This window comes from Pseudarthrobacter sp. CC4 (assembly GCF_048957775.1).
Lineage (GTDB): Bacteria > Actinomycetota > Actinomycetes > Actinomycetales > Micrococcaceae > Arthrobacter.
Genome location: NZ_JARCCZ010000001.1, coordinates 115,343 through 294,693, shown reverse-complemented (window position 1 = coordinate 294,693; position 179,351 = coordinate 115,343). Strand labels below are relative to the sequence as shown.

At 66.3% G+C, this 179,351-nt stretch carries 161 protein-coding genes and 1 tRNA gene (1 of these 162 cut by a window edge); 84 read left to right on the top strand and 78 right to left on the bottom strand.

Annotated elements, in window-relative coordinates; translation table 11 throughout:
- A partial coding sequence (locus PV768_RS01230; RefSeq protein WP_421092012.1) for a S8 family peptidase occupies nucleotides 1-1,329 on the bottom strand: 1,329 nt, incomplete at its 3' end.
- Nucleotides 1,330-1,524: 195 nt separating this feature from the next.
- Here PV768_RS01230 and PV768_RS01225 point away from each other — a divergent pair.
- Nucleotides 1,525-1,755 carry a hypothetical protein gene (locus tag PV768_RS01225; RefSeq protein WP_157238817.1) on the top strand — a complete coding sequence of 77 codons (231 nt, stop codon included), beginning with the start codon at nucleotides 1,525-1,527 and terminating at the stop codon, nucleotides 1,753-1,755.
- 23 nt (nucleotides 1,756-1,778) lie between these two features.
- Here PV768_RS01225 and PV768_RS01220 read toward each other — a convergent pair whose 3' ends face one another.
- The 4 genes from PV768_RS01220 to PV768_RS01205 form a co-directional block, all read right to left on the bottom strand.
- Entirely contained in the window at nucleotides 1,779-2,504 is a 726-nt protein-coding gene (locus PV768_RS01220; RefSeq protein WP_421092011.1) for a hemerythrin domain-containing protein, read from the bottom strand.
- Nucleotides 2,505-2,652: 148 nt separating this feature from the next.
- Nucleotides 2,653-2,910, bottom strand: a complete 258-nt coding sequence (locus tag PV768_RS01215) for a hypothetical protein (RefSeq protein ID WP_321215648.1) — start codon at nucleotides 2,908-2,910, stop codon at nucleotides 2,653-2,655.
- Nucleotides 2,911-2,918: 8 nt separating this feature from the next.
- The gene (locus PV768_RS01210) at nucleotides 2,919-3,962 is read right to left on the bottom strand and encodes a C2 family cysteine protease (protein ID WP_421092010.1); all 1,044 of its coding nucleotides are present in this window, start codon (nucleotides 3,960-3,962) and stop codon (nucleotides 2,919-2,921) included.
- Nucleotides 3,963-4,099: 137 nt separating this feature from the next.
- A complete protein-coding gene (locus tag PV768_RS01205; RefSeq protein WP_421092009.1) occupies nucleotides 4,100-4,672 on the bottom strand; it encodes a hypothetical protein in 573 nt (190 codons plus the stop codon).
- A 183-nt stretch (nucleotides 4,673-4,855) separates the two neighbouring features.
- Here PV768_RS01205 and PV768_RS01200 point away from each other — a divergent pair, with 183 nt between their 5' ends.
- A complete protein-coding gene (locus tag PV768_RS01200) occupies nucleotides 4,856-5,524 on the top strand; it encodes a hypothetical protein (RefSeq protein ID WP_421092008.1) in 669 nt (222 codons plus the stop codon).
- 102 nt (nucleotides 5,525-5,626) lie between these two features.
- Here the strand turns inward: PV768_RS01200 and PV768_RS01195 are convergent, their stop codons facing one another.
- The 9 genes from PV768_RS01195 to PV768_RS01155 form a co-directional block, all read right to left on the bottom strand.
- Nucleotides 5,627-6,079, bottom strand: coding sequence for a DUF4383 domain-containing protein (locus PV768_RS01195; protein WP_421092007.1), 453 nt, complete (start codon nucleotides 6,077-6,079; stop codon nucleotides 5,627-5,629).
- A gap of 268 nt (nucleotides 6,080-6,347) precedes the next feature.
- Nucleotides 6,348-6,626, bottom strand: coding sequence for a DUF4190 domain-containing protein (locus PV768_RS01190; protein WP_421092006.1), 279 nt, complete (start codon nucleotides 6,624-6,626; stop codon nucleotides 6,348-6,350).
- Between the two features lie 135 nt (nucleotides 6,627-6,761).
- On the bottom strand, nucleotides 6,762-7,994 hold the full coding sequence (locus PV768_RS01185; protein WP_421092005.1) for a Wadjet anti-phage system protein JetD domain-containing protein: 1,233 nt from the start codon (nucleotides 7,992-7,994) through the stop codon (nucleotides 6,762-6,764).
- Nucleotides 7,995-8,022: 28 nt separating this feature from the next.
- The gene (locus tag PV768_RS01180; RefSeq protein WP_421092004.1) at nucleotides 8,023-11,460 is read right to left on the bottom strand and encodes an ATP-binding protein; all 3,438 of its coding nucleotides are present in this window, start codon (nucleotides 11,458-11,460) and stop codon (nucleotides 8,023-8,025) included.
- Nucleotides 11,457-12,110: a DUF4194 domain-containing protein gene (locus tag PV768_RS01175; protein WP_421092003.1), complete on the bottom strand. Its 654-nt coding sequence runs from the start codon at nucleotides 12,108-12,110 to the stop codon at nucleotides 11,457-11,459. The genes PV768_RS01180 and PV768_RS01175 overlap by 4 nt, the downstream gene beginning before the upstream one ends.
- On the bottom strand, nucleotides 12,107-13,549 hold the full coding sequence (locus PV768_RS01170) for a DUF3375 domain-containing protein (RefSeq protein WP_421092002.1): 1,443 nt from the start codon (nucleotides 13,547-13,549) through the stop codon (nucleotides 12,107-12,109). Before PV768_RS01170 ends, PV768_RS01175 begins: the two co-directional genes overlap by 4 nt.
- 113 nt (nucleotides 13,550-13,662) lie before the next feature.
- Nucleotides 13,663-13,974, bottom strand: coding sequence for a type II toxin-antitoxin system VapC family toxin (locus PV768_RS01165; RefSeq protein ID WP_421092018.1), 312 nt, complete (start codon nucleotides 13,972-13,974; stop codon nucleotides 13,663-13,665).
- Nucleotides 13,975-14,059: 85 nt separating this feature from the next.
- Nucleotides 14,060-14,824, bottom strand: coding sequence for an alpha/beta fold hydrolase (locus tag PV768_RS01160; RefSeq protein ID WP_421092001.1), 765 nt, complete (start codon nucleotides 14,822-14,824; stop codon nucleotides 14,060-14,062).
- Between the two features lie 54 nt (nucleotides 14,825-14,878).
- Nucleotides 14,879-16,135 (bottom strand): flavin-containing monooxygenase, encoded by a 1,257-nt coding sequence (locus PV768_RS01155; protein ID WP_421092000.1) that lies wholly within the window; start codon nucleotides 16,133-16,135, stop codon nucleotides 14,879-14,881.
- Between the two features lie 247 nt (nucleotides 16,136-16,382).
- Here PV768_RS01155 and PV768_RS01150 point away from each other — a divergent pair, with 247 nt between their 5' ends.
- The 3 genes from PV768_RS01150 to PV768_RS01140 all read left to right on the top strand — a co-directional run bounded on the left by PV768_RS01150 (nucleotide 16,383) and on the right by PV768_RS01140 (nucleotide 19,138).
- The gene (locus tag PV768_RS01150; protein ID WP_009372930.1) at nucleotides 16,383-16,586 is read left to right on the top strand and encodes a cold-shock protein; all 204 of its coding nucleotides are present in this window, start codon (nucleotides 16,383-16,385) and stop codon (nucleotides 16,584-16,586) included.
- Nucleotides 16,587-16,727: 141 nt separating this feature from the next.
- On the top strand, nucleotides 16,728-17,999 hold the full coding sequence (locus PV768_RS01145; protein ID WP_421091999.1) for a plasmid pRiA4b ORF-3 family protein: 1,272 nt from the start codon (nucleotides 16,728-16,730) through the stop codon (nucleotides 17,997-17,999).
- Between the two features lie 290 nt (nucleotides 18,000-18,289).
- On the top strand, nucleotides 18,290-19,138 hold the full coding sequence (locus PV768_RS01140) for an esterase/lipase family protein (protein WP_157238807.1): 849 nt from the start codon (nucleotides 18,290-18,292) through the stop codon (nucleotides 19,136-19,138).
- Between the two features lie 19 nt (nucleotides 19,139-19,157).
- On the opposite strand, the gene ctaD is transcribed toward PV768_RS01140, so the two are convergent.
- Nucleotides 19,158-20,912 carry a cytochrome c oxidase subunit I gene (ctaD, locus tag PV768_RS01135; RefSeq protein ID WP_157238806.1) on the bottom strand — a complete coding sequence of 585 codons (1,755 nt, stop codon included), beginning with the start codon at nucleotides 20,910-20,912 and terminating at the stop codon, nucleotides 19,158-19,160.
- 114 nt (nucleotides 20,913-21,026) lie between these two features.
- Complete coding sequence (locus PV768_RS01130) at nucleotides 21,027-21,761, bottom strand: FadR/GntR family transcriptional regulator (RefSeq protein WP_157238805.1); 735 nt, start codon at nucleotides 21,759-21,761, stop codon at nucleotides 21,027-21,029.
- A gap of 190 nt (nucleotides 21,762-21,951) precedes the next feature.
- Here PV768_RS01130 and PV768_RS01125 point away from each other — a divergent pair, with 190 nt between their 5' ends.
- The 3 genes from PV768_RS01125 (at nucleotide 21,952) to PV768_RS01115 (ending at nucleotide 24,940) form a co-directional block, all read left to right on the top strand.
- On the top strand, nucleotides 21,952-22,497 hold the full coding sequence (locus PV768_RS01125; protein ID WP_421091998.1) for a gluconokinase: 546 nt from the start codon (nucleotides 21,952-21,954) through the stop codon (nucleotides 22,495-22,497).
- A 41-nt stretch (nucleotides 22,498-22,538) separates the two neighbouring features.
- The gene (locus tag PV768_RS01120) at nucleotides 22,539-23,942 is read left to right on the top strand and encodes a GntP family permease (protein WP_421091997.1); all 1,404 of its coding nucleotides are present in this window, start codon (nucleotides 22,539-22,541) and stop codon (nucleotides 23,940-23,942) included.
- Between the two features lie 260 nt (nucleotides 23,943-24,202).
- Entirely contained in the window at nucleotides 24,203-24,940 is a 738-nt protein-coding gene (locus PV768_RS01115; RefSeq protein WP_421091996.1) for a hypothetical protein, read from the top strand.
- 92 nt (nucleotides 24,941-25,032) lie between these two features.
- Here PV768_RS01115 and PV768_RS01110 read toward each other — a convergent pair whose 3' ends face one another.
- Together PV768_RS01110 and PV768_RS01105 are read right to left on the bottom strand one after the other, a co-directional pair.
- Nucleotides 25,033-26,622: an alkaline phosphatase D family protein gene (locus tag PV768_RS01110; protein ID WP_421091995.1), complete on the bottom strand. Its 1,590-nt coding sequence runs from the start codon at nucleotides 26,620-26,622 to the stop codon at nucleotides 25,033-25,035.
- Between the two features lie 115 nt (nucleotides 26,623-26,737).
- Nucleotides 26,738-27,124, bottom strand: coding sequence for a TfoX/Sxy family protein (locus tag PV768_RS01105; RefSeq protein WP_157238800.1), 387 nt, complete (start codon nucleotides 27,122-27,124; stop codon nucleotides 26,738-26,740).
- A 147-nt stretch (nucleotides 27,125-27,271) separates the two neighbouring features.
- Here PV768_RS01105 and PV768_RS01100 point away from each other — a divergent pair, with 147 nt between their 5' ends.
- Nucleotides 27,272-28,090, top strand: a complete 819-nt coding sequence (locus PV768_RS01100) for an SDR family NAD(P)-dependent oxidoreductase (RefSeq protein WP_323056274.1) — start codon at nucleotides 27,272-27,274, stop codon at nucleotides 28,088-28,090.
- Between the two features lie 118 nt (nucleotides 28,091-28,208).
- Here PV768_RS01100 and PV768_RS01095 read toward each other — a convergent pair whose 3' ends face one another.
- Nucleotides 28,209-28,826 (bottom strand): FMN-binding negative transcriptional regulator, encoded by a 618-nt coding sequence (locus PV768_RS01095; protein ID WP_421091994.1) that lies wholly within the window; start codon nucleotides 28,824-28,826, stop codon nucleotides 28,209-28,211.
- 2 nt (nucleotides 28,827-28,828) lie between these two features.
- On the bottom strand, nucleotides 28,829-29,803 hold the full coding sequence (locus PV768_RS01090) for a DMT family transporter (RefSeq protein ID WP_157238797.1): 975 nt from the start codon (nucleotides 29,801-29,803) through the stop codon (nucleotides 28,829-28,831).
- Between PV768_RS01090 and PV768_RS01085 the strand changes: the two genes are divergently transcribed.
- Nucleotides 29,802-31,214, top strand: a complete 1,413-nt coding sequence (locus tag PV768_RS01085) for a PLP-dependent aminotransferase family protein (RefSeq protein ID WP_323056271.1) — start codon at nucleotides 29,802-29,804, stop codon at nucleotides 31,212-31,214. The genes PV768_RS01090 and PV768_RS01085 overlap by 2 nt on opposite strands.
- A gap of 3 nt (nucleotides 31,215-31,217) precedes the next feature.
- Here PV768_RS01085 and PV768_RS01080 read toward each other — a convergent pair whose 3' ends face one another.
- Nucleotides 31,218-31,742, bottom strand: a complete 525-nt coding sequence (locus PV768_RS01080; RefSeq protein WP_421091993.1) for a hypothetical protein — start codon at nucleotides 31,740-31,742, stop codon at nucleotides 31,218-31,220.
- A gap of 238 nt (nucleotides 31,743-31,980) precedes the next feature.
- Between PV768_RS01080 and PV768_RS01075 the strand changes: the two genes are divergently transcribed.
- Nucleotides 31,981-34,947 carry a BTAD domain-containing putative transcriptional regulator gene (locus tag PV768_RS01075; RefSeq protein ID WP_421091992.1) on the top strand — a complete coding sequence of 989 codons (2,967 nt, stop codon included), beginning with the start codon at nucleotides 31,981-31,983 and terminating at the stop codon, nucleotides 34,945-34,947.
- A gap of 36 nt (nucleotides 34,948-34,983) precedes the next feature.
- Here the strand turns inward: PV768_RS01075 and PV768_RS01070 are convergent, their stop codons facing one another.
- Nucleotides 34,984-35,205 carry a hypothetical protein gene (locus tag PV768_RS01070; RefSeq protein WP_421091991.1) on the bottom strand — a complete coding sequence of 74 codons (222 nt, stop codon included), beginning with the start codon at nucleotides 35,203-35,205 and terminating at the stop codon, nucleotides 34,984-34,986.
- A 39-nt stretch (nucleotides 35,206-35,244) separates the two neighbouring features.
- On the bottom strand, nucleotides 35,245-35,796 hold the full coding sequence (locus PV768_RS01065) for a dihydrofolate reductase family protein (RefSeq protein WP_157238792.1): 552 nt from the start codon (nucleotides 35,794-35,796) through the stop codon (nucleotides 35,245-35,247).
- A gap of 209 nt (nucleotides 35,797-36,005) precedes the next feature.
- Here PV768_RS01065 and PV768_RS01060 point away from each other — a divergent pair, with 209 nt between their 5' ends.
- Nucleotides 36,006-36,446, top strand: coding sequence for a hypothetical protein (locus tag PV768_RS01060; RefSeq protein WP_157238791.1), 441 nt, complete (start codon nucleotides 36,006-36,008; stop codon nucleotides 36,444-36,446).
- Here PV768_RS01060 and PV768_RS01055 read toward each other — a convergent pair.
- The 4 genes from PV768_RS01055 to PV768_RS01040 form a co-directional block, all read right to left on the bottom strand.
- Nucleotides 36,443-37,360: a GGDEF domain-containing response regulator gene (locus PV768_RS01055; protein WP_321215669.1), complete on the bottom strand. Its 918-nt coding sequence runs from the start codon at nucleotides 37,358-37,360 to the stop codon at nucleotides 36,443-36,445. The two genes, PV768_RS01060 and PV768_RS01055, sit on opposite strands and share 4 nt — an antisense overlap.
- A complete protein-coding gene (locus PV768_RS01050) occupies nucleotides 37,357-40,410 on the bottom strand; it encodes a response regulator (protein WP_421091990.1) in 3,054 nt (1,017 codons plus the stop codon). Before PV768_RS01050 ends, PV768_RS01055 begins: the two co-directional genes overlap by 4 nt.
- A 144-nt stretch (nucleotides 40,411-40,554) precedes the next feature.
- Nucleotides 40,555-42,696 (bottom strand): putative bifunctional diguanylate cyclase/phosphodiesterase, encoded by a 2,142-nt coding sequence (locus PV768_RS01045; RefSeq protein ID WP_421091989.1) that lies wholly within the window; start codon nucleotides 42,694-42,696, stop codon nucleotides 40,555-40,557.
- Nucleotides 42,697-42,879: 183 nt separating this feature from the next.
- Complete coding sequence (locus tag PV768_RS01040) at nucleotides 42,880-43,149, bottom strand: GlsB/YeaQ/YmgE family stress response membrane protein (RefSeq protein WP_104997136.1); 270 nt, start codon at nucleotides 43,147-43,149, stop codon at nucleotides 42,880-42,882.
- A gap of 165 nt (nucleotides 43,150-43,314) precedes the next feature.
- On the opposite strand from PV768_RS01040, the gene PV768_RS01035 reads away from it, so the two are divergent.
- Nucleotides 43,315-44,181 carry an HAD family hydrolase gene (locus PV768_RS01035; protein WP_157238789.1) on the top strand — a complete coding sequence of 289 codons (867 nt, stop codon included), beginning with the start codon at nucleotides 43,315-43,317 and terminating at the stop codon, nucleotides 44,179-44,181.
- Here the strand turns inward: PV768_RS01035 and PV768_RS01030 are convergent.
- Nucleotides 44,178-45,557, bottom strand: coding sequence for a UDP-glucose dehydrogenase family protein (locus PV768_RS01030; protein WP_370460395.1), 1,380 nt, complete (start codon nucleotides 45,555-45,557; stop codon nucleotides 44,178-44,180). The genes PV768_RS01035 and PV768_RS01030 overlap by 4 nt on opposite strands.
- Complete coding sequence (locus tag PV768_RS01025; protein ID WP_321215674.1) at nucleotides 45,554-46,711, bottom strand: glycosyltransferase family 4 protein; 1,158 nt, start codon at nucleotides 46,709-46,711, stop codon at nucleotides 45,554-45,556. The genes PV768_RS01030 and PV768_RS01025 overlap by 4 nt, the downstream gene beginning before the upstream one ends.
- Before the next feature lie 259 nt (nucleotides 46,712-46,970).
- On the opposite strand from PV768_RS01025, the gene PV768_RS01020 reads away from it, so the two are divergent.
- A complete protein-coding gene (locus PV768_RS01020; protein WP_421091988.1) occupies nucleotides 46,971-47,807 on the top strand; it encodes a DUF2382 domain-containing protein in 837 nt (278 codons plus the stop codon).
- Nucleotides 47,808-48,048: 241 nt separating this feature from the next.
- Here the strand turns inward: PV768_RS01020 and PV768_RS01015 are convergent, their stop codons facing one another.
- Nucleotides 48,049-48,507 (bottom strand): DUF4383 domain-containing protein, encoded by a 459-nt coding sequence (locus PV768_RS01015; protein WP_157238787.1) that lies wholly within the window; start codon nucleotides 48,505-48,507, stop codon nucleotides 48,049-48,051.
- A gap of 155 nt (nucleotides 48,508-48,662) precedes the next feature.
- On the opposite strand from PV768_RS01015, the gene PV768_RS01010 reads away from it, so the two are divergent.
- On the top strand, nucleotides 48,663-49,976 hold the full coding sequence (locus tag PV768_RS01010) for a DUF6350 family protein (protein ID WP_157238786.1): 1,314 nt from the start codon (nucleotides 48,663-48,665) through the stop codon (nucleotides 49,974-49,976).
- A 22-nt stretch (nucleotides 49,977-49,998) separates the two neighbouring features.
- On the opposite strand, the gene PV768_RS01005 is transcribed toward PV768_RS01010, so the two are convergent.
- Nucleotides 49,999-50,430, bottom strand: a complete 432-nt coding sequence (locus PV768_RS01005; protein ID WP_321215678.1) for a hypothetical protein — start codon at nucleotides 50,428-50,430, stop codon at nucleotides 49,999-50,001.
- Between the two features lie 39 nt (nucleotides 50,431-50,469).
- On the opposite strand from PV768_RS01005, the gene purN reads away from it, so the two are divergent.
- On the top strand, nucleotides 50,470-51,060 hold the full coding sequence (gene purN, locus PV768_RS01000) for a phosphoribosylglycinamide formyltransferase (protein ID WP_157238784.1): 591 nt from the start codon (nucleotides 50,470-50,472) through the stop codon (nucleotides 51,058-51,060).
- Nucleotides 51,061-51,489: 429 nt separating this feature from the next.
- A complete protein-coding gene (locus PV768_RS00995) occupies nucleotides 51,490-52,125 on the top strand; it encodes an endonuclease domain-containing protein (protein WP_231754795.1) in 636 nt (211 codons plus the stop codon).
- Between the two features lie 70 nt (nucleotides 52,126-52,195).
- On the opposite strand, the gene PV768_RS00990 is transcribed toward PV768_RS00995, so the two are convergent.
- A complete protein-coding gene (locus PV768_RS00990; RefSeq protein ID WP_157238782.1) occupies nucleotides 52,196-53,548 on the bottom strand; it encodes an MFS transporter in 1,353 nt (450 codons plus the stop codon).
- A gap of 142 nt (nucleotides 53,549-53,690) precedes the next feature.
- On the opposite strand from PV768_RS00990, the gene purH reads away from it, so the two are divergent.
- Nucleotides 53,691-55,388: a bifunctional phosphoribosylaminoimidazolecarboxamide formyltransferase/IMP cyclohydrolase gene (gene purH, locus PV768_RS00985; RefSeq protein ID WP_421091987.1), complete on the top strand. Its 1,698-nt coding sequence runs from the start codon at nucleotides 53,691-53,693 to the stop codon at nucleotides 55,386-55,388.
- Nucleotides 55,389-55,708: 320 nt separating this feature from the next.
- Here purH and PV768_RS00980 read toward each other — a convergent pair whose 3' ends face one another.
- Entirely contained in the window at nucleotides 55,709-56,674 is a 966-nt protein-coding gene (locus PV768_RS00980; RefSeq protein ID WP_421091986.1) for a trypsin-like serine peptidase, read from the bottom strand.
- Nucleotides 56,675-57,003: 329 nt separating this feature from the next.
- Between PV768_RS00980 and PV768_RS00975 the strand changes: the two genes are divergently transcribed.
- On the top strand, nucleotides 57,004-59,223 hold the full coding sequence (locus PV768_RS00975; RefSeq protein ID WP_321215684.1) for an NADP-dependent isocitrate dehydrogenase: 2,220 nt from the start codon (nucleotides 57,004-57,006) through the stop codon (nucleotides 59,221-59,223).
- A gap of 88 nt (nucleotides 59,224-59,311) precedes the next feature.
- On the opposite strand, the gene PV768_RS00970 is transcribed toward PV768_RS00975, so the two are convergent.
- Nucleotides 59,312-60,235: an EamA family transporter gene (locus tag PV768_RS00970; RefSeq protein WP_321215685.1), complete on the bottom strand. Its 924-nt coding sequence runs from the start codon at nucleotides 60,233-60,235 to the stop codon at nucleotides 59,312-59,314.
- 83 nt (nucleotides 60,236-60,318) lie between these two features.
- Between PV768_RS00970 and PV768_RS00965 the strand changes: the two genes are divergently transcribed.
- A complete protein-coding gene (locus PV768_RS00965) occupies nucleotides 60,319-61,242 on the top strand; it encodes a LysR family transcriptional regulator (protein WP_421091985.1) in 924 nt (307 codons plus the stop codon).
- Between the two features lie 36 nt (nucleotides 61,243-61,278).
- On the opposite strand, the gene PV768_RS00960 is transcribed toward PV768_RS00965, so the two are convergent.
- From PV768_RS00960 to PV768_RS00920, 9 genes are all read right to left on the bottom strand, one after another.
- Complete coding sequence (locus tag PV768_RS00960; protein WP_421091984.1) at nucleotides 61,279-61,752, bottom strand: FIMAH domain-containing protein; 474 nt, start codon at nucleotides 61,750-61,752, stop codon at nucleotides 61,279-61,281.
- Nucleotides 61,749-62,969 carry a serine/threonine-protein kinase gene (locus tag PV768_RS00955; protein WP_321215688.1) on the bottom strand — a complete coding sequence of 407 codons (1,221 nt, stop codon included), beginning with the start codon at nucleotides 62,967-62,969 and terminating at the stop codon, nucleotides 61,749-61,751. Before PV768_RS00955 ends, PV768_RS00960 begins: the two co-directional genes overlap by 4 nt.
- 278 nt (nucleotides 62,970-63,247) lie before the next feature.
- Nucleotides 63,248-64,888 (bottom strand): hypothetical protein, encoded by a 1,641-nt coding sequence (locus PV768_RS00950; RefSeq protein ID WP_421091983.1) that lies wholly within the window; start codon nucleotides 64,886-64,888, stop codon nucleotides 63,248-63,250.
- Between the two features lie 94 nt (nucleotides 64,889-64,982).
- A complete protein-coding gene (locus tag PV768_RS00945; RefSeq protein WP_421091982.1) occupies nucleotides 64,983-65,897 on the bottom strand; it encodes a hypothetical protein in 915 nt (304 codons plus the stop codon).
- Between the two features lie 184 nt (nucleotides 65,898-66,081).
- Nucleotides 66,082-67,152: a Gfo/Idh/MocA family protein gene (locus PV768_RS00940; RefSeq protein ID WP_421091981.1), complete on the bottom strand. Its 1,071-nt coding sequence runs from the start codon at nucleotides 67,150-67,152 to the stop codon at nucleotides 66,082-66,084.
- A 212-nt stretch (nucleotides 67,153-67,364) separates the two neighbouring features.
- Nucleotides 67,365-68,462 (bottom strand): sugar-binding protein, encoded by a 1,098-nt coding sequence (locus PV768_RS00935; protein ID WP_157238772.1) that lies wholly within the window; start codon nucleotides 68,460-68,462, stop codon nucleotides 67,365-67,367.
- A 48-nt stretch (nucleotides 68,463-68,510) separates the two neighbouring features.
- Entirely contained in the window at nucleotides 68,511-69,794 is a 1,284-nt protein-coding gene (mmsB, locus tag PV768_RS00930) for a multiple monosaccharide ABC transporter permease (RefSeq protein WP_157238771.1), read from the bottom strand.
- A gap of 45 nt (nucleotides 69,795-69,839) precedes the next feature.
- Complete coding sequence (mmsA, locus tag PV768_RS00925) at nucleotides 69,840-71,396, bottom strand: multiple monosaccharide ABC transporter ATP-binding protein (RefSeq protein WP_157238770.1); 1,557 nt, start codon at nucleotides 71,394-71,396, stop codon at nucleotides 69,840-69,842.
- Nucleotides 71,397-71,527: 131 nt separating this feature from the next.
- A complete protein-coding gene (locus tag PV768_RS00920; protein WP_157238769.1) occupies nucleotides 71,528-72,718 on the bottom strand; it encodes an ROK family transcriptional regulator in 1,191 nt (396 codons plus the stop codon).
- 200 nt (nucleotides 72,719-72,918) lie between these two features.
- Here PV768_RS00920 and PV768_RS00915 point away from each other — a divergent pair, with 200 nt between their 5' ends.
- Nucleotides 72,919-73,713: a carbon-nitrogen hydrolase family protein gene (locus PV768_RS00915; RefSeq protein ID WP_421091980.1), complete on the top strand. Its 795-nt coding sequence runs from the start codon at nucleotides 72,919-72,921 to the stop codon at nucleotides 73,711-73,713.
- A 13-nt stretch (nucleotides 73,714-73,726) separates the two neighbouring features.
- Here PV768_RS00915 and PV768_RS00910 read toward each other — a convergent pair whose 3' ends face one another.
- A complete protein-coding gene (locus PV768_RS00910; RefSeq protein WP_421091979.1) occupies nucleotides 73,727-75,352 on the bottom strand; it encodes a PucR family transcriptional regulator in 1,626 nt (541 codons plus the stop codon).
- Between the two features lie 109 nt (nucleotides 75,353-75,461).
- Between PV768_RS00910 and PV768_RS00905 the strand changes: the two genes are divergently transcribed.
- A complete protein-coding gene (locus PV768_RS00905) occupies nucleotides 75,462-77,009 on the top strand; it encodes an amino acid permease (RefSeq protein WP_421091978.1) in 1,548 nt (515 codons plus the stop codon).
- Complete coding sequence (locus PV768_RS00900) at nucleotides 77,006-78,739, top strand: FAD-dependent oxidoreductase (protein ID WP_421091977.1); 1,734 nt, start codon at nucleotides 77,006-77,008, stop codon at nucleotides 78,737-78,739. The genes PV768_RS00905 and PV768_RS00900 overlap by 4 nt, the downstream gene beginning before the upstream one ends.
- Here the strand turns inward: PV768_RS00900 and PV768_RS00895 are convergent.
- The 3 genes from PV768_RS00895 to purU form a co-directional block, all read right to left on the bottom strand.
- On the bottom strand, nucleotides 78,736-79,254 hold the full coding sequence (locus PV768_RS00895; RefSeq protein WP_157238765.1) for a gamma carbonic anhydrase family protein: 519 nt from the start codon (nucleotides 79,252-79,254) through the stop codon (nucleotides 78,736-78,738). The genes PV768_RS00900 and PV768_RS00895 overlap by 4 nt on opposite strands.
- 102 nt (nucleotides 79,255-79,356) lie before the next feature.
- Nucleotides 79,357-80,019 (bottom strand): class I SAM-dependent methyltransferase, encoded by a 663-nt coding sequence (locus PV768_RS00890; RefSeq protein ID WP_157238764.1) that lies wholly within the window; start codon nucleotides 80,017-80,019, stop codon nucleotides 79,357-79,359.
- Between the two features lie 30 nt (nucleotides 80,020-80,049).
- Nucleotides 80,050-80,910 (bottom strand): formyltetrahydrofolate deformylase, encoded by an 861-nt coding sequence (gene purU / locus PV768_RS00885; RefSeq protein ID WP_321215700.1) that lies wholly within the window; start codon nucleotides 80,908-80,910, stop codon nucleotides 80,050-80,052.
- A gap of 279 nt (nucleotides 80,911-81,189) precedes the next feature.
- On the opposite strand from purU, the gene glyA reads away from it, so the two are divergent.
- The 10 genes from glyA (at nucleotide 81,190) to PV768_RS00835 (ending at nucleotide 90,638) form a co-directional block, all read left to right on the top strand.
- The gene (glyA, locus tag PV768_RS00880) at nucleotides 81,190-82,485 is read left to right on the top strand and encodes a serine hydroxymethyltransferase (RefSeq protein WP_421091976.1); all 1,296 of its coding nucleotides are present in this window, start codon (nucleotides 81,190-81,192) and stop codon (nucleotides 82,483-82,485) included.
- A 3-nt stretch (nucleotides 82,486-82,488) separates the two neighbouring features.
- On the top strand, nucleotides 82,489-83,409 hold the full coding sequence (locus tag PV768_RS00875; protein ID WP_157238763.1) for a bifunctional methylenetetrahydrofolate dehydrogenase/methenyltetrahydrofolate cyclohydrolase: 921 nt from the start codon (nucleotides 82,489-82,491) through the stop codon (nucleotides 83,407-83,409).
- Nucleotides 83,410-83,545: 136 nt separating this feature from the next.
- The gene (locus tag PV768_RS00870) at nucleotides 83,546-84,547 is read left to right on the top strand and encodes an ABC transporter ATP-binding protein (protein ID WP_421091975.1); all 1,002 of its coding nucleotides are present in this window, start codon (nucleotides 83,546-83,548) and stop codon (nucleotides 84,545-84,547) included.
- Nucleotides 84,540-85,385: an ABC transporter permease gene (locus PV768_RS00865; RefSeq protein WP_321215702.1), complete on the top strand. Its 846-nt coding sequence runs from the start codon at nucleotides 84,540-84,542 to the stop codon at nucleotides 85,383-85,385. Before PV768_RS00870 ends, PV768_RS00865 begins: the two co-directional genes overlap by 8 nt.
- Nucleotides 85,382-86,215, top strand: coding sequence for an ABC transporter permease (locus PV768_RS00860; RefSeq protein ID WP_421091974.1), 834 nt, complete (start codon nucleotides 85,382-85,384; stop codon nucleotides 86,213-86,215). The genes PV768_RS00865 and PV768_RS00860 overlap by 4 nt, the downstream gene beginning before the upstream one ends.
- A gap of 139 nt (nucleotides 86,216-86,354) precedes the next feature.
- A complete protein-coding gene (locus PV768_RS00855; protein WP_157238761.1) occupies nucleotides 86,355-86,915 on the top strand; it encodes a hypothetical protein in 561 nt (186 codons plus the stop codon).
- Between the two features lie 10 nt (nucleotides 86,916-86,925).
- On the top strand, nucleotides 86,926-87,759 hold the full coding sequence (locus PV768_RS00850) for an exodeoxyribonuclease III (RefSeq protein WP_421091973.1): 834 nt from the start codon (nucleotides 86,926-86,928) through the stop codon (nucleotides 87,757-87,759).
- Nucleotides 87,760-87,780: 21 nt separating this feature from the next.
- Nucleotides 87,781-88,824, top strand: coding sequence for a tryptophan--tRNA ligase (trpS, locus tag PV768_RS00845; protein ID WP_157238760.1), 1,044 nt, complete (start codon nucleotides 87,781-87,783; stop codon nucleotides 88,822-88,824).
- Between the two features lie 4 nt (nucleotides 88,825-88,828).
- Nucleotides 88,829-89,491 carry a 2'-5' RNA ligase family protein gene (locus tag PV768_RS00840; RefSeq protein ID WP_421091972.1) on the top strand — a complete coding sequence of 221 codons (663 nt, stop codon included), beginning with the start codon at nucleotides 88,829-88,831 and terminating at the stop codon, nucleotides 89,489-89,491.
- 97 nt (nucleotides 89,492-89,588) lie between these two features.
- Nucleotides 89,589-90,638, top strand: a complete 1,050-nt coding sequence (locus PV768_RS00835) for a YihY/virulence factor BrkB family protein (RefSeq protein WP_421092017.1) — start codon at nucleotides 89,589-89,591, stop codon at nucleotides 90,636-90,638.
- On the opposite strand, the gene PV768_RS00830 is transcribed toward PV768_RS00835, so the two are convergent.
- The 5 genes from PV768_RS00830 to sdhC form a co-directional block, all read right to left on the bottom strand.
- Nucleotides 90,595-91,365: an alpha/beta hydrolase family protein gene (locus tag PV768_RS00830; protein WP_321215705.1), complete on the bottom strand. Its 771-nt coding sequence runs from the start codon at nucleotides 91,363-91,365 to the stop codon at nucleotides 90,595-90,597. The two genes, PV768_RS00835 and PV768_RS00830, sit on opposite strands and share 44 nt — an antisense overlap.
- A 94-nt stretch (nucleotides 91,366-91,459) precedes the next feature.
- Nucleotides 91,460-92,242 carry a succinate dehydrogenase iron-sulfur subunit gene (locus PV768_RS00825; protein WP_104997174.1) on the bottom strand — a complete coding sequence of 261 codons (783 nt, stop codon included), beginning with the start codon at nucleotides 92,240-92,242 and terminating at the stop codon, nucleotides 91,460-91,462.
- Nucleotides 92,243-92,244: 2 nt separating this feature from the next.
- Nucleotides 92,245-94,044 (bottom strand): succinate dehydrogenase flavoprotein subunit, encoded by a 1,800-nt coding sequence (gene sdhA, locus PV768_RS00820; RefSeq protein ID WP_157238758.1) that lies wholly within the window; start codon nucleotides 94,042-94,044, stop codon nucleotides 92,245-92,247.
- Nucleotides 94,045-94,152: 108 nt separating this feature from the next.
- Entirely contained in the window at nucleotides 94,153-94,614 is a 462-nt protein-coding gene (locus tag PV768_RS00815; protein WP_157238757.1) for a succinate dehydrogenase hydrophobic membrane anchor subunit, read from the bottom strand.
- A 3-nt stretch (nucleotides 94,615-94,617) separates the two neighbouring features.
- A complete protein-coding gene (gene sdhC / locus PV768_RS00810) occupies nucleotides 94,618-94,998 on the bottom strand; it encodes a succinate dehydrogenase, cytochrome b556 subunit (protein WP_104997177.1) in 381 nt (126 codons plus the stop codon).
- Nucleotides 94,999-95,282: 284 nt separating this feature from the next.
- Between sdhC and PV768_RS00805 the strand changes: the two genes are divergently transcribed.
- The 24 genes from PV768_RS00805 to PV768_RS00690 all read left to right on the top strand — a co-directional run bounded on the left by PV768_RS00805 (nucleotide 95,283) and on the right by PV768_RS00690 (nucleotide 120,177).
- On the top strand, nucleotides 95,283-96,416 hold the full coding sequence (locus PV768_RS00805) for a mannose-1-phosphate guanylyltransferase (RefSeq protein WP_421091971.1): 1,134 nt from the start codon (nucleotides 95,283-95,285) through the stop codon (nucleotides 96,414-96,416).
- 56 nt (nucleotides 96,417-96,472) lie between these two features.
- A complete protein-coding gene (locus PV768_RS00800) occupies nucleotides 96,473-97,672 on the top strand; it encodes an amidohydrolase (protein WP_321215706.1) in 1,200 nt (399 codons plus the stop codon).
- 108 nt (nucleotides 97,673-97,780) lie between these two features.
- Nucleotides 97,781-98,215, top strand: a complete 435-nt coding sequence (locus PV768_RS00795) for a MarR family winged helix-turn-helix transcriptional regulator (protein ID WP_157238755.1) — start codon at nucleotides 97,781-97,783, stop codon at nucleotides 98,213-98,215.
- 49 nt (nucleotides 98,216-98,264) lie between these two features.
- Complete coding sequence (locus PV768_RS00790; protein ID WP_323056241.1) at nucleotides 98,265-98,693, top strand: organic hydroperoxide resistance protein; 429 nt, start codon at nucleotides 98,265-98,267, stop codon at nucleotides 98,691-98,693.
- Nucleotides 98,690-99,709 carry an NADP-dependent oxidoreductase gene (locus tag PV768_RS00785; protein ID WP_157238754.1) on the top strand — a complete coding sequence of 340 codons (1,020 nt, stop codon included), beginning with the start codon at nucleotides 98,690-98,692 and terminating at the stop codon, nucleotides 99,707-99,709. The genes PV768_RS00790 and PV768_RS00785 overlap by 4 nt, the downstream gene beginning before the upstream one ends.
- A gap of 267 nt (nucleotides 99,710-99,976) precedes the next feature.
- Complete coding sequence (locus PV768_RS00780; protein ID WP_421091970.1) at nucleotides 99,977-101,086, top strand: BMP family lipoprotein; 1,110 nt, start codon at nucleotides 99,977-99,979, stop codon at nucleotides 101,084-101,086.
- Nucleotides 101,087-101,263: 177 nt separating this feature from the next.
- The gene (locus PV768_RS00775; RefSeq protein ID WP_421091969.1) at nucleotides 101,264-102,850 is read left to right on the top strand and encodes an ABC transporter ATP-binding protein; all 1,587 of its coding nucleotides are present in this window, start codon (nucleotides 101,264-101,266) and stop codon (nucleotides 102,848-102,850) included.
- Nucleotides 102,843-104,216 carry an ABC transporter permease gene (locus PV768_RS00770; protein WP_157238752.1) on the top strand — a complete coding sequence of 458 codons (1,374 nt, stop codon included), beginning with the start codon at nucleotides 102,843-102,845 and terminating at the stop codon, nucleotides 104,214-104,216. Before PV768_RS00775 ends, PV768_RS00770 begins: the two co-directional genes overlap by 8 nt.
- A complete protein-coding gene (locus PV768_RS00765) occupies nucleotides 104,213-105,535 on the top strand; it encodes an ABC transporter permease (protein WP_421091968.1) in 1,323 nt (440 codons plus the stop codon). Before PV768_RS00770 ends, PV768_RS00765 begins: the two co-directional genes overlap by 4 nt.
- A 4-nt stretch (nucleotides 105,536-105,539) precedes the next feature.
- On the top strand, nucleotides 105,540-105,956 hold the full coding sequence (locus PV768_RS00760; protein WP_323056238.1) for a cytidine deaminase: 417 nt from the start codon (nucleotides 105,540-105,542) through the stop codon (nucleotides 105,954-105,956).
- Nucleotides 105,956-107,299: a thymidine phosphorylase gene (locus PV768_RS00755; protein ID WP_157238749.1), complete on the top strand. Its 1,344-nt coding sequence runs from the start codon at nucleotides 105,956-105,958 to the stop codon at nucleotides 107,297-107,299. The genes PV768_RS00760 and PV768_RS00755 overlap by 1 nt, the downstream gene beginning before the upstream one ends.
- A 6-nt stretch (nucleotides 107,300-107,305) precedes the next feature.
- Nucleotides 107,306-107,935, top strand: a complete 630-nt coding sequence (locus tag PV768_RS00750) for a DedA family protein (protein WP_157238748.1) — start codon at nucleotides 107,306-107,308, stop codon at nucleotides 107,933-107,935.
- Between the two features lie 127 nt (nucleotides 107,936-108,062).
- Nucleotides 108,063-108,791 (top strand): DedA family protein, encoded by a 729-nt coding sequence (locus PV768_RS00745; protein WP_323056237.1) that lies wholly within the window; start codon nucleotides 108,063-108,065, stop codon nucleotides 108,789-108,791.
- 39 nt (nucleotides 108,792-108,830) lie between these two features.
- A complete protein-coding gene (locus PV768_RS00740) occupies nucleotides 108,831-109,961 on the top strand; it encodes an adenosine deaminase (RefSeq protein ID WP_323056236.1) in 1,131 nt (376 codons plus the stop codon).
- Between the two features lie 58 nt (nucleotides 109,962-110,019).
- Nucleotides 110,020-110,619, top strand: coding sequence for a MazG nucleotide pyrophosphohydrolase domain-containing protein (locus PV768_RS00735; protein ID WP_421092016.1), 600 nt, complete (start codon nucleotides 110,020-110,022; stop codon nucleotides 110,617-110,619).
- 133 nt (nucleotides 110,620-110,752) lie between these two features.
- Complete coding sequence (gene eno / locus PV768_RS00730; protein ID WP_157238746.1) at nucleotides 110,753-112,033, top strand: phosphopyruvate hydratase; 1,281 nt, start codon at nucleotides 110,753-110,755, stop codon at nucleotides 112,031-112,033.
- A 124-nt stretch (nucleotides 112,034-112,157) separates the two neighbouring features.
- Nucleotides 112,158-112,832 (top strand): FtsB family cell division protein, encoded by a 675-nt coding sequence (locus PV768_RS00725; protein ID WP_421091967.1) that lies wholly within the window; start codon nucleotides 112,158-112,160, stop codon nucleotides 112,830-112,832.
- Nucleotides 112,833-112,860: 28 nt separating this feature from the next.
- Nucleotides 112,861-113,532: a DUF501 domain-containing protein gene (locus tag PV768_RS00720; protein ID WP_323056235.1), complete on the top strand. Its 672-nt coding sequence runs from the start codon at nucleotides 112,861-112,863 to the stop codon at nucleotides 113,530-113,532.
- Nucleotides 113,529-114,476: a Ppx/GppA phosphatase family protein gene (locus PV768_RS00715; RefSeq protein ID WP_321215715.1), complete on the top strand. Its 948-nt coding sequence runs from the start codon at nucleotides 113,529-113,531 to the stop codon at nucleotides 114,474-114,476. The genes PV768_RS00720 and PV768_RS00715 overlap by 4 nt, the downstream gene beginning before the upstream one ends.
- Nucleotides 114,477-114,480: 4 nt before the next feature.
- Nucleotides 114,481-115,890 carry a S8 family serine peptidase gene (locus PV768_RS00710; protein WP_157238744.1) on the top strand — a complete coding sequence of 470 codons (1,410 nt, stop codon included), beginning with the start codon at nucleotides 114,481-114,483 and terminating at the stop codon, nucleotides 115,888-115,890.
- A gap of 35 nt (nucleotides 115,891-115,925) precedes the next feature.
- Nucleotides 115,926-117,425, top strand: coding sequence for an NAD(P)/FAD-dependent oxidoreductase (locus tag PV768_RS00705; RefSeq protein ID WP_157238743.1), 1,500 nt, complete (start codon nucleotides 115,926-115,928; stop codon nucleotides 117,423-117,425).
- A 145-nt stretch (nucleotides 117,426-117,570) separates the two neighbouring features.
- Nucleotides 117,571-118,515 (top strand): N-acetyltransferase, encoded by a 945-nt coding sequence (locus PV768_RS00700; protein ID WP_421091966.1) that lies wholly within the window; start codon nucleotides 117,571-117,573, stop codon nucleotides 118,513-118,515.
- 20 nt (nucleotides 118,516-118,535) lie between these two features.
- Nucleotides 118,536-118,609, top strand: a tRNA-Leu gene (locus tag PV768_RS00695).
- 212 nt (nucleotides 118,610-118,821) lie between these two features.
- The gene (locus PV768_RS00690) at nucleotides 118,822-120,177 is read left to right on the top strand and encodes an ABC transporter substrate-binding protein (RefSeq protein WP_157238741.1); all 1,356 of its coding nucleotides are present in this window, start codon (nucleotides 118,822-118,824) and stop codon (nucleotides 120,175-120,177) included.
- A gap of 65 nt (nucleotides 120,178-120,242) precedes the next feature.
- Here PV768_RS00690 and PV768_RS00685 read toward each other — a convergent pair whose 3' ends face one another.
- The 4 genes from PV768_RS00685 to PV768_RS00670 are packed head-to-tail and all read right to left on the bottom strand — an operon-like array spanning nucleotide 120,243 to nucleotide 124,341.
- Nucleotides 120,243-121,016 (bottom strand): ABC transporter ATP-binding protein, encoded by a 774-nt coding sequence (locus PV768_RS00685; protein ID WP_157238740.1) that lies wholly within the window; start codon nucleotides 121,014-121,016, stop codon nucleotides 120,243-120,245.
- Nucleotides 121,013-122,083, bottom strand: coding sequence for an ABC transporter ATP-binding protein (locus PV768_RS00680; protein ID WP_157238739.1), 1,071 nt, complete (start codon nucleotides 122,081-122,083; stop codon nucleotides 121,013-121,015). The genes PV768_RS00685 and PV768_RS00680 overlap by 4 nt, the downstream gene beginning before the upstream one ends.
- On the bottom strand, nucleotides 122,080-123,048 hold the full coding sequence (locus PV768_RS00675) for a branched-chain amino acid ABC transporter permease (protein WP_157238738.1): 969 nt from the start codon (nucleotides 123,046-123,048) through the stop codon (nucleotides 122,080-122,082). Before PV768_RS00675 ends, PV768_RS00680 begins: the two co-directional genes overlap by 4 nt.
- Before the next feature lie 9 nt (nucleotides 123,049-123,057).
- Nucleotides 123,058-124,341, bottom strand: a complete 1,284-nt coding sequence (locus PV768_RS00670; protein WP_321215719.1) for a branched-chain amino acid ABC transporter permease — start codon at nucleotides 124,339-124,341, stop codon at nucleotides 123,058-123,060.
- A 360-nt stretch (nucleotides 124,342-124,701) separates the two neighbouring features.
- On the opposite strand from PV768_RS00670, the gene PV768_RS00665 reads away from it, so the two are divergent.
- Nucleotides 124,702-125,586 (top strand): Bax inhibitor-1/YccA family membrane protein, encoded by an 885-nt coding sequence (locus tag PV768_RS00665; protein WP_421091965.1) that lies wholly within the window; start codon nucleotides 124,702-124,704, stop codon nucleotides 125,584-125,586.
- Nucleotides 125,587-125,680: 94 nt separating this feature from the next.
- On the opposite strand, the gene galK is transcribed toward PV768_RS00665, so the two are convergent.
- Together galK and galT are read right to left on the bottom strand one after the other, a co-directional pair.
- Entirely contained in the window at nucleotides 125,681-126,868 is a 1,188-nt protein-coding gene (gene galK, locus PV768_RS00660; protein ID WP_421091964.1) for a galactokinase, read from the bottom strand.
- Nucleotides 126,865-128,019 (bottom strand): galactose-1-phosphate uridylyltransferase, encoded by a 1,155-nt coding sequence (gene galT, locus PV768_RS00655; RefSeq protein WP_421091963.1) that lies wholly within the window; start codon nucleotides 128,017-128,019, stop codon nucleotides 126,865-126,867. The genes galK and galT overlap by 4 nt, the downstream gene beginning before the upstream one ends.
- Nucleotides 128,020-128,120: 101 nt before the next feature.
- On the opposite strand from galT, the gene PV768_RS00650 reads away from it, so the two are divergent.
- The 4 genes from PV768_RS00650 to PV768_RS00635 are packed head-to-tail and all read left to right on the top strand — an operon-like array spanning nucleotide 128,121 to nucleotide 132,325.
- Nucleotides 128,121-129,080 (top strand): aldose 1-epimerase family protein, encoded by a 960-nt coding sequence (locus tag PV768_RS00650; RefSeq protein WP_323056229.1) that lies wholly within the window; start codon nucleotides 128,121-128,123, stop codon nucleotides 129,078-129,080.
- A 39-nt stretch (nucleotides 129,081-129,119) separates the two neighbouring features.
- Complete coding sequence (locus PV768_RS00645; RefSeq protein ID WP_421091962.1) at nucleotides 129,120-130,454, top strand: AI-2E family transporter; 1,335 nt, start codon at nucleotides 129,120-129,122, stop codon at nucleotides 130,452-130,454.
- Nucleotides 130,455-130,457: 3 nt separating this feature from the next.
- Nucleotides 130,458-131,696: a threonine ammonia-lyase gene (gene ilvA / locus PV768_RS00640; RefSeq protein WP_323056228.1), complete on the top strand. Its 1,239-nt coding sequence runs from the start codon at nucleotides 130,458-130,460 to the stop codon at nucleotides 131,694-131,696.
- 8 nt (nucleotides 131,697-131,704) lie between these two features.
- A complete protein-coding gene (locus tag PV768_RS00635; protein WP_157238733.1) occupies nucleotides 131,705-132,325 on the top strand; it encodes a rhomboid family intramembrane serine protease in 621 nt (206 codons plus the stop codon).
- Between the two features lie 70 nt (nucleotides 132,326-132,395).
- On the opposite strand, the gene greA is transcribed toward PV768_RS00635, so the two are convergent.
- The gene (gene greA, locus PV768_RS00630) at nucleotides 132,396-132,890 is read right to left on the bottom strand and encodes a transcription elongation factor GreA (protein WP_321215725.1); all 495 of its coding nucleotides are present in this window, start codon (nucleotides 132,888-132,890) and stop codon (nucleotides 132,396-132,398) included.
- Nucleotides 132,891-133,082: 192 nt separating this feature from the next.
- On the bottom strand, nucleotides 133,083-133,535 hold the full coding sequence (locus PV768_RS00625; RefSeq protein ID WP_321215726.1) for a DUF4307 domain-containing protein: 453 nt from the start codon (nucleotides 133,533-133,535) through the stop codon (nucleotides 133,083-133,085).
- A gap of 123 nt (nucleotides 133,536-133,658) precedes the next feature.
- On the opposite strand from PV768_RS00625, the gene mca reads away from it, so the two are divergent.
- Nucleotides 133,659-134,564: a mycothiol conjugate amidase Mca gene (gene mca, locus PV768_RS00620; protein WP_421091961.1), complete on the top strand. Its 906-nt coding sequence runs from the start codon at nucleotides 133,659-133,661 to the stop codon at nucleotides 134,562-134,564.
- 98 nt (nucleotides 134,565-134,662) lie between these two features.
- Nucleotides 134,663-135,007 carry a hypothetical protein gene (locus tag PV768_RS00615; protein ID WP_421091960.1) on the top strand — a complete coding sequence of 115 codons (345 nt, stop codon included), beginning with the start codon at nucleotides 134,663-134,665 and terminating at the stop codon, nucleotides 135,005-135,007.
- Between the two features lie 58 nt (nucleotides 135,008-135,065).
- On the opposite strand, the gene trhA is transcribed toward PV768_RS00615, so the two are convergent.
- Nucleotides 135,066-135,809 carry a PAQR family membrane homeostasis protein TrhA gene (gene trhA / locus PV768_RS00610; protein ID WP_421091959.1) on the bottom strand — a complete coding sequence of 248 codons (744 nt, stop codon included), beginning with the start codon at nucleotides 135,807-135,809 and terminating at the stop codon, nucleotides 135,066-135,068.
- Between the two features lie 150 nt (nucleotides 135,810-135,959).
- Between trhA and PV768_RS00605 the strand changes: the two genes are divergently transcribed.
- A complete protein-coding gene (locus PV768_RS00605) occupies nucleotides 135,960-136,721 on the top strand; it encodes an isoprenyl transferase (protein WP_321216230.1) in 762 nt (253 codons plus the stop codon).
- Between the two features lie 239 nt (nucleotides 136,722-136,960).
- Nucleotides 136,961-138,379, top strand: a complete 1,419-nt coding sequence (locus PV768_RS00600) for a PhoH family protein (RefSeq protein ID WP_321215728.1) — start codon at nucleotides 136,961-136,963, stop codon at nucleotides 138,377-138,379.
- Nucleotides 138,380-138,476: 97 nt separating this feature from the next.
- Here PV768_RS00600 and PV768_RS00595 read toward each other — a convergent pair whose 3' ends face one another.
- Nucleotides 138,477-139,124, bottom strand: a complete 648-nt coding sequence (locus tag PV768_RS00595; protein ID WP_421091958.1) for a GNAT family N-acetyltransferase — start codon at nucleotides 139,122-139,124, stop codon at nucleotides 138,477-138,479.
- A 43-nt stretch (nucleotides 139,125-139,167) separates the two neighbouring features.
- On the bottom strand, nucleotides 139,168-139,962 hold the full coding sequence (locus PV768_RS00590; RefSeq protein ID WP_421091957.1) for a hypothetical protein: 795 nt from the start codon (nucleotides 139,960-139,962) through the stop codon (nucleotides 139,168-139,170).
- 59 nt (nucleotides 139,963-140,021) lie between these two features.
- On the opposite strand from PV768_RS00590, the gene PV768_RS00585 reads away from it, so the two are divergent.
- Both PV768_RS00585 and PV768_RS00580 read left to right on the top strand, forming a co-directional pair.
- Nucleotides 140,022-140,576: a prepilin peptidase gene (locus PV768_RS00585; RefSeq protein ID WP_421091956.1), complete on the top strand. Its 555-nt coding sequence runs from the start codon at nucleotides 140,022-140,024 to the stop codon at nucleotides 140,574-140,576.
- Nucleotides 140,577-140,648: 72 nt separating this feature from the next.
- Nucleotides 140,649-141,119, top strand: a complete 471-nt coding sequence (locus PV768_RS00580) for an NUDIX domain-containing protein (protein ID WP_321215735.1) — start codon at nucleotides 140,649-140,651, stop codon at nucleotides 141,117-141,119.
- Between the two features lie 156 nt (nucleotides 141,120-141,275).
- On the opposite strand, the gene PV768_RS00575 is transcribed toward PV768_RS00580, so the two are convergent.
- From PV768_RS00575 to PV768_RS00565, 3 genes are all read right to left on the bottom strand, one after another.
- Nucleotides 141,276-142,703 carry a class II fumarate hydratase gene (locus tag PV768_RS00575; protein WP_091418460.1) on the bottom strand — a complete coding sequence of 476 codons (1,428 nt, stop codon included), beginning with the start codon at nucleotides 142,701-142,703 and terminating at the stop codon, nucleotides 141,276-141,278.
- An 87-nt stretch (nucleotides 142,704-142,790) separates the two neighbouring features.
- On the bottom strand, nucleotides 142,791-143,405 hold the full coding sequence (locus tag PV768_RS00570) for a carbonic anhydrase (RefSeq protein ID WP_321215736.1): 615 nt from the start codon (nucleotides 143,403-143,405) through the stop codon (nucleotides 142,791-142,793).
- 9 nt (nucleotides 143,406-143,414) lie between these two features.
- Nucleotides 143,415-144,122 carry a DUF4245 domain-containing protein gene (locus tag PV768_RS00565; RefSeq protein ID WP_197432394.1) on the bottom strand — a complete coding sequence of 236 codons (708 nt, stop codon included), beginning with the start codon at nucleotides 144,120-144,122 and terminating at the stop codon, nucleotides 143,415-143,417.
- 198 nt (nucleotides 144,123-144,320) lie between these two features.
- On the opposite strand from PV768_RS00565, the gene glpX reads away from it, so the two are divergent.
- Together glpX and PV768_RS00555 are read left to right on the top strand one after the other, a co-directional pair.
- Nucleotides 144,321-145,343: a class II fructose-bisphosphatase gene (glpX, locus tag PV768_RS00560; RefSeq protein WP_157242613.1), complete on the top strand. Its 1,023-nt coding sequence runs from the start codon at nucleotides 144,321-144,323 to the stop codon at nucleotides 145,341-145,343.
- Between the two features lie 86 nt (nucleotides 145,344-145,429).
- Nucleotides 145,430-146,485: a lipid II:glycine glycyltransferase FemX gene (locus tag PV768_RS00555; RefSeq protein WP_421091955.1), complete on the top strand. Its 1,056-nt coding sequence runs from the start codon at nucleotides 145,430-145,432 to the stop codon at nucleotides 146,483-146,485.
- An 89-nt stretch (nucleotides 146,486-146,574) separates the two neighbouring features.
- Here the strand turns inward: PV768_RS00555 and manA are convergent, their stop codons facing one another.
- The 4 genes from manA to PV768_RS00535 are packed head-to-tail and all read right to left on the bottom strand — an operon-like array spanning nucleotide 146,575 to nucleotide 151,241.
- Nucleotides 146,575-147,825 carry a mannose-6-phosphate isomerase, class I gene (gene manA / locus PV768_RS00550; protein WP_421091954.1) on the bottom strand — a complete coding sequence of 417 codons (1,251 nt, stop codon included), beginning with the start codon at nucleotides 147,823-147,825 and terminating at the stop codon, nucleotides 146,575-146,577.
- 29 nt (nucleotides 147,826-147,854) lie between these two features.
- On the bottom strand, nucleotides 147,855-149,501 hold the full coding sequence (locus tag PV768_RS00545) for an LCP family protein (RefSeq protein ID WP_421091953.1): 1,647 nt from the start codon (nucleotides 149,499-149,501) through the stop codon (nucleotides 147,855-147,857).
- A 10-nt stretch (nucleotides 149,502-149,511) separates the two neighbouring features.
- Nucleotides 149,512-150,096, bottom strand: a complete 585-nt coding sequence (gene purE / locus PV768_RS00540) for a 5-(carboxyamino)imidazole ribonucleotide mutase (RefSeq protein WP_157238722.1) — start codon at nucleotides 150,094-150,096, stop codon at nucleotides 149,512-149,514.
- Complete coding sequence (locus PV768_RS00535) at nucleotides 150,093-151,241, bottom strand: 5-(carboxyamino)imidazole ribonucleotide synthase (protein ID WP_421092015.1); 1,149 nt, start codon at nucleotides 151,239-151,241, stop codon at nucleotides 150,093-150,095. The genes purE and PV768_RS00535 overlap by 4 nt, the downstream gene beginning before the upstream one ends.
- Nucleotides 151,242-151,461: 220 nt before the next feature.
- Between PV768_RS00535 and PV768_RS00530 the strand changes: the two genes are divergently transcribed.
- Nucleotides 151,462-152,040, top strand: a complete 579-nt coding sequence (locus tag PV768_RS00530; RefSeq protein ID WP_157238721.1) for a GtrA family protein — start codon at nucleotides 151,462-151,464, stop codon at nucleotides 152,038-152,040.
- Nucleotides 152,041-152,053: 13 nt separating this feature from the next.
- Here the strand turns inward: PV768_RS00530 and PV768_RS00525 are convergent, their stop codons facing one another.
- Nucleotides 152,054-152,752: a TIGR03089 family protein gene (locus PV768_RS00525; protein WP_157238720.1), complete on the bottom strand. Its 699-nt coding sequence runs from the start codon at nucleotides 152,750-152,752 to the stop codon at nucleotides 152,054-152,056.
- 406 nt (nucleotides 152,753-153,158) lie between these two features.
- Here PV768_RS00525 and PV768_RS00520 point away from each other — a divergent pair, with 406 nt between their 5' ends.
- Genes PV768_RS00520 through PV768_RS00510 form a run of 3 tightly spaced genes read left to right on the top strand, consistent with a single transcriptional unit; the run spans nucleotide 153,159 to nucleotide 158,771 of the window.
- Nucleotides 153,159-153,692 (top strand): WhiB family transcriptional regulator, encoded by a 534-nt coding sequence (locus PV768_RS00520; protein ID WP_157238719.1) that lies wholly within the window; start codon nucleotides 153,159-153,161, stop codon nucleotides 153,690-153,692.
- Nucleotides 153,693-153,721: 29 nt separating this feature from the next.
- Nucleotides 153,722-157,090, top strand: a complete 3,369-nt coding sequence (locus tag PV768_RS00515) for a glycosyltransferase family 2 protein (RefSeq protein ID WP_421091952.1) — start codon at nucleotides 153,722-153,724, stop codon at nucleotides 157,088-157,090.
- Entirely contained in the window at nucleotides 157,083-158,771 is a 1,689-nt protein-coding gene (locus PV768_RS00510; protein ID WP_157238718.1) for a DUF5719 family protein, read from the top strand. Before PV768_RS00515 ends, PV768_RS00510 begins: the two co-directional genes overlap by 8 nt.
- A 27-nt stretch (nucleotides 158,772-158,798) precedes the next feature.
- Here PV768_RS00510 and PV768_RS00505 read toward each other — a convergent pair whose 3' ends face one another.
- Nucleotides 158,799-159,311, bottom strand: coding sequence for a metallopeptidase family protein (locus PV768_RS00505; RefSeq protein ID WP_157238717.1), 513 nt, complete (start codon nucleotides 159,309-159,311; stop codon nucleotides 158,799-158,801).
- Between the two features lie 119 nt (nucleotides 159,312-159,430).
- Between PV768_RS00505 and PV768_RS00500 the strand changes: the two genes are divergently transcribed.
- The 4 genes from PV768_RS00500 to PV768_RS00485 all read left to right on the top strand — a co-directional run bounded on the left by PV768_RS00500 (nucleotide 159,431) and on the right by PV768_RS00485 (nucleotide 162,926).
- Nucleotides 159,431-159,820, top strand: a complete 390-nt coding sequence (locus PV768_RS00500) for a DUF3499 domain-containing protein (RefSeq protein WP_321215743.1) — start codon at nucleotides 159,431-159,433, stop codon at nucleotides 159,818-159,820.
- 78 nt (nucleotides 159,821-159,898) lie between these two features.
- A complete protein-coding gene (locus PV768_RS00495; RefSeq protein ID WP_104997233.1) occupies nucleotides 159,899-160,126 on the top strand; it encodes a Trm112 family protein in 228 nt (75 codons plus the stop codon).
- Between the two features lie 9 nt (nucleotides 160,127-160,135).
- Nucleotides 160,136-161,623, top strand: a complete 1,488-nt coding sequence (ahcY, locus tag PV768_RS00490; RefSeq protein ID WP_323056219.1) for an adenosylhomocysteinase — start codon at nucleotides 160,136-160,138, stop codon at nucleotides 161,621-161,623.
- 64 nt (nucleotides 161,624-161,687) lie between these two features.
- On the top strand, nucleotides 161,688-162,926 hold the full coding sequence (locus PV768_RS00485; protein WP_157238715.1) for a L,D-transpeptidase: 1,239 nt from the start codon (nucleotides 161,688-161,690) through the stop codon (nucleotides 162,924-162,926).
- Nucleotides 162,927-162,929: 3 nt separating this feature from the next.
- Here PV768_RS00485 and PV768_RS00480 read toward each other — a convergent pair whose 3' ends face one another.
- On the bottom strand, nucleotides 162,930-163,730 hold the full coding sequence (locus tag PV768_RS00480) for an RDD family protein (RefSeq protein ID WP_321215745.1): 801 nt from the start codon (nucleotides 163,728-163,730) through the stop codon (nucleotides 162,930-162,932).
- Nucleotides 163,731-163,800: 70 nt separating this feature from the next.
- Here PV768_RS00480 and PV768_RS00475 point away from each other — a divergent pair, with 70 nt between their 5' ends.
- Nucleotides 163,801-164,793 carry a stage II sporulation protein M gene (locus PV768_RS00475; RefSeq protein ID WP_321215746.1) on the top strand — a complete coding sequence of 331 codons (993 nt, stop codon included), beginning with the start codon at nucleotides 163,801-163,803 and terminating at the stop codon, nucleotides 164,791-164,793.
- 124 nt (nucleotides 164,794-164,917) lie between these two features.
- On the top strand, nucleotides 164,918-166,114 hold the full coding sequence (locus PV768_RS00470; protein WP_421091951.1) for a TIGR01906 family membrane protein: 1,197 nt from the start codon (nucleotides 164,918-164,920) through the stop codon (nucleotides 166,112-166,114).
- Nucleotides 166,115-166,169: 55 nt separating this feature from the next.
- On the opposite strand, the gene PV768_RS00465 is transcribed toward PV768_RS00470, so the two are convergent.
- The gene (locus PV768_RS00465; RefSeq protein WP_421091950.1) at nucleotides 166,170-167,999 is read right to left on the bottom strand and encodes an AMP-dependent synthetase/ligase; all 1,830 of its coding nucleotides are present in this window, start codon (nucleotides 167,997-167,999) and stop codon (nucleotides 166,170-166,172) included.
- Nucleotides 168,000-168,066: 67 nt separating this feature from the next.
- Nucleotides 168,067-169,794 carry a dolichyl-phosphate-mannose--protein mannosyltransferase gene (locus PV768_RS00460; protein WP_421091949.1) on the bottom strand — a complete coding sequence of 576 codons (1,728 nt, stop codon included), beginning with the start codon at nucleotides 169,792-169,794 and terminating at the stop codon, nucleotides 168,067-168,069.
- Between the two features lie 46 nt (nucleotides 169,795-169,840).
- Between PV768_RS00460 and rsmI the strand changes: the two genes are divergently transcribed.
- Both rsmI and PV768_RS00450 read left to right on the top strand, forming a co-directional pair.
- A complete protein-coding gene (rsmI, locus tag PV768_RS00455) occupies nucleotides 169,841-170,716 on the top strand; it encodes a 16S rRNA (cytidine(1402)-2'-O)-methyltransferase (RefSeq protein ID WP_321215750.1) in 876 nt (291 codons plus the stop codon).
- 184 nt (nucleotides 170,717-170,900) lie between these two features.
- Nucleotides 170,901-172,400: an NAD-dependent succinate-semialdehyde dehydrogenase gene (locus tag PV768_RS00450; RefSeq protein ID WP_321215751.1), complete on the top strand. Its 1,500-nt coding sequence runs from the start codon at nucleotides 170,901-170,903 to the stop codon at nucleotides 172,398-172,400.
- A 19-nt stretch (nucleotides 172,401-172,419) separates the two neighbouring features.
- Here the strand turns inward: PV768_RS00450 and PV768_RS00445 are convergent, their stop codons facing one another.
- The 3 genes from PV768_RS00445 to PV768_RS00435 are packed head-to-tail and all read right to left on the bottom strand — an operon-like array spanning nucleotide 172,420 to nucleotide 177,531.
- Nucleotides 172,420-174,957, bottom strand: a complete 2,538-nt coding sequence (locus tag PV768_RS00445; protein ID WP_421091948.1) for a transglutaminase TgpA family protein — start codon at nucleotides 174,955-174,957, stop codon at nucleotides 172,420-172,422.
- Nucleotides 174,954-176,393 (bottom strand): DUF58 domain-containing protein, encoded by a 1,440-nt coding sequence (locus PV768_RS00440; RefSeq protein WP_157238714.1) that lies wholly within the window; start codon nucleotides 176,391-176,393, stop codon nucleotides 174,954-174,956. Before PV768_RS00440 ends, PV768_RS00445 begins: the two co-directional genes overlap by 4 nt.
- Nucleotides 176,394-176,403: 10 nt before the next feature.
- Nucleotides 176,404-177,531 (bottom strand): AAA family ATPase, encoded by a 1,128-nt coding sequence (locus PV768_RS00435; RefSeq protein WP_157238713.1) that lies wholly within the window; start codon nucleotides 177,529-177,531, stop codon nucleotides 176,404-176,406.
- Between the two features lie 162 nt (nucleotides 177,532-177,693).
- Between PV768_RS00435 and PV768_RS00430 the strand changes: the two genes are divergently transcribed.
- Both PV768_RS00430 and PV768_RS00425 read left to right on the top strand, forming a co-directional pair.
- Nucleotides 177,694-178,599, top strand: a complete 906-nt coding sequence (locus PV768_RS00430; protein WP_321215752.1) for a TatD family hydrolase — start codon at nucleotides 177,694-177,696, stop codon at nucleotides 178,597-178,599.
- 278 nt (nucleotides 178,600-178,877) lie between these two features.
- A protein-coding gene (locus PV768_RS00425; protein WP_323056212.1) for a transglycosylase family protein crosses the window boundary here: on the top strand, nucleotides 178,878-179,351 show its 5' end (the start). It continues 696 nt past the right edge of the window; the window shows 474 of its 1,170 coding nt (coding positions 1-474); the start codon lies at nucleotides 178,878-178,880; its stop codon lies beyond the right edge, outside the window.

Genomic DNA, 179,351 nt, shown 5'->3' with positions numbered 1-179,351 from the left:
GTTCCAGCCGTCGCCGACTTTGATGCGCCAGCCGAAGAGGCCGTTGCCGGTGCCGGGGTAGGTCCAGAGGGTGCCGTTGGTGTCCCTGGCCAGCAGGTCGGGCAGGCCGTCTCCGGTAAAGTCCCGTTCTGCCACGACAGGAGCCGGCAGCCACGCCTCACGCCCCGTGTTGACCAGACGGTTGGGGGTGCCCGGTGACGCGCCGGTGATAACACCCGCGGCGGCGGCTGAAGTCAGTTCGGCGGAGATCCCGGCCGGCGTCTGCCCGGGGTTCTGGGACAGGGCAACCGCAGCTGCACCCGCAACGTGCGGGGCCGCCATGGACGTGCCGTTCAAAGTGGCCGTAGCCGTCGTCGAGGTGTGCCCGGCCGACAGGATGCCGACGCCGGGCGCATACAGGTCAACACAGCTTCCATAGTTTGAAAACCATGCCTGGCGGTCCGAGGAATCGCTGGCTGCGACAGTCAGCGCCTCGGGCACCCGTGCCGGTGACCGGGTGCAGGCATCTATCGAGGTGTTGCCGGCAGCTACAACTGTTGTGACGCCGTCGCTAATGACTCCGCGGACGGCCGCGTCCACCACGCTGTTGGCGCCGCTGCCAAGGCTGAGGTTGGCGACGGCGGGTGTGCCCGCGGCATGGTGGGAGGCTATCCAGTCAAGACCGGCGACGACGTCCGAATCGTAGCCGGAGCCTTGGCAGTCGAGGACACGGACCGGAACGATGGTGGCTGCCTTCGCCACTCCGAACGTTTTCCCGGCGATGGTGCCGGCCACGTGCGTGCCGTGGCCGTTGCAGTCACCGCTGCCCAGGCCGTCAGCAACGGCGGTCCAGCCCGCAGTCACCCGTCCGCCAAAATCAGTGTGTGCGGCGAACACGCCGGTATCGATGACGTAGGCGTTGACGCCGGCCCCGGAGGACGGCGGCGCGAAGGTGCCGGAGAGCGGGAGCGCCTTTTGGTCGATCCTGTCCAACCCCCATGGCGGCGACTGCTGGGTCTCGGACAGGGAAACGGGCGCATCCGGGGCGATGGCGGAGATCCGGGGTGAACGGGCGAGGGCAGCCGCCTGCCCCGGGGTGGCTGTGATGACTGCACCCCGTACCGCGGCAGAGAAGGTTTTTCCTACGGCCACGCCTTGGGAGCGTAGGCCCTGGGCCTCTTTGGCGACGTCGGCGCCCGGGGCGAAGCTGACCAGGTACCGTTCGCTGCCGCCGGGACTTTGCGGCTCGAACGCGGCCGCAGAGGGTGCCGCAACAGCCGGCGCGGCTGCAGGCAGAACAGCGGCCGCCAGCACAAAGGCGCCAAACGCGCCCAAGAGTCGTTTCGACAATGGCATGAATCTGCTTCCCCCTGTACACCGGCTGAGCCCGGGGCCTTTCCCGACGCTTGGACTCCGCTCAGGAAACCGTACGTTGTGGCCGTAAGGAGTTTACAGGAGCAGCCCCGGCCGCGTCCGCCGCCAAAGCCGCCAAATTTAACCTCACCGGGCCCTTCCAGAGTCCTGCTGGCGTGGGAGACTTCAGTCATGGGCATCGAACAGTGGTGGGCAAAGCTGCAGCCATCCACGCAGGAGTGGCTGATCGAGAACAACGGCGACGTGGTGCCCCCGGCAGTGGTGGCCGAAATTGCCCAGGCCGGCGGACCGGCCGGCGACGATTCATGGTGGGCCGGCCAGGGCGAAACCCCGGGGCACTATTTCCCTGACGAGGCCATCGACTGGGTCGAGACCACCGCAAACGATGAGGAAGCCGATTAGCGGAGGAACACCATGGCTGTCTTTCAGAGCGTCTCGGGAATCGGGCGCCCAGGGAAGAGCGTGGCATACTGCCGGCGGTACATCCGGCGCCCGACCAGGCGGTAGGCAAGCCGGACCGGCAGTGGAATCTCCCTGAACAGTTCCTTCCGGTCCTGGGGAGGATTGGTGGCCAGCACCATGCCGAGGTAGGCCACCATGAACTTCTTGTCGAACTGCTCGATCCCGTGCTGGCCCACCCCTTCCATCTCCTTCTGGTCCATCACCCGGTCCACGACGGGCATCACCTCGGTGACCTCGCGCCGCAGGTGCACCTTGAGGACGGACGAGAGCTCCTCGTAAAGGCCGGCGAGTTCCTCGCCCGCCTCCGCGTCCGCCTTCTGCATCCAGCGCAGGCGGACAGGTTCAATGCCCTCAAGCCGCTGCGTGACCTGCCTGTGCTGCTCGAGCATCAGCCCCACGTGCAGGGCGCAGGCCGGTGCCCGTTCCGCCAGCTGCGGGTACATGAGCAGGTCTTCACCCTCATGGTGGACGTGGAGCACCTTGTCGAAGTTGCCGAGCACCTCACCCACGTACGCGGCCCGGCCGGTATCGCCGGGCGCCACGGACCGCACCAGGCCGGGTGCCTCGTCGTAAGCCCAGAGGAAAAAACGGTGGATGCGCCGCATTGCCGCAGTCCCGGTGCAGAGGACCGGCCCCGGCGGCAGGGGTGCTGCGGTTTCGCCGGGCTGCATGGTGAAGAAGTCGGTCACTGGATGGTCCCCTAACGGTGCTCACGCGAGACCAGGACCTCTCCCCGGGAGCATCGTATCGCCCGCCCTGCCGCCGCCACAATGGCGGGGAAGGGGCTCTGCGGCGGGCCTTGGACCCTACTGACAGTTTCCGCCCGGGCGGCTGTGCTCAGGCGGAGTAGGTGAGGTCCGCCGACGCTGTGCGCTCCCCGTCAGCAGGCCGGATGGAATCGAACCGGAGGGTGCCCGCGCCCGGCAGGGCCACCGACTGCCCTTCACGGAAAGCCTGCTTGCGTTCCTGCCCTCCGGCGCGGATCCAGACCTGGATGGCAGGGGCTCCGCCGGTGAACCCGATCTTCACGATTCCCACGAGCACACCGCCGAAGTTGGGCTGCATGCCCTGCCGGACTGTAACAAGCTCTTCCACGGCCATCCTCACTTCAGATCCACTGAGTACACCGAGTCAAAGTTTTCCTTGTACTCGTCTTCGGTCAATTCCAAGGTGCCCGACTTCTGGTCGTCATCGCCCGCCATGTAGCCGCCCGACGGTCCCCACGGGTTGGCCAGGACCACCACCTTTTCACCGTCACCGTTGGTTTTCACATCCACCACAATGTACGCATGGTTGGGCACCACATCGGTGCGGCTGACCTCATCGGACTCCCAGAACCAGTCGAAGTCATCGTCCTTGACGTCCTGGCTGCCCACGGACACCGCCTGGCCCTCACCGAGCTTGTCCTCGATTCCCGCCAGGTCCATCTCGCCGTCCCGGTCAGCGGACTTGCCGGTCATCAGCTCCATGGCCTCATCGCTGAACCCTCCGTCGATATCCTCGTACGAACCGCCACGCTGTTCCGCGGCAGCGCGTTCGTAGATGGACAGCCAGTTGGGCGCACCGTCGGCACCCCTGACGCCGCCCTCGGTGGACTTGGCCTCAACCGTTACCTCCACGGGCTCGCCGTCCTGGTACAGGGTCACCACCCAGTGCGTGGGCGGATCACCCACCGGCCGCAGGTGTTCAGCCAGGAACTCATCAACCTTGCCTTCACGTTCAAGCATCTGGGCCACCGACCCCATCCCCGCCAGGAGCCAGCAGTCACCGATCTGTCCCTGCCTGATGTCGGCCGGATCGCCGGCATCCGGATCCTCGCGGACATCGCCCGGCACATCCACGTCGGGGTGGTCGGGGTCCAGCGGCCCCGGGTCCCCGGGAGGGTTGGAGTCCGGCGTCCCTGAACCATCAGGTTTCGCCGCGCCTCCGCCTGTACCGGCACTGGCCCTTGCCTGCTCGTCCGCGTCGCGAAACAAGTCCTGCGCCTGGCTCTGCAGGTCCGCCGCCACACGCTTCAGGATGGGCCCGTGCCCGGCATCCCAAGCCGCACGGAACACCGTGGCGTCACGCCCGTCCCAGCGAACGCTGGAAAGCAGGTGGCCCAGTTCCGCGGACAGCGAGGCCATCTTTTCGGACTGCTGGGACATCGACTTGGCCAGCGCCCTTAACTGTTTAATGTCTGCGCCGTAAAACCCGGGCATTCGTCCGTCCCCCCTCGTTTCGACGCCGTACCAGCGCCATCCTAGGCCTGCTGCGGCCACTGGTGCGATGGGCAGAACTTCCCTCAGCTCTGGGGAAGCTCGGCCGGATCGCAGGTCGCGGAGTTCACCGGCACGCTGATGCGCAGGTAGGCCGGGCTCTTCGACTCGATGGTCAGGGTGGCGCCGGCCGCATCAGTGCTGCGCGCCACCACCCAGCCGCCAGGGACATCGTCTGTCCCGCCAAAGGCAGGGAAGCCGTGCCTGGCCAGGACGGGGTCGCCGGCGGAGAAAATGTCTGCGAAATGGTTCGAGGGTTCCACCACGTCCGCACTGCTTTTCATCGTCTGCGGGTACAGCATGCACCGGCCGTCGTCCAACCGCGACAGGGCGGCCGGCTTGTCCCGGGCCCAGGTGATGCCGGGCAGCTTCTCTTCCAGGGCGGCGATCAGCTCTGCCCGCAGGGAGTCATACCTGGGGAAAGTGTCCGCGACGGATGCCGGTGCGCTGGTGACCGGCGGGGCGCTGCTTGTCTTGGTGGCAGGTCCGTCGGGGGCCGCGCAGCCGGCCGCGGCAAGCGTACCCAGGATCAAACCAGATGCCAGCAGGTGCCGCCGTGATTGTGCCCGATCCGCCATTTTGCCCCCAACTGCTGTCATGGGCACCTGGAACGGCCCCACCGAATGCTTCCACACTTTCACGGCAGCCGGCGATGGGCACAACAACCCTGTGCCGGCCGTTCCGCGCTGGCCCGGACCTAAGTCCCTGTTCCACGGTAAAGCCTCAGGCGTAGCTTGAAAGTGGCTCCCCGAAAAACCGGGGTCCACACCCAAGGGGGCAACATGGCCAGGCCGAGGCTGTCGGCACTCAGCGTTCTGGGGTTCTCCGCGCTTTTCATGCTCACAGGCTGTTTTGGCCCGCCGTCCCCGGCGCCTACCAGCACCTCCGCCTCCCCGAGCCCCTCCGCTTCAAGCGCGACGGCGAGCCCCACCTCGCAGACCAGCGCGCCGGTGACCGCGTCCCCCACGGCGACAGCGCCGCCGTCGTCCGTTCCCGCGAGCCCGCCGGCGACGGCGGAACCAGGCCCTACCGGACTCCCGGAACAGGTGGCACCGCTGACCATCTACTACGTGGCGGTGGACGACAACGGCGTCTCCGGGCCCAGGATCGGCTGCGGCGACAGCCTCGTCGCAACCACCACCGCTCCCATGCGCTTCACCGACCAGGTGGGCCCCAGCATCGGCGCGCTGCTGGCGAACAAGAGCCGCGACGTCGGCATGTCGGGGCTGGTGAACGTCCTGTACCAGTCGAACCTCAGCTACGTGGGCGGTGAGCTGAAGGGCAGCACGATCACCATCTGGCTCACGGGGCAGTTCATGCTGGGCGGCGTGTGCGACATCCCGCGCGCGAAAGGCCAGCTGGAGTACACCGCCATGGCGGCGTCCGGGGCCACGGGCGCCCAGGTGTTCGTCAACGGCCGCCCCATCGACGAGGTGCTCAACCTCAAGTAGCGCCCGGGAGCGCGGACGGCAATGCCCCCGGCCCCAGCGGGAGGCTGCGGACGGGGGCATTGCCGTGTTGGTGTCAGGCGGGGCTGCCGCCGGAAACTGCCGTTAAGCGCGGGCCTTGCTGTGCCCCTTGGTGAGCACCAGGGCCAGGGCCACCATGCCGACGCCGAGCAGCAGGTGCAGGACGTTGTCGAAGCTGTTCAGCGGGACGAAGTTGCCGGCGGAGTCCTGGGGGACCACCAGGCCGTAGACGAAGAGGACCAGGTAGATGATGCCGCCGTAGAGCAGGAAGGAACGGGCTCCGCCGGCGGTTCGGGCCAGGGCGATGCCGGCTGCGCCGAAGAGCAGGTGGACGATATTGTGCAGGGCCGAGACCTGGAAGAGGCCCAGCAGCATGGCCTCGGAATGGCTGCCGGCGAAGTGCAGCTGTTCGAAGTTGGCCGTGATGCCCGGAACGAATCCCAGAATTCCGACCAGCAGGAAGACTGCGCCCACGGCCAGTGAAGCCTTTTGCACGTTGGTGCGGGCTGCAATGCCAGTGCTCGTGTGTGTTGCCATGGTGTTTCTCCTGAATGCGATATGGGTTTATGGGTTTAGCCGGCTATTTTTATCTGCCTGCCCAAAGGGTTATGCCAGCAATTCGGGCTGAATCGCATTAAGGATGGGTGCGCGCTAAAAAAGATTTACCCGCAGGCGCTGTCCGGGTGGTGATGGCGGGGCCAATACGGCCACGGCCGCGTCAACGTATTGCCGGAAGTTTGCCGTAAGCGGGCAATAAAGGAGACCCGTGTCCGGAATGTCCGGGCACGGGTCTCCTGCTCTGCGGTCAGCCCTGGTAAGCGGCAGCCGACGCGAAGACGACGATGATGATGACGACGGCCAGCGCCAGCGACAAGTAGCCGATCACCAGTGCGGCGATTGCCAGGCCGCGGCCGCCTTCACCGGTGGTCTTGATCTGGTTCAGGGCGATGTGCCCCAGGATGATGCCGAGCAGGCTGACGAAGAACGACGAGATCAGCGCTGCAATGGCCAGCGTGTTGGTCTTGGCCTGCATGGTTGGCTGCGGGTAGCCCTGGTACTGCGGCTGGTACTGAGGTGTGCTCATGAGTGTTGCCTTTCGAATCCGAAAACGATGGGTCCCCCCGGCCCGCGTATTGCGGAGCGGCAATCAAAAAGTATCAATATTCCGGGCAGTAAGGACGGTTGAGGCGAAAGAATTCCTCCGGACACTGTGCCAACCTCAATCACCGGGTTTAGCAATGCCTAATTGCGCCAGCGCCCAATCCCAGCGGATCAGCTCCTGCTCCAGCCGAATGCCGGGGCCGTAAGCGTCACTGCGGAGTGCGTCATACAGTTCCGACTCTTCATCGGTCAGCCGCCCCAGAACAGCGCGGGACGGCGATGGTTCGCTGCCCCACACATCCCGGTGGGCCAGCAGGGTGGCCTCATCCATCAGCACGCTCACGACGTGCGGGTGGACCGCCCGGAGCTGGTCCAGGATCTGGAAACCGTGCGTGTCCAGGTCGCCCCAGTACAGGACCTCACAGTCCCGCAGCCATGCGGCCTCACGCAGGGAAGAGAAGCCATAACCGCCCCCGTAGATCGCCACGGTCCCGGCACGATCAGGAAAGGCCAGGAAATTCACCAGGTTCTCGGTGACCAGGACCCGCCTGGCCGGCAGCCGTAGGGTGCTGAACGCGTCAGCAGTCACTGTCACGTCACGTGCAGCGCCCAGCAGCGGCAGGCCAGGGTCCAGGGAACGGAACCGCACCAGTTCCGGCGGGTGCAGGAATCCGTGCCGGGCAGCAAACCTGGCCGCCGGAGTCCGCGCGCCCGGCTGCCCCAGGAGAGATCCGGGCTCCGCCTGAACATCAGCCAATTCCTCCTTGCCCTCCGCATCCCGGCCGGCAGCATCCGCAGCAAACACCTCCAGCAGCTCGTCAATCACCTTCCGGTGGTGCTCGATGAACTTGGTGTGCACACCGGGCAGGCCCAGCTGCCGAACGAAAATCCCGGGTTCAGGGTTGTCCCGCAGCCACAAGGCAACGCGCGCCGCGGTGAGGACATCAGCCCCAAGCTCAAGCAGTTTCAACGGCCGCCGCAGCGCCCAGCCCCGGAAAGCCGCATTGAGCCCGGACAGGCCCGCGGCCAGCTCGACGAATCGCGAGGCCTCCCGTGACCGGCCGGCAAAGGCAACCTCATCCGCGGCCGAAGCAAAAACAGCCGCAGCCGGCAGCTGGTTGGATCCAATGGTGTTGCGGCCCACCTCGGCCGTCTCCAGGCTGAACGGCCCGACGGCGGCAAACAGCTCGCCTGCCCACGTGCGGGCCGCCGCGTAATCACGCAGGAGGGCCGCCGCCGTCGGACGCTTTAGGGAACGACGGCGGGGGTAGGTTCCGCTGGGCTCCAGCAGTTCGCGCAGCAGTGACCCGTTGTTCCACGCCTTCAGTGACAGGGCCCGAAGGTCAGCCACGGTGGTCCAGCCTTGGCTGCCGCCGGGCTCAGCCTGCACGCCGGTCCCGTTCGTCCCGGTACTCCTGGATGGTCATGTTCCGCAGCTGCGAATCGTTGCCGTTAGTGTTGGCGACGAAGCCCACGTGTGCCACGAAAGGTTCGATCACGTGGATCTTCTGCAGGGGAGTGACGATCAGCAACTGCAGTTTCATCCGCTGGAACAGCTCCAGGCCGTACCGCGCCGACTCGTCCGATCCGCGGCCGAAGGCCTCGTCGATCACCACAAACCGGAAGCTGCGGCCCCTGCCCGCGGTCCTGCCGGCGCCCGCCGCCGCGGTGGCGCCCTGCCCGGCTCCCAGCCCGAACTGGAATGCCAGCGCCGCGGCCAGGATGGTGTAGGCGAGCTTCTCCTTCTGGCCGCCCGACTTGCCGCCGGAATCGGTGAAATGCTCGAACTCCTCACCGGTTTCGGTCCACTTTTCCGACGCCGAGAACGTGAACCAGTTCCGCACGTCCGTGACCTTGGCCGTCCAGCGCTCGTCCAGCGCAGTGAAGCCGTCGCGGCCGCGGAAGCGCTCGATCAGCCGCTCCACCTGCAGGTACTTCTGTTCGGAGTACTGCTCCTCGTCCCCGATGGTGCCTTCCGAACAGGCCCGCAGGTCCGCCCCGAACTGCCGCACGTCCAGGTCCGTGCTGTTCTGGTGCTCCAGCTGGATGTGCCGCCCACGGTTGTACTCAATCGTGGCCAGGGATTCGTTGATCTTGTTGATGCGGCTGATGATGTCCTGCCGGCGGCCGTCCAGGAAAGCGTTGAACGCCACCACCTCGTGGATGGTGTTCTGGTTCAGTGACTCCTTGAAGTGCGCCTCGAATTTGGGCAGGTCATTCTTCTCCAGCTGGTCCAGCAGCCGTTCGTAGTCGCCCGCCGCGTCCAGCGACGCGTCGATCTCCGTGGTCTCGGTGGGGTACTTGTTCCGGAAGTCGGCCATCAGCCGCACCGTGCCGGCCTCCGCAGTCGCCAGCCGCTTGGACAGCGCGTCAATGGTTGCCGTCAGGCCCTGCCGCACCGCGCTCTCCACGGCCACCGTATTCCTGTAGGTGAGGACTTTCTCCCCGGGCGCCGCTGCGGCGAGGCCGGCCACGGAAGCCAGCAGCCCGGCGTCGTCCGTCAACGGCTGCTCGGCCAGCACGGAACGGCACTCGGCGATGGCCTCCGCGAGGTTCTCTGCGTCCTTTTTGTTCTCTCCCATGCGCTGTTGGATCTTGCCGGCCCGCTCCTCGAGCTTCTGCAGGTCCAGCTTCAGGGCGGCCTCCCTGGCCGCCAGCTCCTGCAGGACGTTACTGGCAGACTCCAGTGCCCGCCGTTCCTCCTTGAGCTCCTCAATCCGCCTGGCAGTAGCTTCCCAGTTGATCTCACCGAAATCGGCGATGGACCGCACGGTTCCCAGCTGCTGGTTCTTCCGCCCGAGATCGCCCAACAGCCCATCGACTTTGGCCAACTGCGTGGCGGCCACCTGGAGCTGGCCCTTCGCCTCCTCCAGTTCGGCCAGGAACCGGTTGACCTTGTCCTGGTTGTCCCAGCCCAGCACATAGTTGCGCCGGTCCGCGAGGTCCTTCCGGTCATCCTTCTCGTGCCTGCCGCGGCCGCCCTTGAGCTGGCCGTTGGCGGTGAGGGCCTTGGGAAACCGGCGGAAGTCCTCCAAGGTGTCACAGCAGACGTAGTCGAAGCGGCCTGCCAGTTCCTCCAGCAGGAAGTCGCGGAACGGCGTGCCCTGTTTGATGGCGATCTTTGCGGCCAGCGTCCCGGGCCCGGCGCTCCGCGCGGAGTACGTGCCACCCACCTTCAGGTAGACCAGCTTGCCCTTGAGGTTGTTCGCGTTTACCCAGCTGCTGACGGCCGCGTAGTGCTCTGCCGGCACCAGCAGGGACAGCGCCAGGCCGCGCAGGGTCCGTTCCGCCGCACCTTCCCAGGCCGCCTCGCCGTCGCGGACTCGGAGCAGCTCACCGGCGAAAGGCAGCGCCTTCTCCGGCACTCCGGTCCCTTCGCAGAGGCGACGGCGGATGCCCACCTGGTCAAGCGGCAACAGGTTCCGGCGGGACTGCAGGCTGGTCAGTTCTGCCGTGATGTCGCCGGCGCGGCCGTTGAGGACCGTACGCGTCATGGTCAGCTCGGTCCGTTGCTCCTGCAGGTCCCTGTTCTGCTCCGCCAGCCCCGCCTCAACGCCGGACAGCCCGTCCCGGTTGGCGTCGAACAGGACCCTGTCCTCAGGTGCCCGCAGGCCCAGCTCCGCAGCGGCCGCCGCATAGTTCCGGTACCGGGCCCGCTGGCTGGAGCTTTCTTTGCCCAGCCGGGCGATGTCCGCGTCGATTGCAGCCAGCCGGCCGCCGCCGTTGGTTCGGATGTCCTCCGCCACCGCGCTGAGCTCGTGCCGCAGTTCCGTGATGCGGCCGCTGGCGGCGGCGTTGTCCTCGCGGAGGCGCTGCCCGGTGCTCTCCAGTTCCGCCTCATGCTCCAGGCTCAGGATCAGCTTCTGGTTGGTGAACCACGGATGGAGCTGGTCCCGCTGCGCCCGTGCCGTTTCGTCCTCGAGCGTGAGCTGCGCGTGTTTGGCCGCGCCCTCGCGGATGGGAGTGAGCAGGACGATCTGGTCCTTGGCACGCAGCACGGCGCCGTGGGCCTTTTTGAGGTCGTCGAAGTGGTGGATAAGGTTGCCGATCCGGCTTTCGACGTCGTCCTCGTCCAGCATGTTGGTGCGGACAAAGGACGTGATATTTTCCACCTGCTTCATGGACACGGTCCGGTGGAACAGCTCCATCGCCTGGTTACCGCTGATGCCGAACTGCCGTTTGAAGGCCGCGGAATAGGGCTCGAACGTGTCGTGCACTGTTGCGCCGGCCGCCTTGAGTTTCTTCTTCAGCTTGAAAGGGTCCTGGCCGAAGTTGGAGAAATCCGCGGTGATGGACTGGTCCGCCTCCGCGAGGGAGTAGAAGCGCTGGGGCTGGCCCGCTTCCTGGACGGCCCAGAGCGTGACCGCGAGCGTGACGGACTTGTCTAGTACCGCGTTGTGGAAGACGGCGAGCACCACGGTGAGCGCGCCTGTTCCGCGCAGGGAGACCGGCTTGGAGTTCTCGCCGCCGGTGCTGCGCGTGCTCTTGTGGTAGCCCCGCACGTAGGACATCAGGCTGCGTTCCTTCTTCTGCGCGCCCGCGGCCTTGTTGTACTCGATCTTGTTGGCCGGCAGCAGGAGCGTGGTGATCGCGTCCACCACCGTGGACTTGCCGGACCCGATGTCGCCGGTGAGGAGGCTGTTGGCGCCGTCCAGCCGGAAGGTGCGCACACCCCGGTGGAACGTGCCCCAGTTGAGCAGCTCGAGGCGGTGCAGCCGGTACCCCGGGGGAGTGCCGGCGTCGTCCGCGGTGTCCCCTCCCTCCGCCTGTGCCGGGTGCTCCAGGCTGAACAGGCTGTCCTGCAGGTCGGCGGTCACGGGAGCTCCTCTTCCTTGGCATCACGTTCGCTGGCGCCGGAGGCTGGCACGGAACCGTCCAAGGACGCACGGTAGTCCGCCAGCCGCGCATCGAATTCCTCCAGCCACTGGGCATCGACATACGCCTTCAGGATCCGGGCTACCTCGTACGTATCGGCCTGTCCGCGGAGCCTGCGCAGGAAGCCAAGCTCCACCACCTTCTTGATGTTGGCGCCCAGCCGGTCCAGGATTTTCGCCTGGTTGCTGGACTCGGGCAGGAACACGGCCACCATGTCCGCGATCTCCTGCTCCGTCATTATGAGCCGGAGCTCGCTGCTGTTGGTGTCGAACTCGAGCATGCGGCCCCGGAGGAGCGCCAGCAGAAGGCTGACATCGAAGGTGAGCCTCCGGCGCGGAATGAGCCGGGGGAGGTTGCCCTCCGGATCTTCCCTGGACCGGAGGAAGGCGTAGCCTTCGGATTCGTCCAGGATCAGGTCCAGCCCGAGCACGGCCACGTAGTCGCGGGCCTGAGATTCCAGGGCGAGCAGTGCTTGCCACACCTTCTCGTCCGACTCGGCGTACAGGACGCCGCGGAACAGGCGGGTGACCACGCCGGGCAGTTCCTCGGGCGTGCGGGCTGCGTTTTCCGTGGTTGTTTCGGAAGGGTTCATGCCGGCCTCACAAAAATGATCTGGTCGATGGTGGCTTCCCGGATGCCGCCGTCCGGAAGGTGCCACTGCAACTGCTGGGGGACGTCATCGTGGATGCTGGCCCATTCCGATTCGCTGGCCAGCTGGTAGTAGGCAACAATCTCGGCGAGCCCCTGCTGCAACGGATAGGCCTGCGTGACCTCTATGAGGGTAGCCTGTTCGGCGTCCGCCAGGACGGCGTCCACATTGGCCTTCAAGCGCTCCTTGTCCACATGGAACTGGCTGAACAGGGCACCCGCGTCCACCTCCGTATCATCGGCGGCAAGGACGGCGTCGTCCACCGTTACCTTGCGGCCGGGCTCATAAAGCGGCCGTTCGAAAGGCAGCGCGACCTCCACGGACTGGGCGGCGATGTCCATGAACACTCCCGACGGCGGCGCCTCCCGGGTGCCCAACGCGCCGGCTTCGATGCTGCGGACCAGCCGCATGATTCGTTTGTTTTCCAGGAAGACTTTGTCGTCGAGGAGCCGGCGCATCTGCTCCGACAGCTGGCGCACCGTTGCCTGGGTCTGGTCGACGGCGGGCAGCCAGTCCTGGTGCAGCCTGGTCACCGCCTGCAGGTCCTCGACTCCAGAGAGAGCCTCGATCTCAGTGGCCCGCTGCAGCAGGTCCTGCAGTTCGGTCCGCAGCTGGGGGGACATGAGGTAGTCCCAGAACCCCTGGAAGGTGCGGCCCTGGAGCGAGCTGCTGATGCCCTGCTGGTTGGCGAAGATGGTTTCCAGGAGCTCGCCCTGGGTGCCGTCCCAGGTGGCAATCTGTTCCCGGACCCGGCGGTCAAGCTTCCGGAAGTTCTGTTCAACCTCGCGGAAGTCGGCGAGCAGGTCCTTGGCGAGGGTGGTCAGCTGCTGGAAGTGGTCCAGCGCCTCCGGGGCGGTCATCACCCTGACGTTGCCGTCCCTGATCCGCTGCATCTCGGCGTCGATCCCGTCCCGCTGCCGCTGGAGCTCGGCGAGACGGACCTCGGGATCGGTTTCCGACTGCTGGACCAGAGCCTTGAGGACCGCGAAGATGCTGGTCAGCCGGGACTGGGTGGCTACGAAGTCCCTGCCCCGCAGGTTCTCCACCCACCGGACTACGTCCTCCGCGGCAGGGGTGAGGTCGTAGTGCGGCTCATCCTGGCCGGGAACATAATATTTGCGCAGCCAGGCCTTCTCCGTGGCAGCCCAGTCGTCCAGGTACTCGCCGGCAGGACGCGGGAACTTGTCCTCGCCGTAGACGTCCCGGAGGCCGAAAAGGATGTCATCGAGGTGGTCGATCAGCTCCTGCCGGCCAATGTCCCGCTGGTTCGGGCCGGTGAACGCCTTCATGAACAAGGAGATAGCCAGGGGCGCATTCTGCGCGCGGAGCAGGGACCACCCCGCGTGGCTCTCACGCAGGTTGTTGATGGCGTAGAAATCCATGGCGTCCTTGGATTGGGCAGGCGGGCGAGGACCAATGAGCCCAAGCTACACGTTACCTCCGACAATTTTCGGCGGCGCGAACAGGATGTCTTCCGGATGAAGCGCAGGTGCCCTCACCCGGGTGATTGGACGGCGAGGCCTGCCTCTACCGCTGCTGCGAGTAGTTCCGCATCGTAGGCGACCAGGACATCCGCCTGCAGCCGGATTGCGGTGGCCAGGTGGATGGCATCGGCACTCCGCAGCTTGCCGGGCAGCGCTGCCGCATACATGAGGTCCGAACGTGAAACGTCCACAAGGTTGATCCCGCTGAGTGCTGTGTTGATGAGTTCGCCCGGTATTCCACGGCGGCGTCCCGCGCAGTGAAGCTCACTGTAGAGGAGCATGGAGGCGGCCAGTTTGTCCCCTTGTGAGGCCGCCTCCGACAGGAAGTCAGCAGTCCCCGCTGATTCGCCTTCGGCGATTACCAGCTTAAGGACAGCAGCAGCAACAGGAAGGGTTCGACGATAAGTATCAGCCTGTTTCCGCCTTCTCCCAGTGCCGCCGGAGCAACTCAGCCAGACGCTTGGGCTCGATCCGGTGGGGAGGATCGAAGTGGTGGCGCTTGGGGAACACCTCCAGATGGAAGTCGGGGAAGAACACCCGTGCCAGCCGGGCGGCAATCTCGCCGTAGTCGTCGGGGTTGCTAAGGCCCCCCAGTGCGAAGAACACGGGCGGTTGAAAGGCGGCCAAACGGGCCCTGTCCAGGTCGTAGCTCATGAAGGTCCGCAGGAACGCCTTGATGCCCGCGGGCCGTTTGGCCATCCACGGCGGCGGGGGACCGGGCGGCGGCGGCGGAAGGACGACGTCGTGCCTCACTCCCAGCCTCATGAAGGCGGGCATGAACTGCTCGGGCGGAAGCGTTTCCAGCCGCTCGTACTGTTTCCAGAGTTCGGTGTGGGCAGGGCTCCAGTCCCAGTTCCCGGCCCAGGCGGGTTCCAGCAGCGCCAGGCTGAGCAGCCTGTCAGGATGTTTTGCGGCAAAAGCCAGGGCAGCAGCGCCGCCGCCGGAGTACCCGAGAAGGTGGAAGGTGTCCCACCCCCGGGCATCCGCCTCCCGCAGCACGCCGTCAATCTCGGTGTCCAGGCTCCAGCCGGGGGGAGGTGCGTCGTCCGCGTAGAGCTCCAGGTCCTTGGCGACAGCCTGCACATCGGGCCCCAGGGCTTCAATCAGCGGGCCGTAGGCCTCATCGGCGGGGAGGACGGAGCCCGGGAGCAGGATGACCCGAATCGGTTTCATGGAAGGAACCCTACGCCGGGGGCGGCCGTTGGCAAGGGGTGCTTCCGCACGGCTTCAGCCGCCCAGGCCGGCGATGTGGCCGGCCACGTATTTGGCGTCGTCGCCCACCAGCGCCAGGGTGGCCGAGGCGTGCCTCGTCAGCCAGGGCAGTCCGACGGCGTACAGGCCGGTGACGTCCGTGACGCCCCGGGAGTGCCGGGGGTAGTTCCACTCGTCCAGCACGGGGATGTCCAGGAAGCTGAAGTCCAGGCCGTACCCGGTGGCCCAGATGACCGCCGTGATGCCTTCCGCGTCCAGGTCCAGCCGTGCCCCGGATTCCGGGGGGAGCCATGAATCGGTCCGCGGCGTTTCCGGGGCCGGCGCATCAATGCCGGCCGCCGCGATGTAGGCGTCCGCCATCAGCTTCAGGCGCTGGCCGAACCCTGCCTCAACCATCGCCAGGCGTTCGGGGAGGTCGTCGCTGAAGGCGAGGACGCCGTCGTCGATTCCCTCAAAGCGGCCGTGGAGCCGGACGCCGCGGCGGCCCAGGTCCCGCACTCGGATGCTGTGGCCGCCGTCGTTGCCGGAAACCAGCGGATTGCACAGGAAACGCGCCGCGGGGGAGGGGAGCTGGTCCACCTGGAAACCGTTGATGCCGTACTCGGGGCCGTGCAGGTTGACCTGCAGGATCCAGTGGAAGACGTCCTGGCCCCGGTACCGGCGCGGCGCCTCGGGGCAGGTTGAGACGGCCAGGTGCACCTCCCGGCCGGCCGCCAGCAGGTCCTCGGTGATCTGCCCGCCGGACTGTCCGGTGCCCACCACCAGCACGGCACCGCCCGGCAGCTGCTGCGGATTGCGGTAGTCGTGGCTGTGCAGCTGGAGCACATGCGGGGGAAGGCCGGCCGACGCCGCCGGGATGCGCGGCAGCTGGAAGGCCCCGTTGGCCAGCACGACGTTCCGTGCCGCGAACTGCCCGCCGTTGGTTTCCACGCTGAATCCGCCGTCAGCCCGGCCGATCCGGGTGGCTTCCGTGTCCAGCAGCACCGGCGCGGCAATCCGCTGGGCATAATCACGGAACAGGCCGATGACGGCGTCACGGGGAAGGAAAGCGTCAGGCTCGGGACCGTCGTAGGTCAGGCCCGGCAACATGAAGGAGAAGTTGGGCGTGTTCAGGTAGAACGAATCCCAGCGGTCCTGCCATGCCCCGCCCAGGGCATCCCGCCGCTCCAGCACCTGGTGCTCCACGCCGTGCCGCGCCAGCCAGTAGCTGGTGGCCAGGCCGGCCTGCCCGGCTCCGATCACCAGGGTGTTCACCCGTTGCGGTATCTCCATGGTTTGCTCCCGCAGGTCAGGAGGCGGACTGGATCTGCTGGCAGGATATGCCCGGATGGGCGCCGTGGTAAGCGCTGCTCCAAATCTCCTGTAATGTTGTTCCTGTTGTTGTGTTTATGCAGTTGGTAGTTCAGGCAGTACGCGCGGTCGAAAGTCCGCGTTCTTCTGAAGTAGCGGTTTTGAACACCCCACACCGGAGGGCCCGAAAGTCGGGACTTTCCCTCCACCTTCACGAAGGACAAAAATAATGGCTACTGGTACCGTCAAATGGTTTAACGCTGAAAAGGGCTTCGGCTTCATTTCCCCCGATGACTCTTCACAGGATGTTTTCGCACACTACTCTGCGATCAACTCCAACGGCTTCCGCTCCCTCGAAGAGAACCAGAAGGTTTCCTTCGACACCGAGCAGGGCCCCAAGGGTCCCCAGGCCACCAACATCCAGGCACTCTAATCCATTAGGGAATCTGGGGCCTTCGGGTTTCGAATTTTGAAAAAGCAGGGCCGGTCGCTGACCGGCCCTGCTTTTGCTTAACCCGGCTGTGCTGCCAGATCAGCGATGCAGGACCTCCTGCGGCTCTGGAAAGATGGCCCTATGCAGTCCGCCGCACGCGTCCCCGCCTTTGAACTCCGCATCAGCATTGAGGACACCGAGCCAGAGATCTGGCGCCGACTGCGGGTTCCCGCCGCCCTGACAGTGGAAGAATTCCATCTTGCCGTGCAGGCGGCCTTCGGCTGGGAGGACCGCCACGTTTACGCCGTCAGGTGCGTAGATCCCCGCGGGAACCAGCGCGTGGTTGCAGGGCCCCGCGGCGCAACGGAGGACTCGGGCGCAGAGGCGGCCTCCGCCGTCGTCCTTTCGGACCTGTTGGATCCCCGGAAGCCGGGCACGGCCTGCGAGTACGAGTACGACTTCGGCGACGGCTGGACTCACCAGGTGGAGTTGCTCGGGCCGGCCGAACTGGCGTACGGCGAGCTCCAGTGCCTGGGCGGCGCCAACCGTGGTCCCGTGGAGGATTCCGGCGGGCCGGAGGGATATGCCAACCTGGTCCGCATCCTCGCGGACCGGCACCATCCGGAGCATGGCGATGCCGGGAGATGGGTCTTCGAGACCACCGGGGAGTTTGGCCAGAGGTTCGACGCCACCCGCTTCGACGTGGACGCTGCCAACCGCCGGCTGCGGATCCTCAGCCTCCAGTGGTGGCCGCAGCCGCTCACTGACGGCGATCGCGATGCGGTGCTGAAGCCCGTGCGCTGGTTCCTGGAGAATGCCGAGGGTGATGGCCTGGAACTGACGAAGGACGGGTACCTGAAACCCTTCCTGGTGGCGCGCGCCGTGGAGGAAATCGGCTGGGACGGAGCCGTCCTGGGCAAGGGAAACCGTGAAGCGAATGTCTTGCCGGTCCGTGAACTCCGGGAGCATGTCCTGGCGTGGAAGCTGGTACGGAAGCTCAAAGGCAGGCTGGTGCTCACACCCCGCGGCCGGCGGGCGCTCGAACGGCCGGGCGACTTGTGGGACTACATGGTGGACGTGATCGCCAGTCCGAAGCACGACGCCGTACGGCTGGCCATGCGCCTCTACACACACTGGTACCTCAGTGGCATTGCGCCGCCGCGGCTCCTTGAAAGGGATGTGATCAGCCTGGCCCTGGAGGGCGCCGGGTTCGTTACCCCGTCCGGCCACGGCATCCCCGGGGAGTGGGTCACCGACATCTACCGGCGTGTGCTGTGGAGCCTCATGTGCCTGCGCGTGTTCGATCGCGGCGACCACCTTTTCCATCGGCAAATGCTGACCGACGGCGGCGTGAAGTTCTTCATGGCGGTCAGGGAGGCTGACCGGCATTCTCCGGGCGGTCCTGCGAGCTGACAGCCACGGCTGTCCGTGCACGGATGTGCAGCGGCAGTGCACGGTGATGCGCCGCCGGTCCGGGGCCACAATCTGGCTACTGACCAGTAACAACGATGTGGAGTGCCCTTCAAATCCGCCGCCGCACCCGGCGCAAACGGCGGGCGGTCCTGGCCGCACGTTTGTGCAGAATCCGCCGCCGCCGCCCTGTCCTGCCTAGCATTTGAAGAGCCCCGGGAGGAACCTGGCCCGCAGCACAGGCTCCGGTTCCTGCCCGCCCCATCCGCTGACACGCAAACGAAGAGGTTTCTATGTCACTGCTCAAAAAGGCACTGTCCCTGGCCGCGACCGCCGTCCTCGCCGGTTCCCTCGCCGCGGCACCCGCCCACGCTGACGTCGTCGAAATATCCCCGCCCGGCGCCAACGACTGGTCCTGCAAGCCGTCCGCCGAGCACCCCTACCCTGTCATCCTGGTCCCCGGGACCTTTGAAAGCATGGCAAAGAACTGGTCCACCCTCTCGCCGTACCTCAAGAGCGCCGGGTACTGCGTCTTTGCGCTCAACTACGGGGAGACGAACGGCGTCTACGCCACCGCGCCGGTAGCCGATTCCGCGAAGGAACTCGCCCCGTTTGTCGACGCTGTCCGCGCAGCCACCGGCGCAAAGAAGGTGGACCTCGTGGGCCACAGCCAGGGCGGCATGATGCCCCGTTACTACATGGGCTTCCTCGGCGGCGCCAAGAACGTCAACCAGCTCGTCGGAATCGCCCCCTCGAACCACGGCACGGAAGGCGTGATCCTTCCGCCGCCGGACGTCGTGGCCGACCCGAACTACACGGCTCTCGGCTGCGCTGCCTGCGCCGACCAGCAGGCAGGTTCGCCGTTCATGCAGGAACTGAACTCCATCGGTGACACCGTGGCCGGACCGTCCTACACCGTGATCTCCACCGTCTACGACGAAGTGGTGATTCCCTACAACAGCCAGTTCCTCTCCGGCCCGGCGCGGCAGGTCACCAACATCACCATCCAGGACAAGTGCCCGGCGGATGTGTTTGAGCACGACCAGACGCCGAACGACCCCGTGGTGCACCAGATCGTCGCCCATGCCCTGGGCAGGGCGTCTGGGCCGGCGGATCCGGCCTACCAGCCCAGCTGCATCTAGCAGCGGACCGGCCCGCCCGCTACTTGTCCGGGTTCGGCTCCCGAACGTCCTTTTCACCGATGTCCGCCGCGCCCAGGGCTGCCGCCGCCGCGCTGTGGACCGGTTCATGTTCGCGGACCCGGATCTCTGGGTGGTGCAGGTCCAGGGCCGGCCGCTCGGAACGGATCCGGGGCAGGGACGTGAAGTTGTGCCGCGGCGGCGGGCAGGACGTGGCCCATTCCAGCGAGGCGCCGAAGCCCCAGGGATCGTCCACGGTGACCTTCTTGCCCGCCCGCCAGGTGATGTAGACGTTCCAGAAGAACGGAATCAGGGAGGCGCCCAGCAGGAAGGAACTGAAGGTGGAGAACTGGTTCATCAAGGTGAAGTTGTCCTCCACCAGGTAGTCCGCATACCGGCGGGGCATTCCCATGACGCCCAGCCAGTGCTGGATGAGGAACGTCCCGTGGAAGCCAACGAGCAGCATCCAGAAGTGGATCTTGCCCAGGCGTTCATTGAGCATGGTGCCGGTGAATTTGGGCCACCAGAAGTAGAAGCCGGCGAACATCGCGAACACCACGGTGCCGAACACCACGTAGTGGAAGTGCGCCACCACGAAGTAGGAGTCCGAGACGTGGAAGTCCAGCGGCGGGGACGCCAGGATGATGCCGGTCAGGCCGCCGAACAGGAAGGTGATCAGGAAGCCGATGCTCCAGAGCATCGGGGTTTCGAAGGTCAGCGAACCGCCCCACATGGTGCCGATCCAGTTGAAGAACTTCACGCCGGTGGGGACCGCGATCAGCATGGTCATGAACGCGAAGAACGGCAGCAGCACGGATCCGGTGACGTACATGTGGTGTGCCCACACCGTCATGGACAGCGCGGCGATGGAGATGGTGGCGTAGACCAGGCCCTTGTAGCCGAAGATCGGTTTGCGGCTGAAGACCGGGAAGATCTCCGAAACGATGCCGAAGAACGGCAGCGCGATGATGTACACCTCGGGGTGGCCGAAGAACCAGAACAGGTGCTGCCAGAGGACGGCGCCGCCGTTTTCCGGATCGTAGATGTGGGCTCCGAAGCGGCGGTCCGCGCCGAGGGCGAACAGTGCTGCTGCCAGCGGCGGGAAGGCCATGATGACCAGGATGGCCGTCACCAGGGTATTCCAGGTGAAGATCGGCATCCGCCACATGGTCAGGCCGGGGGCGCGCATGCAGATGATGGTGGTGATGAAGTTGACCGCACCCAAGATGGTGCCGAAACCGGACAGCGCCAGGCCGAACACCCACAGGTCCCCGCCGATGCCGGGACTGAAGGTGGTATCGGACAGCGGCGCGTAAGCGAACCAGCCAAACGATGCCGCGCCCTGCGGGGTGATGAAGCCGGACACCGCAATGGTGGAACCGAAGAGGAAGAACCAGAATGCCAGCGCGTTCAGCCGCGGGAACGCGACGTCCGGCGCGCCGATCTGCAGCGGCATGATCACGTTCGCGAAGCCCGCGAAGAGCGGGGTGGCAAACATCAGCAGCATGATGATGCCGTGCATGGTGAACAGCTGGTTGTACTGCTCCTTCGTCTGCAGCACCTGCATGCCGGGCTCGAACAGTTCCGCCCGGATGAGCAGCGCCATCACGCCGCCCATGCAGAAGAACGCAAAGGACGTGATCAGGTACATGTACCCGATGGTCTTGTGGTCCGTGGTGGTGAGCCAGTTGACCACGATGCTGCCCTTGCGCCGGGGTACCACGGCCGGCGCAGCGGTAGCGGCGAGCCCTTCACCTGAACGTCCGGTAGTGGTCATCGTTCCACCTCGCAGATCTCCTGGATGGCGCTGAAGGCCCCTTGCGTAAGCCCTACTTTGAAGGCTACTCAGGATCGCGGTGTCCGGGAAGGGCTTTGATGAGGCGCCGGGGCGCTAGTGCAGCCCCATCGCGTTCCGGACCTCGTCCAGGATGTGGTGCATTGCTGATTCCGCCACCGCCGTGTCCCCGGCCGCCACGGCTGCAGCCACGTCCTCATGCGCCTGCAGCGCCTCGTTCCGGGGCTTGAACGGCATCAGCCCCTGCTGCGTCCGGCTGGTGAGCACTTCCGCCACCATGCCCTCGAGTGCCTGGAACATCTCGTTTCCGCAGCTTCGCAGCAGCAGCTGGTGGAACTCGATATCGGCCGCCAGGAACCCCTGGAGGTCGCCGGCCTCACCCAGCCGCCGCAGCTCCGCCGCAAGGGCAACAAGCTGTGCCCGTTCCGCGGCGCTGGCACGGCGGGCGGCGCCTGCGGCGGCAATGGGCTCGACGGCGATGCGCAGCTCCGTGAGGCTGCTGTACTGGACGTCGCGCCGGTCCGAGGCAAGCCGCCAGCGCACCAGCTTGGGGTCGAAGACGTTCCAGCACCGGCGCTCCTGCACCACGATGCCAACCCGCCGCCGCGAATAGACCAGGTTCATCGACTCCAACACCTTCATGGTGTCCCGCGCAACGGTGCGGGAAATTCCGTACTCCTGCTGTAGGCCTTCCAGGGTGAGCCTGCTGCCCGGGGCCAGCTTTGCGGAGGCGATGGCGACGCCGACCGCCTCCAAAACGCGCTCGTGCATTGCGGGGGAGGCCCCGCCGTCGTGCGCATCATCCGCGCCCGCACCTGTCGCCGTCGACATATTTTCCGCCTCTCTCCGCGCCGGAGCGCACCTCCAGAATAGCGAACAAAAACAGTAAGGTATGACCTGTGACACGCAAAGATAGTATTTATTAGCCTCAAAGGTGATACCTTATGGCGTAGCCCACGTAACGACGGGCACGCAGCGAGCTTCTTCGAAAGCCAAAGACGTCTTCTCCGGAGGTATGAACATGCAGAATCCCCCCACGCATCTTGTGGTGATGGGCGTCGCCGGGTCCGGCAAAACCACCCTGGCGGCGGCCCTGTCCGGACGGCTGGGGTGGGCCTGCGCCGAAGCGGACGAGTTCCACCCGGACGCGAACATCGCCAAGATGACCCAGGGCATCCCGCTGCAGGACGAGGACCGCTGGCCGTGGCTCCGGGAAATCCAGGCCTGGATGAGCGCCCAGGCCCAGGCCGGCTGCAGCACGGTCATCACCTGCTCCGCCCTGAAGAAAAGCTACCGCCAGCTCCTGTCCGAAGCGGAGGGACGCGTCATCTTCCTCCACCTCGACGGCGGCGCGGACCTGATCAGCCGGCGCATGCAGGGCCGGGAGGGCCACTTCATGCCGCCCGCCCTGCTGCCGAGCCAGCTGGCCACCCTCGAGGCGCTCAGCCAGGAAGAGCTCGACGCCGGCAGCCTCCGCCTGGACATCGCGCAGTCACCCGGGCAGCTGGTCGCCGCCGTCGTGCAGGCCCTTCACCTTTCCTCCGGCCAGGCGCCCAGCGCGTCCTGACCACCCCTGACCCCCAACAAATCCTGCTTCAAAGGAGAACCATGACCATCGAAGGATGGACCCAAACACTGGGCGCAGGGCCGCTGCTGCTCATCGCCGCCGCAGCGATCCTCGTCCTGCTGTTCCTGATCATCAGGCTGCGCATGCACGCCCTGGTCGCGCTGATCCTGATCAGCCTCGCCACTGCCTTCGCCACCGGCATCCCCGCCAGCCAGGTGGTCCCGGTGCTGATCAACGGCTTCGGCACCACGCTCGGCACGGTGGCACTCCTGGTGGGCCTGGGCGCGATGCTCGGCCGCATCGTCGAAACCAGCGGCGGCGCCAAGGTGCTGGCCGACTACCTCATCGGCGTCTTCGGCGAAAAGCGCGCCCCGTTCGCCCTGGGCCTGGCCTCGCTGATCTTCGGCTTCCCCATCTTCTTCGACGCCGGCCTGGTTGTCATGCTGCCCGTGGTCTTCGCGGTGGCCCACCGCCTGGGCGGGGGAGTGCTCCGCTACGGCCTGCCCGCCGCCGGCGCATTTTCCGTGATGCACATCTTCCTGCCGCCGCACCCGGGCCCGGTGTCCGCAGCGGCCTTCTTCGACGCCAACATCGGCCTGGTGACCATCGCCGGCCTCATCGTCGCCATCCCCACCTGGTACGTCACCGCCTACCTGTACGGCCTCTACACCGGCAAGAAGCTGGTCCTGCCCGTGCCGGAAATCCTGGGCCACGCCACCGCCGAAGCCGAGTCGCACCCGCCGCGCTTCCGCACCATCGTGGGCCTGCTGCTCCTGCCGCTGCTCCTGATCTTCATGAACACCGGGCTGAACACCCTGGCTACCTCCGGTGTACTCGCCGAAGGCGTCAAGAAGGAGCAGTGGTACCAGGTCCTGCGCACCCTCGGCGAAACTCCGGTGGCACTGCTGATCGCCGTGCTGGTGGCCATGTTCGTGCTCGGCGCCAGGCGGGGCAAGGACGCGGGCGCGCTCGAGAAGCTGCTCGAATCATCCCTGGGCCCGGTCTGCTCCGTCATCCTGATCACCGGCGCCGGCGGCATGTTCGGCGGCGTCCTGCGCACCTCCGGCATTGGCCAGGCACTGGCCGACGTCCTGGGCGACCTGGGCATCCCGCTCATCCTCGCAGGCTTCCTGATCTCCGCCATCCTGCGCATCGCCCAGGGTTCGGCCACCGTGGCGCTGACCACCACCGCCGGCCTGATCGCCCCCGCTGTTGCCCTGGCGGGGCTGAACGGGATGCAGGTTGCCGCCCTGGTGATTGCCGTGGCCGCCGGTTCCGTGGTGGTCTCCCACGTCAACGACTCCGGGTTCTGGCTGGTGGGCCGCTTCTTCGGCATGGACGTCAAGACCACCCTGAAGACCTGGACCGTCATGGAAACCCTCATCGGCGTGATGGGCTTCGCCATCGCCGCAGTGATCTTCCTGGTGGCAGGCCTGGCGGGTTAGCCTGCCGAACTATGGCGCCCCTCCCCAACTAAGTAGCGCCAAGTGTCGTTTTGAAACCCCAAAACGACACCTGGCGCTACTTGCTTTTTAAGTGCGTGCCGGAGATACCCAGCTTTCGATGATTCACCCTGCTTGGTAAGGGGTAGCCGAAGGGGTTCAGGTTGGCGACGGACTGCACTAACTTTCTCCTATGGCCATGGGCAAGCAAAGGTGCTCGGACCCCCAATAGGAATTTCTACTCAGAAGGAGTGGGAAAGGTCATGAATCAACCAACCAAGATTTTCCTGGCCGTCCTCGTCGTGCTGCTCGTAGCGGCAGGAGTGGCACTTTTCGTCACTGAAAGCACCAGGAAGAGCAGGGCCGCCGAGTACACCCCCCAGGTCAACCCCGCAGATTTCAGCACCAAGATCACGAACAAATACTTTGCCCTTCCGGTGGGCAAGAAATTGACCTATGAAACCGTTGAGCAGGGGAAGGTCACCGAGACGATCGAAATCGAAATCCTGCAGGAGACCAAGACCATCGAGGGCGTTGAGACCGTCATTTACCTGGACAAGGAATTCAAGAACGGGCAGCTCGTGGAGGAAACCCGGGATTATCTGGCGCAGCACAAAAACGGCGACGTGTGGTATTTCGGCGAGGACGTGAACAACTTCTGGAACGGGATTCTGATCAACCACTCCGGCAGCTTTCTCCACGGGAAAGACGGGGCACAAGCGGGGATCTGGATGAAAGCCGAGCAGCGCGTGGGGGATTCCTACCGGCAGGAATTCTACGCGGGCTATGCCGAAGATATGCGGGACACGGCGGCCACCGGCGAGACCGTCTCCACGAAGGCCCGGACCTACACCGGCTGCGTCAAGGTTTACGACTGGTCGCCCCTTGAAAAGAATGCCCGGGAGCACAAGTACTACTGCCCGGAGGTCGCTGCGCTGGTCCTCACCGAGGACCTGCAGTCTGGAAGCCGGTCAGAACTCGTGAAAGTCGTCGCCCCGTAGCCTCCGGCAGCGGAACGCCCGGCACCGGAAGGTCCGGCCGGTGTGCCGGCCGGTGTGCCGGCCGGACCTTCCGCTGGAACCGGTTTTCGAGCCTAACCGCGCGCCTGCAGCCCGGGCATGCCGTCCTGGATCGCGAACGAGGCCTTCGTCGAAACGGGGGCGCCCGGCGTCGTGACATAGTCCAGCGTCCGGAAGTCCGCCGTCATGGCGTCCTTGGTGATCCTGGTGTTCACGTAGCCGCGGTTGTCGTTGAAGAACTTCAGGTGCGGGTTCCACGCCATGGTGGGTTCCGTGGTGGAGCCGGTGCCATTGCCGGTGGAGGTGATGGATGTGCACACCAGTTCCGAGCCCACCACGGGCGAAGCCGGGTCCTTGTAGTCCACCTTGAGGTCGTTGGCCCAGTTGCGGTGCACGTCGCCGGTGAGTACGACGGCGTTGCGCACGTTGGCGTCCACCCAGCCTTGGGTGATGCGGCGGCGGGATGCGGCGTACCCGTCCCAGCCGTCCATCGAGACGTCGTCGATCTCCGGCGCCTGGGCGCGGTCACGCTCGGCGAAGAAGACCTGCTGGCCCAGGATGTCCCAGCGCTGGGTGGAGTTCCGGAAGCCGTCCAGCAGCCATGTCTCCTGCTCGGCACCGGTGATGGTGCGGTTCTCGGCCAGGCGCTCGGCCACGTTCTTCTTCCAGCCGTCGCCGGCGAGCTGGTCGTCACGGTACTGCCGGGTGTCCATCATGTGGAAATTGGCGAGCTGGCCCCACTGGATGGTGCGGTAGATCTTCATGTCGAACCCGGCCGGCACGGACGAGGCCCGCAGCGGCATGTTCTCGTAATACGCCTGGAACGCGGCGGCCCGCCGCTGCCGGAAACGCTCCGTGGTGTCGTTCATCTGGTTGGGGTCGCGGTTCTCGGGGACCTCGTCCGCCCAGTTGTTGTCCACCTCGTGGTCATCCCACACCACAAGCCACGGCGCGATCGCGTGCGCCGCCTGCAGGTCGGCGTCGGACTTGTACTGGGCGTGCCGCTGCCGGTAGCCGGCGAGGCTCACAGTCTCGGGGCCCTGGTGGTCGCGCGGATTGCCGCCGCCGATCACGTAGCTGCCCTTCTTGTACTCGTACAGGTAGTCGCCCAGGTGCAGCACCAGGTCCGGGTGGTCCTCGGCGAGGCGCGTGTAGGCGGTGAAGTAGCCGTGCTCGTACTGGGAGCAGCTGGCAAACGCCATGGCCAGGGCGGCAGGCGTCTCGTGCAGCGCCGGGGCGGTCAGGGTTCGGCCGGTTGCGCTGATGTGGCGGCCGCTGCGGAACCGGTAGAAGTATTCGCGGCCCGGCTTGAGGCCCTTCAGTTCCACGTGCACCGAGTGGGCGGTTTCGATTCCGGCCTGTTCGACGCCGCGGGCTACCACAGTGCGCATGCCCTCGTCCTCGGCCACCTCCCAGGCCACCGGGACCTGGCGGGAGGGCATGCCGCCCAGGCCGTCCTCGGCCAGGGGGTCCAATGCCAGGCGGGTCCAGATCACGAAGCCGTCCGGCCACGGCTCGCCGGAGGCAATGCCCAGCATGAACGGATCGGTGCGGAGGCCGGCGTCGTCCGCTGTTGAAACGGCGACTGCGGCACCCGGCAGGGCGGCGACGAGGCCGGCCCCGAGGCCGGCGGAAATGAGGGATCTGCGTGAGATGTTGTCCATGGGTCCGACCGTAGGGAGGCCGGTTGGACGGGTGCTGAGGGCGGCATGAATGACTGGTTAACTGCGTGACAAAAACTGTCTTGCCTGGTGCGGGCCCCTCGAACCCGCCCACTAGCTACGTACCTGCCGCCCGGGACTTCGCGGCCTTCGGCTCCTTCGGCGGCAGCCCCGCCACGTACTCGAAGGCCTTGTGGATCCACGCCCTGGCACGGGCGTCGTCGCCGTCGCCTTCCTCGTTCCAGACCTCCGGCAATCCCGTGTAGCCGCCCATGGGCCGCTCCGCCGGGCCGAAGGGGACGGTCCGCTCCCCGCCTTCGAGCTGCTGCCTGTCCTCCGGCGAGAGCTTGATCCCGACGGTGGAGCCGAACAACCCGGCGAACATGTTGCCGTTGACGAACGCACCGAGGTTGCCGAACATCGGCTTCACCACCACGCCGGGGCCGTCCGGCACCAGGGACCGGAAGCGCTCCTTGTCCGCGTCTGACGCTTTGGGCATCTCCATGGCTTTCCCCCCGGGTTCAGCTGGCTGGTCTGTGCAGGATATGCCCTCTTGTCCGCGCCGGGGAACACCTGCCGTGCCGCCGTCGTTGTGCCGGTAGGCAACATGCCCAGCCAGGGCGCCCCGACTTCCCCAACCAAAGGACACCCCTTGACTCCTCGCACCATCGTGATCACCGGCGCCAGCGACGGCATCGGCGCAGCAGCCGCCCGGACGCTGGCCAAGGCAGGGGAGCAGGTGGTCGTCGTCGGCCGTTCCGCGGAGAAGACCCGCGCCATGGCCAAGGAACTGGACACCGACTACTTTGTCAGTGACTTCGCGGAGCTCGCTCAGGTCCGCACCCTCGCCGCCCAGCTGAAGTCCGACTACCCGCGCATCGACGTCCTGGCCAACAACGCCGGCGGCATCATGGGCAAGCGCACCCTCACCGTGGACGGCAACGAATCCACGTTCCAGGTCAACCACCTGGCGCCGTTCCTGCTCACCACGCTGCTGATGGACACCCTGGTTGCCAGCAACGCCAAAGTCATCAACACCTCCAGCGGCGCCAACAACTTCGGGAAGCTGGACCTGTTCGACCTCACGGCCGAGCACGGCTACTCCACCAACCGCGCCTACGGCACCGGCAAGCTCGCCAACATCCTCTTCACCTCCGAGCTGCACCGCCGCTTCGGCGAGCAGGGAATCACGACGGCGGCATTCCACCCGGGCGTGGTCCGCACCAACTTCGCGGCCGAGTCCAGCAGCCCGTTCCGGCACGCCTACAAGACGCTGCTGAACCGCTTCATGCTCACGCCGGACCAGGGCGCAGACACCCTGCTCTGGCTGGTCAACGGCACCGCGGGCAAGGACTGGATCTCCGGTGCGTACTACTACAAGCGCGCCCTGGCCAAGGCCAATCCCCAGGCCTACGACGCCGAACTGGCGCGCGGCCTGTGGGAGCAGAGCGAGGAGCTCGTGGCTGCCTGAGAGGCCCACGGCCGCCCGGCTGGGCCGGAAATGCGTGACTTTTGGGTTTCCCGTAGGCGGAGCCCGCGTGCTTTCGGGGCTTTGGCTCCTTGCAGCGCCCAAAAGTCACGCATTTGCGTCAGCGGGCGCGCTCTACATCCGCCGCGGCCTCTGACTGGCCTCGGGCAGTAAGCCCCGCCACTACGCCGTCCACGTCCGCTTCGGGCCGGTTCTGGCTCAGCTTGGCCTTGGCCTCGATCCGGGTGATGACCAGTTCGACTCCCACGATGGCCCGCAGCTGCCCGGCGATGTACCGGCCAGGCGCGTCATCCACGCTCCACGGGTGGTCAAAGCCGGCCTCGTGCACACCGGTGAGGCGCCGGACCTGCCGGTCCAGCCATGCAGGGTCGTCGTGGATCACCAGCCGTCCGTACACGTGCGCCGTGGTGTAGTTCCAGGTGGGCACAACGCGTCCGTGCTCGGCCTTGGACGCGTACCAGGACGGGGAAACGTAGGCGTCCGCACCCTGGATGATGGCCAGCGCGTCCCCGACGGCGGGTTGGGACCACTGCGTGTTGTTCCGCGCAACGTGCCCCTGCAGCGCGCCGTGCTCGCCGGCGTCGGGATCGTAAACGAAGGGCAGGAGCGTGGCGATGAGGCCGTGCGGGGTCATGGTGATGAGGTTCGCTGCTCCCGGGCGGGTGAGGAGGTCCTGGACGGCGTCGGGGACCGCGGCAAAGTGGGCTGGAACGTACATGGCTAATCCTTTGCTGGCTGGAGGACGGGGCCGGGGAGGGCGGCAATGTGGGCCGCCGCGGGCCTGAGCCGCACCCGGACGGCGGCCCCGGCGCACAGGATGACCGCCAGCCCGCCGAGGACCGTGGACCATGTCAGGGCTTCGCCCAGCAGGAGCGCCGCCCAGCAGATGGTGAGCACGGGCTGGATGAGCTGGATCTGGCTGACGCGGGCGATGGGGCCGATGGCCAGGCCCCGGTACCAGGCGAAGAAGCCCAGGAACATGCTCACCACGGCGAGGTACGCGAAGGCGGCCCACTGCGCCGGGGTTGCGGACGGCGGCTGCTGGATGGCGGAGACGGCGGCCAGGGCCAGCATCAGCGGCAAAGCGAGGACCAGCGCCCAGGAAATGGTCTGCCAGGATCCCAGTTCGCGGGCCAGCAGGCCGCCCTCTGCGTAGCCCACAGCCGCAGCCACCACCGAGCCGAGGAGCAACAGGTCCGTCCAGTGCAGGACACCCAGGCCGGCGGACTGCAGGGACGCGAAGGCGATGACCGCGAAGGCGCCGAGGCCGCTGACCAGCCAGAAAGCAAGCGGCGGGCGTTCCCGCCCGCGGATAACGGCGGCCGTGGCCGTTGCTGCAGGGAGGAGGGCGATGACCACGGCGCCGTGGCCTGCCGGGGTGCTGGTCAGGGCAAAGGAGGTCAGTAGCGGGAAGCCGATCACGACGCCGGCCGCAACCACCGCCAGGCGCGCCCACTGCGTCCCGCGGGGGAGCAGTTGCCGGCTAAGTGCCAGGGCGGACGCGGCCAGGACTCCCGCCACCACGGCCCGGCCGGAGCCTATGAACAGCGGGGACAGGCCGGCAACGGCAACCTTCGTGAACGGTACGGTGAACGAAAAGGCTGCCACGCCAACCAGGCCGAGCAGCAGTCCGGATGGCTGCGGGCTCAGTATCGCTGTGCCGGAAGAATGAGTAGCGCTACTATTGTCTTTCATGAACAACGATAGCAGTTCGCGGATAGCGGCGCACCTGAAATCCTGGCTGTCCGCAGCCGCGCCGGGAGCGAAACTGCCGTCCACCCGTTCCCTGGTGGCCGAGTACCAGGCCAGCCCGGTCACCGTTCAGAAGGCCCTGCAGACCCTCGCGGCGCAGGGCCTCATTGAGAGCCGCCCCGGTGTGGGGACGTTCGTGCGGGCTGCCCGGATGGCGCGCCCGTCCGACTACGGCTGGCAGACGGCGGCGCTCCGCTCGCCGCTGGTGGCGCTGCCGCCGGCCTCCTCCACCATGCGGGACGTGCCGCTCGGGGCCATCGCCTTCCACTCCGGCTATCCTGCCCGCGAGCTCCTCCCCGAGCGGCTGGTGCGGGCAGCCCTTACGCGTGCCTCCCGCGGTGACGCGGCACTGTCCAGGCCGCCCGCGGCCGGCCTGCCGGAGCTGCAGTCGTGGTTCGCCCACGAGCTCGGCGCGTCGACGCCGGCCGGAATTTCGCCGCCGAACCCAAGCGACGTCGTCGTACTCCCCGGGAGCCAGAGCGGGCTGAGCTCCGTCTTCAGCGCGCTGGTGGGCAGGGGGCAGCCGTTGCTGATGGAGTCGCCGTCCTACTGGGGCGCCATCCTCGCGGCCGCGCAGGCGGGCGTCCGCGTCGTCCCGGTGCCCAGCGGCCCGGAAGGGCCGGACGCCGGGGAGCTTGCCCGCGCCTTTGACGAGTCTGGCGCCCGGGTTTTCTACGCACAGCCCAACTATTCAAATCCCACCGGCGCGCAGTGGACTCCGGAACGGCGCGACGAGGTCCTGGACGTGGTCCGCGCGAAGGGCGCGTTCTTGGTGGAGGACGACTGGGCACACGACTTCGGCATCACCTCCAGCCCCGTGCCTGTGGCTTCCCGCGACGATTCCGGGCACGTCGTCTACCTGCGCTCGCTGACCAAGAGCGTGTCCACTTCCATTCGGGTGGCGGCCCTTATTGCCCGCGGGCCGGCACGGGAGCGCATCCTTGCGGACCGTGCCGCCGAATCGATGTACGTCAGCGGACTGCTGCAGGCCGCAGCGCTCGACGTCGTCACGCAGCCAGGGTGGCAGACGCACCTGCGCAGCCTGCGCCACCAGCTTGAATCCCGCAGGGACCTGCTGGTCACCAGCGTGCGGGAGCACATCCCCCAGGCGCACCTTGAGCAGGTGCCGAGAGGCGGGCTTCACCTGTGGTTGCGGCTTCCGGACGGGACGGACCTGGCGCGCCTGACCCGGGACTGCGAAGCCGCAGGGGTCATCATTGCCCCTGGCGACGAGTGGTTCCCGGCTGAGCCTGCGGGTCCTTTCGTCCGGCTCAACTACTCCGGCACGAATCCGGGCGCCTTCCCGGAAGGCGCCCGGATCATTGGCCGGATGCTGGAGCTGAACCTGGCCTAGCAGTCAGCCGGCCAGTGCCGCGCAGACGTCAGTGGCAGTCCCGGATGAACTGACCAGGGTCCAAACACCCTCGGTGCTGATGGTGTAAACGACCCTTCCGAGGTATTGGGTGGTGGAGGGGCCGGCTGGGATGTCCGTGGGGAACATGACGATGCCGTTATGCCCAGTGGCTGTGACGGTTCGGGAACCGTCGGGGTTGACCACAGTATTTGACACGGATCCATCTGTTCTGAAGGTGATGGACTCGCCCGCCTCTGGATTGTCCGGGTCACTTCCGTAGTTGGTGTAGGTGAGCAGGACGCCCTTGCCTGCGGTGATAATCCGGACGACATTGCCGTTCCGGTCAACAAACTCCCGCGTTTGAAGCTTGCCTCCCGTCGATGATATTCCGAGGTTGAAGTCCGCACAGCCCACACCCGCCGGGAGGATGTCGGGTTCGGCTGCCAACGCCGGCTGGGCCGGTGCAACAAGGGCAGCTGTGGCCAATGCGGCTGGGGCGAGGCCTCGAGTGATGCTGCTGGTTTTCATTGTATTTTCCTTTCAGGTGTACCGGATCGTGCAAGTACAGGCTGACTCCGGGCGCTTAAGGGAGCCTTAATCACGGCGCAAGCTATGGACCCTCCGCGTGCCCGGGAGCATGATGGGGTTGATGCAGTTCCCCAGGGGGCACATCATGTGGCATGGCGGGCGCTAGGGGCCGCTGGTCGAGGTGTCCACAGGATCGGGCGTGTCCCGCTTCCGTGGCCGGTCAGTAGGGGGCTTGCCGATGAGCGCTTTGTGGATCAGGGCCCTGGGTCCGTTGCAGGTGATTGCCGACGGCGTCCAGGTTCCCGTCAGCAGCCGCAACCTGCGGATTGTCCTCGAATGCCTGGCACTGCGCGCAAACTCGGTAGTAGCAGCTGACTTTTTGGCTGAAGCTGTGTGGGAAGGCCATCCGCCGGCGCATCCCGGACCGCAACTCCAGGTCTACGTGGCGAACCTGAGGAATTTGCTGGAGCCTAACCGCCCCAAGGGGGTTGCCTCGCGCCGCCTGGCCAGCAGGCCCGGCGGCTACCTCCTGGCTGTTGCCGACGACGAACTCGACCTGCTGCAGTTCCGCGCGCACCTTGCCGCCGGCGAGCATGAGGTGGGAGCGGGACAACTTGCCGGCGGCGCGGTCCGCCTGCGCCAGGCCCTGGACCTGTTCGTGTGCCCTGCGTTTCCTGACCTGGCCGACATTGAGCTGCTGGTCCCGGACCTGGAAGAGGTGGAGGCGGCCCGGCTGGACACGTGCCAGGACCTCTTCGACGTCGAACTGGCCCTGGGCCGCCATGCCAACGTCGTGGGGGAGCTCCAGCGGCTGGTATCGCAGTATCCGTTCCGGGAACGCCTGTGGGCGTCGCTGGTGCTCGCCTTGTACCGCTCCGACCGGCAGGCAGACGCCCTGGCCGCATGCCGGACGGCGCGGAAAACCTTTGCGGCGGAGCTGGGCATTGATCCCGGCGTGCGCCTGCAGGAGCTCGAATCCCAGGTGCTGCGGCAGGATGCCTCCCTTGCGCCGCCCACCGCCAACGAAAACCGCCGCACCAGGCAGCGCCTCGACAACCTGCCTGCCGCACTCACCCCCCTGGTGGGCCGGGATGCTGAACTGGGGGAGGTTTGCTCGCTCTACCGCTCCGAGGGGTGCCGGCTTGTCACCGTCACGGGGGCGGGCGGGGCAGGGAAGACCCGCCTCGCCATGGCGGCTGCCAGCCGCCTGGGCGAGCACATGGCTGACGGCGCGGGCTGGGTCAACCTGTCCCCGCTCACCCAGGCTGAGCAGGTTCCGGGTGCCATCACGGCGGCACTCGGACTGGAGGCTCCAGCCGGCGAAGACCCGTTGAAAATCGCATCCCGGTTTCTCCAAGCCCGAACCCTGCTCCTGGTCCTGGACAACTTCGAGCATCTGGAAGGCGCATGGCCGGTGGTGCTGGACCTGCTCACCGCAGCTCCCGAACTCCGGATCCTTACCACCAGCCGGAGGCGGCTAGGGTTGCGTCCCGAGCACGAGTTTGAGCTTGAGCCGCTTGAACTGCCGCCCCTCGACCCGCCCCTGCCGCCGGCGCAGTTGCGGGAGGTACCCGCAATGAAGCTGCTCCTGAGCCGGGGCAGGGCCGTCCGCCCGCATTTCACCGTGGACCCCGGAAACGCACTGGTCTTAACACGCCTGTGCCACCGGCTGGACGGCCTGCCCTTGGCCATCGAACTGGCGGCGGCCCAACTGCGGCAGCTCAGCGAGCACGATCTCCTCGCCGACCTGGAGGTCAGCCTGGCTGCCTTGCCGGCCAGTTTCCAGGACCTTCCGCACCGGCAGCGGACCCTCACGGCCACGATGGAGTGGAGTTATCAATTACTGGCGGATGCGGAACGCGTGCTTTTGTGCCAACTCGGGGTTTTCGCCAACGATCCCACCGTGGCAGCGATCGACGCTGTGCGCGGCCCCGTCCCCTCCGATGCGCCATCCACGCAGGAACTGCTGTCCGCGCTCGCGGACCACAGCCTGTTGCGGCGCTACACCGACCAGGCAGGTAGGCGGCGTGTGTCCCTGCTGCAGTCCATTCGCGAGTTTGCCCGCGACCGGCTGGCACTGCTTCCCACAGAACCCGAGGTGCGCCGCCGGCACGCCGAGCACTATGTTGACTTGGCCGAGGCCGTAAGCCCGCGGTTGTGGGGCCAAGACCAGGTGGACGCTTTCCGGACGCTGCACTCCGAAGCGCTTGACCTCCGTGCGGCACTGCTGTGGGCGGCAGCACCACAAGGTTCAACAGAACTGGCCCTTCGCCTGGTGGGCCAGCTCTGGCACTACTGGGAGCTCACCGGAGACTTTGCCGAACAGCAGCGGACTGCCGTGGCACTGATGGAGGCGGCACCGGATGCTCCACCAGAGCTTCGAGGGCCTGCACTTAGCGGGGCCGCTACCTTGAGTTGGGCGCTGGGCCGATATGCCAAGGCGGCCACCCTTCATGGCTTGGCGCTGAACGCGTTCCGTGACACCGCAAACGCATCCGCCGTCGCCTGGACAACTATGTGCCTTGCAGTTCAGGCGGCAAACCTTGGAGACAGGGTCGCCGCAGAGCGTCTTGCAGCAGAAGCCCTGTCGTCTCCATCTGCCAGCCACCTTACCCGCGTGTCCGCACTGATTCTGCTCTCCCGCTTGGCGTTCTACGCGGATGAGCAGGCGCGGGCACTGGAGCTATCCCGGCAATGCGTGGAGCTGGGCCGCCCGCTCGGTGACAGATCGCTGCTCGGTGTGGTGCTGATCAACCTTGCGGAGTGCAAGGAACAGGCAGGCGACTACGACGACGCGGAACGGCTGCTGCTCGAAGCTGTCAACGCATCGCTGGAACTCGGCGCCCACGGGAACCTCGTTGCGTTTCTTGAATCTTTGGCTGGACTGTACGCCGCGCAGAACCGCCTGGAACTCGCCACCAGGTTGCTTGCAGCCGCGGACGCTTATCGAAGGGACCACGTACGCCCCCTGGGTGGGGAGGAAGAGAAACTGGTGACAGCCATCACCGCGCGGGTCCGGGCGGAAGCCGGCCCGATCCGTTTCGGCCTGGCATGGGAAGGCGGAAGAAACCTCACGCTAAGGCAGGCGGTCAATGAGGTGCTGCAGGGCGCACGCCACCCCGAATTGCCGCCGGGCGCTGCCCACCCAGCGGACCGGCATCCATCCACCCCGGAGAGCGCCGTGGACCCGGCCCCGTGGTCCTGACTTATGGTCGTCACCCGTTGGTCCGTGTCCAGTCGGTCAGTCCTTCGTGTCCGCGGTGCCCTCTTCCTCCGCGTGTGCCGCCTTCTCCCGGGCCTCCTGCTGGTGCTGCTCAAGTTTCGCTTCGGCATCCCTGCGCCGGTAGCCGATGGACCGGGCCTGTTCAGGGGTGGGATGCCGGTGCTCCCGTTCCCAGGCGTGGTCGTTGACGCCGGTACCGGGGACTACCTCGTCATCAGGATTGTTGGCTTCTTCATCCATATTCAAACCCTTTCACAGTCCCGGTGCGGATAGTAGGGCCTACGCCCCGAGCCGCCCGTAGGTGCTGATCACGTTGCCTTTGCTGGTCCGGGACGCGTCCTGCAGTACCAGCCGGGTGGCGGGGTCGCCGTCCTGGAACAGGCGCCGGCCGGTTCCCGCGATCACCGGGTGGGTCATGAGGGTCAGCGAGTCCAGCAGCCCGGCGAACAGCAGCTGACGGGTCACCGAAATGCTGCCGCACACGGCTATCTCGCCGCCGTCGCGCTCCTTCAACCCCGCCACGAACTCCTCCAGCGGCGCGTCCATCAGCTGCGAGTTCTGCCATTCCAGCGGCGCCGCCAGCGTCCGGGACGCCACGAACTTCTCCACCGGGTTGATGAACGCGGCGAAGTCCTCGTCCACGGACGCGTTTGGCCAGTAGGCGGCCCACTCCTGGTAGCTGACCCGGCCCAGCACCACCGTGTCCACTGTTTCCATCATGGTGGTCAGGCCGGCTCCCAGCTCGTCGTCGAAGCTGTCGAACTGGAACTTGTACGGATCGGAGACCACCCCGTCCACTGAGTGGAACAAGCCGGCAGTGACTTTGCGCATGGGGACCTCCAGAGTGGCTTTCGAGTGGACAGGCACCACGCTAGTGCGCCCTCCCGCCACGCGGAAGATCCCTGCTGGAATGCACGACGCCGGCCGCTCCAGTTACGTTCGTCACTCGCCGCGGCGTCTTGCGCGGTTTCGCCGATTCCGGGCCCCATACTTGTGGTGAGCGGCCGTTGCCGCGCCCCCGGCCAGGCAGGAGGAAGTGCATGGAAACCCTGAAAAAAATCGTGACCAACCAGTATTTCCCGGCCGGTGCAGTCCTTACTGCCGTCCTGCTCTTCTGGGCCGTGGGACTCTTGGGCGGGCTGTCCCTCCTGAACAACAACCAGCCGCCGCTGACAACGCTCACCTGGATGCTGTTTGTCTACATGGCTGCGGTGCTCACCCCTCTCGCCGGCGCAGCGGCCGCCGTCGACCTGGTCCGGCGCTGGCGGCGCAACCGCACAACTGAAGCATCGGGCGCAGCTGAAGCATCGGGCGCCATTGAAGCTGCGCCGGCATCGGAGCCGGATGTTCCAGCCGAAGAAGGATCTGCCGCCCAGCCCGTGCCGGTTCAGGACCAGCCGGTTCAGGACCAGCCGGGACAGCAGCGCCCAATACAGCAGAAGCCGGTCCAGCAGAAGCCTGGCTCCAAGAAAGCTGCCTAGCCGGACTGCCGGGCCAGTTCCACCCGGTTACGCCCCCGGGCTTTGGCCGCATACAGGGCCGCATCGGCCTCGCCCAGGAGGGTAACCGCATCCACCCGGTGCTCTGCCGTGAACGCGGAGATCCCCGCACTGAGCCGCAGTTGGCCGGACGGATCGCCGGCGTGCTCGATCGCCAGGTTCCGAACAGCATCCAGTGCCCGCTCCATGAGTGCCTTCGCGCCGGATACCGACTGCTTGGGCAGGACCAGCAGGAACTCCTCCCCGCCGAAGCGGTACACGCCGTCGCTCTTGCGAACGGAGCCGAGCAGCGCTTCCGCCACCGCCCGCAGGGCCTGGTCTCCTGCAGGGTGGCCGTACAGGTCGTTATAGGTCTTGAAGTTGTCCACATCGCACATGGCCAGGCTGTACCTTTCCCCGTACCGAACGCTCCACTGGTGGAGCTGTTCCAGATCCTCCGAGAGCTTCAGCCGGTTGTGCAGGCCTGTCAGCGGATCTGTGCGCGCCTGCCGGGCAAGGACCCTGCGGTAATGCGCCAGGTCCGCATGGAGGGTGGTGACGCGCAGCGCCACCAGCAGCCGGGCCTGCAGCACAAAAGGGTCCAACGGCTTGGTGACGTAATCGTCTGCCCCGGCCTTGAGCCCGGCCAGGATGTCCTCGCGGGACCCCTGCGACGTCAGCAGGACGACGTAGGTGTAAAGGTCCTCCTCGCGCTCCCGGATGGCCCGGCACAAGGCCAACCCGTCCATTCCAGGCATCACCCTGTCCGTTACCACCACATCGGGTTGGTGCTCCAGGTACAGGGCCCAGGCCTGGTCGCCGTCGGCGGCTGCCAGGCAGTCATGCCCGGAACGCTCGACGGCGGCCCTGGCCACCATCAGCGATCCCGGATCGTCGTCAGCCACCAGCACCTTCACGTTGCCGCCTTCAACGCCGCGTCCAGTCCTGCGTCCAGCAGCCGCAGTTCCGCCTCGAGACGGCGGACCAGTACCGGGCCGTCTCCGTCCCTTCCGCTGCGACCTATCCGTTCGAGTTCTGCACAGGTCCCTGCTACTTGTGCCGCCCCGATATTGGCAGCCGCCCCCTTCAGCGCGTGAGCCGCACTGGCAAGTGCGGGCCCGTCGCCGTCGGTTACTGCTGCGTTCAGAGCCGCGAGGCGTCCGGGGACCGCCCGCCTGAACGCGGCCGCCGCCTCGGGCAGCAGGCCCAGGCCGTCGCCGGGCCCCAGGTCCCGCAGGATGGCAAGCCTGTCCTGGTCCAGGACCGGAGTGGCTTCGGGGGCGGCAGGAGCCCGGACCCCGGTGACGGCAAGCGGGTGCGGGGCAGGTTGGGGGACCGGCCGGGGCTCGGGTTCCGGAACCCAGCGTGCCAGCGTGGCTTCCAGCGCGGCGGCATCAACGGGCTTGGCGAGGTAGTCGTCCATGCCGGCTGCCAGGCAGCGTTCCCGGTCGCCGTCCAGCGCCCCCGCCGTCATGGCAATGATCGGCAGGCGGGTATGGGTGCCCGCCCTGCCGCGGATCTGCCGCGTTGCCTCGAAACCGTCCATCACCGGCATGTGGCAGTCCATCAGCACGGCCGAGTACCTGGAATCCGCCGTGGCGCTGAGGGCCTCGGCGCCGTTGGACACCACGTCCACGGCATAGCCGAGCCCGCTGACCGTTGCGCGGGCCACTAGCTGGTTCACCTCGTTGTCCTCCACCACCAGGATGCGTCCCTTCGACGGCCCGTCCGCCACCGGCGCCGGCTGTGCTGAACCGGCGGCCGGAACGGAAGGCTCGTGCGTGGACATGAGCCGGACCAGCCGGTTGTAGAACTCGGAGCTCCGGACCGGCTTCATGAGCCATTCGCGCACCCCGGCATCCGTGATCTCGGCCGCGTTGACCTGCATGGTGGACGTGAGCACAATCAATTCGATGTCCGCCAGTCCGGGTTCGGCCTTCAGGCGCCGCGCCAGCGCCAGCCCGTCCATGCCCGGCATGCACAAGTCCAGGACCGCCAGGTGGAACGGGTTCCCGGCGGTGTGCGCCTCGCGGGCACGCACCAAGGCTGAGGCCGCATCGGGGAATACTTCCGGTTGCAGCAGCCAGCCGCGCAACTGGGATTCGAGGACCAGCCTGTTGGTGGCGTTGTCATCCACCACCAAAACCCGAAGGCCGCTCAGGAAGCCGGCCGCCGGAACCGGGTCCGTGGACGGCGGCGCCACTGGCAAGGGCAGCCGGAACCGGAAGGTGCTGCCCTTCCCCGGGGCGCTCTCCACGGCAATTTCGCCATCCATCGCATCGGCCAGGCGGCGGCAGATGGCAAGGCCCAGCCCGGTACCGCCGTATCTCCGGGTGGTGGAGGCATCGGCCTGGGAGAACGACTGGAAAAGCCTGCGGTGCTGGGAAGGGTGGATCCCGATGCCGGTGTCACGCACTTCGAAGCACGCCATGGCGGTGCTTCCGGGTGCCGCTCCGGGGTTCTCCGTTGTGACTCTGATGGACACCTCGCCCGACGCCGTGAATTTCACCGCGTTGGAGGCAAGATTAAGGAGGACCTGACGGATCCGGCCGGAGTCACCCACCAGCCGTACCGGGACGTCCGGCTCGCAGTAGGCGATCAGCTCCAGGCTCTTGGCCTGTGCCGGTTCCGCCAGGAGCCCGGCCACCTCCTCCACCAACGTGCGCGGATCAAAGGGACGCGACTCCAGGTCAACCTTGCCGGCCTCCAGCTTGGAGAAATCGAGGATGTCGTTGATCAGGGCCAGCAATGCCTCACCCGCGCTCTTGACGCCTTCCGCGTACTGCTTCTGGGTCTGGTCCAGCCGGGTCTCCAGCAACAGGGCTGTCAGGCCCACCACGCCGTTCATGGGGGTACGGATTTCATGGCTCATGGTGGCCAGGAACTCCGACTTCAGGCGGCTGGACTCCATCGCTGCCTCCCGGGCCGCTTCGAGCTCCTTTGTGCGGACGGCCACCTCGTCCTCCAGCCGCGTGGTGAGGGTGATGTTCTCAAAAATGATCAGCACCTGCCGGACCAGGACAAACACCAGCACGGCAGCGCCCACCACCAGCAGGAACGGCTCGAGTTCGTCCATGTGGGGCTCCGCGAACAGCACCACCGCCATGAGGAGCGGGACGTACGGCAGCAACTCCAGGGCGAGGGTGTAGCCAGTCCGGTCCGTCCCCGCGCTTTCCTCGTACGGTGCCAGCGGGGCAAGGGCAACCAGGAGGAAGGCGATGATCCATCCCAGGGCGAGGGGCGACCCGGTGGTGCCGGTAACGCCGTCGAACGTCATCCGCACGTAGATGCTGTCCGTCACGGCCAGTACCAGCAGGCCGCTCCCCAGGAACAGCCACGGCCGCCGCTCGCCCGGCTGGCGCCGCATGGCAAGGACCAGCACCAGGGACGTAATCACCAGGTCCGCCACGGGGTAGGCCATCCCGGTGAGCCGCGCCAGCGGATCGCCCTCGGCCTCGAAGGCCTGCCCAAGCACCATGTACCAGCTGACCACCAGGACGGAACCGGCAATCACCGCAGCGTCCATGACCGCCCGGTACTGCGCCACCGTGTGGTTGCCGCTGCGCCTCCTGAAGGCAAAAAGGGCCGCGACTGCGGGCACCGAGTAACCGATGAATAGGGCATCCGCCAGGGAGGGGAACGGATATACGTGGTTGTTCGCGAGGCCGTAGAAGGCGTAGAGGGCCATCCCGGCGGCCCACAAAAAGGCCGCGACAGCCATGAAGGTCCAGGCCCTGGCATTGACGCCCCCGCGCAGCGCGGCGCGGGTGCAGCTTGCTCCGGCAAGCAGGGAAGCTGCGAGGATCAGGAAGTCACCGGTCACGAGGGCGGCCGGAGATCCGCTGTTCACGGCAAGGAACAGCCCGAGCGCAGCCAGGGCTGCGGCCGTGCACAGCGCCGGCCATTTTAGCGGCGCCATGCTGCTGCCGCCGGCGGACCGCCGCTGCGGGAGACCAGTCTGAGACACGCGGAACCTCCCCCTGTGTGCGCCCGTACTCCGAAGGCCTTTGCCCCTGAAAAAACCGTGACCGGAGCCCGCCCGAGACCTGGGCGGGAGACGCCCTCCCATGCTATCCCCTCAGGGCGGAAGGCGCCCCTGTCCGGGGCGGCGCTACCGCCCCTTGAGGGCATTGAGGGCTTCCTCCGCGTGCTGCAGCGCCTGCTCCAGCCGCGGGCCGGGCTGCGGCAGCGAGAACAGGTACCCCTGGAGCGTGTCGCATTCCAGTGCCGTGAGGTAGTCCGCCTGCGCTGCCGTTTCCACACCTTCCGCGGTGACAGTCAGGCCAAGGCTGTGGGCCATGTTGATCATGGAGCTGAGGATGGGAAGCCGCTCATTGCCGGTGTGCACCATGGACACGAACGTCCTGTCGATCTTCACAGTGTCCACCGGCAGGTCCTGAAGCCTGCCCAGCGAGGAATAGCCGGTGCCGAAGTCGTCCAGGGCAACCCTTGCGCCCGCGTCCCGCAGGGTGCTGAGCTGTTTGATCAGGGTGCAGTCAGCGTCGAAGAACACGCTCTCGGTGACCTCCAGGACGAGCTGGTAGGCGGCAACGCCCTTGGCCTCCGCGAGCCCCAGGACCGTCTGCGCGAAATCCGGGTCCTGGAGCTGGACGCCGGAGACGTTCACGGCGAGCGACCGGGACGGGTCCCGGCTCAGCCAGGGTGCCAGCTCCGCCATGCCCCGTGCCATCACTTCGGCACCGATCTCGTTGATCAGTCCCGTGCGTTCCGCCAGCGGGATGAAGACCGACGGCGGGACGCGGGTGCCGTCGCAGTCCCACCTCGCCAGCGCCTCAAACGTGACCACCTGGTCCCTGCGGTGGGAAACGATGGGCTGGAAATCCACCGAGATCTCGCTCCGGGCTACGGCGAGCTGCAGCCCGCCCTCCATGTAGGTCCTTTGCACCAGGGCCGTCATCATGTCCGGGTGGAAGCGCAGGAATCGGTTCTTGCCTGCGGCTTTCGCCGCGTACATGGCGATGTCGGCCTGGCGCAGGAGCTCGGAGGCGCCCACATTGTCCCGGGCCATTGAGGCGAGCCCCAGGCTGAGACTGGGCCGCAGGACCGTGCCCTGGATGGTGACCGGGACGTTCAGGCACCGGACAATGCATTCGGCAATGGCATCGGCGTCCGGGCAGGCTGTCAGGAGGACCACGAATTCGTCACCGCCCAGCCGGGCTACGACGTCGGCAGTCGGGGCGCAGCCGCGGAGCCTGCGGGACACCTCGATGAGCATCTCATCGCCGGCCTGGTGCCCCAGGATGTCATTGACTTCCTTGAAGTCGTCCAGGTCCAGGAGCAGGACGTCCACTGTCTTCAGCCGGGGCTCCTCCACGGAACCGGCCAGTGCATCATTGAACACCGCCCTGTTGGCCAGTCCCGTGAGGGGGTCCTGGAACGCCATCGTGCGCAGTTTCTCGGCCTGGGCCGCCAGATCCACCATGGCCTGATGAGCCTGCTCCTGGGCCTTCCGCCGCGGCGTCACATCCCGGAAGCTCCACACCCGGCCGACCACGTCATTGCCCACCCGCTGGGGCCGCGAATACCGTTCGAAGGTCCGGCCGTCCGTCAGGTCCACCACATCATGGCTCTCCGCCGAAGGGCTGTCCGCCAGCTCTGCGAGCCGGGCAGTGAAGGCAACCGGATCCGCGATCTGGGCCATGACCAGCTCCATCACCGGTTCCTCGCTGTCGCCCGCCATAAGCTCCGGCGGGATACCCCACATGGAGAGGAACTGGTCGTTGAAACCGGCCACGTGGCCGGCGGAGCTCATCACCAGGATGCCGTCCGCGGTTGACTCCAGCGTGGCGGTCAGCAGGGACATCGCCTCCCGCAGGTCCGCATCCGCGTCCTGGCGGTGGGAAGTACCCCGGACGGACAGCAGCAGTAGCGGCACGGCGGGAACGACGTCGTCGGATCCCGGCACCAGGGAACCCGCTGCTTCAGCGGGGAACTCCGTTCCATCCCTGCGCACGCCGTAGATTTCGCGCGGCGGGAGGTGCTCCCGGGGCCCGGCAAGGAGCCTGGCGAGAAGCTGCGCCACCTCGCCGCGGAAGCCCTCGGCCAGGAGCGTCCGGTGGTCCCGCCCGGCCAGGTCCCCGCTGGCGTACCCGAACATCCTCCCGGCGGCGGCGTTGGCCATAGTGATGCTGCCGTCGGCCGCAATGGCCAGGAGAGCGTCCGGGCTGGCGTCCAGGACCGTGCCGAACATCAGTGCTGCCGGATTTTTTCTGTGGCTCCAGTCATCAGTCATTGCGCCACCCCCCTCGCACATCATAAAGCGCGGATGCTGAATTGGTGGCGGAACAGCAGGAATCGGTTACAGGCCGGCCGGCGCCCTGTGTGCGGCCCGGTTGCCGGGTTCCCCGGGAACGCAAATAGCGCCGCCCCCTCGGAGGGGCGGCGCTATTTTCTTGTTGAGGAATATGTGGGGTTGCTACACCCGGCGGCCGCTGCGGTTGGCAACCGCACCGTAAACCAGGAGCACGATGACTGAACCAAGAATTGCCAGCAGCCAGGTGCGGAGGTCGAAGAATTCAGCCAGTCCGCCGCCGAAAATCAGCGAGCCGATCCAGCCGCCCAAAAGGGCGCCGACAACGCCGAGGACCAGGGTGACCACCCAGCCTCCGCCTTGGCGGCCAGGCAAGATGGCCTTTGCGATGGCGCCGGCGATCAGGCCCAAAATGAGAAATCCGAGAATACCCATGTTGCCACTCCTTAATCGGTAAGTTGTGCCGGGCCCCCATTTCCGGTTCCATAATTCAATCAGTGTGCTTACTGCTCTGCAAGGGTTTGATTGTCACGGGATGACTGTCAGTTTTCCCGTATCGATAGGATTGGGTGACCCCGCCATCCACCAAGGAGTTCCCGCATGTGCAGCCAGCAGACCGTCCGGCCGCGTGCCGTGTTCCTCGATATCGACGGCACTTACGCAGACCATGGGCTCGCTCCGGACGCCCATGTGGAGGCAGTCCGCACCGCACGCCGGCTGGGACACCTCGTCTTTGTGTGCACCGGCCGGCCGCTGGCCATGGTCCCCGCCCACATCCTTGAAGCCGGTTTTGACGGGACCATCACCGGCGCCGGCGCCAGGGTGGAGCTGGACGGCCAGGTCCTCAAGGACACGCGCTTCGACCAGGACCTGGCCGGCCGCATCGTTGACGCCCTGGATGCCCATGACGTGGCCTACATCCTCGAAGCCCCGGAATCCCTTCACGGCCGCACGGGCGTGGACCGGCGGCTGAGGGAGGTGCTTGGGCCCATTTTTGCCGACCGCCCGCAGCATGACGGCGTCCTCGGGACCGATGTGGATCCCCTTGAGGACATCCTGGGACCCATGCAGTACAGCGACGACCTCCGCGCCGTCTCCTACGCCAAGATCTCCTGTTTCGATTCTGACGTGCCACTGAAGAAGCTGGTGGACCTGCTCGGTCCGCAGGTGGGGCTCATCCCCAGCTCCCTCTCCGCCCTGGGGGACCGTGCCGGGGAGATCTTCATGGCCGGGACCCACAAGGCGGTGGGCATCCAGGTGGTGGAGGAGCATCTGGGCCTTGACCGGGCGGACATCGTGGCTATCGGCGACAGCGCCAACGACATTGAAATGCTTGAATACGCCGGGGTGGGGATCGCCGTGGAAGGCGGGCACCCTGCCGTGCTGGCCGTTGCCGACCGGTTTACGGCCGGCCCGGCCGGCAACGGCGTGGCCCTCGCCTTCGCCGAGCTGGGCCTGCTGGACTAAACCCGGGGCAGGGCCCTCTCCACAGCCGGCACGTCGGCGCCCCTGGTGCCCAGGCCGCGCACCACCCAGCCGTGGGCCTGCCATTCCGCCGCGTCCAGCACGTTGCGCGCGTCCAGCACCACCCGCCGTCGTACGGCCGCACCCGCAGCCTCAGGGGACAGCCGCCGGTATTCATCCCACTCCGTGAGCAGCAGGACCAACTCGGCGCCTTCGAGCGCCCGCCCGGCGGCGGCCTCGAACCGCAGGCGCGGGTAGCGCCGCCAGGCGTGGTTCACCGCCTTGGGATCCGTGACCGTGACGTGCGCCCCGGCCGCGGCCAGCCGGTCGGCCACGTCCAGGGCGGGGGAGTCCCGGATGTCGTCGGTGTCCGGTTTGAAGGAAGCGCCCAGCACGGTGATGGAGCGGCCGGCAACGCTGCCGCCGCAGAGTTCGTCGGCCAGGCCGACCGTCCGTTCGCGCTGGCCCAGGTTGACCGAATCAACGAGGCGCATCCAGTCGTCCACGGCCGTGACCCCCAGGTCCGCGGCCTGCGCCCGGAAGCTGCGGATGTCTTTGGGCAGGCAGCCGCCCCCAAACCCGAGTCCGGCATGCAGGTACCGTCCGCCGATGCGCGGGTCCATCCCCATCGCCTCGCTGAGTTCCGCCACGTCCGCGCCCGAGGCGTCGCACAGTTCGGACACGGCATTGATGAAGCTGATTTTGGTGGCCAGGTAGGCGTTGGCGGCCGACTTGATGAGCTCTGCAGTGGCAAAGTTGCAGACCAGGCGGGGAATGCCTGCCCGGAGGAGCGGTTCGTAGACGGTGTCCAGGACCGCTGTCTCCCCGAGCGGCGCGCCGGTGCCGCTGTGAAAGGCGGCTGCGCGCCCGCCGTCGACCCCGTACACCAGCCGGTCCGGCACCAGCGAGTCCTTCACCGCGGTTCCCTGCCGGAGGAATTCCGGGTTCCAGGCGAGCAGCACGTCCGGCCGGGGGGCCAGCACCCCGCGGAGCATCTGCACCGTGCCCACGGGGACGGTGGATTTGCCGACGACGACGGCGCCCGCCGCCAGGTGCGGCAGCAGGGCTTCGGTGGCGGAGACCAGGAAGGTGAGGTCGGCGGCGTCGGACGTTTTGTCCTGCGGGGTGCCCACACATAGGAAGTGCACTTGCGCGTCCTTCGCAGCGGCGGCGCTGGTGGAAAAGGTGAGCCTGCCGGTTTGCCGGCCGTCCCGCAGCAGTTCGTCCAGGCCCGGTTCGTGGAAGGGGGCGGCACCGCGCGCCAGCTGCTCCACTTTGCCGGGATCGACGTCGATCCCCACCACGGTGTGGCCCATGGAAGCGAGGGTGGCGGCATGCACGGCGCCCAGGTAACCGCAGCCAATCACGGAAATTTTCACAATGCTGCTCCTTCAGTGCTGCCAGAGCCCAGGGAAACCGGGACTCCGGCAATGGCGTCTTCGTAGTGGCGCACCAGTTCGGCGCAGAGGGCAGGCCAGGTCCTGTCCTGCACGGAGGCATGCGCCGCGGCGGCGAACGCGCGGCGCTTGGCGTCGTCGCCCATCAGGTCGAGAACTTGGCTCCGCATGGCGGACAGGTCGCCGGGCTCGTAGAGCCAGCCCGTCCGCGAGTTCTCCACCAGGTCCAGCGGGCCCCCGCGGCCGGTGGCCACCACCGGCACGCCCGATGCCATCGCCTCCTGGATGGTCTGGCAGAAGGTCTCGAACTCACCCGGGTGGACGAAGAGGTCGAAGGACGCCACGGCGCGTGCCAATTCTTCGCCGCCCAGGAACCCGGTGAAGACCGCGTCCGGTAAGGCCTCCTCCAGCGCCGCACGCTGCGGTCCGTCGCCCACGATGACCAGCCTGGTGTTGGGGACGCCGGCCAGGGCAGCGAGGTCCTCCACCTGCTTCTCCATCGCGAGCCTGCCCACGTAGCCGATGATCCGCCTGCCGCCGGGAGCCACCCCGGCCCGCCACCCGTCGTCGCGCTTTTCCGGTGAAAACCTGGCAGTGTCCACCCCGCGCCGCCACATCCGCACCCGTGGAATGCCGCGGCCGCGCAACTGGTTCAGCGCGAACGTTGACGGCACCAGGGTGCGGGAGGCGAGCAAATGGATGTTCTCCACCCGGTTCCACGCCCAGTTTTCCAGGAACGGAACCCCGTACCTCCCCGCGTAGCTGGGAACCTCGGTCTGGTAGATCGCCACGGTGGGGATGCCCAGCTGGTGGGCGGCCTGGACGGCACGCCAGCCCAGGATGAACGGCGAAGCCAGGTGGACGACGTCCGGTGCGTAATCGGCAAGGATTCGCTTGACCCGGTACACACCGCCCATCGCCACCCGGACGTTTGTGTAGCCGGCCAGCGGAACCGCCGGCAGCCGGTGGATCTCTGCGCCCTTGACGTGGTCCGGCGCTTGGGCGTCCTGCGCAGAGGGTGCGATGACCAGGACGTCGTCGCCCCGGTCCTGGAGATGGTCCAGCACCCTCAGGATGGAATGGGTGACCCCGTTCATCAGCGGCAGGAATGATTCAGCAACAATTGCGATCCTCACCCCTCCACGATGGGCGGGGGGCTTGAAATGGCGGGGGAGAAAGCGTTACCCGCAGGAAAAGGCTGGGTGAACAGGAACCGCCGTGTTTCGAAAAAATTACTAAGTAGGCTTCCCTTTTGATGCTAAGCATGCTTACGGTATGGGTGCAGCTAACGCGAAGCCTCAAGCAGTCGGGGCGGAGGCCGCGCCACGGGAACGCCGTGCCGGTGCATCCATTGGTTAGCTAAGCCCAGCGCAACGACACATCCAAGGAGACGTCATGCTCAACCGGGAAAACATTGAGAACCTGCTCACCAAGGGCGGCAACGTAATCGGCTCCGATGGCGAGAAGATCGGCTCCATCGGCCAGCTTTATGCGGACGACGACACCGGCGAGCCCACCTGGGTCACCGCCAAGACCGGCCTTTTTGGCACCTCCCAGTCCTTCGTGCCCGTCGAGGGTGCGCACAGCCAGGGCGACGACCTGGTGGTGCCCTACAGCAAGGAGCACGTCAAGGACGCCCCGCGGGTGGACGTGGACGGCCACCTCACCCCCGAGGAAGAGGACCGGCTCTACACATACTATGAGCGCGGCGCCCGGACCTACTCCGAGTCCCAAGACGATGTGGACCTGCAGGGCGACGCCGACCTGAACGCAGGCACTCCCACGGCAGGTATCGATTCGGACCGCCGCGCTGACCGGGGCACCGTGGGCCACGACACCTCAGGCCCCACCACGGATGACGCCATGACGCGCTCCGAGGAGCGGCTCCACGTCGGGACCGAGCGGGAAACCACGGGCCGGGCACGGCTGCGGAAATACGTCACCACGGAAAACGTCACCAAGACCGTTCCCGTGCAGCGTGAAGAAGTCCGGCTTGAACGCGAGCCCATCACAGATGACAACAGGGGTTCGGCCCTCAGCGGACCGGACATCAGCGAGGAAGAGCATGAGGTGGTCCTGCATGAGGAACGCCCCGTGGTGCAGAAGGAAGCCGTTCCCGTCGAGCGGGTCCGCCTCGACAAGGACGTTGTCCACGACGACGTGACGGTCAATGAGGAAGTCCGCAAGGAGCACATCGACGCTGACGGCGTCGACCGGGACGGGCGCCGCTAGCGAGGCAGTGCGGAGGCTGAAGCGCCGCTGAACGGACCGGCGCCGAGGCAACAGCACAGCGAACGACGCCGGGAGTCCCCCTTGGGGACTCCCGGCGTCGTTTCTGCATGCCGACCTGGTTAAAACGCTGGTGCAGCCCCCGCTCAGGGCGGCGACTGCACCAGCCAGTAGGACGAATATCGTCAGAACTTAGGTTCTTCTTTCATTCGCGGCTCCTGTTTCCCGGCTTACGGATTCCGGGTTATGTCCTGCTGGCCCGGTTCCTCGAGAACAGCCAGCCGGCAACAATCATCACTGCGCCCAGTGCCAGGTGGGTCCAGTTGTCCAGCATGTTCAGCGAGAGGAAGTTCGCCGCTGAATCCACTCCGACAATCAGGCCGTAGACGGCAAGGACCATGTACAGTGCGCCCGCTCCCAGGAGGAAGTTCCGTGCCCCATGTTCGGTGCGGGACATTGCCCAGCCGGTAGCGCCGATGGCCAGCTGCACGATGTTAAGCAGCATGGATACTTGGAACAGTCCAAGGAACATGGCGTGTGACGCCGGTCCGAGGAACAACAGTTCGCTGTATTGGGTGGTGACGCCGGGGATGAACCCCAGGATACCCACCAGCATCAAAACAATTCCCACTCCCATGCCCGCGTTTTGGACGTCTGCCCGGCCAAAGTGAACGCCGTGTGCATGTGGGGATGCGGTAGTCATTTTCTCCTCCAATCCACTCGTTGTGGACAGTTAAATCTTACGGCGGACGCCTCTGAAAAGCGCCGGTGCGGGCGCCCCTGAAGTTTCCTCATGATCAGGCGGTTGAGCCTGTCGTTCCCGGCCCGGGCGGGCTGGCCGTGACACCATGGGGCACGATGAAACTGCGTGCTGACCAGACCGGAGACCGTGGCCTTCCCATGCCCTTGTGGCTGCAGGGTGCCCTTGAAACGGCACAGGCAGCCGTCATTTCGGCACTGGTTGTGATCGCCCCGATCATCGCCGTCTGGGCAACCGCCGGTTTCCATGACAGTGCCTTCGATGTCCTGGCCCGACTGGCCGGGCAGTCCTGGCTGCTGGTCCACGGTGTGCCGCTGGGACTCACTGCCGCGGGTCCGAACGCCGCGGCCAACGGGAACTCCGGGGTCCTTTCGCTCATCCCGTTGGGCCTGACCCTGCTGCCGTTCCTGCTTGCCTGGCGGGCCGGCCGGCGCCTGGCCCGCGCCTCCTACACGGACCAGCTTTGGCAGGCCCTGCTCGGTTCATGGGTTGTCTACGCCGCCTTCGGCACAGCCACCGGCTTCGTCTGCCGCACGCCCGACGTCGGCATCAATCCCTGGCACGCCATGTTCATACCCCTTATTCCCTATGCGCTCGGCATGGTGGTCGGCGCGCGGCGCGAAGCCGGTTCCTGGAGCCGGCTGATCGGCGTCGACGCAGTGGACTGGATCTCCCGCACCAGCCAGCATTCGCGGTGGGCCGGCTCCTATCTCGGTTCCGCCGCGAAGGCGGGGTTCGTCGCAGCTGTTTCGGCGCTTGCCCTGGCGGCGGTGCTGCTGGCCGTTGACCTGTTTATTCACTGGAACCTGGTGGTCGCCGTCTATGAAGCGCTCGACGCCGGTGCAGTCGGCGGTGCCGCCCTGACCATCGCGCAGCTTGGGTTCCTGCCCAACCTCGCGGTCTTTGCCCTGGCCTGGACATCCGGGGCAGGCTTTGCCATGGGTGCCGGTTCCCAGGTGGGCCCGCTGGGGACTGCCGTCGGACCGCTGCCTTCCATCCCGGTGCTGGCCGCCATTCCCTCCGGGCCCCTGGACTACGCCTTCGTTGCCCTGATCGTCCCGGTCCTGGCCGGGGTCCTGGCCGGCTGGTGGTTCCTGCGGGAGGGTGAAAACCATTTTGACGAGTGGCTGGCCATCAAGATCCGTGCGCGCTGGTTCACGGCCAGCCTTTCCACCCTGGTGCTCGGGGTGCTGACCGGGGTGGCCGCCGGGCTGCTGGCTTTTGGGCTGGCCTGGCTGGCCCGCGGGTCAGCCGGAATTGGACGCCTGACGGACATCGGGCCGGACCCGTTCTGGACGGGAGTCTGGCTGGCCGCGGAGGTGGGTGCCGGCGTCGTCATCGGTTACGCCGCCGGACCGTGGCTGGAACGTGAGCACGCCGCAAAGGAACGGGAAGAGGAGCTGGTTTCCTAGGCTGCCGCCGCTCGTGGCCCGGCTAGGGAATCTGCCGGGGCAACGAATCCTGCAGCTGGATCCGGCATGCGGACTGGGCCTTGTCCGTGAGCGCACGGCCAACACACGCCTGGTATTCGCGGACTTCGTCGAAGAACACCGCCGTGACAAGGATCAGCAGCACCATGATTGCGGACACCACCAGGCCGGAGATGGTGCCCACCAGGACCAGTTTCGATTCCTTCAAGCGCGCCGCCCGCACCAGCAGGACGATTCCCAACGTGATGCTGGCGGCCGTCAGGACGCCCGTCAGCCACAGGTAAGTGACGTCCAGCTGGTAGACGAAGAAGGAGCCCAGCACCGAGACGACGAACATCCGGAACAGGGTGTGGGTCTTGGCGAGCGAGGCCTTGGCCGCCTCGCTGAGCCGCGGTTTGGCCCGCTGCTGCCCAGCCGGTCCCGGTGTGGTGTTCATGTTTTCCAGCCTACGCGAGCCTGCCCATAAGCTAGAGCCATGCGCATCGTAGTCCTCGTCTCCGGTACCGGGTCCAACCTCCAGGCCGTCATCGACGCAGTCAAGGCAGGGGATCTGGACGTGGAAATCGCTGCCGTGGGGGCCGACCGCCCGGGCACGTACGGGGTGGAACGGTCCGCCGCCGCCGGCATTCCCACGTTTGTGGTGGACTTCAAGGCGTACCCGGACCGGGCGCACTGGAACGCGGCGTTGACGGAGGCCGTGGCAGGGTTTGAGCCGGACGTGGTGGTCTCCTCGGGGTTCATGCGGATCGTCAGCCCGGAGTTCATCGAGGCTTTTAACGGCAGGTACCTCAACACGCACCCCGCGTTGCTCCCCGCCTTCCCGGGTGCCCATGGCGTGCGGGACGCGCTGGCCTACGGCGTGAAGGTCACCGGCTGCACGGTGCACTGGGCCGACGCCGGCGTGGACACCGGCCCCATCATTGCGCAGGAAGCCGTGGCCATCGAGGAATCGGACACGGAGGAGACCCTGCACGAACGCATCAAGGTGGTGGAACGCCGGCTCCTGGTGTCTACCCTGGCCGCCTTGGCCGCGGCCGCCCCTGACCCCTCCTCCCCACCCAACTAGGTAGCGCTAAGTGTCGTTATGAGGGCTCATAACGACACTTAGCGCTACCTAGTTGGGCATGGGCGGGCGGGCCTGTGGATAACCTCTGCGGCATCCCGCCCCGCCTGCCACGATGGGCGGATGAAGGTACCGAGTCAATTACCCGACCAGTTGGCGTCCCTCCCTTTTACTTTCCAGGAAGCGGTCGACGCCGGAATCAGCCGCCGACGCCTACGCCACCCTGGTTTGCTCTGGCCAAGCCGGGGAGTCCGGGTGCCGGACGGGGACGATGCATCACGCCTCGCCCCCCGCATCCGTCCCTATACTTTGGTCACTGAGTTTGCCGCCGCGTCGCACGCCTCGGCCTTTCTCCTTTGGGAATTTCCAGGCTTCCTCCCGGGCAGTGATGAGCCACTGCTGCACATCTCGCGACCTGACACCGTTGCCATCATGCGTCGGCCCGGTGTGAAGGGACACCGCGGGCAGTTCTTTGCGGACGAGATCGAAAATCTTGCCGGACTGCTGGTCACTTCCCGGGTGAGGACATGGTTGGATTGCGCCCGCAAGATGAGCATCGAGGAGCTGACCGTGGTTGCAGACCACTTGCTTCGCATTCCGCGGACCGGCTTCGAGGGCAGGTCCGAGCCCTATGCAACCCGGGAGGCCCTCGAGGACATGCTTGACCGGCACAAGGGAACACCGGGCATAAGGAAGGCGCGGGTTGCCCTTGAGCGTGCACGGGTGGGGTCTGACTCGGCCCCTGAGACCAGGCTGCGGCTGGCGCTCGAGGACGCAGGCCTGCCCGAGCCTCTGCTGAACCTGCCCACGGAACTGGGAGCCGGCGTCGTTCGCCAACCTGACCTGGGTTATCCGGAACAGAAGGTGGCGGTGGAATACGACGGCGACGGGCACTCCGAGGCCGGCCAAATCATCAGGGACATCACCCGCGAGGAGGACTTCGTCCGGGCAGGCTGGATTCTGGTGAGGATTTCGAAGCGGCACATGGAGAGGGATGCCCGGCCGGCGGTGGCCAAAATCCGTTCAGCGCTCCTGAGCCGGGGCTGGTACCCCAAGAATGAAAACTAGGTAGCGCCAAGTGTCGTTACGAGGGCTCAAAACGACACTTGGCGCTACCTAGTTGGGCGAGGCGGGGGCGTTATTCGAGGCGGCGCTGTTTGGTCTCGGGGGAGAAGAACGCCATCCAGAGCACGGCCAGCAGCACCAGCCCGCCGGCCAAAGCGAAGCTCGTGGCCAGGCCCAGTTCGGGCCAGAAGTAGTTGGCGAAGATCAACGGCCCGAACCCGGCGCCCAGCCGTGAAAATGTGGATGCCCAGCCGAAGCCGGTGCCGCGCAGTTCCGTGGGGTAGAGCTCGGAAACGTAGGCGTAGAGCACCGGAATGGCCACCTGAACCACGAACCCGAACACCAGCAGCCAGAACACGGCCGCCGTGGGGATGTCCACCACGATCGCCACGATCACCAGGGTCAATGCGGACAGCGGACCGGTGATTGCCAGGATCCACTTGCGGCCAACCCGCTCCACCAGCAGGGCCGCCACGATCACGCCCAAAAGCCCCACCGCCGCCATGGACGCCGTGGTGACAAACGCCTTGTACTCGGCAAAGCCGGCGCCGATGAGGATCCGCGGCATCCACGTCAGGGACAGGTAGTACACCAGCAGGATGCTGAAGAACAGGGACCAGGCCGCGGCCGTGATCTTCCAGTTGTACTGCCACACGAGGCGCAGCTGGTGCCAGGCGCTGCCGGCCGACAACCGTGGCACCTCCTGGGCATCGGGCAGGCTGTAGGCGCGGGCCTCCGCTCCGGTCGCGGCCACCAGGCCGTCGATGACATTGGCTGCTTCTTCCCGCCTGCCTTTACGGATCAGGAACAGCGGGGACTCCGGCACGCTGCGCCGGACCCAGAACACCAACAGGGCAGGCAGGACCATCACCAGCATGGTCAGCCGCCAGTCGCCGAAAGCGGCTACCAGTGCGGCGGAGACGAAGCCCGCCAGGGCTGCGCCCACCGGCCACCAGCCGTCCATGGCCGTCAGGACGCGCCCGCGTTGCTTGCGGGGAGTGAACTCACCCACCAGGGCATAGTCCACGGGGATGCAGCCGCCCAGGCCGAAACCGGCCATGAACCGGAACACGCAGAACCAGATGAAGTCGGGGGAGAACGCGCCAAGCACGGTAAAGAGCGAAAAGATCAGCAGCGTGGCCGTGAAGGCTTTCTTGCGCCCGATCGTGTCAGCGATGGTGCCCCACACGAACGCGCCCAGGGCCATGCCAATCAGGTTCGATGTGCCCACCCATGCCACTTCACCCGGGGTGAGGGCCCAGTGCGTTGAGAGCAACGGGATCAGGATGCCGTTCAGCGTCACGTCCCACGCATCGAACATGAAGCCGAGGCCGCCGATCAGAAAGATCCTGCCCTGGACTTTCCATCGCCAGGGCAGTTCCTGGACCACCTGTTCGCCGCTCGGCACAGTGGTGTAAGTATTCATCGCAGCCTCCTGGGAAAACTCTAGCCGGGCGCACCGGCGTTCACACTCAGCCCGACTCGCGGGGCAACCTCCGCTTCGGGATAAACTGGGCCCTATCCCCACCAACCGCGGCGTTGTTCCGCGAGATAAGACGGAGACATTTGTGAGCTTCACGCAGCATGAGCGCGTATCCATCGACCGTGTTCCCATCCGCCGGGCGCTGATCTCGGTTTACGACAAGACCGGTCTGGAGGAGCTCGCCCAGGGCCTGCACGCAGCGGGAGTCAAGCTTGTATCCACCGGGTCCACGGCCAAGAAGATCGCCGCGGCGGGCATTCCCGTCCAGGAGGTCGAGGAGGTCACCGGTTCCCCGGAGATGCTGGACGGCCGGGTCAAGACGCTGCATCCGCGCGTCCACGGCGGCATCCTGGCTGACCGCCGCGTGGCAGCCCACATGGACACGCTCACCCGGATGGAGATCGAGCCCTTCGACCTGGTGGTGGTGAACCTCTACCCGTTCGTGGAGACCGTGAAGTCCGGCGCCGCCCAGGACGACGTCGTCGAACAGATCGACATCGGGGGCCCCGCCATGGTGCGCTCTGCTGCGAAGAACCATGCCGCCGTCGCCATTGTGGTGGACCCGTCCTTCTACGGCCAGGTGGTCACAGCGGCGGCTGAAGGCGGCTTTGACCTGAAGACACGACGGCGGCTGGCCGCCAAGGCGTTCGCCCACACCGCGTCCTACGACAACGCCGTGGCCACCTGGACGGCGAGCCAGTTCCTGGACGAGGACGGCGACGGCGTCATCGACTGGCCCGCCTACGCCGGCCTTTCGCTGGAGCGCTCCGAGGTGCTGCGCTACGGCGAGAACCCGCACCAGCAGGCTGCCCTGTACGTGGACAAGGCCGCGCCCGTGGGCATCGCCCAGGCCGACCAGCTGCACGGCAAGGCCATGAGCTACAACAACTTCGTTGACGCCGACGCCGCCCTCCGCGCCGCCTACGACTTCAGCGAACCGGCCGTAGCCATCATCAAGCACGCCAACCCGTGCGGCGTGGCCGTCGGTTCCGCAGATGCCGCCGACCCCATCGCCGACGCCCATGCCAAGGCCCACGCCTGTGATCCGGTTTCCGCGTTCGGCGGCGTGATCGCGGCCAACCGCACCATCACCGCTGGAATGGCCAACACCGTCAAGGACATCTTCACCGAGGTCGTCATCGCTCCGGGCTTCGAACCCGAAGCTGTGGAAATTTTGTCCAAGAAGAAGAACATCCGGCTGCTTACCCTGCCGGAAGGCTACGGCCGCTACCCCACGGAGTTCCGCCAGGTCTCCGGCGGCATGCTGGTCCAGGTCAGCGACAAGGTGGACGCCGAGGGCGACAACCCGGCCAACTGGACCCTCGCCGCCGGTGACGCCGCCGATGAGAAAACCCTTGCGGACCTTGCGTTCGCCTGGACGGCCTGCCGCGCCGCCAAGTCCAACGCCATCCTGCTCGCCTCGAACGGCGCCGCCGTCGGTATCGGCATGGGCCAGGTCAACCGCCTGGACTCCTGCCGCCTGGCCGTGGAGCGGGCCAACACGCTGGGCGTGGAGGTGCAGTCCGGCAGTGCCGGTGGGAGCGACGCACCCGGGGGTGCCACCAACACCGGCGGTGCTGGCGCACCCCAGCGTGCCCGCGGCGCCGTTGCAGCTTCCGACGCGTTCTTCCCGTTCGCTGATGGCCTGCAGATCCTGATCGACGCCGGCGTCCGCGCCGTGGTCCAGCCCGGCGGTTCCGTCCGGGACGAGGAAGTCATCGCGGCGGCCAACGCCGCAGGGATCACCATGTACTTCACCGGCGCCCGGCACTTCTTCCACTGATCCCCAATCGAGTGCTCCGTAGGTGTCGTTTTGCCGGGTGAATACGACACCTACGGAGCAGTCGATGAGTTAACGACGACGGCGCCCGCCCCGCGAAGGGGACGGGCGCCGTCGTTAGCTTCTTGCTTTGTCAGTCAGAAGGCCCGGACTCCGGTTTACCGGTGTCCGCGTCCCCCTGCTTGAGACGCGGACCCTCTCCCGGAAGCCGCAGCTCCCGGGGATTGGCTTCCGCCATCCGTTCCTCTGTCCAAAACTCGAGGACCTCCTCGTGAGTCTGGTTCAGCTCGACGTGGCTGACGGAATCGCGGCCGGGAATGTCCTTAGGATTTCGCTGCACTGTTATAGGTGGCCTGGATGACGGAGCCCCAGTACGGACCGTACATGACGGCGGAGCGGTTGTAGCCGTAGCTGTTGATGGAGTTCTGTATGCCATCGGAGCTAGTGCCTATGAACCAGGGCCCGCCGGAGGAACCGCCGGTCATGTCGCAGCGGATTCCCTGGGTTCCAAACTGGGGGTTGATGGTATCTCGTGTTGCCGTGCCGGTGCAGCTCTTGAGGGTCTCGCCGTTGAAGGGGGCTGCCGCCGGGTAGCCGAAGGACTTATAAGTGAGGCCGTACGCCTGGTTGAAGGCAACGCCGGACCCGCCCACCACGGCAGTAAGGGTCTTGCCGTTCAAGGGGCTCATGACGGCGAAGCCCGTATCGTAGGCCATGTTCCCGTCCCGGCTCCACGCAGTGGGGGAGTAGAGGGCCTTGGCAGTCCATTTGCCGTAGGGTGCCGCGCCGTTCTCATACGCAGGAACAAAGATGAAGTTGGTGGCGTTCGCGCCCGGCCCCTCATTCACGCAGTGGCCGGCGGTGGCCACGGTGCTGTTGTTCCCCGACGAAACGGCATTGCCCGAGCAGACGTAGTTGGAGCCGCCCATGCTGAAGAAGACCTTGCCAATGTGTTTTACCGGCGCCTCACTCTGGGCGATGGTGGGTTTGCCCTTGGTGGCCTTGACCGTGGTGTCCTTGCCCTTCTCCACAACGTCGGTGCTTGACCGGTTGCCCCGTTCCAGGGCCTTGCCGGCCAGGACATCTCCGGGGACCGCGCTGCGCATCCGGTCAGCCGTCCAGTAATCTGCCACGCCGCTGGTATCAAGGATCGCACTGGTCACGGAGGGATTCTTGTTATCCTCGGTTGCGGTCGGTGCAGCGGTGGCCCCGCCAGCAGAGGTAAGTGCCAGAACGGCGGCAGCAGAGAGGCTCAGGAGGCCGGAAGCAAGGGACCTGGTGCGTGTCATTGTTGTCCTGTCTGAACGTGGAAAGGCCCCGAAGGCCCCAGAGTGACCCTGCGAATTTATCGCTACATGACAAGTTTGTAAATAGTAGTGACGTATCACGTATGGCCGCCGCCCGCAGCGGCGGACAGGTGCGGCATGAAATGCGCGACGGCGGCCGGTCCCTTGGTGCGTCCCGGGGTCGTAGGTTCTCCATCGCTGTAATCCTGCTCACCGTGAGGGTAACGCAGGGGCTCCGGTAGGGTTGAAATTCGCGCGCTCGGGTAAGTTGTACATGGTGAAATAGACCGAATTTTTCACAACCAAGCCGACCCACAGGGAGACGCCCGCGCATGTCCAAGATTATCTACACCCACACCGACGAAGCGCCGATGCTGGCTACCTATTCGTTCCTGCCCATCATCGAGGCGTTCGCCTCGACAGCAGGTGTGGAGGTGGAGACCCGCGACATTTCGCTCGCCGGCCGCATCATCGCCGTCTTCGGTGACTACCTGACCCCCGAGCAGCAGATCGGTGACGCCCTTGCTGAACTCGGCGAGCTGGCGAAGACGCCGGAAGCCAACATCATCAAGCTGCCCAACATCAGCGCCTCCATCCCGCAGCTGAAGGCAGCCATCGCCGAACTGCAGGGCCAGGGCTACGCTCTTCCGGACTACCCGGACAACCCGTCCTCGGACGAGGAAACGGCCATCCGCTCGCGCTACGACAAGATCAAGGGCTCCGCCGTGAACCCGGTCCTGCGCGAAGGCAACTCGGACCGCCGCGCACCGCTGTCCGTCAAGAACTACGCCCGCCAGAACCCGCACTCCATGGGCGCCTGGACCCCGGATTCCAAGACCAATGTGGCCACCATGGGCCAGGACGACTTCCGCTCCAACGAGAAGTCGGTTGTCATCGGGTCCGAGGGCACCATCGCCATCCAGCTCGTGCGGGAAGACGGCTCCGTGAAGGTCCTGAAGAAGGCATTCCCGGTCCTGGCCGGAGAGGTCATCGACGGCACCGTGATGCGCGCCGCCGCCCTGGACGAATTCCTGAAGGCACAGGTTGCCCGCGCCAAGGAAGAGGGCGTGCTGTTCTCCGCCCACCTCAAGGCCACCATGATGAAGGTTTCGGACCCCATCATCTTCGGCCACGTGGTCAAGGCCTACTTCTCCGAACTCTTCGAGACCTACGGCAAGCAGCTCTCCGCCGCCGGCATCAGCCCCAACAACGGCCTGGCCGCCATCCTGAGCAGCCTCGAGGACCTGCCAGAGGACGTCCGCGAAGGCGTGCAGGCCCTCATCAAGAAGGGCCTCGAAGAGGGCCCCGCCCTGGCGATGGTGGACTCGGACAAGGGAATCACCACCCTGAACGTCCCCAGCGACGTCATCGTGGACGCCTCCATGCCCGCCATGATCCGCAGCTCCGGCCACATGTGGGGCCCGGACGGCAAGGAAGCCGACACCCTGGCCGTCCTGCCGGACAGCTCCTACGCCGGCATCTACCAGGTGGTCATCGATGACTGCCGCGCCAACGGCGCCTACGACCCCACCACCATGGGCACCGTCCCGAACGTGGGCCTCATGGCACAGGCCGCCGAGGAATACGGCAGCCACGACAAGACCTTCGAAATCCAGGAAGCCGGCACCGTCCAGATCGTTGACGGTTCCGGAAACGTCCTGATTGAGCACCAGGTTTCCGAAGGCGACATCTGGCGCGCCTGCCAGACGAAGGACCTGCCCATCCGCGACTGGGTCAAGCTGGCCGTCACCCGCGCCCGCGCCTCCCAGACCCCCGCCGTGTTCTGGCTGGACGAAGAGCGTGCCCACGACGCCAACCTCATCGCCAAGGTCAACGAGTACCTGAAGGAGCACGACACCGAGGGCCTGGACATCCAGATCATGTCCCCGGTCAAGGCCATCGCCTTCACCCTGGAGCGCATCCGCAAGGGCGAGGACACCATCTCAGTGTCCGGCAACGTCCTGCGCGACTACCTCACGGACCTGTTCCCCATCCTGGAGCTGGGCACCAGCGCCAAGATGCTCTCCGTTGTTCCGCTGATGAACGGCGGCGGGCTCTTCGAAACCGGCGCCGGCGGCTCCGCCCCGAAGCACGTCCAGCAGCTGCTCAAGGAAAACCACCTCCGGTGGGACAGCCTGGGTGAGTTCCTGGCCCTGGCCGTCAGCTTCGAGCACCTGGCCACCACCACGGACAACAAGCGCGCCCAGGTCCTGGCCGACACACTGGACCGCGCCACCGGAACCTTCCTGTTGGAGAACAAGTCGCCCAGCCGCCGTGCCGGCGAGCTGGACAACCGCGGCAGCCACTACTTCCTGGCCCGCTACTGGGCCGAGGAACTGGCCAAGCAGACGGACGACGCCGACCTGGCCGCCTCCTTCAGTTCCATCGCCGGAGAGCTTTCCTCGAAGGAGGAAACAATTGTTGGCGAACTGGCCGAAGTCCAGGGCTCGCCGGTGGACATCGGCGGCTACTACCACCCGGACGAGGCCAAGGTTTCGGCCGTGATGCGTCCGTCCGCCACGCTCAACAAGGTTCTCGCCACGCTGAGCTAGCCCACCTGGAACCAGCACTACGAAAGGGGCGGCGCCCCGGAGTTGAAATGTTCAACTTCCGGGACGCCGCCCCTTTTGCGTCGCTTGGTCAGGAGCGGGACGCCGCCCCCTTCGCCGCTACCGGCCCGCCGTCGTCCATCACTCCAATGTCCGCCGGCCTTTCCCTGCCGGCCTGAAGCGTCACCCCGATGCCTGCCGCGACGACCAGCCCGATGCCCAGGAAGGCGGCCGGCCCGGGCAGCTGGCCCAGGACCAGGAATCCAATCACCACGGCGATGGCCGGCTCCAGGCTCATCAGTGTGCCGAATGCGGAGGCCTTCAGGCGGCGCAGGGCGAGCAGTTCGAGGCTGAAGGGGATCACCGGCATCAGCAGGGCCAGGCCTGCTCCCACCAGGAGCAGCTGCCAGTCAAGATGCGCCAGTGGAGCCGGCCCGACAAGCAGCGTGGTTGCCACTGCGGCCACCGGCATGGAAACTGCCAGTGCCTGGAGGCCGTTGACTTCATCACCGGCCCGCTGGGTCAGGAGGATATAGCCTGCCCAGCATGCGGCGGCGCCCAAGGCAAAGAGGACACCGGCGGGGTCTGTCCCGCCGTGCCACGGTTCGGTCAGGGCGGCCACGCCGGCAGCGGCAACAAGCGCCCACCAGCGTCCCGCCTTGCGTCCGCGGATGACTGCGACGGAGAGGGGACCCAGGAACTCCAGGGCGGTGGCGGTGCCCAGCGGAATCCGGACGGCGGCGGCCATGTACATCAGCGTCATGCCCGCCGTCACCAGGCCGAGCAGGATGCACGTGACCAGGCCCCGCCGGCTGAACCGGGAGCGCCACGGTCGGGTGAAGGCCACCAGGATCAGAGCGGCCCAGATGAGGCGCAGCCACGCCACGCCGTCGGAGCCGAGGCGGTCGGACAGGCCGACTGAAGCGGCCAGGCCCAGCTGGACGCAGCACATGGCGGCGCCGGCCATTGCTGTTCCGGAGCGCACGCCGTTGAAGTGTTGTTGTGAAAATGGCATGGAGCCAGTAGACCGTACGTAAAACGTCTACGTCCACATGATAATTCTTCACATATTGTCCATAAAATATGGACAATAACTGTATGGAGACGCGTCGCTTGGAAGTCCTGCTTGAACTGGCCCGGCAGGGCTCCATGCGGAACGTGGCAGACTCACTGGGCACGACGACGTCGACCGTCTCCCAGCAGATCGCGGCGCTGGCGCGGGAAACCGGCACCGCGCTGCTCGAACCCGCCGGCCGGCGCGTGCGCCTCACCCCTGCCGGGCGGCGGCTCGCCGATCACGCGGTGACCATCCTGGCGGCGGTGGATGCGGCCACTGCCGAGCTCGACCCGGGTGCCGAGCCAGCCGGAACAGTCCGGGTTGCCGGCTTCGTCACGGCTGTCCGTAAGATCCTGATGCCCATCGTCGGGGAGCTCGCCGTCACCCACCCTGGCGTCAAACTCGAAGTCCGGGAGCACGAGCCTGCCGAAGCCCTGGCGCTGCTTGCTGCCGATTCAGTGGATCTGGCTTTGACGTACGACTACAACCTTGCCCCGGACAGGACCGGCGCCGCCTTCGATTCCATCCACTTGTGGAGCACACCCTGGAGCCTCGGCGTCCCCGAGGCAGCGGCACCCGTCGCCGGCACCGCTCCGGAGGTCCTAGCGGCCTTCCGGGACCGCGACTGGATCGGCAACTCACGGAACAGGGCGGACGAGGAAGTCCTCCGGCTGCTCGCATCGATGGGGGACTTTGAGCCGCGGGTGAGGCATCAGGTCGACAGCCTCGAGCTGGTTGAGGACCTCATCCTGGCCGGGATGGGCGTGGGGCTGCTGCCTGCCGACCGGGAACCGCGGGCCGGCGTCGCCCTTGTTCCGCTGAGTTCCCCGGATGTCCGCGTGCGCGCCTACGCCCGTACCCGGCGCGGCAACAGTACCTGGGCCGCGCTCGCCGCGGTCCTGAACCAGATCACTGGTAAGGCCGCGGCGCTGCCGGGTGCCGCTGCCGCCCACGGAGCGGCTTGAGCCGTTGTCCTCGGGCAGCGCCAGGTACCCTCCGCGTCAGCCGTTTCCCTTTCCCTTGCCCTCGTTGTCCTTCTTGCCGGTGCTGGTTTCGGGTACAGGAGCCGGTGCAGGAGTTTCGACGGCGGGCGCTCGGGTCTCGGCGGCCTGTGTTTCCTTGGCGGCCTGCTCCGCTGCCTTGTCTGCTGCAGCCGCCGCAACGGCATCATTAAGGTCTGCCCGGACGGCCGCGGCGATCGTGGTGATGCTCCGGCGCCGTTCTTCCGAAATCCGGCCCCCGGTCTGTGCCGCTTCCAACTCAGCCTCGAGCCCCTCGAGTGCCTTCAGTGCGGCGGCGGGGTTGTCCTGCGACGAAGCCTGCGTCACTTCAAGCACGCGGGCCTGCAGTTGCCGTGCGGCTGAACGCTGAAGCCCCGTATCCGCTGTGCCGCAGCCGCTCAGCAGTCCGGCAGCCAGCAGGACCGCGGAAAATCCCAGCACAGACTGGCGTCCGCGGTCCGAAGGAAACGTCACGGCTCCACGCTCTTCTGGAGTTGCTCCAGATGCTCGCCGAGGACCCCGGTCACCGTGGGATAGGGCACGACGTCGGGTGTGGACTGAGTGGACAAGGTCAAGATCCCTGCCGCTATAGCGGCCACAATCACCACAAGGCCAAGGATGGCTGCCAGCCAGAACCGCTTGGTCCTGGGCTTTATGCCTTTCTCGCGGTCCCGGTTCAGGGCGTCCATTGCCCCGGCCCGTTCCCGGTCCCCGGCAGCACCGGGCCCTGCGGCCTCCAGAATCTCCTCCACCGATTCCTCGGCGGTAATGGAGGGAGGGCGGAATGGCATGGCAGGCAGTACCCGCGTGGTTTCGGGCGCAATTTCCCCGGGCGTTGACGCGGGCGAAACCAAGGCCTGCCGCAGGGCAGTTTCGATGTCCGCGGCATGCGGCCGTTCAAGCGGTTCTATGGCGGTCATGGACCGGATGAGGTCAGCCCATTCTGATGGCAGGTCCTCGGGAATTTCCGGTGCGCGGTGAAGCCGTGCAACGGCAGATTCCACCGCGCTGCCAGGATACTCCACGGTTCCCTTGATGCATTCGAGCAGCACCAGGCCCAGCGAATAGATGTCCGTCGACGGCGCAAGGGGCTGGCCCAGTGCCTGCTCGGGACTGAGGTAGGCAGCGGTGCCCACCATGGTTCCCGTGGCGGTCAGCCGGGTTGAATCAACAATCCGTGCGATGCCGAAGTCGGTGAGCTTTGGTCGCAGGGGTTCGCCGGGACGTATCTGAACCAGCAGGATGTTGCCGGGCTTGATGTCCCGGTGGATGATGCCGAGTCCGTGGACGTAGGCCAGTGCGTCGGCGATCCCCGCGCCGATGACGGCCAACTCATCAAGGGGAACCGTGCTGTGCCGGATCCGGCTTCTGAGGTCCTGGCCTTCCACGAGTTCCATGGTCAGGAACGGGCGCGGTTCGTCCGGTATCCGGGTATCGATCCCGGCGTCGAAAAGTGTCACCAGTCCCGGGTGGTTCAGTGTGGCAAGAAGCCGGATTTCTGCTTCCTGGCGTTTCAGTTCGTCGGCGTCGGGGGCCTGCGGTGCGAAGAGCTTGAGTGCTACGTCCCGGCCCAGATTTTCGTCCCGGGCACAGTAAACCGATGACATACCGCCGCGGCCAATAACCTCACCCAACCGATAACGTCCGCCAACCACTTCATTCTTGATGGAGCTAGGCGATTCCGCCACCATGTCCCGTTCCTCCCGGTGCGCTGCGGCACTCTCGTACGTCAAATTATACGGGCGCGCTGGTTCAGCCGGGGATAATGCCGTGCTTCACGGCTGGGCACACCGACGGCCCGGCAGCGAAAGACGAGCCTTTCGCTGCCGGACCATCGGTCACAAGGACATGTGTGCTGAAGACATGTTGTGTAAGGTCTTGCGTTCTTTCCTGTCGCACCTCCTTTCCCTCAGCCTGCTCGCTGCTGCCGCTTCAGGCGCGTGGCGCAGGCACCGTCAGAGCGTTCAGGTCAGGACGCTTTCCGCTTACGGAACATCAGGAGTCCTGCCACGAGGAGCAGCAGGGCGAGGGGGACCAGTGAGGTGTCCACGCCCGTCTTGGCCAGGGCGGCGGCGCTGCCCTGGGCCGGGACGCTGCGGAGGCCGGTGCTGCCCGCTGCGGCGTCGACGGCGATGGCGCCGCCAACTGCCGTGGAGCCGGCAGCAGGGGCTGCCGGGAAACCATCGGTGTTGGAGGTGCCGGCACCGGTTCCGTTGTCCGTACCCGTACCCGTACCCGTACCCGTGCCCGTGTCCGTGGAGGGGGTGCTGGTGCCGGGGTCTATGGTGCCGGCGCCTCCGGTGTTGCCGTCGGTCCCGGGATCTACGGTGCCCGGGTTGTCAGTTCCGGGGGTGCTGCCACCGCCCAGTCCAAGGTCGATGCCGAGGCCGATGACGGCATCAGCTCCGCCGGTGGTGCCGTTGGTGCCGGTGCCAAGGCCGACGACGGCATCCACTACGGTGTCGAGGCCACCGCTGGTGCCTTCAGTGCTGTTGCCGCCAAGGCCGAGGTCTACGGCTGCGTCAATGGCGGCGGCGAGCCCGCCGGTGGTGCCGGTGTTGCCGGTGCCGAGGTCGACGAGGGCATCCGCAGCGACGGCCAGATCGGCAGCGGCCGTATCCGTGCCGGTGGTGCCGAGGCCGAGGCTGACGGCGGCTGCAGCGGTGAGGTCCGCGGAGCCGTTGCCGGTTTCGGTGACTGTTCCAAGGCCCAGGACTGCTTCTGCGGCGAGGGCCACATCCGCGGTGGTTGAGTCGACGGGTGCGGTGTTTCCGAGGCCGAGGGCCGCGTCTGCGGCCACAACCGCGTCAGCAGTGGTTGTGCCGGAGCCGTTGGTGCCGGTGCCGAGGTCGACGAGGGCATCCGCAGCGACGGCCAGATCGGTTGCGGCCGTATCTGTGCCGGTGGTGCCGAGGCCGAGGCTGACGGCGGCTGCCGCGGTGAGGTCCGCGGAGCCGTTGCCGGTTTCGGTGACTGTTCCAAGGCCGAGGGCTGCGTCGGCGGCGAGGGCCGCGTCGGCAGTGGTTGTGCCGGTGCCGAGGTCGACGAGGGCATCCGCAGCGACGGCCAGATCGGTTGCGGCCGTATCCGTGCCGGTGGTGCCGGTGCCAAGGTCGACGGCGGCTGCCGCGGTTAGGTCCGCGGTGCCGTTGCCGGTTTCGGTGACTGTTCCGAGGCCGAGGGCTGCGTCGGCGGCGAGGGCCACGTCCGCGGTGGTTGAGTCGGCCGTTGCGGTGTTTCCGAGTCCCAGGCTTGCGTCCGCGGCGACAACCACATCGGTGGTGGTTGTGCCGGTGCCGTTGGTGCCGGTGCCAAGGTCGACGGCGGCTGCCGCAGTGAGATCGGTTGTGGTGCCGTTGTCGGTTCCGGTGACCGTTCCAAGGTTGACTGCCGCGTCCACGACCGCGGCGACGGCCGTTGAATCGGACGGCGTTGGGCCACCCAGCAGGTCCAACGACGCCGAATCAGCGGCCGCCGCCGAGATAAGGGCGGATGCAGAGAGATCCGATCCGCTGGTGGTGTCCGCGGCGTTCGCCGCGGTGCAGCCGAGGGCTAATAGCCCGCCGGCGAAGAGGGTGCCAAGCAGCCCCCTGCGAAGGTTCGCACTCATGATGATGTCTCCTGAAAGAAGTTGAGGTGTCGGGCTGCTTGGACAGCAACCCGCGTTGTCCGTGTTCTGCCTCGAGAGGGCAGACGGGTCTCAACTAGTCAGGACGGGAACCGGGGTCGAAGGACACCGGTGCAGGAGCGTGATCAGAAATATCCGCGGCGCGGATGGCGCCGGGCGCTGAAGTGTCAAAATTGAAGGCGCTTAACCAGACCGCCGCACCGTAAGATCCCGCGGAGGCCGCGCTGCTTCCCGTGCCCGAAGCGGGTACGGCCGGAGCCTGGGAAGGGGCGGGCGAGGGGTCCGCCGTCGGCTGATCCTGGGCAGAATCGGGGCGGTCAACAGACGTCCACGACGCTGAAGAAGCAAGGGCAACCCCAGCAACAGGCGCGGCACCAGTAGCAGAAGCAGCATCAACAAACGGAATGGCCGACGTAGGCGCCGTGGAGGCAGCTTCGACGCCTGCCGGGACAGTTCCGGCGCTGGCGGGACTTTCCCCGTCGCCGCTCACGAGGGGCAGGTCGGGAAGCTCAACGGCCAGCGGTGCCGAGCCTGTTACCAAGTCCAAAACAGGCTGCAGCACAGGATCAAGCACCGGCAGCGCCTCGGCGACAGGTGAAATTACTGCCTCCGTCACTTCCGCCGCCGCGGCGTCGGCTGCCTGAGCAATAGGAACGGAGATGACCGATACCGCCTCGGCCGGCACCACATGGTTTACAACGGGTACCGAGTAAACCAGCTGGTCTGCAAGGCCCGAGGCGTCTCCCACGAGGGGCGTCAGCAGCCCCGGTGAGGAAACCGGCTCAGGTTTGGGCGTGGCGGGTGCGGGAGCAACAGGCAGCTTTTCCGTCACCGACGAAACTGAACCGGTGACGCCCCCCAACAGCGTAGTTGCGTCCGAAAGGGTATCGGCCGAAGCCGTGGATGCCGAAAACGTCAGCCACGTGAGGGCGGCAGCACCGGCAAGGAACACCGGCCGAAGGGCACGCAACGGCGAGCGATCACTAGCCATGCGTACCACCCCCAGTACTGATTGCATTCGAGTGGCTATAGCCTAAGACCGAATGTTGCAGGAAGTCTAGGGGCTGCTAAAACAACTCGACAAAATCGAAAACCTCAGGTCGAAGGAATCACAGACGGTCGCGGCCCGGTCACGGAGTTGACGCGGCGATCAAAGGGTTCCCGGTGTTCGCTGGTCAGTGCCGGTCATTTGGATAGCTGACGCCGAGCTGCGCGCGGACCCCGTCAAAGAGCCGCATGGTGCTCAACGTGTCCTCCAGTGGCATGACCGGGCTCTCGGTCAGGCCCTGCTGGATGCAGCGGGTTACTTCACGCAGTTCGTATGCGTACCCTCGGCCCACCACATCAAAAGCTTCGGTCCGGCGCTCGTCCCAACCTGTGGACACCGTCAGTTCCCCGGGGTTATTGATGGAGCCCACGCTCTGGAGGAAGCCGAGGCTGCCCGCAACTGTGGCGGTCCGGGGACCGTGGGCCAACAGTGAGGACGTAAGCTGCACCTGCGCTCCGTGGTTGTAGCCCAGCGTCAGGGCGTTCTGGGCATCCACGCCGTCGTCGTTAATGAAGCCGGTGGCGCTCACCGTCTGCGGAAAACCGAGGGTGCCCAGGGCCCAGAGCAGCGGATAAACCGTAATGTCCAGCAGCGCTCCGCCTCCGTCCTGCCTGGCCCACAGCCTGGATGTGGGGGAGTAGGGGGCCGGAAAGCCAAGGTCCGCGGTTACCCAGTGGACTTCGCCGAGCTCTCCGGACGCTGCGATCTCAAAGGCCCGCTGCATGCTCGGCAGGAAGCGGCTCCAGACAGCCTCCATGAGGAAAAGCTTGCGGCTTCGGGCGAGGTCGATGAGTTCGGCTGCCTCGCGGGCGTTGATGGTGAAGGCTTTTTCGCACAGGACGTGCTTACCGGCGTTAAGCGCCGCGAGCACCATTTCGTAGTGCTGCGCGTGGGGCGTCGCCACGTAGACAACGTCCACCTCCTCATCTGCGAGCAGCCGCTGGTATCCGGGCACGCCGCCGTCCTCGCCGTAGGCCTTCGCGAAGTCATATGCAACCGCAAAGGCGTCGGCCGTGTCCTGTGCCCTCGAGCTGACGGCATACAGTTCGGCATCTGCGAGCAAGGCCAGGTCCTGGGACACGGAGCGGGCAATGCCGCCGGTGGCGATGATTCCCCAGCGGAGGGGGGCTCCGGTGGCGGAACGGGGATCCTGGTCTGGCTGGCTGAACAACCACGGCTTCGCGATGGGCGCACTCATGGTGCCCATCCTCTCATTGCAGTGCTGGAGGGATCCGCTATGACCTGCGGAAAGTGATAAGGGGTTCGCGGGTGGCGGGCACGGCACTCCGGCTGCGCACTGGCTCCTCCGTCAGCGGCTGTTATGAGCGTGCCACGAAGCTGTATCCCTTGTGGCACAGGAAAGCCCGGCCTCCGATGTGTGGAGGCCGGGCTTTCCTGCAAAAAGGTTGCTTACTTGGTGATCGGTTCCAGGACCGGATCGCCGACGTAGGCGCTCTTCACGTTGGCGGCCGTGACGATGACCGGTTCCAGCAGGTATGCGGGAACGGTCTTGACGCCGTTCTTGTAGGAGTCCTTGTCGTTGATCTCAGGCGTCTTGCCTGCCTGGAGGTCCTTCACCATGGTGATGGCGTGTTCAACGAGCTTGCGGGTGTCCTTGTTGATCGTGGAGTACTGCTCGCCGGCCATGATGGACTTGACGGATTCAACCTCGGAGTCCTGTCCGGTCACCACCGGAAGCGGCTTGCCGGCGCCCTTGACGGCAGTCAGGACTGCACGGGCCAGGGTGTCATTCGGGGAGAGGACGCCGTCCAGGGACGCGCTGCCGTAGCTGCCGGTAAGCAGCGTATCAGCGCGGCGCTGGGCGTTTTCAGCCTTCCAGCCCTGGGTCACTGCCTGCTCGAAGGTGGTCTGGCCGGAGAGCACCTTGAGGGTGCCGTCGTCGATCTTGGGCTTCAGGACGCTCATGGCGCCGTCGAAGAAGACCTTCGCGTTGGCATCGTCGGGGGAGCCGGCGAACAGTTCGATGTTGTACGGGCCCGAGGGCTTCTTCGCCTTGAGGCCTTCCAGCAGCGCCTGGCCCTGGAGCTCGCCAACCTTGAAGTTGTCGTAGGCCACGTAGTAGTCCACGTTCTCGGTGTTCAGCAACAGGCGGTCGTAGGCGATGATCGTGGCGCCGGCGTCTTTGGCCTGCTTCAGCTGGGTGCCCAGCTGCGAGCCGTCGATGGCTCCCACGATGATCACCTTGGCGCCCTTGGTGACCATGGCGCTGATCTGGTTCTGCTGTTCGGACACGCCGCCGTTGGCGAACTGGACGTCAGCCTTGAACCCGGCACCGTTAAGGCCGTCATTGAACAACTTCTCGGCGAGGACCCAGTTCTCACTGGTTTTCTGCGGGAGCGCGACACCGATGGAGGAATTCTGTTCGAAGCCGCCGGCGCCTGCGGTGCCGCCGCCTGTCGGGGTTTCTGACCGTCCGCAGCCTGTCAGCGCCAGTGCTGCAATGGCAGCTACTGCTGCTGCCTTCCCTGCTTTGCCAATCATTCGCATTGTTGGTTCTCTTTCTTTTAGTGGTGTAACGCTGTTCAGGCTTAATTGCTAGGCTTCCCTGGCGATCGCTTCCTTGGTGGAGGTGGTTTCGTCGGGCTGGAGAGGGGTGCTGGGGCCGCCGCCGGACGGACGGCCGCCCCTCATCAGCAGGCCAATGATGGACTTCTTGCCCTGGCTCTTGTTGTAGACGTCGAAAGCGACGGCGATCAGGAGCACCAGCCCCTTGATGATCTGGGTGAGGTCCGCGCCGACGCCGAGCAGCTGGAGGCCGTTGTTCAGTACAGCCATGACCAAGCCACCAATGATGGAGCCGACGACGGTGCCCACGCCGCCCGTCACCGCGGCGCCGCCGATGAAAACGGCGGCGATCGCGTCAAGTTCCCAGCCGACGCCGTCGAACGGTCCTGAAGCGGTGGAGCGCCCCACGAAGATCATGCCGGCCAGTCCCGCGAGGATGGACATGTTCATCATGACCAGGAAGTTGACCTTCTTGGACTGAACACCTGAGAGCTCGGCAGCATGCCGGTTGCCACCCACGGCATAGACATGGCGGCCCAGGATGGTGCGGGAGGAGATGAAGCCGTACAGCAGTACCAGTACGGCCAGGATCAGGCCCGGGATGGGGAACGAAGTGCCGGGACGGCCCGTGGCGAACAGGTACGTGGCGTAGAGGATGGCGCCGCAGATCAGGACCAGCTTGAGGGCCATGACCCACATTTCGGGTACTTCGGCGCCGAGTGCCTTGGCCCGGGCCCGGGAGCGGAGCTCGCCCCACACCACGAATGCGACGGCGGCGATGCCCAGCAGCAGGGTGAGGTTGTTGTAGCCGAAGTTGGGGCCCACCTCGGGGAGGTAGCCGGAGCCGAGGTACTGGAAATCGGCGGGGACCGGAATGGTGTTGGACTTGCCCACAAACTGGTTGAAGCCGCGGAACAGGAGCATGCCTGCCAGGGTCACGATGAAGGCCGGAATGCCCACGTAGGCGGTCCACCAGCCTTGCCAGGCGCCGATCACCGCGCCCAGTACCAGGCCAAGCAGCACGCCGGCGTACCAGGGGATGCCCCAGTCGCGGATGGCCAGGGCTACGGTGACGCCGACAAACGCAGCCACGGAGCCCACCGAAAGATCGATGTGGCCGGCGATGATCACCAGGACCATGCCGATGGCCAGGATCAGGATGTAGGAGTTGCCGTTGAAGAGGTTGATGACGTTGCCGGGGGTGAGGGTCCGGCCTTCGGTGGCGATCTGGAAGAAGACGATCAGTGCCACCAGGGCGAAGATCATGCCGAATTGACGGGTGTTTCCGCCAAACAGCTTTTTGAGGGCGTTCATGGTGTCAGTCCTTGTGTCCGGAAGGTTCTGGGATGATCCAGGGGATCAGGCGGCTTTACGGGCGGAGGTCATCAGTTTCATCAGGCTTTCCTGGCTGGCCTCGTCTTTGTTCAGGACACCTGTGATGGCGCCTTCGAAAATGGTGTAGATGCGGTCTGACAGGCCAAGGAGTTCCGGGAGTTCCGAGGAGATCACGATGACTCCCTTGCCCTGGTTGGCCAGCTGCTGGATGATGCCGTAGATCTCGTACTTGGCGCCAACGTCGATTCCGCGGGTGGGTTCGTCCAGGATCAGGAGGTCGGGGTCGGTGAACATCCACTTGGCGAGGACCACCTTCTGCTGGTTGCCGCCGGAAAGTTTCGCGACTCCTTCCTCCACCGACGGAGTCTTGGTGCGCAGCGACTTGCGGTACTGCTCCGCCACGGTGAATTCCTGGTTCGGGTCCACTACGAAATTACGGCTGATCTTGCGAAGGTTGGCCGACACGGTGGTGGTCTTGATGTCGTCCAGCAGGTTCAGTCCCAGCGACTTGCGGTCTTCGGTGACGTAGCCCAGCCCGGCATCGATGGCCTGCCGGACGGACTTAAGGGTGATTTCCTTTCCGTCCTTGTAGATGTGGCCGCTGATGAAGCGGCCGTAGGAACGGCCGAAAACGGAGCGGGCGAGTTCGGTGCGGCCCGCGCCCATCAGGCCGGCGAACCCCACGATCTCGCCGCGGCGGACGAAGAAGCTTGAGTTCTTGCAGACCAGCCGGTCCTGCACATTGGGATGTGCAACGGTCCAGTCCTTGACCTCGAAGAACACGTCGCCGATTTTGGGCGTGTGGTCCGGGAACCGGGATTCGAGCGCGCGGCCCACCATGCCCTTGATGATGCGGTCCTCGTCCACGCCGTCGGCCTTCACGTTCAGCGTTTCGATGGACTTGCCGTCACGGATGATGGTGATTTCATCGGCGATCTGCTCGATCTCGTTGAGCTTGTGGGAAATGATGATGCTGGTGATGCCCTTGGCTTTCAGGCCCAGCATCAGGTCCAGCAGGTGCTGGGAATCAGACTCGTTCAAAGCGGCCGTGGGTTCGTCCAGGATGAGGATCTTCACGGACTTGTTCAGGGCCTTGGCGATTTCCACCAGCTGCTGCTTGCCTACGCCGATTTCCTTGATGGGCGTTTCCGGGTCCTCCCGCAGGCCCACGCGGGCCAGCAGGTCAAGGGAACGCAGCCGCGCTTCTGCCCAGTCGATGACGCCGCGCTTGGTGGGCTCGTTGCCCAGGAAGATGTTCTCCATAATGGACAGTTCGGGAATCAGCGCGAGTTCCTGGTGGATGATCACGATGCCGGCATGTTCGCTGGCCCGGATGTCCCGGAACTGCTGCACCTGGCCCTGGTAGACGATGTCGCCGTCGTAGCTGCCGTACGGGTAGACGCCGGAGAGGACCTTCATCAGGGTGGATTTGCCGGCGCCGTTTTCGCCGCAGATGGCGTGGATTTCCCCGGCCTTCACGCGCAGGCTCACGTTGTCCAACGCTTTAACGCCGGGGAATTCCTTGGTGATGGACCGCATCTCAAGGATGATCGGTTCCGTTTGCGTGGTCTGGGACGTCATGAACCCTAACCCTCCAATGCAATGACTTCTTTGTCCGGCCGGCAAAGCGCAGGGCCGTCTGATCCAAAAGTAAACTGGATCACTGCTGTTGTCGTCAAGTCTTTAACGCAAACCGGGCATAACGAAACGGTCTACGTCTTGCGGATTCCGGCATGCTGGAACACCAGGGCGGCTGCCCCGAGCGCTTCCGCCCGGTCCCCCAGGGAGGACATGGCAAGGGTTGTGGTCTCGCCGATGACAGGCACCGCGTGCCTGATGAGACCCCGCCTGATCGGGTCCAGGAGAATGTCGCCGAGGCCTGCCAGCGGGCCTCCCACCACTATCACTTCCGGGTTGATCAGGTTGGCCACGTTGCCCAGGGCGCGGCCTACGGCGAGGCCTGCATCGTCGATCACCCGGAGCGTGGCGGAGTCCCGTGCCAGGGCCTTGCGAACGATGTCCGCGGGCGTCAGCGGCCGGTCTTCGCCGCGGCTGAGGAGTTCGATCATGGTTGTGGTGGAGGCGATGGTCTCCAGGCATCCGCGGTTGCCGCAGCGGCACACCAATCCCTGTTCGTGGATGGTGGCGTGGCCAATTTCACCGGTGATTCCCACGTTCCCGTAGTAGGGGGCGCCGTTGAGGATAAGTCCGGCACCGATGCCGGATCCGATCTTGAGGAAGAGCAGGTTGCTGACCCCCGAATGGTGCCCCCAGGTCACCTCTGACCAGGCACCAAGATTGGCGTCGTTGTCAACAAAAACCGGGATTTTTAGCGTTTCTTCAAGGTATTGGAGGATGTTGATGCCCACCCATTCCGGCAGGATGGCCCCCTGCGCCACCGTCCCGGTGCGCCGGTCGATGGGACCGGGAATTCCGACGCCGGCACCCACCACGGCCGTGCGTTCGACACCGCTTTCCCGCAGCAGTTTCTCCAACAGGGCCATTGCCGCCTGAACCCCTTCTTCGGCCTGGTGGCCAAGGGGAAGCATCACGGATTCCTCCGCGATCACGTGGTAACTGAGCGAGGCCAGGACCACGCGGAGGTGCCGTCGCCCGAAGTCGATGCCTACGGCCACGGCACCGTTGCTGTTCAGCCGGACGTTCAGTGCGCGGCGGCCGGAACTGGTGGTGGGTTCCGCCGATGCCAGGCCGGAATCCAGCATGATCTTGACGATGTTGGAAACCGTCGCCGTGGAGAGGCCTGTCTGCCGGGCAAGTTCGGCCTGCGTGGCGGGGCCGACCATCAGGGTTTCAATGATCCGTTGTTGGTTCAGCTGCCGCAGGGCGGATTGGGAGCCGGGATTCTTGGGCTTGCTCCTCGTTGAGCGCGGGATTGCGGACATGCTAAGAAGATTGCCCTATCCCCAGTCTTGTAGTCAAGAAGTTAACGCATCGGATGGATTTGATCCCTTTATGGACGGGTAAGTCAATCCGCCCTCCGATGGGTGCTGGAGGGTGCAAACAGTCCTGGGGGCACGGCTGAGGCCTCGCTACTCTGGACAGAGGGCCCCACCCGGAGGCCCCGGATATGGAAGGTGGGCCAGTGCTGCTGGCAGTTCTGCAGGCTAACTCCAAGGTCCTCGACATTGAGGCCAACTGCCGCACTATCGCCGCTGCCGCCCGGGATGCGGCTGCCCGTGGGGCGGCAGTCCTGGTCACCCCTGAGCTCTTCCCCGTGGGCTATGCCCCGCGCCGGGTGCGCGCGGAACTGGAGCCTTCCCTCCTGCCGGCGCTCCAGGAACGGCTGGCCGGGATCGCACGCGACAACGGCATCGCACTGGTCTACAGCCTTCCCCGCCTCTCCGGGCAGGGGGACTGGCAGATCAGCGCCACCCTTGTGGACGCAAGGGGCAAGAACCTGCTCAGCTATGGCAAGGTGCACCTGTTCGGCCCCGACGAGCGGGCGGCCTTCAGTCCCGCCGGGGAACGGCCCGGTGTGGTGGATTTCAACGGGATCCCCACCTCGATGGTGATCTGCTACGACGTCGAATTTCCGGAGTCCGTGCGGGCCGCGGCCGTGGGCGGGGCGGAGCTGCTGCTGGTCCCCACCGCGCTGGCGCACGGCTTCGACGACGTCCCGCAGGTCCTGCTCCGTGCGCGGGCGCTCGAGAGCCAGCTGACCATCGCCTACGCCAACCACTCCGGGGAGGAGGACGGGTGCAGGTTCCTCGGCGGCAGCGTTGTTGCAGGGCCCGACGGCGGGCTGCTGGCGGAGGCAGGCGGGGAGCCGCAGCTTCTTTACGCCGAGGTGGATCCTGGCGCCGCCGCCCGTGAGCGCCGGGCCGTTCCGTACCTGGATGAGCGCCGCCCGGACGTCTACCGGTCCTGGGGCCTCTGAACCGGGCCCACAGCTACGCGCTGTCCCGCACCGGGCCGTCCGGTGCAGCGTCCTCCGCGTACTGCAGCGCGATCCACAGCTCGGCCCTGGCCTGGGCCTGCCCCAGATCCATGCCCAGCAGCTCCGCCACGGCATTGATCTGGCGGCGCACGCTGTTCCGGTGCAGCCCAAGGTCCTTGGCGGTGGCGTCCCAGCTTCCGTGGGCGGCCAGCCAGGACCGAAGGAGCCGTAGCTGCGAGGCCCGGCGTTCGGCGTCGAGCTCCAGGACGGGCGCGAGAATGCGCGCGGCCAGCAGGACGCCCGCATCGCTGCCCAGCAGGCCGGTAACGGACCACGTCAGCTCCTCTTCCCTGAGGCTCCTTCCTGCCGCCGCCACGCGCGGGCGCAGGGCGCTGGCCCTCCGGTACGCGTCAGCGAGGCCTGGCAGCCCCGTGGGTTCACCCACCACCAGCCGCCAGCCCAGCTGTTCCACCTCGGACAGCAGTGGCTCGTCCACTTTGAGCCGCGTCACGGCCGTGAACCCATAATCGGTGAGCTCCACCATTTTGGTGTCGAACAGCCTGCGCCATTGGAGCAGCTCCCGCACCGGCCCGTCGGCTGCAGGGGCGGCAGCGGCCTGTGCCCGGACCCCCTGGACCACCCGGACCTGGCCTTGCCTGGTTCCCGAGACGCTTTGGGCCAGCAAGTCCTGAAGGCTGCCCAGCCCGCGGCTGTTGCCGTCAGACAGGCTCTCCGGGTGGAGGAGCAGGGCTGTGGCCAGCTGGCTGGGGGCCAGGGAGCCGCTGGTCCGCTGCCGCACGAGCAACTCCAGCAGGCCCACCACGGAGGACACCACATTGTTCTGCGCCGGGGTGAGCGGCCTGCCCGTGCCCAGCACCAGGCTGCCTAGCGTGGCGTCCCTGGTGCTCCGGAGCGGGTGGCCGAACACCAAGGTAGATCCTTCGGACGTTTCCAGTGTTTCCGTCTCCACGCGGGGGCCGCTGCCGCTGAGGAGCCGCTTGAGCAGCGGCTGCAGCTGGGAGAGCCCGACGGCGGCCCCCGCCCGGGCGCGCACCCTCCCGTCCGTGCCCACAAGGACGGCCCATACGGGAACACGCTGGATCAGCGCCGCCAGCAGCTCGTGTTCCGGCCGGGCGGAAAGGACCGCCCTCATGAGGTGCCGGTTGGTCTCCGCCAACTGGCGGAACACCTGCGCGTTGCCGGATTCGAGGAGCTTGGAAAACTCAAGGCCCAGGGCGGCGAAGGGAACGGTGGCCGGGACCTCCACGAGGGTGAGCCCGTGCTGCCGGCAGGCCGCCACCACGTGGGCGGGTACGGCGTCGTAGTACGGCTCCAGGCCGAAGCCCAGGGCCGCAACCCCGGCAGCCACGAGCCTCCGGACGTACTCATCCGCCCTCGCGGGGCCGCTGCCGCCGCCGTCACGGAAGGGCAGGCCGGCCGTGAGGACGAATTCGCCGTCGAGCAGGTACGGCGTGGGGTCCTCCAGTTCGCTGGGTTCCACCCAGCGCAGCGGTGCCTGCCAGTTGCCGGCGTCGTTCAGCACCACCACTTCGCGCGGCAGGGCTGCCAGGAACCGTTCCAGCGTTACGGCGTCCAGCTGGTCCGGGCGGTCACTGGCGGATGGTGCATTGCGTCTCATGAATGAAGACTATAGGTCACTTTGCACATCGTTGAGATGCTCCTCACAACCCTACGCTGGGGGAGGGGAAACCAGTTCAACCATTCACCGACACGAACGGACGTCAACGATGACTGTGCCTACACTCTCCGGTCACGCACCGGCCGGCAGCAGCGGAACAAGCGGCCGCCCGACCCTGGCCGCGCAACTGCTGCGCCGCAAACCCATCGCCCAGATGGTCAGCGAGGCGGCAAGCAACGACGGCGGCCCCCGCATGGTCCGCAGTTTCGGGGTGCTTCAGCTGACCATGATCTCCGTGGGCGCAACCCTTGGCACCGGCATCCTGGTGATCCTGGGCGAATCCGTTCCGCTGGCCGGGCCCGCCATCTGGATTTCCTTCGCGATCGCCGGCCTGGCAGCGCTGCTGTCCGCTGTTTCGTATGCCGAGATGGCAGGGATGGTCCCGGTGGCAGGCTCCAGCTACTCCTATACCTACGCCACCATGGGCGAGGGGATGGCGTGGATCTGCGGCTGGTGCCTGGTGCTGGAGTACGCGGTGTCCGTCGCCGCAGTCGCCGTGGGCGCGGGGCAGTATGTGAATGAAGCGCTGGCGGTGTTCGGTTCCGTCCTCCCGGACGCGGTGTCCCAGCCGCCCGGGGACGGCGGCCTGGTCAACGTCCCGGCCATGGTCATCGTGGTGCTCGCAACGATCCTCCTGGTCCGCGGCGCGAAGGAGAGCGCCTGGATCAACACGTCCATCGTGGTGGTGAAGGTGGGCATCCTGCTGTTCTTCTGCGTCGTAGCCTTCACTGCGTTCAACGCCGGAAACTTCGAGCCGCTGCTGCCGATGGGCGCAGCCGGCGTCTCAGCCGCCGCCTCCCGGGTGTTCTTCTCCTACATCGGGTTCGATGCCGCCTCCACCGCAGGCGAAGAAGCCCGCGACCCCAAGCGCGACCTGCCCCGCGCCATCATGCTCTCCATGCTGATCGTCACCACCATCTACGTCCTGGTTGCGGTTGCCGCCATCGGCGCCCGGCCGTGGGGCTGGTTCGACGGGACCGAGGCCGCCCTGGTGAAGATCCTTGAGGAAACCACAGGCCAGCCATGGATTGCCCTGGTCTTCGCGGTGGGCGCCGTCCTGGCCATTGCCAGCATCGTCCTCACCGTGCTGTACGGGCAGACGCGCATCCTGCTGTCGATGGCCCGCGACGGCCTCATTCCGAAAATCTTCGGCCGCGTTTCCCGCCGCACCGGCACCCCCGTTGCCGGCACGCTCCTGGTGGGCATCGCCGTCGCGCTCACTGCCGGCCTTGTGCCGCTCGGCGCGCTCGCGGACGCCACCAGCATCGGCACCCTGTTCGCCTTCGCACTGGTGAACGTCGCCGTCGTCTACCTCCGCCGTACCCGGCCGGAGCTGGAGCGGACCTTCCGCGTGCCGCTCTTCCCGCTCACGCCCATCCTCGGGGCCGCCATGTGCGCCTACCTGATGGCCAACCTCGGCGCGGACACCTGGGTGGTCTTTGCCCTCTGGATGCTGGTGGGCGCTGCCGCCTACTTCGGCTACGGCCGGCGGAACTCGCGGCTGGCGGCCCTCAGCAACGAGGAATACCGTGGACTTGCCGGACCGCAACTTTCACCACAGCCCACCCCCGAACCGTCAAAGGCAGAACTTCCATGACCACCGCCACCGAACTGCCGGCCTCAGATCCGTCCAGCACCACGGCCACCCGGGCCGCCGGCCCTACGGCAGACGGCGCCGCCGCCGGCCCCATCACCATGCTGAACCCGGACTTTCCGTTCAGCTACGACCATTACCTGGCCCACCCGGACGGCCTGGGCTCTGTTCCACCTGAACAGCTGGGGACCGAGGTGGCCGTCATCGGGGCGGGCCTGTCCGGCCTGGTCGCCGCCTACGAGCTCATGAAGCTCGGACTGCGGCCGGTGGTCTATGAAGCGGACCAGATCGGCGGGCGCCTCCGCACCGCCTCATTCCCCGCGGCGCCCGGAGTGGTGGCGGACCTCGGCGGCATGCGGTTCCCGGAATCCGGCAAGGCGTTCTACCACTACGTGGGCCTGCTGGGGCTGGACACCCAGGAGTTCCCCAACCCGCTGTCCCCGGCCACGTCCAGCACCGTGATTGAGCTGGCCGGCAAGAAGCACTATGCGGAAAAGCCCGGCGACATGCCGCCGTTCTTCAGGGAAGTGGCGGACGCCTGGAAGGCCGCGGTCAACGACGGCGCCAAGTTCGTCGAGATGCAGGAAGCCATCCGAGCCCGCGACACGGCCCGGATCAAGGAACTCTGGAACGGCCTGCTGCCGCTGATGGACGAGCAGACCTTCTACGGCTTCATCGCGGCCAGCGAGTCCTTCAAGGAGGCGGGCTTCGCACACCGGGAGGCCTTCGGCCAGGTGGGTTTCGGCACCGGCGGATGGGACACCGACTTCCCGAACTCCATCCTGGAGATCCTCCGCGTGGTCTACACCGACGCGGACGACCAGCACCGCCTCATCAGCGGCGGAGCGCAGAGGCTGCCCGAGGCACTGTGGCAGCACGCGCCGTCGGGCATGGTGCACTGGCCGGACGGAACGTCCCTGGCCTCCCTGCACTCCGGTTCGCCCCGCGGCGCAGTCGGCCGGATCAGCCGCGACGCCGACGGCAACCTGCGGATCCGCGAACGGTGGGGCCGCGAAGCCACCTACCCCGCAGTGGTGGCCACATGCCAGTCCTGGCTGCTGTCCACGCGCATCCACACCGAGGAGGCGCTGTTCCCCGCCGAACTGTGGACAGCGATCGAACGCTCGCACTACATGCAGTCCTCCAAGACGTTCGTCATGGTGGACCGGCCGTTCTGGAAGGACATCGACCCGGACACCGGCAACGAGGTCTTGTCCATGACGCTGACCGACCGGCTCAACCGCGCCACCTACCTGTTGGACAACGGCCCGGACAAGCCCGCCGTCATCCTGCTCTCCTACACGTGGAACGACGACGCACTGAAGTGGCTGGCGCTGGACGCTGACGAACGCGTGGAACTGATGCTGCACTCGCTCGAGCAGATCTACCCGGGCGTGGACATTGCCGGCCACATCGTGGGCCAGCCCATTACGGTGTCCTGGGAGGCCGACCCCAACTTCATGGGCGCCTTCAAGGCAAACCTGCCCGGCCATTACCGGTACCAGCAGCGGCTGTTCACCCACTTCAAGCAGGACGCGCTGCCGGCCTCCCAGCGCGGGATCTTCCTGGCCGGCGACGACGTCTCCTTCACCGCCGGCTGGGCGGAAGGCGCCGTGACCACCGGCCTTAACGCCGTGTGGGGCGTGGTGAACCACCTGGGCGGCTCGTCAGCGCCGGGCAACCCGGGTCCGGGCGAGCTGCTGGACGCGATCGGGCCGATCAGCCTCGATTAGGCGTGCAGCTCCCGGTGGGCCCGGGCCAGTTCAACGTAGCGTGCGGCGTTGGCCCGGACGCCGTCGTACTCTTCGTCGGTGAGTTCCCGGCGGACCTTTCCCGGAACGCCCGCCACGAGCGAGCGGGGCGGGACAACGGTGCCTTCGAGCACCACGGCGCCGGCCGCTACCAGCGAGCCGGCGCCGATCACTGCGCCGTTGAGCACTGTTGCGCCCATGCCGATCAGGCAGTCGTCCTCCACAGTGCAGCCATGGACGACGGCGGCGTGCCCCACGCTGACGCGTTCGCCCACCGTGCAGGGGAAGCCTGGGTCCGCGTGCAGCACCACATTGTCCTGCAGGTTGCTGCCCTCGCCGACGGTGATGACGGCGGTGTCAGCCCGCACGGAGACACCGTAAAAGGCGCTGGAATCCCGGGCGAGGGTGGCGTTGCCGATGATCGACGCCGTGGGTGCGACAAAGGCGGAATCGTGGACAGCCGGGGTGTTTCCGGCGAAAGGGTAAAGAGGAGCCATGCGCCAAGCCTAGGACACCTACGCCCCACCCCAACCAGGTAGCGCCAAGTGTCGTTTTGAAACCTCAAAACGACACTTGGCGCTACCTGGTTGGGTTCGGGGTTACCTGCGGTGAGGGGTGCGCAGGACCAGGAACTGGTAGTGCTGCGTCCAGTGCCCGGCGCCGGGGCCGGACTCGGCTCCTGTTCCCTCCGGCCACGTGACAAAGTCCTCGACCCTGCCGTGGCGGCCAAAGACTTCCCGGACCGTGGCGTCGCTGCGGCGGCTGAAAAAGCGGGGCTCGCCGTCGTCGTCCTCCGGATTCAGCACCTCTTCATCCTCACCGGACCAGAGGCCGACGGCGATCGGGGCGCCGGGCGCGGCGACCCGCACCAGCTCGGCCAGGACGGCATCGATCTCGCTGGCGGGAATGTGCAGCAGCGTGCTCATGGTCCACAGGGCAGGGAAGGCGCCGCTGGGGAACGGCAGGGCCCGGACGCTGGCCACCGAGACGTCAAGGCCCCGCGCCCTGGCCCGGCGGACCTGCCCTTCGGCGAGGTCCACGCCCGTGTAGTGGATGCCGGCCTCAACGAACTTCAGGCCGTCGAGCCCGGTCCCGGTCCCCACTTCCAGGACGGAATGCCGCCCTTCGGACTTCAGCAGGGCAATAAAGCGGTCGCGTTGCTCCACACGGCTATGCGACGGCGGATAGTCAGCCCCGGAGGCTGCACGGCGGTTGTAGAAGTCGGCGAGGCGCCGCTCGGCATCCGTAGTGGCTGGATCCATCCCGCCTTCCCGCCTTCTTTAAGACGGCCGTCAGTTAAAGACGACGGTCCGGTTGCCGTCCAGGAGCACGCGGTGCTCTGCGTGCCACTGCACCGCCTGGACCAGGGTGCGGCCTTCCACGTCCCTGCCCATCTGCACGAACTGTTCCGGCGTCCGCGCGTGGTCCACCCGGATGACTTCCTGCTCGATGATGGGACCCTCGTCCAGCGCCGCTGTCACGTAGTGGGCGGTGGCGCCGATGAGCTTCACACCGCGGGCATGCGCCTGGTGGTAGGGCTTGGCACCCTTGAAGGACGGCAGGAAGGAGTGGTGGATGTTGATGGCCTTGCCGGTCAGCTCCGTGCAGAGCTCATCGGAGAGGATCTGCATGTAACGGGCCAGGACGGTCAGCTCGATGTCGTGCTCGGCCATGATGGCGCGGAGTTTGTCCTCCGCCTGGGCCTTGGTGTCCGGGGTGACCGGGATGTAGTGGAACGGGATGCCGTAGAACTCAGCGAGCCCGGCAAGGTCCTGGTGGTTGGAGACGATGGCGGGGATCTCGATGGGCAGCGTCCCGGAGCGCTGCTGGAACAGGAGGTCGTTGAGGCAGTGGGCAGAGGTACTGGCCATGACCAGGGTGCGCACTTTCTGGCCCACGGTGTTGAGGCTCCACTGCATCCCGAACGCCTCGGCCACCGGCTCAAGGGCAGCGCGCAGCTCGGACTTGGCCGCCGCCGTCGTTACCTCTACCCGCATGAAGAAGTTGCCCGTGGCCGGGCTGCCGTACTGCTGCGAATCCGTAATATTGCAGCCCGCCACCAGCAGGGCGCCGGCCACCGCGTGGACAATTCCGGGACGGTCCGGGCAGGACAGGGTAACTACGTAGGCTTGGTTCAACTGCTCTTCACTCACGCGTACAAGCCTACCCGCGCTGCGGCGCCCGGGTTTGGTACCCTGAGAGGGTCGCAACTGGCGTTGGGTGGCTAACCACCAGGGAGCGGCAATCACGAAGACCACGGATCGTACGCCTGGGCCGAGGGTCATGTCTTGCCGGATTTGGGGCTGCACCTGCGTCAGTACTGCAGCACCATGCCCGCAGCTTCCAGCGCGCTGTCATCAGTGCGGTGTGAAGGTGCGCCAGCCGGTAGCCTGACCTTAGCAGTGCCCGTACGCCTAGCCAGGAGTTCTTTCGTGACTACAGCCACCTCCACTACCGCCGTCAGCAACCAGCCGCTGGCCGAGCTCGACCCCGAAATCGCAGCAGTCCTTGACCAGGAGCTCGGCCGCCAGCGCGGCACCCTGGAAATGATCGCCTCCGAGAACTTCGCCCCCCGCGCCGTCATGGAAGCCCAGGGCTCCGTCCTCACGAACAAGTATGCCGAGGGCTACCCGGGCCGCCGCTACTACGGCGGCTGCGAATACGTGGACATTGCCGAGCAGCTGGCCATCGACAGGGTCAAGGCCCTGTTCGGCGCCGAGTACGCAAACGTCCAGCCGCACTCAGGCGCCCAGGCCAACGCCGCGGCCCTGTCCGCCATGATCACTCCCGGCGACAAGATCCTGGGCCTGTCCCTGGCGCACGGCGGCCACCTGACCCACGGCATGAAGCTGAACTTCTCCGGCAAGCTGTACAAAGTTGCTGCCTACCAGGTTGAGGAAGGCAACTTCCGCATCGACATGGACAAGCTCCGCGAACAGGCCATCGCCGAGAAGCCGCAGGTCATCATCGCCGGCTGGTCCGCCTACCCGCGCCACCTGGACTTCGCTGCTTTCCGCTCCATCGCCGACGAGGTCGGGGCCCTTCTCTGGACCGACATGGCCCACTTCGCCGGCCTGGTTGCCGCCGGACTGCACCCGAGCCCGGTTCCGCACTCCGACGTCGTCACCTCCACAGTGCACAAGACCCTCGCCGGGCCGCGCTCCGGCGTGATCCTGGCCAAGCAGGAGTGGGCCAAGAAGCTCAACTCCAGCGTCTTCCCGGGCCAGCAGGGCGGCCCGCTGATGCACGTGATCGCAGCCAAGGCCGTGGCCTTCAAGATCGCCGGCACCGAGGAATTCAAGGAGCGCCAGGAGCGCGTCCTGGAAGGCGCCAGGATCATCGCCGACCGCCTCAACCAGGCGGACGTCGCCGACGCCGGCGTCTCCGTCCTGACCGGCGGCACTGACGTGCACCTGGTCCTTGTCGACCTCCGCAACTCCCAGCTGGACGGACAGCAGGCCGAAGACCTCCTGCACTCGGTGGGCATCACCGTGAACCGCAACGCCGTTCCGTTCGACCCCCGCCCCCCGATGGTCACCTCCGGCCTGCGCATCGGCACCCCGGCACTGGCCACCCGCGGCTTCGGCGCAGCCGAGTTCACCGAGGTTGCCGAGATCATCGCCACCGCCCTGAAGGCCGGCACCGGTGCCGACGTCGAGTCCCTGCAGGCGCGCGTGGACAAGCTGGCCGCCGACTTCCCGCTGTACCCGCAGCACGAGCAGTGGTGACCCATGACTGAAACCACCCAGACCGCAAAGGTCCTTGACGGCAAGCTTGCCGCCGCCGCCATCAAGGCCGAGCTGGCCGAACGCGTGGCCGCACTCAAGGCCAAGGGCGTAACGCCCGGCATCGCAACCGTCCTCGTGGGAGCGGATCCGGCCTCGCAGCTGTACGTGTCCATGAAGCACAAACAGTCCGCGGAAATCGGGATGAACTCGATCCAGCGCGAGCTGCCGGCCGATGCCACCCAGGAGCAGGTCGAGGCCCTCATTGACGAACTCAATGCGGACCCCGCCTGCCACGGATACATCGTCCAGCTGCCGCTGCCCAAGCACCTGGACACCGATGCGATCCTGGAGCGCATCGACCCCGCCAAGGATGCCGACGGCCTGCACCCCACCAACCTTGGCAAGCTGGTGCTCAACGTCAACGGGGAGATCACCTCGCCGCTGCCGTGCACGCCCCGCGGCGTGATCGAGCTCCTGGAGCGCAACGGCTACAGCCTCAAAGGCAAGCATGTTGTGGTGGTGGGCCGCGGCGTCACCATCGGCCGCTCGATCGGGCTGCTCCTCACCCGGCGCGCCGTCAATGCCACGGTGACGCTGACGCACACGGGAACCGAGAACCTCCCGGAACTGCTGCGGCAGGCGGACGTCATTGTGGGCGCGGCCGGTGCCAAGCACATCGTCAAGGCCTCCGACGTGAAGCCCGGCGCGGCCGTGCTGGACGTGGGCGTCACCCGGGAAACCGATCCCGAGACCGGCAAGAGCCGGGTTTACGGCGATATCGACCCCGCCGTGGCTGAGGTGGCCGGCTGGATTTCACCGAACCCCGGAGGCGTCGGTCCCATGACCGTGGCGCTGCTGATGACGAACGTGGTGGAAGCCGCGGAACGCCAGGTGGCACAGAAGAGCGGCCCGGGAAGCGCCTAGCACCAGGCCAAAACAGCAAAGCACGACGGCGGCACGGCACCTTTCACATGAAAGCGGCCGTGCCGCCGTCGGACTTTTAAGCGCAGAAGTGGCAGTCCCCTTCCACCTGCGCCGCAGCTCTACTAGTCTGCGGAGGGTGCACAACAAAGCCGCCGTGCCGCCGGGCGCAGCAGTCGGCCCTGCCCAGCCTGCCGCCGGGCCGCGAAGCGAAGACCACCGTACGGTCATTACGGCAGAGAACCTGACCAAGACCTACGGCGACGTGGCCGCCGTGGACGGAATCTCCTTCAGCGTCGCGGCGGGGGAGTCCTTTGGCCTGCTGGGCCCGAACGGTGCCGGCAAATCCACCACCATGAAAATGATCGGCGGCGTCACCCGGCGCACCTCCGGAAACCTCCGCATCCTGGGCCTCGACCCGGACTCGCACGGGCCCGAAGTGCGGGCGCACCTGGGCGTGGTGCCGCAGCAGGACAACCTGGATGAGGAGCTCCGGGTCCGGGACAACCTCCTGGTCTACGGGCGCTACTTCGGCCTGCCCATGAGTTACCTGAAGCCGAAGGCCGACGAACTGCTGGAATTCGCGCAGCTGACGGACAAGGCGAAATCCAAAGTGGACGCGCTGTCCGGCGGCATGAAGCGGCGGCTGACCATCGCGCGTTCGTTGATCAACGAACCCCGGATCCTTTTGCTGGACGAGCCCACCACCGGCCTGGATCCGCAGGCCCGGCACATCCTCTGGGACCGCCTGTTCCGGCTCAAGGAACAGGGCGTCACCCTTATCCTGACAACCCACTACATGGACGAGGCCGAGCAGCTTTGCGACCGGCTGATCGTGGTGGACAAGGGCAGGATCATGGCTGAGGGATCGCCCGCGCAGCTGATCCGCGAGCACTCCACCCGCGAGGTGGTTGAGCTGCGGTTCGGATCCGAGCGGAACACCACGATCACCTCGGAGCTGCAGGGCATCGGGGAGCGGCTGGAGGTCCTCCCGGACCGGGTGCTGATTTACGCGCACGACGGCGAGTCCACCCTTGAGCAGGTGGCGTCCCGCGGCCTGCGGCCGCTGACATCGCTGGTGCGGAGGTCCTCGCTGGAGGACGTGTTCCTGCGGTTGACGGGCAGAAGCCTCGTTGACTGACGGCACGGCAAGGGAGGCGTTGCGGGCCCACAGCCCGGACATTGCGGCTGCCAGGGCGCGGCGGTGGGGCGCGTTCTATTACGCAGAGCAGGTGCTGCGGGTGATGAAGGGCTACGGCTGGTCCATCATCATGTACAGCGTGGGCCACCCGGTGGCGTACCTGTTTGCCATGGGCGTGGGCCTGGCCACCCTTGTAGACGCGCAGGGCGCGGAAGCCTTCGGGGGAGTGGGCTACGTGACCTTTGTGGCCCCGGCGCTGCTGGTGTCCGCGTCCGTGATGACGGCCACCAACGAGTTCACGTTCCCCGTGATGGACGGGTTCAAATGGCGCCGCACCTACTACGGGCCGCACGCCTCGCCGCTGACTCCCCAGCAGATTGCGGCGGGCCACATCATGGCGGTGACCCTGCGCCTCCTGCTGCAGTCCGCCGTCTACTTCGCCGCTGTTGTCCTCTTCGGTGCCGCGCCCGGCGGCTGGGGCTGGGCCACCATCCTGGTGGCAACGCTCGCGGGCCTTTCCTTTGGCCTGCCGCTGATGGCCTACTCGGCCTCCATCACCGAGGACAAGGGCCAGTTTGCGCTGGTGATGCGGTTTATCGTGATGCCGCTCTTCCTGTTCTCCGGGACCTTCTTTCCGCTGGACAGCCTTCCCCTGGCGGTGCGCTGGGTGGGCTGGATCTCGCCCATCTGGCATGGCACCGAACTGGGACGGGTGTTCAGCTACGGGTACCAGCAGCCGCCGCTGCTCACCGTCCTCCACGCGGTGGTGCTCGTGGCCCTGGCGGTGCTGGGCTGGTTCCTGACCCGGCGGCAGTTCGCGGCAAGGATGGGCAAGTGAGCGCCGGGCTGCCAGTGAAAAGCGCGCCGGACCAGGCCCGCAGCAGGACGTTCGGGCCGCTGTATTCGCGCAACGCCAGGGCCGTCATTTCGCGCGGCCTGCTGGCCACCCGGAGCACAAACTGGCTGGTGATGCTCTCCGGGTTCTTCGAGCCGGTCCTGTTCCTCATCTCCATGGGGGTGGGGCTCGGCGCAATCGTGGGCTCCGTCCAGGGCCCAGGCGGCGGGGAGATCAGCTACGCCGCATACATTGCCCCGGCCCTGCTGGCAGTCTCGGCGATGAACGGCGCGGTCTACGACTCCACCTGGAACGTGTTCTTCAAAATGAACTTCGCGAAGCTGTACCAGGGCATGCTGTACACCTCGCTGGGGCCGCTGGACGTTGCCCTCGGGGAGATCTTCCTGGCGCTCCTGCGCGGCCTGCTCTACGCCATGGGTTTCACGGCGGTGATGGGGGTCATGGGATTGATCACCACACCCTGGGCGCTCCTGATGGTGCCTGCCTCCGTGCTGATCGCCTTCGGCTTCGCGAGCATCGGGATGGGGATCACCAGTTTCCTGAAGACCTTCCAGCAGATGGACTGGGTCAACTTCGTGATGCTGCCCATGTTCCTGTTCAGCGCCACCTTCTACCCGCTGAGCGTCTACCCGCAGCCCATCCAGTGGCTCATCCAGGCCATGCCGCTCTGGCACGGCGTCGAACTGCTGCGCCAGATCAGCGTGGGCGCCTTCACCGCTGCCACCCCCGTCCACATCGGCTACTACCTGGTGATGACCGCCGTCGGCATGCTGCTCACCACGGTCCGCCTGCGCCAGCTCTTCCTGAAGTAGCCCCCCAACTAGGTAGCGCTAAGTGTCGTTTTGGGGGTTCAAAACGACACTTGGCGCTACCTAGTTGGGAGGGAGGGGCGCTGTTCGCCGGAGGTGGAAGGCGGCAGGAGCACACCCGGGGGTTTGAGAGAATGGGTGCATGCAATCTCTGGGCAGCTCCAAGTCATCCTCCAAACCCGCCAGGGGCGGATTCTCCATGTTCCGCATCAGCGGCCCGGGACTGATGGTCCTGGTCACCGCGTTCGTTGTGGCCGTGATCTTCGCCGCCAACCAGAACGACGTCGTGGGCTGGGTTGTTGCGGTCATCGCAGCCTTCTGGCTCGCGCTGGCCTGCTTTGTGGTGTTCAGCATCCAGAAGGCGGCAAAGAGGGCCGGCGCCAAGCTCAGCGAAGCCCAGAACGCGTTCACGTCCGCTGCAGGGCGCGGCCCCTACGCCGCAGCAGACCAGGGTGGAACCCGGGTTGTTGCCGAGCGCAGCCAGGCTGAGGAGGTCCGCGACCTCAAGCTGGACCACTCATTCAAGATTGTCCAGGTCCAGGTCCGCGTGGTGGAGGAGGAGCGCGCCAAGGGTGCCGCCGCCAACCAGGACACCATCCACCGGGCACTCGAAACCATTGAGATCACGGCCACCAACGCCAGGGACATGATCAAGTCCTCGGGCGGCAGTGGAGAGCCGGTCACCGGAACCATCATCGACTAGAGTGGAGCGGGTGAGCTCGGCATTGAACAAGGACCACCTTCGCATCGCATCCGTCAACGTCAACGGCCTCCGGGCTGCCTTCAAGAACGGCATGGCGGCATGGCTGGAGCCGCGCGGGGTGGACATCCTCTGCCTGCAGGAAGTCCGCGCCCCTGACGCCATCGTGCGCCAGCTGCTGGGCGAAGGCTGGCACATCCTGCACGCCGAGGCTGAGGCCAAGGGCCGGGCCGGCGTCGCTATCGCATCGCGTGAGGAGCCGCTGGAAACCCGCAACGGCATCGGTGACGACTACTTCGCCACCGCCGGGCGCTGGGTTGAGGCCGACTTCCGCTTACGGGATGCGGCGGGAGAACCCGTGCAGCTCACCGTGGCCAGTGCCTACGTCCACTCCGGCGAGGTGGGCACGGCGAAGCAGGATGACAAATTCAGGTTCCTGGAGGTCATGAGCACCAGGCTCCCGGAACTGACCAAGCACAGCGACCACGCCCTGGTGGTGGGTGACCTTAACGTGGCCCACACGCCGCTGGACATCCGCAACTCAAAAGCCAACGTCAAGAGGGCGGGCCACCTGCCGGAAGAACGCGCGTACTTTGACAGGTTCTTCGGCGAGGAAATCGGCTGGCATGACGTGCACCGCACCCTGGCTGGATCGGTTGACGGGCCATACACCTGGTGGTCGCAGCGCGGCAAGGCCTTTGACAATGACACCGGCTGGCGCATCGACTACCACCTGGCCACCCCGGCGCTGGCCGCCTCCGCGATCTCAGCGGTGGTGGACCGTGCGGCGTCGTGGGATACCCGCTTCTCCGACCATGCCCCGCTGGTAGTGGATTACCAGCTCTAAGCCCCGAAGGTTTCCTCCCACATGACTACCCCAACTTCGCCAGCCGCAAAGAAGCGCATCCTCTCCGGTGCCAAGCCCACGGCAGACTCCCTGCACCTGGGCAACTACATCGGCGCCGTCCGCAACTGGGTGGACATGCAGGCTGAGTACGACGCCGTCTTCTTCATCCCGGACCTGCACGCCATCACCGTGGACTTCGATCCGGCCGAGCTGGCCAAGCGCACCCGGATCGTTGCCGCGCAGTACATCGCAGCGGGCATCGATCCGGACAAGAGCATCTTTTTCGTCCAGTCCCACGTGCCCGAACATGCGCAGCTGGCCTGGGCATTGAACTGCATCACCGGTTTCGGCGAAGCCTCGCGCATGACCCAGTTCAAGGACAAGACCCAGAAGTCCGGCGCCGACGCCGCCACCCTGGGGCTGTTTGCCTATCCCACCCTCATGGCTGCGGACATCCTGCTGTACCAGACGGACCTGGTGCCGGTAGGCGAGGACCAGCGGCAGCACCTGGAGCTCACCCGGAACCTGGCGCAGCGCTTCAATACCCGCTTTGGTCCCACCTTCACCGTTCCCGAGGCGACCATCGTCAAGGAAAGCGCCAAGATCTACGACCTGCAGAACCCCAGCGCCAAGATGTCCAAGACCGGGGAATCACCTAACGGGATCATCCAGCTCCTGGAGGACCCGAAGATCGCGGCCAAGCGCATCAAGTCGGCAGTGACGGATGCCGGAACTGAAATCCGGTTTGACCCGGAGGAGAAACCCGGCGTCTCCAACCTGCTCACTATTTACTCTTCCTTGACCGGAAAAACGGTGGCCGAGCTCGAAGCCGAGTACCAGGGCAAGATGTACGGCCATCTTAAAGTGGACCTTGCGGAGGTAATGGTGGACTTCATCACGCCCCTGCGGAACCGCACCAACGAGCTGATGGCGGATCCGGCCGAGCTGGACCGGCTGCTCGCACACGGGGCAGAGCGCGCCCGGGAAATTGCCTCAGTGACCCTCGCCCAGGTGTACGAGCGCATGGGTTTCCTTCCGTCCCTCAGCCTCGCCGGAGTCCACTAGCGCTATGTCCTCCAGCAAAGTCACCGCTAGGGAAGGCACCCGTTCCCCCCGCCGGACGGCGGGGACAGCAGCCAACCCCCACGGAGACCCAGCAGATCGTCGCGTTGCGCCGCATGGCCGCCCATCCCGGACGGAGGACATCAGCGTCGGCGTCATCCTTGGCTTTCCGGCCGACATCGCGGCGGAGCTGCAGCGTTGGCGGGCGTCCTTCGGTGATCCCCTCGCGGACGTGGTTCCGGCCCACATCACCCTGGTGACCACTACCCCTACGAAGGATTGGGAGGCCACCCGCGAGCACGTGCGGGACGTCGCCCGCCGGCAGCGGCCCTTCACCGTCACCATCGCGGGAACGGGAACTTTCCGTCCGGTCTCGCCGGTGGTGTTCATCAACGTTGAGGACGGCTTCGAAGACTGCGTCGACCTGCACGAAAAGCTCCAGCAGGGTCCCCTGCACCGCGAGTTGCCGTTTGCCTACCACCCGCACGTCACCATCGCCCATGATGTGGCCCCGGAAAGCCTCGACGAAGCCGAAACGGTGCTGCGGAACTACAGAGCCACCTTCCCCGTGGTTAGCATGGGACTTTACGAGCACGATGCCAACGGCATCTGGCAGCTACGGGAAGAGCTGGACTTTGGGACCCAAACTGACAACGACGGCGGCGCCTGACTCACGGACCCCGTTGCGGCACCAGGCGAGGCAGCCCGAACGGCAGCCCCTTCCCACAGACCACGACCACCTGAAGCTCGCGGTCATCCAGAAGCAGATGGCGTGGAACAAGGCACGGAGGGCCGGCAACGGGCCCCTGGCAGGCCTGATGGCCATGGTCCAGTGGCTTCTGGCCCGCCTTAACGCCCTTCGTCCCATGCGTGCCTTCCGGCACTACACACTTCAGCACGGCCCGCTGATGAGCGCCGGCATCGGCTTCAACATGTTCTTCTCCATCACCGGCCTCCTCACCACCGGCTTCTCCATTGCCGGCCTGGTCCTGCGCGGACAGCCGGCACTCCTGGACACGATCATCAGCAGCGTCGCCCAAAGCGCGCCGGGACTCTTGAAGCTAAACGGGGGCAATGGCCTGGTTGCCCCCCAGGACCTGCTGAACCCGGACGGTCTCGGCTGGACGGCGCTGATCGGTGCCGTGGTCACGGTCATCACGTCCCTGGGCTGGATCGCCGGCCTTCGGGACGGGCTGCGCGGCGTGCTGGAGCTGCCACCGCTGCTGGTCAACCCCATACTCATGAAACTCCGGGATGCAGGCACGTTGCTGCTACTGGGCGTGGCCCTGGTGATCAGCGCCGGAGCTTCCCTGGTGTTTGGAACCGCCGCCGGCTGGGTTTCCGACTTCCTGCGGCTCGATGATGCTGTTGCCGGTCCGCTGACCACGTCGATCAAGATCGCTGTCCCGCTGGTCCTGAACTGGGCTACCGCGCTCATCATGTTCCGGCTCGCGGGGAGCCTGAAGCTGGAGCGCCGGGCCCTGCTGGAAGGCACCATCCTGGCGGCACTGGGCACCACCACATTGCAGATCTTCAGCACCGAACTGCTGGCCGGGGCAGGGCGCAATCCCATCCTGGCGCCGTTCGCGATCATCATCGGCCTGCTGATCTGGTTCAACCTGGTGAGCCAGGTCTATCTGGTCTCAGCCGGCTGGGCCGCGATTCGGGAGGCGGACCTGCACGGCACCTCCGCCGGCCATGACAAGGGCACGTGGGGTGCCCGCCAGGTGCAGCCAGGGAAGGTGCCCGTGCATCCTGATGCGGGCTTCCCGGCTACTGCCCGGCGTCGAGGTACTGGTCGGCCCAGGCAGCAATGATGCGCGCGGCCCTGGCTGCCTGGCCTTTGCCGGTCAGCAGGTGGTCGCTGCCTTCGAGCGACACGAAGTTCCTTGGATGCCGGGCCGTCTGGAAGATGGTGCTGGCATTTTCGATTCCCACGGTGTTGTCCGTGGGGGAGTGGAGCACCATCAGCGGCTTGTGAAGCTGTTTGATGCAGTCCGTCAGGTCGGCATTCTCCAGGTCTTCCACGAAGTGCTTGCGGATCTCCACCCGCTTTCCGCCGAGGTCCACTTCGGCGCTGCCTTCACTCAGGATCTTGTCCAAAGCCGCGTCGAAGACATGTGCCACGTGCTTCGGTGAAAACGGCGCACCCACGGTAGCGACGGCGTCGAGCTCTGGAATTTCCCGGGCCGCCGCCAGGACCGCGGCGCCGCCGAAGGAATGGCCCACCAACAGGGAAATCGGCTTCCCTTCGCTGCGCATGAACTCCGCGGCCTTCACAGTGTCCGCCACCTTGTGGCTGAAGGAGCCGGCGGACCATTCTCCCGCGGAGCCGCCCAGGCCAAGGTTGTCGAACCGGAGCATGCCAACCCCGCTGTCCGCCAGTGCCTTGCACATCCGGGACGCGGACGGGCTGTCCTTTCCCAGCGTGAAACCGTGGGAGAACACTCCCCAGCCCTTGACGGGCCCCTCCGGAACGTCGATGATTCCCGAGAGCATCTCGCCGGTTGAGCCTTCAAAGCTTACTTTTTCGGAGCGGGACACCGCGTCCCCTTTCTGCTGTGCGTCTAAACCTGTAAACAACGACGGCGCCCTCCCCCTAAGTGGGGGACGGCGCCGTCGTCAGCTAAATCCTTTGTCAGATCTTGCGGGAGAGAATGGCCTGCTTGACCTCGGCGATTGCCTGGGTCACCTGGATGCCGCGGGGGCATGCCTCCGAGCAGTTGAAGGTGGTGCGGCAGCGCCACACGCCTTCCTTGTCGTTGAGGATCTCCAGGCGCATGTCGCCGGCGTCATCGCGGGAATCGAAGATGAAGCGGTGTGCGTTGACGATCGCGGCGGGGCCGAAGTACTGCCCGTCGGTCCAGAACACGGGGCAGGAGGACGTGCACGCGGCGCAGAGGATGCACTTGGTGGTGTCGTCAAAGCGCTCACGGTCCTCGGCGGACTGCAGGCGTTCCCGGGTGGGTTCGTGGCCCTTGTTGATGAGGAACGGCATGACCTCGCGGTAGGACTGGAAGAACGGTTCCATGTCCACGATGAGGTCCTTTTCCACCGGCAGGCCCTTGATGGGCTCCACCGTGATGGGCTTGGACGTGTCCAGGTCCTTGAGGAGCGTCTTGCAGGCCAGGCGGTTGCGGCCGTTGATGCGCATGGCATCGGAGCCGCACACACCGTGGGCGCAGGAGCGGCGGAAGGACAGCGTGCCGTCCGTTTCCCACTTGACCTTGTGCAGGGCGTCCAGGACACGGTCCGTGCCGTACATGGTCAGGTGGAAATCGTCCCACGTGGCTTCCTCGGAAACCTCCGGGTTGTACCGGCGGACGCGCAGGTGCACATCGAACGTGGGGATCTCGCCGCCACCGCCGACGCCGGCAGGCAGTTCAATCTTTGAGGCTGGCTCAGCGATTTCAGCGGTCATCTTTAGTACTTCCTCACCATCGGCTCGTAGCGGGTAAAGACGACCGGCTTGGTGGCCAGGCGGATGCCGGCAATTGACTCAGCCGATCCGTCCGCCGGCGCGTGGTCGTCCTTGTACGCCATGGAGTGCTTCATGAATTTCTCGTCGTCACGCTCGGGGAAGTCCTCGCGGAAGTGTCCGCCGCGGGATTCCTCACGGTGCAGGGCGGCCACGGTCATGACCTTGGCCAGTTCCAGCAGGAAGCCGAGCTCAACGGCCTCAAGCAGGTCCAGGTTGAAGCGCTTGCCCTTGTCCTGGACGTTGATGCGCCTGTACCGCTCCTCGAAGGAAGCGATGTCGCGGAGGACCTGGTTCAGCGTCTCCGCCGTGCGGAACACCTGCATGTTGGCGTCCATGGTGTCCTGGAGTTCCTTGCGGATCACAGCCACCTTCTCGTCACCGCTGCCGTTGCGGGCTATGTCCAGCAGTTCGGTGGTGTACGCCAGCGGGTTCTCGGGCAGTTCCACGAAGTCAGCCGTCTTGGCGTATTCTGCCGCGGCGATGCCGGCACGCTTGCCGAACACGTTGATGTCCAGCAGCGAGTTGGTGCCGAGGCGGTTGGAGCCGTGAACGGACACGCACGCAACTTCGCCGGCTGCGTACAGGCCCGGGACCACGGTGTCGTTGTCCTGCAGGACCTCGGTGGTGATGTTGGTGGGGATGCCGCCCATGGCGTAGTGCGCGGTGGGGAACACGGGGACGGGCTCCGTGTACGGCTCCACACCCAGATAGGTGCGGGCGAACTCGGTGATGTCCGGGAGCTTGGCATCGATGTGCGCGGGCTCGAGGTGCGTCAGGTCCAGGAGGACGTAGTCCTTGTTCGGGCCGCAGCCCCGGCCCTCACGGACCTCGTTGGCCATGGAGCGTGCCACGATGTCGCGGGGCGCCAGGTCCTTGATGGTGGGGGCGTAACGCTCCATGAAGCGCTCACCCTCGGAGTTGCGCAGGATGGCTCCCTCACCGCGGGCAGCCTCGGAAAGGAGGATGCCCAGGCCGGCCAGGCCGGTCGGGTGGAACTGGAAGAACTCCATGTCTTCCAGGGGGATGCCGCGGCGGAAGGCGATGCCCATGCCGTCGCCGGTCAGGGTATGCGCGTTGGAGGTGGTCTTGAAGACCTTGCCTGCGCCGCCGGAGGCGAACACCACGGACTTGGCCTGGAAGACGTGCAGTTCGCCCGAGGCGAGGTCGTAGGAGACGACGCCGGCAACGCGCTTCTGCTTGTAGGGCGTACCGTCCGCGCGGACAGCATCCTCTTCGACCGTCAGCAGGTCCAGGACGTAGTACTCGTTGTAGAACTCAACGTTGTGCTTGACGCAGTTCTGGTAGAGGGTCTGCAGGATCATGTGGCCGGTGCGGTCCGCGGCGTAGCAGGCGCGGCGGACAGGGGCCTTGCCGTGGTCGCGGGTGTGCCCGCCGAACCGGCGCTGGTCAATCCGGCCTTCGGGCGTGCGGTTGAACGGCAGGCCCATCTTTTCGAGGTCAAGCACGGCGTCGATGGCTTCCTTCGCCATGACCTCAGCGGCGTCCTGGTCAACCAGGTAGTCGCCGCCCTTAATGGTGTCGAACGTGTGCCATTCCCAGTTGTCTTCTTCGACGTTGGCAAGGGCCGCACACATGCCACCCTGCGCCGCACCGGTGTGCGAGCGGGTGGGGTAGAGCTTGGTCAGTACTGCTGTGCGCGCGCGCTGACCTGATTCGATCGCGGCGCGCATGCCAGCGCCACCGGCACCGACGATGACGACGTCGTACTTATGGACCTGCATACCAGATGCTCTTTCTCTCAAAATTCGCTATAAAACAACGGGCCGGCGTGGCCTGCGCCGCAAAACAGGGCCCGCGGTTGTACCCGCGGGCCCGGGGTGGTGCCGGTGCTAGGCAGGGCAGAATCCGCCAGGCAGGGGCACGCCGTCGACGACGGGGCAAGGGTCGAAGGTGAAGATCACCAGGGTGCCCAGGACGATGATGACGACGGTGGCCGAGTAGAGGACCGTCTTCAGCCAGCGGCGGGTTGAGTCCTTTTCGGCGTAGTCGTTAATGATGGTGCGGACGCCGTTGGTTCCGTGCAGCATGGCCAGCCACAGCATGGCGAGGTCCCAGAACTGCCAGAACGGGTCGGCCCACTTGCCGGCCACAAAACCGAAGTCGATGGCGTGGATGCCCTCGCCCACCAGGAGGTTCACAAAGAGGTGCCCGAAGATCAGGACCACAAGGACCACGCCGGAGAGCCGCATGAAGAGCCATGCGAGCATCTCGAAGTTGCCCTTGCTCCCGCCGTGACGGCGGTACTGCGGGGCGATCCGCCCGCTGCGCGGACTTTCGATGGTTGCACTCATGGCTTAGTGACCTCCGAGGGCGAGGGACAGGTGGCGGATGGAGAAGGCGACCATGGTGACAAGCCAGAGTGCAAGGACTGCCCACAGCATCTGCCGCTGGTACTTGGCGCCCTTCTTCCAGAAGTCAACCGCGATGATCCGCAGGCCGTTGAAGGCGTGGAAGACAATGGCGGCAACAAGGCCCGTCTCACCCAGAGCCATGAGGGGGTTCTTGTAGGCACCGATCACGGTGGTGTAGGCCTCTGGAGACACGCGCACCAAGGAGGTGTCCAAAACGTGGACCAACAAGAAGAAAAAGATCACTACACCGGTAATGCGGTGTCCTACCCAAGACCACATGCCTTCACGGCCGCGGTACAAGGTGCCAGCTGGTTTTGTCGGCACTGATAAACCTCCCTGCAACACAGCGGCGCTGGCATGAGATCCACGCGGGGGGAACGCCTGCTGCGAGAGCACTCGTAGCTCAGGCCTAAATCTAGGCTTCGCTGACAGCTTATTCAATTTAGGAGTTCCTTGGTGACCAGCAGTTGCGCGGATCCCGCGAAATTTTGAGACAAAGGACACACTCGCCGCGGCCAGTGCCGGGCATGGCTGCCAATTTGCCGTCCGGCAGGGGCCTGAACCGCTTGACGGAGGGTGCATTGCCCGTTCCGCTAAAGTAGGCGGTGATGAGTACAGACAAAGTGACAAGCCCGGCATCACCCCTTGACCGCTTCATCGCGGTGATCCCGGCCGGCGGCGTGGGGACCCGCCTCTGGCCCCTGTCACGCGCCGCAGCTCCCAAATTCCTGCACGACCTCACCGGCTCCGGCAGCACCCTGTTGCGTGCCACCTATGACCGGCTGCACCCGCTTGCCGGAAGCAAGGTGCTGGTGGTTACCGGGAAGGCCCACCGCGATGCGGTGTGCCGCCAGCTTCCGGAACTCGAGGATTCGGATCTCGTCCTCGAGTCCGAGCCAAAGGATTCCGCGGCAGCGATCGGCCTTGCCGCCGCGATCCTCCACGAGCGCGACCCCGACACGATCATGGGTTCCTTCGCTGCGGACCAGGTGATCAGCCCGGACCACCTCTTCCAGGAGGCAGTCCGCGAGGCAATCCACACTGCGGCTGCCGGCAAGATCGTGACCATCGGCATCAAGCCCACCCACCCGTCCACGGGGTTCGGCTACATCCGCTCCGGCCAGGCCCTTCACATCGACGGTGCTCCGAGCGCCCAGGACGTGGTGGAGTTCGTCGAAAAGCCGGACGAGCAGGTGGCCCAGCAGTACGTGGACAGCGGCAACTACGTATGGAACGCCGGCATGTTCGTGGCGCCCGTGGCGCTGCTGCTCAAGCACCTGGAAGCCAACCAGCCCGAACTGTTCGGCGGCCTGCAGGAAATCGCACGGGCCTGGGACACTCCCGAGCGGGACGATGTCACCGCCCGCGTCTGGCCCACCCTGCCGAAGATCGCCATTGACTACGCGGTGGCCGAGCCTGCCGCCGAAGCCGGGGACGTCGCCGTCGTGCCTGGCTCCTTCCGCTGGGACGACGTCGGCGACTTCGCCTCCGTGGGCCGGCTCAACAGTGCCAAGGAAGTTGACGACGTCACTGTGCTGGGGGAAGGCGCGCGCGTCTTCACGGAAAACTCCAGCGGCGTGGTGGTCACCGACACCAAGCGCGTGATCGCCCTGATCGGAATCCAGGATGTTGTCATCGTGGACACGCCGGACGCGCTGCTGGTGACCACCATGGCCAACTCCCAGCGGGTCAAGGCCGCCGTCGACGCCCTCAAAGCCAGCGGGGATACCGACGTCCTCTGATGTAACGCGGCGACCGTGATGGCCGCTAATGCCGACACCCTCGCTAGAGTGAAACAGTGCGCAATTACACTACTGAAGCCGAGCCCACCGCCCTGGTGGCTCCGTGGCTCGAGCCGCTCCTGCCGGAACTGATCGACTTCCGCAGGGACCTCCACGCACACCCGGAACTCTCCTTCAAGGAATTCCGCACCACGGACAAGCTCGCCGAGCGGCTTGAAGCTGCCGGCCTCACGCCGCGCCGCCTGGAGGGCACCGGCCTCACGGTGGACGTGGGGGAGGGGCCCATTGCCACGGCACTGCGCGGTGACATCGATGCCCTGCCCATCATCGAGGAGACCGGCCTGCCGTTCGCCTCGAAGAACCACGGCGTCACCCACGCCTGCGGCCATGACGTCCACACCACCACCATGCTGGGCATCGCCCTGGTGCTGCACCGGATGCACCAGGACGAGCCGCTCGGCGCCACTGTCCGCATCATCTTCCAGCCGGCTGAGGAAACCATGCCCGGCGGGGCCCATGCCTGCATCGAGCAGGGCGTCCTGGACGGCGTGCCGAGGATCCTGGCCCTGCACTGTGATCCCCGGATCGACGTGGGCAAGATCGGGACGCGCATCGGCGCCATCACCTCAGCCTCCGACACCATCCGGATCGAGCTGTCCGGCCGCGGCGGGCACACGTCCCGGCCGCACCTGACGGAAGAACTGGTCTTTGCGCTGGCCCAGATCGCAGTGAGCGTGCCCGCGGTGCTCTCGCGCCGGCTGGATGTCCGCAGCGGGGTGTCGGTGGTGTGGGGGCAGATCTCCGCGGGTTCGGCACCCAACGCCATTCCCGGCACCGGCTACATGGCGGGAACCATGCGGTGCCTGGACCGCGACGCGTGGCACGAAGCCGGCGAACTCCTGGACGAGGTGGTCCACCAGGTGGCCGCGCCCTATGGCGTGGACGTGCGGCTGGAGCACACCAGGGGAGTGCCGCCGGTAGTGAACTCGGAGCATGAGACGGCCATCATCGAAGCGGCCGCACGCGCCGAAATCGGGGAAAGCGCCGTGGTCCTGACCCCGCAGTCCATGGGCGGGGAGGACTTCGCGTGGTTCCTTGCCGAACTTCCCGGAGCCATGATGCGCTTGGGCACCAAGACTCCCGGCGGCGAGGAATACGACCTGCACCGCGGGGACTACATCGTGGACGAGCGGGCCCTGGGACTGGGAATCCGCGTTCTCACTGCAGCCGCGCTGCGCACCATCCGCGACATCTAATTCCGGGAAACGGGGTGTGCCCGATTGCGTCGGGCACACCCCCAAGACCACTTTCGGGCCGGAACAAGTAAGTTGTGCGCAACTTACTTGTGTACTATCGTTTCTGTCATGACTGACGCACCCCGGCTAAACCACCAGGTCTGCTTTGCGCTCTATTCCGCCTCCCGGGCTGCCACCGCCGTATACCGCCCGGTCCTCGAGGACTTGGGCCTGACCTATCCGCAGTACCTGGTGATGCTGGTGCTGTGGGAAAACGAACCGCGCGGCGTGAAGGAGATCGGCGAGGAGCTCGGACTGGACTCCGGCACCTTGTCGCCGTTGCTGAAGCGGCTGGAAGCCCTTGGCCTGTGTGAGCGGCGCCGGTCTGGCGAGGATGAGCGCCGTGTCGCCATCCATCTCACCTCCGCCGGGCGGAAGCTTAGCGGCAAAGCGGGCGCCATCCCGCAGCGCCTCGCCCAGGCCGCGGGACTTACTGCCGAGGAACTGGATCAGCTGCGCAACACGCTGGACCGGCTGACGGACGCCCTCCACAAGGCGAACTGACAGTTCAGTCAAAAGAACTTATTCAACCCCTACAGGACGGATACCACCCGTGAAACCTCTATACACTGCCGAGGCACTCGCTTCGGGCGAAGGCCGCGACGGCAATGCGCGGACGAACGACGGGAGGCTGGACGTTACCCTGTCCAGCCCCGTGGAGCTGGGCGGAACGGGCCAGGGCACCAATCCCGAGCAGCTCTTCGCGGCGGGCTACGCCGCGTGCTTCCACTCAGCACTCCGATTGGTGGGCCGCAAGGAGCAGGCCGACCTGACGGATTCCGCCGTCGCGGCCAAGGTGCACCTGGGCCAGCTGGACGGCGCCGGGTTCGGACTCGCCGCTGAACTGGAGGTGGCGCTCCCTGCCCTGGACCTGGCAGCCGCCGAGGCGCTGGTGGCCAAGGCTCACGAGATCTGCCCCTACTCCAACGCCACCCGCGGCAACATCAGTGTGGACATCAGGATTCTGGAGTTCGCCGCATGAGCGCCGGAACCTTGCCCGCCAGCACCCGCGAAATCCAACTCGCCTCCCGCCCGGTAGGGCGGCCAACCCCGGATAACTTCCGGCTGGCCGAGTCCCCGCTGCCTGAACTTGGTGACGGACAGGTCCTGGTGCGCAACCTGTTCATCTCCGTGGACCCCTACATGCGCGGCCGCATGAATGACGTGAAGTCCTATTCAGCGCCGTTCGCCCTGGGCAAGGCGCTCGACGGCGGCGCGGTGGGTGAGGTGATCGCGTCCCGTTCCGATGAGCGAAAGGAGGGGGACGTCGTCGTGCATTCACTCGGCTGGCGGGACTATGCGGTGGTGGACGCCGCGGCCGCCACGCCTGCCCGCACCACACTTGCCCCGGCGTCCGCGTTCCTCGGCGCCCTGGGCATGACCGGCCTTACCGCCTATGCCGGGCTGCTCAAGGTTGCCCGGTTCGCTCCGGGAGATGCCGTCTTCGTCTCCGGCGCCGCAGGGGCAGTCGGTTCGCTCGTAGGCCAGATCGCGAAGGCGATGGGCGCTTCCCGCGTCATCGGCTCGGCAGGTTCCCCGGCCAAGGTGGCACGGCTCCTGGAGCTGGGCTTCGACGCCGCCTTCGACTACCACGACGGGCCTGTGCGCGGCCAGCTGGAACAGGCCGCCGGCCCCGGCGGCATTGATGTCTACTTCGACAATGTGGGCGGAGAACACCTCGAGGCCGCACTGGCCGTCCTCAACGTTGGCGGGCGGGTGGCGATGTGCGGGGCCATAGCCCAATACAACTCCACCGAACCGACGCCTGCGCCCCGCAACCTGATGCTGGCCATCGGCAAGCAGCTCACGCTTAAGGGGTTCCTGGTGGGCGGCCAGCGGCAACACGCCGCGGAGTTCGCCGAAAAGATGGCGGGCTGGCTGGCTGACGGCACGGTCCGCTATGACGAGACGATCGTGGACGGGCTGGAAAACGCCCCGCAGGCGTTCATGGACCTCCTGGACGGGGCCAACACCGGAAAGATGCTGGTGCGCCTTTAGCCAGGCGCCGCGACCTGCGGCCGCCATGGCCAACCGATAGGGGTGCCGCTAACAGGCGGTGCCCCTACTGGTTGGTAACAACTTGTAAACAATCTTCGGGATACCCTGCGGCTGTGCTACGGGACGTGGCGCAGGCCACTAAAGTGAGTGCCATCAGTGCGCTCCGGCGCAGTGCTGCGTGCCCTCAGTGACAACAGAATTTCAGTGTAGAAACGGACACTCATTGAATTCGAGCCGTAGCGCCACTCTCTTCATCCTGGAGGAAAATTGAAGAAATCACTGCGTGCAAGTTTCAAGCGCGGTTCAATGGCCGGCGTGGCTACCCTAGGTGCTTCGGCGCTCGTGTTGACCGCCTGTGGCGCAGCCCCGGAAGCCGGAAGCACCTCAACTGCAGGAGCCAGCGACTACACCGGCTGCATCGTTTCCGACTCCGGCGGGTTCGATGACCAGTCCTTCAACCAGTCCTCCTACGAGGGTCTCAAGAAGGCCGAGAAGGACCTGGGCATCAAGGTCAACCAGGTGGAGTCAAAGACCAACAACGACTTCGAACCCAACCTCAGGGCGATGGTTACGGCCGGCTGCGACCTCACCGTCACCGTGGGCTTCCTGCTCGGCGACGCCACCAAGGCGCAGGCAACGGCCAACCCGGACAGCCACTTCGCCATCATCGACTTCGGCTACGCGACGCCCATCAGCAACGTCAAGCCGATCATCTACGACACCGCCCAGGCAGCCTTCCTTGCCGGCTACCTCGCTGCAGGGACCACCAAGACCGGAACGGTTGCCACCTTCGGCGGCATCAAGCTTCCCACCGTCACCATCTTCATGGACGGCTATGCGGACGGCGTGAAGTACTACAACGAAAAGAAGGGCAAGGACGTCAAGCTCCTTGGCTGGAACAAGGAAGCCCAGGACGGCAGCTTCACCGGTGACTTCGAGAAGCAGGACGTCGGCAAGCAGCTCACCCAGAACTTCCTGGACCAGGGCGCGGACATCGTGATGCCCGTGGCCGGTCCGGTAGGCAAGGGTGCAGGCTCTGCGCTCAAGGAAGCCAAGGCGGCAGGCAAGGACGTCAAGCTGATCTGGGTGGACTCCGACGGGTTCCTCACGGCACCTGACTACAAGGACATCATGCTGTCCTCGGTCATGAAGCAGATGGGCGACGCCGTGGAGGCAGTCGTCAAGGAGGACAAGGAAGGCAAGTTCAGCAACACGCCGTACGTTGGCACCCTGGCCAACGAGGGCGTCCAGCTGGCCCCGTTCCACGACCTCGACTCCCAGGTCCCGGCCGAACTGAAGTCCGAGCTGGACCAGATCAAGAAGGACATCATCGACGGGAAACTGAAGGTCGAGTCCGCGGCAAGCCCCAAGGCCTGACCCCGCCTGAGCGCCACCCCCGGCCGGTAACCGACTGGCCGGGCGGTGGCGCTTTTTTGCTGGCTGCCCCCACCTGGCCGCAGCCTGCCTTTCCCATGACTGCACCCACTAGGCTTGGTGCTGCAGCCACATATCCCGTCCGGTCGATCACTGGACGCTTCGAGATTGGTCAGAGTTTTGAAACTTGAACTCCGAGGGATCACAAAACGCTTTGGCACCCTGGTGGCGAACGACCACATCAACGTGGTGGTGGAATCCGGACAGATCCACTGCCTGCTGGGTGAGAACGGGGCCGGAAAATCCACCCTCATGAATGTGCTGTACGGGCTCTACGAACCGTCTGAGGGCGAGATCCTGGTTGACGGCACGCCAGTTTCCTTCCGCGGACCGGGAGACGCCATGGCGGCGGGCATCGGGATGGTGCACCAGCACTTCATGCTGGTTCCCGTCTTCACGGTCGCCGAGAACGTGGCGTTGGGCGCCGAGCCCACCAAGGCCGCGGGCTTCCTCAACCTCGACGAAACGCGCCGCCGGATCAAGGAGATCTCGGACCAGTACGGCTTCGACGTGGACCCGGACGCGCTGGTGGAGGACCTGCCGGTGGGCGTCCAGCAGCGGGTGGAAATCATCAAGGCGCTGGTCCGCAATGCCAGGGTCCTCATCCTGGACGAACCCACCGCCGTCCTGACACCGCAGGAAACGGACGAACTGCTGGACATCATGCGCCAGCTCAAGTCCGGCGGAACGTCCATCGTCTTCATATCCCACAAGCTGCGGGAAGTGAAAGCAGTCTCGGACACCATTACGGTGATCCGCCGCGGCAAGGTGGTGGAGACGGCTGACCCCGCTGCGTCCACTACCGAACTGGCCTCCATGATGGTGGGCCGTGCCGTCAACCTCAAACTGGATAAAGCACCGGCCCGGCCGAAGGAAAAGACGTTCGAGGTCCGGGACCTTACCGTCATCGCTCCCAACGGCCAGCACGTCGTGGACGGCCTGAGTTTTGAGATAGCCAGGGGAGAGATCCTTGCAATTGCCGGCGTCCAGGGGAACGGCCAAACCGAGCTGACGGAGGCGATCCTCGGCCTGCAGGAGCGGGTCCACGGCTCCATCCTGCTGGACGGGCAGGAGCTCGTGGGCCGCAGCGTCAAAGAGGTCCTGAACGCAGGAGTGGGCTTCGTGCCCGAGGACCGCTCCGTTGACGGCCTTATCGGCACTTTTTCGATTGCCGAGAACCTGATCCTGGACCGGTACGATCAGGCCCCCTTCGCAAAGGGCATCAGCATGAGCCCTGCCAAGGTGCTGGAAAACGCAACCTCCCGGATCGAAGAGTTTGACGTCCGGACCCCTTCAGGAGCCCTTGCCGCCGGAACGCTTTCCGGCGGCAACCAGCAGAAGGTAGTGATGGCCCGCGAGCTGTCCCGTCCGCTGCGCCTGTTCATCGCCTCCCAGCCCACCCGCGGCGTGGACGTGGGGTCCATCGAATTCCTGCACAAGCGGATCGTGGCTGAACGCGACCAGGGCACGCCCGTCATGATCGTCTCCACCGAACTTGACGAAGTGATGGAACTGGCCGACAGGATCGCCGTGCTCTACAAGGGCAAACTGGTGGGCGTGGTTCCGGCCGGAACCAGCCGCGACGTCCTGGGCCTCATGATGGCGGGCATCCCGCCGGAGGAACACACGGCCCCGACAGGCAGTGAACAGGATCCCGCCGCCACCACGGCTTCCGTATCCGACGCCGAAGGAGGCGACCATGTCTGACACGCATCCCCCCAAGCACGCGGCCGGCGAGCCTGGCCCCGAGGCGCAGGAGTCCGCTGTCCCGGACGAGCGGACGGCCGCCGTCGTGGCCGTTGATACTGCCGGCGGGGTCATGGAACCATCCGCCGTTCCGGCCACCGCCCAAAGCGGAAAGATCCCCGGCGGTCCCGACACCCTGCTGCGCAAAATCTTCACCGGCAGCGGCATGGTCTCCGTCCTGGCGGTCCTGCTGGCCCTCATCATCGGCGGGCTGCTGATCGCCAGCACCGACAAGCAGGTGGCCACCACCTCCACGTACTTCTTCGCACGGCCCACTGACTTCCTGTCCGCCGTCTGGAACGCGGCCACGCGTTCCTACATCGCCCTGTTCCAGGGTTCGGTCTTCAACCCCCGCGGCAACAGCGTTGCGGCCCAGTTCGCGCCGTTCATGGAGACCCTCACCATCGCCACCCCGCTCATCACGGCCGGCCTGGGCGTAGCGCTGGCCTTCCGCGCGGGGCTGTTCAACATCGGCGCCCAGGGCCAGATCATCGTGGCCGGCATCCTGGCCGCCTGGGTGGGTTTCGCGCTCGACCTTCCCGTGGGCCTGCACCTGCTCCTGGTCCTGGCGGCAGGCATCATCGGCGGCGCCTTCTGGGGCGGGCTCGTCGGCCTCCTCAAGGCCCGCACGGGGGCCCACGAAGTCATCCTGACCATCATGTTCAACTACATCGCGCTGTACTTCCTGCGGTACCTGCTGAACACTCCGGCGTTCCAGCGGCCGGGGGAGTCGAACCCCATCTCGCCCATCCTGGACCCTACCGCTGTCTACCCGCAGATCTTCGGCACCCAGTACCGGCTCCACCTCGGCTTCCTCCTGGCCATAGCCACCACTGTCCTGGTCTGGTGGCTCCTCAACCGCTCCACCGTGGGCTTCGAATTCCGCGCAGTCGGCGCAAACCCCAAGGCGGCGCAGACAGCGGGCATCAACGTATCCCGCTCCACCATCCTGGTGATGGCACTCGCCGGAGGGCTGGCGGGCATGTCCGGCGTCGCCCAGGTGGCGGGCACGGAGAAGGTCCTTACCGACGGCGTTGCCGCCACCTATGGCTTCGACGCCATCACAGTGGCCCTGCTGGGGCGTTCGACGCCGTGGGGCACCTTCGCAGCCGGCCTGCTGTTCGGCGCCTTCCGGGCCGGGGCGGTCCAGATGCAGATCCAGACCGGCACGCCCATCGACATCGTCCTGGTGGTCCAGTCCCTGATCGTGCTCTTCATTGCAGCACCACCCCTCGTCAGGGCCGTATTCGGCCTCAACCCGCGGCGCAGGAAGCCGGCCAAAGCCGGCAAGTCCCGTAAGGCAGCAACCACCGGAGGTGCAGCATGAGCACAACAGTTTCCTCGCCCCGCTCCGGAAAACCGCAGCCGGAGGACGCCTCAGCGAAGGCAGGTGCCGCCCTCTCCAGCAAACCCGTCAGCTGGCGGACGCCGGCGATGCTCACGGCCTTCGGCCTGATCGCCCTGGTGTTCTTCGGCCTGATGGCCCCCAACCAGACGGCCAGCTTCGGCATCTCCACAGGGGAAGACTTCTTCCAGCTGCCGGCCCTGGCGGTCAACGCGGCTGCCGGCGGCATCGTGCTGTCCGTCCTCCTGCTGGGGCTCGCCGCCTATGCGGTGTACCTCAAGACCAAGGACATGCCGGCCCCGGGCTGGCTGACGGTGACCTTCATCGTCCTGTTTACGGCCGCCTTCCTCATCTGGGTGGTGGGCGGCGCCCGCACCCCGAACATTTCGCTGGCCGGCCTCATCGCCGGCTCGGTGACCCTCGCCGTTCCGCTGGTGTTCGGATCACTGTCCGGCGTCCTCTGCGAACGGGTGGGCGTGGTAAACATCGCCATTGAGGGCCAACTGCTGGGCGGTGCGTTCACCGCCGCCATTGTGGCCAGCATGACGCAGAACCCCTTCATCGGGCTGCTGGCTGCTGCCGTGGCCGGTGCAGTGGTGTCCATGGTGCTGGCACTCTTCAGCATCAAGTACCTGGTGAACCAGATCATCGTCGGCGTGGTCCTGAATGTGCTGGTTTCGGGTGTGACCGGGTTTCTGTTCAGCACGGTGATGCAGGCCAACAAGGCGCAGTTCAACTCGCCCCCGGGGCTGGACATCATCGAAATCCCCGTCCTGTCCAGCATCCCCGTGATCGGCCCCATCCTCTTCCGGCAGTCCCTGGTGGGCTACCTCATGTACATCGCCGTCCTGGTGGTCTGGGTGGGCCTGTTCAAGACACGTTGGGGCCTCCGGGTGCGCGCCGTGGGCGAACACCCGCAGGCCGCGGACACCCTGGGCATCAACGTGAATGCCACCCGGTTCTGGAACGTCACCCTTGGCGGCGCCGTGGCCGGCATCGGCGGCTCCTTCTTCACCCTGGTGGCCATCGACAGCTTCACCAAGGAGATCTCCGGCGGCCGCGGCTTCATCGCCCTGGCAGCCCTGATCTTTGGCCGGTGGAACCCGATCGGAGCCTTCTTCGCAGCGCTCCTGTTCGGTTTCGCGGACAACCTCCAGAGCATCGTCACGATCATCGGCACGCCCGTTCCAAGCCAGTTCATGGCCATGCTCCCGTACCTGGTGACGGTCCTCGCAGTGGCCGGGCTGGTGGGCAAATCCCGGGGACCGGCGGCCAGCGGCATCCCCTATGTCAAGGGCTGACGTCGTGGACAGCACTGCGGGCGCCGCGCGGCCGGTTGACTGGGCCGCGCTGGAGGCATCCGCCGTCGCCGCCATGCGCCACGCCTACGTTCCCTACTCGAAGTTCCCGGTGGGAGCGGCGGCACTGACCCACGACGGCCGTATTGTCAGCGGCTGCAATGTAGAGAACGCCAGCTACGGCCTTACCCTCTGCGCCGAGTGCGCGCTGGTGGGCAACCTGCACATGACCGGCGGCGGGCTGCTCCGCGCCTTCTACTGCGTGGACGGCAGCGGCAACATCCTCATGCCCTGTGGACGCTGCCGCCAGCTGCTGTACGAGTTCCGCGCCCCGGACATGGAGCTCATGACGACCCAGGGCATCAAGTCCATGGACCAGGTGTTGCCTGACGCCTTCGGTCCCGAACACCTGAAGGAAACATAATGACTGACAAGGTGACAGAGACCCGCGCAGTGGACAACATTGCCGAACCCTTCGACGCCGTCGACATCATCCGCGTAAAGCGGGACAAGGGCACCCTCAGCCCGGAACAGATCGACTGGACCATCGATGCCTACACCCGCGGCGCCATCGCGGACGAACAGATGGCAGCCCTGAACATGGCCATTCTGCTCAACGGCATGGACCGCACCGAGATCGCCCGGTGGACCGCTGCGATGATCGCGTCCGGCGAACGCATGGACTTCTCCAGCCTTCGCCGGCCTGACGGCGGCCTGAAGTACACGTCTGACAAGCATTCCACGGGGGGCGTGGGGGACAAGATCACCCTGCCGCTCGCGCCGTTGGTTGCGGTTTTCGGGGTCGCCGTACCGCAGCTCTCCGGCCGGGGCCTTGGCCACACCGGCGGCACCCTGGACAAGCTTGAATCCATCCCTGGCTGGCGTGCCTCCCTCAGCAATGAGGAAATCCTGGCCCAGCTCCAGGACGTGGGCGCGGTGATCTGCGCCGCTGGCGCCGGCCTGGCCCCGGCGGACCGGAAGCTGTACGCACTGCGGGACGTCACGGGCACGGTTGAAGCCATTCCCTTGATTGCCTCCTCCATCATGAGCAAGAAAATCGCGGAAGGGACCGGCTCCCTGGTCCTGGACGTGAAGGTGGGCAGCGGCGCCTTCATGAAGGATGAGGCCAGGGCCCGGGAGCTTGCCGAGACCATGGTGGCGCTGGGCAAGGACGCAGGAGTGAACACCGTGGCACTGCTCACCAACATGGATACCCCGCTGGGACTGACCGCGGGCAACGCTATCGAGGTCGAAGAATCCTTGGAGGTGCTTGCCGGCGGCGGCCCGGAGGACGTGGTGGAGCTGACCGTCAGGCTCGCCGAGGAAATGCTGGCCTCGGCGGGAGTGAACGACGCAGATCCGGCCGCCGCCCTCAAGGACGGCCGCGCCATGGATGTCTGGAACCGCATGATCGAAGCCCAGGGCGGCGATCCGCGGGCCAAGCTTCCGGCGGCCCGGGAGTCCGAGGTGGTCTACGCCCCGGCGGACGGCGTGCTCGTGGAACTTGATGCCCTGGCCGTCGGTGTTGCAGCCTGGCGCCTGGGCGCCGGCCGTGCCCGCAAGGAGGACGCCGTGCAGGCCGGTGCCGGGGTCCGGATGCACGCCAAGCCCGGCGCCGTGGTCCGGGCCGGCGAGCCCCTGATGACGCTGCTCACGGACACCCCGGAACGGTTCGCGCGGGCGAAGGAAGCGCTGGAGCACGCAGTGGTCATTGCGCCCGAGGGATCGCGGCCGGCGCAGCGGCTGATCATCGACCGAATAGCATAGGGATCCATGCAGGCCATCAATGACTTCATCCTCGCCGCAGCCGGGCAGCCCTGGGTGCTGGTCCTGGTGCTGGCCTGCTGCGTCATTGACGGCTTCTTTCCGCCCATCCCCAGCGAGTCGGTGGTGGTGGGCCTCGCCGCCGTTGCCGCCACCGCGGACGTCCCCAACCCCTGGGTCCTGATGCTGGTGGCTGCACTGGGGGCATTCTCGGGGGACAACATTGCCTATCTGATCGGCCGCAAGGTGGGCACCAGGAGATGGGGGTGGATGCGTAACCCCCGGATGCAGAGCGCATTCCGGTGGGCGGGCAGGGAACTGCGGAAGCGTCCGGCCTCGCTCATCCTCGTGGCGAGGTTCGTTCCGATCGGGAGGGTGGCAGTGAACCTGACAGCGGGCTTCACGCATTACCCCCACGTGCGTTTCATCGGCCTCACCGTTCTGTCCGCGACCCTCTGGGCCGGCTACTCCGTGGGGATCGGGCTCTTTTTCGGGCAGTGGTTCGAGGACAACCACCTTTTGGGCGCCGCCATCGCCATCATCTGCGCCGTGGCGCTGGGGATCCTCGTGGACCTGGGCATCAACCGCCTCCGTCGCCGACCTCCGATGGTGGAACGGATGAAGGAACCGGAAGCGTAGTTGAAGCGTTGTTCCAGGAAGGCCAGGGCGTAGCGAATCGCGCCTTGGCCATGGGACACTTAGGAACGATTTCCGCTTTGGCTGCGCCACTTACGGCTATGCCATTTTGCATAGGAGCAAGACCCGCGTGGAGTTTATTAATGAGGCCGTGCTCCATGCAGCTGGTCAGTGGTGGATTTACCCGATACTGCTCGTGTTCTTCTTCGTTGACGGCTTCGCGATGGTGGTCCCCAGCGAGACCCTGATCGTGGCACTGGCGGCCTTTTCCCGGCACAGCGGGGAGCCCAATCTTTGGATCCTCGGCCTGACAGCCCTGGTTGGGGCCATTGCCGGGGACAATATGGCGTTTATGCTCGGCCGGCGGATTGGCCTGGACCGGTGGAAGTGGATGCGCCGCCCCAAGGTCCAGAAAGCCTTCGGCTGGGCCCGCTACGAGCTCGAAAAGCGCGGCGCCGTGCTGATCTTTACTGCCCGCTACATTCCGTGGGGCCGGGTGGCCGTCAACTACGTGGCCGGCAGCACGGGCTTCGCCCACCGGCGCTTCTTCCTGCTGGATGCCTTCGCCTGCATCACGTGGGTGGGCTATTCGATTGGCATCGGCCTGCTGGCCAGTTCGTTCCCCTGGCTCCACCACAATCCGCTGCTCAGCGCGGGCATAGCCGTGGTCTTCGCCATCGTGCTCGGCATCCTCATCGACCACGTCCTGCGCTGGTGGCACAAGCACCTTGCCCGCAACGACGCCGAAGAGGTTGATGAGTGGCTTGACGGCGGTCCCTCCGGCGCCCGGGGCCCCGGTAACGGCAGCTCGGCCATCCTCGCTCCTGCGGCCCGGGACGGCAAGCCAGCCGCTAATTAGCGGCTGGCTTTGAACTCCCGCCCACCCTAAGGTGGGAAGGTGACTGAGCCCATTGTTGACGCTGCCCCTGCCATCGATTTCGACCTGAAGAACCTGCCGAAGGTCTCCCTCCACGACCACCTGGACGGAGGACTGCGTCCGGCCACCATCATCGAACTGGCCGAGGCCGTTGGCCACACGCTGCCTTCCACCGATCCCGTGGCGCTGGGCGAATGGTTCCGGGAGTCCGCCAACTCCGGCTCGCTGGTCCGCTACCTGGAAACTTTTGACCACACCGTTGCCGTCATGCAGACCCACGAAGGCCTGTTCCGGGTGGCCAAGGAGTTCGTTGAGGACCTCGCTGACGACGGCGTGGTGTACGGCGAAGTCCGGTGGGCGCCCGAGCAGCACCTCCAGAAGGGCCTCACGCTGGACCAGGCGGTGGAGGCCGTGCAGGAAGGACTCGAAGCCGGCGTCGAAGCCGTAGGGGAGAGCGGACGCGAGATCCAGGTGGGCCAGCTCATCACCGCCATGCGCCACGCGGACCGCGGGCAGGAGATCGCTGAACTCGCCGTCCGCCACCGCAACAAGGGCGCCGTCGGCTTCGACATCGCCGGAGCCGAGGACGGCTTCCTGCCTTCCCGTTTCCGGGACGCCTTCACCTACCTGGCCCAGCAGAACTTCCCGGCCACCGTGCACGCCGGCGAGGCCGCCGGGCTGGACAGCATCCAGTCCGCCCTGGTGGACGGCCGCGCCCTGCGGCTGGGACACGGCGTCCGGATTGCCGAGGACATCATGGTGGAGTTCGACGACGATGCAGAGGACACGATTGGCCTGGTCACCCTGGGCGACCTTTCCAGCTGGATCCGCGACCGCGGCATCGCCCTGGAAATCTGCCCCTCCTCCAACCTCCAGACCGGTGCGATCGCCGGATTCGGCGAGGGCATCGAAAGCCATCCCCTGGACATGCTCTACCAGCTCGGCTTCAACGTCACCATCAACACCGACAACCGGCTGATGAGCGGTGTCACCCTGACCGACGAGTTCGAACTGCTGGTGGAAACCTTCGACTACGACCTCGATGACCTGCTGGAGCTGACGCTCAACGCGGCCGAGGCTGCCTTCCTGCCGCTCGAGGAGAAGGAAGCCCTGGTGGAGTACATCAACGACACCTACGCGAACCTTGGCTGAAACTCCCGCCGAAGGACTGGTGGCGGTCATAGCGCAACTGCGGGAACACTGCCCGTGGATGGGCGCCCTGACGCACGCCTCCCTGGTGGAATACCTGCTGGAAGAGGCGTTCGAGGTGGCCGAGACCATCGAGGCCGGCGTGCCGGCGGAGAAGGATTTCGACGTCGAGCTCCAGGGCGAGCTGGGCGACGTCCTGCTTCAGGTGGTCCTGCACGCCCGCCTCGCTGAGGAACGCGGCGCCTTCACGTTCGACGACGTCGCGCGCGGCCTGGGTGCCAAGATGGTCCGCCGCAACCCGCACGTGTTCCGCCCGGACGGCTCACTGCAGGACAGCTTTCCCGCAACGGTCGAGGAGATCGTGCAGAAGTGGGATGCGGTGAAGCGGGCGGAGCGGCCGGAGCGGCAGGATCCGTTCGAAGGGATCCCGCTGGCCCTGCCGGCGCTCGCGAGGGCGCAGAAGTCCATCGACCGCGCGGCAAGGGCAGGCGTCGAACTGCCTGCACAGGCTCCCATCCCGGAAACGGAAGAAGAACTCGGCGAGCTGCTGCTCGCCGTCGTACGCGCCGCACACGCCAACGGATTCGACGCTGAGCGCGCCCTCCGCGGCGCCGTGCGGAACTACCAGCAGCACGTCCCGCAGCAGCACCAACAAAGTTAGCCGCACCATCATGACGTCCGGGGGTGGATAGTTTTCCGTAACCCGGACCACTCTCGACTACGCTGGTCTGAGACGAGTACGTCGAGTCTTTCTGCAAGATCCCCCCGTTAATCGCCCATAAGGAGCAAAATTCATGGCGCTTATCGATGCCATCCACGCCCGCGAGATCCTCGATTCCCGTGGCAACCCGACCGTAGAAGTTGAGGTACTGCTCTCCGACGGCCAGATCGGCCGCGCCGCAGTTCCCTCCGGTGCTTCCACCGGTGAGCACGAGGCTGTTGAACTGCGCGACGGCGACAAGGGCCGTTACCTCGGCAAGGGCGTCCAGAAGGCCGTGGACGCGATCATCGACCAGATCGCTCCGGCCCTGACCGGCTTCGACGCCACCGACCAGCGCAGCATCGACCAGGCCATGCTGGACCTGGACGGTACCCCGAACAAGGGCAAGCTGGGCGCCAACGCCATCCTGGGCGTTTCCCTGGCCGTTGCCAACGCAGCCGCCGCCTCCGCGGACCTGCCCCTCTACAAGTACCTCGGCGGACCGAACGCGCACGTCCTGCCCGTGCCGCTCATGAACATCCTCAACGGCGGCTCCCACGCGGATTCCGACGTCGACATCCAGGAATTCATGGTTGTGCCGCTGGGTGCCGAGACCTTCTCCGAGGGCCTCCGCTGGGGCGTTGAGGTCTACCACGCCCTCAAGTCCGTCCTGAAGGAAAAGGGCCTCGCCACCGGCCTGGGCGACGAAGGCGGCTTCGCACCGAACCTGCCGTCCAACCGTGCAGCACTGGACCTGATCCAGGAAGCCATCAAGAACGCCGGCTACACCCCGGGCAAGGACATCGCGCTGGCCCTGGACGTGGCCTCCTCGGAGTTCTTCACCGACGGCGCCTACCAGTTCGAAGGCAAGTCCCTGACCTCCGCCGAGATGAGCGCCTACTACGCCGAGCTCGTGGCGGACTACCCGCTGGTCTCCATCGAGGACCCGCTGGACGAGAACGACTGGGACGGCTGGAAGACCCTCACCGACTCCATCGGCGACAAGGTGCAGCTGGTGGGCGACGACCTCTTCGTCACCAACCCCTCCATCCTGCAGCGCGGCATCGACACCAAGACCGCCAACTCTCTCCTGGTGAAGGTCAACCAGATCGGTTCCCTGACCGAGACGCTCGACGCCGTCAGCCTGGCCCAGCGTGCCGGCTACACCACCATCACCTCGCACCGCTCCGGCGAAACCGAGGACACCACCATCGCCGACATCTCGGTGGCCACCAACGCCGGCCAGATCAAGACCGGCGCCCCGGCCCGCTCCGAGCGCGTGGCCAAGTACAACCAGCTGCTGCGCATCGAAGAGGAACTCGACGACGCCGCCCGCTACGCAGGCCGCAGCGCGTTCCCGCGTTTCAAGGGCTAGTAGCCGCGTAAAGCAAACAACGGTGGCTATGGTTGAAAGACCATAGCCACCGTTGCTGTTTCGGCAGCATTTGTTTCAGCCCAGATAGTGGCGGCCCAGGCAGGCTGCGCGTTTCAGGAGTGTCATGGCTACCCGCCGTCCCAAAGTTCCCAAGGTCGCCCCATCCCGCGCCGCAAAGGAAGCCCCCGAGGGCGCGGACGTCATCCTCGCGGACTTCGGCCCGGGCAAGGACACGACGGCAGGAGACGCGGCCGGCGCACAACCGGCCGGCGTACAACCGGCTGGCACCGCAGCCGGGCGCCGGGACCAGGCCTCCCGCAAGGGGCCTGAACAGGCCCGCCGCAAGGGCAGCAGCGCCACCGACGGCAAGGCAGGCCCGGCGGCTCCCGCAGACGACGAAGACCAGCAGCCGGTACCGGCCAAGGCGTTCTCCGGGCGGATGCTGGCGCTGGCCGTGGTGATGATTGCCATCACCATCATGCTTGCGCCCACAGTGAAGATCTTCTTCGACAAGAAGGCCGAGATTGACGCGCTGAATGCCGATATCGCTGCCCGCCAGGCGGAAGGCGACACCCTGCGGCAGCAGGTGTCCCGCTGGCAGGACCCCAACTACGTGAAGCAGCAGGCCCGCGACCGCATTAACATGGTTATGCCGGGAGAAACCGGCTACTGGGTCTTCGGCAGCGATCTGCCGGCCGGAGAAACCAGCAGCCAGGCCGGTGCAGCAACACAAGACCCCGCCGATCTGCCGTGGGTGGATTCCCTGTGGGAGTCCATCACGCGCGCGGCTACAGACTGAACCGCAACAGGAAGGACGGCCCGCCACAGTGGAACACAACACGGCAGCCGCCCGGGACGAATCCCGCCAACCATCAGCGCACGATCTTGAAGTCCTGAGCCGCCAGCTGGGACGGCCGGTCCGTGATGTGGTGGAAATTCCTGCCCGCTGCGTCTGCGGCAATCCGCTCGTGGCCGCCACGGCTCCCCGGCTCAGCAACGGGACTCCGTTTCCCACCACCTTTTACCTGACACACCCGGTCATCACCTCAGCGGTGTCGCGGCTCGAAGCCGCAGGCGTCATGAACGAGATGAATGAGCAGCTGGCCGGTGATGAAGAACTGTCCGCGGCCTACCGCGCAGCACACGAAGACTACCTCGCGGCCCGCGACGCCATCGGGGAGCGGTCCGGCATCGGGGCTGTCCCCGAGATTGACGGTATCTCCGCCGGAGGCATGCCCACGCGCGTCAAATGCCTGCACGTCCTGGTGGGGCACTCCCTGGCCGCCGGGCCCGGGGTCAACCCGCTCGGGGACCAGGCGCTGGCCGGCATCACCGAATGGTGGACCGCGGACAGGTGCTACTGCGACGGCGCCTGGGACACCACGGGCGAGGCACCGTCCAGGGACCTGAGCCGCCACGGGCCGCAGGGTTTGCCGGACATCGTGGGCCGGCCGGCCCCGGTGCGGAAATCCGCCGACACGGCTGGAGCCGCGGAGTGACACGCGTTGCGGCCATTGACTGCGGCACCAACTCCATCCGCCTCCTGATTGCCGACGTTGAACGGACCAACGGCACCACCTCGCTCAAGGACGTGGTGCGGGAAATGCGCGTGGTGCGGCTGGGCCAGGGGGTGGACGCAACGGGCGAGCTGGCACCGGAGGCGCTGGAGCGCACGTTTGCGGCAACCGCTGACTATGCTGCGCTCATCCGCGACCACGGCGCCGCCAGGGTCCGTTTTGTTGCAACCTCGGCCAGCCGCGACGCACGCAACCGGCAGGTCTTCGTGGACGGGATCCGCGACCTGCTTGGCGTGGAGCCCGAAGTGATCTCCGGCGACGAGGAAGCCGCCTTGTCCTTCGCCGGAGCCAGCAGCGTGCTGCCCATCCTGGACGGGCACGAGGTGCTGGTGGTGGACCTGGGCGGCGGCAGCACCGAGTTCGTCCTGGGTACGGCTGCCGGGGTCACGGCCGCAAAGTCCGTGGATATCGGTTGCGTCCGCCTTACTGAGCGGCACCTCCAGGACGATCCCCCCACTGCCCAACAGATAGCGGACGCCGAAGCGGACGTGGACGCAGCCATCGCCCGCGCCCGCCGCGACGTGCCGCTGGAACGCGCCACCGCCGTCGTCGGTGTTGCCGGGTCCATCACCACCATCACCGCACACGCGCTCGGACTGGCCGAGTACTCGCCGGCTGCAATCCACGGCACCGAACTGCCCCTGGAAACCGTCCGGGCGGCCTCCACCGGCCTTCTGGAGATGACCAGGTCGGAGCGGGCCGCACTGCCCTACATGCACCCCGGGCGGGTCGACGTGATCGGTGCCGGAGGGCTGGTGTGGCGGCGCATCCTGGAACAGCTGGGGGAGCTGACCGGCGGCCGCGTCGCCACAGCTACCGCCAGTGAGCACGACATCCTCGACGGCATCGCCCTGAGCATCGGCTGAACGGATGCACTACTTCATTCCACGGGCAACGCCCCCGCTTCGCCGTGCCGCCGCAGCGCTGCTTGCCCTGCTCCTGGCTGCCTGCTGCCTGGGTACCGGCCTTTTCGCCGCTCCCGCAGCGCACGCGGACGAATGGCGGGACAAGCAGTACTGGCTTCCTGAGTCCGGCATCACCAAGGCCTGGGAAGTTTCCAAGGGTGCGGGGGTCAAGGTGGCCATCATCGACAGCGGCATTGACGCGCAGCACCCTGACCTGAAGGGCGCCGTGATCGGCGGCTACGACGCCTCCGGCTCGGGCCAGCCGGACGGACAGAAAAGCGTGGGCGTGAAGCCGGAACACGGCACCCTGGTGGCCACGATGCTTGCCGGACGCGGACACCAGCCGGCCAGTGCCAGCCCCAGCCCGGCGCCCGGCCCGGCCGGCCTGCCCCCGGAAGGAATCGTAGGCGTGGCACCCGAGGCGCAGCTCCTCTCCGTCTCCACGTGGCTGGGTTCCACCAACCCCTCCGGCAAGAGCGACCAGGACCAGATCCCGGAAGCTGTCCGCTGGGCGGTGGACAACGGGGCAAAGGTCATCAATATCTCGCTCGGCAGCACCACTCCGCAGTGGCCCCAGAGCTGGGATGCGGCGTTCCTTTACGCCGAGCAGAAGGACGTGGTCATCGTTGCGGCTGCCGGAAACCGGGTGGGCGGCAACATCCAGGTGGGGGCTCCGGCCACCATCCCCGGCGTCCTCACGGTCGCCGGCCTGGACCGCAAAGGCGTGGCCAGCGTTGACGCCTCCTCCCAGGGCATCAGTATCGGCGTGGCCGCCCCGGCGGAGAACCTGCTGGGCGGCCTTCCGGGCGGTGGCTACGCCGAATGGGCCGGAACGTCCGGCAGTGCCCCCATTGTTTCCGGCGTGGCGGCACTGATCCGCTCCAAGTGGCCGGCCATGAGCGCAGAGCAGGTGATCAACAGGATTGTGTCCACGGCCAAGGATGCCGGGGCGCCGGGGAAGGATCCGCTGTACGGCTTTGGCGTGCTGAACGCCGAGGCGGCGCTGAAGGACGATGTCCCGGAAGTCACCGGCAACCCGCTGGGGTCCATCGCCGAATGGATCAGGGTCCACCGCAGGGGAAACCTGGCTTCTCCCGCGCCGCTGCCCACCACCGACGTTCCCAGCGCAGTCCCCACGCTGCCCGAAGCAACGGTGCCTGCAGCTGAGGCGCCCTCGAAGCGTGACAGTGCCATCGGCGCCGCCGTCGTCATTGGCTTTGCCGTGCTGTTCGTGGCGATCATCGCGGCCGCCGCGGTCCAGCTGCGCCGGGCCGCCAGGAACCCCGCCCTGCTCAGTGAAGAAGCGGAAACGGGGGCTGTCCAAAGGGTGGAATCCCGCGGAAAACCTGAGATTACGGGCCGAACTCCCAGTTAGTGAAGATTTTCACAAACTGTTGTATTCTTAAACCCATGGCAACCACCCCAGAGCTCCAGGACCGTCCCAGGGTACTCGTCGTCGGCGGCGGGTACGTCGGCCTGTACGTAGCACTCAAACTGCAGAAGAAGATCGCGAATGCCGGTGGCATCGTCACCCTCGTGGATCCACTGCCCTACATGACCTACCAGCCCTTCCTCCCTGAGGTAGCCGGCGGAAACATCGAGGCCCGCCACGCTGTGGTCTCCCACCGCAAGCACCTCCAGCAGACCGAACTGATCCAGGGCCGCGTTACCTCGATCGACCACGAGAACCGCACCGCGGTTGTGGCTCCCGCCGACGGCGGGGCTCCCTTCGAGGTTCCGTACTTCGACGTCGTCCTGGCGGCCGGCGCCATCACGCGTACGTTCCCCATCAAGGGACTCGCGGACAAGGGCATCGGCCTGAAGACCATCGAGGAAGCGGTTGCCCTCCGCAACAAGGTCCTGGAGCGCATCGAACTGGCCTCCACCATGACCGATCCCGCTGCCCGCGCCAAGGCCCTCACCTTCGTGGTGGTCGGCGGCGGCTTTGCCGGCATCGAATGCATCACCGAGATGGAGGACCTCGCCCGGGCCGCCGTCCGGAACAACCCGCGCATCAAGCAGGAGGAAGTCCGCTTCGTCCTGGTTGAGGCCATGGGCCGGATCATGCCCGAGGTCACCGCCAAGCAGGCTGAGTGGGTTGTGGAGCACCTCCGCAGCCGCGGCATCGAGGTGCTCCTGAACACCTCGCTGGACAGTGCCGAAGGCACCCTCAAGCTCATCAACCTTCCGGACAAGTCCCCGGCCCAGGAGTTCGAAGCGGACACCCTCGTGTGGACCGCCGGCGTGCAGGCCAACCCCATGGTCCGCTCCACCGATTTCCCGCTCGAGCCCCGCGGCCGCGTCCGCGTCCTGCCGGACCTCCGCATCGCCGGTGACGAAGGCATCATCGAGAACGCCTGGGCCGCCGGCGACGTCGCGGCTGTTCCGGACCTCACCGGCAAGGGCCTCCCGGACGGCACCTGCGTCCCCAACGCCCAGCACGCCCTCCGCCAGGCCAAGCGCCTCGCCAAGAACCTGTGGGCTTCCCGCTGGGACAAGCCGCTCAAGGACTACAAGCACAAGAACCTGGGCGCTGTAGCCGGCTTCGGTGAGTGGAAGGGCGTCGCCAACATCAACCTGGTTGGCAGCATCGGCCTCAAGGGCGGCCTCGCGTGGCTTGCGCACCGCGGCTACCACGGCCTCGCCATGCCCACGTTCGAGCGCAAGTTCCGCGTGATCCTGAACTGGGTCATCGCCTTCTTTGCCGGCCGCGACACCACCCAGCTCATGGACCTGGACAACCCCCGGGGCGCCTTCGTGGCAGCAGCCGCCCCGGCACCCAAGCCGGCGGCTGCGCCGGCTCCGGCACCCGCTCCGGAGCCCGCCGCTGTGCCCGCCGGATCCGGTTCCACGGCGACGGCACCTGCCGCTGCCGAAGCCAAGGAAACCGTTTCGGCCAAGGCCAAATAGCGCCTGCGCCGCGCCCTGCGCTGCAACGTCCGACGGCGGCTGTCCCCTTCCAGGGGGCAGCCGCCGTTTGCGTGGGCCCGGCAGGATGTGTCCGGGCCGGCCGCACTTCCCGCCGACGGCGTTGCCCGGCTTCTAGACTGGCACCATGACTGGCGAAAAAAACCTCGAGGCACTGTTGGCCGGGATGCATCCGGTACAGCGCGACGGCGAATACGTCTACGTGCTTTGGCCCTACGGGAGGGCGCTGGTGGAGGGCATTGAGGCGGCAGTCCGCGAGGCGGAAGGCCTGACGGTGGTGCTGCCCCGGGCGGTGGCGGACAGGGAAGGCCTGCCCTACGACTTCGTGGGTGCGTGGATCACCCTGCAGGTGCATTCCGCCCTGGAGGCTGTAGGCCTCACCGCTGCCGTCAGCAAGGCGCTCACCGAGGCAAGGATCAGCTGCAACGTGCTGGCCGGCTTCCACCATGACCACCTGCTGGTGCCGGTGGCGGATGCGCCCCGGGCCCTGGAGGTCCTTGCCGAGCTTTCCGCGCGGAGCCGGCAGGCGCCGCCGTCGGAGTTGGTGCTGCGGGACGAAACGCCGGAGGACCGGGAAGCGATACTGGCCCTCACGGCTGATGCCTTCGCCGTCTCGCCGGTCACGGGGTTGCCCGTGGAGGGTGAGCCGGTGGAGGTGCGGGTACTGCGCGGGCTTTTCGGGTCGGAGGAGTACTTGCCGGAGTTCAGTGTGGTGGCGGTCCAGGACGGCAGAGTGGTGGGCCACGTCATCAGCACCCGGGGCTGGGTGGGCGATCACCCGCTGCTGGGCCTGGGTCCCCTCGGGGTCACGCCGCGGCTCCAGCGGCACGGGATTGGTTCGGCGCTCATGAAGGAGACAATCAGCCGGGCGAACGCTGCCGGGGAGAGCGGCATCGCCCTCCTTGGCAGCCCCGCGTATTACTCCCGGTTTGGTTTTGTCCCCGCCACGTCGCTGGGGGTCCTGCCGCCCGAGGCATCGTGGGGAGACCACTTCCAGCTGCTGCCGCTCGCGCTCTGGCCGGGTGGAGTCCACGGCACCTTCCGGTACGCCGAACCGTTCAGGCTCGTCTGACGGGATACCATTGACCGGGCGCCCCAGTAGCCCAATTGGCAGAGGCAGCGGACTTAAAATCCGCGTGTTGTGGGTTCGAGTCCCACCTGGGGTACAAAAGCAGGCCAAGGGCCCAAGAAACGGAAGCCGTCCGCACGCAGCGGGCGGCTTCCGGCGTTTAATTCCACATATGCAACTACTGTTATAAGGATGTGACCTCAGTCACTTATCTTCCCCGTGTATATGCATTAGCTTGAAACTAAATCAGGAACACCTGGTTTTTTCGTGTCAAAGGCCGTTCGCACCTTTAGATCGAGGAGCTCGTAAATGACTTTATTCCCCCAGGCGGGAACCCGTGTTGCCAAGCTGACAGCGCTTGGCATCGGCGTTGCCTTCATGGCAACGGCATGCGGCGGTTCGTCCACACCCACGGCAACCGAATCTTCCGCCACCGGATCTGCGGCAGGAATCGCGTGTCCGGCAGCTGAGGGCGGCGGAGGCGCGGCCGCCAGCCAGGCTGCCGACACCCCCTCGGTGCCGCCGTCAACCGCCACTACTGAAACCCCGCTGCGGATTGGCTCGCTCCTTCCCACCACCGGCTCGCTGGCCTTCCTCGGCCCGCCCGAAATCGCCGGCGTCAACCTTGGCATCGAGGAAGTCAACAAGGCGGGCGGCGTCCTGGGCAAGCCGGTCGAAGTAATCCACCGCGACTCCGGTGACACCAAGACCGACATCGCCACGCAGTCCACGTCCGCGTTGCTGGGCCAGGGGGTCAGTGCCATCATCGGTGCAGCGTCCTCAGGTGTATCCAAGACGGTCATCAACCAGATCACCGGCGCCGGTGTCATCCAGTTCTCACCGGCCAACACCTCCCCGGACTTCACCACGTGGGATGACAAGGGCCTGTACTGGCGTACAGCGCCTTCCGACGTTCTCCAGGGCAAGGTGCTCGGCAACTACATGGCCACCTGCGGCGCCCAGACCGTGGGCATGATCGTCCTCAATGACGCGTACGGAACCGGGCTGGCCAAGAACATCAAGTCGGCCTTTGAATCGGCCGGCGGCCAGGTTGTGGCGGAGGAGCTCTTCAATGAGGGCGATACCCAGTTCAGCAGCCAGGTGGACAAGGTCATTGCCGCCAAGCCGGACGCCATCGCCCTGATCACCTTTGACCAGGCCAAGAGCATCGTCCCGCTGATGACGGGCAAGGGCGTCAAGCCCACCCAGATGTTCCTGGTGGACGGCAACACCTCCGACTACAGCAAGGACTTCCAGGCGGGCACCCTGAAGGGCGCGCGGGGCACCATCCCGGGCACCTTCGCCCAGGAGAACTTCAAGAAGAAGTTGCTGGCCATCGACCCCGCCCTGAAGGACTACAGCTACGCCGGTGAATCCTACGATGCCGTCAACCTGATCGCGCTGGCAGCCGAGTCGGCGAAGAGCACCAAGGGCGTGGATATTGCAGCCAAGCTCAAGGAAGTCTCTCAAGGCGGCGAGAAGTGCACGTCCTACGCCTCCTGCGTCACGCTGATCCGTGCGGGCAAGGATGCGGACTATGACGGCCAGTCCGGCCCGGTGACGTTCTCTGACGCCGGTGACCCGACGGAAGCCTACATCGGCATCTACGAGTACCAGGATGACAACAAGTACAAGGCAGTCAAGGAAGAGTTCGGCAAGCTCTAACAGCCCCGCCTGATACACAAAGGAGCCCCCGTCCAAGAGGACGGGGGCTCCTTTGCGCGGTGGTGCTATTCGACGGTGTCGGCCAGCGTCCCGAGGTAGAGCTGGATGACTTTGGGGTCCTTCATCAGCTCGCGGCCGGTGCCGGTGTAGGCGTCCCGGCCCTGGTCCAGGACGTAGGCGCGGTCGCAGATCTGCAGGCAGCGCCGGGCGTTCTGTTCCACCATGATCACCGAGACCCCTGCGCGGTTGATCTCATGGACGCGCAGGAAGGTCTCGTCCTGTTTGACGGGGGAGAGGCCCGCGGAGGGCTCATCAAGCAGCAGCACGGCCGGGTCCATCATCAGGGCACGGCCCATGGCCACCATCTGGCGTTCGCCGCCGGAGAGCGAGCCGGCCCGCTGCGCGCGCCGCTTGCCCAGTTCCGGGAACAGGCCGGCCACGAAGTCGAACCGTTCGGCGAAATCCTTGGGCCGCTGGAACATGCCCATCTGCAGGTTTTCCTCGATGGTCAGCGTGGCGAACACATTGTTGGTTTGCGGGACGAAGCCCACCCCGCGGGACACCAGCTTGTTAGCCTTCAGCCCGGTGATGTCCTGGCCGCGGACCACCACCGTGCCCGAATGGACCTTCACCAGGCCGAACATCGCCTTCAGGAGGGTGGACTTGCCGGCGCCGTTGGGGCCGATGATGCCGATCAGTTCGCCTTTGCGGGCCTCGATGCTGCAGCCGTTGAGGATATTGACTCCCGGCAGGTATCCCGCCACAAGGTCGGTGACCTTGACCACCGAATCCCCGTCAATGACCGGGTGTGCGGCCGGTGCCGCGCTGGTGCTGCTCATTGGCTGTCCTTCCCTGTGTTGCCTGTGTCCGTGCTGCCGTGGCGGCCCCGGGCCCCGCCCGGGCGGTCCTCGTCCGCCTCCTTGGCCACAACGTCGAGCGAGATGATGCCCGCATTTTCCGTTCCGACGATCGATTCCTCGTCCGCAACAAGTTCGGCTGCAAGCTCCTTGAGGCCTTCGGAGTCACCGAGGTCGACGTCGTGGTGTGCACCCAGGTAGGCGTCGATGACGGCAGGGTTCTTCATCACTTCGCCGGGCGGGCCTTCCGCGACCACCTTTCCCTCGGCCATGACCACAACCCAGTCTGCGATGTGGCGGACCATATGCATGTCGTGTTCCACGAACAGGACTGTCATGCCTTCGGCTTTGAGGTTCTTGATGTGGTCCAGCAGCGACTGTGTCAGGGCCGGGTTGACGCCTGCCATGGGTTCGTCAAGCATCACCAGCTTGGGCCGCACCATGAGGGACCTGGCCATCTCCAGGAGCTTGCGCTGGCCGCCGGACAGCGACGCCGCGTAGTCGTCCTTCTTGGCGTCGAGCTTGAACTTCTCCAGCAGCACGTCGGCTTCGCCGGTGATTTGTTTCTCCCGGCCGCCCCACATGCCTTTGAACAGCGCCTTGGACAGCCGCTCGCCGGGCTGGTTTGCCGCACCGAGGCGCATGTTTTCCATCACGGTCAGCTTGCCCATGACCTTGGTGAGCTGGAAGGTGCGCACCATGCCCATCCGCGCCACCTTGTAGGGAGACACTCCGGCGAGGCTCTTGCCTTCGAACTGCCACTTACCGGTATTGGGTGTGTCAAAGCCGGTGAGCAGGTTGAAGAGGGTGGTCTTGCCTGCGCCGTTGGGGCCGATGAGCGCCGTGATCTTGTGGCGGGGGATTTCGAGGTACTCGACGTCCACCGCATTGATGCCGCCGAAGCTGCGGGTCACGTTTTCCGCCACCACGATGGGGTCGCGCTTTTTGCAGCCGGGCCCCACTTCTCCGGCCGCGATGGGCCGGGTGTCGGTCATGTAGTCCAACTCGCCCGTACCGGCCGGTGTGGGTTCTTCGCTGTGCATGCTCATGCGAACGCCAGCTCCTTCTTGTTTCCAAAGACGCCCTGGGGCCTGAAGATCATCAGCAGCATCAGGGCGACGCCAACCAGGATGTAGCGCAGCTGGCCGGCCTGGACCGTGTTCAGCCACGTGATGGCCCCTGACTCGATCAGGCCGTAGAGGATGCCTTGGGTCAGTGACAGCACGACCCAGAAGATCATCGCGCCGATGACCGGTCCGAGCACGGTGCCCAGGCCTCCCAGCAGGAGGCAGGTGTAGAGGAAGAACGTCAGCTCAGTGCCGTAGTTGGCCGGCTGCACCGCTCCGCGGGGGAGGGTGAAGATCATGCCGGCGAGTGCGCCAAGGACGCCGCCGATAATGAGTGCCTGCATCTTGTAGGCATAGACGTTCTTGCCCAGGGACCGGACCGCGTTCTCGTCTTCGCGGATGCCCTTGAGGACGCGTCCCCAGGGGCTGCGCATCAGCAGCCACACCAGGGTGCAGCAGAGGGCCACCAGTGCCCAGCCCACCACGCGGATGAAGAAGTCTCGGTTGTTCATGCCGAAATAGGAGCCCTCAGGGAACGGGTTCATTGCGTAGAACCCGCCTTCGAAGGCCGCCAGCCCGTTGGCCGATCCCGTCACCGAGGTGAGCTGGTTGGTGGTCACGATGTACCGGACGATTTCCGCCGCTGCAATGGTCACGATGGCGAGGTAGTCTGCCCGGAGCCGCAGGGTGGGAATGCCGAGAAGCAGCGCAAAAATTGCGGAGGCAATGATGGCGATCAGCAGTCCCACGAAGAACGGGACACCGAAGGTGAGGGTGGAGATGGCGAAGCCGTAGGCTCCCACCGCCATGAAGCCGGCCTGGCCGAAGTTCAGCAGGCCGGAGTAGCCGAAGTGCACGGCGAGCCCGAGCGCGGCCAGGGCGTATGCGGCCGTCGTCGGGCTGAAAATTTCACTTGCAGCGCTGGCAAGAATGAATCCAAAATCCATGGCTGTCTCCTAACCCACGCGCTCGCGCCGGCCCAGGATTCCCTGCGGCCGGAACAATAGGACAACGATCATGATGAACAGGGCACCCACGTACTTAAGGTCCGCGGCAAGGCCGAACACGGTGGTCAGCTCCACGAAGATGCCCACGATGACGGAACCGATCAGGGCGCCGAAGACCGTGCCGAGGCCGCCCAGGGTGACGCCGGCGAAGATCAGCAGGAGGATGGCCGAGCCCATGTCGAAGGTGACGCCGGGACGGTAGTAGGCCCAGAGGATGCCACCCAGGGAGGCCAGCATGCCGCCGGTGATCCAGACGATCCGGATGACGGAGTCGACGTCGATGCCCGAGGCGGCCGCAAGGGCCGGGTTGTCGGCTACCGCACGGGTTGCCTTGCCCAGCCTGGTCTTCAGCAGCACGATGCCGATCAGGGCGATCACCACGGCGCTGATCCCGAGGGACCAGAGGTTGTTGGGCGAGATGGAAACCGGGCCCAGCTGGATTTCGGGGCTCTGTGCGAACGGCAGCTGCTGGGTGGCACCGCCGAAGTAGAACTGGATGACATACCGGACGGCAAGTGCAAGTCCGATGCTGACGATCATCATGGGCACCAGGCCGGTGCCGCGCCGGCGCAGCGGCCGCCACAGGCCCCGGTCCTGGGCATATCCGAACAGGCCGCCGCCCAACAGGGACAGGATCAGGGCCAGCCAGAAGGGAAGACCGATGGCGTTGAAGGCAAACACCAGCACCGCTCCAAGGGTGACCATCTCGCCGTGGGCGAAGTTGGTGAGCCCGGTGGTGCCGAAAATCAGGGACAGGCCAACTGAGGCGAGGGCAAGGAGAAGGCCGAAGCTCAGGCCGGCCACGAGGCGGTTGAGCAGGTTTTGGCCGAAGTCCTGCTGCTGCACCACGATGCCCTTGCCGAAGGCGAAGATCACAGACAGGTTTGAGGTCTGGCTGAAGGTCACCTGGCGCGGATTCTCCTGGCCATCAGCCAGCTTGATGCCCTCGGGAAGGGTCGATTCGTCCAGTTCCACCGTGTACGTGCCCTGATCGGGGACGCCGATGTTCCAGGATCCGTTCGCGGACGATTTGGCCGTACCGGTGAAGCCGTCCTTCTTGGCCGTGATGGTCACATCCGCCAGGGGTGCGCGGGTGTCATCGCGGAGAAATCCACTGATGTTGTTTTGGAATGTCTGGTTCGACGGGGATGGTGTCGGAGCCGGGGAAGTGGCCTGCGATGCCGGTGCTGCCACGAGAAGGATTGCCAGGATGGAGGCGCTTACGGCTCCCATTAACCTCAGCAACCCACGGCGTCCTCCGGCCGGCCGGCCTTGGGGTGTACTTCTCAAATTGAAAAACCTCCACTTGGGGGGCGGTCTCGGCTGCGCCTTTGCAGCCGTTGCGAACGGATGCAGGGAGGGGATGGTGCCAATCTGGCGCGGCACCGCACGTGTGTGAGTTCCGTCACCCTGCTTGGCTTATGGTACAGCGCGGATGTTGCGGGAAATGCCGAGGTTCAGGCGCCGATGGTAGCGATCGGATAACAACTCCGCCGTCCTGACGGGGGCGGGGAACTTTCACGGGTGCAATTACGTGAGAATTGGTACCGTAAACCTTAAGGTTTCAACACATCCCTATGGAGGAATCCAGCAATGGCACTTGGCGGCAACCCGATCTTCAACGGAAAAAGCTTCCGTGGAGCCACCCAGGCACCGCCTGTCCCGCAGGCTCCCTACGGACACGCGCCCTATGGCCAGCAGCCGTCCGGGCAGGCACCCTACGGCCAGCAGGCATATGGCCAGCCACAGAACATGACCACTGAGCAGCTGCAGCAGATGTACAGCCAGCCCGCTGCGGGCCCGGCGGACACCGGCAGGATGACCTTCGACGACGTCATCGTCAAGACCGCCGCCTGCCTCGGAGTGCTGCTCGCCGGTGCCGCGGTGACAATGTTCGTCAGCATGGGCCTGGCTTCGCTCCTGATGATCGTTGGCGCGCTGGGCGGCTTCGTGCTTGCCCTGGTCAACACTTTCAAGAAGCAGCCGTCGCCGGCACTGATTCTTGCCTACGCAGGCCTTGAAGGCCTCTTCCTCGGCGGCCTCACCCGGGTCCTGGACACCATGTACCCGGGAGTGGGGCTTCAGGCTGTGCTCGGCACGCTGTCCGTGTTCACGGTGACGCTGCTCCTGTTCAAGAGCGGCAAGGTGCGCGCCACCCCGAAGGCCATGAAGTTCTTCATGATCGCTTTGGTTGGCTACGCCCTCTTCTCCGTCGTGAACCTCGTCATGATGATGACCGGCCTGACATCGGAACCCTTCGGGCTGCGCAGCGGCATCATCGGCGTCGCCATCGGCATCCTGGCCATCGGCCTCGCGGCATTCTCCCTGGTCATGGACTTCACCAGCATCGAGGAGGGCGTCCGCAATGGCGCTCCCCAGCGCTTCTCCTGGACGGCCGCATTCGGCCTGACGGTCACGCTGGTATGGCTCTACGTGGAGATCATCCGCCTGCTGTCCATCCTGCGCGGGGAAGAGTAGCGCACAAGGCGGCAACCGACGTCGGACCTTCCCAATAGCTGAGGGCCCCACCGTATGGTGGGGCCCTCAGCAGTTAACCGCACTGGGGCCGGCGCTAGGCGATCCGCCGGGCTCCCGCCGCGGGCGAGACCGCGAAGATGTCCGGCGCCTTGAAGCCGGCATCCGCGAAAGCAGTGGCGACGGCGTCACGCACCTTTTGCTCCAGGGCCACCGGGGTGAGCGCTATGGCCGCCCCGCCGAATCCGCCCCCGGTCATCCGTGCACCGATGGCGCCGCCGGCGCGGGAAGCGTCCACTGCCAGGTCCAGCTCGGGGCAGGAGATCTCGAAGTCGTCCCGCATGGACGTGTGGCTGGCATCCAGCAGGGGACCAATGGCCGCTGGCCCTTGGCTTGCCAGGAGCTCCACAGTCTGGAGTACGCGATCGTTTTCCGTGACCACGTGGCGGACGCGCCGGAACGTGACGTCATCCAGGAGGTCGCCGGCTTCCTCCAGATCGCCCACCTGCACGTCACGGAGCGCCTTGACCCCCAGCACCTCCGCGCCGAGTTCGCAGGATGCCCGCCGGGAGGCGTAGCCGCCGTCGGCATGCGAGTGCGAGACCTTGGTGTCGATCACGAGCATCACCAGGTCCGCCGGCCCTGTCTCGAAGGGAACCAGGCGCACGTTCTGGTCGCGGCAGTCGAGGAAGACCGCGTGGCCTTCCGAACCGCGGAGCGAGGCGGACTGGTCCATGATCCCTGTGGGAGCGCCGACGAACTCATTCTCGGCACGCTGTGTGGCCAGCACCATTTCGCGGGCTTCGAGCCCGGCCCCGGTCAGATCGTTCAGTGCCGAGATGACCGCACATTCAATCGCGTGGGAGGAGGACAGTCCGGCTCCGAGGGGGACATCCGAGTCCAGCAGCAGGTCAACGCCCGGGACAGCGATGCCTCGCTGTTGCAGGGCCCACATCACGCCGAGCGGGTATTTGGTCCATCCTTTGGCGGAGCCCGGCTCCAGGGAATCCAGCGTGGTGCTTACCATGCCTTGGTCGCCGTAGGTGGAGAGCAGGCGCACGGAGGAATCGGGACGGACCCTGACGGCCACCCGGGCGGTGCGGTCGATGGCGAAGGGCAGGACGAAACCCTCGTTGTAGTCCGTGTGCTCGCCGATTAGGTTTACGCGGCCCGGCGCTTGCCAGATTCCGTCCGGAGCGCCGCCGAATTCCCGCGAAAACCGTGCTGCAAGGTCCTGGGTCCCGGCAGGCGCGCCCGTGGCCAGGGGATCCGGTGCGAGGTTCACGCGTGCGCTCCTTCAGGTGCGGCCGCTGCGGCGGCGGGGGTGGTGGAAAGCGGAAGGGTCACCGCGCGCAGCCGCTCCGCGACACTTTCCGGGGTGGTGTCATTGATGAAGGCGCCCATGGCAGCCTCCGATCCTGCCAGGTACTTCAGCTTATCGGCCGCCCTCCGCGGGGAGGTCAGCTGGAGGTGGAGGTAGCCGGCGGGCCGCAGGACCGGATCCAGGGGAGCCTGGTGCCAGGCCGAAATGTACGGGGTTGGCGTGGGGTAGAGGCCGTCCACCCGCCGGAGCAGATCGAGGTAGACGCACGCGAGTTCGTCCTTCTCCTCGCCGCTCAGCGCCGCGAGGTCCGGGACATGGCGGTGGGGCACCAGGTGGATTTCGAGCGGCCAGCGGGCGGCAAAGGGAACGTACGCGCTGAAGTTCTCCCCTTCCAGGACCATCCTGCTTCCGTCCTCCCGCTCGGAACGCAGCAGTGAGCCGGTGAGGGTGTCGCCACCGCCCTGGGTATCGTAGAACCTTCGTGCTGCGGCGCCGAGGACGCCCGCGCGGGGGGTGATGTAAGGGTAGGCGTAGATTTGTCCGTGGGGGTGGTGGAGCGTTACTCCAATGTCCGCCCCACGGTTTTCGAAGGGGAAGACCTGCTTGATTCCGGGCAGCTCGCTCAGGGCCTGCGTTCGCTGCGCCCAGGCCTCGATGACGGTACGGGACCGCTCTTCGCCCAGTTCGCTGAATGATCCGGTGTGGGCGGGGGTGAACGCCACTACCTCGCAGCGTCCGTACGCGGGACCCTTGGTACCCCACGATGCCTCGCCCGGTATCGGGCCCAGCGCGGGGCCAAGTGAGGGGAAGCGGTTTTCAAACACCACCACGTCGTAGTCCGAAGCGGGGATTTCAGAGGGGTTGCTGGGGGTGGTGGGGCAGATCGGGCACTGGTCCGCCGGCGGGAGGTGCGTTCGGGTCTGCCGGTGCGCGGCGACGGCAACCCACTCATCCGTCAGTGCGTCGTAGCGGACCTCGCCCGGTTCCCCCCTCGGGGGAAGTCCCCGGTGGTCGGTGGTGAATTCGGCGGCTCGCGGCTTGGGAGTTCCGGCGTCATCGAAATAGATGAGCTCCCTGCCGTCGGAGAGCGTGGTGCTCGTGATAGCTGTCATGAAAAAAGTGTGACACGTTCGATCAAAAAAGAATAGTTAACAACAAAATATAACATCGAGCCTGCTGCGGGCACGTGTCCGGCCGGGGTACGGTGTTGCCCATGACTTCCAGTTATCCCCATGAATCCAACAGCGAGCCTGGCCTGCGGAGCTATGCCACCGGCAGGCAGTATGAGCTCCGCCGCGGCGATGCCCTGGCCGTGGTCACCGAACTTGCCGCCGGCCTGCGGTCTTTCAGCAGGGGAGGAACGCTCCTGACGGAAACCTACCGTGACGACCAGATCGCACCCGGCGCTGCCGGCATTACGTTGGCGCCGTGGGCCAACCGCGTGGAGGACGGCAAGTGGTTCCTGAACGGGAAAAAGCAGCAGCTGGACATCACCGAGGTGGCCAGGAACAACGCCAGCCACGGGCTGCTCCGCAATTCCGCCTATGCCCTAGTGGACGAGTCAGAGCACTCGGTTACCTTGGAGGCCACCATCTTTCCGCAGCACGGGTACCCCTTCCTGGCGCGGCACCGCGTGCAGTACCAGCTCGGGGATGACCTGGGGCTGGTGGTCCGCCAGACCCTGCTCAACGATGCCAAGGAGCCGGCACCCTTCGTCCTGGGCGCCCACCCTTACCTGCGGCTGGGTGACACGCCCGTCGAGGACCTGGTGCTGACCGTTGCTGCCGACACGCGCCTGGTGGCTGACGAGCGCCTCATCCCGCGCAGCACGGCAGCCGTCCAGGGCGAGACCGATTTCCGGGCCGGGCAGAACATCGCGGCCCTCGCCGTGGACGTCGCGCTGACAGGCCTGCACTTCGAAGCAGGGAAAGCCCGCCACACGCTCGCGGGGAAGGACGGCAGGAACGTGAGCCTCTGGCAGGACGAAGCCTGCCAATACGTCCACGTCTTCGTCAGCACCGAGTATCCCGGACGCAGCCGCGCGGTGGCCGTTGAACCCATGACCGGGCCGGCCAACGCCTTCAACTCCGGGGACGGCCTGCGCTGGCTGAACCCGGGTGAGTCCTTCACCATCGAATGGGGGATTGACTACACTCCGGGCAGCGAAGGGTAGCGGTTTCCGAATAAGCCCCGGCTGGGGAAGTATTATGCTATGACGCCAGCAGAGGATGCCGTTACCTCCCCCAGCCCTTCCCCAAGCCAGCAACTGTCTGCATTGAACCAGCCCCTGCGGGTCCTTGCGGACCGTGAACTGGACCGCGACATACCCTACGGCGTGCGGATCGCGGCGTCCTGGGCCTGGCGCCTGGGACTGATCCTCCTGGTGGGAGGTGCGCTGGTCTGGCTGCTGAGCAGGATCAGCTTCCTTATCATTCCGGTCATGGTGGCTGCCTTGCTCGCCGGGCTCCTGAGCCCGGTGGTGCGATGGCTCAAGAAAAACAGGCTGCCGTCCGGGCTGGCTGTGGCCGTCACCGTGCTGGGCTTCATCGGCCTGATCGCAGGATCCCTGGCGCTGGTGGGCAGGCAGCTGGTCGCCGGTTTCGGGGAGCTCTGGTCCGAGGCGCTCGCCGGGGTCAAGCAGATCCAGGACTGGCTGGCTGACGGGCCGCTCCATGTCACGGCAGACCAGATGGACCAGTACCTGAGGGAAGCCACCACCGCCCTGCAAAACAACACCAGCAGCATTGTCAGCGGGGCCCTGTCCTTCGGCAGCACGGCGGGGCACTTTGCTGCCGGTCTCATCCTGGCGCTGTTCATCCTGATTTTCTTCCTCCTGGAGGGGGACCGGATCTGGGCGTTCCTGGTCCGTTTGCTCCCCAGGAAGGCCAGGGCGGCAACGTTCGGTGCCGGGCGCAAGGGTTGGGCGTCAATGGTCAGCTACGCCCGCATCCAGATGTTTGTGGCCTTCGTTGACGCGGTAGGGATCGGAGTGGGCGCCGCCATTATCGGCGTCCCCCTGGCGCTTCCCTTGAGCGTGCTCGTTTTCATCGGTTCGTTCATCCCGATCGTCGGCGCCCTCGTGACCGGCGCCATCGCGGTCCTGCTGGCACTGGTGGCCAACGGCCCCATCAACGCCCTGATCATGCTCGGCATCGTCCTGCTCGTCCAGCAGTTGGAAAGCCACATCCTCCAGCCGCTCGTCATGGGCAAGGCCGTGGCACTGCACCCGGTGGCAGTGATCCTCTCGGTGGCAGCGGGATCCTACCTTGCCGGCATTCCGGGCGCCCTCTTTTCGGTGCCCATCCTCGCCGTCGCAAACACTGCCATTCGCTACATCGCCGCCAGAACGTGGGAACATGAACAAGTGCCGGCATTCACCGGAGAGCCTTTGACGGCGGGCGCCGGAGTGGACAACACCATCCGGGACGTCCAGCCGCCGGCAGTACTCAGCCGCGGCAAGGGCGCCGCCGCCGGCACGAAAGCAGAACAACCTGATGCCCCTCCCGCTGCGGAACGGGGCGCCGGGGCCGAACCCAAAGGAGAATAGTCCGTGAACATCCTCGAAACCCTTCCCGTCACGCTGGACGATGTCCTGGAGGCGCAGAAGCTGCTCGACGGGATTATTGCGCGGACGCCGGTGGAATCATCCCGCGCCCTTGGAACCATGGTGGGCGGGGATGTCTTCTTCAAGTGCGAAAACCTCCAGCGGGCCGGATCGTTCAAGGTCCGCGGCGCGTACGTGCGCATGGCGCGGCTTTCCCCCGAGGAAAAGAAGCGCGGAGTGGTGGCTGCTTCTGCCGGCAACCATGCCCAAGGCGTGGCCGTTGCCGCCAAGAGCCTGGGAATCAAAGCCCGCATCTACATGCCGCTGGGCGTGGCGCTGCCTAAGCTGGCGGCCACCCGCAGCCACGGCGCCGAGGTGATCCTCCACGGCCACAACGTTGACGAGGCGCTCGCCGAGGCCCAGCGCTACAGCAACGAGACGGGAACCGTTTTTGTCCACCCCTTCGACAACGTGGACGTGGTGGCGGGCCAGGGCACGCTGGGCCTGGAAATCCTCGAGCAGGTTCCCAACGTGGACACCATCCTCATGGGCGTCGGCGGCGGAGGGCTCCTGGCCGGGGTCGCCGTCGCTGTCAAGGCCAGGGCCAAGGAACTCGGGCGGAACATCCGCATCATCGGGGTCCAGGCCGAAAACGCCGCCGCCTATCCTCCCTCCCTCGCCGCGGATGCCCTGGTGCCCCTGAAGAAGGTCTCCACCATGGCTGACGGCATCGCCGTCGGCCGGCCCGGGCAGCTCCCCTTCAGCATCATCCGTGAGCTCGTCGATGACGTGGTGACGGTCAGTGAAGACTCGCTGGCCCGCGCACTGATCTTCCTGCTGGAACGCGCCAAGATGGTGGTGGAGCCCGCGGGTGCAGTTGGCGTGGCAGCGCTGATGGACGGCAAGATCGAGAACCCGGGAACCACGGTAGCGGTCCTGTCCGGCGGCAACATCGACCCCATGCTCATGCTCAAGGTCATCCAGCGGGGCCTCTCCGCGGCTGGGCGCTACATGACGGTCCGCATGATGCTCGATGACCGCCCCGGTTCGCTGGCCACCATCGCCAGGATCATCGCCGAAAACGATGCCAACGTCACCGGCCTGGACCACACCCGCGTGGGTGGCGCCATCAGCATGGGGGACGTGTCCATCACGGTGAACCTTGAAACCAAGGGCCACGAGCACGGGGAACAGGTGCTCAGCGCCCTGCGTGCCGAGGGCTTCCAGCCCATCGTGGTGCACTAGGACGCCCCATGGCCGGACTGGCGGGAAACGGGAGCCTCGGGCAGCGGCGGACAGTCGCCGCCCGGGCCAAGGGCGGGCTGCTCGTGCTGGGCAGCTTCGTGGTGTTCCTCTTCGTCATCGAACTGTTCAACATGGTGATGCTGCGCTCGCTCAACGCGACGTTCGGACTCCGGCCCAGAACCGCCGACGGGCTGCTGGACATCTTCACTTTCCCGCTCCTGCACGCCAACCTGAACCATCTCCTGTCCAACAGCCTGCCCCTGGTCATCTTTGGCTTCCTGGTGTTCCTCTCGGGGCTCCGGGTATTCCTGACTGCCCTGGCCTTCAGCTGGCTGGGATCCGGCCTCACCGTGTGGCTGATTGGCGACGGCGGCATCACAGTGGGAGCGTCAGGCCTGGTGTTCGGCCTGTTTGCCTTTCTCCTGGTCCGGGGATTCATCAACCGCAGCTGGCGGCAGATCCTCCTGGCCGTGGTCCTCTTCATGGGGTACGGGAGCATACTGCTGGGCGTCCTGCCCATCGTGGCAGGCTACATCTCATGGCAGGCGCACCTCGGCGGGGCGGCCGGGGGAGTGGTGGCCGCCCTCCTGCTTCGCCGCCGCAGCCAGGCCATGGGTCCGGCGATCTAGGTTCCTGACGCTTAACTGGAAACGCCGGCCGCCCCTTTCGGGACGGCCGGCGTCTCCAGGATATGGACGGCTATGCAGCGTAAGGCTTGGCGGAGAGGATCTCCACCTTGATGTCCTTGCCGTTGGGAGCCGTGTAGCTCAGGGTTTCGCCTTCCTTGTGTCCAAGAATGGCTGCCCCCAGGGGTGACTTCTCGCTGAACACGTCAAGATCGGAATCGCCGGCGATTTCGCGGGAACCGAGCAGGAAAGTCTCTTCGTCGCCCGCGATCCTGGCAACGACGATCATGCCGGGCTCCACGATCCCGTCGTCCGCGGGAGCCGCGCCGACGTGGGCGTCACGGAGCAGCGCGGTCAGCTGGCGGATGCGGGCCTCGATCTTGCCCTGCTCCTCCTTGGCTGCGTGGTAGCCGCCGTTCTCCTTGAGGTCACCCTCCTGCCGGGCTGCTTCAATCTTCTGGACGATCTCTGCCCGGCCAGCGCCGGAAAGGTGGTCCAGCTCTGCCTTCAGGCGGTCAAAAGCTTCCTGGGTGAGCCAGGCTGCAGCTGCGCTGTTGGTGGTAGACACGGACTTCTCCTCTTGTGGTCCTACATGCAAAAGACCCCGCCACGGTGGCCACTTGTGGAACAGTAACCAGCTCAGCGGGGTAAAGGTATGCCTTCATTGTAGTCAATCCCTTGGAGTTAACCCAACAACGAAGCGGCGCACGTCACATGCTCCGGCCACTTTTTCAGGCGCCGGCCCCAGGCAACACCGGACTTATGTGTCAGCGGCCCAGCAGCTGTCCACCACCCCGGAGACGGACAGTGACTCCGTGCGTACGGGCACCCTCTGCGCAACTGTGCGGCCGCCGTCGGCTGTTCCGTCGGCCTGTGCGGGCGGAATGTCCACGACCTTCCACCCCACCACCGCGAACTTGGAGTCCAGTGCCTTAACGGCGCACTTGACGGCGGTTCCGGGCTCGCGCGTCACCTGGAAGTCAACTTCCGCAAGCGTGGCGTCCGTGGTGCTGTAGCCAATGTCCTTGAACGAAACGTCGGACAGCGACTGGGAGGTGGAAACCCAGGCGAGGAACCCGATTCCCGCGGCCAGCGCCGCACCGCCGATGGCGCGCCTGGCTCCTGGCTGCAGCCTGCGCTTTTTAGCACCATAGCGATTGGCTAGGCTAGTGTTTGCGGGCGCGGATTGGGCCGGCTGGTCCGGGGAAGTCACCAGACCAGTTTAGTGCCCTTTCCGGCGGAAGCTTGTTGGTCCCAGCCCGGGCCAGCGTCCGCCCGCCCAAGTGATCCGTCAAGCGCCCACAGGCCGCAGAAAAGAATAAGGAGCCGTCCCTCGATGACAGCGTCCAGCACCTCCCCGGCGCCGCTACGGCTGCTCGCGGTCCACGCCCATCCGGACGATGAGTCCAGCAAGGGCGCTGCGACGATGGCCAAATACGCCGCGTCCGGCGTGGACGTCCTGGTGGCCACGTGCACCGACGGGTCCCGGGGAGACATCCAGAACCCGGCAGTTGAGGGGGAGCCGCACCCCAAGCGGGACATGGCCGGCGCCAGGCGCCTGGAAATGGAACGGGCAGCGGCCATCCTGGGCATCAGGCAGCGGTGGCTGGGCTTCGTGGACTCGGGCCTGCCCGAGGGCGACCCGCTTCCGCCGCTTCCCGCCGGATCCTTCGCCACCCTGCCCCTGCACCAAGCGGCTGCGCCCCTGGTGCGGCTGGTCCGGTCCTTCAGGCCGCATGTCATCCTCAGCTACGACGAAAACGGCGGATACCCCCATCCGGACCACATCATGGCCCACCGGGTGGCAGTGGAAGCCTTCGAGTCCGCCGGTGACGGTTCGCGCTATCCGGACGCCGGCGAGCCCTGGGAACCCAGCAAGCTCTACTACGACAGGGCATTCAGTCCGGAGCGTTTCCGGGCACTGCATTTTGCCCTGGAGGAGGCAGGCCTCCAGTCTCCGTACGCCGAGCGGCTGGCAGCGTGGCTCGAAGCGGACGCGGAGGGCCATACCCCGCCTCCCGCCACCCACCCCACCACTACCCAGGTGGACTGCGGGGACTTCTTCGAAGTACGCGACGACGCGCTCCGGGCCCACAGGACCCAGGTGGACCCGTTGGGGTTCTTTTTCGCCGTCTCGCCCGAGATGCAGCGCCGGGCCTGGCCGTGGGAGGACTACTCCCTGATTCACTCCAGGGTTCCCTCGGAGCTCCCCGAGCGGGATCTGTTCGCGGGGCTAAGATAGAAGCAGCCGGCAATTTCTATGTCGCGTAGAAGATAGGGTCCGGCGCCTCGCCGTCCCGCCACGGCTTCTGCCACCCGCACCACAGAAGGTATACAACCGTGCATCACCTGCTCCTCAGCCTGGCCACCACCCCCACGCCCCTGCCCACGCCCACGCTGCGTGAGGGGATTTCCGAGGACCAGGTGACGCCCGGCCTGCTGGGCTTCATCATGACGGCGTTCTTCGTGGTTGCCACCGCACTGCTGATCGTGGACATGGTCCGGCGCATCCGGCGCGTGCGGTACCGGGCACAGGTGGAAGAGGACCGCATTGCTGCCGCAGCCGCGGCGGACGTGGAGGCGGCGGACGCCGCCGAGGATGCGTCCGGCGGGCAGGCGCCCGGCACCGTGCAGGGAACGGCCGACGGCGGGACAGGGCCCGTGCAGGGAGACCAGCGGCACTGACCATCCGCACCGGCTTCCCATGGAGTGCGGAGCCATTCGTCCGCGGTGTTCGGCCGCGCTAGCTGAGGACCGCCATGGCTATGGCCGTGAAGTGTGCCGCGAAGGCCACCACGGTCAGGGCGTGGAACAGCTCGTGGAAGCCGAAGTGGTGGTAGCTGATGTTCGGTTTTTTCAGCGCATAGAACACGGCTCCGGTGATGTACAGGATGCCGCCCACGCAGATGAGGACAGCCGATGGAATGCTGGCCTGGAAGAATTGCGGCAGGTAAACGAGGGCGCCGCAGCCCAGGGCTATGTAGATGGGTACGTAGAGCCAGCGCGGGGCATCCGTCCACAGAAGCCGGAACAGCACCCCGAGGATGGCCCCGGACCAGATGACCCACAGTAGGAGGACCGCCTGGGGGCGCTCCAGCAGGGTCCAGGCCAGGGGCGTGTAGCTGCCGGCAATCACCAGCATGATGTTCGTATGGTCCAGCCGCTTGAGGACGATCTTAACCCTTGGCGACCAGTTGCCCCGGTGGTACACCGCGCTGACTCCGAACAGCAGGACGCCCGTTGCCGCGTAGACGGCGGATGTAATTTTGCGGTCCGCCGTGGGGGCAAGAACCACCAGCACGATTCCTGCCGCCAGTGCGAGCGGCGCCGTAACGGTATGGATCCAGCCCCGCCATTTCGGCTTGATCATCAGGAGTTCGGCCAGCCGGACGGCGGCGTCGTCCACAGCGTTTGTTTCGTGGCCTGATTCCGCCCTGCTGTCCTTGCGCTGCGGCGTCCGCGGGGCGTCCGGGGTGTCGCTGTTCATGCTCCCAGAATAACCTACGCCGCAGTAAGTTACTGATGAGTAGCTATGTGCGGAACGGCCTTCCGGAGCACGTCTGCAGGTCCTGGCCGCTCCGGACGGTAGCCTAGGATGTGCAAGTACGTACAGCAAGGAAGTCAGGTGAGTGAGCGCGTGGAGTTGCCCGGGTTCCTCTACGGCTTCTACGAGCGCAGGCTGCTCAAGGACCTTCCGCGTGACCGGATACCCCGGCACATCGGCGTGATGGTGGACGGGAACCGCCGGTGGGCGAAGCAGTTCAATGCCCCCACCAGCCAGGGCCACCAGGCGGGCGCAGACAAGATCCACGAGTTCCTTGGCTGGTGCCAGGAACTCGGGGTCAAAGTGGTCACCCTGTACATGCTGTCCACCGACAATATGAACAGGTCCAGTGAGGAACTGGACCTGCTGATGGGCATCATCGCCAACACCCTGGACCGCCTGGACGAGGACGCCAACATCTCGGTCCATGCGATGGGAGCCCCGGAGCTCCTGCCCGATTACCTGGCAGAACGGCTCAACAAGCTGACGGCGCGGACTCCCGTCAGGGAGAAGATCCATGTCAACGTGGCCGTGGGATACGGCGGCCGGCGGGAGATCGTCGACGCGGTGCGGGAACTCCTCCACGATGCCGTGGCGAGGGGAGCGGACATCTCCCAACTGGCCGACGACCTCTGCGTGGACGACATTTCCCGGTTCCTGTACACCCGCGGCCAGCCGGACCCGGACCTGGTGATCCGCACATCGGGGGAGCAGCGGCTCTCCGGCTTCCTGATGTGGCAGAGCGCCTACAGCGAGTTCTACTTCTGCGAGGCCCTGTGGCCCGCATTCCGCAAGGTGGACTTCCTGCGGGCCCTGCGCGACTACGCGGGCCGGCAGCGCCGCTTCGGCTCCTGACACATCCGGTTAATCACGAATTCATAGTCCCGCAACAGGAATCGCCGCGTAATGGTTGCGGAAATTAGTTGGCGTGGATTTACGTTATATCCATCAGCAGGCAAAACCGCCGGCTGATCGGGGAGGCCAGTACATGGAGCGAAACATCGCACCGGTTGTATGGGAGGCCGGACCCGGCCTCGTGGCCGAGCCGCCTCACCAATAACAATTCCGGGCTGGTGCCCGGGGCTGGAGTCGATGTGGCTACTTCTGAACAACTGCCCGAGGTCCTTTCCGACCAGGGAGAGAAAGCTACCTCTCGCGCCATGCGAGCCACCATACAAACCGGTGCGGCAGAAGATGCCGCGGCCGGTTTTGCTGTCTCCGGAAGGGAAGCCGCCATTAACACCTTCGTCATCGACACCTCCGTCCTGCTCTCCGACCCCCGTGCGCTGCTCCGCTTTGCGGAACACGAGGTGATCGTCCCGGTGGTAGTCATCACGGAACTGGAAGCGAAACGGCACGACCCCGAGCTTGGCTACTTCGCCCGGAAGGCGCTCCGGCTGCTCGACGACCTTCGGGTCAAACACGGCGGACTCAACCAGCCCATTCCCATCGGCGACGACGGCGGCTCCCTGATGGTGGAGCTCAACCACATCTCCTCCGAGGTCCTTCCGCTGGGATTCCGCAGCGGCGACAACGACAGCCGGATCCTGGCCGTGGCGAAGAACCTCGCCAACGAGGGCCGCAACGTCACCGTTGTGTCCAAGGACCTTCCGATGCGCGTCAAGGCCTCCGCCATGGGCCTCACCGCCGACGAATACCGCAACGAGCTGGTGAAGGATTCAGGCTGGACCGGCATCGCCGAAGTGGAAGTCGGCGAACAGGAGATCTCCACGCTGTACGGCCACGAGCCCGTCTTCATCCCCGCCGCCGCGGAGATGCCGGTCAACACCGGACTCGTGCTGCTCTCCAACCGCGGCTCCGCCCTGGGCAGGGTGGGGGCAGACAAGCAGGTCCGGCTCGTCAAAGGCGACCGCGACGTGTTCGGGCTCCACGGACGGTCCGCGGAGCAGCGGCTGGCCATCGACCTGCTGATGGATCCCGCCGTCGGCATCGTCTCCATCGGCGGCAGGGCAGGCACCGGCAAGTCCGCCCTTGCTTTGTGCGCCGGCCTGGAAGCAGTGCTGGAACGCCGCGAGCACCGCAAGGTCATCGTGTTCCGGCCCCTCTACGCGGTGGGCGGCCAGGAACTGGGCTACCTGCCCGGCTCCGAATCCGAAAAAATGAACCCTTGGGCGCAGGCGGTTTTCGACACCCTCGGCGCACTGGTCAGCCAGGAAGTAGTGGAGGAGGTCATGGACCGCGGCATGCTCGAGGTCATGCCGCTCACCCACATCCGCGGACGCTCCCTCCACGACGCCTTCGTGATCGTTGACGAAGCCCAGTCCCTCGAGAAGAACGTCCTGCTCACCGTCATGAGCCGCATGGGCCAGAACTCAAAGGTCGTGCTGACCCACGACGTCGCCCAGCGCGACAACCTCCGCGTCGGACGCCACGACGGCATCGCCGCCGTCGTCGAAACCCTGAAAGGACACCCGCTCTTCGGCCACATCACCCTGACCCGCTCCGAAAGGTCCCCGATCGCAGCCCTGGTCACCGAACTCCTCGAAGGCTAAGCGGGGGTGCCCGGGTGCCCCTTCCCCTGCGTGCTGGCTCCTCCGTCGCCTTTGACGCACGCTGCCGGAAGGCGCACCCGGGCACCAAGTCCCGGCACTAGCTGATGTTCAGGAAGTTCGCTGCCGGTTCGTGGCCCTCCACCTTGAGGGTCCAGTCGGGGCGCTTGAAGGAGTCCGGGGTGAGGCGGACGTGCTGGACTGTTTCGACTTGCGTGCCCCAGGCCTTTCTGGTGATGCCGTTGAGCTCGTAGCCGAGGGAGCGGGAGACGCCGAGGGAGGCTTCGTTCCAGCTGGCGGCCTCGGACTCCGCTACTTCTGCGCCCAGCCAGTCAAACGCGTAAAGGGCGACGGCGGCACGCATCTCCTTGCCAAATCCGCGGCCCTGCACTGACTGCTTGAGCCACGATCCAGTGCTGACCGTCTTGAGGGTGGCGAAGTCCTTGGCCCCGACGTCCTGGCAGCCGATGAACTCACCCCCGTGCCAGATGCCCAGCAGGAGGGTCCACGACTCGGGGGTGCACTCCGCGCGGCAGCGCCAGTACCAGCGGGCCATGTTCGGTCCAAGCTCTTCGGCCGGAAGCTCAGTCCATGGAGTGCTGAACGGGTTTCTGTCGCGGGCATGAATCCCGCTCTGCGCCGCTGCAACTGCCGCCGGAATCTCATGGTCCCGGATGGGGCGCAGCTCCAGCCGGGGCGTTGCCAGCGTGAGATCGAAGAGCGGCCACACGGTGTTCAGCGTCGTCATCCGCGAAGCCTAGCCGATGAGCCCGCATTGCGGCCTGTCACAGTCAGGCGGGGACATCCCAGCTGATGTGGCGCCGGACGTCCGTAAGGTTCATGGACTCGGCCAGGAACAGGTCGTCCAGCATGTACTCATCTACGGCGAGGATCCGCAGCCAATGCCCGTACTGGTCCGTGTCGGATTCAAGGGAGCGGCTGGAAACACACACACCCGTTCCCAGGTCCACCCGGATCCGGCTGCGGCCCGGGAGGCACAGGGGAGCGGCAGGATCCACGGGATGGTAGGCGGCGGTGGGGGAGACGACGGCCTCGAGCGCGGGCCGGCCCTCATGCTCCCTACGGTGGATGTCGTGGAGTTCCACGGCGTTACTGCCCGGAAACTCGAGGGGCACAGGGGCGTTGCCTGCGAGCTCCACCGGGTCCAGGGCGGCGGAGAAGCGTCCGTTGCCGAAGCCCGGCTCGCCGTAGGCTGCTTCCGGGCGGCGCCGCACCAGCCCCAGGTCGTCGTAGACGGGCGTCACCAGATGGGGCGGGAGGAGCCAGGATCTCCGGGTGGAGCTGGTGTAAAGGCCGTCCTTTGAATCGTTGATTCCCGTGGTGCTGTGGAGGACCAGTCCCTCAGGGCTTTCGAGGCGGAGTGCCCCGGGCCGGCGCAGCCAGGCGCGGACAAGCGGAGCAGCAGGACTGGGGGCCTCTGCGAACGGCTCGTCCCAGTATTCAAAGCGCAGCGACTGCCACTTCCAAGGGGAGGACCGGCACAGGTTCCGGAACATGGCCGCGAGGTCCGTCGAGGCAGCACCACTGTCCGGATCCGGCCGGTGCCGGGATTCCCACGTCGCCATATCCACAGTTTACGCGCGGCCAGTACTGCCACGGAGCGGAAATCCAGTAGCATCCGAGGGTGATCCAACGACTGGCCGAACTGTGGCAGCACACCCCGCTGGCCTTCTGGCTGGTGCTGGCTGCCTGCGCCTACTTCGCGGTGATGGCCGTGCGGCTCACCGTGATTGACGTCCGCCACCACCTCCTGCCAAACCGGATTGTCTTCCCGTCCTACGCCGTTGCCGGTGTGCTCCTCCTCGCGGCGTCGGCCTTTCCCGGAACCGGCGACGCCGGGGCCCCGGGTTCTCCCGGATCTCCCGCAGGCATCCTGGCCCTTCCGGTGCTCCGGGTAGTGGCCGGAGCCGCCATCCTGTGGCTCTTCTACTTCATTCTCCGGGCGGCCTATCCACCCGGAATGGGATTTGGCGATGTGAAACTCGCAGGAGTCCTGGGTATGTACCTCGGCTACCTTGGCTGGGGCCACCTGTTTGCCGGTACCTTCCTGGCCTTCCTGCTGGGCGGCGTGTGGTCCATCGTGCTCCTGGCCGCGCGCAGGGGGACATTGAAATCCTCCATCCCGTTCGGGCCGTTTATGCTCGCAGGAACTGCTGCGGCCATGCTGCTTCCGGCCTGACCCTCGGCAGCAAGGGGCCCGGGGACGGCTTCCAGCGGGCAAAGGGGGCAGAGACTTCGGTAGGCTGGCGGGATGCCAGCGCCTGACTACGTCCTGAAGCTCCGTAAGAAAATCGGCAATGATCCCCTGTGGGTTCCCGGGGTCCGCGGCGTGGTGGTGGACGCGCTGGGACGCGTCCTGCTCGCACAGCGGGCGGACAACAAACAATGGGCCCTGGTCAGCGGGATGCTGGAGCCCGGGGAGCAGCCGGCCCGCGGCCTGGTGCGGGAGATTTTCGAGGAAACGGCAGTGGTGGCCGAACCCGAGCGGGTGGTCTCCGTCGGGGCCGTTGGTCCCTTTACCTACCCGAACGGCGACGTGTGCGAGTTCCTGGATGTGGTGTTCCTCTGCCGCTACGTTTCCGGAACCGCCCGGGTGAATGACGACGAATCCCTGGCCGTCGGGTGGTTCGGCATTAATGAACTGCCTGAACTCATGGCCGGCCACCTCACCAGCATCCACCGTGCCCTGGCTCCGGCGGAAGCCGCCCACTTCGAACCCTGAGCCCTCCCGGGCGTTCATGCGACGGCCGCCCGCCTTCGCGGGAAATCCCGGCGCTCGCAGCTGACCTTAAAGACGACGGCCGCCCGCCTTCGCTGGGAAGGTGGGCGGCCGCCGTCGTGCTTGCCCCCGCCAGGCGGACCTGGCGGGGAAGGGGACCTAGGCCTTGTGGGCCGGAGCCGTCATGGTGGTGACATCCAGTGCCTTGTCCAGATCGGCTTCGGACACCTTGCCCTCGCCGTCCCCGACGAAGCCCAGCTTCTCGGTTGCCTGGCGCACGGTAAGGCCCTCAGCCACGGCCGTCTTGGCGATCTTGGCCGCGTTCTCGTAGCCGATGTACTTGTTCAGCGGGGTCACGATGGACGGTGAGGCCTCGGCCAGGAAGCGGGCGCGCTCCACGTTCGCGGTGATGCCGTCAATCATCTTGTCCGCCATGACGCGGCTGGTGTTGGCGAGCAGGCGGATGGATTCCAGCAGGTTGGACGCCATGACCGGGATGCCGACGTTAAGCTCGAACGCGCCGTTGGTGCCGGACCAGGCGATGGCGGTGTCGTTGCCGATGACCTGTGCCGCCACCATGATGGATGCCTCGCAGATGACCGGGTTGACCTTGCCCGGCATGATCGAGGAACCCGGCTGCAGGTCCGGGATGGCGATTTCGCCAAGGCCCGTGTTGGGGCCCGAGCCCATCCAGCGGAGATCGTTGTTGATCTTCATGAACGAGATCGCGATGTTGCGCAGCTGGCTGGACGCCTCGATCAGGCCGTCGCGGTTGGCCTGGGCCTCGAAGTGGTCGCGGGCCTCCGTCAGGGGAAGCCCCGTGTCGGTTGCAAGCAGTTCGATGACGCGCTCCGGGAAGCCCGCCGGGGTGTTGATGCCGGTGCCCACGGCCGTGCCGCCGAGCGGAACCTCAGCGACGCGGGGGAGCGAGGCGTTGATCCGCTCGATGCCGTAGCGGACCTGCGCGGCGTAGCCGCCGAACTCCTGGCCGAGCATCACCGGGGTGGCGTCCATCAGGTGGGTGCGGCCGGACTTGACGACGTCCTTGAACTCGACAGCCTTCCGCTCCAGGGACTCGGCAAGGTAGCCGAGGGCCGGAATGAGGTCGTTGATCAGGGCCGAGGTGGCGGCGACATGGACCGATGTGGGGAAGACGTCGTTGGAGGACTGTGAGGCGTTGACGTGGTCGTTCGGGTGGACAACCTTGTCACTGCCGGCGGCCTTGAGGGCGCGCGAGGCAAGCTCGGCGATGACCTCGTTGGTGTTCATGTTCGAGGACGTGCCGGAGCCCGTCTGGAAGACGTCGATGGGGAAGTCGCCGTCATACTTGCCGGCGGCCACCTCATCGGCTGCATCTGCGATCGCCTTGGCCAGCTCGCCGTCGAGCACACCCAGTTCAGCGTTGGCCTGGGCGGCAGCCTTCTTGACCCGGGCCAGTGCTTCAATGTGCGCACGTTCCAGGGTCTTGCCGGAAATGGGGAAGTTCTCCACTGCCCGCTGCGTCTGCGCGCGGTACAGTGCGTTCACGGGGACGCGGACTTCGCCCATCGTGTCATGTTCAATGCGGAACTCTTCAGTGGAAGTCATGGGGCTAGCTTAGGACGCACGGGCGCCGCATCGAAAACCGTGAACTGCTTGCTACAGGCCCACCGCCGCGGCAGTTTTGGGAAGCTCCTAGTGCTCGCCTATTCCGGAAACCAGGTTGGCGCGGCCTTCGGCCAGGCTGTACGAGAGGCCGATGACCGCGGTCTTGCCCGAGCCGATTGCGTCGGAAATCACACGGGAGCTGTCCACGAGGCGCTGCGATGTCTGCTTGACGTGTTCCACCACCATGTCATTGACTTCGGTTTCGTCATTGCGCAGGGAGGTGAGGACCGACGGCGTAATCCGTTCCACCAGGTCCCGGATGAAACCTGTCGGCATCTCTCCGGTTTCCACCGCGGACTTCGTGGCGCTGACGGCCCCGCAGCTGTCGTGCCCCAGGATCACGATCAAGGGCACCCCCAGCACTGCCACGCTGTATTCCAGCGAGCCCAGGACGGCATCGTCAATGACCTGGCCTGCCGTCCTGACGACGAAGACGTCGCCGAGACCCACATCGAAGATGATCTCTGCGGCGAGCCGCGAGTCGGAGCAACCGAAGATGACGGCGAAGGGGTGCTGGTTCTCCACGAGGGACGACCGCCGTGACGCATCCTGGTTGGGGTGCGAGGTCTCACCGTTAACGAATCGTTCATTGCCTTCGCGCAGACGGCGCCAGGCGAGTGCAGGAGTCAGATAGGTAGCCACGCGCCTACCTTACGGTGCGGCGGGCGCGGAGGGTGAAACTGTGACAGCAGGGTTGCTTTCCAGGGACCTGACGACGGCGTCCGCCAGCACGGCGATCTCGTCCAGCTGGGCCTCCCCGGACAGGACAACGGTGGTGCCGCGGTAGTCCAGCACCAGGGACTTTTCGCCCTTGCCGGTGTCCCGAAGCTGCCAGTCCTGCCCGCCGGCGTTCCGGGAGCCGGTGACGGGCGCGTTCCTGGTTTGCTGAAGAAGCCAGGTGGGGTTGGCGCTCCTGGTCTGGACCAGGCTGATGAAGGACTCCCTGGGCGTCAGGTAGCCCACTTCCCAGGTGGGGACACCGCTGCCGGTTCCGGCTTCCCACCGGGCGTAGTTCGGCCGGAAAGTATTGCCGGTGTCCGGGGCCACGGGTGTGAATCCCGCCACATCCGTGGCGTTGCGCGCGGTGGCTCCCACATCGATGTTCGGACGGTAGCCCTCGCTTTTGGGGAGCGGATTCATGAGGATGATGGGCAGGAACGCGGCGATGCTCACCACCAGGGCGATGACCATTCCAATCACCGAGGCGTTGGCGCGCTTGGCGGCTGCCGCCGGAATGACGGGCTTGACCTGCCCCTGTCCTGCCGTGGCGCCGGACACGCTGCTGCCTCCGGATCCGTGCGGCTCGGGACTGGGGGTGGTCTTTTCCTGCATGTCATTCACCCCTCTATAGTCGCCCATGGCGGCAGTCAACTTCCATTTGGCCTCCGCGGGCTCCCTGGCACGGCCTCCTGGCACATTGCGGTGTTGCGTCATCCGCCGCTCCGAAGGCGGTGCCGCGACTATGATCGATATCAGAGGAATCACCGCCCTGCTGCACCGGCGGGGTGGGTTCAATGATCGCCACTCGAAGAAGAGGTTCACGTGTCACCAGCGTCCATGACCCAGAAGTACTCCACGCTCTCCCCGTCCCTGGCGGTGGGCAATGATGAGCCGGACCGGAACCTTGCCCTCGAGCTCGTCCGCGTCACCGAAGCAGCCGCAATCGCCGGCGGTCACTGGGTTGGCTTCGGCGACAAGAACAAGGCTGACGGTGCCGCCGTTGACGCCATGCGCTCCTTCCTGCAGACCGTCCACTTCAACGGTGTCGTGGTCATCGGTGAAGGCGAAAAAGACGAAGCTCCGATGCTCTTCAACGGCGAACGCGTCGGTGACGGTACGGGGCCCGAATGCGATGTGGCCGTTGACCCCATCGATGGAACCAGGCTGACCGCGCTGGGCATCAACAACGCCCTCGCCGTCCTGGCAGTGGCAGAGCGCGGCTCCATGTTCGACCCCTCCGCCGTGTTCTACATGGAGAAGCTCGTCACTGGCCCGGAAGCCGCTGACATGGTGGACCTCCGCCTCCCGGTCAAGCAGAACCTGCACCTGATCGCGAAGGCCAAGGGCGTCAAGGTCAACCAGCTCAACGTCATGATCCTCGACCGTGACCGCCACAAGCCGCTGGTGGAGGAAATCCGGCAGGCAGGCGCGCGCACCAAGTTCATCATGGACGGCGACGTGGCAGGCGCCATCGCGGCCGCCCGCTCGGGCACCGGCGTCGACGCACTGATGGGCATCGGCGGGACCCCGGAGGGCATCGTGGCCGCCTGCGCCATCAAGTCCCTCGGCGGTGTCATCCAGGGCCGCCTGTGGCCCACCAGCGACGAAGAGAAGCAGAAGGCCATCGACGCCGGCCACGACCTCGAGCGGGTCCTGTCCACCAACGACCTCGTCTCCAGTGACAACTGCTACTTTGCCGCCACCGGCATCACCGACGGCGACCTCCTCAAGGGCGTCCGCTACTCCAAGGACAGGGTCCTCACCCAGTCCATCGTCATGCGTTCCAAGTCCGGCACCATCCGCTTCGTTGACGGCGAGCACCGGGCTGACAAGTGGGAAGGCTACGCCCGCAAGAGCTGACCCCGGCCGCGTTGTGATCCCAGGCCCCCGGAGCGCACCGCGTTCCGGGGGCCTGGCGTTTAAGCCGTTGGTATAGGGTTGAAGCCATGATTCCTGCTGTTGTGCCCTGTACTGACCGCGCCCTCTGGGACGACCACGTTGACCGGTTCCAGGGACATCCGCAACAGCTCTGGGGGTGGGGCGAGACCAAGGCCATGCACGGCTGGTCCGTGGACCGTGTGCTCATCAATGACGGCGTGAACACCATTGGCTGCGCCCAGCTGCTGGTCCGGCGCCTTCCCCTTCCGTTCCGTGCGCTGGTGTACATTCCCCGTGGCCCCATGTGCGCACCGGAGAATGCGCAGGCGGTCCTCAACAGCCTGGCCCGCCATGCCGCCGTCCGCCACCGGGGAGTGGCCCTGAGCATCGAACCGGACTGGGACCAGGATTCAGTTTTCGCCGGTGCAGTGGCGGCCGCCGGGTTCCGGTCATCCAGCAATACGGTGCTTATCCCGCGGACCCTGATCCTTGACCTCACCAGGACCGATGACGAGCTCATGGCGGACATGTCCAAGTCCACCCGGGCCAACATCCGCAAGGCCATGCGCAGCGACGTTGAGTTCCGCAAAGTGAAGAACGACGCCGAACTTGAGCAGGTACTGGCCGTCTACCACGAGACCGCGGACCGGGCCGGTTTCGGGATCCACGAGGACCAGTACTACCGGGACATCTTCAAGAACATGGCGGACGGCTCGCCGATCATCGGGGCGTTCGACGGCGAGCAGCTGCTGGCGTTTGTCTGGCTCGCCAGGAGCGGCGCCACCGCCTTCGAGCTCTACGGCGGCGTGTCCGGCGAGGGGCAGAAGCAGCGCGTCAACTACGGCGTGAAATGGGCGGCGCTGCAGGCGATGCGCGAGGACGGATGCTCCCGCTACGACTTCAACGGGCTGCTCAACGACGGCATCTCCGACTTCAAGAAGCAGTTCGCCAAGCACGAGAACATGCTGCTGGGCACCTGGGAAAAACCGCTTTCGCCGTTCTACCCGGCCTATGCCCAGGCCATGCCACTGGCGCGGCGCGGGCTGCAGACCGGCCGGCGGCTGCTGAAGGCTGCTGCCGGCAGGGTCCGGCCCGTACTCAAGAAGCTGCGCCCGGGCAGCTAGCCCCGGCAGGCAAAGGGCGACGGCGGCACCCGCCCGGGTGCCGCCGTCGCCCTTGCCGTTGCCGCCAGTAAGCCGCGGGGCGCAGCCTGCTAAAGGCCCGTGGTCACGGCGAAAGCAAGCGCAGGTTCCGTGCTCCCTGCCACCGGGTGAACGTTGACCGGAGCCTCGGCTGCGGCCAGGAAGGCGCTGCCGCCCCGGGAGAGCTCCAGGTCGCCCTTGGGCGAATCCAGGTAGATGTTGCCGGCCACAACAATGACCACGGCCGCGCCGGACTGTGCCAGCGGTACCGGTCCCGCGCCGGGTGAGAGCTCGATGCGCTGGAGCTGGAATTCCTCGAACGGCGGGCGGAACAGTTCCTGGTCCAGGACCGTCCTTTCGGCCGCGAGCCTGGGCACGGCCACTGGCTGGAAGTCGACAGTCCGCAGGAGTTCGGGCACATCCACGAACTTGGGGGTGAGGCCGCCGCGCAGGACATTGTCGGAGGATGCCATGACCTCCACGCCCAGGCCGTGCAGGTAGGCATGGACGTTTCCGGCGGGCAGGTAGACCGCCTCACCCGGCGCCAGCGAAATGCGGTTCAGCAGCAGGGAGATCAGGACTCCGGGATCGCCGGGGTACTTTTCGTTCAGGCTGATCACTGTGTTGAGTTCGGCCTCGTAGGGGGCAAGGGGCGCTCCGGAGTGGAGCGCGGCCACCACCAGCGCAGTAGCATCAGCCACGGGCTGGCCGCCGCTGATCAGGCGCTCGAAGGCCTTCCGCAGGCCCGTGCTTTCACCGGGGGACTGGAGGTCCGCAAGCAGCCCATTGACCAGCGCGGGAGCCCCGCCCTCCACGGAGTCGAAGGCGGCCGCAACATGCTGCAGGATGTCCACGGTCCGGGCTGCCGGACGGAAACCGCACAGCGCCTCAAACGGCGTCAGGGCGAGAATCATCTCCGGCTTGTGGTTGTCGTCGCGGTAGTTCCGGTTGGGTGCATCCGGAGCCAGGCCCGCTGCGTTTTCCCGCGCAAACCCCGCCCGTGCCTGCTCCAGGCTCGGATGGACCTGCAGGGACAGTGGCTGGGCTGCCGCCAGGATCTTGGCCAGGAACGGCAGCCGCGGACCAAAGCGGGCCACGGAGTCCGCGCCAAGGAAATGCTCCGGATCGCGCGAGATCAGGGCGTCCAGGCCCGTGGTCGCCGAACCGTGCTCGGGAACGCGGGCAACCGATGGGGAATCGGGGTGCGCGCCGATCCACAGTTCCGCTTCGGGGCCGCCGGATTCCGGGCGTCCCAGGAGGGCGGCGATGGCCGTCGTCGAACCCCAGGCGTAATCCCGGAGGACGTTGTCAATCTGGTACAAAACCGTTCCGTTCCTTGGTGGGTTGGCCGCTAGAGCGGGGCGCACTGGCCGTTGGTGGCCACGAGCTGGCGGATGGTTTCTTCATCGCCATTGCGCTTGAGCTGGTTCAGCATCTCTTCGGTGATCGGCTCGCCGTCGGGGGTTGTGGTCACCGGGGTGAAGTCCGACGGCGTGGGCTGCTGCGGGGCGCGGCCGCCGGCCGGCAGGGCGACGGGGGAGGCCCCGGCCGCCTGGATGTGCCCGGCGCCCGTCTTCGGGACGGCCATGGCGTCGTCGGGAATTCCTGCCGACTGGGCGCCCTTGGCGGAGGCCGACGCCAGCAACTGGTCCACGCGCTGGTGGATCTGGTCGAAGTCCGGGACGGTGGAGAAGGAGGCGTCGAAGTCCGGGGGGCCGATTGTCAGCCGCTTGACGTCCTGGCCCTTCGCCTTGATCGCGAGGTCCAGGAAGCTGCCAAGCTGGGAGGAAGAAATGTTGGATTCCACAACCTGGGTGCCCGCGTTGGCGATGTCCTCGAACTTGGCCAGCAGCGTGGCCGGGTCCAGTTGCTTCAGCATGGCCTGCTGGACGCATTGCTGGCGCTGGATGCGGGCGTAGTCATCCACATACTCGCGTGACCGTCCGTACCAGAGCGCCTGGTTGCCGTCGAGTGTCTGCTCTCCGGCCGGGATCCACCCGAGGGGCATGCCGTGGGTTTGGCTGTAATCGTCGAAGTAGCCGCTCATGGGGACCCAGCCGCCGGCCTTGATCTTGATGCCGCCCATGGCGTCGATGAGCGTGGCAAAGCCCTCCATGTCCACCAGGACATAGGCCTGGATTGTCATTCCCAGCGTTCCGGAGACGGCTTCCATGGTTGCCTGCGCGCCCGGATCGGCCACCCCCGGGTAGAGGTCCGCGTGCTGGTTGGTGACTTCGGTGTTAATGGCATTGATCAGGCATTCGTCGCCGCAGTTGTAGCCGTCGGGATAGATCTCCCGCATCGGCGAGTCTTTGCTGAACTGCGCGTTCTGGAAGTTGCGGGGGACGGAAATGATGGCGGTCTGGCCGGTTTCGGCGTCAACGCTCAGCACCGAGAGGCTGTCCGGACGCCGTCCGGTACGGTCCTCACCGGCGTCGCCGCCCATCATCAGGAAGTTGTAGCGCCCGTCCACGGGGTCGATAGCGGGCCCGGCGGAAAAAATGTTGCCGATCGCGTTACGGCCCACATTGAGGAGGTAGGCGGCGTAGCCGAGCGACCCGCTCCCGAGGACCAGGGCCAGTACCAGGGCAAACCCGACGGCGGGCCGTACCGAGGGCTCCAGCAGTACGGGGCGGATCAGCCGCAGGGTGTTGATGAACAGTGCCGCCCAGCCGACGGCCAGCGCTACCAGCAGGATCACGATCGCCAGGGAGGCGAAGGGGTTGGTGATGATGTTGATCAGGAGGGGCCGGTTGAGGAGCAGCAGGAGCAGGGTGAGCGCCAGCACTGCCCAGACGGAGAGCGTTACGGCCAGTGCGGCGCGGCCCAGCCTGCGGTCGCCGGCCACAATCTGGGCACTGCCCGGGACCAGGAGAGTCAGGAGGACAAGCACGAAGGCCCGCTTGGTGCGGACGTGCGGAGAGGCGCTGACCGGGTAACGGACGGGGTCTGTCATTGCGCCGCCGGGAGCGGAGTCATGCAGCTTGCTGCTGGACATACGCGCCGCCCTAGCGGCTGCCCCGCAGGGCGCCGTTGCCTTCGGCGAAGACTTCGCTGACCTTTTGCCGCAGGTTCGCACCCTTGCGGGTTGCGACGGCGTTGAGGTCCGCGGCGAAATCAAGGAGGTCTGCGCGAAGCGATGCGGCAAGCTCGTCCGTGCCGGCTGCCAGTATCCGCACCGCCAGAAGTCCCGCGTTGCGTGCCCCGGCGATTGAAACGGTAGCCACCGGAACGCCGGCCGGCATCTGGACGATGGACAGGAGTGAGTCCATGCCGTCCAGGGTTTTCAGGGGGACAGGCACGCCGATGACCGGAAGCGGCGTAACGCTGGCCAGCATGCCCGGCAGGTGGGCCGCGCCCCCGGCGCCGGCAATGATGACCCTCAGGCCCCGCTCATGGGCCGTCTGCCCGTAGCGGATCATTTCCGTAGGCATGCGGTGGGCTGACACGACGTCGGCTTCGAACGGAATGCCGAACTCCGCCAGCGCGTCCGCGGCGGCTTCCATGACAGGCCAGTCCGAGTCGGAGCCCATGACCAGGCCTACCAGGGGCGCTGTCTCCGAAGCGGTGGCTGGTGTGGCTTGGGCGCTCATGCGTTCTCCTCGAAAGTGCTTGGCGTTTCCTCCGCCGCCACCCGCCCGTCGCGGATGATGTTGGCCACCATGGTGGCACGGCGGCGAACGGACTCGACGTCCGCGGTTGATGAACCCACCAGGTTCACGTGGCCGATCTTGCGGCCGGGCCGGACGGACTTGCCGTAGCAATGCACCTTCGCGGCAGGTTCGCTGGCAAGCGCCAGCGGGAAGGCGGAATACAGGTCCTGGTTCTCGCCGCCCAGGAAGTTCTTCATCACCACCACCGGTGCAAGGACATCGGTGGCGCCGAGGGGAAGGTTCAGTACCGCCCGGAGGTGCTGCTCGAACTGGCTGGTCACCGAGCCGTCCTGCGTCCAGTGGCCGGTGTTGTGGGGGCGCATGGCGAGTTCGTTGATCAGGAACCCTGCCCCGGAGCCCGGCGTCTCGAAGAGTTCAACGGCCAGCACGCCCGTCACTCCCAGCTCGCCGGCAATCCGCAGTGCGGCGTCTTCCGCTGCCGCGGCAACCTCCACGGGGATATCCAGCGCGGGCGCTATGACCTCGTCACACACGCCGTCCACCTGGATGGTGTGCACCACGGGCCATGCCCGGGCCTCGCCGTCGGGCGTCCGTGCCACCAACGCAGACAGTTCCCGCGTGAACTCGACTTTGGCCTCGGCGAGGAGGGGGCTCATGGCGTCAAACCATTCCTCTGCGTCCGCAGCCTCTTCCGCTGAGCCCACCATGCGGACACCCTTGCCGTCGTAGCCGCCGCGCGGCATCTTCAGCACAACCGGCCAGCCGGTTTGTTCCCCGAAGCTGACGAGGCCGGCCACATCCTTCACGGCGGCCCAGGCAGGATTGGGAAGTTCCAGCCGGTCGATGGCTGCACGCATTACCAGCTTGTCCTGGGCGTTGACGAGCGCGTCGGGTCCGGGCTGGATATTGACGCCGGCATCCTGCAGGGCACGAAGGTGGGCCGTTGGGACGTGCTCATGGTCAAAGGTCATGACGTCCAGGCCTTCTGCGAAGTCCAGGAGGGTCTGCAGGTCCTTGTAGTCACCCACGGGCGAGGACGGCACCGCCGAGACAGCGGAGACATCGTCACCTTCGGCAAGGACGCGTAGTTCAAAGCCAAGTGCGGTTGCGGCCGGGGCCATCATGCGGGCAAGCTGGCCGCCGCCCACCACGCCTATTACTGGAAAAGTCACATTGCCAGCCTACCGAAGACCGCCCGGTATCCCACGTTTCCGGTCCGCGGCGGGCAGGAGTGTTTCGGCCGCCGAAGGCCCCGGCGCAGGTTGGGGAGGCTGCCACGCAGGTTTGGGGGCTAAAATAGGCGTCTGGCCCGATGGCCCACATTTCAGACAGCCATGGAGGGCCATGTTTACCGCACTTGCAGACCGTATCCGGGGGCTCGCGTCCCTTTTTTGGCGTGAAGTAGCCAAATTCGGAGCTGTTGGCGGCGTTGCGTTCGTCATCGACAACGGCCTGACCTACTACCTCATGCACGGCCCCATGACCGACAGCGAGGCCAAGGCAAGGTTTGTCGGCGCCTCGGTGGCCACGGTGTTCTCCTGGATTGCCAACCGGCTCTGGACCTTCCGGCACCGTCGGCAGGCCAACGTGCTCCGGGAATTCCTGATGTTCGTCCTCATCAACGGGATCGGCATCGGCATCTCCACCGGCTTCACGGCGCTCGCCAAGTACGGTATGGGCGTGACGGACAAGAACATGCTGTTCTTCGCTGGAATAGTAGGCATCCTGGTAGCCACTGTTGTCCGCTTCTTCGCCTACCGGTTCCTGGTGTTCAACCAGGAACTGGACCAGGAGCCGGAGTTTTCCCACGACCACGAGCTCATCGAGCTGCACCACCACGCCAAGGAGCACGACCGCCGCACCACGGAGCACGCCGTCGCCGTCGAGCGGGAAACCTCGGCCGAAGGCCAGGGCAAGGCTTAGCCGGCCCGGCAGCTCAGCTGCCGTGGATGCGTTCCGCTGCGAGCAGTTTGTCCGTCAGCTGCACGTCCGGGTGGGTTACCACCACCGAGCCGTCGCGCCGCCAGGCGCCGAGGGCGTTTGACAGGGCAGCCTCGAGGCCGTTCCCGGCAGGGATGTGCAGCCGCACGCCCTCTTCATGGGGTGCCGCGAAGCCGTCGAGCAGGTCCCGGTGAAGGTGGCGCCGGCCGTCGCTGGCCACGATCGCGCAGCCTGAAGGATCAGCTTCGGCGTGGGCCATGAACACGTCGCCGTGGGAGCGGACTTCCGCCGCGTAGTCGATATAGCCAGTGCCCAGCTCACCCGGCCAGCGCATGGCCAGCGCAGGCAGCGCGACGGCGATGACGGCGTCGTACCTTCCCTCGACTGTTCCCGGATCGGCGGTGACCAGGTAATCCGCCGAGCTGCCGTCAAGGACCGTCTGCATCCCGAGCTGCCAGGCGGCAAGTGCCCAGACCATCGACTTCCAGTGCGCCGGCAGTTCCAGGCCGAGCCGCATGCCGGGGGCGGCGTCCAGTTCGTCCTGAAGCAGGTTGCTGGTCTTGGCAACCCAGTTGTCCAGCACCCGGCCGGATAACTCGACGCGCTCGTCGCCGGGGCCGTACCAGGTGAGGCGCGGGGCGGTGGAGTTGCCTGAACGAAGGGTTGCCATGAGGTCGGCTGCCGGGTTGGTCATGGCTACATCCTGCCACCGGCGAAGGTCTTTGGACCACGGTTTGCCGGCCTCCGCCGGCGCAGCGCACAAGGGCCCGTCCCGTAACACGGCGTGAGATATCTCACACCAGATGCTCAGCGTGCTTGCTATTTCTTGGGATTGCGGCTATTTTCCGGCAAACGGCGGTGAATTTGAGGGTTCAGGGCCGTCGGTTCGGGCTGCCGGACTTCTGCACCGCGCGGTCGTAATAAATTACCGGGCGTGGCGTACGCCTTATTCGTGATCCAGAGTGATTATTATCCGGCAGCGGCTTGACTCGCCCAAGTTACACACGTGTAATTAGATAACTAAAGGCAACTGCGTAAATGCCGGCACACAACCGAGTGCCACGTATCCAGGCAGGGGCTGCAACATCAGGAGGGTCGCCATGGGGCAAGCAGAGCGTATCCAGGAAGATGCCGTCGTGGCCGGCCAGGCAACGGCAAAATACCGCGCGCGGGGGGTGCCGAGCGACTGGTACGTTGACCCGGCCGACCCCCATGCCGCCGAGCGGTACAACAGGAACGCCGGGGGCGCCCTTGAGGACCAGGCCACTGCCTTCCTCGCCGCGCACGAGGCCCTGCTGGACGGCGGCGCCGAGCCGGAGGATGAACTCGACCCTCCCATGGAGCTTGCCGCAGGAGGCGCCACCCAGCCCGTATGGATCGGACTGCCTTTCCAGCAGGATTTCGACGACGAGGGCGAGCTGGGCTGGCAAACAGACGCGTTGTGCGCCCAAACTGACCCCGAGGCATTCTTCCCTGAAAAAGGCGGCTCCACCCGCGACGCAAAAAAGGTTTGCGGGGCCTGCAACGTGCGTTCGCAATGCCTGGAGTACGCGTTGGCGAACGACGAACGGTTTGGCATTTGGGGAGGCCTTTCCGAGCGCGAGCGCCGGCGGCTTAGGAAGCGAGCAATCTAATTCACCAGGATGTCCATGTCACTGCCGTTGTGGTCGCCCACAACGGCAGTGCCTATCTGCCCAGAACCCTCGCAGCCCTAGCGGACCAGACCCGGCCCGTGGACTACGCCATTGGCGTCGACACCGGCTCCCGGGATGATTCCAAGGCCCTTCTCCAGCAGGCCCTGGGCACGGCCCACGTCGTCAGCCAGCAGCGGGGTAAAGGCGGCATGGGGGCGGCGGTGCTGGCCGGCCTGGCTGAACTGGCGCCATGGCGCGGAAGCGATGCAGGCGGCAAGGCCGAGTGGATCTGGCTGCTTCATGACGATGCAGCACCCGCACCGCAGGCCCTCGCCGAGCTGCTCAGCGCCGTCGAACGCGCGCCTTCCGTCACCGTAGCCGGCTGCAAGCAGCTGGACTGGGACGCCGGACGCAAGTTGATCGACGTCGGCCTGTCCACCAGCCGGTGGGCCGAACGGCTCACCCTGATCGACGCAGACGAACTGGACCAGGGACAGTACGACGGACGCAGTGACACCTTTGCGGTCAATTCCGCCGGAATGCTGGTTCGCCGCGACATCTGGGAGCAGCTGGGCGGTTTCGATCCCGCCCTGCCCGGCAGCGGCGATGACGTCGACTTCTGCTGGCGCAACCGGCTGGCAGGGCACCGCGTTGTGGTGGTGCCCGCGGCCAGGATGTTCCACGTCGCGCACCGGCCGCACGCGCTGGGCAATGCCGCAGCCGCCCGGAAAGCCCAGGTCCATCTGCGCCTGAAACACTCGCCGCTGTGGATGGTACCCGTCCATGGAACAGGGGCCCTCCTGGGCAGCCTGTTCAAGCTGGTGCTCAGCATTCTGGTAAAAGACCCCGGCCACGGCTTGTCCCAGCTGGTTGCTACCTGCGCCGCCCTCGGCAGGCCGCGCGCCGTGGCCAAGGCCCGACGCAGCGCCCGCCAAACCCGCCGGATCCGCAGGTCGGTGATCCGCAAGCTCCAAACGCCCAGACGCGAGGTCTGGAGCCACCGCCGGTCCCTGATGGAGGCGCTCGGCTCGGACAATTCACCTGCCGATGACCTCGAGCAGGATCCACTGGCGCACCAACCCACGGGGGATGCGTCGGACGACTTCGCGGCCCTTGCCACCTCAAAACGCGGTTGGGTGGGCAACGGCGCCCTGGCCACCGTCATCATCGCATCCGTCGCGTCGATGCTGGCCCTTACGGGACTTTTCCGTGCCGACGCCGTAACCGGTGGCGCCCTCATTCCCGTTTCCGGCGAGCTCGGCGATCTGTGGCACCACGCCTCAAGCTGGTGGATCACGCTCGGCGCAGGATTGCCCGGGCGGGGAGACCCCTTTGGATACGTCCTGTGGATCCTGGGCGTACTCGGCGGGGGCGACGCCAACCCTGCCATCGCCTGGCTGCTGCTGCTCGCAACTCCGCTGTCCGGGCTGACGGCGTGGTTCGCTGCGGGAGGCCTGACAGTCCGGCGCCGCCTGCGGCTGGCCGCAGCGGTCTTTTGGGCTGCCGCCCCTGCCCTCCAGGTGGCGCTTAACCAGGGCCGGGCCGGCGCACTGGTTGCCCACATCATGCTTCCCTTGCTGGTCCTTGCGCTGCTGCGGGCCACCGGCTCTGCAATAGGGCACGGCCGCTTCACACTGCCTGCCCCTGCCGACGGCCGCCTCGGCGACAGGCCGCCGGCCCGGCCCGGCATCAACGGCACGCCGTCCTGGACCGCTGCCGCGGCCGCGGGCCTTACATTGGCCGTTGTTGCCGCGTCGGCACCGTCGCTCCTGGCTCCGGCCGCCGTGGTCATCGTGCTCTGCGGCCTCCTGCTCGGCCGCCGCGGGCGCACGGTCTGGTGGGCCCTGCTGCCCGCCGCGGCCCTTTTCATTCCCTTCGGCATCTCCGTGCTCGACAGGCCGAGGGCGTTGCTGGCGGATCCCGGCCCGCCGCTGGCCTTTGACGCTGCACCTTTGTGGCAGCAGCTGCTGGGACAGCCGCTGCAGTTTGATCCGCAGGGCGGCCTTGAGGGGCTTCCCCACTTCACCGGCGGCCCATTCCCCTGGGCCTTGCTGCTGGCGCTCCTGGCGGCGGTCCCGGTGCTCGCCCTGGCCGTTGCCGGGCTGCTGGTCCCCGGACACCGCGCCAGGACAGTGAGGTGTTTCTGGGTGGCCGGCATCATTGCCTTGGCAGGCGGCTGGCTGGCAGGCCACGTGGCCACCGGACTGAGCGCGGAAACGATGGTGACCCCCTTCACCGGGCCGGCCGTCTCAGCCGCGGCCTTCGCACTCCTGGCCGCAGGCATCCTGGGTGCCGAACAACTCCTGGCCATGACCGACAAAGCTGTGGCCAGCAGCACCACCAAGCACAGGACTGCCCTGCGGTCAGTTGCTGCCGTCAGCATGGTCCTCCTGCTGGCCGGCCCCTTGGCGGGAATGGCGGCCTGGTCCGCCCAGAACCTGCTTCGCCCTGCGACTGCCGCCGCGGGGACGGGCCCGGCGGGCGCCGGTGCCACGGCAACGGGCGTTGCCGACGACGCCGACGCGCTCGGAGCTCCCCGCCTGGTGGAGCCTGCCACCCCGCGGACCCTCCCGGCTACCGCGATCGACCGCGGCACGGGGCCGGAGCAGACCCGCACCCTGCTGATCAGTACACGGGACAACGGCACTTTCGATGCGACCCTGATGCGGGGCGCCGGTACCACCTTGGACAGTTTCTCGGCCATTGCGTCCGCACGGAACATCATCGGTGCGCCGGGGGCAGAGTCAGTACGCGAGGATGATGACGTCGCCGCCGCCGTCCGCCGCGTGGTGGCCACCCTTGTTGCAGGCCAGGGCGTGGACCCGCGGAACGACCTCGAGCAGCTCGGCGTCGGGTTCATTGTGCTGCGCTCAGCGGACACCGCGGCGCAACTGACAGCCAGCAGGATGGATGCTGTACCCGGACTTGTGGCGGTAGGCCAGACCGACGTGGGATGGCTCTGGCGGATCACCCCGCTGAACCAGCCGGTACTGCAGGCTGCCGATGTTGCGCACCGGGTGCGGATCGTGGACGCAAGCGGTGCTTCCATCGGCTTGGTTCCCTCCGCCTACACGGACGTCGACGCCCCCGTGGGTGCCGGCCCGGAAGGGCGCCTTGTGGTCCTGGCAGAACGCGCGGATCCGGGCTGGAGCGCCTGGATCGACGGCCGCAGGCTCACGGCAACCACCTCGGGCTGGGCCCAGGCCTTCACGCTCCCTGCCTCCGGAGGACAGTTGACCATCCGCTATGAGAACCCTTGGGCGCTGTGGACGGCCGTAGCGCAGGTCACGGTGATTGGCCTGACGGTCCTGCTCGCCATCCCGATGCCCGCCCGGAGGACACGGACCGGCCTTTCACGGGACGAGGGCTCCCTGCGTAAGGAACACCAGAATGCATGAGCACACTCCGCCCGCTGAAGCGCCGGAAGCCCTGGCCTCCGGCGGGGCGCAAAGCGCAACGGGCGCCGAAAGCACCTCGGACACTGACCATCGTTCGTCCCGGCGGGCTTCAGTACAGGGACGCAAAGCGGCGCTGGCGGGGCTCGCTTCGGCGGCAGTGATCCTCGCCGGAGCAGGGGCAGTGGTAGCGGGTGGATCCCTCCTGCCACAGGCGGATTCCAGCCGTGCGGTGGCCGCCCCGGCAGTAGCTGTTCCCGCCGGGACGAGCCTGGGCGTGTGCCCGGGACCGGCCCGGCTGCTGGAAGGCACCGAGGCAGGAACTGATCCCCAGTTCAGTCCGGTGTCCGCTACGGCCGCCACTTCTGTCACAGCGGCGGTCCTCGGCTCGGCTGGAGTGCTGCCGGCAAGCCGGCTGTCGCAGCTGGACGGGACAACCGCCGTCGAAATTTCCAAGGAGCCCGGCCAGGCTGCTCCTGCCGGTTCGCCCCAGGAACTCCTGGCCGGAGTGGTGGCAGCCCGTCCTGTGGAAAAGGCCAGCGTACTGAGCGCCGACGCCTTGGCAAACCAGAAGGCATCGGCCGCAGCGGTGATGAAGTTCACTGCCACAGACGGGGATCTCCAGGGCACCGCAGCATCCAACTGCCAGCCGCCCTCCAACGACCAGTGGCTTGCAGGGGCGAGCACAACCGTGGGCCGGGCGTCCGTGCTGGTGCTGACAAATGCCTCCACCACGCCGGCGACCGTAAGCCTGGAACTTTTTGGCGCCCAAGGGCAGATCCAGGCGCCTGGCAGCCGCGGCCTGCTTGTCGCTCCGGGCACCTCTCGATCCGTGGTCCTCGCAGGCCTTGCGCCCGGGGAGCCGCAGCTCAGTGTCCACATCCGCAGCGCCGGCGGTCCCGTCGCGGCCGTGATCCAACAGGGCGTACTGCGCGGCCTTACCCCCGGGGGAGTGGACTTCATTGCGCCGGGAGCAGCTCCCGCTGTGCGCCAGGTGATGACGGGCGTGGACATCCAGGACCCCGCCGGGCTGGCCCAGCTGACCGGGAAGCCAGGGTATGGGGATGCCGGCCCGGCACTTCAGCTGACGGTTCCGGGGCCGTCGGACGCAGTGGTGGAGGTCAAGCTCTACGGCCGGGACGGCCAAAAGGCCCTGCCCTCCGGGGGCGTCATTACGGCAAAGGCAGGCGCCGTCACCGAAGTCTCGCTCGCTGGTGTCCCCGCCGGGCAGTACACGGTGGCAGCGTCCTCGGATGTCTCGTTCGTCGCCGCCACGCGGATCACCCGGGGGCTCCAGGAAGACCGGCCGTCGGACGTCGCCTGGGCAGCGTCAGGGGTGAGGCTGGGCAGCCAGCACGTGGTTCCGGTTCCCCAGGGCGGGAGCCGCAGCCTGATCTTCGGCGCCCTGGACGCCAGGGCCACCATCACCTATTCCGCCATCACATCGGACGGCAAAGTCCGGACCCCGTCCACCGCCGATATTGCCGGCGGAACCACGTCTTCCATAGCGGTGCCGGACAAGGTTGAGGACGTCGGCGTCGTGGGCTACGTAGTTTCCGCATCCGGAGATGCCGCGTACGGCGCTGTGCTGGTTCAGCAGGATGGCAGGAACGACGTCTCAACGCTGGCATTCCTGGCGGCCGCCGCCGGCCAGGAAACAGTGCCCGTGACGCTCAGCCACTAGGCCGGCCGCACAGCCGCTGCGGCCGGTTCAGTACCGGCGGCGGTAGACCGGGTCCAGTGTCTCCGGAGCCACTCCGAGCATCTCGGCGGTGTGCTCCACAACGACATCGTGGATCAGGTCCTGGAGCTCTTCCGGGCCGGGGCTCGCCTGTTCCACCACGCGCCGGTACACGGTAATCATGGGTCCTTCCCCGTCCGCAGCGGGAGTATAGGAGCCCATGGGAGCGGGGGAAGTGCTGGCTGCCAGCTGCTCCAGGTCCGGGGGGATCTCGTCCACGCCAAACCGGACCCCGTCCAGCGTCTTGCCCCAGATGTCGTGAAGCCGTTGGGCGGAATCCATCACCATGTCATCAAAGCGGTCCGAGCGGGTCCGGTAGCCGGGATGGGTCGGGAGCACCACTTCCCCGCGGAGCCCGCGCCCGTGGCGGTTGCGCCGGCGCATTGCGAAGCTCTTGCCCGGTGAGCCGGTCCCTGGATCCCTGCGGGCATCCGGATCAGCCAACCGGACCGTGAAACCGGATTTCTGGTTCGATGACTGCATACATTGACTGTAAACCCGGCGGAACATTTACGCGATACATTCTGCCCGGGGCACGGACGCGGCGGCCCCGGGGTAGCAATGCGCCGTTTTGGCCGCGATACGGAGTAGTCTGTGATGTCGTGGGAGCTATCCGTCAGTGTTCAAGATCTGCCTGCCGCCAGTCAGCGGTGGCCACCCTGACGTACGTCTATGCAGACTCCACAGCAGTCCTCGGTCCGCTGGCCACGTACGCCGAGCCGCATTGTTACGATTTGTGCGAGCAGCACGCAGGCTCCCTGACGGTCCCGCGGGGCTGGGAGGTCCTGCGGCTGGCGATGCCGTCGACTCCCCAGCAGCCCGGCCCTGATGACCTGCTCGCCCTTGCGAATGCCGTCCGGGATGCTGCGGCCCTGCCCAACCAGGCGAAGCAGCCGCCGGCGCAGCGCGGCCCCCATTCAGCCCTTGAGGCGCCGGCCGGCGCCGAAGGCACCCGCAGGGGACACTTGCGCGTCCTGCGTGAACCCTCCTGACATCCATGTGGCGGTAGGCTGGAAGCTGCACATCAGTCCGCTACCGGCGCGAGCGCGCCCGCCAGGGAGCACCAATAAATGCCCAAGATCAGTCCCGAACTGCTGTCCGTCCTGCGTTGTCCCGTGACCGGTTCGCCCCTGGTGCAGGAAGGCGAGGAACTGGTTGCCGCCGTCGCTGCGGAATCCGGGGTCAAGCCCCGCTACGCCATCGAGGACGGCATACCGCTGCTCCTGCCCCCGGAGCTGCTCGCTGCAGCCTCCGCGGCAGGATCTGACCAACATGACTCAGCCTCCGGAACGAATTAAGGACCATCCATGACTTTTGATTACAAGGTTGCCGACATCTCCCTGGCGGAAGCCGGCCGCCACCAGATCCGCCTTGCCGAGCACGAAATGCCGGGGCTTATGTCGCTGCGCGAGGAGTTTGGGCCCACCCAGCCGCTCCAGGGCGCCCGAATCGCAGGGTCACTGCACATGACAGTGCAGACAGCGGTGTTGATTGAAACCCTCACGGCCCTGGGCGCGGAGGTCCGCTGGGCCTCCTGCAATATCTTCTCCACCCAGGACGAAGCCGCCGCCGCCGTGGTGGTCGGCAAGGGCACCGTGGAGGACCCCCAGGGTGTGCCGGTGTTCGCCTGGAAAGGCGAAACCCTCGAAGAGTACTGGTGGACCGCCGAGCAGATCCTTACCTGGCCGGGCGCGGAGTCCAATCCCGAACTGGGACCCAACATGATCCTGGACGACGGCGGCGACGCCACCATGCTGGTGCACAAGGGTGTGGAGTTCGAGGCAGCGGGCAACGTGCCGTCCGCTGATCCCACTGATTCGGAAGAGTACGGAATCTTCCTTGAGGTCCTCCGCCGCTCCCTGGCCGCGGATCCGAAGAAGTGGACCCGGACGGCTGCCACCATCAAGGGCGTCAGCGAGGAAACCACCACGGGCGTGCACCGCCTGTACCAGCTCGCTGAACAGGGCAAGCTGCTGTTCCCGGCCATCAACGTCAACGACTCCGTCACCAAGAGCAAGTTCGACAACAAATACGGGATCCGCCACTCGCTCCCGGACGGGATCAACCGCGCCACGGATGTGCTCATGGGCGGCAAGGTCGCCGTCGTCTGCGGCTACGGCGACGTCGGCAAGGGCGCCGCGGAAGCGCTGCGTGGCCAGGGTTCGCGGGTCATCGTTACCGAAATTGATCCCATCTGCGCGTTGCAGGCCGCGATGGACGGCTACCAGGTGGCCAAGCTGGAGTCTGTCCTCGCGCAGGGTGACATCTTCATCACCACCACGGGCAACAAGGACGTCATCATGGCGGAGCACATGGCCGGCATGAAGAACAAAGCGATCGTGGGCAACATCGGCCACTTCGACAACGAGATCGACATGGCGGGGCTCGCGAGGGTCCCCGGCATCAAGAAGGTCGAAATCAAGCCGCAGGTCCACGAATGGGTTTTCGAGGAGGACCCTGCCACAGGCGAGGCCAGCCGGTCCATCATCGTCCTTTCCGAAGGCCGGCTGCTGAACCTGGGCAACGCCACCGGGCACCCGTCCTTCGTCATGAGCAACTCGTTTGCCAACCAGACCATTGCGCAGATTGAGCTGTGGACCAAGAAGGACCAGCCCGAAGGCGAACGCGAATACGAAAACCAGGTCTACGTGCTGCCCAAGGTCCTGGACGAAAAGGTGGCCCGCCTGCACCTGGATGCCCTGGGCGTTGAGCTGACCGAGCTGAGCAAGGACCAGGCCGAGTACCTGGACATTGACGTCGCCGGCCCATACAAGCCCGAGCATTATCGTTACTAAGAAGTAAAGCGCCCGGGCGCCCACTGCGCCCGGGCCGTTACTTTCTGCGCCTAGGATCAAACATATGGAGCCCGAAGTCCAGTCCCGCCGTCCGGGACGCCTCAAGAAAATCCTCCTCGTGGTGGCCGTGTGTGTCCTCGCCGCCATCGGTGGCGTTTTCGCTGCGGTTGCGCCGGGCATCGCCCGGGGTGCCATCGAATCCGAGGCGGGATCCGCCATCAGGACTTCCCCCGGCATTGCCTCGCCGGTTATTGCTCCCGTCAAGTCCGACGCCGTTCCGGCCGGCGGCGCCAAGCAGGTAAATCCGGCGGCCCCGGTGTCGCTGAAGGTAACCAACGGCACCATCGAGCGGGTCACCCTGACCAGTACCTCAGGTGAAATCGTCGAGGGCCGCATTGACGCCGCGGGCACCGGCTGGTCTGCGGCCGGACCGCTCAAGTTCAACACCGACTACAGCTACACGTATGTCGTCAAGGACCAGGCGGGCCGCGAAACAAGCACCACGCAGTCCTTCAGCACGGTATCCAGCACGCACGAGGCGGACGCTGCCATCTACCCGCTTGATGGCATGAAAGTCGGCGTCGGGCAGCCGTTGCAGGTCATTTTCAGCGAGCCGGTGGTCAACCGCGAAGCCGTGGAAAAGGCCATCACCATCACCAGCAGCGCCGGCCAGGTGGGAGCGTTCCACTGGTACAGCGACACCATGGTCCGGTACCGGCCAGAGACCTTCTGGGCCGCCAACTCCACCATCAGCATGGATATGAAGCTCTTCGGCGTGGACCTGGGCAACGGCCAGATTGCCAATTTCAACAAGAAGGTGAACGTCTCGATCGGCGACAAGAAGGTGGCAGTTGCCGACGCCGCCGCGCACACCTTCACGCTGAGCGTCAATGACCAGGTGGTCAAGACCCTGCCGGTGAGCATGGGGGACAAGCGCTTCCCGTCGGCCCGTGGCTATGGCGTGCTGATGGAAAAGAAGCGGTTCGACCACTTCCGGGCCTCGAGCATCGGCCTGAAACCCGACGATCCGGCCTACTACGGTGACGTCGACGTGGAATACACCATCCGCCTCACCCTCAGCGGCGCCTACATCCACCAGGCCCTTGAGTCGGCCTTTCCGTTCATTGGCAACACGAACGTCTCGCATGGCTGCATCGGGTTCGCTCCCGACGGCGCTGCCTGGGTCTTCGACAACATGGGCACCGGGGATGTGGTGCAGATCGTGAACACCGAGGGCGACTACGCCGCCCACGACGACGGGTTCGGCGACTGGAACATTCCGTGGAGTGAGTACGACAACTGACGGTCAGCTGCCGAAAGGCAGCCGCTGCAGCCGCTCGCCCGTCTCGGTGTTGCGCCGGCGCGATTGGGCCAGCCGGGTCAGCTCCCGGTTGCGGCGTTCAGCCACGACGGCGGCAAGGTAGTCGTCCGGCCCGGTACCGGCGGGAGGGGGCGGAGCCACGTGGGCGGACAGTTCGGTGGCGATGGACGCGGCCATTTCAGAGCGGGACAGGGGGGCCATCCGCCCTGCCTGGCGGAGGAACTGCGTAGCCCTGCGGGCCGTAGCATCAGGGATCCGTCCGATATCGGCGGCGGCTGCCCACGCTTTTAGCCGGTGCGGAACGAAGACCGGCACCGGCTGCTCCACGGGGACGCGCGTACGGACTGCATAGGTTCCGGCCATGAGGTCACCCAGCCGGCGTGACTTGTCATTGAAGAGCGCAACGGTCAGCGCAATCCCGCCAAAAGTCAGGTAGATCTCCAGGAATCCGGTCAGGCCGCGGATGACTGCATGCCGGAAACGGATGGCGCCGCCGTCTTCCCGAACCACCCGAAGGCCGGTGGCCAGCTTCCCCAAGGACAGGCCGCGGCTGAGCGTTTCAACACCTACCGGAACAATCACCAGGCAAAAGACCACGGCCACCAGGATCAGGGCGCGCGTGGCCGCCTCGTCGAGGTCCTCACCGGCAGCGGACAGGCCAATCAGGATCGCCACCAGCAGAATGACGCTGAAGGCAACATCAAGGAGCAGGCCAAGGGCGCGGGCCGCAAAGGACGCCGGCCGCAGTTCCAGCACCACGGCCTCGCCGGTGACAATCGAACTCACAGGTTTTCCCGTTCTCGAGGCTTACGGTGTGGTCGCTCACAGTCTAGTGCCGGAGCGCTAGGCTGGTCCCGTGGATATGGACGCCTTCTCCGCTGTCAATGCGGACAAGTGGGCACGGCTGCACGAGCTTGCCTCCAAGGGCAGGCTCAGCGGCCGCGAGGCCGATGAACTGCTGGCGCTGTACCAGTCCACGTCCGCGCACTTGTCCCTGATCCGCTCGGTTGCCCCCGAAAGCGGGCTCTCCGCCTCGCTGTCCGCCACCCTCGCCCAGGCGAGGACACGGTTCACCGGCGCGCGGTCCAATCCCATGGCGGACCTGGCACGGTTCTTCGTGGTGGCACTTCCGGCTGCGTTCTATCGGCTGACCTGGCTCACGCTTGCCTGCGGCACGGCCTTCGCCCTCATCGGTGCGGCGTACGCACTCTGGATTGGCACGTCCCCGGAAGCGCTGCGGGCAGTGGCGTCCGAGGCCGCGGCCCGGCAGTACGTCGAGGAAGACTTCATCAACTACTATTCCGAGAACCCGGCTGCGTCCTTTGCAGGCGCCGTGTGGACCAACAATGCCTGGATCAGCGCACAGGCTGTCGCCCTGGGGATCACCGGCTTCTGGGTTCCGATGATCCTGTTCAGCAACGCCCAGGGCGTGGGGGTCGCCGCCGGTATCTTTGCCGCTGCCGGCAAAACCGACGTCTTCTTCAGCTACATCCTGCCGCACGGCCTGATGGAACTCACTGCAGTCTTCATCGCCTGTGCCGCCGGCCTGCGGATCTTCTGGGCGATGGTTTCACCGGGACCGAGAACCAGGGGAAGGGCGGTGGCCGAGGAAGGCAGGTCCCTGATCACCGTGGCCCTTGGCCTGGTCCTGGTGTTGTTTGTCTCCGGGCTGGTGGAAGGATTTGTCACTCCCAGTGCACTGCCGGTGTGGGCCAAGATTGCCATCGGCGCCGCAGTTTTGGCTGCGTACTGGTTCTACGTGCTGAAGTGGGGCAGGCCGGCTTACCTGGCCGGAGAACGCGGGGACCTCCGGCGTGAGGACGCGGGCTACCCGGAAATCGCTGCCTGAATCGTTGTAATCCGACCGGGGTGGTTCCTCGCCCAGCCGAAGGCGCGGACGGTAGGCTCGTCAACAGATAAAGCGCGCCTGCTGACCCCGGCCCGGCGCGGACATTCGACGGAAGTGACCTGCTGTGAAAGACGAAACACCGGCCCGCGCCAAAAGCCCGGAGCCGCAGCCGGAACCCCTCCTGGATACCTCCCGGGACTCCGACGAGCCCGCCTTTTCCTGGCTGACCCCCGGGCGCGGTTCCAGTGCAGCCAGCAGTTCCAGCGCAGCATCCGGGTCCTCGGCCGCCCCAGCCTCCGGCGCCCCGGCCCCATCCACCGCTGACGGTTCCGCCACTCCCACCGCCACCGCAGATGGTTCCCCCGCTTCCAGCGGCACGGCCGGGACGAAAGGCGCCGGCTCCGCAGGCGCTGAAGCCACATCAAGGGTTCCGGAAGGGACCGGCCGGCCTGAGACCAGGGCGGACCGGAAAGCAGCCGAAGCCGCCGCAGACCCCGACGGCGACGGCAGTTCCCCGGTCTTCAGGGAGCCCCTTGCCACGTCCGCGCTGCAGGTCCGCCCGCCGGAGGAAGAGGTGGAGCGCCGCAATGCCCAACGTGAGAGTGCCGCGAACGCCAAGCCGGTGGCGCCGCGCGTCATGCAGGTGTTGCTTGCTGTCTTCTTCCCGGTAACTTTGCTGATCCTGGCTGTCCGGGCGGTGACCAGTCCGCTGTTCCTGTGGGTGGAATACAACCGCCCCGGATTCCCCGGCGACGGGTACGGGTTCAGCACGGACGACCGGATGACCTACGGCTCCTACGCAGTGGATTACCTCAGCAACTGGTCCGGCCCGCGCTACCTGGGCGACCTGGTGCACCGCGGCGGCGACAAGTTGTTCAAGGACGGCGAAGTCAGCCACATGGCGGACGTAAAACTGGTGATCCTCTCAACCTTCGGCGCGGGTGTCCTGCTGCTCCTGTTGGGCCTCATCGCCGTCCTCTACCTCCGCAAACGAAGCACCGGGGGCGTCCGGCGGGGGCTGTTCGCCGGCTCCATCGTCACCTTAGTCCTCATCCTGGGCCTGGGGACGCTGGCGTTCCTGGGCTGGCAGCAGTTCTTTACCGAGTTCCACCGGATCTTCTTCGCCGACGGCACCTGGACCTTCAGCATGGATGACACCCTGATCCGGCTGTTCCCAGGCCAGTTCTGGATTGATGCCGGGATGGTGATCGCCGCCCTGGTTCTCCTGACAGCGCTCCTGACGCTCATCCTCACCTGGCCCACCCGCCGGCGGCGCGGACTGGTGAAGGACGAACCGGTTCCCGCCGCAGGCCAGGAGTAACCGGGACAGGATCGCCGTCCGGGCAGTCGGCTCCATACAGCCCGGGCGGACGGGGTCAGGCGTACAGCTTGGCGATCTCGTCGCCGTAGTCACGCACGACGGCGGCCCGCTTCAGTTTGAGGGACGGGGTCAGGTGTCCCGACTCCACTGTGAACTGGGCATCGAGGAGCGAGAAGCTCCGGACGGACTCGGCTTTGGACACCAGCAGGTTCGCCTGGTCCACCGCATCCTGGACTGCCGCGAGGACGTCCGGGTCCTTGATCGCGTCGCTGGCTGAGAGGGCGGGCAGGCCCTGCTCCGAACGCCAGTTGTCCACGCCCTCGGGGTCGAGGGTGACCAGCGCCGAGACGAAGGGTTTCCCATCGCCCACCACAACCGCATGCGCCACCAGCGGATGGGAACGGATCTTTTCCTCGAGAGGGCCCGGTGCCACATTCTTGCCGCCCGCAGTGACCAGCAGGTCCTTCTTACGGCCCGTCACGGTGAGGAACCCCTGCGGATCCAGTTCCCCGAGGTCGCCGGTCCGGAAAAAACCGTCCACAAAAGCCTCGGCATTCGCGGCCTGGTTGGCGTGGTAGCCCTTGAAGACGCCAATTCCCTTCACCAGGATTTCACCGTCTTCCGCCACCCGGATGGTGGTGCCGGGGATGGGTATCCCCACTGAGCCCACCCGGGTACGCGACGGGGTGTTGGCGGTGCACGGCGCCGTGGTTTCGGTTAACCCGTAGCCTTCCAGTACCGGGATGCCGGCGCCCCGGAAGAAGTGGGCGTCCTCCAGGGCCAGCGGACTGGCCCCGGATACGGTGTACCCGACCTGTCCGCCCAGGGCCTGCCGAAGGCGGGGATACAGCAGCCGGTCAAAGATTCCATGGCGCACCCGGCACAGCAGCCCGGGGCCGCTGCCCATCCCGCGGTTCCGCTTATCCTCTTCCTGCGAGAACTCAATGGCCGTGGCCGATGCAGCCCGGAAGAGCCAGGCCTTGCCCGCGAGGGCAGCCTTGTGGGCGGCGGTGGCCCTGACTTTTTCGAAGATCCGCGGCACCACCAGCAGGAAAGTGGGCCGGAACGTGCCCAGGTCCTCAAGGAGCCGGGCGGCTCCCGGGGTATGGCCCAGAGTGGCCCCGGCGGCGAGGCACACCACTTGGACGGCACGGGCAAGGACGTGGGCCAGGGGCAGGAACATCAGGGTGCGGGCCTGGTCCTGCAGCAGCAGCTCCGGAAGGAACGCCACGATGTTCTTCGCCACCAGGGCGAAGTTTCCGTGCGTGATCTCGCAGCCCTTGGGATTTCCCGTGGTGCCCGACGTGTATACCAGGGAGGCGACGTCCTCCAGGCCGGCCCGGCTGCGGTGCCGCTCAAGCTCCGCGTCGGTAACCCCCGCGCCGGCAGCGGCGAGGCTGGCAAGGTCCGGTGCTTCGCCGTCGTAATCCATCCGCACTACGTTGACCAGCCGGTCCCGGAGCAGGAAGGAGCCCTCGAGCACAGTGGTGACCAGGTCCACCGTGGCCCGGTCGCCGGCAAAGACGCGGCGCACGCCGGCGTCCTGGATGATCCACTCCACCTGCCGTGCGGAGGACGTCTCGTAGATGGGGACTGTCACACCGCCGGCAAACCAGATCGCGAAATCGACCAGGGTCCATTCGTAGGAGGTGGGGGACATCACGGCCACGGCGTCGCCCGGCTCAAGGCCGCCGGCGATGAGGCCCTTGGCCAACGCGCTGACATCCTGCAGGAACTTGTGGGCTGTGACGTCAACCCAGCCGTTGGGCCCCTTCCTGCGGTACAGGGCGTGCGCAGGGTTGGCCGCATGCTGCTCCAGCAGCAGGTCAGTCACATTGCTGGCGGCGTCAAGCTCAACCAGCAGTTCGGTGCTCGCTTCTCTCACATCAGGTCTCCGTTTCCGCTGCCACGCCGCGGCAGCGGCTCCGTTGGGGGTCTGATGCCATCCTGCCCTAGATCCAGGACGGCATCCACATCCGGACTTTCCAGTCCTCGTAGGGAATGGTTTCGGCGGCCCAGACAGGATAGAAGAAAGCCGACAGGAGGACGGCGGCCGCCACAAAAAGGGCAACCAGGTAGAGCCCCGAGCGGCGGCGCCAGGGCGGGTCGGCGGCCTTGCCCAGGACGAGCCCCAGGCAGTATGTCAGGGCCAGGATGAGGAACGGTTCAAAGGAGACCGCGTAGAAGTAGAACATGGTCCGTTCGGGGTACAGGAACCATGGCAGGTATCCTGCGGCCACGCCGGCCAGCACCGCTCCGGCGCGCCAGTCCCGGCGCCCGGCCCACCAGAACAGGAGGACCACCAGGGCTATCGCCGCACCCCACCAGATCAGCGGGTTTCCCACGGACAGGATCGCAGAGGTGCATTTTTCCACTGCACAGCCGGGTGTGCCCTGTTGGGGCGATTCGTAAAAGAACGACGTCGGCCTGCCGAGTACCAGCCAGCTCCAGGCAGATGCCTCGTACGGGTGCTCCGAGCCCAGGCCCTGGTGGAACGTGTAGGCCTCCTGGTGGTAATGGGCCAGCGAGCGGACAGAGTCTGGCAGCCAGCCCCACTCGGCGGAGGGGTTGCCCTCGGCCCACCGGCGGAAGTACGCATGTTCGGACCGGAACCAGCCTGTCCACGTGGCCGCGTAGACGACACCGGCCACCGGAACGGTGCTAAGGAATGCCGGGATGCCGTCCTTGATGACGCCTCCGCTGATCCAGCCGCGGATGCCTGCCACGCGCCGGGCGCTCAGGTCCCACAGGACGGTGAGCAATCCAAACCCGGCCAGGAAAAACAGGCCGGACCATTTGGTCCCGATTGCGAGCCCCAGGCAGATTCCTGCCGTTACCCGCCACCAGCGGACGCCCAGCCAGGGGCCGGAGAGCAGGTGGGCCGCCGTGGGGATGCCGCCGTTTCCTGCGGCAGCACGGGCCAGCCGAACCGCGAGCCGGCGCCGGCCGTCATCCCGGTCAAGCAGCAGGGCGCCAAACGCGGCGAGAACCCAGAACATAAGGAAGATATCGAGCAGCGAGGTCCGGGACATCACCAGGTGGTGGCCGTCCACGGCCAGGAGGAGTCCCGCGGCTCCGGCCAGCGGAAGGGACCGGAACAGCTTCAGGGCGATCAGCGACAGCAGCAGGATGGACAGGGTGCCGGTCAGCGCGGCGGAGAAGCGCCACCCAAACGGGTTGTCAGGGCCGAAAAGCCACATGCCCGCCGCAATCATCCACTTGCCCACGGGCGGATGGACCACGTACTCGGGGGACTCCAGCAGCACTCCGGGGTTTCCGGAGTTGAACGCGTCATTGGCCTTGTCCGGCCAGCTGCGTTCGTAGCCGCTGATCAGGTAGGAGTACGCGTCCTTCACGTAATACGTTTCGTCAAAGACCAGCTTGGGCGGCGCCTCGAGCCGGACAAGCCGCAGGATCCCGCCGACGAGGGCAGCCAGGACGGGAACCAGCAGGAGCCACAGCCGCAGCGACGGCGGGTAGTCGCGCCATGTTTGGACGCTGCCGAGGAGCCTGGCTGTGAGGGATTCCACCGTGAACGCCTCGGCGGGGCGGCTGACCCACGGCCGTTTTGCGGTACTCCCCGGACCGCCCGGGGTCCCCCCTGTTTCGCTGCCTGCTGCTGCGGGGGCGGCGTGTCCGGTCCCGCCCGGCCGCGTCGAGGTCTGCGTCACGAGCCCCATGCTACCGTTTGCGGCCGGCAGTCCTCCGCAGCAGTAGGCTGGTGGCGTGGACCCTAACCCCAGCACCCCTCCAGATTCCGGCCCGGCAACTCCAGGGCGCATCGTGCTTGCAGCCACTCCAATCGGCAACACCGGGGACGCTTCCGCAAGGCTGGTGGAGCTGCTGGGAACCGCTGACATCGTGGCCGCCGAGGACACGCGCCGGCTGCACCGCCTGGTCCAGAGCCTCGGCGTGACCGTGGCCGGACGGATCATCAGCTACCACGAACACAATGAGGCCGCGAAGACCGCCGAGCTGCTGGACCAGGTTCGGGCGGGGAACACCCTGGTCATGGTCACCGACGCCGGCATGCCCTCGGTGTCGGACCCCGGGTTCCGGCTGGTGCAAGGTGCCGTGGCGGCGGGCCTGACGGTCACCGCCGTGCCCGGGCCATCGGCAGTGCTCACCGCCCTGGCGTTGTCCGGCCTGCCCACGGACCGGTTCTGCTTTGAAGGCTTCCTTCCACGGAAGGCAGGGGAGAGGGCCTCGCGGCTCGCGGACCTGGCAGGCGAGCAGCGGACCATGGTGTTCTTCGAAGCGCCGCACCGGTTGGAGGCCATGCTCCGGGCACTGCGCGAACGGTTCGGGCCGGACCGTCCCGGTGCGGTGTGCCGCGAACTGACCAAAACGTATGAAGAAGTAATCCGTGGCACCCTCGGTGAACTTCTGGCTTGGGCGGAAAGCACGGAGATCAGGGGAGAGATCGCCGTTGTCCTGGGCGGCGCGCCGGACCAGGCGGCAGGGACGCCGGAGGACCACGTGGCGGCAGTTAACGAACTCGTGGCCCAGGGCATCCGGCTCAAGGAAGCCGTTGCAGCCGTCGCGGAGGACGTCCGGGTGAGCAAAAGGGAGCTCTATTCAGCCGTTTTGGCGGCCCGCTGAGAATCCCTGGCCGCACCCGCACCGGCTGTGCAGCTGCACAGCACCAGCGCGGACCGGCAGTGCGCAACGGCGTAGACCAGCGTGAAGCCGCCGCAGTAGTCTGGCAGTAATCCAGCCTGTATGGGCCCGGTCACTCCGGCCGCTGCCGACGGGCTGCACCAACCCTACTGACGAGGGAGTCATCGTGACTGTCACTGCACAGCCGGCCGTTTCCGCAGACCGCGAAAGCGCCCTTCTGGCCACTATCCCCACTGGCCTGCTCATCAACGGCGAATGGCGCGATGCCATCTCCGGGAAGACCTTCGACGTCGAAGATCCCGCCACCGGGAAGGTGCTGCTGAGCCTTGCCGACGCCGGGCCCGAGGACGGTGCCGCAGCCCTGGACGCGGCCGCCGCCGCGCAGGAGTCCTGGGCGAAGGTTCCTCCCCGCGAGCGGGGCGAAATCCTCCGCCGTGCCTTTGAACTGGTGACCGAGCGCGCCGAGGACTTCGCGTTGCTGATGACAATGGAAATGGGCAAGCCGCTGGCCGAAGCCCGCGGCGAGGTCACCTACGGCGCAGAGTTCCTGCGCTGGTTCTCGGAGGAAGCCGTCCGGGCCTTCGGCCGCTACTCCGTGTCTCCGGACGGCAAGTCGCGCCTGCTCGTGACCAAGAAGCCGGTGGGCCCCTGTTTGCTCATCACGCCCTGGAACTTCCCGCTGGCCATGGCCACCCGCAAGATCGCCCCCGCTGTCGCCGCCGGCTGCACCATGGTTCTGAAGTCGGCGAACCTTACCCCGCTGACCTCCCAGCTCTTTGCCGCCGTCATGATGGAAGCCGGCCTGCCGGCGGGCGTGCTGAATGTCATCCCCACCTCGACGGCAGGTGCCACCACCGGCCCGCTGATCAAGGACTCCCGGCTGCGGAAGCTCTCGTTCACCGGCTCCACGGAAGTGGGCCGCCGCCTGCTCGCCGATGCGTCCGGAACAGTCCTGCGCACCTCCATGGAGCTGGGCGGCAACGCCCCGTTCGTGGTGTTCGAGGACGCTGACCTGGATGCCGCCGTCGCAGGGGCGATGCTCGCCAAGCTCCGCAACATGGGGGAGGCCTGCACGGCAGCGAACCGCTTCATCGTGCACGAGTCCATCGCCGCCGAGTTCGCGGAGAAGTTCGCCGCGAAAATGAAGGACATGACCACCGCACGCGGCACCGAGCCTGAGTCCAAAGTGGGCCCGCTTATTGATGCCAAGAGCCGGGACAAGGTCCATGAACTGGTCTCCGACGCTGTTGCCTCCGGCGCGAAAGCCATCGTGGGCGGCGGACCGGTGGAGGGTCCGGGCTACTTCTACCAGCCCACGATCCTGTCCGGGGTCACGGAGGGCACCCGGATCCTGTCCGAGGAAATCTTCGGCCCCGTGGCCCCGATCATCACCTTCAGCAGCGAGGACGACGCCGTCCGCCTGGCCAACAACACCGAATACGGGCTGGTGGCCTACGTCTTCACCAAGGACCTGAACCGCGGCATCCGGATGGGCGAGCGCCTCGAGACCGGCATGCTCGGCCTGAACGCCGGCGTCATTTCAAACGCGGCTGCCCCGTTCGGCGGAGTCAAGCAGTCCGGCCTGGGACGTGAGGGCGGCCTCGAAGGCATCGAGGAGTACCTCTACACGCAGTACATCGGCATCGCCGATCCCTACGCCGGATAAGTCGACGGGCTGGTAGCGGTCAGCCCCCGCTTCGCCGGTGGACGCCGTCGCGCGGTCCGGGCCTGGAAGGAACAGGCCAGGAGCGTGCGGCGGCTTTTGCCGTCCTGGCCAGGACTCGGCCAATGGCGCGGCCAGTGGAGCGGAACGGGGCGGCGAGGAAGCGCCCCAGGCCGCCCATGACCGACGGCGGCACCCAGGCGGCCTGCAGCCGCCGCCTGAGCGGAGCATTGGCGCGCAGTGTTTCTTCCACGGCCCCGACTTCGGCTGCCATGGCCGTTGCCCTGTCCCGGGCGGACCGGGACTTTGCGTCATCGGTATCCTCTTCCGGTATGGTGCGGGACGGGCGGCCGTAGCTGTGGCGTTCGAACTCTTCCGTGAGGGCAGCGGCTGCCTGGTGCGCGGGCCGGTCCACGCCTTCCGGGTCCCCCAGCAGGGTGCCACGGAGCCGCGCCGAATAGGCCCGGGGTGTCTCGCTGGCGCCTGGGGGCAGTCCGTAGTCGGTGCCGAGGTCCAGCAGTTCGCGCCATCCCATGGGCACGGCCTTGCCGGGGTCCTGCGGCCGGAGCCGCCGTGCCCGGATTCCCGCCCGAACCATCCTGGGGGCGGCCGCAAGGAGCGCCACCGCCAGGACGCCGCCGGCGCCCAGGAGCCACGGCAGGAGCTGGACGCCGGCGTCAGCGCCTCCGCCGCCACCGCCGGGGGCGGGCAGGGGAGTGGTGCTGGGTGCAGGAACGGGAGCGGGCGTGGCGCCGGGAACCAGGTCCTGGTTGTTGTCCAGTGCGTCGGGGGAGGCAGATACCGATGATTCCGTGGCGTATTCGGGGACCACACCGCGGGACGGAGTGGGCTCGAAGGGCACCCAGCCGAGGCCCTGGAAGTAAAGTTCCGGCCACGCGTGGGCATCACGCGCATCCACCTCATATTCGGGGAGCGCTCCCTGACCGGCCACGGATACGGTGGCACCCGTGAGCCGGCCGGGGGCGTAGCCTACGGCGATCCGGCTGGGGATACCTTCCAGCCTCGCCATGACGGCCATGGCGGACGCGTAATGGATGCAGTATCCGCTCTTCTGCTCGAGGAAGTCAGCCAGCACCGAGAGCCCGTTGCCGTCGTAGCCGCCCTGCACCGGAGACTGCAGTGAGTAGGTGAACGCGGCGGAACGCAGGTACTTCTGGATCGCCATCGCCTTCTGGTACGGCGTGCCTGTCCCGGCGACGGTATCGGCGGTGGCGCGCACAATGTCGGGAACGTTGCCGGGGATCCGGGTGAAGTCCTCGGGGATGCCCTGGACTGCTGCGGAGGATTGATCCAGGAGCGCTGCCGTCAGTTTGGGCACGGAGGACGTCACCAGGTACTCCTGCCTTCGTGATGTTGTGGTGCCGGATCCCTTGATGCTCAAGGTCGCCGGGTCCCAGGTCCACCGGCCGCTGAGCCCGCGGACCGTTTCGGGGGCATACGGTGCGGGAAGGTAGGGGCTGTTGAAACTGCCGGCGTCGATGGCCGTGACCAGCCGGAGCTGTTCGTCGGCAAGCACCGTATAGCCAGGGTCGATCCTGCCGCCCATCGGCAGGCGGGAAGCGTCACGGTCGTCGGGGCCCCAGGATTCGCCGTCGAAATTGTCCACGGTGACCGAGCGCAGGTACAGCGGGGCGGCGGCATTGGTGGCGTAGGTGATCCGCCCGCTTCCGTCGGGAGTGCGCAGGCTGTTGCCCAGGGTGATCATGGGGTTCAGTCCTGTTGACGTGCCCCACGGATTGAGGCGGGATCCTTGCGGGAAGGTGCCCTGGTCGAAGCCGGGAATGGCCAGGGGCGCCACCAGGGTTGCGGCGAGTGCAACGGACCCCGTGAGAACGGCACGCCGCAGGTGGCCCGGACTCCGGGCGGCATCGGTCTGAAGCCGGGCATCGGGGGCGTAATACTGGCTGCAGGCAAGGATCATCAGGTATCCGGCAACTGTTGCGGCGAATCCCCAGAAGCCTACGCTCTGCGGCTTGATCATCGCGGGCACCACCAGGATGGCCAGCAGCCCCACCCCGGTAGCGGCCGGCATGCCGAGCGGCAGCGCAAGTGCATCCACCAGGATCACCGCCAGGCCCAGGACAGCGCAGGTAACCATGACGATGCCTACATTGGGCGCCACGGGCGCGGTCTCGGAGAGAACAGTCTCGCTGGCGCGCCGGACCAGGCGGTCCAGTTCGGCAAAGCTGCCTCCGGTGGGGACAAGCCCGGCAAAGCTTGAGCTGCGGAAAAAAGTCAGCGTCAGGATGGCACCCAGGGAAAGGAACCCGCCGGCCGTCACGAGCAGAGGCTGCGCGCGCAGGGACCGGAGGGCGGCCAGGGTGAAACTGACCACCAGGATGGTGGTCAGCACCGGCCAGTACCAGCCCCAGCCCCGGAGCACGCCGTTCAGCGAAAGGGCGGCACCGCACACGGCCACGGCGATCGCTCCGGCCATGGCCCAGGGGTAGGCGCCCACCGGGGGCCGGGCGGCGGGGTTTCCACCAGGCGTCCCGGACGGCAGGTCTGTTCCGTGCCTGCGGGCTGGTGCCATGGTCACCGGGACACCCCCGTTCCGCGGCGGACGTCTGCGGTCGGGGCGGGTATGGCAAGGTCCTGGTCGAACTGGCTCCAGGCCGCCGCTACGGGAACCGAGGGGGCAACGGCCACTGCCCGCCAGCCTCCCTGGCGGAGCACCTCCAGGACATCCGCGTACTCTGCGGGCCTTTCGGCAGCGATGATGGCAAAGGCATTGGTGGCGTAGCCTGCCGCCGGGGCAAGCGCAAGGGCCTCCATGCGGCTAATGGTTCCGAGCACCGCGATCACCGGACCCCGCATGCGGTGTGCGGACAGCTTGTCCATGAGGAGGTCGTCGAAAGCCTCCGGCCCCGGGTCATGGGACGTGCGGTCGCGAGTGGCCGCCCGGGCCGCCCACTCGTGAAGGACATTGTCGCGGCGGGCGTGGTGGGATCCGGTCAGCTGGATGGCCGCAAGGCTTTCTCCGATGGACTGGAGCCCGGCACCGCCGCTGTACTCCTCAACATCAGGTTCGGGAGCGGACGGCGAGTGCAGGAAGGCAGGCCCGCCGCCGGTGTCCAGCAGGCGCAGGGCGTAGTTTCGCTCCGCCAGGTGCGCGCTGATCGACATGACCGCCACAACGCTCCACTCGAAGGCCGCGCTGCTGGCCATGGAGGGCCCGTCCTGGCCAGCCTGCCCGGCCGGACCTGCGGAGCCCCCGGAAAACGCGCTGTACCGGTGGTCCATGACGATTGTTGCCTCGGGGGTGGTGACCGACTCCTCCTGACGCACCATGAGGTCGCCGTGGCGTGCAGTGGCGGCCCAATGCACCCGCCGCATGGGATCCCCGTGCCGGTACTCGCGGGTCATGACGTCGTCGTCGCTGGGATTGGCCCGGATCCTTGTGGCCGTGATGCCGTCGTTGCCCCGGGCGCCGGCCAGCCCGGTCAGGGGAAGCACGACGGCGGCAGGCGTCACGGTGAGGATGTCGCCGTCGTCAATCGCCTGGCGGTGCAGCGAAAGGCCGAACGGGTCCGTGAACTCAGCCGTCACCGGGCCAATGAGGAACTGCCCGCGCCGGGCTGAGCGCAGGTGGTACTCGTACCGGCTGGTGCCCCCTGTGGCGGAACGGGAAGGGAAACGGAACGCCGGCGACTCGCCCAGACGGGCAGGCAACCGCTCCTCCATGGTGGCCCGGCCGCTGCCGGTTCCCGTCCTGGCCACCGCGAGCCGGACGGTCGTGGGCGCGGAGGTTTCCACGGGGGAGGGGTTGAACTCCCGGTACACCTGGAACCTGGGTTTCACCAGCCGGATCCCGGCAAGGGAAACCAAAGGAAGGACTATGAGCAGCACGCTCAACGTCAACAAGTCCCTGCGGCCCATGATGTACGCAGCTCCGAGGGCGATGCCGCCGGCGGTGATCATGCCCCAGCCGCGGGTGGTGAAGAGGTGCCGGGGCACTTTGTCCAGCAGTGCCATGGGTAGCCGCCTAGCGGTTCCTGCCCAGGCCGGTGACCGGGGCAGCCGTCCTGCCGGCAGGGGCAGGGGCCCTGGTGCCGGCTCCAGCGGTCCCGGACGTGACGGGCAAGCGCGACAGGATGCCCCGCAGGACACTGTGGGGGGTCTCCCCGGCACCAGCGGCCTTCCGGTCCAGGATGATCCTGTGTGCCAGCACGGCTTCGGCGAGGTGGACGACGTCGTCCGGCAGCACGAAGTCGCGCCCGTCCAGGGCCGCGGTGGCTTTCGCCGCGCGCAGCAGCTGCAGCATGGACCGGGGGCTGGCACCCAGCCGGAGCAGCGGGCTTTCCCTGGTGGCCCTGCCCACGGACACTGTGTACTCCTTGACAGCCTGGGACACGTAAACCTGCTGGACGGTGGTGATCATGGCCGCCACCTCAGCTGCAGTGACGACGGCGGAAACCTTGGCCAGGGGCGAGGTTGCCTGATGCGTTTCGAGCATCTCGATTTCGGCGTCCTTGTCCGGGTATCCCATGGAGATCCTGGCCATGAAACGGTCCCGTTGCGCCTCGGGCAGCGGGTAGGTCCCCTCCATTTCGATGGGGTTCTGGGTGGCGACCACCATGAACGGCTCGTCGAGCCGGTACGAGTTGCCGTCCACCGTCACCTGGTGCTCTTCCATGCATTCAAGCAGCGCGGACTGGGTCTTGGCCGAGGCGCGGTTGATTTCGTCGCCGATGACGATGTTGGCGAAGACAGCCCCCGGACGGAACTCAAACAGCCGGGAGGCCTGGTTGTAGATGGACACGCCCGTCACATCGGACGGCAACAGGTCCGGGGTGAACTGGATCCGGTTGACGGTGCAGTCGATGGTGCGTGCCAGTGTCTTGGCGAGGAGTGTCTTCCCTACGCCCGGGACATCTTCAAGCAGCAGGTGGCCCTGGGCCAGCAGTACGGTCAGCGCCAGTTTGGCGGCGTCGGATTTCCCATCGATGACTGTATTAACGGACGTGAGGATGCGCTGGCTCGCTGCGTGGAAGGAAGCAGCGTCCATGGCTGCGGGGCGGTGACCGTTCAAACGGCTGACGGGATCGGTAATTCCCGCCAGGTTGCCGTGCACAGCGCTCACATCGTTGGCAGTGCGTCGGTGGGGTTCCATCGGCAACCTTTCAGCGCTGGTTCACCTGGACGGGACAGCAAGCCTGCCTTCGCCCGTCGGGTGGGCGTTCGCATGTGTTCGTACCAGACTACTAACACAACTGCCACCGCAGACAGAGAGTTCCGACAAATATGCGGCAGCATCCGCGGCTAGGCTGGACGGATGTGCAATCCGCTTCCTCCCGCTGCCTACCAGGACCCCGCAACGGCAGGCGCACCGGAGCCGGGGAACTCACGGCAAAAGGCGTTTCCGCCCGCTCCGGAACCCCTGCCGGTACCCGTTATGGACAACCACACCCACCTTGACTTCCCGGACGGACAGGCCCCGGTCGGAGTGAAGGCGGCTTTGGATGCCGCCGCGGCCGTGGGTGTCCAGGGAGCAGTCCAGGTGGGCTGCGACCTGGAATCGTCCCGGTTCACGGTCCGCGCGGTGGACCTGGACGAGCGGCTGCTGGGGGCGGTGGCGCTGCATCCCAACGACGCCCCCCGTTACGCCGCCCGCGGCCAACTGGAAGAAGCGCTCGCAGAGATTGAGCAGCTCGCCTCCCACCCCCGGATCCGGGCCATCGGGGAGACCGGGCTCGATTTCTACCGCACCGAGGGGGAGGGGCTGGCGCATCAGAGGTACTCCTTCCGGCGCCATATCGACATCGCCAAGCGCCTGGACCTGACGCTCCAGATCCACGACCGGGACGCGCATGACGACGTCGTCCAGGTACTGAGGGAAGAAGGCGCGCCGGGGCGGGTGGTTTTCCACTGTTTCTCCGGCGACGACGAGCTGGCGAGGATCTGCAACGAGGAAGGGTGGTGGATGTCCTTTGCAGGTACGCTGACTTTTCGGAATGCGGCGAATTTGCGCCGGGCCCTCGCAGTTGCGGACCCTGGTTTGGTCCTGGTGGAAACCGATGCGCCGTTCCTGACTCCGCACCCCCACCGCGGGCGGCCGAACGCCAGCTACATGGTTCCTTACACAGTCCGCGCCATGGCCGAATTGACAGAATCCGATCTTGCCGAAATATGCGCCCGAATAAGCGAAAATACCGTACGGGCATACGGATCCTGGGACTAGGCGGCCGTTTCCCGGGCATTGTCAAATAAATACCCGGTATGCACAATTGTTGGTTGCTTTATAACGCTACGGTTACAGTGGACAGATATTAGCCGGGGTCGGGGAAGGCCAGCGGGTAATTCACTTCTTTCTGCAGCAGGCTCCCGGGCGTTGCCCCGGCCTGCCGATTGAGCGGAGTTTAGGCGGCGCAACGGTGCCCGGACTGCCCCTTGTGGCCGTACCGGGCATTTTATTGCGCGATTCCCCGTGCCCGGATGGACCTAAAGTTACGGGCAATCGTGATCAAGTTCTTTACGTCGGACGGCAAGTTCAGCTTTGTCAAGGTTGGCGCGCAACTGCTGGTGCTCTGCGCACTCGTGGTGGGCCTCGTAGCCTTCGTCGGCAATAACAAGACCATCACACTCAATGTTGACGGCAAGGTCTCGTCCGTGCAGACGTTCGGCGGAACTGTTGGCCAGGTGGTCAAGAGCGCCAACCTGGAACTCAACCCTGCAGACCGCGTGTCACCGTCCGTTGATGCGTCGGTCCAGAACGGCACGGTCATCAACGTCAACAAGGCCAAAGAGGTCAAGGTGAGCCTCGACGGTGCCGAGAAGACGGTGAACACTACCGCGCAGGACGTCGCGGGGCTGGTTACTGAACTCGGCGTCGCGAGCGCGTCCTCGGTTTCCGCGCCCAAGGATGCCCAGCTTTCAGTTGCCGGATCCTACGTTTCCATCTCCACACCGAAGTCCGTCAGCATTGTTGCCGAC

Coding starts and splice junctions, on each gene's coding strand:
- PV768_RS01090 (WP_157238797.1), bottom strand. CDS start 29,803: ATGAAAGACAATAGTAGCGCTACTCATTCTTCCGGCACAGCGATACTG.
- PV768_RS01080 (WP_421091993.1), bottom strand. CDS start 31,742: ATGAAAACCAGCAGCATCACTCGAGGCCTCGCCCCAGCCGCATTGGCC.
- PV768_RS00965 (WP_421091985.1), top strand. CDS start 60,319: ATGGAGACGCGTCGCTTGGAAGTCCTGCTTGAACTGGCCCGGCAGGGC.
- PV768_RS00645 (WP_421091962.1), top strand. CDS start 129,120: ATGACGCCAGCAGAGGATGCCGTTACCTCCCCCAGCCCTTCCCCAAGC.
- PV768_RS01075 (WP_421091992.1), top strand. CDS start 31,981: ATGAGCGCTTTGTGGATCAGGGCCCTGGGTCCGTTGCAGGTGATTGCC.
- PV768_RS00895 (WP_157238765.1), bottom strand. CDS start 79,254: ATGGCTCCTCTTTACCCTTTCGCCGGAAACACCCCGGCTGTCCACGAT.
- galT (WP_421091963.1), bottom strand. CDS start 128,019: ATGACAGCTATCACGAGCACCACGCTCTCCGACGGCAGGGAGCTCATC.
- PV768_RS00795 (WP_157238755.1), top strand. CDS start 97,781: ATGACTGACGCACCCCGGCTAAACCACCAGGTCTGCTTTGCGCTCTAT.
- PV768_RS00590 (WP_421091957.1), bottom strand. CDS start 139,962: ATGGCGACGTGGGAATCCCGGCACCGGCCGGATCCGGACAGTGGTGCT.
- PV768_RS00785 (WP_157238754.1), top strand. CDS start 98,690: ATGAGCGCCGGAACCTTGCCCGCCAGCACCCGCGAAATCCAACTCGCC.
- PV768_RS00435 (WP_157238713.1), bottom strand. CDS start 177,531: ATGGAACCCCACCGACGCACTGCCAACGATGTGAGCGCTGTGCACGGC.
- PV768_RS00900 (WP_421091977.1), top strand. CDS start 77,006: ATGACCACCGCCACCGAACTGCCGGCCTCAGATCCGTCCAGCACCACG.
- PV768_RS00920 (WP_157238769.1), bottom strand. CDS start 72,718: ATGTCCGCAATCCCGCGCTCAACGAGGAGCAAGCCCAAGAATCCCGGC.
- PV768_RS00835 (WP_421092017.1), top strand. CDS start 89,589: ATGGCGTGGAACAAGGCACGGAGGGCCGGCAACGGGCCCCTGGCAGGC.
- PV768_RS01125 (WP_421091998.1), top strand. CDS start 21,952: ATGCAGAATCCCCCCACGCATCTTGTGGTGATGGGCGTCGCCGGGTCC.
- PV768_RS01200 (WP_421092008.1), top strand. CDS start 4,856: ATGGCCAGGCCGAGGCTGTCGGCACTCAGCGTTCTGGGGTTCTCCGCG.
- PV768_RS00725 (WP_421091967.1), top strand. CDS start 112,158: ATGGCTACCCGCCGTCCCAAAGTTCCCAAGGTCGCCCCATCCCGCGCC.
- PV768_RS00575 (WP_091418460.1), bottom strand. CDS start 142,703: ATGACTTCCACTGAAGAGTTCCGCATTGAACATGACACGATGGGCGAA.
- eno (WP_157238746.1), top strand. CDS start 110,753: ATGGCGCTTATCGATGCCATCCACGCCCGCGAGATCCTCGATTCCCGT.
- PV768_RS01015 (WP_157238787.1), bottom strand. CDS start 48,507: ATGACTACCGCATCCCCACATGCACACGGCGTTCACTTTGGCCGGGCA.
- PV768_RS00840 (WP_421091972.1), top strand. CDS start 88,829: ATGTCCTCCAGCAAAGTCACCGCTAGGGAAGGCACCCGTTCCCCCCGC.
- PV768_RS00705 (WP_157238743.1), top strand. CDS start 115,926: ATGGCAACCACCCCAGAGCTCCAGGACCGTCCCAGGGTACTCGTCGTC.
- PV768_RS01115 (WP_421091996.1), top strand. CDS start 24,203: ATGAATCAACCAACCAAGATTTTCCTGGCCGTCCTCGTCGTGCTGCTC.
- PV768_RS00855 (WP_157238761.1), top strand. CDS start 86,355: ATGCAATCTCTGGGCAGCTCCAAGTCATCCTCCAAACCCGCCAGGGGC.
- PV768_RS00525 (WP_157238720.1), bottom strand. CDS start 152,752: ATGACCAACCCGGCAGCCGACCTCATGGCAACCCTTCGTTCAGGCAAC.
- PV768_RS00650 (WP_323056229.1), top strand. CDS start 128,121: ATGACTTCCAGTTATCCCCATGAATCCAACAGCGAGCCTGGCCTGCGG.
- PV768_RS01120 (WP_421091997.1), top strand. CDS start 22,539: ATGACCATCGAAGGATGGACCCAAACACTGGGCGCAGGGCCGCTGCTG.
- PV768_RS00765 (WP_421091968.1), top strand. CDS start 104,213: ATGAGCACAACAGTTTCCTCGCCCCGCTCCGGAAAACCGCAGCCGGAG.
- PV768_RS00685 (WP_157238740.1), bottom strand. CDS start 121,016: ATGAGCAGCACCAGCGCGGCACCGGCCGCACACCCGGTCATTGACGGG.
- PV768_RS00510 (WP_157238718.1), top strand. CDS start 157,083: ATGCATGAGCACACTCCGCCCGCTGAAGCGCCGGAAGCCCTGGCCTCC.
- PV768_RS01070 (WP_421091991.1), bottom strand. CDS start 35,205: ATGGATGAAGAAGCCAACAATCCTGATGACGAGGTAGTCCCCGGTACC.
- PV768_RS00905 (WP_421091978.1), top strand. CDS start 75,462: ATGACTGTGCCTACACTCTCCGGTCACGCACCGGCCGGCAGCAGCGGA.
- PV768_RS00825 (WP_104997174.1), bottom strand. CDS start 92,242: ATGACCGCTGAAATCGCTGAGCCAGCCTCAAAGATTGAACTGCCTGCC.
- PV768_RS01130 (WP_157238805.1), bottom strand. CDS start 21,761: ATGTCGACGGCGACAGGTGCGGGCGCGGATGATGCGCACGACGGCGGG.
- ctaD (WP_157238806.1), bottom strand. CDS start 20,912: ATGACCACTACCGGACGTTCAGGTGAAGGGCTCGCCGCTACCGCTGCG.
- PV768_RS00520 (WP_157238719.1), top strand. CDS start 153,159: ATGGGGCAAGCAGAGCGTATCCAGGAAGATGCCGTCGTGGCCGGCCAG.
- PV768_RS00770 (WP_157238752.1), top strand. CDS start 102,843: ATGTCTGACACGCATCCCCCCAAGCACGCGGCCGGCGAGCCTGGCCCC.
- PV768_RS01040 (WP_104997136.1), bottom strand. CDS start 43,149: ATGGGTATTCTCGGATTTCTCATTTTGGGCCTGATCGCCGGCGCCATC.
- PV768_RS00875 (WP_157238763.1), top strand. CDS start 82,489: ATGACTGAAACCACCCAGACCGCAAAGGTCCTTGACGGCAAGCTTGCC.
- PV768_RS00670 (WP_321215719.1), bottom strand. CDS start 124,341: ATGGGAGCCGTAAGCGCCTCCATCCTGGCAATCCTTCTCGTGGCAGCA.
- PV768_RS01105 (WP_157238800.1), bottom strand. CDS start 27,124: ATGGAGATGCCCAAAGCGTCAGACGCGGACAAGGAGCGCTTCCGGTCC.
- PV768_RS01095 (WP_421091994.1), bottom strand. CDS start 28,826: ATGTACGTTCCAGCCCACTTTGCCGCGGTCCCCGACGCCGTCCAGGAC.
- glpX (WP_157242613.1), top strand. CDS start 144,321: ATGACCCAGAAGTACTCCACGCTCTCCCCGTCCCTGGCGGTGGGCAAT.
- PV768_RS00755 (WP_157238749.1), top strand. CDS start 105,956: ATGACTGACAAGGTGACAGAGACCCGCGCAGTGGACAACATTGCCGAA.
- PV768_RS00805 (WP_421091971.1), top strand. CDS start 95,283: ATGAGTACAGACAAAGTGACAAGCCCGGCATCACCCCTTGACCGCTTC.
- trpS (WP_157238760.1), top strand. CDS start 87,781: ATGACTACCCCAACTTCGCCAGCCGCAAAGAAGCGCATCCTCTCCGGT.
- PV768_RS01205 (WP_421092009.1), bottom strand. CDS start 4,672: ATGACAGCAGTTGGGGGCAAAATGGCGGATCGGGCACAATCACGGCGG.
- PV768_RS00910 (WP_421091979.1), bottom strand. CDS start 75,352: ATGAGACGCAATGCACCATCCGCCAGTGACCGCCCGGACCAGCTGGAC.
- PV768_RS01150 (WP_009372930.1), top strand. CDS start 16,383: ATGGCTACTGGTACCGTCAAATGGTTTAACGCTGAAAAGGGCTTCGGC.
- trhA (WP_421091959.1), bottom strand. CDS start 135,809: ATGAACAGCGACACCCCGGACGCCCCGCGGACGCCGCAGCGCAAGGAC.
- ahcY (WP_323056219.1), top strand. CDS start 160,136: ATGACTTTTGATTACAAGGTTGCCGACATCTCCCTGGCGGAAGCCGGC.
- PV768_RS00535 (WP_421092015.1), bottom strand. CDS start 151,241: ATGATGGCCCCGGCCGCAACCGCACTTGGCTTTGAACTACGCGTCCTT.
- PV768_RS01140 (WP_157238807.1), top strand. CDS start 18,290: ATGTCACTGCTCAAAAAGGCACTGTCCCTGGCCGCGACCGCCGTCCTC.
- PV768_RS00950 (WP_421091983.1), bottom strand. CDS start 64,888: ATGAGTGCGAACCTTCGCAGGGGGCTGCTTGGCACCCTCTTCGCCGGC.
- PV768_RS01045 (WP_421091989.1), bottom strand. CDS start 42,696: ATGACTGATGACTGGAGCCACAGAAAAAATCCGGCAGCACTGATGTTC.
- sdhA (WP_157238758.1), bottom strand. CDS start 94,044: ATGCAGGTCCATAAGTACGACGTCGTCATCGTCGGTGCCGGTGGCGCT.
- mmsB (WP_157238771.1), bottom strand. CDS start 69,794: ATGAACGCCCTCAAAAAGCTGTTTGGCGGAAACACCCGTCAATTCGGC.
- PV768_RS01155 (WP_421092000.1), bottom strand. CDS start 16,135: ATGGAGATACCGCAACGGGTGAACACCCTGGTGATCGGAGCCGGGCAG.
- PV768_RS00635 (WP_157238733.1), top strand. CDS start 131,705: ATGGCCGGACTGGCGGGAAACGGGAGCCTCGGGCAGCGGCGGACAGTC.
- PV768_RS01085 (WP_323056271.1), top strand. CDS start 29,802: ATGAACAACGATAGCAGTTCGCGGATAGCGGCGCACCTGAAATCCTGG.
- PV768_RS00690 (WP_157238741.1), top strand. CDS start 118,822: ATGACTTTATTCCCCCAGGCGGGAACCCGTGTTGCCAAGCTGACAGCG.
- PV768_RS00890 (WP_157238764.1), bottom strand. CDS start 80,019: ATGGATCCAGCCACTACGGATGCCGAGCGGCGCCTCGCCGACTTCTAC.
- PV768_RS01035 (WP_157238789.1), top strand. CDS start 43,315: ATGTGCAGCCAGCAGACCGTCCGGCCGCGTGCCGTGTTCCTCGATATC.
- PV768_RS00440 (WP_157238714.1), bottom strand. CDS start 176,393: ATGGCACTGCTGGACAAAGTGCCCCGGCACCTCTTCACCACCCGCGGC.
- PV768_RS01065 (WP_157238792.1), bottom strand. CDS start 35,796: ATGCGCAAAGTCACTGCCGGCTTGTTCCACTCAGTGGACGGGGTGGTC.
- PV768_RS01175 (WP_421092003.1), bottom strand. CDS start 12,110: ATGAACCCTTCCGAAACAACCACGGAAAACGCAGCCCGCACGCCCGAG.
- PV768_RS01060 (WP_157238791.1), top strand. CDS start 36,006: ATGGAAACCCTGAAAAAAATCGTGACCAACCAGTATTTCCCGGCCGGT.
- PV768_RS01170 (WP_421092002.1), bottom strand. CDS start 13,549: ATGGATTTCTACGCCATCAACAACCTGCGTGAGAGCCACGCGGGGTGG.
- PV768_RS00430 (WP_321215752.1), top strand. CDS start 177,694: ATGTGCAATCCGCTTCCTCCCGCTGCCTACCAGGACCCCGCAACGGCA.
- PV768_RS00995 (WP_231754795.1), top strand. CDS start 51,490: ATGCGTCGGCCCGGTGTGAAGGGACACCGCGGGCAGTTCTTTGCGGAC.
- PV768_RS00580 (WP_321215735.1), top strand. CDS start 140,649: ATGCCAGCGCCTGACTACGTCCTGAAGCTCCGTAAGAAAATCGGCAAT.
- mca (WP_421091961.1), top strand. CDS start 133,659: ATGACAGCGTCCAGCACCTCCCCGGCGCCGCTACGGCTGCTCGCGGTC.
- PV768_RS00955 (WP_321215688.1), bottom strand. CDS start 62,969: ATGGTGGCGGAATCGCCTAGCTCCATCAAGAATGAAGTGGTTGGCGGA.
- PV768_RS00460 (WP_421091949.1), bottom strand. CDS start 169,794: ATGGGGCTCGTGACGCAGACCTCGACGCGGCCGGGCGGGACCGGACAC.
- PV768_RS00505 (WP_157238717.1), bottom strand. CDS start 159,311: ATGCAGTCATCGAACCAGAAATCCGGTTTCACGGTCCGGTTGGCTGAT.
- PV768_RS00980 (WP_421091986.1), bottom strand. CDS start 56,674: ATGACACGCACCAGGTCCCTTGCTTCCGGCCTCCTGAGCCTCTCTGCT.
- PV768_RS01160 (WP_421092001.1), bottom strand. CDS start 14,824: ATGAAACCGATTCGGGTCATCCTGCTCCCGGGCTCCGTCCTCCCCGCC.
- PV768_RS00815 (WP_157238757.1), bottom strand. CDS start 94,614: ATGAGTGCAACCATCGAAAGTCCGCGCAGCGGGCGGATCGCCCCGCAG.
- mmsA (WP_157238770.1), bottom strand. CDS start 71,396: ATGACGTCCCAGACCACGCAAACGGAACCGATCATCCTTGAGATGCGG.
- PV768_RS00940 (WP_421091981.1), bottom strand. CDS start 67,152: ATGAGTGCGCCCATCGCGAAGCCGTGGTTGTTCAGCCAGCCAGACCAG.
- PV768_RS00485 (WP_157238715.1), top strand. CDS start 161,688: ATGGAGCCCGAAGTCCAGTCCCGCCGTCCGGGACGCCTCAAGAAAATC.
- PV768_RS00970 (WP_321215685.1), bottom strand. CDS start 60,235: ATGCCATTTTCACAACAACACTTCAACGGCGTGCGCTCCGGAACAGCA.
- PV768_RS01110 (WP_421091995.1), bottom strand. CDS start 26,622: ATGGACAACATCTCACGCAGATCCCTCATTTCCGCCGGCCTCGGGGCC.
- PV768_RS01210 (WP_421092010.1), bottom strand. CDS start 3,962: ATGTCCCAGCAGTCCGAAAAGATGGCCTCGCTGTCCGCGGAACTGGGC.
- PV768_RS00935 (WP_157238772.1), bottom strand. CDS start 68,462: ATGCGAATGATTGGCAAAGCAGGGAAGGCAGCAGCAGTAGCTGCCATT.
- PV768_RS01195 (WP_421092007.1), bottom strand. CDS start 6,079: ATGGCAACACACACGAGCACTGGCATTGCAGCCCGCACCAACGTGCAA.
- PV768_RS00975 (WP_321215684.1), top strand. CDS start 57,004: ATGTCCAAGATTATCTACACCCACACCGACGAAGCGCCGATGCTGGCT.
- PV768_RS00735 (WP_421092016.1), top strand. CDS start 110,020: ATGGGCGCCCTGACGCACGCCTCCCTGGTGGAATACCTGCTGGAAGAG.
- PV768_RS00555 (WP_421091955.1), top strand. CDS start 145,430: ATGATTCCTGCTGTTGTGCCCTGTACTGACCGCGCCCTCTGGGACGAC.
- PV768_RS00945 (WP_421091982.1), bottom strand. CDS start 65,897: ATGGCTAGTGATCGCTCGCCGTTGCGTGCCCTTCGGCCGGTGTTCCTT.
- purN (WP_157238784.1), top strand. CDS start 50,470: ATGCGCATCGTAGTCCTCGTCTCCGGTACCGGGTCCAACCTCCAGGCC.
- PV768_RS00675 (WP_157238738.1), bottom strand. CDS start 123,048: ATGGATTTTGGATTCATTCTTGCCAGCGCTGCAAGTGAAATTTTCAGC.
- PV768_RS00700 (WP_421091966.1), top strand. CDS start 117,571: ATGACTGGCGAAAAAAACCTCGAGGCACTGTTGGCCGGGATGCATCCG.
- PV768_RS00495 (WP_104997233.1), top strand. CDS start 159,899: ATGCCCAAGATCAGTCCCGAACTGCTGTCCGTCCTGCGTTGTCCCGTG.
- PV768_RS01145 (WP_421091999.1), top strand. CDS start 16,728: ATGCAGTCCGCCGCACGCGTCCCCGCCTTTGAACTCCGCATCAGCATT.
- PV768_RS00530 (WP_157238721.1), top strand. CDS start 151,462: ATGTTTACCGCACTTGCAGACCGTATCCGGGGGCTCGCGTCCCTTTTT.
- PV768_RS00710 (WP_157238744.1), top strand. CDS start 114,481: ATGCACTACTTCATTCCACGGGCAACGCCCCCGCTTCGCCGTGCCGCC.
- PV768_RS00565 (WP_197432394.1), bottom strand. CDS start 144,122: ATGGGCGACTATAGAGGGGTGAATGACATGCAGGAAAAGACCACCCCC.
- PV768_RS00665 (WP_421091965.1), top strand. CDS start 124,702: ATGGCACTTGGCGGCAACCCGATCTTCAACGGAAAAAGCTTCCGTGGA.
- PV768_RS01020 (WP_421091988.1), top strand. CDS start 46,971: ATGCTCAACCGGGAAAACATTGAGAACCTGCTCACCAAGGGCGGCAAC.
- purE (WP_157238722.1), bottom strand. CDS start 150,096: ATGAGCGCCCAAGCCACACCAGCCACCGCTTCGGAGACAGCGCCCCTG.
- PV768_RS01190 (WP_421092006.1), bottom strand. CDS start 6,626: ATGAGCACACCTCAGTACCAGCCGCAGTACCAGGGCTACCCGCAGCCA.
- PV768_RS00545 (WP_421091953.1), bottom strand. CDS start 149,501: ATGTCCAGCAGCAAGCTGCATGACTCCGCTCCCGGCGGCGCAATGACA.
- PV768_RS01010 (WP_157238786.1), top strand. CDS start 48,663: ATGAAACTGCGTGCTGACCAGACCGGAGACCGTGGCCTTCCCATGCCC.
- PV768_RS00990 (WP_157238782.1), bottom strand. CDS start 53,548: ATGAATACTTACACCACTGTGCCGAGCGGCGAACAGGTGGTCCAGGAA.
- PV768_RS00680 (WP_157238739.1), bottom strand. CDS start 122,083: ATGAGCATGCACAGCGAAGAACCCACACCGGCCGGTACGGGCGAGTTG.
- PV768_RS00750 (WP_157238748.1), top strand. CDS start 107,306: ATGCAGGCCATCAATGACTTCATCCTCGCCGCAGCCGGGCAGCCCTGG.
- PV768_RS01005 (WP_321215678.1), bottom strand. CDS start 50,430: ATGAACACCACACCGGGACCGGCTGGGCAGCAGCGGGCCAAACCGCGG.
- PV768_RS01225 (WP_157238817.1), top strand. CDS start 1,525: ATGGGCATCGAACAGTGGTGGGCAAAGCTGCAGCCATCCACGCAGGAG.
- PV768_RS00595 (WP_421091958.1), bottom strand. CDS start 139,124: ATGACGACGCTGAACACCGTGTGGCCGCTCTTCGATCTCACGCTGGCA.